The organism is Burkholderia sp. NLJ2, from assembly GCF_049487195.1.
Classification (GTDB): Bacteria; Pseudomonadota; Gammaproteobacteria; order Burkholderiales; family Burkholderiaceae; genus Burkholderia; species Burkholderia pyrrocinia.
The window spans coordinates 856795-1081347 of record NZ_CP137808.1 but is presented as its reverse complement, the minus strand read 5'-3'; the positions used below and the strand labels follow the sequence as shown (position 1 = coordinate 1081347).

General features: G+C 66.5%; 212 protein-coding genes, 7 tRNA genes, 3 pseudogenes and 1 riboswitch (2 of these 223 cut by a window edge). Of the genes and pseudogenes, 106 read left to right on the top strand and 116 right to left on the bottom strand.

Translation table 11 applies throughout. The features are described from left to right. Positions 1–975 carry the 3' portion of a porin gene (locus R9B84_RS04980; RefSeq protein ID WP_047900078.1) on the top strand. Its footprint begins 171 nt before the window's first position, so 975 of the gene's 1146 nt are visible here — the last part of the coding sequence; its start codon lies beyond the left edge, outside the window; the stop codon is at positions 973–975. Positions 976–1058: 83 nt separating this feature from the next. Here R9B84_RS04980 and greB read toward each other — a convergent pair whose 3' ends face one another. Further along, positions 1059–1619 (bottom strand): transcription elongation factor GreB, encoded by a 561-nt coding sequence (greB, locus tag R9B84_RS04975; protein ID WP_034182987.1) that lies wholly within the window; start codon positions 1617–1619, stop codon positions 1059–1061. A gap of 131 nt (positions 1620–1750) precedes the next feature. On the opposite strand from greB, the gene R9B84_RS04970 reads away from it, so the two are divergent. From R9B84_RS04970 to R9B84_RS04960, 3 genes are all read left to right on the top strand, one after another. Further along, positions 1751–1827: transfer RNA gene (locus R9B84_RS04970), tRNA-Arg, on the top strand. A gap of 65 nt (positions 1828–1892) precedes the next feature. Next, positions 1893–1969 (top strand) — tRNA-Arg (locus R9B84_RS04965). Between the two features lie 61 nt (positions 1970–2030). Further along, positions 2031–2107 (top strand) — tRNA-Arg (locus R9B84_RS04960). A 183-nt stretch (positions 2108–2290) separates the two neighbouring features. Here R9B84_RS04960 and R9B84_RS04955 read toward each other — a convergent pair. The 4 genes from R9B84_RS04955 to R9B84_RS04940 all read right to left on the bottom strand — a co-directional run bounded on the left by R9B84_RS04955 (position 2291) and on the right by R9B84_RS04940 (position 6596). Next, positions 2291–4657, bottom strand: coding sequence for a RelA/SpoT family protein (locus tag R9B84_RS04955; protein WP_423759429.1), 2367 nt, complete (start codon positions 4655–4657; stop codon positions 2291–2293). A gap of 63 nt (positions 4658–4720) precedes the next feature. Then, positions 4721–4924, bottom strand: a complete 204-nt coding sequence (gene rpoZ, locus R9B84_RS04950) for a DNA-directed RNA polymerase subunit omega (RefSeq protein ID WP_006025620.1) — start codon at positions 4922–4924, stop codon at positions 4721–4723. A 58-nt stretch (positions 4925–4982) separates the two neighbouring features. Then, positions 4983–5666, bottom strand: a complete 684-nt coding sequence (gene gmk / locus R9B84_RS04945) for a guanylate kinase (protein WP_047900075.1) — start codon at positions 5664–5666, stop codon at positions 4983–4985. 6 nt (positions 5667–5672) lie between these two features. Continuing rightward, the gene (locus tag R9B84_RS04940) at positions 5673–6596 is read right to left on the bottom strand and encodes a YicC/YloC family endoribonuclease (RefSeq protein ID WP_034182984.1); all 924 of its coding nucleotides are present in this window, start codon (positions 6594–6596) and stop codon (positions 5673–5675) included. A 171-nt stretch (positions 6597–6767) separates the two neighbouring features. On the opposite strand from R9B84_RS04940, the gene rph reads away from it, so the two are divergent. From rph to R9B84_RS04895, 9 genes are all read left to right on the top strand, one after another. Continuing rightward, positions 6768–7508: a ribonuclease PH gene (rph, locus tag R9B84_RS04935; RefSeq protein WP_423759428.1), complete on the top strand. Its 741-nt coding sequence runs from the start codon at positions 6768–6770 to the stop codon at positions 7506–7508. Then, a complete protein-coding gene (gene rdgB / locus R9B84_RS04930; protein ID WP_423759427.1) occupies positions 7501–8127 on the top strand; it encodes an RdgB/HAM1 family non-canonical purine NTP pyrophosphatase in 627 nt (208 codons plus the stop codon). The genes rph and rdgB overlap by 8 nt, the downstream gene beginning before the upstream one ends. A gap of 34 nt (positions 8128–8161) precedes the next feature. After that, positions 8162–9376, top strand: coding sequence for a radical SAM family heme chaperone HemW (gene hemW, locus R9B84_RS04925; RefSeq protein WP_423759426.1), 1215 nt, complete (start codon positions 8162–8164; stop codon positions 9374–9376). Between the two features lie 93 nt (positions 9377–9469). Continuing rightward, positions 9470–9557, top strand: a tRNA-Ser gene (locus R9B84_RS04920). Positions 9558–9696: 139 nt separating this feature from the next. Continuing rightward, positions 9697–10092, top strand: coding sequence for a hypothetical protein (locus R9B84_RS04915; RefSeq protein WP_423759425.1), 396 nt, complete (start codon positions 9697–9699; stop codon positions 10090–10092). Positions 10093–10304: 212 nt separating this feature from the next. After that, on the top strand, positions 10305–10598 hold the full coding sequence (locus tag R9B84_RS04910; RefSeq protein ID WP_262541676.1) for a hypothetical protein: 294 nt from the start codon (positions 10305–10307) through the stop codon (positions 10596–10598). 357 nt (positions 10599–10955) lie between these two features. Further along, complete coding sequence (locus R9B84_RS04905; protein ID WP_423759424.1) at positions 10956–11447, top strand: TonB family protein; 492 nt, start codon at positions 10956–10958, stop codon at positions 11445–11447. Positions 11448–11743: 296 nt separating this feature from the next. Continuing rightward, on the top strand, positions 11744–13054 hold the full coding sequence (locus tag R9B84_RS04900; RefSeq protein ID WP_423759423.1) for an MFS transporter: 1311 nt from the start codon (positions 11744–11746) through the stop codon (positions 13052–13054). Positions 13055–13156: 102 nt separating this feature from the next. After that, positions 13157–13336 (top strand): hypothetical protein, encoded by a 180-nt coding sequence (locus R9B84_RS04895; RefSeq protein ID WP_047900066.1) that lies wholly within the window; start codon positions 13157–13159, stop codon positions 13334–13336. 19 nt (positions 13337–13355) lie between these two features. On the opposite strand, the gene waaC (R9B84_RS04890) is transcribed toward R9B84_RS04895, so the two are convergent. Further along, positions 13356–14354 (bottom strand): lipopolysaccharide heptosyltransferase I, encoded by a 999-nt coding sequence (waaC, locus tag R9B84_RS04890; protein ID WP_423759422.1) that lies wholly within the window; start codon positions 14352–14354, stop codon positions 13356–13358. 171 nt (positions 14355–14525) lie between these two features. Here waaC (R9B84_RS04890) and R9B84_RS04885 point away from each other — a divergent pair, with 171 nt between their 5' ends. Beyond that, a complete protein-coding gene (locus R9B84_RS04885; RefSeq protein ID WP_423759421.1) occupies positions 14526–16067 on the top strand; it encodes a chloride channel protein in 1542 nt (513 codons plus the stop codon). A 116-nt stretch (positions 16068–16183) separates the two neighbouring features. Here the strand turns inward: R9B84_RS04885 and R9B84_RS04880 are convergent, their stop codons facing one another. The 5 genes from R9B84_RS04880 to R9B84_RS04860 all read right to left on the bottom strand — a co-directional run bounded on the left by R9B84_RS04880 (position 16184) and on the right by R9B84_RS04860 (position 19486). After that, positions 16184–16585, bottom strand: coding sequence for a YXWGXW repeat-containing protein (locus R9B84_RS04880; RefSeq protein ID WP_423759420.1), 402 nt, complete (start codon positions 16583–16585; stop codon positions 16184–16186). Positions 16586–16743: 158 nt separating this feature from the next. Continuing rightward, entirely contained in the window at positions 16744–16998 is a 255-nt protein-coding gene (minE, locus tag R9B84_RS04875; RefSeq protein WP_006486661.1) for a cell division topological specificity factor MinE, read from the bottom strand. Positions 16999–17010: 12 nt separating this feature from the next. Then, positions 17011–17826 carry a septum site-determining protein MinD gene (gene minD, locus R9B84_RS04870; RefSeq protein WP_034182973.1) on the bottom strand — a complete coding sequence of 272 codons (816 nt, stop codon included), beginning with the start codon at positions 17824–17826 and terminating at the stop codon, positions 17011–17013. Between the two features lie 59 nt (positions 17827–17885). Next, entirely contained in the window at positions 17886–18665 is a 780-nt protein-coding gene (minC, locus tag R9B84_RS04865) for a septum site-determining protein MinC (RefSeq protein WP_423759419.1), read from the bottom strand. 158 nt (positions 18666–18823) lie between these two features. After that, the gene (locus R9B84_RS04860; protein WP_423759962.1) at positions 18824–19486 is read right to left on the bottom strand and encodes a GNAT family N-acetyltransferase; all 663 of its coding nucleotides are present in this window, start codon (positions 19484–19486) and stop codon (positions 18824–18826) included. Positions 19487–20016: 530 nt separating this feature from the next. Here R9B84_RS04860 and R9B84_RS04855 point away from each other — a divergent pair. Then, complete coding sequence (locus tag R9B84_RS04855; RefSeq protein ID WP_423759418.1) at positions 20017–21177, top strand: alkane 1-monooxygenase; 1161 nt, start codon at positions 20017–20019, stop codon at positions 21175–21177. A 114-nt stretch (positions 21178–21291) separates the two neighbouring features. On the opposite strand, the gene R9B84_RS04850 is transcribed toward R9B84_RS04855, so the two are convergent. From R9B84_RS04850 to serS, 3 genes are all read right to left on the bottom strand, one after another. After that, positions 21292–22827 (bottom strand): methyl-accepting chemotaxis protein, encoded by a 1536-nt coding sequence (locus R9B84_RS04850; protein ID WP_423759417.1) that lies wholly within the window; start codon positions 22825–22827, stop codon positions 21292–21294. Between the two features lie 373 nt (positions 22828–23200). Further along, a tRNA-Ser gene (locus R9B84_RS04845) sits at positions 23201–23291 on the bottom strand. Positions 23292–23406: 115 nt separating this feature from the next. Then, positions 23407–24708 carry a serine--tRNA ligase gene (gene serS / locus R9B84_RS04840; RefSeq protein ID WP_217588141.1) on the bottom strand — a complete coding sequence of 434 codons (1302 nt, stop codon included), beginning with the start codon at positions 24706–24708 and terminating at the stop codon, positions 23407–23409. A gap of 244 nt (positions 24709–24952) precedes the next feature. Here serS and R9B84_RS04835 point away from each other — a divergent pair, with 244 nt between their 5' ends. Beyond that, positions 24953–25222: a DUF2164 domain-containing protein gene (locus R9B84_RS04835; RefSeq protein ID WP_111017623.1), complete on the top strand. Its 270-nt coding sequence runs from the start codon at positions 24953–24955 to the stop codon at positions 25220–25222. 41 nt (positions 25223–25263) lie between these two features. On the opposite strand, the gene R9B84_RS04830 is transcribed toward R9B84_RS04835, so the two are convergent. The 3 genes from R9B84_RS04830 to R9B84_RS04820 all read right to left on the bottom strand — a co-directional run bounded on the left by R9B84_RS04830 (position 25264) and on the right by R9B84_RS04820 (position 29805). Beyond that, positions 25264–26574, bottom strand: a complete 1311-nt coding sequence (locus R9B84_RS04830; RefSeq protein ID WP_423759416.1) for a replication-associated recombination protein A — start codon at positions 26572–26574, stop codon at positions 25264–25266. A gap of 185 nt (positions 26575–26759) precedes the next feature. Continuing rightward, complete coding sequence (gene lolA / locus R9B84_RS04825) at positions 26760–27449, bottom strand: outer membrane lipoprotein chaperone LolA (protein WP_047901156.1); 690 nt, start codon at positions 27447–27449, stop codon at positions 26760–26762. Between the two features lie 46 nt (positions 27450–27495). Then, a complete protein-coding gene (locus R9B84_RS04820) occupies positions 27496–29805 on the bottom strand; it encodes a DNA translocase FtsK (RefSeq protein ID WP_047900055.1) in 2310 nt (769 codons plus the stop codon). Positions 29806–30206: 401 nt separating this feature from the next. Here R9B84_RS04820 and trxB point away from each other — a divergent pair, with 401 nt between their 5' ends. The 3 genes from trxB to R9B84_RS04805 all read left to right on the top strand — a co-directional run bounded on the left by trxB (position 30207) and on the right by R9B84_RS04805 (position 32695). After that, positions 30207–31169, top strand: a complete 963-nt coding sequence (gene trxB / locus R9B84_RS04815) for a thioredoxin-disulfide reductase (RefSeq protein WP_423759415.1) — start codon at positions 30207–30209, stop codon at positions 31167–31169. A 136-nt stretch (positions 31170–31305) separates the two neighbouring features. Beyond that, positions 31306–32085, top strand: coding sequence for a Smr/MutS family protein (locus R9B84_RS04810; RefSeq protein WP_423759414.1), 780 nt, complete (start codon positions 31306–31308; stop codon positions 32083–32085). Continuing rightward, complete coding sequence (locus R9B84_RS04805) at positions 32072–32695, top strand: trimeric intracellular cation channel family protein (RefSeq protein ID WP_423759413.1); 624 nt, start codon at positions 32072–32074, stop codon at positions 32693–32695. Before R9B84_RS04810 ends, R9B84_RS04805 begins: the two co-directional genes overlap by 14 nt. Positions 32696–32787: 92 nt before the next feature. On the opposite strand, the gene R9B84_RS04800 is transcribed toward R9B84_RS04805, so the two are convergent. The 4 genes from R9B84_RS04800 to R9B84_RS04785 all read right to left on the bottom strand — a co-directional run bounded on the left by R9B84_RS04800 (position 32788) and on the right by R9B84_RS04785 (position 37188). After that, complete coding sequence (locus R9B84_RS04800; protein ID WP_047900051.1) at positions 32788–33906, bottom strand: ABC transporter ATP-binding protein; 1119 nt, start codon at positions 33904–33906, stop codon at positions 32788–32790. Between the two features lie 110 nt (positions 33907–34016). Further along, positions 34017–34874 carry a carbohydrate ABC transporter permease gene (locus tag R9B84_RS04795; RefSeq protein WP_423759412.1) on the bottom strand — a complete coding sequence of 286 codons (858 nt, stop codon included), beginning with the start codon at positions 34872–34874 and terminating at the stop codon, positions 34017–34019. Beyond that, positions 34864–35802, bottom strand: a complete 939-nt coding sequence (locus tag R9B84_RS04790; protein ID WP_423759411.1) for a carbohydrate ABC transporter permease — start codon at positions 35800–35802, stop codon at positions 34864–34866. The genes R9B84_RS04795 and R9B84_RS04790 overlap by 11 nt, the downstream gene beginning before the upstream one ends. 138 nt (positions 35803–35940) lie before the next feature. Continuing rightward, on the bottom strand, positions 35941–37188 hold the full coding sequence (locus tag R9B84_RS04785) for an ABC transporter substrate-binding protein (protein WP_423759410.1): 1248 nt from the start codon (positions 37186–37188) through the stop codon (positions 35941–35943). Between the two features lie 421 nt (positions 37189–37609). Here R9B84_RS04785 and zwf point away from each other — a divergent pair, with 421 nt between their 5' ends. The 3 genes from zwf to R9B84_RS04770 all read left to right on the top strand — a co-directional run bounded on the left by zwf (position 37610) and on the right by R9B84_RS04770 (position 41754). Then, positions 37610–39079, top strand: coding sequence for a glucose-6-phosphate dehydrogenase (gene zwf, locus R9B84_RS04780; RefSeq protein WP_423759409.1), 1470 nt, complete (start codon positions 37610–37612; stop codon positions 39077–39079). An 88-nt stretch (positions 39080–39167) separates the two neighbouring features. Next, entirely contained in the window at positions 39168–39848 is a 681-nt protein-coding gene (gene pgl / locus R9B84_RS04775) for a 6-phosphogluconolactonase (protein ID WP_423759408.1), read from the top strand. Continuing rightward, positions 39826–41754, top strand: a complete 1929-nt coding sequence (locus R9B84_RS04770) for a bifunctional transcriptional regulator/glucokinase (protein WP_423759407.1) — start codon at positions 39826–39828, stop codon at positions 41752–41754. Before pgl ends, R9B84_RS04770 begins: the two co-directional genes overlap by 23 nt. A gap of 99 nt (positions 41755–41853) precedes the next feature. Here the strand turns inward: R9B84_RS04770 and R9B84_RS04765 are convergent, their stop codons facing one another. Further along, positions 41854–43071 carry a Bcr/CflA family multidrug efflux MFS transporter gene (locus R9B84_RS04765; RefSeq protein WP_423759406.1) on the bottom strand — a complete coding sequence of 406 codons (1218 nt, stop codon included), beginning with the start codon at positions 43069–43071 and terminating at the stop codon, positions 41854–41856. A gap of 254 nt (positions 43072–43325) precedes the next feature. Here R9B84_RS04765 and R9B84_RS04760 point away from each other — a divergent pair, with 254 nt between their 5' ends. The 4 genes from R9B84_RS04760 (at position 43326) to R9B84_RS04745 (ending at position 47031) form a co-directional block, all read left to right on the top strand. Beyond that, positions 43326–43778, top strand: coding sequence for a hypothetical protein (locus R9B84_RS04760; RefSeq protein WP_174387715.1), 453 nt, complete (start codon positions 43326–43328; stop codon positions 43776–43778). 188 nt (positions 43779–43966) lie between these two features. Then, positions 43967–45250, top strand: a complete 1284-nt coding sequence (hemL, locus tag R9B84_RS04755) for a glutamate-1-semialdehyde 2,1-aminomutase (protein ID WP_423759405.1) — start codon at positions 43967–43969, stop codon at positions 45248–45250. Between the two features lie 15 nt (positions 45251–45265). Next, positions 45266–46387 (top strand): bifunctional diaminohydroxyphosphoribosylaminopyrimidine deaminase/5-amino-6-(5-phosphoribosylamino)uracil reductase RibD, encoded by a 1122-nt coding sequence (gene ribD / locus R9B84_RS04750; protein ID WP_423759404.1) that lies wholly within the window; start codon positions 45266–45268, stop codon positions 46385–46387. A gap of 14 nt (positions 46388–46401) precedes the next feature. Next, positions 46402–47031 carry a riboflavin synthase gene (locus R9B84_RS04745; protein ID WP_423759403.1) on the top strand — a complete coding sequence of 210 codons (630 nt, stop codon included), beginning with the start codon at positions 46402–46404 and terminating at the stop codon, positions 47029–47031. A 102-nt stretch (positions 47032–47133) separates the two neighbouring features. Here R9B84_RS04745 and R9B84_RS04740 read toward each other — a convergent pair whose 3' ends face one another. Both R9B84_RS04740 and R9B84_RS04735 read right to left on the bottom strand, forming a co-directional pair. Continuing rightward, positions 47134–47817 (bottom strand): GntR family transcriptional regulator, encoded by a 684-nt coding sequence (locus R9B84_RS04740; protein ID WP_423759402.1) that lies wholly within the window; start codon positions 47815–47817, stop codon positions 47134–47136. Next, the gene (locus tag R9B84_RS04735) at positions 47814–48416 is read right to left on the bottom strand and encodes an O-methyltransferase (protein ID WP_423759401.1); all 603 of its coding nucleotides are present in this window, start codon (positions 48414–48416) and stop codon (positions 47814–47816) included. Before R9B84_RS04735 ends, R9B84_RS04740 begins: the two co-directional genes overlap by 4 nt. A gap of 272 nt (positions 48417–48688) precedes the next feature. Here R9B84_RS04735 and R9B84_RS04730 point away from each other — a divergent pair, with 272 nt between their 5' ends. The 5 genes from R9B84_RS04730 to R9B84_RS04710 all read left to right on the top strand — a co-directional run bounded on the left by R9B84_RS04730 (position 48689) and on the right by R9B84_RS04710 (position 52815). Further along, a complete protein-coding gene (locus R9B84_RS04730; RefSeq protein ID WP_047900039.1) occupies positions 48689–49207 on the top strand; it encodes a DUF1993 domain-containing protein in 519 nt (172 codons plus the stop codon). Between the two features lie 193 nt (positions 49208–49400). After that, positions 49401–50543: a bifunctional 3,4-dihydroxy-2-butanone-4-phosphate synthase/GTP cyclohydrolase II gene (ribBA, locus tag R9B84_RS04725; RefSeq protein WP_047900038.1), complete on the top strand. Its 1143-nt coding sequence runs from the start codon at positions 49401–49403 to the stop codon at positions 50541–50543. Between the two features lie 53 nt (positions 50544–50596). Further along, positions 50597–51115, top strand: coding sequence for a 6,7-dimethyl-8-ribityllumazine synthase (gene ribH / locus R9B84_RS04720; protein ID WP_011351235.1), 519 nt, complete (start codon positions 50597–50599; stop codon positions 51113–51115). Then, positions 51112–51549: a transcription antitermination factor NusB gene (gene nusB, locus R9B84_RS04715; RefSeq protein ID WP_059605377.1), complete on the top strand. Its 438-nt coding sequence runs from the start codon at positions 51112–51114 to the stop codon at positions 51547–51549. The genes ribH and nusB overlap by 4 nt, the downstream gene beginning before the upstream one ends. A gap of 69 nt (positions 51550–51618) precedes the next feature. Further along, a complete protein-coding gene (locus tag R9B84_RS04710) occupies positions 51619–52815 on the top strand; it encodes a pyridoxal phosphate-dependent aminotransferase (protein WP_423759400.1) in 1197 nt (398 codons plus the stop codon). 102 nt (positions 52816–52917) lie between these two features. Here R9B84_RS04710 and R9B84_RS04705 read toward each other — a convergent pair whose 3' ends face one another. After that, positions 52918–54018 carry a transglycosylase SLT domain-containing protein gene (locus tag R9B84_RS04705; protein WP_423759399.1) on the bottom strand — a complete coding sequence of 367 codons (1101 nt, stop codon included), beginning with the start codon at positions 54016–54018 and terminating at the stop codon, positions 52918–52920. Between the two features lie 596 nt (positions 54019–54614). On the opposite strand from R9B84_RS04705, the gene R9B84_RS04700 reads away from it, so the two are divergent. Continuing rightward, positions 54615–56171, top strand: a complete 1557-nt coding sequence (locus R9B84_RS04700; protein ID WP_423759398.1) for a UbiD family decarboxylase — start codon at positions 54615–54617, stop codon at positions 56169–56171. A gap of 58 nt (positions 56172–56229) precedes the next feature. Continuing rightward, the gene (locus R9B84_RS04695; protein ID WP_423759397.1) at positions 56230–56898 is read left to right on the top strand and encodes a LysE family translocator; all 669 of its coding nucleotides are present in this window, start codon (positions 56230–56232) and stop codon (positions 56896–56898) included. 117 nt (positions 56899–57015) lie between these two features. Here R9B84_RS04695 and R9B84_RS04690 read toward each other — a convergent pair whose 3' ends face one another. Then, the gene (locus R9B84_RS04690; protein ID WP_047900032.1) at positions 57016–57330 is read right to left on the bottom strand and encodes a hypothetical protein; all 315 of its coding nucleotides are present in this window, start codon (positions 57328–57330) and stop codon (positions 57016–57018) included. 516 nt (positions 57331–57846) lie between these two features. Here R9B84_RS04690 and R9B84_RS04685 point away from each other — a divergent pair. Both R9B84_RS04685 and R9B84_RS04680 read left to right on the top strand, forming a co-directional pair. Then, positions 57847–58776 (top strand): Rossmann-like and DUF2520 domain-containing protein, encoded by a 930-nt coding sequence (locus R9B84_RS04685; RefSeq protein WP_423759396.1) that lies wholly within the window; start codon positions 57847–57849, stop codon positions 58774–58776. A 75-nt stretch (positions 58777–58851) separates the two neighbouring features. Then, entirely contained in the window at positions 58852–59415 is a 564-nt protein-coding gene (locus R9B84_RS04680) for a YggT family protein (protein WP_047900030.1), read from the top strand. A gap of 34 nt (positions 59416–59449) precedes the next feature. Here the strand turns inward: R9B84_RS04680 and R9B84_RS04675 are convergent, their stop codons facing one another. Together R9B84_RS04675 and crcB are read right to left on the bottom strand one after the other, a co-directional pair. Beyond that, positions 59450–59800, bottom strand: coding sequence for a DUF190 domain-containing protein (locus tag R9B84_RS04675; RefSeq protein ID WP_047900029.1), 351 nt, complete (start codon positions 59798–59800; stop codon positions 59450–59452). A gap of 23 nt (positions 59801–59823) precedes the next feature. Beyond that, positions 59824–60210, bottom strand: a complete 387-nt coding sequence (gene crcB, locus R9B84_RS04670; protein WP_047900028.1) for a fluoride efflux transporter CrcB — start codon at positions 60208–60210, stop codon at positions 59824–59826. Between the two features lie 53 nt (positions 60211–60263). On the opposite strand from crcB, the gene R9B84_RS04665 reads away from it, so the two are divergent. Continuing rightward, positions 60264–60554 carry a hypothetical protein gene (locus tag R9B84_RS04665; RefSeq protein WP_423759395.1) on the top strand — a complete coding sequence of 97 codons (291 nt, stop codon included), beginning with the start codon at positions 60264–60266 and terminating at the stop codon, positions 60552–60554. 60 nt (positions 60555–60614) lie between these two features. Further along, on the top strand, positions 60615–61826 hold the full coding sequence (locus R9B84_RS04660; protein WP_423759394.1) for a S53 family peptidase: 1212 nt from the start codon (positions 60615–60617) through the stop codon (positions 61824–61826). 71 nt (positions 61827–61897) lie between these two features. Here the strand turns inward: R9B84_RS04660 and R9B84_RS04655 are convergent, their stop codons facing one another. The 3 genes from R9B84_RS04655 to R9B84_RS04645 all read right to left on the bottom strand — a co-directional run bounded on the left by R9B84_RS04655 (position 61898) and on the right by R9B84_RS04645 (position 63967). Further along, on the bottom strand, positions 61898–62791 hold the full coding sequence (locus R9B84_RS04655) for an SIR2 family NAD-dependent protein deacylase (RefSeq protein ID WP_423759393.1): 894 nt from the start codon (positions 62789–62791) through the stop codon (positions 61898–61900). Between the two features lie 199 nt (positions 62792–62990). Further along, the gene (locus tag R9B84_RS04650) at positions 62991–63371 is read right to left on the bottom strand and encodes a DUF4406 domain-containing protein (RefSeq protein ID WP_423759392.1); all 381 of its coding nucleotides are present in this window, start codon (positions 63369–63371) and stop codon (positions 62991–62993) included. Further along, on the bottom strand, positions 63368–63967 hold the full coding sequence (locus tag R9B84_RS04645; RefSeq protein ID WP_047900025.1) for an NUDIX domain-containing protein: 600 nt from the start codon (positions 63965–63967) through the stop codon (positions 63368–63370). The genes R9B84_RS04650 and R9B84_RS04645 overlap by 4 nt, the downstream gene beginning before the upstream one ends. Before the next feature lie 81 nt (positions 63968–64048). Here R9B84_RS04645 and R9B84_RS04640 point away from each other — a divergent pair, with 81 nt between their 5' ends. The 4 genes from R9B84_RS04640 to R9B84_RS04625 all read left to right on the top strand — a co-directional run bounded on the left by R9B84_RS04640 (position 64049) and on the right by R9B84_RS04625 (position 67353). Further along, positions 64049–64804 (top strand): DeoR/GlpR family DNA-binding transcription regulator, encoded by a 756-nt coding sequence (locus R9B84_RS04640; RefSeq protein ID WP_423759391.1) that lies wholly within the window; start codon positions 64049–64051, stop codon positions 64802–64804. A gap of 198 nt (positions 64805–65002) precedes the next feature. Then, positions 65003–65614 carry a chromate transporter gene (locus tag R9B84_RS04635; RefSeq protein ID WP_423759390.1) on the top strand — a complete coding sequence of 204 codons (612 nt, stop codon included), beginning with the start codon at positions 65003–65005 and terminating at the stop codon, positions 65612–65614. Further along, positions 65611–66153, top strand: a complete 543-nt coding sequence (locus tag R9B84_RS04630) for a chromate transporter (protein ID WP_423759389.1) — start codon at positions 65611–65613, stop codon at positions 66151–66153. The genes R9B84_RS04635 and R9B84_RS04630 overlap by 4 nt, the downstream gene beginning before the upstream one ends. Before the next feature lie 105 nt (positions 66154–66258). Further along, the gene (locus R9B84_RS04625; RefSeq protein ID WP_423759388.1) at positions 66259–67353 is read left to right on the top strand and encodes an IS5-like element ISButh5 family transposase; all 1095 of its coding nucleotides are present in this window, start codon (positions 66259–66261) and stop codon (positions 67351–67353) included. 206 nt (positions 67354–67559) lie between these two features. Here the strand turns inward: R9B84_RS04625 and scpB are convergent, their stop codons facing one another. The 3 genes from scpB to R9B84_RS04610 form a co-directional block, all read right to left on the bottom strand. After that, on the bottom strand, positions 67560–68369 hold the full coding sequence (gene scpB / locus R9B84_RS04620) for a methylmalonyl-CoA decarboxylase (RefSeq protein WP_423759387.1): 810 nt from the start codon (positions 68367–68369) through the stop codon (positions 67560–67562). Continuing rightward, a complete protein-coding gene (locus R9B84_RS04615; protein ID WP_423759386.1) occupies positions 68366–69589 on the bottom strand; it encodes a CaiB/BaiF CoA transferase family protein in 1224 nt (407 codons plus the stop codon). Before R9B84_RS04615 ends, scpB begins: the two co-directional genes overlap by 4 nt. A 61-nt stretch (positions 69590–69650) precedes the next feature. Continuing rightward, entirely contained in the window at positions 69651–70973 is a 1323-nt protein-coding gene (locus R9B84_RS04610; protein WP_423759385.1) for an MFS transporter, read from the bottom strand. A gap of 170 nt (positions 70974–71143) precedes the next feature. Here R9B84_RS04610 and R9B84_RS04605 point away from each other — a divergent pair, with 170 nt between their 5' ends. Together R9B84_RS04605 and R9B84_RS04600 are read left to right on the top strand one after the other, a co-directional pair. Continuing rightward, positions 71144–72073, top strand: a complete 930-nt coding sequence (locus R9B84_RS04605; RefSeq protein WP_423759384.1) for a LysR substrate-binding domain-containing protein — start codon at positions 71144–71146, stop codon at positions 72071–72073. Positions 72074–72174: 101 nt separating this feature from the next. Continuing rightward, positions 72175–72801 carry a LysE/ArgO family amino acid transporter gene (locus tag R9B84_RS04600; RefSeq protein WP_423759383.1) on the top strand — a complete coding sequence of 209 codons (627 nt, stop codon included), beginning with the start codon at positions 72175–72177 and terminating at the stop codon, positions 72799–72801. Between the two features lie 381 nt (positions 72802–73182). Here the strand turns inward: R9B84_RS04600 and R9B84_RS04595 are convergent, their stop codons facing one another. Further along, positions 73183–73527, bottom strand: coding sequence for a cupin domain-containing protein (locus R9B84_RS04595; RefSeq protein ID WP_047900015.1), 345 nt, complete (start codon positions 73525–73527; stop codon positions 73183–73185). Positions 73528–73865: 338 nt separating this feature from the next. On the opposite strand from R9B84_RS04595, the gene R9B84_RS04590 reads away from it, so the two are divergent. Further along, positions 73866–73940, top strand: a tRNA-Gly gene (locus R9B84_RS04590). A gap of 133 nt (positions 73941–74073) precedes the next feature. Then, complete coding sequence (gene trmB, locus R9B84_RS04585; protein ID WP_423759382.1) at positions 74074–74841, top strand: tRNA (guanosine(46)-N7)-methyltransferase TrmB; 768 nt, start codon at positions 74074–74076, stop codon at positions 74839–74841. A gap of 107 nt (positions 74842–74948) precedes the next feature. On the opposite strand, the gene R9B84_RS04580 is transcribed toward trmB, so the two are convergent. The 3 genes from R9B84_RS04580 to R9B84_RS04570 form a co-directional block, all read right to left on the bottom strand. Next, positions 74949–75779: an undecaprenyl-diphosphate phosphatase gene (locus R9B84_RS04580; RefSeq protein ID WP_423759381.1), complete on the bottom strand. Its 831-nt coding sequence runs from the start codon at positions 75777–75779 to the stop codon at positions 74949–74951. 75 nt (positions 75780–75854) lie between these two features. Beyond that, the gene (locus R9B84_RS04575) at positions 75855–76436 is read right to left on the bottom strand and encodes a DUF1439 domain-containing protein (protein WP_423759380.1); all 582 of its coding nucleotides are present in this window, start codon (positions 76434–76436) and stop codon (positions 75855–75857) included. A gap of 147 nt (positions 76437–76583) precedes the next feature. Further along, positions 76584–76901 carry a YkgJ family cysteine cluster protein gene (locus R9B84_RS04570; RefSeq protein WP_423759961.1) on the bottom strand — a complete coding sequence of 106 codons (318 nt, stop codon included), beginning with the start codon at positions 76899–76901 and terminating at the stop codon, positions 76584–76586. Between the two features lie 172 nt (positions 76902–77073). Here R9B84_RS04570 and hemN point away from each other — a divergent pair, with 172 nt between their 5' ends. The 4 genes from hemN (at position 77074) to R9B84_RS04550 (ending at position 79901) form a co-directional block, all read left to right on the top strand. After that, the gene (gene hemN / locus R9B84_RS04565) at positions 77074–78465 is read left to right on the top strand and encodes an oxygen-independent coproporphyrinogen III oxidase (protein ID WP_423759379.1); all 1392 of its coding nucleotides are present in this window, start codon (positions 77074–77076) and stop codon (positions 78463–78465) included. 79 nt (positions 78466–78544) lie between these two features. Then, positions 78545–78802: a hypothetical protein gene (locus R9B84_RS04560; protein WP_047900009.1), complete on the top strand. Its 258-nt coding sequence runs from the start codon at positions 78545–78547 to the stop codon at positions 78800–78802. A gap of 104 nt (positions 78803–78906) precedes the next feature. After that, a complete protein-coding gene (locus tag R9B84_RS04555) occupies positions 78907–79563 on the top strand; it encodes a protein-L-isoaspartate O-methyltransferase family protein (RefSeq protein ID WP_423759378.1) in 657 nt (218 codons plus the stop codon). A gap of 14 nt (positions 79564–79577) precedes the next feature. Continuing rightward, a complete protein-coding gene (locus R9B84_RS04550; RefSeq protein WP_047900007.1) occupies positions 79578–79901 on the top strand; it encodes a rhodanese-like domain-containing protein in 324 nt (107 codons plus the stop codon). Positions 79902–80012: 111 nt separating this feature from the next. Here R9B84_RS04550 and R9B84_RS04545 read toward each other — a convergent pair. Continuing rightward, positions 80013–80138, bottom strand: a pseudogene (locus R9B84_RS04545) (beta 1,6 glucan synthase); the annotation flags it as partial. Between the two features lie 234 nt (positions 80139–80372). Here R9B84_RS04545 and urtA point away from each other — a divergent pair. From urtA to ureG, 12 genes are all read left to right on the top strand, one after another. Beyond that, the gene (gene urtA / locus R9B84_RS04540) at positions 80373–81680 is read left to right on the top strand and encodes an urea ABC transporter substrate-binding protein (RefSeq protein ID WP_423759377.1); all 1308 of its coding nucleotides are present in this window, start codon (positions 80373–80375) and stop codon (positions 81678–81680) included. A 142-nt stretch (positions 81681–81822) separates the two neighbouring features. Further along, positions 81823–83442 carry an urea ABC transporter permease subunit UrtB gene (gene urtB, locus R9B84_RS04535; protein WP_423759376.1) on the top strand — a complete coding sequence of 540 codons (1620 nt, stop codon included), beginning with the start codon at positions 81823–81825 and terminating at the stop codon, positions 83440–83442. A 1-nt stretch (position 83443) separates the two neighbouring features. After that, positions 83444–84631, top strand: a complete 1188-nt coding sequence (urtC, locus tag R9B84_RS04530) for an urea ABC transporter permease subunit UrtC (RefSeq protein ID WP_423759375.1) — start codon at positions 83444–83446, stop codon at positions 84629–84631. Continuing rightward, positions 84628–85485, top strand: coding sequence for an urea ABC transporter ATP-binding protein UrtD (gene urtD / locus R9B84_RS04525; RefSeq protein ID WP_047900003.1), 858 nt, complete (start codon positions 84628–84630; stop codon positions 85483–85485). Before urtC ends, urtD begins: the two co-directional genes overlap by 4 nt. Positions 85486–85489: 4 nt before the next feature. Beyond that, complete coding sequence (gene urtE, locus R9B84_RS04520) at positions 85490–86182, top strand: urea ABC transporter ATP-binding subunit UrtE (RefSeq protein WP_047900002.1); 693 nt, start codon at positions 85490–85492, stop codon at positions 86180–86182. Positions 86183–86324: 142 nt separating this feature from the next. Continuing rightward, a complete protein-coding gene (locus R9B84_RS04515; protein ID WP_423759374.1) occupies positions 86325–87200 on the top strand; it encodes an urease accessory protein UreD in 876 nt (291 codons plus the stop codon). Positions 87201–87436: 236 nt separating this feature from the next. Further along, positions 87437–87739 carry an urease subunit gamma gene (gene ureA / locus R9B84_RS04510; RefSeq protein WP_006406310.1) on the top strand — a complete coding sequence of 101 codons (303 nt, stop codon included), beginning with the start codon at positions 87437–87439 and terminating at the stop codon, positions 87737–87739. 8 nt (positions 87740–87747) lie between these two features. Beyond that, the gene (locus R9B84_RS04505) at positions 87748–88053 is read left to right on the top strand and encodes an urease subunit beta (RefSeq protein WP_034182910.1); all 306 of its coding nucleotides are present in this window, start codon (positions 87748–87750) and stop codon (positions 88051–88053) included. Positions 88054–88093: 40 nt separating this feature from the next. Beyond that, the gene (gene ureC / locus R9B84_RS04500) at positions 88094–89800 is read left to right on the top strand and encodes an urease subunit alpha (protein WP_047900000.1); all 1707 of its coding nucleotides are present in this window, start codon (positions 88094–88096) and stop codon (positions 89798–89800) included. 31 nt (positions 89801–89831) lie between these two features. Next, entirely contained in the window at positions 89832–90461 is a 630-nt protein-coding gene (ureE, locus tag R9B84_RS04495) for an urease accessory protein UreE (protein WP_423759373.1), read from the top strand. After that, on the top strand, positions 90448–91128 hold the full coding sequence (locus R9B84_RS04490) for an urease accessory protein UreF (protein WP_423759372.1): 681 nt from the start codon (positions 90448–90450) through the stop codon (positions 91126–91128). The genes ureE and R9B84_RS04490 overlap by 14 nt, the downstream gene beginning before the upstream one ends. 17 nt (positions 91129–91145) lie before the next feature. Continuing rightward, complete coding sequence (gene ureG, locus R9B84_RS04485) at positions 91146–91793, top strand: urease accessory protein UreG (protein WP_423759371.1); 648 nt, start codon at positions 91146–91148, stop codon at positions 91791–91793. A 68-nt stretch (positions 91794–91861) separates the two neighbouring features. Here ureG and waaA read toward each other — a convergent pair whose 3' ends face one another. The 4 genes from waaA to R9B84_RS04465 all read right to left on the bottom strand — a co-directional run bounded on the left by waaA (position 91862) and on the right by R9B84_RS04465 (position 96728). After that, complete coding sequence (gene waaA / locus R9B84_RS04480; RefSeq protein WP_423759370.1) at positions 91862–93217, bottom strand: lipid IV(A) 3-deoxy-D-manno-octulosonic acid transferase; 1356 nt, start codon at positions 93215–93217, stop codon at positions 91862–91864. A 37-nt stretch (positions 93218–93254) separates the two neighbouring features. Beyond that, positions 93255–94139, bottom strand: coding sequence for a Kdo hydroxylase family protein (locus tag R9B84_RS04475; protein WP_047899995.1), 885 nt, complete (start codon positions 94137–94139; stop codon positions 93255–93257). 24 nt (positions 94140–94163) lie between these two features. After that, positions 94164–95159 (bottom strand): lipopolysaccharide heptosyltransferase I, encoded by a 996-nt coding sequence (gene waaC / locus R9B84_RS04470; RefSeq protein WP_423759369.1) that lies wholly within the window; start codon positions 95157–95159, stop codon positions 94164–94166. 174 nt (positions 95160–95333) lie between these two features. Further along, positions 95334–96728 carry a phosphomannomutase/phosphoglucomutase gene (locus R9B84_RS04465; RefSeq protein WP_423759368.1) on the bottom strand — a complete coding sequence of 465 codons (1395 nt, stop codon included), beginning with the start codon at positions 96726–96728 and terminating at the stop codon, positions 95334–95336. Between the two features lie 245 nt (positions 96729–96973). Here R9B84_RS04465 and R9B84_RS04460 point away from each other — a divergent pair, with 245 nt between their 5' ends. Genes R9B84_RS04460 through R9B84_RS04440 form a run of 5 tightly spaced genes read left to right on the top strand, consistent with a single transcriptional unit; the run spans position 96974 to position 102411 of the window. After that, complete coding sequence (locus R9B84_RS04460) at positions 96974–98230, top strand: lipopolysaccharide biosynthesis protein (RefSeq protein ID WP_423759367.1); 1257 nt, start codon at positions 96974–96976, stop codon at positions 98228–98230. Continuing rightward, positions 98227–99051, top strand: a complete 825-nt coding sequence (locus R9B84_RS04455) for a glycosyltransferase (RefSeq protein ID WP_423759366.1) — start codon at positions 98227–98229, stop codon at positions 99049–99051. Before R9B84_RS04460 ends, R9B84_RS04455 begins: the two co-directional genes overlap by 4 nt. Positions 99052–99103: 52 nt before the next feature. Next, the gene (locus R9B84_RS04450) at positions 99104–100240 is read left to right on the top strand and encodes a glycosyltransferase family 4 protein (protein ID WP_423759365.1); all 1137 of its coding nucleotides are present in this window, start codon (positions 99104–99106) and stop codon (positions 100238–100240) included. A 14-nt stretch (positions 100241–100254) separates the two neighbouring features. Next, positions 100255–101277 (top strand): UDP-glucose 4-epimerase GalE, encoded by a 1023-nt coding sequence (gene galE / locus R9B84_RS04445; protein ID WP_423759364.1) that lies wholly within the window; start codon positions 100255–100257, stop codon positions 101275–101277. Positions 101278–101304: 27 nt separating this feature from the next. Next, positions 101305–102411: an MraY family glycosyltransferase gene (locus tag R9B84_RS04440; RefSeq protein ID WP_423759363.1), complete on the top strand. Its 1107-nt coding sequence runs from the start codon at positions 101305–101307 to the stop codon at positions 102409–102411. Positions 102412–102499: 88 nt separating this feature from the next. Here the strand turns inward: R9B84_RS04440 and R9B84_RS04435 are convergent, their stop codons facing one another. The 15 genes from R9B84_RS04435 to rfbB all read right to left on the bottom strand — a co-directional run bounded on the left by R9B84_RS04435 (position 102500) and on the right by rfbB (position 119804). Then, on the bottom strand, positions 102500–104374 hold the full coding sequence (locus R9B84_RS04435; RefSeq protein WP_423759362.1) for a polysaccharide biosynthesis protein: 1875 nt from the start codon (positions 104372–104374) through the stop codon (positions 102500–102502). Positions 104375–104386: 12 nt separating this feature from the next. Next, complete coding sequence (locus R9B84_RS04430) at positions 104387–105403, bottom strand: MraY family glycosyltransferase (RefSeq protein WP_423759361.1); 1017 nt, start codon at positions 105401–105403, stop codon at positions 104387–104389. Positions 105404–105408: 5 nt separating this feature from the next. After that, positions 105409–106374 carry a UDP-glucose 4-epimerase family protein gene (locus R9B84_RS04425; RefSeq protein WP_423759360.1) on the bottom strand — a complete coding sequence of 322 codons (966 nt, stop codon included), beginning with the start codon at positions 106372–106374 and terminating at the stop codon, positions 105409–105411. Beyond that, positions 106371–107171 (bottom strand): glycosyltransferase family 2 protein, encoded by an 801-nt coding sequence (locus tag R9B84_RS04420; protein WP_423759960.1) that lies wholly within the window; start codon positions 107169–107171, stop codon positions 106371–106373. Before R9B84_RS04420 ends, R9B84_RS04425 begins: the two co-directional genes overlap by 4 nt. An 89-nt stretch (positions 107172–107260) precedes the next feature. Continuing rightward, on the bottom strand, positions 107261–109102 hold the full coding sequence (locus R9B84_RS04415) for a glycosyltransferase family 2 protein (protein ID WP_423759959.1): 1842 nt from the start codon (positions 109100–109102) through the stop codon (positions 107261–107263). A 50-nt stretch (positions 109103–109152) separates the two neighbouring features. Next, positions 109153–110877, bottom strand: coding sequence for a methyltransferase domain-containing protein (locus R9B84_RS04410; protein ID WP_423759359.1), 1725 nt, complete (start codon positions 110875–110877; stop codon positions 109153–109155). Between the two features lie 3 nt (positions 110878–110880). Continuing rightward, positions 110881–111804, bottom strand: a complete 924-nt coding sequence (locus tag R9B84_RS04405; protein ID WP_423759358.1) for a glycosyltransferase family 2 protein — start codon at positions 111802–111804, stop codon at positions 110881–110883. Positions 111805–111824: 20 nt separating this feature from the next. Next, a complete protein-coding gene (gene wbiB, locus R9B84_RS04400) occupies positions 111825–112916 on the bottom strand; it encodes a dTDP-L-rhamnose 4-epimerase (RefSeq protein ID WP_423759357.1) in 1092 nt (363 codons plus the stop codon). Continuing rightward, positions 112916–114151: an acyltransferase family protein gene (locus R9B84_RS04395; protein WP_423759356.1), complete on the bottom strand. Its 1236-nt coding sequence runs from the start codon at positions 114149–114151 to the stop codon at positions 112916–112918. Before R9B84_RS04395 ends, wbiB begins: the two co-directional genes overlap by 1 nt. Then, positions 114148–115557: an ABC transporter ATP-binding protein gene (locus tag R9B84_RS04390; protein WP_423759355.1), complete on the bottom strand. Its 1410-nt coding sequence runs from the start codon at positions 115555–115557 to the stop codon at positions 114148–114150. Before R9B84_RS04390 ends, R9B84_RS04395 begins: the two co-directional genes overlap by 4 nt. Further along, positions 115547–116380: an ABC transporter permease gene (locus R9B84_RS04385; RefSeq protein WP_423759354.1), complete on the bottom strand. Its 834-nt coding sequence runs from the start codon at positions 116378–116380 to the stop codon at positions 115547–115549. The genes R9B84_RS04390 and R9B84_RS04385 overlap by 11 nt, the downstream gene beginning before the upstream one ends. A gap of 28 nt (positions 116381–116408) precedes the next feature. Next, positions 116409–117305, bottom strand: a complete 897-nt coding sequence (rfbD, locus tag R9B84_RS04380) for a dTDP-4-dehydrorhamnose reductase (RefSeq protein ID WP_423759353.1) — start codon at positions 117303–117305, stop codon at positions 116409–116411. Next, positions 117302–117853: a dTDP-4-dehydrorhamnose 3,5-epimerase gene (gene rfbC / locus R9B84_RS04375; RefSeq protein ID WP_423759352.1), complete on the bottom strand. Its 552-nt coding sequence runs from the start codon at positions 117851–117853 to the stop codon at positions 117302–117304. Before rfbC ends, rfbD begins: the two co-directional genes overlap by 4 nt. Then, positions 117838–118731: a glucose-1-phosphate thymidylyltransferase RfbA gene (gene rfbA / locus R9B84_RS04370; RefSeq protein ID WP_423759351.1), complete on the bottom strand. Its 894-nt coding sequence runs from the start codon at positions 118729–118731 to the stop codon at positions 117838–117840. Before rfbA ends, rfbC begins: the two co-directional genes overlap by 16 nt. A gap of 11 nt (positions 118732–118742) precedes the next feature. After that, positions 118743–119804 (bottom strand): dTDP-glucose 4,6-dehydratase, encoded by a 1062-nt coding sequence (gene rfbB / locus R9B84_RS04365; protein WP_423759350.1) that lies wholly within the window; start codon positions 119802–119804, stop codon positions 118743–118745. 339 nt (positions 119805–120143) lie between these two features. Between rfbB and R9B84_RS04360 the strand changes: the two genes are divergently transcribed. Beyond that, positions 120144–120983: a symmetrical bis(5'-nucleosyl)-tetraphosphatase gene (locus R9B84_RS04360; RefSeq protein ID WP_423759349.1), complete on the top strand. Its 840-nt coding sequence runs from the start codon at positions 120144–120146 to the stop codon at positions 120981–120983. A 32-nt stretch (positions 120984–121015) separates the two neighbouring features. Here R9B84_RS04360 and R9B84_RS04355 read toward each other — a convergent pair whose 3' ends face one another. The 8 genes from R9B84_RS04355 to R9B84_RS04320 all read right to left on the bottom strand — a co-directional run bounded on the left by R9B84_RS04355 (position 121016) and on the right by R9B84_RS04320 (position 127626). Further along, positions 121016–121873: a lysophospholipid acyltransferase family protein gene (locus R9B84_RS04355; RefSeq protein ID WP_423759348.1), complete on the bottom strand. Its 858-nt coding sequence runs from the start codon at positions 121871–121873 to the stop codon at positions 121016–121018. A 19-nt stretch (positions 121874–121892) separates the two neighbouring features. Beyond that, positions 121893–123182 (bottom strand): dihydroorotase, encoded by a 1290-nt coding sequence (locus R9B84_RS04350; protein WP_423759347.1) that lies wholly within the window; start codon positions 123180–123182, stop codon positions 121893–121895. A 52-nt stretch (positions 123183–123234) separates the two neighbouring features. Beyond that, on the bottom strand, positions 123235–124266 hold the full coding sequence (locus R9B84_RS04345; protein WP_027807413.1) for an aspartate carbamoyltransferase catalytic subunit: 1032 nt from the start codon (positions 124264–124266) through the stop codon (positions 123235–123237). A gap of 74 nt (positions 124267–124340) precedes the next feature. Next, on the bottom strand, positions 124341–124856 hold the full coding sequence (gene pyrR / locus R9B84_RS04340; RefSeq protein WP_423759346.1) for a bifunctional pyr operon transcriptional regulator/uracil phosphoribosyltransferase PyrR: 516 nt from the start codon (positions 124854–124856) through the stop codon (positions 124341–124343). Further along, positions 124843–125292: a Holliday junction resolvase RuvX gene (ruvX, locus tag R9B84_RS04335; protein ID WP_027788201.1), complete on the bottom strand. Its 450-nt coding sequence runs from the start codon at positions 125290–125292 to the stop codon at positions 124843–124845. The genes pyrR and ruvX overlap by 14 nt, the downstream gene beginning before the upstream one ends. Then, the gene (locus tag R9B84_RS04330; RefSeq protein ID WP_006491354.1) at positions 125289–125867 is read right to left on the bottom strand and encodes a YqgE/AlgH family protein; all 579 of its coding nucleotides are present in this window, start codon (positions 125865–125867) and stop codon (positions 125289–125291) included. Before R9B84_RS04330 ends, ruvX begins: the two co-directional genes overlap by 4 nt. Positions 125868–126049: 182 nt before the next feature. Further along, complete coding sequence (locus R9B84_RS04325; protein WP_423759345.1) at positions 126050–127351, bottom strand: hypothetical protein; 1302 nt, start codon at positions 127349–127351, stop codon at positions 126050–126052. Positions 127352–127455: 104 nt separating this feature from the next. Continuing rightward, positions 127456–127626 carry a rubredoxin gene (locus R9B84_RS04320; RefSeq protein ID WP_004186709.1) on the bottom strand — a complete coding sequence of 57 codons (171 nt, stop codon included), beginning with the start codon at positions 127624–127626 and terminating at the stop codon, positions 127456–127458. A 254-nt stretch (positions 127627–127880) separates the two neighbouring features. Between R9B84_RS04320 and R9B84_RS04315 the strand changes: the two genes are divergently transcribed. Next, complete coding sequence (locus R9B84_RS04315; protein ID WP_423759344.1) at positions 127881–128747, top strand: hydroxymethylpyrimidine/phosphomethylpyrimidine kinase; 867 nt, start codon at positions 127881–127883, stop codon at positions 128745–128747. A 186-nt stretch (positions 128748–128933) separates the two neighbouring features. Here the strand turns inward: R9B84_RS04315 and groL are convergent, their stop codons facing one another. From groL to R9B84_RS04295, 4 genes are all read right to left on the bottom strand, one after another. After that, the gene (groL, locus tag R9B84_RS04310; RefSeq protein ID WP_262541215.1) at positions 128934–130574 is read right to left on the bottom strand and encodes a chaperonin GroEL; all 1641 of its coding nucleotides are present in this window, start codon (positions 130572–130574) and stop codon (positions 128934–128936) included. Positions 130575–130620: 46 nt separating this feature from the next. Next, positions 130621–130914 (bottom strand): co-chaperone GroES, encoded by a 294-nt coding sequence (locus R9B84_RS04305; protein WP_026044985.1) that lies wholly within the window; start codon positions 130912–130914, stop codon positions 130621–130623. A gap of 637 nt (positions 130915–131551) precedes the next feature. Further along, on the bottom strand, positions 131552–131779 hold the full coding sequence (locus tag R9B84_RS04300; protein ID WP_423759343.1) for a hypothetical protein: 228 nt from the start codon (positions 131777–131779) through the stop codon (positions 131552–131554). A 129-nt stretch (positions 131780–131908) separates the two neighbouring features. Beyond that, positions 131909–132691, bottom strand: a complete 783-nt coding sequence (locus R9B84_RS04295) for a response regulator transcription factor (RefSeq protein ID WP_423759342.1) — start codon at positions 132689–132691, stop codon at positions 131909–131911. 904 nt (positions 132692–133595) lie between these two features. Here R9B84_RS04295 and R9B84_RS04290 point away from each other — a divergent pair. Beyond that, a complete protein-coding gene (locus R9B84_RS04290; RefSeq protein WP_423759341.1) occupies positions 133596–134279 on the top strand; it encodes a GntR family transcriptional regulator in 684 nt (227 codons plus the stop codon). 136 nt (positions 134280–134415) lie between these two features. Here the strand turns inward: R9B84_RS04290 and R9B84_RS04285 are convergent, their stop codons facing one another. From R9B84_RS04285 to R9B84_RS04275, 3 genes and pseudogenes are all read right to left on the bottom strand, one after another. Next, entirely contained in the window at positions 134416–135321 is a 906-nt protein-coding gene (locus R9B84_RS04285; protein ID WP_423759340.1) for an EAL domain-containing protein, read from the bottom strand. A 10-nt stretch (positions 135322–135331) separates the two neighbouring features. Next, a pseudogene (locus R9B84_RS04280) lies at positions 135332–141076 on the bottom strand (YadA family autotransporter adhesin); the annotation flags it as partial. Positions 141077–141505: 429 nt separating this feature from the next. Continuing rightward, positions 141506–141571: pseudogene (locus tag R9B84_RS04275) on the bottom strand (ESPR domain-containing protein); the annotation flags it as partial. Positions 141572–141998: 427 nt separating this feature from the next. Between R9B84_RS04275 and R9B84_RS04270 the strand changes: the two are divergent. Continuing rightward, complete coding sequence (locus tag R9B84_RS04270; protein WP_423759339.1) at positions 141999–142205, top strand: hypothetical protein; 207 nt, start codon at positions 141999–142001, stop codon at positions 142203–142205. A gap of 210 nt (positions 142206–142415) precedes the next feature. On the opposite strand, the gene R9B84_RS04265 is transcribed toward R9B84_RS04270, so the two are convergent. Next, positions 142416–142724: an H-NS family nucleoid-associated regulatory protein gene (locus tag R9B84_RS04265; protein WP_423759338.1), complete on the bottom strand. Its 309-nt coding sequence runs from the start codon at positions 142722–142724 to the stop codon at positions 142416–142418. A 479-nt stretch (positions 142725–143203) separates the two neighbouring features. Between R9B84_RS04265 and R9B84_RS04260 the strand changes: the two genes are divergently transcribed. Beyond that, a complete protein-coding gene (locus tag R9B84_RS04260) occupies positions 143204–143914 on the top strand; it encodes a response regulator transcription factor (RefSeq protein ID WP_423759337.1) in 711 nt (236 codons plus the stop codon). A gap of 1217 nt (positions 143915–145131) precedes the next feature. Here the strand turns inward: R9B84_RS04260 and R9B84_RS04255 are convergent. Next, positions 145132–146694, bottom strand: a complete 1563-nt coding sequence (locus tag R9B84_RS04255; protein ID WP_423759336.1) for a tetratricopeptide repeat protein — start codon at positions 146692–146694, stop codon at positions 145132–145134. A 1073-nt stretch (positions 146695–147767) separates the two neighbouring features. Here R9B84_RS04255 and R9B84_RS04250 point away from each other — a divergent pair. The 6 genes from R9B84_RS04250 (at position 147768) to R9B84_RS04225 (ending at position 155539) form a co-directional block, all read left to right on the top strand. Then, a complete protein-coding gene (locus tag R9B84_RS04250; RefSeq protein ID WP_423759335.1) occupies positions 147768–149234 on the top strand; it encodes a carbohydrate porin in 1467 nt (488 codons plus the stop codon). A 67-nt stretch (positions 149235–149301) separates the two neighbouring features. Further along, a complete protein-coding gene (locus R9B84_RS04245; RefSeq protein WP_423759334.1) occupies positions 149302–150435 on the top strand; it encodes a hypothetical protein in 1134 nt (377 codons plus the stop codon). A gap of 11 nt (positions 150436–150446) precedes the next feature. After that, positions 150447–151754 carry an iron uptake transporter deferrochelatase/peroxidase subunit gene (efeB, locus tag R9B84_RS04240; protein ID WP_423759333.1) on the top strand — a complete coding sequence of 436 codons (1308 nt, stop codon included), beginning with the start codon at positions 150447–150449 and terminating at the stop codon, positions 151752–151754. Positions 151755–151825: 71 nt separating this feature from the next. Beyond that, positions 151826–152860 carry an iron ABC transporter substrate-binding protein gene (locus tag R9B84_RS04235; protein ID WP_423759332.1) on the top strand — a complete coding sequence of 345 codons (1035 nt, stop codon included), beginning with the start codon at positions 151826–151828 and terminating at the stop codon, positions 152858–152860. Positions 152861–152862: 2 nt separating this feature from the next. Continuing rightward, positions 152863–154461, top strand: coding sequence for an ABC transporter permease (locus tag R9B84_RS04230; RefSeq protein WP_423759331.1), 1599 nt, complete (start codon positions 152863–152865; stop codon positions 154459–154461). A gap of 28 nt (positions 154462–154489) precedes the next feature. Beyond that, on the top strand, positions 154490–155539 hold the full coding sequence (locus R9B84_RS04225) for an ABC transporter ATP-binding protein (RefSeq protein WP_423759330.1): 1050 nt from the start codon (positions 154490–154492) through the stop codon (positions 155537–155539). A gap of 36 nt (positions 155540–155575) precedes the next feature. On the opposite strand, the gene R9B84_RS04220 is transcribed toward R9B84_RS04225, so the two are convergent. The 9 genes from R9B84_RS04220 to R9B84_RS04180 form a co-directional block, all read right to left on the bottom strand. Continuing rightward, a complete protein-coding gene (locus R9B84_RS04220) occupies positions 155576–156091 on the bottom strand; it encodes an SRPBCC family protein (protein WP_423759329.1) in 516 nt (171 codons plus the stop codon). 44 nt (positions 156092–156135) lie between these two features. Continuing rightward, complete coding sequence (locus R9B84_RS04215; RefSeq protein ID WP_096472603.1) at positions 156136–156768, bottom strand: LolA family protein; 633 nt, start codon at positions 156766–156768, stop codon at positions 156136–156138. Next, positions 156765–157184, bottom strand: coding sequence for a quinol oxidase (locus tag R9B84_RS04210; protein WP_423759958.1), 420 nt, complete (start codon positions 157182–157184; stop codon positions 156765–156767). Before R9B84_RS04210 ends, R9B84_RS04215 begins: the two co-directional genes overlap by 4 nt. Positions 157185–157218: 34 nt before the next feature. Further along, positions 157219–158001, bottom strand: a complete 783-nt coding sequence (locus R9B84_RS04205) for an anti-sigma factor family protein (RefSeq protein WP_423759328.1) — start codon at positions 157999–158001, stop codon at positions 157219–157221. Next, a complete protein-coding gene (locus tag R9B84_RS04200; RefSeq protein WP_423759327.1) occupies positions 157998–158513 on the bottom strand; it encodes a sigma-70 family RNA polymerase sigma factor in 516 nt (171 codons plus the stop codon). The genes R9B84_RS04205 and R9B84_RS04200 overlap by 4 nt, the downstream gene beginning before the upstream one ends. A gap of 25 nt (positions 158514–158538) precedes the next feature. Then, entirely contained in the window at positions 158539–158898 is a 360-nt protein-coding gene (locus R9B84_RS04195) for a hypothetical protein (protein WP_423759326.1), read from the bottom strand. A gap of 312 nt (positions 158899–159210) precedes the next feature. Next, complete coding sequence (locus R9B84_RS04190) at positions 159211–161808, bottom strand: beta strand repeat-containing protein (protein WP_423759325.1); 2598 nt, start codon at positions 161806–161808, stop codon at positions 159211–159213. Between the two features lie 513 nt (positions 161809–162321). Further along, positions 162322–163566, bottom strand: a complete 1245-nt coding sequence (locus tag R9B84_RS04185) for an NAD(P)/FAD-dependent oxidoreductase (RefSeq protein ID WP_423759324.1) — start codon at positions 163564–163566, stop codon at positions 162322–162324. Positions 163567–163633: 67 nt separating this feature from the next. Beyond that, positions 163634–164413, bottom strand: coding sequence for an ABC transporter substrate-binding protein (locus R9B84_RS04180; RefSeq protein ID WP_423759323.1), 780 nt, complete (start codon positions 164411–164413; stop codon positions 163634–163636). Between the two features lie 381 nt (positions 164414–164794). Here R9B84_RS04180 and R9B84_RS04175 point away from each other — a divergent pair, with 381 nt between their 5' ends. From R9B84_RS04175 to R9B84_RS04155, 5 genes are all read left to right on the top strand, one after another. Next, positions 164795–165769: an ornithine cyclodeaminase family protein gene (locus R9B84_RS04175; protein WP_423759322.1), complete on the top strand. Its 975-nt coding sequence runs from the start codon at positions 164795–164797 to the stop codon at positions 165767–165769. Then, entirely contained in the window at positions 165766–166560 is a 795-nt protein-coding gene (locus R9B84_RS04170) for a helix-turn-helix transcriptional regulator (RefSeq protein WP_423759321.1), read from the top strand. The genes R9B84_RS04175 and R9B84_RS04170 overlap by 4 nt, the downstream gene beginning before the upstream one ends. Before the next feature lie 222 nt (positions 166561–166782). Then, a complete protein-coding gene (locus tag R9B84_RS04165) occupies positions 166783–167514 on the top strand; it encodes a DsbA family oxidoreductase (protein ID WP_423759320.1) in 732 nt (243 codons plus the stop codon). Between the two features lie 136 nt (positions 167515–167650). After that, positions 167651–169090, top strand: a complete 1440-nt coding sequence (locus R9B84_RS04160; protein WP_423759319.1) for a DHA2 family efflux MFS transporter permease subunit — start codon at positions 167651–167653, stop codon at positions 169088–169090. Positions 169091–169396: 306 nt separating this feature from the next. Beyond that, entirely contained in the window at positions 169397–170185 is a 789-nt protein-coding gene (locus tag R9B84_RS04155; protein ID WP_423759318.1) for a sulfite exporter TauE/SafE family protein, read from the top strand. Positions 170186–170308: 123 nt separating this feature from the next. On the opposite strand, the gene R9B84_RS04150 is transcribed toward R9B84_RS04155, so the two are convergent. The 5 genes from R9B84_RS04150 to R9B84_RS04130 all read right to left on the bottom strand — a co-directional run bounded on the left by R9B84_RS04150 (position 170309) and on the right by R9B84_RS04130 (position 176627). Then, a complete protein-coding gene (locus R9B84_RS04150) occupies positions 170309–170746 on the bottom strand; it encodes a hypothetical protein (RefSeq protein WP_423759317.1) in 438 nt (145 codons plus the stop codon). Continuing rightward, complete coding sequence (locus tag R9B84_RS04145) at positions 170746–171303, bottom strand: nucleotidyltransferase domain-containing protein (RefSeq protein ID WP_423759316.1); 558 nt, start codon at positions 171301–171303, stop codon at positions 170746–170748. Before R9B84_RS04145 ends, R9B84_RS04150 begins: the two co-directional genes overlap by 1 nt. 284 nt (positions 171304–171587) lie before the next feature. After that, positions 171588–173426 carry a S10 family peptidase gene (locus R9B84_RS04140; RefSeq protein WP_423759315.1) on the bottom strand — a complete coding sequence of 613 codons (1839 nt, stop codon included), beginning with the start codon at positions 173424–173426 and terminating at the stop codon, positions 171588–171590. Between the two features lie 615 nt (positions 173427–174041). Further along, positions 174042–176129, bottom strand: a complete 2088-nt coding sequence (locus R9B84_RS04135; protein ID WP_423759314.1) for a D-(-)-3-hydroxybutyrate oligomer hydrolase — start codon at positions 176127–176129, stop codon at positions 174042–174044. A gap of 138 nt (positions 176130–176267) precedes the next feature. Beyond that, a complete protein-coding gene (locus R9B84_RS04130) occupies positions 176268–176627 on the bottom strand; it encodes a BON domain-containing protein (protein ID WP_423759313.1) in 360 nt (119 codons plus the stop codon). A 430-nt stretch (positions 176628–177057) separates the two neighbouring features. On the opposite strand from R9B84_RS04130, the gene R9B84_RS04125 reads away from it, so the two are divergent. The 3 genes from R9B84_RS04125 (at position 177058) to R9B84_RS04115 (ending at position 180253) form a co-directional block, all read left to right on the top strand. Further along, positions 177058–178503: a TAXI family TRAP transporter solute-binding subunit gene (locus R9B84_RS04125; protein WP_423759312.1), complete on the top strand. Its 1446-nt coding sequence runs from the start codon at positions 177058–177060 to the stop codon at positions 178501–178503. A gap of 94 nt (positions 178504–178597) precedes the next feature. Further along, complete coding sequence (locus R9B84_RS04120; RefSeq protein WP_423759311.1) at positions 178598–179236, top strand: DsbA family protein; 639 nt, start codon at positions 178598–178600, stop codon at positions 179234–179236. Positions 179237–179305: 69 nt separating this feature from the next. Further along, complete coding sequence (locus tag R9B84_RS04115) at positions 179306–180253, top strand: LysR family transcriptional regulator (RefSeq protein ID WP_262541188.1); 948 nt, start codon at positions 179306–179308, stop codon at positions 180251–180253. 19 nt (positions 180254–180272) lie between these two features. Here the strand turns inward: R9B84_RS04115 and R9B84_RS04110 are convergent, their stop codons facing one another. From R9B84_RS04110 to xdhA, 4 genes are all read right to left on the bottom strand, one after another. Further along, positions 180273–180674, bottom strand: a complete 402-nt coding sequence (locus R9B84_RS04110) for a polyketide cyclase (protein WP_423759310.1) — start codon at positions 180672–180674, stop codon at positions 180273–180275. Between the two features lie 158 nt (positions 180675–180832). Further along, positions 180833–181450 carry a xanthine dehydrogenase accessory protein XdhC gene (gene xdhC / locus R9B84_RS04105; protein WP_423759309.1) on the bottom strand — a complete coding sequence of 206 codons (618 nt, stop codon included), beginning with the start codon at positions 181448–181450 and terminating at the stop codon, positions 180833–180835. Positions 181451–181534: 84 nt separating this feature from the next. After that, the gene (xdhB, locus tag R9B84_RS04100) at positions 181535–183898 is read right to left on the bottom strand and encodes a xanthine dehydrogenase molybdopterin binding subunit (RefSeq protein ID WP_423759308.1); all 2364 of its coding nucleotides are present in this window, start codon (positions 183896–183898) and stop codon (positions 181535–181537) included. Between the two features lie 18 nt (positions 183899–183916). After that, positions 183917–185461, bottom strand: a complete 1545-nt coding sequence (gene xdhA / locus R9B84_RS04095) for a xanthine dehydrogenase small subunit (RefSeq protein WP_423759307.1) — start codon at positions 185459–185461, stop codon at positions 183917–183919. 349 nt (positions 185462–185810) lie between these two features. Here xdhA and R9B84_RS04090 point away from each other — a divergent pair, with 349 nt between their 5' ends. Beyond that, on the top strand, positions 185811–187025 hold the full coding sequence (locus R9B84_RS04090; RefSeq protein WP_423759306.1) for an MFS transporter: 1215 nt from the start codon (positions 185811–185813) through the stop codon (positions 187023–187025). An 88-nt stretch (positions 187026–187113) separates the two neighbouring features. Here R9B84_RS04090 and R9B84_RS04085 read toward each other — a convergent pair whose 3' ends face one another. The 3 genes from R9B84_RS04085 to R9B84_RS04075 all read right to left on the bottom strand — a co-directional run bounded on the left by R9B84_RS04085 (position 187114) and on the right by R9B84_RS04075 (position 189403). Next, positions 187114–187716, bottom strand: coding sequence for an RES family NAD+ phosphorylase (locus tag R9B84_RS04085; RefSeq protein ID WP_423759305.1), 603 nt, complete (start codon positions 187714–187716; stop codon positions 187114–187116). Positions 187717–187719: 3 nt separating this feature from the next. Further along, the gene (locus tag R9B84_RS04080) at positions 187720–188391 is read right to left on the bottom strand and encodes a hypothetical protein (protein ID WP_423759957.1); all 672 of its coding nucleotides are present in this window, start codon (positions 188389–188391) and stop codon (positions 187720–187722) included. A gap of 121 nt (positions 188392–188512) precedes the next feature. Further along, positions 188513–189403, bottom strand: a complete 891-nt coding sequence (locus tag R9B84_RS04075) for a DMT family transporter (RefSeq protein WP_423759304.1) — start codon at positions 189401–189403, stop codon at positions 188513–188515. 136 nt (positions 189404–189539) lie between these two features. Between R9B84_RS04075 and R9B84_RS04070 the strand changes: the two genes are divergently transcribed. Continuing rightward, entirely contained in the window at positions 189540–190475 is a 936-nt protein-coding gene (locus R9B84_RS04070; protein ID WP_423759303.1) for a helix-turn-helix domain-containing protein, read from the top strand. 57 nt (positions 190476–190532) lie between these two features. Here the strand turns inward: R9B84_RS04070 and R9B84_RS04065 are convergent, their stop codons facing one another. Together R9B84_RS04065 and R9B84_RS04060 are read right to left on the bottom strand one after the other, a co-directional pair. After that, the gene (locus tag R9B84_RS04065) at positions 190533–191744 is read right to left on the bottom strand and encodes a pyridoxal-phosphate-dependent aminotransferase family protein (protein WP_423759302.1); all 1212 of its coding nucleotides are present in this window, start codon (positions 191742–191744) and stop codon (positions 190533–190535) included. Between the two features lie 533 nt (positions 191745–192277). After that, a complete protein-coding gene (locus tag R9B84_RS04060) occupies positions 192278–192487 on the bottom strand; it encodes a hypothetical protein (protein ID WP_423759301.1) in 210 nt (69 codons plus the stop codon). Here R9B84_RS04060 and R9B84_RS04055 point away from each other — a divergent pair. The 5 genes from R9B84_RS04055 to R9B84_RS04035 all read left to right on the top strand — a co-directional run bounded on the left by R9B84_RS04055 (position 192486) and on the right by R9B84_RS04035 (position 198124). Further along, a complete protein-coding gene (locus R9B84_RS04055) occupies positions 192486–193469 on the top strand; it encodes a LysR family transcriptional regulator (protein WP_423759300.1) in 984 nt (327 codons plus the stop codon). The two genes, R9B84_RS04060 and R9B84_RS04055, sit on opposite strands and share 2 nt — an antisense overlap. A 30-nt stretch (positions 193470–193499) precedes the next feature. After that, complete coding sequence (locus R9B84_RS04050) at positions 193500–194498, top strand: 2-hydroxyacid dehydrogenase (RefSeq protein WP_423759299.1); 999 nt, start codon at positions 193500–193502, stop codon at positions 194496–194498. Positions 194499–194679: 181 nt separating this feature from the next. Continuing rightward, entirely contained in the window at positions 194680–195462 is a 783-nt protein-coding gene (gene bluB, locus R9B84_RS04045; protein ID WP_423759298.1) for a 5,6-dimethylbenzimidazole synthase, read from the top strand. Positions 195463–195701: 239 nt separating this feature from the next. Next, a complete protein-coding gene (locus tag R9B84_RS04040) occupies positions 195702–196871 on the top strand; it encodes an MFS transporter (protein ID WP_047899934.1) in 1170 nt (389 codons plus the stop codon). Positions 196872–196963: 92 nt separating this feature from the next. Beyond that, positions 196964–198124 carry an MFS transporter gene (locus R9B84_RS04035; RefSeq protein ID WP_423759297.1) on the top strand — a complete coding sequence of 387 codons (1161 nt, stop codon included), beginning with the start codon at positions 196964–196966 and terminating at the stop codon, positions 198122–198124. Between the two features lie 259 nt (positions 198125–198383). On the opposite strand, the gene fahA is transcribed toward R9B84_RS04035, so the two are convergent. The 5 genes from fahA to R9B84_RS04010 are packed head-to-tail and all read right to left on the bottom strand — an operon-like array spanning position 198384 to position 204313. Next, positions 198384–199688, bottom strand: a complete 1305-nt coding sequence (gene fahA, locus R9B84_RS04030; RefSeq protein WP_423759296.1) for a fumarylacetoacetase — start codon at positions 199686–199688, stop codon at positions 198384–198386. After that, entirely contained in the window at positions 199685–201019 is a 1335-nt protein-coding gene (hmgA, locus tag R9B84_RS04025) for a homogentisate 1,2-dioxygenase (protein WP_423759295.1), read from the bottom strand. The genes fahA and hmgA overlap by 4 nt, the downstream gene beginning before the upstream one ends. A gap of 15 nt (positions 201020–201034) precedes the next feature. Further along, positions 201035–202396 (bottom strand): MFS transporter, encoded by a 1362-nt coding sequence (locus R9B84_RS04020; RefSeq protein ID WP_423759294.1) that lies wholly within the window; start codon positions 202394–202396, stop codon positions 201035–201037. Beyond that, complete coding sequence (locus R9B84_RS04015; RefSeq protein ID WP_034182839.1) at positions 202393–202623, bottom strand: DUF2783 domain-containing protein; 231 nt, start codon at positions 202621–202623, stop codon at positions 202393–202395. The genes R9B84_RS04020 and R9B84_RS04015 overlap by 4 nt, the downstream gene beginning before the upstream one ends. A gap of 28 nt (positions 202624–202651) precedes the next feature. Beyond that, positions 202652–204313: an FAD-dependent oxidoreductase gene (locus R9B84_RS04010; RefSeq protein WP_423759293.1), complete on the bottom strand. Its 1662-nt coding sequence runs from the start codon at positions 204311–204313 to the stop codon at positions 202652–202654. Between the two features lie 352 nt (positions 204314–204665). Between R9B84_RS04010 and R9B84_RS04005 the strand changes: the two genes are divergently transcribed. Further along, positions 204666–205469 carry an EAL domain-containing protein gene (locus R9B84_RS04005; RefSeq protein ID WP_423759292.1) on the top strand — a complete coding sequence of 268 codons (804 nt, stop codon included), beginning with the start codon at positions 204666–204668 and terminating at the stop codon, positions 205467–205469. A 142-nt stretch (positions 205470–205611) separates the two neighbouring features. Here the strand turns inward: R9B84_RS04005 and R9B84_RS04000 are convergent, their stop codons facing one another. Continuing rightward, the gene (locus R9B84_RS04000; RefSeq protein ID WP_423759291.1) at positions 205612–206022 is read right to left on the bottom strand and encodes a GFA family protein; all 411 of its coding nucleotides are present in this window, start codon (positions 206020–206022) and stop codon (positions 205612–205614) included. 148 nt (positions 206023–206170) lie between these two features. Then, on the bottom strand, positions 206171–206962 hold the full coding sequence (locus R9B84_RS03995; RefSeq protein ID WP_047899926.1) for an IclR family transcriptional regulator: 792 nt from the start codon (positions 206960–206962) through the stop codon (positions 206171–206173). 163 nt (positions 206963–207125) lie between these two features. On the opposite strand from R9B84_RS03995, the gene R9B84_RS03990 reads away from it, so the two are divergent. After that, the gene (locus tag R9B84_RS03990) at positions 207126–208313 is read left to right on the top strand and encodes an acyl-CoA dehydrogenase (RefSeq protein ID WP_423759290.1); all 1188 of its coding nucleotides are present in this window, start codon (positions 207126–207128) and stop codon (positions 208311–208313) included. A 146-nt stretch (positions 208314–208459) separates the two neighbouring features. Here R9B84_RS03990 and R9B84_RS03985 read toward each other — a convergent pair whose 3' ends face one another. Continuing rightward, entirely contained in the window at positions 208460–209098 is a 639-nt protein-coding gene (locus tag R9B84_RS03985; protein WP_011351087.1) for a peroxiredoxin, read from the bottom strand. Positions 209099–209416: 318 nt separating this feature from the next. On the opposite strand from R9B84_RS03985, the gene R9B84_RS03980 reads away from it, so the two are divergent. The 3 genes from R9B84_RS03980 to R9B84_RS03970 all read left to right on the top strand — a co-directional run bounded on the left by R9B84_RS03980 (position 209417) and on the right by R9B84_RS03970 (position 210719). Further along, positions 209417–209719, top strand: coding sequence for a DUF883 family protein (locus R9B84_RS03980; RefSeq protein ID WP_026044969.1), 303 nt, complete (start codon positions 209417–209419; stop codon positions 209717–209719). A gap of 123 nt (positions 209720–209842) precedes the next feature. Further along, entirely contained in the window at positions 209843–210232 is a 390-nt protein-coding gene (locus R9B84_RS03975; protein WP_047899924.1) for a phage holin family protein, read from the top strand. A 43-nt stretch (positions 210233–210275) separates the two neighbouring features. Further along, on the top strand, positions 210276–210719 hold the full coding sequence (locus R9B84_RS03970; protein WP_423759289.1) for a DUF3318 domain-containing protein: 444 nt from the start codon (positions 210276–210278) through the stop codon (positions 210717–210719). 54 nt (positions 210720–210773) lie between these two features. Here the strand turns inward: R9B84_RS03970 and R9B84_RS03965 are convergent, their stop codons facing one another. The 7 genes from R9B84_RS03965 to glyA all read right to left on the bottom strand — a co-directional run bounded on the left by R9B84_RS03965 (position 210774) and on the right by glyA (position 215562). Then, the gene (locus tag R9B84_RS03965; protein ID WP_423759288.1) at positions 210774–211220 is read right to left on the bottom strand and encodes a type IV pilin protein; all 447 of its coding nucleotides are present in this window, start codon (positions 211218–211220) and stop codon (positions 210774–210776) included. Further along, the gene (locus tag R9B84_RS03960; RefSeq protein WP_423759956.1) at positions 211217–211678 is read right to left on the bottom strand and encodes a hypothetical protein; all 462 of its coding nucleotides are present in this window, start codon (positions 211676–211678) and stop codon (positions 211217–211219) included. Before R9B84_RS03960 ends, R9B84_RS03965 begins: the two co-directional genes overlap by 4 nt. Positions 211679–211881: 203 nt before the next feature. After that, on the bottom strand, positions 211882–212721 hold the full coding sequence (locus R9B84_RS03955) for a PilW family protein (RefSeq protein ID WP_423759287.1): 840 nt from the start codon (positions 212719–212721) through the stop codon (positions 211882–211884). After that, a complete protein-coding gene (locus R9B84_RS03950; protein ID WP_423759286.1) occupies positions 212705–213106 on the bottom strand; it encodes a hypothetical protein in 402 nt (133 codons plus the stop codon). The genes R9B84_RS03955 and R9B84_RS03950 overlap by 17 nt, the downstream gene beginning before the upstream one ends. A 5-nt stretch (positions 213107–213111) precedes the next feature. Then, on the bottom strand, positions 213112–213675 hold the full coding sequence (locus R9B84_RS03945) for a GspH/FimT family pseudopilin (protein WP_423759285.1): 564 nt from the start codon (positions 213673–213675) through the stop codon (positions 213112–213114). Between the two features lie 153 nt (positions 213676–213828). Further along, positions 213829–214308, bottom strand: coding sequence for a transcriptional regulator NrdR (gene nrdR, locus R9B84_RS03940; RefSeq protein ID WP_006476792.1), 480 nt, complete (start codon positions 214306–214308; stop codon positions 213829–213831). Positions 214309–214314: 6 nt separating this feature from the next. Beyond that, entirely contained in the window at positions 214315–215562 is a 1248-nt protein-coding gene (glyA, locus tag R9B84_RS03935; protein WP_423759284.1) for a serine hydroxymethyltransferase, read from the bottom strand. A gap of 137 nt (positions 215563–215699) precedes the next feature. Further along, positions 215700–215800, bottom strand: a riboswitch (ZMP/ZTP riboswitch). Between the two features lie 180 nt (positions 215801–215980). Here glyA and R9B84_RS03930 point away from each other — a divergent pair. The 9 genes from R9B84_RS03930 to R9B84_RS03890 all read left to right on the top strand — a co-directional run bounded on the left by R9B84_RS03930 (position 215981) and on the right by R9B84_RS03890 (position 222548). Continuing rightward, positions 215981–216727, top strand: a complete 747-nt coding sequence (locus tag R9B84_RS03930; protein ID WP_047899918.1) for an SDR family NAD(P)-dependent oxidoreductase — start codon at positions 215981–215983, stop codon at positions 216725–216727. A gap of 109 nt (positions 216728–216836) precedes the next feature. Continuing rightward, positions 216837–217322: a tol-pal system-associated acyl-CoA thioesterase gene (gene ybgC, locus R9B84_RS03925; protein WP_423759283.1), complete on the top strand. Its 486-nt coding sequence runs from the start codon at positions 216837–216839 to the stop codon at positions 217320–217322. A 130-nt stretch (positions 217323–217452) separates the two neighbouring features. Further along, positions 217453–218130 (top strand): protein TolQ, encoded by a 678-nt coding sequence (gene tolQ, locus R9B84_RS03920; RefSeq protein ID WP_047899916.1) that lies wholly within the window; start codon positions 217453–217455, stop codon positions 218128–218130. Between the two features lie 10 nt (positions 218131–218140). Further along, entirely contained in the window at positions 218141–218590 is a 450-nt protein-coding gene (gene tolR, locus R9B84_RS03915) for a protein TolR (RefSeq protein ID WP_006484943.1), read from the top strand. Beyond that, entirely contained in the window at positions 218587–219636 is a 1050-nt protein-coding gene (gene tolA / locus R9B84_RS03910) for a cell envelope integrity protein TolA (RefSeq protein ID WP_423759282.1), read from the top strand. Before tolR ends, tolA begins: the two co-directional genes overlap by 4 nt. Before the next feature lie 111 nt (positions 219637–219747). Beyond that, the gene (gene tolB, locus R9B84_RS03905; RefSeq protein ID WP_423759281.1) at positions 219748–221043 is read left to right on the top strand and encodes a Tol-Pal system beta propeller repeat protein TolB; all 1296 of its coding nucleotides are present in this window, start codon (positions 219748–219750) and stop codon (positions 221041–221043) included. Positions 221044–221060: 17 nt separating this feature from the next. Continuing rightward, positions 221061–221573, top strand: coding sequence for a peptidoglycan-associated lipoprotein Pal (gene pal, locus R9B84_RS03900; RefSeq protein WP_423759280.1), 513 nt, complete (start codon positions 221061–221063; stop codon positions 221571–221573). Between the two features lie 19 nt (positions 221574–221592). Further along, entirely contained in the window at positions 221593–222342 is a 750-nt protein-coding gene (ybgF, locus tag R9B84_RS03895; protein WP_423759279.1) for a tol-pal system protein YbgF, read from the top strand. 129 nt (positions 222343–222471) lie between these two features. After that, a tRNA-Lys gene (locus R9B84_RS03890) sits at positions 222472–222548 on the top strand. Between the two features lie 182 nt (positions 222549–222730). Here R9B84_RS03890 and R9B84_RS03885 read toward each other — a convergent pair. The 3 genes in view from R9B84_RS03885 to R9B84_RS03875 are tightly spaced (each overlapping or abutting the next) and all read right to left on the bottom strand, a layout consistent with a single transcriptional unit that may run on beyond the window. Then, positions 222731–223678, bottom strand: a complete 948-nt coding sequence (locus R9B84_RS03885) for a fatty acid desaturase family protein (RefSeq protein WP_423759278.1) — start codon at positions 223676–223678, stop codon at positions 222731–222733. After that, the gene (locus tag R9B84_RS03880) at positions 223675–224292 is read right to left on the bottom strand and encodes a phosphatase PAP2 family protein (RefSeq protein WP_423759277.1); all 618 of its coding nucleotides are present in this window, start codon (positions 224290–224292) and stop codon (positions 223675–223677) included. Before R9B84_RS03880 ends, R9B84_RS03885 begins: the two co-directional genes overlap by 4 nt. Then, a protein-coding gene (locus tag R9B84_RS03875) for a hypothetical protein (protein WP_423759955.1) crosses the window boundary here: on the bottom strand, positions 224289–224553 show its 3' end. Its footprint extends 893 nt past the window's final position; the window shows 265 of its 1158 coding nt (coding positions 894–1158); its start codon lies off the right edge, out of view; the stop codon is at positions 224289–224291. Before R9B84_RS03875 ends, R9B84_RS03880 begins: the two co-directional genes overlap by 4 nt.

The following is a 224553-nucleotide window of genomic DNA, read 5'->3' as shown; positions in this document are numbered from 1 at the left end:
TGGGGCTTGCGCGGCACCGAAGATCTCGGCGGCGGCCTGAAAGCGATCTTCACGCTGGAAAATGGATTCGGCATCAACAACGGCGCGCTGAAGCAGAACGGCCGCGAATTCGGCCGGCAAGCGTTCGTCGGCCTCTCGCACAACAGCTATGGCTCGCTGACGCTTGGTCGCCAGTACGACAGCGTCGTCGACTATCTCGGGCCGCTGTCGCTGACCGGTACGCAATACGGCGGCACGCAGTTTGCACACCCGTTCGACAACGACAACCTGAACAACTCGTTCCGGATCAACAACTCGGTCAAGTACCAGAGCGCGAACTACGGCGGCCTGAAGTTCGGTGCGTTGTACGGATTCTCGAACTCGACGGCGTTCGCGAACAACCGCGCGTATAGCGGCGGCGTGTCGTACAGCTACCTGGGCTTCAACTTCGCCGCGGCCTACTTGCAGTTGAACAGCGACGTTAACTCGCTCGCGCTGGCAGCGACCGATCCGGGCGCGGTGACGGGCGACTGGACCTTCGCGTCCCGCGTGCAACGTACCTGGGGCGCGGGCCTGAATTACGGGTTCGGCCCCGCCACGGTCGGCTTCGTGTTCACGCAGACGCGCCTGACCGGCATCCGCGCAATCAGCGCGGGCCAGTCCGGCGTATCCGGCGGCATCACGGGCCTCGGCGGAACCGCCCGCTTCAGCAACTACGAAGTCAATGGCCGCTACGCGCTGACGCCGGCACTGTCGCTCGCCGGTTCCTATACGTATACGCAGGGCCGTCTCGCCGGCGACAAGCCGACCTGGCACCAGTTCAACCTGCAAGCCGACTATGCGCTGTCGAAGCGCACCGACGTGTACCTGCAGGGTGAATTCCAGAAGGTCAACAACGACGGCCTCGACCTCGGCGCCAACATCAACGGGCTGGGCGCCGCGTCTTCGACCAACAAGCAGATCGCGGTCACGGCCGGCCTGCGCCATCGCTTCTGAGCGACCGGCGCATCCGCTTCACGCCGGATGACGAAGCGCCCCGCCGGGGCGCTTTTTCTTTGCCGGAATACGCGGGCCGCCGCTCAGGCGCCTGGTGCCGGATAACGGACGTCGAGTATGTCGATCGGCTGCGGGCCGGCTGGCGTCATCAGCGTGACGGTATCGCCGATCTTCGCCTTGATCAGCGCACGCGCGACCGGCGAAATCCAGCTGACGCAGCCGTGGTCGAGATCGACCTCGTCGATCCCGACGATCGTGACCGTGTGGTCCTCGCCGTCCGGCGTCTCGTAATCGACCGTTGCGCCGAAGAACACCTGGTCGACATTCTCCTGCCGGCTTGCGTCGACGACTTCGGCGAGATCGAGCCGTTTCGTCAGGAAGCGGATGCGGCGATCGATCTCGCGAAGCCGCCGCTTGCCGTAGATGTAATCGCCGTTCTCCGACCGGTCGCCATTCGACGCGGCCCACGACACGAGCCGCACGACCTCGGGGCGCTCGACGTCGATCAGGTTCAGCAGCTCGTCCCTCAACCGCTTGTGGCCGGCCGGCGTGATGTAGTTCTTCGCGCCCGCCGGAATTGCGGGTTGAGCCTGATCGAGATCGTCGTCGTCACCGTCCGACTCTTTGACAAACGCCTTGTTCATGATGCAGATTCAACACGTGGATGACTGATGCTCCAAGGGTACACGAAGGACGCCCCACCAAGGCCGTGCCGCGTAATTCACGAATAAGGCTTCCCTTTTTATACAACCCTGCTATAATTTCGCTTCTGCGTGCGGCTGTAGCTCAGTTGGATAGAGTACTTGGCTACGAACCAAGGGGTCGTGGGTTCGAATCCTGCCAGCCGCGCCACCTTTTCGAGGGCCTTCCCAACCGAAGGCCCTTTCAGTTCGAAGTAGTAGCATTTTGTTTTGCGTGCGGCTGTAGCTCAGTTGGATAGAGTACTTGGCTACGAACCAAGGGGTCGTGGGTTCGAATCCTGCCAGCCGCGCCACTTTTTTGGGGGCCTTCCCATCGCAGAAGGTTCCGACAGTTGAAGCAGTACCGTTTTGCGTGCGGCTGTAGCTCAGTTGGATAGAGTACTTGGCTACGAACCAAGGGGTCGTGGGTTCGAATCCTGCCAGCCGCGCCACCTTAAAAGGGCTTTCCTCCGGGAAAGCCCTTTTTCTTTTCTGCCCCCCCCCTCTCGCGTCACGATATCCGTGCATCCGACGCGCTTCGGAAGCGCGCCGGCAATGCCGCACCTTCGCTCCACAACACAAATGAAAACGGCGGCCATCAGCCGCCGTTGAACGATCGCCCGCAAGGGTTCGCGTCAATAATCCTGCCGCTCGCGCTCGATGCGCATGCCGCCGTCGTGGCGCGCATGCGCGCCGTCGTCGGTCGAGCGCTCGCGCATGATCCGCATCACGTCCGGATTGGTTCGCACGCGCCGCATCACGTTCGCGAGATGCACGCGGTCGCTGACCTGGATCACGAAACGCAGCACCGTCGATTCGTGCGTCAGATCCTCGTCCATCGCGATATGAACGATGTTCGCGTCGGCCGACGTGATGTCCGCGGCAACGCGCGCAAAGATGCCCTTCGTATTCTTCACGAGCGCCTTCACCGCGACATCGAACAGGCGGCCCGGCTGCGGCGCCCACTCGACATCGATCCAGCGGCCCGGATCGCGGCGATGGATGCGCTGCGCGACGCGGCAATCGGTCGTATGAATCGCCATCCCCAGACCGATGCCGATGTAGCCCATGATCGCGTCGCCCGGAATCGGCCGGCAGCACGCCGACAACTGCACGGACATCCCTTCGGTGCCGGTAATCACGACCGGCGGCGCATGATGCGCCGGATGCCGCTCGGACTTCGGCAGATCGTCGTCCGCGTCGCGGCCGGTCATCAGCACCTCGATGCGCTTGGCCATCACCGCGGCAACGCGGCGGCCGAGGCCGATGTCCGCGAAAATTTCCTGACGGCTCTTGTTGCCCGTCCACTGCACGAGCTTCTCCCACACTTCCGGCGCAACGTCGGCCAGCGCGAAGCCATAGCCCTTCAGGCTCTGGTCGACGAGCCGCTCGCCGAGCTGCACGGATTCGTTCAGGCGCATCGTCTTCAGGTAGTGACGAATCGCCGAGCGCGCCTTGCCGGTACGCACGAAGCCGAGCCATGCGGGGTTCGGTTTCGAATACGGCGCGGTGATCACCTCGACGATGTCGCCGCTCTTCAGCTCGGTACGCAGCGGCAGCAGCTCGTTGTTGATCTTCACGGCGACGCACTGGTTGCCGAGATCGCTGTGGATCGAATAGGCGAAATCGAGCGCCGTCGCGCCGCGCGGCAGCGCCATGATCTTCGACTTCGGCGTAAACACGTAGACCGCGTCCGGGAACAGGTCGATCTTCACGTGCTCGAGGAATTCGCTCGAATCGCCGGCTTCGCTCTGGATGTCGAGCAACGACTTCAGCCACTGGTGCGCGCGCTTCTGCACGTCGCTGAGATCCGCACTGCCGTTCTTGTACAGCCAGTGCGCGGCGACCCCCGCTTCGGCGATCTCGTGCATCTTGCGCGTGCGCACCTGGAACTCGATCGGCGCGCCGAACGGGCCGACGAGCGTCGTGTGCAGCGACTGATAGCCGTTGATCTTCGGGATCGCGATGTAGTCCTTGAACTTGCCGGGCACCGGCTTGTACAGCGCGTGCAGCGCGCCGATGCACGTGTAGCAGTCGAGCGCGCTGTCGACGACGACGCGAAAGCCGTACACGTCGAGCACCTGCGAGAACGACAACTGCTTGTCGCGCATCTTCCGGTAGACGCTGTAGATGGTCTTTTCGCGGCCGGTGATCTCGGCATCGATCTTCGCGTCGGCCATCGCGCGCTGCGCGGCCTCGAGGATCTTGCTGATCACTTCGCGGCGATTGCCGCGCGCGGCCTTCACGGCTTTCTCGAGCGTCGCGTAGCGATGCGGATTGAAGTTCGCGAAGCTCATGTCCTGCAGCTCGCGATACGTGTTGTTCAACCCGAGCCGGTGCGCGATCGGCGCATAGATGTCGAGCGTTTCCCGCGCGACGCGGCGGCGCTTTTCCATCGGCACCGCGCCGAGCGTGCGCATGTTGTGCAGGCGATCGGCGAGCTTGACGAGAATGACCCGCACGTCGCGCGCCATCGCGAGCAGCATCTTGCGGAAGTTCTCCGCCTGCGCTTCCTCGCGGCTGCGGAATTCCATCTTGTCGAGCTTCGACAGGCCGTCGACCAGTTCGGCGACCTTCGGGCCGAACCGTTCGGCCAGCTCGTTCTTGGTCACGCCCTGGTCTTCCATCACGTCGTGCAGCAGCGCGGCCATCACGGCCTGCGCGTCGAGCTTCCAGCCGGCGCAGATTTCCGCGACGGCGACGGGATGGGTGATGTAGGGTTCGCCGCTCTGGCGATATTGACCGAGGTGGGCTTCGTCGCCGAAGTGGAACGCCGCCTTGACCTCTTTGATTTCGTCCGGGGCGAGATATTCGGCAAGCGCGGTCGTCAGTTTCGCGATCGAAACGACGCCGTGCTTGCGCGGCTGCTCCGGAGTGGCGGTCGGCCCGAACAGATGCCGGAAGGACTGTTCGAGGACCGCGTCGATGTACTGGCGCGCAGGCGACTGGGCCGTGGCTTCGGTGGTCGGATCCGCGGAGGCGGACGATGGGGTGGTGCTCATATTCGCCTCCAGGTCGAGTCGTTGCGCGCGTGGGTTACATGGCTGGAACGGGCCGGATGCGCGTTACACCGGCACCTTCTTCAGCATCTCGACGCCGACCTGGCCGGCGGCGATCTCGCGCAGCGCGACGACGGTCGGCTTGTCGCGGCTTTCGATCTTCGGCGTATGGCCTTGCGCGAGCTGCCGCGCGCGATAGGTGGCGGCGAGCGCCAGTTCGAAGCGGTTCGGGATTTGCTTCAGGCAGTCTTCGACGGTAATGCGAGCCATGGTGGTAATTCCTTCTGAATATAGTCCTTATTCTACCTTATGTCCCTCTGCCCCCGCGTCATTCCGCGTGGGGCAGATGGATGCCGAGCTCGATGAACAGCTCGGTGTGTCGCGCGTACTGCGAAGCAAAGCGCAGGCGCGTCGCCGCGACGATGCATTCGAGCTCCGCGAGCGCACGCTCGAAATTCTCGTTGATCACCACGTATTCCGCTTCCGACGCGTGCGCGATCTCGCTGCCGGCGGCCAGCAGGCGCCGCGTGATCACGTTCGGTTCGTCCTGGCCGCGCTTCTTCAGACGCTCTTCGAGCGCGTCGAGCGACGGCGGCAGGATGAAGATGCCGACCGCGTTGCGGAACTGCTTCTTCACCTGCAGCGCGCCCTGCCAGTCGATCTCGAGCAGCACGTCGTGGCCGTTCTTCATCTGCTCTTCGATCCAGACGCGCGACGTGCCGTAGTAGTTGCCGTGCACTTCCGCGCTCTCGAGAAATTCGTGCGCCGCGTGACGCGCACGGAAATCCTCGACGGACGTGAAGTGGTAATGCTGGCCGTCCTGTTCGCCCGGGCGCGGCTTGCGCGTCGTGTACGAGATCGACAGGCAGATGTCGCTGTCCTTCGACAGCAGCGCATTCACGAGCGTCGACTTGCCGGCGCCCGACGGCGCGACGACCATGAACAGGTTGCCGGGATAGACGCCGCCGTGCAGCGAATGCGCGGCGTGGCCGTCGCGGGTGGATTCGATCATGTTGCTTTACTCCAGGTTTTGCACTTGCTCGCGCATCTGCTCGATCAACAGCTTGAGTGCCATCGACGCGTCGGCCAGTTCCTTCGCCGCCGCCTTCGAGCCGAGCGTGTTCGCTTCGCGATTCAGTTCCTGCATCATGAAGTCGAGACGCTTGCCGACGCGGCCGCCCTTCTCGATCACATGACGCGTTTCGTTCAGGTGCGCGGTAAGGCGCGACAGCTCTTCCGCGATGTCGATCCGGATCCCGTACATCGTCACTTCCTGACGAATGCGCTCCGCGGCTTCCTCGCGCGTCACGATCGGCGCGCTGCCTTCCGGCGCCGCGATGCCGAGCGCTTCCTGCAGACGCTCGACGATCTTCTGCTGATGCTTCGCGATCAACTCCGGCACGAGCGGCGTGATGCGCGCGACGATTGCTTCCATCTCGGCAACGTTCGACAGCAGCATCGTCGCCAGCTGCGCGCCTTCGCGCGAACGCACGACGACGAGCTCGCCGATCGCTTCCTTGCCGCACGCGAGCACAGCGTCGCGGATCGCGTCGGCCGACACGCCGCTTTCGGCGATCACGCCGGGCCAGCGCAGAATCTCGCCCGCGCGCAGGCGGCCGACGCCCGGGAACGAGTCGAGCACGGCGCGCTCGAGATCGGCAAGCTGGCCGAGCGCCGACTGGTTCAGCGCGCCCGCGCCGATGCTCTGTTCGCCGCGCTGCAGGTTGATACGCACGTCGACCTTGCCGCGCGACAGCTTGTTCATCAGCATTTCGCGCAGCGCGGGTTCGCACGCGCGCACGTCGTCCGGCATCCGGAAATTCAGGTCGAGGAAGCGCGAGTTCACGGTGCGCAGTTCGACCGACACGCTGGTGCCGCCATTGCCGGTGGCCGTTGCGAGTTCGCGCGTCGCGCTCGCGTAGCCCGTCATGCTGTAGATCATGGTTCGTCTCGCCGTCTGGTTGCCCTCGCGGGCGGGGATATGTCGAGGCGCCCGGCGCATCGGAAGGCGCGGGGCGGGAAGCGCGCATTATCCCATTTTTGCGGACCACCCCGCCGGGCAAGCCCGCCGTTCGGCGCTAAAATCGGGGTTTCCTCCTTCCGCGATTCCCACATGACGTCCTCCCTTTCCCGCCCGAGCGGCCGCCGCGCCGACGAACTGCGCAAGGTCGCCCTCACGCGCCACTACACGAAACATGCCGAAGGCTCCGTGCTGGTCGAATTCGGCGACACCAAGGTGCTCTGCACCGCGAGCGTCGCCGAACGCGTGCCCGAATTCCTGCGCGATCGCGGGCAAGGCTGGCTGACCGCCGAATACGGGATGCTGCCGCGCGCGACGCACACGCGCAGCGACCGCGAAGCCGCGCGCGGCAAGCAGACGGGCCGCACGCAGGAAATTCAGCGCCTGATCGGCCGCGCGCTGCGCGCGGTGTTCGATCTCGAGGCGCTCGGCCCGCGCACGATCCACATCGACTGCGACGTGATCCAGGCAGACGGCGGCACGCGCACGGCGAGCATCACCGGCGCATTCGTCGCCGCGCACGACGCCGTGTCGAAGCTGATCGCGGCCGGCAAGCTCACCCGCTCGCCAATCACCGACCACGTCGCCGCGATCTCGGTCGGCGTGTACGAAGGCGCGCCGGTGCTCGATCTCGACTACGCGGAAGATTCGCGCTGCGATACCGACATGAACGTCGTGATGACGGGCGCCGGCGGCTTCGTCGAAGTCCAGGGCACGGCCGAAGGCGTGCCGTTCTCGCGCGCCGAGATGGATGCGCTGCTCGACCTCGCGCAGGGCGGGATCGCCGGGCTCGTGCAGTTGCAGAAGGACGTCCTGGGCGCCGGTCATGCCTGACGATCGCACCATCGCGCCGCTGTCGCGCATCGTTCTCGCGTCGAACAACCCCGGCAAGCTGCGCGAATTCACCGCGCTGTTCGCGACGGTCGGCATCGAGATCGTCCCGCAGGGCGACCTTGCGGTGCCCGAAGCGGAAGAACCGTTCAGCACGTTCATCGAGAACGCGCTGACGAAGGCGCGGCACGCGTCGCGGCTCACCGGGCTGCCGGCGATCGCCGACGATTCGGGCCTGTGCGTGCGCGTGCTGCGCGGCGCACCGGGCGTCTATTCGGCGCGCTACGCGCAGCGCGCGGGCCGCGACAAGGGCGACGCGGCGAACAACGCGTATCTCGTCGAGCAGTTGCGCGGCGTCGACGACCGGCGCGCATACTATTGCTGCGTGCTCGCGCTCGTGCGCCACGCGGACGATCCCGAGCCGCTGTTCGCCGAAGGGCGCTGGACCGGCGAAATCGTCGACACGCCGCGCGGCGAACACGGATTCGGCTATGACCCGTATTTCTACCTGCCGTCGCTCGGCGCGACGGCAGCCGAACTCGAGCCGGCCGTGAAGAACACGCACAGCCATCGCGCGCTTGCGCTGAAAGCGCTGCTTGCGCGGCTCGCGGAGGAAGCATGACCGTGCCCGATACCCATTCGCTGCGGGAGGCCGCATGAGCCAGGCCGCGGAAACCGGCGCGCGCGTCGTCGCGACGTTCACGTCGCCCGGGCAGGTGCGGCTCACGTCGCTGCCGCCGCTCGCGCTGTACGTGCATTTCCCGTGGTGCGTGCGCAAGTGCCCGTACTGCGATTTCAACTCGCACGAGTGGAAAGGCGAACGGTTCCCGGAAACCGAATATCTCGACGCGCTGCGTGCCGATCTCGAGCAGGCGCTGCCGCTCGTGTGGGGACGGCAGGTGCATACCGTGTTCATCGGCGGCGGCACGCCGAGCCTGCTGTCGGCCGCCGGCCTCGACCGGATGCTGTCCGACGTACGCGCGCTGCTGCCGCTCGACGCCGATGCCGAGATCACGCTCGAGGCGAATCCGGGCACGTTCGAGGCCGCGAAGTTCGCGCAGTTCCGCGCGAGCGGCGTGAACCGGCTGTCGGTCGGCATCCAGAGCTTCAACGAGGCGCACCTGAAGGCGCTCGGCCGGATCCACGACACCGCGCAGGCGCGCGCGGCCGTCGAGATCGCCGCGAAGAACTTCGACAACTTCAACCTCGACCTGATGTTCGCGCTGCCGAACCAGACGCTCGACGAATGCCGCACCGACATCGAGACTGCGCTGTCGTTCGCGCCGCCGCATCTGTCGCTGTATCACCTGACGCTCGAGCCGAATACGCTGTTCGCGAAGTTCCCGCCCGTCGTCCCCGACGACGACGCGTCGGCCGACATGCAGGAATGGATCCACGCGCGCACGGCCGAGGCCGGCTACGGGCGCTACGAAGTCTCCGCATACGCGAAGCCGAATCACCAGTGCAAGCACAACCTGAACTACTGGCGCTTCGGCGACTATCTCGGGATCGGTGCGGGCGCGCACACGAAGCTGTCGTTCCCGAACCGGATCCTGCGGCAGGCACGCTACAAGCATCCGGCAACCTTCATCGAGCAGGCGATCGCCGGCACGGCCGTGCAGGAAGAGCGCGAAGTCGGTACGCGCGACCTGCCGTTCGAGTTCATGCTGAACACGCTGCGGCTCGTCGAGGGCTTCCCCGTGCACAGCTTTGCCGAACGCACGGGCCTGCCGATGAGCACGATCGAGCCGGCGCTGAAGGAAGCGGAACGGCGCGGGCTGATCGCGCGCGATTTCGCGCAGATCGCGCCGACGCCGCTCGGCCAGCGTTTCCTCAACGACCTGCAGGAATTGTTCCTGCGCGACGCTTGATGCGATGAATGCGAAGCATGGGACCGGAGTAGGCACTGAAGTGCCTACTCCGGTCGACAGGCGCGGCATTTCGGTTACAATGCCGCCTCGCGTGGAAGCGTGGCCGAGCGGTTTAAGGCACTGGTCTTGAAAACCAGCGACGGGAAACTGTCCGTGAGTTCGAATCTCACCGCTTCCGCCAGCAAGTTCGCCAAACCCCGTCCATTCGCTGAATGACGGGGTTTTTGTTTGTCCGCACGCCCCTCCCCCACGTTCCGACGCGTCGCGCCGGATGCCGTTACAATCCCGCGCTCCGATTCGTGAAACGGGAAACCCTCGTCATGAAACCCTTCATCGCCTCGTCGCTCGTCGCCATGCTGGCTGCCGTCAGCACGCACGCTGCGGCCGACACCGCCTCCGGCAGCGACGCGCAGGCGTCGTGCGCGATCGCGTACGTGACCGGCGTCGGCGGCTCGCCGCGCGGCCTGAGCGAATACCTCGCAAGCCCGTCACCCTACAACTACCTGAAGGACAACGATCTCCAGTGCAAGGTGTCGGACGACGGACGTACGTCGAACTGCACCGGCGTGACCTACCTCCGGAACGAACAGGTCAGCGTATACGACGATTCCGATCCGGCGACACTGACCGTCGTGGCACGCGTGGAGCTCGACCACGGCCAGAAGTATCCGGTAATCGTCGTCGTGCAGCGAAAGGACGCGCGCTGCAAACAATGACGCAGCCACGCGCGCGAGCCCGTCAGTCGACACGGAACGTGCGCTCGCGGCAGCGCACAACCGAATCCGCGTAACGGCCGCCGGCGCACCGTGCCGGCAGTCTCCCGGCCCGCCCCGCGATCACCTAGAATTCGTTCAACACGGCGACACGACCGCCGCCGCGTAGTCGATGCCGCACGCGCCACCCCTGCGCGCGGCACACGGAGATCGCCATGACCGAACTGTCGACATCGACGGAACACGTCGATTACGAAGGCTTCGAGATCCATGTCGTGCCGGCCACCGCGCCCGGCAACGACACGCGCTACACCTACACCGGCTACGTGTGCCATCCGGGCGCGAATCCCGCACTGCCCGGCCACGCGGTGCCGTTCCACGCGGACGGCGAGGAAAGCTTCGCGAGCATCGACGAGGCGGTCCACGAAGCCGTGCACATCGGCAAGAGCATCATCGACGGTACGCACCCCGACCTGTCGGTCCTGTCGCTCGTCACGCACGGCTTCTGAACCAGGCAGACGGCATCGCATGCGATTGCGCGGACGTCGGTCGCGGTGCCGCATTCGGCGACCGCTGCGCGCGGCCGGACGCTCGTCGCGAGCCTGCGCGTAACTCGCGTAACTCGCGTGTCGCGCCTTTCAAGCTTTCAACCTTGCAACACGCACGCCGGCACGCGCATGCGCTGCCGCAACGCGAGCCGGTCGAGCGCGCTGTCACATGTCACGTCACATCGCGACTGCGGTGCGGCGCCCGGCCGTCATCATCAGCGATCGCAACGCCCGGCATCGCGCGTTATGCGTTTCTCCCGATATCGGCTTGCGTGCATGCGCCTATCATTTTTTTATAGTCACTTCTGGCTATCTCCCATGCGCCCCCTTCTCCGTCCGCGCGTCGACCGGCTGCGTATTGCTGCGCTGGCCGTCGTCGCCATGCTTGCCGCGTGCACGATCACGCCGCCGCCGTCGCTGCATTCGATCCTGACGATTCCATCGATCACGCGCAGCGCGAGTCGCGACCAGTATCGCGTCGAGATCGCGCAACGCGTTGCCGAACGCAATCCGTCCGGCATGCTGCGCGGCACTCCGCAGGCGATGCTCCGTTCGCTCGTCGTCGTCGCATTCACCGTCGATCGCAACGGCCACCTCGTCAACGCCTCCATCTATCGCAGCAACGGCGACAGCGAAGCGGAAGCGCTCGCGCTCGCGTCGCTGCGCCGCTCGGCGCCGCTGCCGGCGCCGCCGTCGCGACTGCTCGACGGCAACGGCCAGATCGAAATGTTGGAAGGCTGGCTCTTCAACGACGACGGCCATTTCCAATTGCAAAGCACCGCGTCCGCGCAGGCGCAATCGCTCGATTGACCGCCCGCCCGCCGCGCCGCGATTGCCGGTGTGCGGCGGCGCTGGCTATAATTTTCCGCAATCGCGCGGCCATCACGCCGCGCACGCTCGCGCGCCCCACCCGGCACACGAGCCGACCACGCCGGCACCGGGCGGCGGCGACCTACCCGTCTCCATCGTCGGCCGGCGGGTGACGTCCGCGCCACGGCGCGCGTCCACGCCGCCACCCGCATCATCCGCTCGGCTGCTCCCGGCAGGCGTCCGCCTGCCCGACCGCACGCACAGCCGACCGCCCCAACGACAAAACGGAGACATCCATGTCCGCATCCCCCCCGGCCGTTGCACACGCAACCGGTTCGGCCGGCGCCGTCAGCCACCGGCGCATCGTGTTCGCGAGCTTCATCGGCACCGCGATCGAGTTCTACGATTTCTACGTGTACGCGACGGCCGCCGCGCTCGTCATCGGCCCCGTCTTCTTCCCGCACGGCTCCGCGACCGCGCAGGCGCTGTCCGCATTCGTCACGTTCGGCATCGCGTTCATTGCGCGCCCGATCGGCTCGTTCCTGTTCGGGCATTTCGGCGACCGCATCGGCCGCAAATCGACGCTCGTCGCGTCGCTGCTCGTGATGGGCGTGTCCACCACCGCCATCGGCTTCGTGCCCGGCTACGACGCGATCGGCACGCTCGCGCCGGTGCTGCTGTGCGTGCTGCGCTTCGGCCAGGGGATCGGCCTCGGCGGCGAATGGGGCGGCGCGGCGCTGCTCGCGACCGAGCACGCGCCGCAGGGCAAGCGCGGCTGGTTCGGGATGTTCCCGCAGCTCGGGCCCTCGGTCGGCTTCCTGATGTCGAACGGCCTGTTCTTCGCGCTCGCGTTGTCGCTGTCCGACGAGCAGTTCCGCAGCTGGGGCTGGCGCATCCCGTTCCTGGTCAGCGCGGTGCTCGTCGCGGTCGGCCTGTACGTGCGGCTGAAGATCACCGAAACGCCCGCGTTCCAGGCAGCGCTCGATCGCAACGAACGCGTGCGCGTGCCGGTCGCGACGCTCGTCACGCAACACTGGCAGCCGACGCTGCTCGGCGCGCTCGCGATGGTCGTCTGCTACACGCTGTTCTACATCTCGACCGTGTTCTCGCTGTCGTATGGCGTGTCGGCGCTGCATATACCGCGCCAGAGCTTCCTCGGCCTGCTGTGTTTCGCGGTCGTGTTCATGGGGCTCGCGACGCCGCTTTCCGCGTGGGCGTCGGACCGCTTCGGCCGCAAGCCGGTGCTCGTCGTCGGCGCGATCGCCGCGCTGTTGTCGGGTTTCGCGATGGAACCGCTGCTCGGCAGCGGCTCGATGCCGCTCGTCGCGCTGTTCCTGACGATCGAGCTGTTCCTGATGGGCGTGACGTTCGCGCCGATGGGCGCGCTGCTGCCGGAACTGTTCCCGACTAACGTCCGCTATACGGGCGCGGGCGTCGCGTACAACCTCGGCGGGATCCTCGGTGCGTCGATCGCGCCGTATATCGCGCAACTGCTGGCTGCGCGCGGCGGGCTGTCGTGGGTCGGCGGCTATGTATCGATCGCGGCGGCGATCAGCCTGGTCGGCGTGCTGCTGATGCGCGAAACGCGCGACGCGTCGCTCGTCTGAGACTCCGGGGCGGCCCGGGTTGTGCGACGGCCGGCGCTGCCTATACTCGATCCTGGGCGCGCCGCTGCGCCCCCGGGATCCTGCCCCGAAGGAGCCGCCGCCATGAACATCCGCCTCGGCAATGCCGATCTCGTCCTGATCCTCGCGCTCGCGCTGGGTGGCGCGCTGCTGCTCGCACTGCGCTTCCGGCCGAAAACGTGGCGCGGCCTCCTGTTCGAGGCGCTACTGGCGAATCTGGCGGCCGTCGCCGCCGTCATCACGGTCGAGGCGCTGCTCGCCTGAACCAGCCTGCCCCGCTGCGTCAGGCCGTCAGCCGCGCGCGCAACGCGCCGTAGGCGGGGCCGACCGCATCGATCGCGTCCAGCGCCTGCTCGACGGACGGCATCGTGCCCGGCTCGCCGATCGACAGCGCATTCGGTGCACCGCCAATGCCGCAATGGTGGCGCGACGTCGCGACGAAAATCATCACGGTAGGCCGCTGCAGCGCGTGCGCCATGTGCACGAACCCCGTGTCGACCCCCACCACGAGCGCGGCCCGGCCGAGCGCCGCGCCGAGCTCGCGCACGGTCATCGCGGGCAGCACGACCGCGCCCGGCGCCCGCGCGGCGATGTCCTGCGCATCGTCATGCTCGGCCGCCGATCCCCACGGCAACAGCACGCGCACGCCGCGCGCCATCATCTGCGTGGCGAGCGCGGCCCAGTGGTCGGCCGGCCATTTCTTGTCGGGATTGGACGTCGCATGGAACAGCAGCATGAACGGCGCGCCGTCGGTCACGGCGGCCGGCAGGCTCGCGTCCTGCGGCGGGACGACGCCGTACGTGGCGACGCCCTCGGGCACGTAGCCGAGCGCCTCGCCGGCGCTCACGCGCATCCCGTGCCACGCGTCGCAGTCCGGCCGCGGGCCGAAGCGATGCGAATACGCGAAGCGTGCGCCCGTTTCGCCGAGATCCTGCGTCTGGTAGCCGACGCGGCGCGCGGCGCGCGCCAGCGCCGAAATGATCGCGCTCTTGTAGACGCCGTGCAGGTCGATGACCGCATCGTAGCGGTGCGCACGCAACGCACCGATCGACGCCGAAATCGCCTTCAGGTCGCCGGCATTCCGGAGTTTCTTGAAGCGGCGCAGCGGTGCACACAGGACGGTGCTCACGCCCGGATGCCAGCGCACGACCTCGGCACACGATTCGTCGACGGCCCAGTCGACCGTCACGCCGGGAAAGGCGCGATGCAGGTCTGCGACCACGGGCAGCGTCTGGACGACGTCGCCGAGCGACGTCACTTTTACGATCAGGATGCGTTTCACGTTTGAGGGGAAGAGCCAGCCATTTGGGGATGCTAACGACGGATGTCCGCCGCGGACATTACTCCTGGATTACATTTGCAACAAAATGCTACAAGCTTGCGAAACGCTGTCGGCCACGGCGTGGCCCCGATTCCTTTTTATAATTCGATCTTTGCCTTCCGGCCCTCGCCGATGCCACGCCCCGCCCTTCCCGCGCTGTTTCCCGCCCTCACCCGCCGCTCGCTGCGAATCTGGCGCCAGTACGGCGTTTTCTGGCTCGGCGCGATTGTCGTCGGCCTCGCGGCCGTGCTCTACGCGCGGCTGATCGACTGGGGCTACGAAACCTTCCGCACGATGCGCGATCACGCCGCGTGGCTGCCGCTGCTGCTGACGCCGGCGATCGCCGCCGCGTCGGCGTGGATCACGCGCCGGTTCTTCCGCGGCGCCGAGGGCAGCGGCATCCCGCAGGTGATCGCGACGCTGCATGCGCGCCCGAGTGCGTTCGGCGCCCGGCTGCTGACGCTGCGTATCCTGTTCGGCAAGGTGCTGGTCTCGTTCCTGGGCATCCTGGGCGGCTTCACGATCGGTCGCGAGGGGCCGACCGTGCAGGTCGGCGCGGCGCTGATGTTCAACCTGCGGCAATTCTACCCTCGCTCGAACGCGCAGATCGAACGCCAACTGGTGCTGGCCGGCGCGGCGGCCGGGCTGTCGGCCGCGTTCAATACGCCGCTCGCCGGAATCGTGTTCGCGATCGAGGAGCTGACCCGCAGCTTCTCCGCGCGCGCGAGCGGCGTGCTGATCACCGCGATCATCCTCGCCGGCGTCGTCGCGCTCGGCCTGAACGGCAACTATACCTATTTCGGCACGATCGATGCAGGCCCCCATTTCCCGAAGCTGCTGGCGCTCGCGGTGCTGGTCACCGCGATCGTGACGGGCATCGCGGGCGGCCTGTTCTGCTGGCTGCTGCTCAACACGGGACGCTGGCTGCCCGCGCAACTGCTCGGCCTGTATCGCGAGCGGCCGATCGCGTTCGCCGCGCTGTGCGGCTTCGTGATCGCCGTCGTCGGCCTCGTGTCGGGCGGCACGACGTTCGGCAGCGGCTACGCCGAGGCGCGCGGCCTGCTCGACGGCCGCGAGCAGCTGTCGGTGTTCTACCCGTTCCTGAAAATGGTGTCGATGGTCGCGTCTTACCTGCCGGGCATCCCGGGCGGGATCTTCGCGCCGTCGCTGTCGATCGGCGCCGGGTTCGGCAACCTGCTGCACATCGTGTTCGGCAACATGAGCCTGCCGATGCTGATCGCGCTCGCGATGGTCGGCTACCTCGCGGCCGTCACGCAGTCGCCGATCACGTCGTTCGTGATCGTGATGGAGATGATCAACGGCCACGCGCTCGTGATTTCGCTGATGGCCACCGCGCTGGTGTCGAGCCGCGTGTCGCGCTTTTTCGCGCCGCCGCTCTACGAAACGCTCGCCCAGCGCTATCTCGCACCGCCCGTCGCGGCCACGGAACCGGCCGCGGCAACCGCGGCGGCGGCGACCGGCGTCACCGCGCCGCAGGATGCGACCGCTGCGCCCGCCGATCCGCTCGACACGCTGCGCGACGAAGACAGCGACGAGCCGGCCACCCCAGCACCGGGCGAAGGCGCGGCACACGCGCCGGTTCCGCACGACGACGGGCCGGCTGCGGCCAGCACGCACGGCCCGGCGCAGCCCGGCCTGCGCGACGCTCAGTAGATGACGACGGGTGCCGGCCGGTAGTAGACGGGCCGCGCCGGCACGACGATGCACCCGGCCAGCGTGATCGCGACGAACGCGATGGCGATTGCGGTTCTTTTCATCACGCGCCTCCATCACGCCCAGTGGCCACGGGTCCAGAACCAGTTCGGACCGCGCTGGTCCCAGTGGCCCGGTACCCATTGCATGCCGACGCGCTCGGCTTCCCAGTGCCCGCCGATCCACACGTAGCGTCCATGGTCCCAGTGCCAGTGACCGCGTTCCCACACATAGCCTACCCGCGTGGTCGGCACGACCTCGTAGCGCACGGGCGGCGGCGCATTCGGCGCGACGACGACGATTTCCTCGGTGCGAACGGCGACCGGCTCGGCGATGACCACGCGGCCCTGCGGCGCGATCACGGGTGCGCCGACGATGATCTCGTCCGCATGCGCGGCAAACGGCGCGACGACGGCTGACAGGCCCGCGGCAAGCAGCGCGAGCGAAACGATACGACGTTGAACGGTAGAGACAGCCATCACAACCTCCTGGTTGAACAAGTAACGCGAGCGTATTCGTTCAATGCGGGAGGACCGATAACGGCCGACAGACGCCGTGTTACGGCGTGCCCGAAAGTGCAACAGGGCGTAAGACGCGCACGGCGGCGGGCGCCGCCGTGCGGGGGGACAGGCAACGGTCAGGCTTGCGGGATCTCGATCTTCACTTCGAGGACTTCGAGATCGTCCTGGCGCTCGAGGCTCACGCGGATGTCATCGTTCGAAATATGGACGTACTTCGAGATGACCGCGACCAGCTCCTTCTGCAGCGCCGGCAGGTAATCGGCCGGCGGCCGGCCGCCGACCCGCTCGTGCGCGATGATGAGCTGCAGGCGCTCCTTCGCGACCGATGCGGACTTCTTCTTCTCGCCGAGGAGAAACGAAAGGATGGACATGGGCGGCCTCCGTTACTTGCTGCCGAAGAGGCGCTGCAGCAGGCCCGGCTTCTGGTAATCGGTGAAGCGCAGCGGCTTGTCTTCACCGAGGAAGCGTGCGACGACGTCCTTGTACGCTTCGGCGACGTCGGTGCCGTCGATGTGCACGGCCGGCAGGCCCTGGTTCGATGCGTGCAGTACGGCTTCCGACTCGGGCACCACGCCGATCAGCTTGATGCGCAGGATCTCGCTGATGTCCTCGAGCGACAGCATCTCGCCTTCGCTCACGCGCTTCGGGCTGTAGCGCGTGATCAGCAGGTGTTCCTTGATCGGATCCTTGCCTTCGGTCGCACGCTTCGTCTTCGACGACAGGATGCCGAGAATGCGGTCCGAGTCGCGCACCGACGACACTTCCGGGTTCGTGACGATCAGCGCTTCGTCGGCGAAGTACATCGCGTGCAGCGCACCGGCTTCAATACCGGCCGGCGAATCGCAGACGATGTATTCGAAGTCCATCGCGACCAGGTCGTTCAGCACCTTCTCGACGCCGTCGCGCGTCAGCGCATCCTTGTCGCGGGTCTGCGACGCCGGCAGGATGAACAGGTTCTCGCACTTCTTGTCCTTGATCAGCGCCTGGTTCAGGTTCGCTTCGCCCTGGATCACGTTCACGAGGTCGTACACGACGCGACGCTCGCAGCCCATGATGAGATCGAGGTTGCGCAGGCCAACGTCGAAGTCGATCACGGCCGTCTTGTGGCCGCGCAGCGCGATACCGGACGCAAAGCTCGCGCTCGTCGTCGTCTTGCCCACGCCGCCCTTGCCCGAGGTCACCACGATGATTTTTGCCATTTACCCAATACCCTGTGTTCGTCAATGAGAGCCGATCGATCCGGAGCGCACCGCGTGCATTACGTCAGGCGCAGCGGTTCGATCATCAGTTTTTCCTCTTCGAGCCGGATCTGCACCGCTTTGCCCAGTACTTCGGCGGGCAACGGGTTCTCGGTTGTTCGATAGATACCCGCGATCGAAATCAGTTCCGGTTCGAGACACGTGCAGAAAATGCGCGCGTCGTGATTGCCGTGCACGCCCGCGAGTGCGCGGCCGCGCAACGGCGCGTAGATGTGGATATTGCCTTCCGCGATGATCTCCGCGCCGTGACTGACCGGCGCGAGCACCACGAGGTCTCCTTTCGCGTAAATCTGCTGCCCCGAACGCAACGGCCGGTCGATCACGAGTGTCTGGCCGCCCGTCTGGCCCGATGCCGGCGCCGGCTCGGACGCCTGCTCGGGCGCAGCCGCGGCAGCTGCAGCGACGACGGCCTCGGCGACCGGCGACGCTTCCGCGCCCTCGGCCGGCTTCACGGCCGGCGCACGGCGATCGCGCGCCTCGAGCAACGGCAGGCCGGCTTCCCCCGCCCAGCCCTGCGTTGCCAATGCGACCACGCCCACCGGGCGCATCCGCACGTCGTTCAGCATCTGGCGGATATCGGCCAGCGCGACACGTTCGCCCTCCGCCAGGCGGCGGACGTCGATCGCGACGACATCGTCGGCAAAAAACTCGGGAGTCGCTTCGAAGCGCTTGACCAGTTCGGTACGCAACGCGTCGAGATCGGTCGTCTTCACGGTGAACAGCAACGTATCGACCGATCCGCTGCGCAGCTCGAAGAATGGCGATTTTTTAAGCGACATGGACACTCTGCAAAAATTTTTTGCGTATTTTACAGGCGTCCACGCGCGCGGCCATTATTTTTGGGCCACCGGGTTGCGACGGCCAGGGCGGGCGCGCAACCGGCAGGCGGGCAGGCAAGCGGGCGACCAGGCCTTCATCGCGCCGCGCGGGCGTCACGTCAGTGCCTCACCTGCGACACGAACAGCGATTTCATCGCGCCGGGCATCCGCGCGATCGGCGCGTGTTCGCCGGTGTTGCCGAAACCCGCGCGCTCGTAGAAACGGATCGCGTTGCGGTTCGCATCAGAGATCCATGCATAGACCTCCTGGGCGCCGCGCTCGGCAAGCCAGGCAGTGGCCGTTTCCAGCAGCAGCACGCCGCCGCGCAGATGACGCACCGCGTGCGCGACCCACAGTTCGCTGACGAACGCACGCCGATCGGGCGTGTTGTCGAAATACGCGCCGATCATGCCGGCCGGATGGCCTTCGGTGTACAGCAGGAAAGTCGTCGACTCGTCGGACACGGCGCGCTGCGCGGCGATCGCCGACGCAGCGTCCGTTTCGACGTTCAGCAATTCGGCCTCCGGCGCTTCGCCGGGCGCGTAGGGCTCACGCAGCGATGCGGCGCGGAGTTCGCGATACACGCCGCCCTGGTCGGCAACGATACGACGAACGGTCAAGGTCGAACTCATGCAGGCACAGCCCCCTTCGGACAGCAAGCTAGTAGCTTCAACCGAAAGCGGGGCATGAGTCAAATCGTAATTTTCAAATGGCGGCGCGAATCGAAAGCCGGCAGACGCCGCCAGCAGCGGCGTGCGCCAACCGGTGTGCAGGTGCAGCATCGGTGTATCGATGCGTGCCGATACGTGCCGACAAACGGCAGCCGCTGCATTGTCGCTCGACGCACTGCTCCGTTCGCCTTGCGATGCGTGGCAATCGCATTTCGGGCCGCTTCGCGTTTCTCCGGAAATGCCGTAATGCCACGTAATATACGCAACCCAAAAAGCGCCGCCGTCGGTACCCGCACCACTCCATTTATTGCAACGCAACATTTGTTGTGAAGCTGCGGAGCCGGCGCCGGCTCTCGTCAAGCCGCACCATTCGTCTGACAAACACGCGTGTCGCGCGGGCCGATCCGGCTTCGCGTGCATGTTTCAATCAGCGCGCGCCGGCGCTTCCCGGCATGCGTCGCACGCAGCCCGCCGTTTGGAGCGTCGCGCCTAGCGCCGGGGATTGGAAAGCGTGCGCACGGGTCGTATAACAGGCAGAACCGGGCGACGATCCGGTGCCGCCGCGCGCGCGTCGCGGACCAACGACGATTCGAACAACCGTGCATGCGGTCGCCCTCGGGCCGGCCGACTGGAGGGAGACAATGGCAATGACCGACGGATCGGCTTCGGGCTGGTCGGATGGCAAGCGTTACCTGTGGCTGCTCGGCGCGCTGACGATCACGCTGCCGATCCTCTCCGCCCAGCTCGCGCTGTCGACGGGCCTTCACGTGTTCTGGTGGTTCGGCCCGCTGTTCGCGTTCGGCGTGATCCCGATCCTCGACACGCTGATCGGCGACGATCGCGACAATCCGCCCGAAGCCGTCGTACCGCACCTCGAACGGGAGCGCTATTACCGTTTCATCGTCTATCTCGCGACGCTCGTCGAATACGTCGCGTTCTTCGTGTGCGTGTGGATCGTCGGCACGCACACGCTCGCGTGGTACGACTACGTCGGCTTCGCGCTGTCGCTCGGCGCCGCGACGGGCATCTCGATCAATACCGCGCACGAGCTCGGGCACAAGACGAACCGCTTCGAACGCTGGCTCGCGAAGGTCACGCTCGCGCCGGTCGCGTACGGCCACTTCTACGTCGAGCACAACCGCGGCCACCACGTGCGCGTCGCAACGGCCGAGGATCCGGCGAGCGCACGCTACGGCGAGTCGTTCTGGGTGTTCCTGCCGCGCACCGTGACCGGCAGCATCCGCTCGGCATGGCGGCTCGAAAAGGCTCGCCTCGAGCGGCTCGGGCATGCGCCGTGGACCTGGCGCAACGAGGTGCTGCACGCATGGGCGATGACCGTCGTCGTGTGGGGCATCGCGATCGCGATGGCCGGCAAGGTCGCGATCCCGTTCCTCGTGATCCAGGCCGTCTACGGCGCATCGCTGCTCGAAGTCGTGAACTACGTCGAGCACTACGGGCTCGGCCGCCGCAAGCTGCCGAGCGGCCGCTACGAGCGCTGCACGCCGCAGCATTCGTGGAACAGCAATCACGTCGTCACCAACCTGTTCCTGTACCAGTTGCAGCGGCACGCCGACCACCACGCGAATCCGACGCGCTCGTACCAGGCGCTGCGCCATTTCGACGATGCGCCGCAACTGCCGGCCGGCTACGCGACGATGATCCTGTTCGCGTACGTGCCGCCGCTCTGGTATCGCGTGATGAATCCGCGGGTCGTCGCACACTATGGCGGCGACATGGCGCAATCGAACATCAAGCCGTCGATTCGTGCCAGGGTGCTCGCGCAGTATTCGGCCGCGGCGTGATTTCGGATGACGGGCCGGCGGGAATCGATGCGCGCTCGCCACGTCGCGCGCCGCTGAAAGCCGCCGCCGCGCCGACATCCGGTTCTTTCGGAGCCCGGCGCGACGGCCACGCCGTCACGCCATTTCCGGCAGCCTGAACACGGCCACCGCGTGCCGCAGCGCGCTCGCCTGCTCGGCCAGCGCCTGCGTCGCGGCCGAGGCCTGCTCGACGAGCGCCGCGTTGCGCTGCGTCGCTTCGTCCATCTGCGTGACCGCGACGTTCACCTGCTGGATGCCGCCGCTCTGCTCCTGCGACGCCGACGAGATCTCGCCGACGATCGTCGTGACGCGCTGCACCGCGCCGACGATCTCGTGAATCGATTCGCCCGCGCGGCCGATCAGCACGGCGCCCTCGTCGACCCGCTGCGTCGATTGCTCGATGAGCCCCTTGATCTCCTTCGCGGCCGACGCGCTGCGCTGCGCGAGCGTGCGCACCTCGGCCGCGACGACCGCGAAGCCGCGCCCCTGCTCGCCCGCACGGGCCGCCTCGACGGCCGCGTTCAGCGCGAGGATGTTGGTCTGGAACGCGATGCCGTCGATTACCGCGATGATTTCGCCGACCTTTGCCGCACTGTCGGCGATGCCGTTCATCGTGTGCACGGCGTCCGTCATCACGCCGCCGCCCGCGGACGCGATATTCGATGCGTCGCGCGCAAGCTGCGCCGCGTGCTGCGCGTGCTCGGCCGACTGGCGCACGATGCCCGTCAGCTCGGTCATGCTGGCTGCCGTCTCCTCGAGCGACGCGGCCTGCGATTCGGTGCGCGACGACAGATCGTGATTGCCCGACGCGATCTGCGCGCTCGCCGTCGCGACGGCTTCGGCATGCGTCCGCACTTCGAGCACGACGCCCGACAGGCTCGTCTGCATCGTCTGCAACGCACGCAGCAGATCGGCGATCTCGTCGCGGCCGGTCGCGTCGACGTTGCGCGTCAGGTCGCCGCCGGCGACGGCCTGCGCGCACGCCACCGCACGGTCGAGCGGACGCAGGATCGCACGGCTGAACAGGAACGCGCCGACCATCGCGACGCCGAGCACGACCAGCATCAGCGCGAGGCTCGCGATGGTCGCATGCTGCGCGTCGCGGCTCGCCTGCGCCGACACAGCGGCACTCTCGTCGGCGATCGACTTCGCGGCCCGCTCCAGCAGCGCCGCCGGTTCGCGGTCGACGCCTGCGACGGCAGCATCGCCGGCCGACGGCTCGAAGCCGGCTGCCTTGAACGCGTCGAAGCCGCGCCGGTAGCCGTCGCCCATCGCCGTGTGTGCACGCATGAACTGCTCGACGAGCGAGCGGCTCTCGCCGGGCGGCAACTGACGGACGAGCTGAGCAGCGAGCGAATCGACCGCGCGCTCGCGCGTCTGGAATGCCTGCCAGTACCGGTCGAGCTTGTCGGGCTGCTTGCCGCGCAGCAGCGTGTCCTTCCATTCCTGCACCTGCAGCTTGAACTGCACGAGCGTGGCCGATACGAGCCGTTCGTCGCCGACGTTCGTCTGCACGTCTTCGGCGAACGTACCGATCGACCGGTTGAGGATGTGGATGCCGTACAGCGCGCCACCGAACATCAGCAGCAGCGCGACGGCGAACGCGAGGGGAATCTTGTAGCTCAGCTTCATGGGACCTTCAATCGACGGGGGACGATGCGGCTCGGCACGTGCGCCGGCCGCCGCACCGTGTTAACGGCGCAGGACGAGAAGGCTTAAAACTGAGGAAAGCGACGAAGACGGGTGGCGTAGCAGGCCGTAGCGGGACACGGTCGACGCCGCGTACGGATCGGCGATGCCGAAATGAACGACTGCGCTTTGTGACGGAAACGTTGTCGAGACGAAGACCACGACAAGCAGTGCGAAGCGAACAAGGTGATGAATTCGGCGAGGTCGTCATGCCGCCGCATGATCGCGAGGAAGAAAGGTACGGCAATCGATGCACGCGCCGCAGACCCAAAACGAAAAACCCCTTGATCCTTCCGGATCAAGGGGTTTCGTATTCTGGCGGAGAGGGTGGGATTCGAACCCACGGTACGGGGAAACCGTACGCCTGATTTCGAGTCAGGTACATTCGACCACTCTGCCACCTCTCCGTTTTACTGCATTTCCCGGTTGGTCACGTCCGGGAAAGAAAAGATTATAAAACGATCTTTTCTGAGCTGACAAGCCCTTTCCGAAAATTTTTTGCGAGGGCTTCGGCTGCCGATTTCACGACGCCCGTGCAGGCGCGTCGATCCGCTCCATGCCGCCCATGTACGGACGCAGCACTTCCGGCACCGTGACCGAGCCGTCCGCGTTCTGGTAGTTCTCCAGCACCGCGACGAGCGTACGGCCAACCGCGAGACCTGAACCGTTCAGCGTATGCACGAGCTCGGGCTTGCCCTGCGCGTTGCGGAAACGCGCCTGCATCCGGCGCGCCTGGAACGCCTCGGTGTTCGAGCAGCTCGAGATCTCGCGATAGGTGTTCTGCGCGGGCAGCCACACCTCGAGGTCGAACGTCTTCGCGGCCGAGAAGCCCATGTCCCCCGTGCACAGCGTGATCACGCGGTACGGCAGGCCGAGCTTCTGCAGGATCGCCTCCGCGTGGCCAACCATTTCGTCGAGCGCCGCGTACGACGTTTCCGGCGCGACGACCTGCACCATCTCGACCTTGTCGAACTGATGCTGGCGGATCATCCCGCGCGTGTCGCGGCCGTACGAACCGGCTTCCGAGCGGAAGCACGGGGAATGCGCGGTCAGCTTGATCGGCAGCGCGGACGCATCGACGATCGACTCGCGCACGGTGTTCGTCAGCGAGATCTCGGACGTGGAGATCAGGTATTGCGTGACCGTGTTCTCCGCGCCGCCCTTCTCGACCCGGAACATGTCGTCCGCGAACTTCGGCAGCTGGCCCGTGCCGTAGAGGATCTCCGGATTCACGATGTACGGCGTGTACGTCTCGGTGTAGCCGTGCTGCTGCGTGTGCGTGTCGATCATGAACTGCGCGAGCGCGCGGTGCAGGCGCGCGATCGGGCCGCGCAGCATCGTGAAGCGCGCGCCGGCGAGCTTCGCGCCCGTCTCGAAATCGAGGCCGAGCGGCGTGCCGACATCGACGTGATCCTTCACCTCGAAGTCGAACTGACGCGGCGTGCCCCAGCGGCGCGCCTCGACGTTATCGGCTTCGTCGTTGCCGACAGGCACGCTTTCGTGCGCGACGTTCGGCATGCCCAGCATCAGGTCGGACAGGCGCGCCTGGATGTCGCCGAGCTTGGCTTCTCCCGCCTTCATCTCGTCGCCGATTCCGCCGACCTCGGCCATCACGGCCGACGTGTCCTCGCCCTTCCCCTTCATCGCGCCGATCTGCTTCGACAGGCTGTTGCGACGCGCCTGGAGCTCTTCGGTGCGGGTCTGGATCGCGCGGCGTTCCGCTTCGAGTGCGGAGAACGCGGCGATGTCGAGGGTGTAGCCGCGATCGGCGAGGCGCTTCGCGACGCCGTCGAGGTCTTTGCGCAGCAACTGGATGTCGAGCATGGGAGGACTTGGAAAATCGTTGTATGAGACGGGAATTCTAACGCACCGCGCGGCCGCCACGGCACCGGCCGGACGGACTATGCCCGAAAACGGCCGGTCGTGGCAGTATCGCCATGCCGGCTCGCGTCGGCGACCGGAGCATCACATCGTGCCAAACCGTTGCCGGCGGCGAAACGCGTGCATCGGCCGCACGTAATGCGTCGCACGACGCCCCGCATCGCCTTACCGCCATTCAAGGAACCCGATGGCCATCGAACTGGACAAGGATGTACGCGACCGCGCAATCGCGTCGCTGCAACGCTATTTCACGGAAAACATGGACGAGCCGATCGGCAACATCCAGGCCGGCGCGCTGCTACATTTCTTCGTCGAGGAGATCGCGCCGGCGATCTACAACCTCGCGATCGCCGACGCGCAGGAACGCCTGCATGCGCGGGTCGCCGAGCTCGACATCGACTGCCACGAAGAGCCGTTCGAGTACTGGAAGAAACAGCAGCCGGGCCGCAAGCGCTAACGCATTCGGAACGGGGCGCCGGCCGATCCGCGCGTTGCCCGTCAGTCCTTCTTGCCGGCCTCGCGGTCGAGCTCGCGCAGCCATGCGAGCTTGTCGGCGATCTTCGATTCGAGCCCGCGCGGCACCGGCTTGTACCAGTGCGGCTCGCGCACCCCGTCCGGCAGGTACGTCTCGCCGGCCGCATACGCGTTCGGCTCGTCGTGCGCGTAACGGTACGCGTGGCCGTAGCCGAGCTCCTTCATCAGCTTGGTCGGCGCGTTGCGCAGATGCACGGGCACCTCGCGCGACTTGTCCTGCTTCACGAACGCCATCGCCTGGTTGAACGCGTTGTAGCCCGCGTTGCTCTTCGCCGCGCATGCGAGATAGATCACCGCCTGCCCGAGCGCGAGTTCGCCTTCCGGCGAGCCGAGCCGCTCGTAGGTCTCGGCCGCGTCGTTCGCCATCTGCAACGCGCGCGGATCGGCAAGGCCGATGTCTTCCCACGCCATCCGCACGATCCGCCGCGCGAGATACTTCGGATCCGCGCCGCCGTCGATCATCCGGCAGAACCAGTACAGTGCGCCGTCGGGGCTCGACCCGCGCACCGACTTGTGCAGCGCCGAGATCTGGTCGTAGAAGTTGTCGCCACCCTTGTCGAAGCGCCGCGCGTTCAGCGTCATCGCACTGCTGACGAATTCGGCGTCGACCGTCGCGACGCCGGCCGACGATGCCGCCGTCTGCGCCTGTTCGAGCAGGTTCAGGAAGCGTCGCGCGTCGCCGTCCGCATAGCCGACCAGCGTATCGATCGCCTTGTCGTCGAACGCGAGGCCGTCGAGCGCGATTTCCTGCGCGCGCTTCAGCAACTGGCGCAGCTCGTCGTCGTCCAGCGACTTCAGCACGTACACCTGCGCACGCGACAGCAAGGCCGAGTTGACCTCGAAGCTCGGGTTCTCGGTCGTCGCGCCGATGAAGGTCACGAGTCCCGACTCGACGAACGGCAGCAATGCATCCTGCTGCCCCTTGTTGAAGCGGTGGATCTCGTCGACGAACAGGATCGTGTGGCGACCGGTGCGGTTCAGCGTGTCCTTCGCCTGCTCCATCGACTCGCGGATGTCCTTCACGCCGCCGAGCACCGCGGACAGCGCAATGAACTCGCAGTCGAACGCGAGCGCGGTAAGCCGTGCGAGCGTCGTCTTGCCGACGCCGGGCGGCCCCCACAGGATCATCGAATGCGGCTTGCCCGATTCGAACGCGAGCCGCAGCGGCTTGCCTTCGCCCAGCAAATGCGTCTGGCCGATCACCTCGGCGAGCGTCTTGGGCCGCAGCGCCTCGGCGAGCGGCCGGCGCGGCTCGACTTGAAACAGGTCGGACATGAACCCTCGCTCCACATCAAACGGTAGCGGCCGAACGGGCCGCCGGACCCGACATTATGACAGCCGCGCGACGGCGCCGCCGCGCCCGGTGCGCGGTGGCCCGCGCCCGGTGCCCGCGCCCGGAAACAACACGGGCCTGCCGTCGCCGGCAGGCCCGTTGCGAAAAACGCGGCGCGCGGCGCCGGTCAGCCAGTGATCACGTCCGCGCCCTTCGGCACGACGAACTTGAACGTGTCGCCCTTCAGCGGCGGATTCGTCTGGATGTTCGTAAACGTCAGCAGCGTGACGTTGCCGAACACGTCATGCAGTTCCATCGCGGCGAGCGTGCCGTTCTTGAAGCCGATGCCGATCCGCTGGAACTGCGTGTCCTGCGCCTTCGGCAGCATCTCGAGCCACTCGATGCCGCCCTTCTCGCCGGCATCGCGCAGCGTGTAGTTCTTGTCGAGATCGTTGCTGCCGAACAGGATCGCGGCCGGGCTCGCGCCCAGCGCGCCGTTCAGCTTGCGCTCGGTGACCTGGTTCAGGTCGCGGTCGTATACGTAGAGCTTGTCGCCGTCGGCCTGCAGCACCTGCTGGTACGGCTTCTGGTACGTCCAGATGAACTTGCCCGGCCGCGCGAACACGAACGTGCCGCTCGAATTGTCGGTGGGCTTCGGCGCGGCCTGCACAGCGCTCGCGCCCTTGGCCGGCGCCTTGACGATCTGCTGCGTGAAGTCGCCCTTCGCCGAGCGCACCTGCGACACGAAGGCCTTCAGTTGTTCGGTGCCGCCCGCGAACGCATGCGTCGCCGCGAGCATCAGCGATGCACCGGCGAACGCCGCGCCGAGCCAGCGCCGCGTCGAGCGAAGGGAAGGGACGAACGAAAGTTGCTGCATGATGCGGTTTTCTCCCTGGGTGGCCGGCGCTGCGGGCGCCGCGGACTCATTCCGCGTCGCGCGCCGGCACAAGAATTTCGCGGTTGCCGCTCGACGACATCGCCGACACGAGCCCCGACTGTTCCATCTGCTCGAGCAGCCGCGCCGCGCGGTTGTAGCCGATCCGCAGATGACGCTGCACGAGCGAGATCGACGCGCGGCGGTTCTTGATGACGATCTCGACCGCCTGGTCGTACAGCGGATCAGACTCGCCGCCGCCTTCGCCGGTTCCCGCGCCGGCCGAGCCCTCGTCGCCGTCGGCGGTGCCGCCTTCGAGCAGGCCCTCGACGTAATTCGGCTCGCCCTGCTCCTTGAGCTTCTCGACGACGCGATGCACTTCGTCGTCGCCGACGAACGCGCCGTGCACGCGCACGGGCAGCCCGCTACCGGGCGGCAGGTACAGCATGTCGCCCATCCCGAGCAGCGATTCCGCGCCCATCTGGTCGAGAATCGTGCGCGAGTCGATCTTAGACGACACCTGGAACGCGATCCGCGTCGGCACGTTCGCCTTGATCAGGCCCGTGATCACGTCGACGGACGGACGCTGCGTCGCGAGGATCAGGTGGATGCCGGCCGCGCGCGCCTTCTGCGCGATCCGCGCGATCAGCTCCTCGACCTTCTTGCCGACGACCATCATCAGGTCGGCCAGCTCGTCGATCACGACGACGATGTTCGGCAGGCGGCCGAGCGGCTCGGGATCTTCCGGCGTCAGGCTGAACGGGTTCGGCAGCTTCTCCTCGCGCTTCGCCGCGTCGTCGATCTTGTTGTTGTAGCCCGCGAGGTTGCGCACGCCGAGCTTGCTCATCAGCTTGTAGCGGCGCTCCATCTCCGCGACCGTCCAGTTCAGCGCGTGGCCGGCCTGGCGCATGTCGGTGACGACCGGGCACAGCAGGTGCGGAATGCCTTCGTAGACGCTCATTTCGAGCATCTTCGGATCGATCAGGATCAGGCGCACCTGCTCGGCGGTCGCCTTGTACAGCAGCGACAGGATCATCGCGTTGATCCCGACCGACTTGCCCGAGCCGGTCGTGCCGGCGACGAGCAGGTGCGGCATCTTCGCGAGATCCGCGCACACGGGCTTGCCGCCGATGTCCTTGCCGAGGCTCAGCGTCAGCGCCGACGATGCGGCCGCATACACTTCGGAGCCGATGATCTCGGACAGGTGCACGGTCTGGCGGCGCTGGTTCGGCAGCTCGAGCGCCATGTAGTTCTTGCCGGGGATCGTCTCGACGACGCGGATCGACACGAGCGACAGCGAGCGCGCGAGATCCTTCGCGAGGTTGACGATCTGGCTGCCCTTCACGCCGGTGGCCGGCTCGATCTCGTAGCGTGTGACGACCGGGCCCGGATAGGCGGCGACGACACTCGCCTCGACGCCGAAATCCTTCAGCTTCTTCTCGATCAGGCGCGACGTGAATTCGAGCGTATCGGCCGAAATCGCTTCCTGGGTCTTCGGCGCGGGATCGAGCAACGACACCGGCGGCAGCGTCGAATCGCCCGGCAGGTCGGTGAACAGCGGCACCTGGCGCTCGCGCTCGACGCGCTCGGACTTCGCCGGCGTGACGACCGGCGGCACGATCGTCACGGGCTCGTGATCCTCGATGCGCACGCGCTCCTCTTCGACCTTGCCTTCGCGGCGCACGGCCGCGGCCTCGCCGAGCTTGCGGTCGCGCTCGGCCTCGCGGCGCAGCTTCGCGACGTTGACGGCGGACAGGATCGCGCCGCCGACGCGCTCGGCGACCGACAGCCACGAGAAGCGGAAATACAGCGACAGACCGATCGAGAGCGCGATCAGCAGCAGCAGCGTGCCGCCCGTGAAGCCGAACGCGTGCGACATCGCACCCGCGACGGCCTCGCCGACGACGCCGCCCGGCGCACGCGGCAACTGCACCTTCAGCGACCACATGCGCAGCGCCTCGATGCCGTCGCACGCCAGCACGACGAGCACGAACGAGAAGATTTCGGTGAGCCAGCCGATCGGCCGCTCGGGTTCGTCGGGAATCGCCTCGTGGCGCGTGATGCGGCGGTAGTTGACGGCGATGCGGCGCCCGAGCGGCACGATCAGCCAGTAGGCCGACAGGCCGAACAGCAGCAGGATGATGTCGGCCGTCCACGCGCCGACGCGGCCGGCCCAGTTCGAGATGTGGTCCACCTGCGCGGCGTGCGTCCAGCTCGGATCGCGCCGGCTGTAGCTCAGCAGGGCCATCACCAGAAAGGCGCAGAGCGCGACCTGGAGAATCCAGCGGATCTCCGTGAGGAGCTTCGACATCCGGTGCGGCAACGCCTGTGCCTGGGCGGAATAAGGAGCTTTTGCCATGAATCCGTATAAAGAGGACGGGCCGTGCGCCCGCCTGTCGTTCGATCCCGCTTATTGTAAACGCTGCACCGGGCCGCCAAGTGTAAATGACGGTTACATAACAGGGACGGGGTGCCGAACCGCGCACCGCCAGCGACCGCAAGCCGGCCGGACGGCCGAGCCCTTGCCCGGGCCTGCGACAACGCGCCGCCGCATGCCGGCCGGCCGCCCGGCTCGCCGCGCCGGCGCGGGAGGTGCGCCGCGAAACGCTATCGGCACGATTGAAACTCTCGTTCGGCAGCGCAGCAACGGGGCCTTTATAATGCGCGTCTGATACCCATCTATGACGGCATCCCGGTCAACCCGGATCGTTCGGCGAGCCCTTACCCCGCCCGCCGCAGCCGCCTTTTACGGATTCGCACATGTCCACGCCCAAACACGCCAAAGTCCTGATTCTCGGTTCCGGCCCCGCCGGCTACACGGCTGCCGTCTACGCGGCCCGCGCCAACCTGTCCCCGGTGCTGATCACCGGCATCGCGCAGGGCGGCCAGCTGATGACCACGACCGATGTCGAAAACTGGCCGGCAGACGGGAAAGGCGTGCAGGGTCCGGAGCTGATGGCGCGCTTCCTCGAGCACGCCGAGCGCTTCAACACCGAAATCGTCTTCGACCACATCCACACCGCGAAACTGCACGAGCAGCCGATCCGCCTGATCGGCGACTCGGGCGAATACACGTGCGACTCGCTGATCATCGCGACCGGCGCGTCCGCGCAGTATCTCGGCCTGCCGTCCGAGGAAGCGTTCATGGGCAAGGGCGTGTCGGCCTGCGCGACCTGCGACGGCTTCTTCTATCGCGGCCAGGAAGTCGCGGTGATCGGCGGCGGCAACACGGCCGTCGAGGAAGCGCTCTACCTGACGGGCATCGCGAAGAAGGTCACGGTGATCCACCGCCGCGACAAGTTCCGCGCGGAGCCGATCCTGATCGACCGCCTGCTGGAGAAGGAAAAGGAAGGCGCCGTCGTGATCAAGTGGGATCACGTGCTCGACGAAGTGACGGGCGCCGATTCGGGCGTCACGGGCCTGCGCATCAAGAACGTGAAGACCGGCGAGAAGGAAGACCTCGACGTGCAGGGCGTGTTCGTCGCGATCGGCCACAAGCCGAACACCGACCTGTTCCAGGGCCAGCTCGAGATGAAGGACGGCTACATCCTGACGAAGAGCGGCCTGCACGGCAACGCGACGTCGACAAGCGTCGCGGGCGTGTTCGCCGCGGGCGACGTGCAGGACAACGTGTACCGCCAGGCGATCACGAGCGCGGGCACGGGCTGCATGGCCGCGCTCGACGCGCAGCGCTACCTCGAAAGCCTGCACGACAAGAAGTAAGCCGCAAGCCTTGCCGCGCCGGGCGCTACAATGGCGTCCGCTGCCGCGAAGCGGGCTCGACCGGAAAGCCGCTGCCGCCGCGCAGCGGCTTTTTTTTTGCCCGCGCGCCCGAACGCGCCTGCCCTGCTACCGAATCATGGCGAAGAACCAGCCCCATCCGAGCGATCCCGCGAAGCGGCAGATCGCCGCCCGTCCCGCGAACCCCGCGCCGGCCGCCCCGCCGCCCGCGCCCGATCCGGCCGCATTGCGCGGCCAGGGCCTCGCCGGCCTCGGCGCACTGCGCGCGAACCTGAAGGGCGAAGCCGAGCGCCGCGAACGCACGCGCATCGAAACCGCGAAGGCCGAGCGCAAGGCGGAAGCCGACGCGAACCTGTTCCGCAACGAAATCGGCTCGATCCAGCCGCTGAACGCACCGCCGCGCGCGGCGTCCGGCCGCACGCCGCCCGACCCGGTGCCGAAGCAGACGCAGCGCGACGAGGAAGACGTGCTGAACGCGACGTTGTCCGACGAATTCGATCCCGAGACGCTGCTAGACACCGACGACTCGCTGTATTACCACCGCCCCGGCATCAGCCGCGACGTCGTGCGCAAGCTGAGGAGCGGCGCGTGGATCGTGCAGGCGCAGCTCGACCTGCACGGGATGCGCCGCGACGAGGCACGCGACGCGCTTGCCGACTTCATCCGCGACGCCGGCAAGAAGGGGCTGCGCTGCCTGCGCGTGATCCACGGCAAGGGGCTCGGCTCGATCGGCAAGGAACCCGTGCTGAAAGGCAAGGTGCGCGCGTGGCTCGTGCAGAAGGAAGAAGTGATCGCGTTCTGCGAGGCGCGCGGCAACGACGGCGGCGCAGGCGCGGTGCTCGTGCTGCTGCAGCCGCTCGCGGCGCCCGCCGACCGGGGGCCGCGTGCCGCATCCTAGGCTGACGCTCGCGATCGCCGTACTGGAGGCGATCGCCACGCTGGCGTTTGCGATTTCGGGTTTCATCGAGGCGCGCAAGAACCGCCTCGACTCGGTCGGCACGTTCGTCGTCGCACTCGCCACCGCGTTCGGCGGCGGCACGCTGCGCGACATCCTGCTCGAGCGCCGGCCGTTCTACTGGGTCGTGCACGACGACTACGTGATCGCGATCTTCGTGCTCGCGCTGTTCGCGCCGTTCGTGCTGCGGATGCTGTCGCGGCTGTCCGCCGAGCGGCTGCTGCTGGTCGCCGACGCGATCGGGCTCGGCATCTTCAGCATCTCGGGCACGGCGATCGCGCTCGATGCCGAAATGCCGCGCTTCATCGCGGTGATGATGGGCGTGATCACGGGCGTGGTGGGCGGGATCGTCCGCGACGTGCTGTGCAACGACATCCCGCTGATCCTGCGCGATTCGCGGCCGTACGCGACCTGCGCGTTCGTCGGCTGCTGGTTCTACCTGCTGCTCGTGTGGCTGCAGTTCGACTCGGTGTACTGCGTGCTGCTCGCAACCGGCTTCATCCTCGCCGCGCGGCTCGCGACGTTCAAGTTCGACGTGCGGCTGCCGCACTGACTGCCGCCGCGGCGCCGACTTCAGCGCCAAAACAAAAGGGGCCGTTTATCGAAACGGCCCCTTCTCGTTCATTCAGCGCGAGCGCCCCAACGTCACGCGATCCGCTCTTCCGATGCCGGATCGAACAGCACGGCCTTCGACACGTCGAACAGCAGCGACTGCGTCTGCCCCGGCTGCGGGTTCGCGGCCGGATGCACGCGGCTCACGATGCGCTTGCCGTTCACCTGCGCGAACACGTGCGTATCCGGCCCGGTCGGCTCGGTCACGTCGACGCGCACGTCGATCGGCTGCAGGCTCGACGCCTCGCCGTTGTGCGCGTTGCGTGCGTCGGTGATGCGCTCCGGACGCAGGCCGAGGATCACCTCGCGGCCGACGTGGCCATTCATCCGCTTCGCGTCGAACGGCAGCTTCAGCGCGCTGCGCGCGAGGCCCGTGTCGATCTCGAGCGCGATCCCGCTGCCCTGCTCGACCAGCTTGCCGTTGATGAAGTTCATCGGCGGCGCGCCGATGAAGCCCGCGACGAACAGGTTCGACGGCGAATCGTAAATTTCCTGCGGCGCGCCGAACTGCTGGACCACGCCGTCCTTCATCACCGCGATCCGGTCGCCGAGCGTCATCGCCTCGATCTGGTCGTGCGTCACGTAGACGATCGTCGTGCCGAGGCGCTGATGCAGCAGCTTGATTTCCGCGCGCATCTCGATGCGCAGCTTCGCGTCGAGGTTCGACAACGGTTCGTCGAACAGGAACAGCGACGGATCGCGCGCGAGCGCACGGCCCATCGCGACGCGCTGGCGCTGGCCGCCCGACAACTGGCCCGGCTTGCGGTCGAGCAGGTGCTGGATCTGCAGCATCTGCGACACGCGGTCGACGATCTGCTGCTGCTCGCTTTTCGGCACCTTGCGGATGTTCAGGCCGAACGAGATGTTCTCGCGCACCGTCATCGACGGATACAACGCGTACGACTGGAACACCATCGCGATGTCGCGATCCTTCGGCGACAGGTCGTTGACGACCTTGCCGTCGATGCAGATCTCGCCGCTCGTCACGGTCTCGAGCCCGGCGATCATGTTGAGCAGCGTCGATTTCCCGCAGCCCGAACCGCCGACCAGGATCAGGAACTGTCCGTCCTCGATCTCGATGTCGACACCCTTCAGGACCGGCACCCCGTTCGGGTAGGTCTTGTACACGTCACGGATGGAAAGGCTTGCCATGCTGTGAATCCTCTGTCTCGTCTCGCGCGGCGCTGCGGCGCCGCGTCGGGTTCGTTTCGATGCGCCGCGCGACGTGCGCGGCCGGTTCGTCGTATCGGATAAAGCCGCGCTTATCCCTTCACCGCGCCCGCCGTCAGCCCGCGCACGAAGTAGCGGCCGGCGACGATGTAGACGAGCAGCGTCGGCAGCGCGGCGATGATCGCGCCGGCCATGTCGACGTTGTACTCCTTCACGCCCGTCGACGTGTTGACGAGGTTGTTCAGCGCCACCGTGATCGGCATCGAATCGACGCCGGAGAACACGATCCCGAACAGGAAGTCGTTCCAGATCTGCGTGAATTGCCAGATCAGGCACACCATGAAGATCGGCAGCGACACGGGCAGCAGGATCTTCGTGAAGATCGTGAAGAAGCCCGCGCCGTCGATGCGCGCGGCCTTCACGAGCTCGGACGGCACGCTCACGTAGAAGTTGCGGAAGAACATCGTCGTGAACGCGATCCCGTACACGACGTGCACGAACACGAGGCCGGGAATCGTATTGGCGAGGCCGAGCATCCCCTGCAGGCGCGCCATCGGCAGCAGGATCACCTGGAACGGGATGAAGCAGCCGACCAGCATCATCGTGAACAGCGCGTCCGCGCCGCGAAAGCGCCAGTGCGTGAGCACGTAGCCGTTGAACGCGCCGATCAGCGACGAGATCAGCACGGCCGGAATCACCATCTGCAGCGAGTTCAGGAAGAACGGTTTCATCCCGTCGCAGCGCACGCCGGTACAGGCACCGCTCCACGCCTTCACCCACGGATCGACAGTCCAGTTGGTGGGCGGCGTCAGCAGGTTGCCGGTGCGCAACTGGTCGAGGTCCTTGAACGACGTCGACAGCATCACGTAGATCGGGAACAGGAAATACAGCGCGAACAGGATCAGCGCCGCATAGATCACTGCCCGGCTGATCGTCATCTTAGGCTGCATTGCGGGTGCTCCTCGATTCCATATACATCAGCGGCACCAGCACCGCGACCACGGTCGCGAGCATCATCACCGACGACGCCGCGCCGAGCCCGAGCTGGCCGCGGTTGAACGAAAACGTATACATGAACATCGCCGGCAGCGACGACGACGTACCCGGGCCGCCCGCCGTCAGCGCGACGACGAGGTCGAAGGTCTTGATCGTGATGTGGCACAGGATCAGCAGCACCGAGAAGAACACCGGGCGCATGCTCGGGATCACGATCTTGCGGTAGATGGTCGGCAGCGTCGCGCCGTCGACCTGCGCGGCCTTGAAGATTTCGGCATCGACGCCGCGCAGCCCTGCCAGGAACAGCGCCATCACGAAACCGGTCGACTGCCATACGGCCGCGATCACCACACAGAAGATCGCCTTGTCCGGATCGCCGAGCCAGTCGAACGAGAAACTCGTCCAGCCCCAGTCGTGCATCACCTTCTCGAGGCCGAGGCCCGGGTTCAGGATCCACTGCCACGCGGTGCCGGTGACGATGAACGACAGCGCCATCGGGTACAGGAAGATCGCGCGCAGCGCGCCTTCGTTGCGGATCCGCTGGTCGAGCAGGATCGCGAGGAACAGCCCGAGCGCGACGCAGACCGCGATGAACGGAATCCCGAACCAGCCGAGGTTCGCGGCGGAGGTCCACCACACGTCGTTCTGGAACAGGTCCGAGTAACGGCCGAAGCCGTCGAATTCGTAGTTTGGCAACAGCCGCGAGTTGGTCAGCGACAGATAGCCGGTAATCAGGATGAAGCCGTAGATGAACACCACGGCGATCGCGACGCTCGGCGCGAGCACGAGCTTCGGAATCCAGCGATCGGCGAAGGCCGACATCGGCGACGTACGCCGTGCGGCGGCATCGCCGGATCCGTTTCCGCTAAGAGGGGCAGCCACTTGATTCGACTCCTGGAACGAGGGCGGCGCAGGCCGGGCCGGCACCGGGTACGGCACGGGCCCGCGGGCGAGCCCGTTTGCTGCACTTGCAAAAACGCCCGGCCGATGAAGCGTGTCCGGCCGGGCGCCTGGCGCGCGTTACTTGACCTTCGCGGCCTTCGCGAGCGCGGCGACCGCGCTCTTCGAATCCTGCTGCGAGTTCATGAACTTCGTCACGACGTCCGTGATCGCGCCGGCGGTCGCATCGCTCTGCGCCATCCCGTGTGCGAGCGACGGCACGAAGCCGCCCGACTTGATCGCGGTCTGCTCGTCGGCATACGACTTCTTCGCGCAGTCGTCGAACTTGTCCATCTTCACGCCGAGGCGCACGGGCACCGAGCCCTTCAGCAGGCTGAACTGCTCCTGGAAGTCCGGCGTCATGATCGTCTTCGCGAGCGCGACCTGGCCCGCCGACGCGGCCTTCTCGCCCTTCTGCTGGAAGAATACGAACGAATCGACGTTGAACGTGTACGAATTCGCCGTACCCGGCACCGCCGCGCAGACGTAGTCCTTGCCCGCCTTCTTGCCCGCGTTCTCGAACTCGCCCTTCGCCCAGTCGCCCATGAACTGCATGCCGGCCTTGCCGTTGATGACCATCGCGGTCGCGAGGTTCCAGTCGCGGCCGTTACGGCCCGTATCGAAGTAGCCCTGGATCTTGCGCACCGTGTCGAACACGGACAGCATCTGCGGCGACGTCAGCGTCGCCTGGTCGAGGTCGACCAGCGCCTTCTTGTAGAACGCCGGGCCCTGCGACAGCACGACGTCTTCCCACAGCGTCAGGTCCTGCCACGGCTGGCCGCCCATCGCGACCGGCTGGATGCCCGCGGCCTTCAGCTTGTCGGCCACCGCGAAGAATTCAGGCCAGGTGGTCGGCACCTTCGCGCCGATCTTGTCGAGCGCGGCCTTGTTGATGTACAGCCAGTTCACACGGTGCACCGAGAACGGCGCGGCGACGGTGTGGCCCTTGTACTTGATGATCTTGTCGATTTCCGGCGGCAGGTTCTGCTTCCAGTCGCCGGCGGCGGAATCGACGTTGACGAGCACGCCCTGGTCAGCCCAGTCCTGGATCAGCGGGCCCTTGATCTGCGCGGCCGACGGTGCGTCGCCGCTGATCACCTTGGTCTTCAGCGCGGTCATCGCCGCGGCGCCGGCGCCGCCCGCGACCGCGAAGTCCTTCCACACGTAACCCTGCTTCTGCAGGTCGTCCTTCAGCACGCCGACGGCCTTCGACTCGCCGCCCGAGGTCCACCAGTGCAGCACCGTTACATTCTCGGCTGCCTGCGCCGCCACGGCGCCAGCCATCAGACCTGCCGCGCAGAGCGCACCCATGATCGAGCGAACTTTCATTACTTATCTCCTCCAGACTGAATCAACTCGTGAGGTTCCCTGACCGGGAACCGGCTTCTTGATAACGACGGGGAAATCGAGCCGCGGGACGCATGCAGCGTACGGGGCCGATGACCGGCCGGGCTCTTACAGAAAGCGTGAATCGAGATTCAACGGCGTGTCTCCTCTTTGTGTTTCTGGCCCGCCGCGATGATGCGACGCGAGCCCGGGGGCGACGGTGCGCGCCATCAATGTCCGATAACATTCGGCACAAGGCGCTCCCGAGGGCGAAGCTCGCGCAGTTCATCGACCGCACTTCTTTTTTTCTTCACCCAGGTGCTACCCCTTGCGGCGGATTGTAGTTAAACTACAATTCAGTGTCAAAAATATTTTTATCGCACTACGGATTGCTTCCCAGCACCCCCAAACCCGGCGGAGACACATGCATACCGATTCCAGCTTTACCTTCGTACTTTTCGGCGGCACCGGCGATCTGTCGATGCGCAAGATCCTGCCCGCGCTGTTCGAAGCGCACCGTGCGAACATGCTGGCGGAGAGCGGCCGGATCGTCGCCGTGGCGCGGCACGAATCGGATCGGGCGGGTTATCTGGAGTGGGTCGACGCGCATGTGAAGCCGCACGCGGTCAAGGCCGCCGGCAAGGCGTTCGACGAAACCGCCTGGAAGTCCTTCCTCGAACGCATCGAATACGTGAAGCTCGACCTCGGCCGCGCGGAAGACTACGCCGTGCTGCGCGACGCGATCGCATCGCTGCCCGGCATCCGCGTGTTCTATCTGGCGACGGGCCCGTCGCTGTTCGTGCCGATCTGCAACGCGCTCGCGTCGGTCGGCCTGAGCGAAGGCTCGCGCATCGTGCTCGAGAAGCCGCTCGGCTACGACCTGCGCTCGTCGAATGCGATCAACGACGCGGTCGGCGAGATCTTCGCGGAAGGCCAGATCTACCGGATCGACCACTACCTCGGCAAGGAGCCGGTGCAGAACCTGCTCGCGCTGCGCTTCGGCAATGCGCTGTTCGAGCCGCTGTGGCGCCGCGAATGGGTCGAGAGCATCCAGATCACGATCGCCGAGGAGCTCGGTGTCGAAGCGCGCGGCGATTTCTACGACAATACGGGCGCGCTGCGCGACATGGTGCAGAACCACCTGCTGCAACTGCTGTCGATCGTCGCGATGGAGCCGCCGCACTCGATGGATTCCGACTCGGTGCGCGACGAGAAGCTGCGCGTGCTGCGGGCGCTGAAACCGGTCGATCCGCGCGACATCGGCAAGGTTGCCGTGCGCGGCCAGTATCATGCGGGCGTGATCAAGGGCGCGCAGGTGCCGGCCTACGCGACCGAGCCGGGCGTGAAGCCCGACAGCCAGACCGAAACCTTCGTCGCGCTGAAGGTCGAGATCGAGAACTGGCGCTGGGCCGGCGTGCCGTTCTTCCTGCGCACCGGCAAGCGTCTCGCCGACCGCGTCGCGGAGATCGTCGTCAACTTCCGCCCGGTGCCGCATTCGGCGCTCGGACCGACCGCGCTGCGCGCCGGTTCGAACCGCCTCGTGATCCGGCTGCAGCCGAACGAGACGATCCGCCTGTACTGCCTTGCGAAGCAGCCCGGCGAAGGGATGAACCTCGCGAGCGTGCACCTCGACCTCGCGTTCGACCAGTTCTTCAAGGAAGGGCAGATGGAGGCGTACCAGCGCCTGCTGCTCGACGTGATCAACGGCCGGCTCGCGCTGTTCGTGCGTCGCGACGAACAGGAGGCCGCATGGCGCTGGGTCGAGCCGATCCTGAACGAATGGGCGCGCTCGCTGAAGCCGCCGAAGCCGTACGCGGCGGGCACGTGGGGGCCGGCTGCGGCGAGCGCGATGCTCGCGCAGCACGACACCTGCTGGCTCGAAGAAGAAAACTGATGCAGAACGTTGCCGTGCGCGCCACCGCGTCCGGCAACGTGCCCCACGATTCATACGATTTGAACAGACAAAGCAGTCCGGAGGAGATGTGATCGAGATCCACGCTTTCGACACCCAGGAAGCGCAAAGCGAAGCGCTCGCGCGCGCCGTCGGCGATGCGCTGCGCGCGGCGCTCGCCGGCCCCGCGCGCCCGACGCTCGCGGTGTCCGGCGGCACGAGCCCGCGCCCGTTCCTGCAAACGCTGTCGCATGCGGCGCTCGACTGGGCCGGCGTCGACGTGACGCTGGTCGACGACCGCTGGGTGCCGGAGGACGACGCGGCCAGCAACGCGCACCTCGTGCGCGACACGCTGCTGCAGCACGCGGCGGCCCCTGCCCGCTTCCTGCCGCTCGTCGACACGCGCGCCACGCTCGACGTGCACGTCGCCGCGCTCAACGCGAACCCCGACTACCGCGTACCGAACGTCGCGGTGCTCGGCATGGGCGAGGACGGCCACACCGCGTCGATCTTCGCCGACGCACCCGAATGGGACCACGCGATCGCGACGCCCGAGCGTTTCGTCGCCGTGCATCCGGGCGCCGCGCCGCACGCGCGCGTGAGCTTTTCGCTCGATGCGCTCAAGCGCGTCGACCGGCTGTTCCTGCTGATCGCGGGCCCCGCCAAGCGCGACGTGCTCGACGCCGCGGCCGCGTCGCTGCAGAAGAACGCGATTTCCCAACTGGCCAACGACAAGGGGACCCAGCTCGATGTCTACTGGTGCGCAAAGTAAGGCGGTCGTCGCGGGACAGCATGCCGACGGCCCGCGCCTGCTCGCGGACGTCGGTGGCACCAACGCGCGCTTCGCGCTGGAAACCGGCCCGGGCGAGATCACGCAGATCCGCGTATATCCCGGCGCCGACTATCCGACGATCACCGACGCGATCCGCAAGTACCTGAAGGACGTGAAGATCAGCCGCGTGAACCACGCGGCGATCGCGATCGCCAATCCGGTCGACGGCGACCAGGTCACGATGACCAACCACGACTGGAGCTTCTCGATCGAGGCGACGCGCCGTGCGCTCGGCTTCGACACGCTGCTCGTCGTCAACGACTTCACCGCGCTCGCGATGGCGCTGCCGGGCCTGACCGACGCGCAGCGCGTGCAGGTCGGCGGCGGCACGCGCCGCCAGAACAGCGTGATCGGGCTGCTCGGGCCCGGCACCGGGCTCGGCGTGTCGGGGCTGATTCCGGCCGACGACCGCTGGATCGCGCTCGGCAGCGAGGGCGGCCACGCGTCGTTCGCGCCGCAGGACGAGCGCGAGGACCTGGTGCTGCAGTACGCGCGCAAGAAGTTTCCGCACGTGTCGTTCGAGCGCGTGTGTGCAGGCCCCGGCATGGAGATCATCTATCGCGCGCTCGCCGCGCGCGACAAGAAGCGCGTCGCCGCGACCGTCGACACGGTCGAGATCGTCGAACGCGCGCATGCGGGCGATGCGCTCGCGCTCGAGACGGTCGAATGCTTCTGCGGGATTCTCGGCGCGTTCGCCGGCAGCGTCGCGCTGACGCTCGGCGCGCTCGGCGGCGTGTACATCGGCGGCGGCGTCGCGCTGAAGCTCGGCGAACTGTTCACGCGCTCGTCGTTCCGCGCGCGCTTCGAGGCGAAGGGCCGCTTCACGCACTATCTCGAGAACATCCCGACCTACCTGATCACCGCCGAATACCCGGCGTTCCTCGGCGTGTCGGCGATCCTCGCGGAGCAACTGTCGAACCGCTCGGGCGGTGCGTCGTCGGCCGTGTTCGAGCGGATCCGCCAGATGCGCGATGCGCTGACGCCGGCCGAGCGCCGCGTCGCCGATCTCGCGCTGAACCATCCGCGCTCGATCATCAACGATCCGATCGTCGACATCGCGCGCAAGGCCGACGTGAGCCAGCCGACCGTGATCCGCTTCTGCCGCTCGCTCGGCTGCCAGGGGCTGTCGGACTTCAAGCTGAAGCTCGCCACCGGCCTCACCGGCACGATCCCGATGAGCCACAGCCAGGTGCATCTCGGCGACACGGCCACCGACTTCGGCGCGAAGGTGCTCGACAACACGGTGTCGGCGATCCTGCAGTTGCGCGAGCACCTGAACTTCGAGCATGTCGAGAACGCGATCGAGATCCTGAACAGCGCGCGACGCATCGAGTTCTACGGGCTCGGCAACTCGAACATCGTCGCGCAGGACGCGCACTACAAGTTCTTCCGCTTCGGGATTCCGACAATCGCGTACGGCGACCTGTACATGCAGGCCGCGTCGGCCGCGCTGCTCGGCAAGGGCGACGTGATCGTCGCGGTGTCGAAGTCGGGGCGCGCGCCCGAGCTGCTGCGCGTGCTCGACGTCGCGATGCAGGCCGGCGCGAAGGTGATCGCGATCACGTCGAGCAACACGCCGCTCGCGAAGCGCGCGACCGTCGCGCTCGAGACCGACCACATCGAGATGCGCGAGTCGCAGTTGTCGATGATCTCGCGGATCCTGCATCTGCTGATGATCGACATCCTCGCGGTGGGCGTCGCGATCCGCCGCGCGTCGACGAACGGCGAACTGCCCGAGGCCGTCGCGCAGGCGAAGGCGCGCGCGAACGACGACGAAACGGCCGACGTGCTCGACTGGCTGAGCCATGGCGCGTCGCCGGCGGCGAAGGACGTCGCGCGGGATTGATGCACAGCGCGGCGCAAGCCGCTTCCTGCACCCCAACGAAAAACGCCACCGGCGCATCGCGCGCGGTGGCGTTTTTCATGGTGCCGCCCGGCTGGAGGATCAGGCGCCCGCTGGCACGGGCCGCCCGTGCCAGCGCAACACGAGGTAGCGGCCGGCGAAACACAGCACGCCCGTGACGCCGATCGTCACGCCCATCGCGAACGGCGTGCCGTCCGCGAGTGTGCCGATCGCGACGCTCGCGAGCGCGCCGAGCGCGAGCTGCATCGCGCCGAACACGGCGGCCGACGCGCCCGCGTTGTGCGGATAGCGATGCATGAGGTCGGTCGTGCAGTTCGCGGACAGGATCCCGACCACGCCGACGACGAAGAACAGGCACACGACGATCGACCACAGCCCGCCCCACCCGGTCAGCGCGACGAGCGCGACCGCGAGCGATGCGATGCAGCTCACGAGCGACGCGGCCGCGATGATGCGCAGCGAGCCGACGCGGCCGACGAGCCGCGTGTTCGCGAAGTTGCCGATCATGATCCCGACGACGTTCAGCCCGAACAGCAGCCCGTAGTGCTGCGGCGACACGTGGAAATACTCGATGTACACGAACGGCGTCGCGGTGATGTACGAGAACATCGACGCGAATGCCATCCCGCCGCACAGCATGTGCCCCCACGCGACGGGGTCGGACAGGATGCGCCCGTACGACGCGAACGACGCAAGGACGGCCGTGCTCTTGCGCCGCTCCTTCGGCCAGGTTTCGGGCACGCGCAGGTACGCGGTCGCCGCGCACACCGCGCCGAACACGGCCAGCACGACGAACACGCCGCGCCAGCCCGAGAAACGCAGGATCTGGCCGCCGATCAGCGGCGCGAGCAGCGGCCCGACCGCGGTGACGATCGCGACCATCGACAGCACCTTCGCCGCGTCGCTCGGCTCGTGCGCGTCGCGCGCGATCGCACGGGCCAGCACCGACGCGGCGCCGGCGCCGAGCGCCTGCAGGAAGCGCACGACGATCAGCATGTCGATCGAGCCCGCGACGAAGCAGCCGACGCTCGCGAGCGTGAACAACGCAATGCCGCCGAGCAGCACGGGGCGGCGGCCCCACGTGTCGGACAGCGGCCCGTACAGCAGCATGCCGACCGAGAAGCCGGCCATGAAGCTCGTCAGCGTGCGCTGCGCGGCGCCGGCGCTGACGGAGAAGCCGTCGGCGATCGACGGCAGGCTCGGCAGGTACATGTCGGTAGCGATCGGCCCGCAAGCGGCGAGCGCGCCGAGCAACAGGATCAGCCGGGCATCGGGCCGGCGCCGGACGACGTGAGACATGGGTATCCGGAATGGAGCCCGCGCGCATCGGGGCGCGCGTGGCGGTGAAGACGGGAGGCCGCGCCGCGGACGGCGCGTTCAGGCCCATGATTGTACGCGCAACTTTTTTGGATGCTGCGGGCCGTGTGCGGTAGCGGGCCGGGAAACACCGGCGCGGCGCCCGTCGCGCGGGATCGCAGGATCGCGCGCGGATTCGATTAAGCTTGCTGCTGCCGGCTTCTCTTGTCTGACCAATTCGACGTACGACCGAACCGATGACCGCTTTCCTGCTGATCTGGAGCCCCAAGAAATGGCCATGGCCCGAGCTGCCCGACGTCGCCGCGCGCGTGAAGGCCGGCGAAGCCGTGCATGACGTGTGGGGCTGCGGCTTCGCGCGCGGCATCCTGCCGGGCGACCGCGTGTTCCTGCACCGCGTCGCGAAGGAGCCCAAGGGTGTGTTCGGCTCCGGCTACGTGACGCGCGCACCGTACGAGGTAGCGGATCCGTCGACGAAGCGCGGTTACCGGCTGTGCATCGACTTCGTGTACGACTGGCTGGTCGATGCCCATCAGGACGTCGTGATCGCGCGCGACGCACTGCGCGTCCACCCGTACTCGGTACAGACCTGGGATGCGCAGAGCTCCGGCACGTCGATCAAGCCGATGGTCGAAGGCCCGCTCGAGAAACGCTGGGCCGAGCTGACCGGCAAGCGCAAGCCGCCGCGATAGCCGGATGGATGGCCGGGTCGAATCGGGCCCTCGTTTCCGGTCCCCCGTCCCTCTCCCTACGCGCCGAAAGGCCGCGGACCGGCCGACGGGCCCGCCGAGCGCGTCTCCGGTACAATCAGACGATCGTTCCGCCCAGGCGCCGCGGCCCGTGCACAGGCCCCCGCGCCCTTCTCTCGCAGGTTTCGCCCATGTCCAACAATCAGATCCTCTTCGAACGCGCCCAGAAGACCATTCCCGGCGGCGTCAACTCGCCGGTGCGCGCATTCCGTTCGGTCGGCGGCACGCCGCGTTTCGTCGCGCGCGCGCAAGGCCCGTATTTCTGGGACGCCGACGGCAAGCAGTACATCGACTACATCGGCTCGTGGGGCCCGATGATCGTCGGCCACGTCCATCCTGAAGTGCTGTCGGCCGTGCAGAACGTGCTGGCCGACGGCTTCTCGTTCGGCGCACCGACCGAGGCCGAGATCGAGATCGCCGAGGAAATCTGCAAGCTCGTGCCGTCGATCGAGCAGGTGCGAATGGTGTCGAGCGGCACCGAGGCCACGATGAGCGCGCTGCGTCTCGCGCGCGGCTTCACCGGCCGCAGCCGCATCGTCAAGTTCGAGGGCTGCTACCACGGCCACGCGGACAGCCTGCTCGTGAAGGCCGGCTCGGGCCTGCTGACGTTCGGCAACCCGACGTCGGCCGGCGTGCCCGCCGACATCGCGAAGCACACGACCGTCCTCGAATACAACAACGTCGCCGCGCTCGAGGAAGCATTCGGCGCGTTCGGCGACGAGATCGCCGCGGTGATCGTCGAGCCCGTCGCGGGCAACATGAACCTCGTGCGCGGCACGCCCGAGTTCCTGAACGCGCTGCGCGCGCTGTGCACGAAGCACGGCGCCGTGCTGATCTTCGACGAGGTGATGTGCGGTTTCCGCGTCGCGCTCGGCGGCGCGCAGGCGGTCTACGGGATCGCGGCCGACCTCACCTGCCTCGGCAAGGTGATCGGCGGCGGGATGCCGGCCGCCGCGTTCGGCGGCCGCCGCGACATCATGGCCCACCTCGCGCCGCTCGGCGGCGTGTACCAGGCCGGCACGCTGTCGGGCAACCCGATCGCGGTCGCCGCGGGCCTGAAGACACTGCAACTGATCCAGGCGCCGGGCTTCTACGACGCGCTCACCGCGCAGACGAAGCGCCTCGCCGACGGCCTCGCGGCCGAAGCGCGCGCAGCCGGCGTGCCGTTCGCGGCCGACTCGATCGGCGCGATGTTCGGCCTCTACTTCGCGGAGCGCGTGCCGACCAGCTTCGCGGAAGTCACGAAGAGCGACACCGAACGCTTCAACCGCTTCTTCCACCTGATGCTCGACGAGGGCGTGTACTTCGCGCCGTCCGCGTACGAGGCCGGCTTCGTGTCGAGCACGCACGACGACGCGGTAATCGACGCGACGCTCGCGGCCGCGCGCCGCGCGTTTGCGGCACTCGCCGCCTGACCCGGGGCCGCGCGCATGTTCTCGGATACCGATTTCGCCCACATGGAGCGCGCGCTCGCGCTCGCGGCGCGCGGCATGTATACGACCGCGCCGAATCCGCGCGTCGGCTGCGTGATCGTCAAGGACGGCGACGTGATCGGCGAAGGCTTCACGCAGCCGGCCGGCCAGGACCACGCGGAAGTGCAGGCGCTGAAGGACGCGCGCTCGCGCGGCCATGACGTCGCGGGCTCGACCGTCTACGTGACGCTCGAGCCGTGCAGCCATTTCGGTCGCACGCCGCCGTGCGCGAACGCACTGACCGAAGCGCGCGTCGCGAAGGTCGTCGCGGCGATGGAAGACCCGAATCCGCAGGTGTCGGGGCGCGGCCTCGGGATGCTGCGCGACGCGGGCATCGACGTGCGCTGCGGGCTGCTCGCGCATGAAGCCGGCGAGCTGAACATCGGCTTCGTGTCGCGGATGACGCGCGGCCGCCCGTGGGTGCGGATGAAGACCGCCGCGTCGCTCGACGGCCGCACTGCGCTGCCGTCCGGCGAAAGCCAGTGGATCACCGGCGACGCCGCGCGCCTCGACGGGCACGCGTGGCGTGCGCGCGCCTGCGCGATCCTCACCGGCATCGGCACCGTGCGCGAGGACAATCCGCTGCTGACCGTGCGTGGCATCGACACGCCGCGCCAGCCGCAGCGTGTACTGGTCGACAGCCGCCTCGACCTGCCGCTCGACGCGCGGCTGCTCGAAGGCGCGCCGCTGCTGATCTTCTGCGGCCGGCTCGACGCGAGCGGCGAAATGCGCGCGAACGTGTTGAAGGCGCGCGGCGCGGAAATCGTGCCGCTCGCGAATGCGCACGGCAAGGTCGACCTGCCCGCGATGCTGGCGGCGCTCGGCGCGCGCGGCGTCAACGAGTTGCACGTCGAGGCCGGCCACAAGCTGAACGGCTCGCTGCTGCGCGAGCAATGCGTCGACGAATTGCTCGTCTATCTCGCGCCGAGCCTGCTGGGCGCCGACGCGGCCGGCATGTTCGACCTCGCCGCGCCGGCGAGTCTCGACGCACGCACGCGACTGTCGTTCCACGGTATCGAGCGGATCGGCGACGATCTGCGGATCCTGGCGCGGGTCGCACCGCCCGACGCCACGCACTGAACGGGACCGTCACGATGTTTACCGGAATTGTCGCGGCCGTCGGCCGCATCGAATCGATCGATCCGCTCGGCACGTCGGCCGATGCGGGTGTGCGCCTGACCGTGCTGGCCGGCGGGCTCGACCTCGCCGATGTCGCGCTCGGCGACAGCATCGCGATCCAGGGCGCGTGCATGACGGTGATCGAAATGACCGATGCCTCGTTCGACGTCGACGTGTCGCGCGAAAGCCTGAACCGCACGGTCGGCCTCGCCCAACCCGGCGACGTGAACCTCGAGAAGGCGCTGCGCGCGCACGACCGCCTCGGCGGGCACATCGTGTCGGGCCACGTCGACGGCCTCGGTACCGTGTCGCGCTTCGCGCCGGTCGGCGAGTCGCACGAGTTGCGGATCGTCGCACCGCGCGAGCTCGGTCGTTATCTCGCGTACAAGGGGTCGATCACGGTCAACGGCGTGAGCCTGACCGTCAACACGGTCGGCGATCGCGCGGACGGCTGCGAATTCTCGATCAACCTGATTCCGCATACGGTCGAAGTCACGACGTTGCGCCACGTGAAGGCCGGCGACAAGGTCAACCTCGAAGTCGACATGATCGCGCGATATGTGGAGCGGATGCTGTCGACGTCGCAGGGCGTACAGCAGGACTGATCGCACTCGCGATCCCCGAAGCGGCGGCCAACGGCCCGAGCCCGGACCACGGCCGCTTTCCTTTATCCTCGTTGCCGTCGCCCGCCGGCGTTTCGCAGGCGATCAGGCATCCGCGCCCTCTCCGCCTGCCCGCGCCAGAATCGTGTCGAGCAACTGCCGGACATGCTCGCGCGCCGCACGCTCGGCGGCATCCGCGTCGCGCTTCGCGATCATGTCGAACACCTGCCGGTGTTCGGCGACATTCCCGCCCAATCGCTCCCAGTCGTCCATCGGACTCGCGCCGCCCGCACACATCGTCTGCACCTGCGCATACAGCGCCCTGAGCGACGTCTCGATCGTCGCGTTGCGCGCCGTCGCGAGCAGTCCGTGGTGAAAGTCGAGGTTGGCGATGCGATATGCGTCGCCGTCGCGCGTGGCGACCGCGCGCGCCTGCCGCGTCAACGCTTCGTCCAGCGCTGCGTGGTCGTCGGGGGTCATGCGCTGCGCCGCCAGGCGCGCGGCCATGCCCTCGAGCGCCTCCCGCGCCTCGAAGATGGCCACGATCCGCGCACGGTCGAAGGCGATCACGAAGACGCCCTGGCGCGGCACGACCTGCAGCAGCCCCTCGGCTTCGAGGCGCGACACCGCCGCCCACACCGGCGAACGGCTGATGCCGAGATCGCGCGACAGCGCTTCGATGCTGATCTTCTCGCCCGCCGCGAAGCGCGCTTCGTCGACCAGCATCTCCCTGATCGCCCCGTATGCGTCGCGCCCCAGTGTCGTGCGCTCGAGCGTCGCGCGCGTCATGCCGGCCTCCGGCGACGTGCGATGTGGAGCCCCTTGCCGACCGGCACGATCGTCGTGTCGAACTGCCGCAGCGCATCGACCGCGGCGAGATAGCCGGCGATCTCGTCCGGATGGGACAGCGCGTTGTCCGCGACGAGCAGTGCGTCGGGCGTCAGCTTCGGCAACAGGTGCGCCAGTTGCTGCGGCGCGCTCACGCGGTCGGCATCGAAGAACACGCAGTCGAACGGGCCGGTCACGGCCGCGCAGACCTGCGTCGCATCGCCTTCGATCACCTGTGCCCAGTCCTGCAGCGCCGCCGCGCGCAGGTTGGCCCTCGCCTGCTCGGCCTTGTCGGGCGAAAACTCGACGGTGACGAGCGGCTGCCCGTCCGTTTCGCGCAGCGCATGGGCGAGCCAGATCGCGCTGTAGCCGTTGGACGTGCCGATCTCCAGCACGCGCCGGCGCCGCGCGCCGGTGACGAGGAGGTACAGCAGTTCGGCCGTGGCCGGCTCGAGGTTCAGCATCTTGCGGCTGCGGTCGGCCATCCGCGCATCGTTTTCCTGGCCGAAGGACGCCAGCCGGGCAAGTACGGCCGACGCGGCGCCGTCGAGTTCGATCATGTGAGTCTCCGTCACTTCATATTTCGTGTTTCGTGTTTCATGATACGACCTTTTACGGATCGACGCGCGATGCCGATGTGCTCCGGTATTCCCGCGCAATCAGGGCGGCTGCATGGCGCTCGCCGGCCGGTCGCTCTAACGAGAGCTGGCCGAACGGCCAACGACGCGCACGGGTCATCCCGTCGCGCTAAGATGCGTCGACAGCGGTTTCAACGCCGCAACGCACGACGCGCCGCGAACCGGCCGCCCCCCTTCCCACAGGAGTCGTTCCCATGTCCATCTCGATGTACCAGGCTTCGCTGCCCGTCCTGATTCGCGGCCTGACCAACCTGCAGCACATCCTCGGCAAGGCGCAGGCGCACGCGGCCGAGAAGCAGATCGACCCGGCGGTGTTCGTCGGCGCGCGCCTCTACCCGGACATGCTGCCGCTCGTCCGCCAGGTCTACATCGCGACCGACACGGCCAAGGGCTGCGCGGCGCGGCTCGCCGGCGCCGAGATCCCGAGCTACCCGGACGTCGAGCAGACCTTCGACGAACTGCACGCGCGCATCCAGAAGACGATCGACTACCTGAAAAGCTTCGACGCCGCGCAGATCGACGGCAGCGAGGCGCGCCAGATCGTGCTGAAGATGCGCGTCGGCCCGATCGAGTTCACCGGCCAGTCGTACCTGCTGAACTTCGTGCTGCCCAATTTCTTCTTCCACGTGACGACCGCGTACGACATCCTGCGCCACAGCGGCGTCGAACTCGGCAAGCTCGACTACCTCGGCGGGCGCGACGAGCACGCGTGACGCGCGGCCGGGCAAAGCCCGGCCCGCAATCGCTCGCAACCGCGTGCAGGCAGTGCGCGGCGGCCCGGCCGGGCCTGCCGCGCAGGCCGGCCGCACCGCCTTCCGGCGCGCTTGCCGACCGGGCGCAACCCGCGCCAGCCGAAACGCCGTCCGGCTGGCGTAAAATACGCACTTTCCTCTTTCTCGCCCCCTTATGACGCTCGCCTCCACGCTCGACATCATCGCCGAGCTGAAAGCCGGCCGGATGGTGATCCTGGTCGACGAAGAAGACCGCGAAAACGAGGGCGACCTCGTGATCGCCGCCGAATTCGTCACGCCGGAAGCGATCAACTTCATGGCCAGGTACGGCCGCGGCCTGGTTTGTCTGACGTTGACGCAGGAACGCTGCAAGCAGCTGCACCTGCCGCTGATGACCTACCGCAACGGCACGCAGTACGGCACCGCGTTCACGGTCAGCATCGAAGCGGCCGAAGGCGTGACGACCGGCATCTCGGCCGCCGACCGTGCGCATACGATCGCCACGGCGGTCGCACACGACGTGCGTCCCGAGCACATCGTGCAGCCGGGCCACGTGTTCCCGATCATGGCGCAACCGGGCGGCGTGCTCGTGCGCGCGGGCCACACCGAGGCCGGCTGCGACTTCACCGCGCTCGCAGGCCTCACGCCGGCCGCGGTGATCTGCGAGATCATCAAGGACGACGGCACGATGGCGCGCCTGCCCGACCTGATCGAGTTCGCGAAGGAACACGGCCTGAAGATCGGCACGATCGCCGACCTGATCCAGTACCGCAGCCGCACCGAATCGATCATCGAGCGGATCGCCGAGCGCACGATGCAGACCGCGCACGGCACGTTCCGCGCGGTGCTGTACCGCGACCAGCCGAGCGGTTCGCCGCACATCGCGCTGGTACGCGGTGCGCCGTCGCCGGACGTCGATACGCCGGTGCGCGTGCACGAGCCGCTGTCGGTGCTCGACCTGCTCGAAACCGGCGTGTCGACGCACTCGTGGACGCTCGACGCCGCGATGCGCGACATCGCGGAACGCGACCTCGGCGTGATCGTGCTGCTCAACTGCGGCGACACGAAGGAACACCTGATCGACGTCTTCAAGGCGTTCGACGAGGAAGAAAAGGCCGCTGCGCTCAAGCGCCGGCCGGTCGATTTCAAGACGTTCGGCATCGGCGCGCAGATCCTGCGCGATGTCGGCGTCGGCAAGATGCAGGTGCTGTCGAATCCGCGCAAGCTGGGCAGCATGTCCGGCTACGGCCTCGAAGTCACGGGCTTCATTCCGATGCCCGGCGGCGAAGCCAAGTCCTGCCCGGCGTCCCACGCGTAACCCGCCACGGCGCTTTCGCCCTATAACCGTTCATCCACACCACGGACAAGATCATGGAAATCGGACAATACCAACCGAATCTCGAAGGCGACGGCCTGCGTATCGGCATCGTGCAATCGCGCTTCAACGAGCCCGTGTGCAACGGCCTCGCCGACGCGTGCGTCGAAGAACTGGAGCGCCTCGGCGTCACCGGTGAAGACGTGCTGCTCGTGTCAGTGCCCGGCGCGCTGGAAATCCCGCTCGCGCTGCAGAAGCTCGCGGAAAGCGGCCAGTTCGACGCACTGATCGCGCTCGGCGCGGTGATCCGCGGCGAGACCTACCACTTCGAACTCGTGTCGAACGAGAGCGGCGCGGGCATCACCCGCATCGGCCTCGACTTCAACCTGCCGATCGCGAACGCGGTCCTGACGACCGAAAACGACGAGCAGGCCGTCGCGCGCATGACCGAAAAGGGTCGTGACGCCGCGCGCGTCGCCGTCGAGATGGCCAACCTGACGATGGCGCTCGACCAGCTCGGCGATGACGACGAGGACGAAGAAGAAGACGAAGACGACGAAGAGGAGCGCGCATGAAGAAGAGCGCCCGCCGACAATCGCGCGAGCTGGCGACGCAGGGCCTGTATCAGTGGCTGCTGTCGAACGCGGCCTCCGGCGAGATCGACGCGCAGCTGCGCGGCGCGCTCGGTTACGACAAGGCTGACAAGGAACTGCTCGAAGCAATCCTGCACGGCGTGATCCGCGAGCACGCGACGCTCGTCGAAGCGCTGACGCCGTCGCTCGACCGCCCGATCGACCAGTTGTCGCCGGTCGAACGCGCGGTGCTGCTGATCGCGACGTTCGAGCTCACGCACCACGTCGAAACGCCGTATCGCGTGATCATCAACGAAGCTGTCGAACTCGCGAAGACGTTCGGCGGCTCCGACGGCTACAAGTACGTGAACGGCGTACTCGACAAGCTCGCCGCGAAGCTGCGCCCCGCCGAAACGCAGGCGCGCCGCAACGGCTGATACCGTTTGTTTGTCCACGGGCGCGCAAGCGCCCGTTTTTCATTCTCCCTCCTCCGCCCCGCCCGACCGATGAATACCACCGCCGATTCGCTCGTCACGCTCGCCGCACGCGTCGACGCGATCCAGCCCTTCTACGTGATGGAACTGATGAAGGAGGCACAGCGGCTCGAGTCCTCCGGGCGCGATGTTATCCACATGGGCATCGGCGAACCGGATTTCACCGCGCCGGAGCCTGTCGTCAACGCGGCCGCGGCCGCGCTGCGCCGCGGCGTCACGCAGTACACGAGCGCGCTCGGCATTGCGCCGCTGCGCGAGGCGATCGCCGCGCACTACGCGCGCGCGTATGGCCTCACGATCAGCCCCGAGCGGATCGTCGTGACGGCCGGCGCGTCGGCCGCGCTGCTGCTCGCGTGCCTCGCGCTCGTCGGCCGCGACGACGAGGTGCTGATGCCCGACCCGTCGTATCCGTGCAACCGGCACTTCGTCGCGGCGGCCGAAGGCCGCGCGGTGCTCGTGCCGAGCGGCCCGGACGCGCGCTTCCAGCTCACCGAGGACGACGTCCGCACGCGCTGGAGCGACCGCACGCGCGGCGTGCTGCTCGCGTCGCCGTCGAACCCGACCGGCACGTCGCTCGAGCCCGACGAACTGAAACGAATCGTCGAAGCCGTGCGCGCACGCGGCGGCTTCACGATCGTCGACGAGATCTACCAGGGGCTCAGCTATGACGCTGCACCCGTGTCGGCGCTGTCGTTCGGCGACGATGTCATCACGGTGAACAGCTTCTCGAAGTACTTCAGCATGACCGGCTGGCGGCTCGGCTGGCTCGTCGTGCCGCCCGCGCTGGTCGGTACGTTCGAGAAGCTTTCGCAGAACCTGTTCATCTGCCCGTCCGCACTCGCGCAGCACGCGGCGCTCGCGTGCTTCGAGCCGGCCACGCTCGACATCTACGAAGCGCGCCGGCTCGAATTCAAGCGCCGCCGCGATTTCATCGCACCGGCGCTCGAACGGCTCGGCTTCACGGTTCCGGTGATGCCCGACGGCGCGTTCTACGTCTATGCGCATTGCGGCGGCGTCGCGCACCCGGCGGCCGGCGACAGCGCCGCGCTCACGCAGGCGATGCTGCACGACGCGGGCGTCGTGCTGGTGCCCGGCATGGATTTCGGCGTCCATGCGCCGCGAGACTACATCCGTCTTTCCTATGCAACGGCCTACTCGCGGCTCGAAGAGGCAGTCGATCGGCTCGCGACGCTGTTCGGGCAGCACTGACGTCGCGGCCCGCACACCAGCCGTTCCGCGCACCGCACAAAAGAAAAGGCACCCGAATCGGGTGCCTTTTCCATTTCCTGCCGGCCGAAACCGTGCGCTACGTTACGCGCCGAGCTCCGAATGGCCGCCATGCGATTGCTTCGCGGTATCGACGCTTGCATCGTCCTGCGGCGACGTTTCCTTCGGCGTGGCCGTCTTCGCCGACGTCGCGGTTTCAAGCGTCGCATGCACGCGCTTCGCGCCGCCTGCCGCTGCCGCGGCCGTGACGATCGGCTTCGCCTGCGGCGCATTGACCGGCACGCTGCGGCCGTGCGACACGTCGCGCAGGCGGCCGCGCTCGGCCATCACCTTCGTGCCGTATGCGGTGTCGTCGGGGTTCGTCGAGCCGTTGTACATGCGCAGGCCGTTCGCCAGCGAACCGCCGCGGGCGATGCAGTCCTTCAACACGAGCGCGCCGACCTGGAGGTTCGCGAGCGGCTGCAGTGCGGTATCGGTGCCGCCGAAATACTCGAACTTGTCGGAATGGACCTTCGACATGACCTGCATCAGGCCCTTCGCACCGACACCGCTTTCGGCGTACGGGTTGAAGCCCGACTCGATCGCCATCACGGACAGCAGCAGCAGCGGATCGAGGCCGACGTCACGGCCGGTCTGGAACGCGGCCTTCACGAGCTGGCCGACCGGCTCCTGGGCGACACGGTAGCGGCGCGACAGATAGGTCGCGACGAGCGCCTGTTCGCGGTTCGACGCGAGCGCACGGTCGTCGCGCGCATCGGCCGCCACCCGCTGGGTCGGAATCAGCTTGGCCAGCGCGACGGGCGACGGGCCGTTGCGGGCCGGATCGGACGCATCGCCCTGCGCGGCGGCTTCCGGTGCGACGTCGAGGCCGACCGCAAGCGCGTCCGTTTCGGGGCTGTCTTCCTGCTGCTGCGGCTGCGCGCCGGCAGGCGCGAAGTTCGGCAGCGGATGACCGGACAGCAGGCGGGCCGGCCCGGCCTGCACGGCCGCGGATACGACCGGCATCAGCTTCGCGGCAAGCGTGCCGCGTACGGTTGGCAGCAGCCACAGTGCAAGTGCAACTGCGACAGCGAGACAGCCGACAACGCTGAATAGATGGTGACTGACACGCGTCCCGCGACGCAGCATGTTGCGCACGATTTGCGCATGCTGCTCAGTGGGACGCCACGATAACCAAGCGTTCATTCAGATCATCTCCCATGAACATGACTCGTGCGGCTCGCTCAGCTCGATGGCGAGACAGAATACGCGCCGCGGAATCACGATGCCGCACGCCTTGGTTGGGACGTGCAAGCATCGGGGAAACGGTATAAGTACCGTTCGAGGCCACGGTGTAAGAGGGCCGGCGCCTTCGCACAGTGGGCGAGACGGGCATACGCGGTGGCACCCACGCAAAAAACCAGCGTCTGGTAGCGCTGGCTGGGACTACGACTAAGGCCGTCGAATACGCCGTGCAGGATTCGGCGGACGGTGACGCGCTGCGTCAAAGATCGGTGATTGGCGGCTCGAAGCCTTTTACCCTGCAGCCAATGTGAGCGGATTCTAGCAGGGTTTTATAGATCGTCAACACTATAAAACCTCGAAATTATAACAAAAAGTAATTTGAAATCGACCTTCAGATCGGAGGCCCCGTGCCGTAGGGGGTTTGCGCGCGGTCGACTTTTTTCTCGGCCGGGCGTCCGCGCGGCGGGCCGGGTAAAATCGTCGGTCGATTCGGGGCCGCAGCCGGCCGCTGCGCCCGCCCACCGTCGCCCGCCATGCGGGCGGCCCGGACCTTCTTCATGAAATACAAAGACTTACGCGATTTCATCCAGCGCCTCGAAGCGCTCGGCGAACTGCGGCGCGTCACGCAACCCGTGTCGCCCGTGCTCGAAATGACCGAGCTGTGCGACCGCGTGCTGCGCGCCGGCGGCCCTGCGCTGCTGTTCAACGCGCCGCCCGGCCATGCGTTTCCCGTGCTCGGCAACCTGTTCGGCACGCCGCGCCGCGTCGCGCTCGGGATGGGCGTCGATGCGGGCGACGACGCCGCGCTCGGTTCGCTGCGCGATCTCGGCCGCCTGCTGTCCGCGCTGAAGGAACCCGACCCGCCGAAGAGCCTGAAGGACGCCGGCAAGCTGCTGTCGCTCGCGAAGGCCGTGTGGGACATGGCGCCGAAGTCGGTGTCGTCGCCGCCATGCCAGGAGATCGTCTGGGAAGGCGCCGACGTCGACCTGAACAAGCTGCCGATCCAGACCTGCTGGCCCGGCGATGCGGGGCCGCTCGTCACGTGGGGCCTGACGGTCACGCGCGGGCCGAACAAGTCGCGCCAGAACCTCGGCATCTACCGCCAGCAACTGATCGGCCGCAACAAGCTGATCATGCGCTGGCTCGCGCATCGCGGCGGCGCGCTCGACTTCCGCGAATTCGCGCTGCAGAACCCAGGCAAGCCGTATCCGGTCGCGGTTGTGCTCGGCGCCGATCCGGCCACGACGCTCGGCGCGGTGACGCCCGTGCCCGATTCGCTGTCCGAATACCAGTTCGCCGGCCTGCTGCGCGGCAGCCGCACGGAGCTCGCAAAGTGCCTGACGCCCGGCGTCGACACGCTGCAGGTGCCCGCGCGCGCGGAGATCGTGCTCGAAGGCTTCATCCATCCGCAGGACGGCACCCCTGCCCCCGCTCCGGCCGGCGCGCCGCCGCGTCCGGCCGGCAACGCGTCCGCCGCGTACGAGCACGCGCTCGAAGGGCCGTACGGCGACCATACCGGCTATTACAACGAGCAGGAGTGGTTCCCGGTATTCACCGTCGAGCGCATCACGATGCGGCGCGACGCGATCTACCACTCGACCTACACGGGCAAACCGCCCGACGAGCCCGCGGTGCTCGGCGTCGCGCTCAACGAGGTGTTCGTGCCGCTGCTGCAGAAGCAGTTCGCGGAGATCACCGACTTCTACCTGCCGCCCGAAGGCTGCAGTTACCGGATGGCCATCGTCCAGATGAAGAAGAGCTACGCGGGCCACGCGAAGCGCGTGATGTTCGGCGTGTGGAGCTTCCTGCGGCAGTTCATGTATACGAAGTTCATCGTGGTCGTCGACGAGGACGTGAATATCCGCGACTGGAAGGAAGTGATCTGGGCGATCACGACGCGCGTCGACCCCGTGCGCGACACGGTGATGGTCGACAGCACGCCGATCGACTATCTCGACTTCGCGTCGCCGGTTGCCGGTCTCGGCTCGAAGATGGGGCTCGACGCGACCAACAAGTGGCCCGGCGAGACGAACCGCGAATGGGGCCGCCCGATCGAGATGGATGCGGCCGTGAAGGCGCGCGTCGACCGGCTCTGGCAGGAGATCGGACTCTGAGGCCGTACGGCCGGCGCCCGCCGGCCCGTGCATCGCACCCACCACAAGAACGACGCAGATGAACTTCCCCCCCGCCTCGATGCTGTCCGACGGTTTCTTTCTGTCGCTGTCGCTGTGTCTCGACATCGGCCTCGTGAACGTCGCGATGCTGTCGCTGACGCTGTCGCACGGCTTCCGGCCGGGCTTCTGGCTCGGCGTCGGCTCGTGCGTCGGCGACCTCCTCTACGCGGCGCTCGCGCTCGCCGGGATGGCCGTGCTGCTGCAGTTCGAGGCCGTGCGGTGGATCGTGTGGATCGGCGGCGGTGCCGTGCTGCTGTTCCTCACGTGGAAGATGACGCGCGAAGCGCTGGCGCCGGCCAGGGCGGCAGACGACGACGCGGACGATGCCCCGCCACCGCGGGCGAGCGCGCGGCGCAGTTTCCTGCGCGGGATGCTGCTCGCGATGTCGTCGCCGAGCGCGATCCTGTGGTTCGCGGCGGTCGGCGGCGCGCTGATCGCGAAAGCCGGCGCGACCACGCCGGCCACCGCGTCGGTGTTCCTGTCGGGCTTCTTCCTCGGCGGCCTCGCGTGGACGCTCTTCATGTGCACGCTCGCGAGCCACGGCCGCAAGCGCGCGGGCGCCGGGCTGATGCGGGCGTGCCACATCGCGTCGGCGCTGCTGTTCGCGTATTTCTCGTACAGCGTGATCGTCGGCGGCTACCGCGACCTGATCGCGAACGCGGTGTAGGCGAAGCCGACCTGCACGGGCCGCGCGTCGAGCGGCCGTCCCAATGGAAAACGGCGCAGCGCCCCTCGCGGGACGTTGCGCCGTTTTGCCACGCGCGGTCAGGCCGCGCGGGACGAATCAGCGACGCCAGTAGCCGTGATGGCCCCAGCCGCCGTAACCATGCCGCCAGTACGGACGACCGTAGTAACCGCCGTAGCCGCCATAGCCACCGACGACCACCGCGGGCGGCGGCGCATAGTAGGCCGGTGCCGGTGCGTAATACACGGGCGGAGGCGGCGGCGCGTAGTACACGGGCGGCGGCGGTGCATAAACGGGATACGCGGGCGCGACCGGGATACCGATGCCGACCCCGATCGACACGTGAGCCTGCGCGGCGCTTGCGGCACCCAGGCCCAGCGCGGCGGCGGCGATGAACGGAATGAGCTTTTTCACTTCGATTCTCCTGCTGGAGCGATATTTTATGCGCTCCTGTCGGCAACGGCGGGCATGCACGTCGCATGGAAGCAATGTAGCGAAAACCCGCCCCTCGCGTGTTTCGCATTTGTTGCAAATTGCAATCGCACGCGGCCTGAGCCGCCGTGGGGCGTGGCTTCCGGAGCCTGTGGCGACCCTTGGCAGGTCGCGCGATTCCGTCCGACGAGTCGGGTCGCCAAGCGACGGCCGGTCAGTCTTACCGGATATGGCATGCGCGGCGGGCACGCGTACGTAATGAACGATTACAAATTTGAAACAGGACACCGACAATTCAAGATGACCGCCCGCGCAATGCGTTTCGGGGTCGGATTCGATGATCGCGATTCGACCGCAATGCCGGACGCAAACGCACGTGTGGATCGCACCGCATATCGGTAATGACTACCTGCGTGCGCGCGGAAATCGACCTTGCGCGACCGTGCTTCTATTCCTGCGATACTGGCGGTTGCTTCGTTTTCGCTTACGTCCGCTGCCATGTCCCTCCCAGACACACCCCGTCTCGGCTTCATCGGCGCCGGCCGCCTCGCGCGCTGCGTCGCACAGCGCTTCGCGCAGGCCGGCTTTCCCGTCGTCGCGATCGCGAGCCGCACGCCCGAATCGGCCGCGGCCCTCGCCGCGCGCATCGACGGCTGCCAGGCGGTCGACACGCCGCAGCAGGTCGCCGACGCCGCCGACCTGATCTTCCTGACGGTCCCAGACGATCATCTCGCGTCGACCGCCGCGGCACTCCGCTTCGATGCATCGCGCGCCGCCAGACAGGCCATCGTCCACTGCAGCGGCGCGTCGGCGGTCGCGCTGCTCGATCCGGCGAAACGGCAAGGCGCGGCCACCGGCGGCTTCCATCCGCTCTACCTGTTCGGCGGCACCGACGCCGACCTCACGCGCATCGACGGCTGCTCGGTCACGATCGAAGCCGACGGCGCGCTGCACGCGACACTGATGCGGCTTGCCGCCGCACTCGGCTGCCATCCGCTGTCGATTCCGGCCGGCGGCCGGATGCTCTATCACGCGGCCGCGCACTATGCGGCGAGCTTCGCGCTGTGCGGGCTGTCGGAAGCGGTCGAGCTGTGGCGCGGCCTCGGGTTCGACGAGGAAGCCGCGCTGCGCGCGCTGCTGCCGATGCTCGCCGGCACGATCGAGACCGCACGCGACAAGGGGCTCGCGAACGCGCTCGCCGGCCCCGTGTCGCGCGGCGATACGGGCATCGTCGAACGCCAGCTCGCGCTGCTCGAAGCGCGCGGCGGCGATCACGCGACGCTGTACGCGCTGATGACGCGCCGCGCGGTCGCGCTCGCGGCGAAGCGTGCCGTGCCGCCGGCGTCGCTGCCGGCGCTCGCCGAAGCCGTCGAAACGTCGCTCGCGCGCACGGCCGCGCACCCCTCCCCGTCGCGAGACGAGGCGTGATAAGGTGTCGGCCGATGCGCCGCCATCCGGCGTTGGCGGCCGCACGCTACTGACCGTATAAAAAGGATGCCAACGATGTTCGGCGAGATCGCCCGTTTTCTGCTCAATACCGTCTTCACGCTGTTCGGCGCCGCGCTGATCCTGCGCGTCTGGATGCAGGCCGTCCGCGTGCCGCCGTACAACCCCGTCACGCAGGCCGTGCTGCAGGCGACCAACTGGCTCGTGCTGCCGCTGCGCCGCGTGATCGCGGGCGTGCGCGGCATCGACTGGGCCAGCGTCGTCGCCGCGCTGCTTACCGCGCTCGTCTACGTCGTGCTGATGGTCGTGATGGCCGGCTTCGATCCGGCCGCGGCGATCCCGACGCTCGTCGTGGTCGCGCTGCTCACCGTCGTGAAGTGGGCGCTCAACCTCGTGATCTGGATGACGATCCTGATGGCGCTGCTGTCGTGGCTCAACCCGCGCTCGCCGGCGATGCCGATCCTCTTCCAGCTCACCGCGCCGTTCCTGAACCCGCTGCGCCGCATCATCCCGAACCTCGGCGGCATCGACCTGTCGCCGATCCTGCTGTTCGTGATCGTCCAGGTGCTGCTGATGATCGTCACGCGCGCCGCCGTGTCGCTGACGATGTTCGGCATCTGACGCCCCTGGGGCCTGTTCCCACCAATAATGGGCCCTACGCCGCCGGCCCCTGCGCCGGCGGTGCGCCGAGCGTGTCGATCACGCCGAAGCGCGCCGGAATCATCGCGTAGCACACGCGCACTTTCTCGTGCGACAGCCGTTCGAGCAAACGCTGCGCTTCGTCCTCGGTGACGATGAATTCGACCTCGATCGCGAGCGAACCCTGCAGTTCGAAAAAGCGGTCCTCATGCAGCACGCGATGCTGGCCGAAGCCGGCCATCGCGCGAAACGCGGAACCGCCCGCGACGCCCATCCGGTTCGCCTCCTCCAGCAGCCATTCCCACAGCGGCTTCCAGTGCAGCCGGTGCTGCTCGTGCAGGTAGAAGCGCAAGAAGATCCTGTCCATCGCTCCCTCCGATGGCGGCCCGTTCAGGCCGCCGCGAGCCACGCGCGCGCGGTCCACATGCCGAGCGCCGTCAGCGCGAACGATCCAGTCAAGTGTAGGGCAGCCACCGCAAACGCCCATCCGAATTCGCCCTCGAGCGCGTGGGTCATCACTTCGACCGAATAGGTCGAAAACGTCGTGAGGCCGCCGAGGAAGCCCGTGATCACGAACAGCCGCCACTCGGGCGGCAGCCCGACGCGGGCCGTGAACACGACGGCGGCAATGCCGATCACGTAGCCGCCGATCAGGTTCGAGGCGAGCGTGCCGAGCGGCACGGCGGGAAAGAATTCGTTGAGCGCGAGGCTCAGGAACCAGCGCAGCAACGCGCCGAGCCCGGCGCCGACGAAGATCGCGACGATCGAATAGAACAAGGGCACTCCTCGCTGACGACGCCGCGTGGCGGATGCGGCCTACGTCGAACTGTATGCGGAATCGCGCCGCGGCGGCAATGCCTGCGAAGCAGGCCATCCTGTCGCGCGGGCATGATGCATTTGATTATTCCCGCGAATCCTTCGCACTCGATATTTTCCGGCGCATTACGCAGGACATTACGAATCAATTCAAAATCCATCGATTATTTATCAGTCTTCTCAACGATCGACAAAGCAGCTTCATCCACCGCTCGGAAACCCTGAAAACCCCATATTTCACGGGGCTAACGCGTAGTTTCCCTTATCAGACATTCCCGCATTCGGTCGATATTCCATTCAATTGACTTCGCCGATTTTGTAAACTGGTTTCGCCAACCCACTCCATCGACATGGAGATTCGAAAAATGAACAATATCCGCCTGTTATCCATGTTGATTCCAGCGCTGTGCGCGTCGCTGCTCGCATCGAGTGTCGCGCTCGCCGACGGCAACGGACCGCCGTCCTACGTCGAAGGCAACCGCGCGCCGAAAGGCTTCGCGCGCCCGCCGTTCCACACGAAGCCGCGCGCGAGCACGGCGACGGTCTCCGGCCTCACGCCCGCGCTCACCCGGCACGCGTACGGGTTCGACGCGATCGCCAACCAGGGCGACGGGATGGTGGTCGCGATCGTCGATGCGTACGACGCCCCGAAGATCGAGGCCGATCTCGGCGTGTTCAGCAACGCGTTCTCGCTGCCGGCCTGCACGTCGTCGAACGGCTGTTTCACCAAGGTGTACGCACGCGGTACACGGCCCAAGACCGATTCGGGCTGGGCGCTCGAGATGTCGCTCGACGTCGAATGGGTGCATGCGATCGCGCCGAAGGCGAAGATCATGCTCGTCGAGGCCGCGTCGGCCAGCTTCAGCGACCTGCTGGCCGCGGTCGACGTCGCGGTCAAGCGCGGCGCATCAGTCGTGTCGATGAGTTTCGGCGGCAGCGAGTTCAGCAGCGAAACCGGCTTCGACAGCCACTTCAACGTCGCGGGCGTCACGTTCGTCGCGTCGTCCGGCGACAGCGGCGCCGGGACCGAATACCCGGCCGCGTCGCCTTACGTGGTCGCAGTGGGCGGTACGACGTTGTCCACCGATACGTACGGCAACTACGTCGGCGAGGCGGCGTGGAGCGGCAGCGGCGGCGGCGTGAGCACCGTCGAGGCCGAGCCGGCCGGCCAGGCTGGGTGGCCGGTTCCGGTCGCCGGCAAGCGCGGCGTGCCCGATGTCAGCTACGACGCGAATCCGTCCAGCGGCTTCGCTGTGTACGACTCGGTCACCTATCAGGGGCAGGCGGGCTGGTTCCAGGTCGGCGGCACGAGCGCGGGCGCGCCGCAATGGTCGGCGCTCGTCGCGATTGCGAATTCGCTGCGCGCGGCGGCCGGCAAGAGCCGCTTGAGCGGCACCTACGACTCGCTCTATACGGTCGGGAAAACCGCGTACGGCAGCGACTATCACGACGTGACGACCGGGTCCAACGGCAGTTGCGGCAGCGTCTGCAACGCAGCGGGCGGCTACGACTACGTGACGGGTCTCGGTTCGCCGCAAGCACCTGCGCTCGTGCAGGCGCTCGTCGCCCGGCCGTAACCGCGCGGCGGTCGGCGGTCGGCGGTCGGCGGGCAGCGGTCAGCGGTCGGCGGTCGGCCCGTGGCGCGGCGTCAGCCGCCGCGCCATGCGCGGTCGAGCGCAGTCAGCGTCGCCAGCGCACCGCCCTTCAATCCGATCACGTCCGCACGGCGCGCATGCGCCTCGCGCGCGTTGATGCGGATGACGTCGGCGCCCAGCCGTTCGCTCAGCAGGCGCACGGTCGGAATCGCGGTGCCCGCGCCGATCTCGACCACGGCGACGCGCCCGGCCTGCGCGATCCAGTCTTCCAGCGCACGTTCCTGCGCGTCGTAGCGCGCCCCGAGCCAGCCGGTGTCGCCGAACATCAGGATGTTCGGCCGCGCGAGGCCGCCGCAGTGCGGGCAGCGCGGCGCTTCGCCGACCAGCCGGCAGGTGGTTTCGTCGACGTCCGGCACGAACGGCGCCGCATCCCACGTGTCGTCCGAGCACGGCCGCAGGCACTGCATCGCGTGAATCGAGCCGTGGATCTCGACGATTCGCGCCGGATCGAAACCGGCTTTCTGGAACTGGCCGTCGACGTTGCTCGTCAGCACGAAGCCGCCGTTCGGCATCGCGTCGATCCAGCGGCGCAGGATCGCGAAACCCGCATGCGGCACCGTCGCGCGGTAAAGCGCGAGACGGTGTCCGTAGAACCCCCACGCGAGTGGCGCACGCGCCCGGAACGCGTGCGGCGATGCGATCTCGTGGAATTCGAAACGCTCGTGGCGCAGCGCCGGATACGCACGCCAGAAACCGTCCGTACCGCGAAAATCGGGCAACCCGGAATCGACGCCGATGCCTGCGCCAGCCGTCACGAGCAACGCGTCGGCGCGCGCGAGCGCGTCAACGGCGGCAGCGACGAGATCGGCGGGAAGCTGCGCGGCGGCAGCGGTGGAATCGGCGGAGTCGGCAGAGTCGGCGGAGTCGGCGGAATCGGGGAACGGCATGATGGGGCGGCGGTGACGTCGAACGGTGCGCGGATGGCGCCGCGATCATACGCCGGTTCGGGTATAACGTGCCGCATTCGCGCATGCAACTGTATGACGCTATCGCAATGTCACGATTACGCGCGGCGCCGGGCTTTTCCCGTTGCAGCCGACGCAAGGAGGCACCGGCGATGCCGCGCCCCGACACCTCCCCGCCTGCTCAGCTATCCGAATCGTCTTGCGCGACCGGAATCTCGTCAACCGCGAAATAGACCGGCTTGCCGAGCTGCCGCGCGAGGCTGACATCCGCGTCCGCGCCGCGCGACGCGCCGTCGATCCGCCATATGGCATCGCAGCGGCGCAGCAGCCGGTGCGCGGCCGGATACAGGAACGCCTCGCTGATTTCGTCGCCGACCTGCCGCGACCCGGCCGCGACCGCGAGCGGCAGCGACACCCACTCGCCGATCATCGGCACATGCCCGCGGCGATACACGGCGAGCGCCGCCGCTTCCAGCCGGTGCAGGTTCGCGGCGATGCGCGCGGGGTCGCCGTCCGTGCCGCTGCGATAAGGGCCGGCGATCAGCACGAGCAGCGGCGTCATGCCGCGCGCGCGCCGGCGGTTTCCCGCAGCGCGACGTACTGCAGCAGCATGATCGTCTTCGCGTCGACGATCTCGCCGCGCTCGACCGCATCCAGCGCCGCCTGCAGCGGCATCTCGACGACCTCGAGATCCTCGCCCTCTTCCGCGACGCCGCCGCCGTCGCCGGTGCGCAGCGACGCATCGTATTCGCCGACGAAGAAATGCAGCTTCTCCGTCACGGAACCCGGGCTCATGAACGCTTCGAACACCTTGCGCACGCCGCGCACGCGATAGCCGGTCTCCTCCTCGGCCTCCGCGCGGATGCGTGCTTCGGGCGTCGCGTCGTCAAGCAGGCCGGCAGCCGCTTCGAGCAGCATGCCATCGTGCCCGCTGACGAATGCCGGCATCCGGAACTGCCGCGTCAGCAGCACGTCGCCCGTGCCGGCATTGCGCAACAGGATGGTCGCGCCGTTGCCGCGGTCGTAGGTCTCGCGGCTCAGGCGCTGCCACGTTCCGTCGCGGCGCAGGAAATCGAACGTCACCTTCTTCAGCACATACCAGTCATCGGACAGCACCGTCGTATCGACGATGCGCACGCGGTCCCGCGTTGCAGCCATCGCAGCCTCCCATTCGACAAAAGACGGCGCCCATGGTAACGTGCATATTCGTGCAATTTCAAGAATTTTCGTGCAAACACGATGCTGACGACGCAACGCAAGAAAGCGATCCTCGACGCGCTCGCACGCGACGGCCAGGTGCTGGCGGTCGAGTTGAGCGCGCAATTCGGCGTGTCCGAAGACACGATCCGCCGCGACCTGCGCGAGCTGGCGGCCGAAGGCCTGCTGCAGCGCGTTCATGGCGGCGCGCTGCCGGCGTCGCCGGCCGTCGCGCCGTTCGCGCAGCGCGAGGCGCTCGAAACAACGGAAAAGCGGCGCATCGCGCGGCGGGCCGCGGAGATGATCGCGCCCGGGCAAGTGGCGATCGTCGACGGCGGCACGACGTCGGCACTGCTCGTCAGCCAGTTGCCGGCCGACCTGCGCGCGACGATCGTCACGCACAGCCCGAGCGTCGCGGTCGCGCTGGCCGCGCATCCGTCGATCGACGTGATCCTGATCGGCGGGCGGCTCTACAAGCATTCGATCGTGGCGGTCGGCGCCGCGGCGATGGAAGGCATCGCGCGCATCCATGCGGATCTTTACTTCATGGGCGTCACGGGCGTGCATCCGGTCGCGGGGCTGAGCACCGGCGACTTCGAGGAAGCGGCGATCAAGCGCGCGCTGGCCGAGCGCGCGGCCGAGACGGTGGTGCTCGCGTCGCAGTCGAAACTGCGCGCGGCGTCGCAGTTCGTGATCGGCGACATCACGCTGGCGCAGACCATCGTGGTCGAGAAGGAAACCGAAGCCGCGCTGACGAAGCCGATCGAGGCGGCGGGCGTGACGGTCGTGCGCGCATAGCGGCGCCGGATCGCGTCCGTGCGGTGCGGACGTGCGGTGCGCATCCGTGCGGTGTACATCCGTGCGGTACGCATCGGATCGCATCGATCGAATCGACCACGGGCTTTCATCCCGCCAACGCCACACCAATGTCAGCGTGCTGACAGGCACTGCTTGCTAACATGGGCGCCCGCCCAATCGCCACGCACCGCCCGCCCGATGCCCTCGCCCTCCGCCACCACCCCGCCGGCATCGCCTGCAGGCGATGCGCCGCCGCCCGGCGTCCTCGCGCTGTTCGTCGCGTTCGCGCAGATCGGCCTGACCAGCTTCGGCGGCGGGCTCAGCGGGCGGATGATGCGCGACTTCGTGCACGAGCGGCGCTGGCTCGACGAAGAGGCGTTCCTCAACGGCCTCGCGCTGTCGCAGGCGTTGCCGGGCGTCAACGTGAAGAACCTCGCGATCTGGATCGGCTACCGGCTCGCCGGATGGCGCGGCGCGGTAGCCGGCTTCACCGGCATCATCGCGCCGCCGGCCGTGCTGATCGTGCTGTTCGGCGTCGCGTTCTCGACCCTCACGCGCTTCCCGCTCACGCATGTCGCACTCGCCGGCGCGGCGGCCGCGGCGATCGGGCTGTCGATCTCGATGGCGATCACGGCCGTGCGCCGGCTGCCACGCCGCGCGCTGCCGTTCACGGTGATGACGCTCACCTTCGTGTCGGTCGCGGTGCTGCACTGGCCGCTCGTATGGACCGTGCTGATCGGCGGCACGCTGAGCGTCGCGCTCGAATACCGCCGCGCGGCCACCGCGCCCGCCGGGAACGACAAGCCATGACCGCATCGCAACGCTGCGCCGCGCTGTTCGGCGTGTTCGCGCCGCTGTCGATCGCGACGATCGGCGGCGGCCAGGCGATCATCGCCGACATCCAGCGGCAGGTCGTCGACGTGCATCACTGGATGAGCGCCACGCAATTCGTGAACGACTTCGCGATCGCGCGAATGGCGCCCGGCCCCGGCTCGCTGCTTGCCACGCTGATCGGCTGGCAGGTGGCCGGCTTCTGGGGCGCGGTGATCGCGACACTCGCGCTGTTCGGCCCGACCGCGTTCCTGATCTACGGCGTTGCGCACCTGTGGCGGCGACACCAGGGCGCGCGCTGGCAGATCGCGCTCGAAGCCGGGCTGCGCCCGGTCGCGGCCGGCATGATCGTCGCATCGGTGTGGGTGCTGCTGCAGGCGCTCGACGGCGGCTGGCCCGCACGCGCGATCGCGGTCGCGTCGACGCTGTGCGTGATGGTTTCGCGCATTCACGCGCTGCTGCTGATCGTGGTGGGCGCGCTGCTGCTCGTCGGCGTGCACGCGATTGGCGGCGTGTAGTGTTTAACAGGCTGTTGAAATTGAATACGGTGTAAACGGGCCCTGAGGGCGGTGCGTTAGAGATATCGTGTTCATGAACTTGGGCAGACGAGAGCGATGCGCGGAATGGACGAGATGCAAGAACCGCTGTTCACGACGGTGAAGCTGGAAGACTTCGTGCCGGCCGATCACCCGTTGCGGCCGCTTCGGCTGCTGGTCAATCAAGCGCTGAAGCGACTCAATGGGCTGTTCAGCACGATCTACGCGGACAGCGGCCGAGCATCGATTGCGCCCGAGAAACTGCTGCGTGCGCTGCTGTTGCAAGTGTTTTACTCGGTGCGCAGCGAGCGCATGCTGATGGAACAGATGCGCTACAACCTGCTGTTCCGCTGGTTCGTCGGCCTCGCGATCGAAGATGCCGTCTGGGATCACTCGGTGTTCTCGAAGAACCGCGATCGTCTGCTCGAGCATGAAGTGGTCGAAGCGTTCTTTACCGAAGTCATGAGCCTGGCCGACAAGCAAGGGCTGCTGTCCAGAGAACACTTTTCGGTCGATGGCACGCTGATTCAGGCGTGGGCCAGCCACAAGAGCTTCCGGCCCAAGGATGGCTCGGACGATCCGCCGGCCGGCGGTGGCCGCAATGTCGACACCGACTGGAAGGGCAAGCGGCGCAGCAACGACACGCATGAATCGAGTACCGATTCGGACGCGCGGCTGTTTAGGAAGAGCAAAGGCACGCCGTCCATCCTGTGTTACCAGGGGCACATCCTGATGGAGAACCGATCGGGCTTGGTGGTCGGCGCAGTGGTCAGCCACGCTGACGGTTTCGGCGAACGAGCGAGTGCGTTGCGCCTGCTCGATTGCGTACCGGGTCGTCACGCCAAGACGCTCGGGGCCGATAAGGGTTACGACATGCGTGACTTTGTCCGGGATTGCCGAGCGCGCAAAGTGACGCCACACGTTGCGCGCAACGACGCGCATCAAGGTGGCAGCGCGATTGACGGCCGCACCTCGCGGCACGTCGGTTATGGCATCAGCCAAGTGATTCGCAAACGCATCGAGGAGCACTTCGGTTGGGGCAAGACCGTCGGCAGGATTCGACAGACCGCGTATCGCGGCATCAAACGAGTCGACCAGCACTTCAAGCTGACGATGCTGGCGAGTAACCTGACTCGAATGGCCCGAATACTGGCAGCGGTGCCGCAGGGAGCGATGCGATGAGCCGCCCGAGCGCGGCCATTGCGTGGCAACGCACCAGCTGGCCCGCTCGCCAGCGGGGCATCCGGCACGATACGTCTGCAACTCAGCGGCCAATCGCATACGAAACCTTTCTAAATAGCACCCCGGTCGTCAAAACGAGGCGCTTTTCAACAGCCTGTTAAAGCCTACCGCCGTCGCGCCGCAACGCCGCGCGGGCACCTGAACGCCTAGACGCCGCGAAACACCGGCGCGCGCCGCTCCGCAAACGCACGCAGCCCTTCGTCGAAATCCGCGCCTTCGCACGCGTGCCGGCGCAGCTCGGCAATCCGTTCGAACACATCGACCGGCAACGGCCGCGCGTCCTGCAGCACGCGCAACTGCTCCTTCACGGCGTGCACCGCGAGCGGCGCCTTCGCGGCAATCGTGCGCGCGACGTCGAGCGCCGCTTCGTCGACGCCGCCCGCTTCCGCCAGCCGGTTCACGAGCCCGTGATGCGCGGCGCGCTCCGCATCGAGCGGCTGCGCGCAGAAGAACATTTCCTTCAGCACGTGGATCGGCAGGTTGTCGTAGAAGCGCAGCAGGCCGCTCGTCGAATACGGCAGGCCGATGTTCGCCGGCGTCATCGCGAAGCGCGCATCGCGCGCCGCGACGACGAGGTCGCAGCTCATCACGAGATCGACCGCCCCGCCCCACGCCGACCCCGCCACCGCCGCGATCACCGCGCCCGGATAGGTCCGCACGCGCCGCAGCGCACGTTCGAGCGGCTTGTCGTACGCGAGCGGATCGCGGTCGTCGGCCAGTTCGCGCAGGTCGTGCCCCGCGCTCCACACGTCGCCGCTGCCGTCGTTCGACAGGATCACGACGGGCGGCGGACGAAGCGCGGCAAGCGCATCGAGGCGCGCGACGAGCGCATCGAGCAGCGGCGCATCGAGCGCGTGCCGCCGCGCCGGATTCGCGAACCGCACACGCGCGATCCGCTCGCCGATCATGTCGACCGTGACGCTTGACGGCACGTCGTGTTTCGTCGTGTCGGTCATTGCAGCGCCTCCGCCACAGCTTCCGCCTGGAAGATCGCACGCTCGGCCAGCAGTGCGTCGATCGCGTCGTCGCCGTAACCCGCTTCACGCAGCACGTCGACCGTATGCTCGCCGAGCAGCGGCGGCGCATGGCGCGTGCGCGGCGCTGGCACATCGTCGCCCATCCCGCCGAGCGGCGTGACGACCTGGCGCAGCGTCCCCAGCGTCGGATGCGCGACCGGTTCGACCAGCCCGCAGTGCGCGAGCTGCGGATCGTCGAATACTTCGTCGAGCGTATTGATCGGCCCGGCCGGCAACCCGGCCTCGACGAAACGCTGCGTCCATTCGCGCTTGCCGCGCGTGCGCAGCCGGCTTTCGAGCAGCGCCTTCAGCGCGTCGCGGTGCGCGACGCGCGCATCGTTGGTCGCGAAGCGCGGATCGTTCGGCAGCTCGGGCAGATCCAGCAACCGGCACAACCGCAGCCACATGTCGGTCGTGATCGGCGCGAGGTTGAGCGGCCCGTCGGCCGTTTCGAACACGCCGTACGGTGCGATCACCGCATGCGCATTGCCGGTGCGGCGCGGCACGTCGCCGAGGCTCAGGTAGCGTTGCCCATGCACGCTCAGCAGCGCGACGAGGCTTTCGAGCAGCGACGTGCCGACATGCTGGCCGCGCCCCGTGCGCTCGCGCTCGAACAGCGCGGCCATCACGCCGGTCGCGACCCACATCCCCGAGCTGAGATCTCCGATCGCGGTGCCCGTGCGAGTCGGCTCGCCATCCGGGAAGCCGGTGAGGCTCATCAGCCCCGCGTAGCCCTGCGCGATCTGGTCGAAGCCCGGCCAGTCGCGCAACGGCCCGCGCGGGCCGAACGCGGTGACGCTGCCCATCACGAGTCGCGGATCGCGCGCGCTCAGCGCGTCGTAACCGAGCCCCATCGCGTCCATCGTGCCGGCCTTGAAATTCTCGATCACGACGTCGGCCTGCGCGATCAGCCGCCGCACGACGTCGAGGCCAGCCGGCTGCCGGAAATCCACGCAGATGCCGCGCTTGTTGCGGTTGCAGGACAGGTAGTACGTGCTCACGCCGCGATCGAACGGCCCCCATGCGCGGCTCATGTCGCCGTTCGGTCCCGACTCGACCTTGATCACGTCGGCGCCGAGATCGGCGAGCACCATCGAGCAGAACGGCCCCGACAGCGCGCGACTCAGATCGACAACCCTGATTCCTTGTAATGCCTGCATTCCGGACTCCTGATATTGATGACTGGGTGTGGCGTATTTCCGAACGATCGCGGCGCGCCGCTCATTCGGGCAGCGTCTGGTGGCGCGTTTCGACCGCGAACGGCAGGATCAGGATGCCGACCACGAACACGGCCGCGGTCCATGCGACCGGCACGCCGAGCGACCCGTAGCCGTGAATCGCCGCGCCGAGCAGGAAGTTCACGCCCGCGCCGATGAAGCGGCCGACCGACGCGTTGAACGCGAACGCGGTCGCCCGCACGCGCGTCGGATACTGCTCGGGCAGCCACAGCGAGAAGATCGCGAAATTACCGCCGAAGAAACCGAGGAACGCGAGCGACACCATGAATGCCGTGAGCCCGTTCGGCTGGTAGAACGCCCAGCCGAACGCGAACACGATCGCGCCGGCCATGCCCGCGAAATACACGCCGAGCGCCGCGCGCCGGCCGAGCCGTTCCGACAGCCACGGCGCGGCCAGGCAGCCGGCGATCGTCGCACACGACAGGATCGCCGCACCGACCGACGCAAGCCGCAGCGCGCCGACGTGATCGATGCCCGCGCGCGCCGCCAGCGTACTGACCGCGCTCGCCTCGTAGACCGAGCCCGCCCACAGCCCGACGATCGCGACGCCGACGAGGCTCGCGCTCGTCAGCGTGCGGCGCAGGAATGCCGGTGCGAAGATCTCGCGCAGCGGATGCGCGCGCCGCGCGTCGGCCACGTCGCCATGGCGCGCGTCGTGCCGGCGCCACTGCCCCGGCTCCTTCACGCGCATCACGGTGAACACCGCGAGCAGCGCGGGAGCGAGCCCGCACAGGAACATCGCGCGCCAGCCGTAGGTCGCGCCGATCGTGTAGTTCAGGCAGGCCGCGATGAAGAAGCCGAAGTAGTAACCCGTCTGCAGGTAGCCGGCGCCCATCTTGCGGCGGTCCTCCGGCCAGCTCTCGGCGACGTAGGTGCCCGCGAGCGCCCATTCGCCGCCGACGCCGATCCCGGCGATCAGCCGGCATGCGGCCAGCGCCCACACGTCGTGCACGAACGCGGCCGCGCCGGTGAACACCGAATAGATCAGGATGCTCGCGGCGAGCGTGCGCACGCGGCCGAAGCGGTCGGCGAGCGGCCCCCAGACGAACGACAGCCCCCAGCCGATCAGGAACAGCGCGAACAGGATCGAGCCGTACAAGCCGAGATTCGCAGGCGTCGCCGCGATACCGGATGCCGGCAGCAGTTCGGTCAGTGCGGGAATCAGCACGAGCGCGTAGATCACCGAATCCACGCCGTCGAGCACCCAGCCCGCGTACACGGCCCAGAAGCCCTTGACCTGCTCGCGCGTGAGCGGCGTGCGCCGCGGCTTCGCGCCGGCCGCCGGCGCGTCGATCGCCTTGAACATCTTCGTCTCCTTGCCGGCGCGGCCGGCACTGTTGCCGCGTCCGGTCCGGGATGGCCGGCAGGCTGGCTCTTTTGTGAGACGAGTATAGAAAACCCTTCGATCGCCGAAAAATATGATATTCATCTCGATCGATCGGATTGGCTTATGGCTTGAATCGGGAGACGGCGGCGATGGACTTGAGACAGTTGCGCTATTTCGTGAAGGTCGTCGAATGCGGCAACGTCACGCATGCGAGCGAGGCGCTGCATGTCGCGCAACCCGCGGTGAGCCAGCAGATGCGCAATCTCGAACAGGATCTCGGGATGCAGTTGCTCGAACGGAGCGTGCGCGGCGTCGCGCCGACCGCCGCCGGCCGCACGCTGTACCGGCATGCGCTCGAACTGCTGCGCCAGGCCGACGGCACGCGCGAGCTGCTGCGCCGCGACGCCGATACGCCGCAGGGCCGCGTGACGGTCGGGATGCCGTCGAGCACCGCGCGCGTGCTGGCGATTCCGCTCGCACGCGCGGTGCGCGACCGTTATCCGGGCATCATGCTGGAGCTGATCGAGGCGCCGAGCGCCGATCTCGACACGCTGCTCGAACGCGCACGGCTCGATCTCGCGATCGTCGTCGACGCGGTCGACACACGCGGCATCGCGATCCACCGGCTGCTGACGGAAACGCTGTACCTGATCACGTGGCCCGGGTTTCCGGTGCCGGACGCTCCCGTGCCGCTCGACGCGATCGCGCGGATGCCGCTCGTGCTGCCGAGCGCGCCGAACACGATCCGCAACCGCGTCGACTGGGCGATGCGCGAGGCCGGGCTGTCGTACGAGATCAGCTTCGAGGCGAGTTCGACCGGGCTGCTGTTCGCGGCCGTGATGGCGCAGCTCGGCGTGACGATCCTGCCGTGGACGGCCGCGCACGTCGAGATCGAGGAACGCAAGCTCAAGCTGTCGACGGTCGCGCACCGGCTGTTCGCGCGTGACCTGTCGCTGTGCTGGCACGATACGGCGCTCGTCAGCAATGCGGTGCAGAAGGTGAAGGCCGAGATCGTGCGGCTGTTCGACATGCTCGGGCAGCGGCCGGAGTGGGCGTCGGAGAATGCCGACCGCGCGTGACCGGCGCGGCGCGGGGGCATTGACAACGTCCCCCGGCGCCCCTTAACGTTGCTCCCATCGTAACCATCACCGGTTCAGCTTAAGAGGTTGTCGGCCCGCTCGTGCTCGACACCTCTGCCTTCATCGAAGGCCTGCTGCTTGGCGCCGGCCTGTTCACGTCGGTCGGCCCCAAGGACGCCTTCGTCATCAAGCGCTCGATCACGAGCCCCCATCTGCTCTCCATCGCCGTTGTCTGCGCAGGCAGCGACGCACTGCTGATCGCACTCGGCGCGCATGGGTTGTCGGCGATGCTGTCGCGGCATCCCGGCGTGGTGTCGGCCGCGCTGTGGGCCGGCATCGCGTATCTCGCCGGTTATGGCCTGCTCGCGCTGCGCTCGGCGATCCGGCGGCAACAGCCGGAGCACGTCGACGGTTCACGTGCAGGCAGCGAACCCACGTGGTCGCGCACGCTGCTCGCGACCGCCGCCGTCTCGCTGCTCAATCCGTATGCGTGGATCGATACCGTGCTGCTGCTCGGCACCGTGATCGTGAACCACACGCCCGCCGCACGCGCGCCGTTCGCGATCGGCGCGATGACGGCTTCGCTCGTGTGGTTCCTGATGCTCGCGTATGGCGCGCGCGCGTGCCGTGCATGGTTCGCTCGCGTGCTCGCATGGCGTGTGCTCGATTTTTTCGTCGCGGTGATGATGCTCGGCTTCGCGGTACGGTTCGCGATCGACGCACTTTAGGTGTCAGCGGCCCGATACCGTGCGAAACGCGTTGTGTGCGTCGGCGTGAAGCTCGAAGCCGATGCGGGAAATCGCCACCGAAATCCTCACGGACAGCAACAGCCGGATCGTAAATCTGTTCGATGGTCAGCCGGGGAGAGTCGTTGGGGTGTTGGGTGTCGTCCACGCGACGACTATCCCGGCAATCCGGTGGACGAAACAACGGTGTAGACCCGGATACGCGCCGCAACCGCATCCGCCCGGCGTACGCGTTCTGTGGGTGTCGTCTTGTTTTCGATGTGCATGGGCCCTTGCACCATGCAAGGGCCGCGATGATAGAGGCCGCGAACCGGGAAGGTATCCGGACGACGACGGTATGCGTGGTCGAATCTACAGGCCCGCTCAGGCGAAGACGAAGTACTTGCGCACCGTCTCCACCACTTCCCAGGTCCCTTTCATGCCGGGTTCAATCACGAACACATCGCCAGCTTTCAGGTGCACCGACTCCTCGCCTTCCGGCGTGATGATGCAGTAGCCGTCGAGGAAGTGGCAGAACTCCCATTTCTCGTAGTTCACCTCGAACTTGCCCGGGGTGCAGATCCAGGTGCCCATGATCTTGCTGCCGTCCTTGGAGACGTAAGCGTTGAGGTTCACGGTGTGCGGATCGCCGCCGATGCGCTTCCACTTGGTCGCGTCAAGGACGGGAGTCGGGCAGGTTTCGCGCAAAACGGTGATGAAATCGGACATGTCAGCTCCAAACGATCGGGTAAGTGGTCCGTCACGTTAGTTCGGAAGCGTCACCGGGGCTTGTATGCTTCCGACACCGACTCGTCAATTTTCGACACCGACTCGCCTGCAAGCGTGCCGCCAGCGCGTTGCCCGCCGGTTCGGGCGGAATGGCCCCGGCTATTTGCGGATTCGACCAATCGCGCAAATTGCGTTGACGGACCGTTTTTGGCCGATCTTTGACGACCATTCTCGGCGACGCCACCGCCCCACGATCCAAGCCATGCCCGTTTCGCTGCCACCGCCCGAAACCGCCCGCTTGCCATCCCCACGTCAAACCCTGTAGAATTGCGCGTTCTGCGGGCGTCGTATAATGGCCATTACCTCAGCTTCCCAAGCTGATGACGTGGGTTCGATTCCCATCGCCCGCTCCACTTTCCGGCTGCATCGCAGCCTGCGCAAAAGCCGCCTCGTCGAAGGCGGCTTTTTTGTACCATGTGCCGGTTCACCCGGCGCACTGCTGCGCGCAACGGGCCCTCGCCCGCAACCGAGCCTTTCTCTGTACCGATGATGCACGACGATCCGAACGAAGCCGGCCTGCCGCCGCACGACGACGCCATTCCCGACGAAGCCGCCGACGGCGCCGACGAAGTCAATCCGCTGCACCACCGCCGCATCCGCAGCTTCGTCACGCGCGCCGGCCGCGTGTCGACCGGCCAGCGCCGCGCGCTCGACGAACTCGGCCCGCGCTTCGTCGTCCCGTATGCGCCGGAGATGCTCGACTGGAACGCGGTGTTCGGCCGCAGCGCGCCGCGCATCCTCGAGATCGGCTTCGGGATGGGTGCATCGACCGCGGAAATCGCCGCGCACCGCCCCGGCGACGACTTCCTCGGCGTCGAAGTGCACGAGCCTGGCGTCGGCGCGCTGCTGAAGCTGATCGGCGAGCAGGACCTGCCGAATATCCGCATCATCCAGCACGACGCGGTCGAAGTGCTCGAGCACATGCTCGCGCCGGAAAGCCTCGACGGCGTGCACATCTTCTTCCCCGATCCGTGGCACAAGGCGCGTCACCACAAGCGCCGGCTGATCCAGCCGCCGCTCGTCGCGCATCTCGCGTCGCGCCTGAAGCCCGGTGCGTACATTCACTGCGCGACCGACTGGCAGAACTACGCCGAACAGATGCTGGAAGTGCTCGGCGCGGAACCGACGCTCGAAAACACGGCTGCCGACTATGCGCCGCGCCCCGACTATCGCCCGGTGACGAAGTTCGAACGGCGCGGGCTGCGGCTCGGCCACGGCGTGTGGGATCTCGTATTCCGCAAGCGCGCAGGCTAAGTCATTCCACTGACGCGGAGCGCTGCCCCAGACGACAATACGGCCCGACCGGCATCTGCCGATCGGGCCGTTTCCTTACCGGAGGCGCGCCGGCCTCCGTGCCTGCATCACGCCCAGTTCAGCCAGCCGCTGTACCCGACCAGCAGCACGAACAGCCCGAACGCGATTCGGTACCACGCGAATACCGTGAAATCGTGCGTCGCGACGTAGCGCAGCAGCCAGCGCACGCACACGAACGCGCTGACGAACGCCGCGACGAGCCCGAGTGCGAACAGGCCGAGCGAATCAACGGTGAACGCCCGCCAGTCCTTGACGGTTTCGTAGAGCGTCGCGCCGAAGATGATCGGAATCGCGAGGAAGAACGAGAATTCGGTGGCGACGCGCCGGTCGAGGCCGAACAGCATCCCGCCGATGATCGTCGAGCCCGACCGCGACATGCCGGGTACCAGCGCGAAGCACTGCGCGATGCCGACCTTCAGCGCATCGAGCGGCGTCAGTGCGTCGACCGACATCACGCGCGGCGGCTCGCTGCGCTCGCGCTGCCGCGCCTCGGCCCACAGGATGATCGCGCCGCCCACGACGAGCGCGAACGCGACGGGCACCGGCGAGAACAGCACGGCCTTGATCTTCTTCTCGAACAGGAGGCCGAGCGCGATCGCGGGAATCGTCGCGATCACGACGTTCAGCGTGAAGCGCCGCGCGTCGGGCCGGCTCGGCAGCCCGGACACGATCGACGCGATCCGTTGCCGGTACTCCCAGCAGACCGCGAGGATCGCGCCGAACTGGATCACGACGTCGAAGGTTTTCGCGTGCGAATCGTTGAAATTCAGGAAGCTGCCCGCGACGATCAGGTGGCCGGTGCTCGACACCGGCAGGAATTCCGTCAGCCCCTCGACGACGCCGAGGATCAATGCCTTGCAGATCAGGATCCAGTCCATCCGTGGCCCAACTCCGAAATGGTCGAAAGGAAGGGCCAGGTTGCCGCGCGGCCCGCTCGGCCGCGCGGTTCGTCGTCATTTTTCGACGATCGCCACGCGTATGCCGTTTGTAAGAATCGTAATTGTACCGGGTTCGTAGTTCACCCCGGCAAATTGCAGTTGTTCGGGCTTGAACGTGTAGATCGGATAGTTGGTCAGCAACTGCGTCGCGAGCAGGCCGGCGGCCGCACCGACCTGTTGCCCGTACATCTGCGCGTCGCCGTCGAGCACGAGGCTGTCGACGGCCGGCGCCTTCAGCACGACCGAGCGGCTCGGCGCGTCGTACGCGAGCTGGCCCGATACGGTGAACTTGCCGCTGACGGGCGCGCGCAGGAACGGGCTCGTGAAATGCGCGTCGAGCTGCACGGCGACGCGGTTCAGGTCGGGCAGCAGGTTGACGGCCGGGTTTGCGAGCGACACGTCGACGACCTGCGCGACCGTCTTCTGGTACGGGAACTTGCGCGCGACGGCTTTCTGCACGTCGCCGCGCGAGAACGTGTAGTGATCGGGGATGAACGGGAACGTCGATGCGCAGGCGGCGAGCGATACACACACGCCGACGGCGCCAATGGTTGCAGCGAGAAAACGGCGCCGGCCGGGCGCGCAAGATGCGGTCATGCTCAACTCTCTCCTTCCTGTATCGGGCGCAGCGGCGATCGGGTGATCGGCGCCGGCCCATGCCGGGCAGCCGACCGGCGTTAGTGCGTCGGCGCGCGCCGCGGGTTCCCGGTGCCGTATCCGGCCCCGAACGTGGCGGGCAACCTGCTACCGCCCCATGCCGCCACGCGGCGCCGGCTGCGTCGCGGCCTCGAGGCGCGTGAGCCACGCGAGCGCGTCGTCGCGCGATGCGCCGCACATGTCGGCGGACGGCTGCAGCCCCGAACAGCACGCGGGCCGCTCGGGCCGGCCGAAGATCCGGCAGCGCAGGTCGTCGCCGAGCTGCACGCAGCGCACGCCGGCCGGCTTGCCGTCGGGCATGCCCGGAATCGGGCTGGAAATCGACGGCGCGATGCAGCACGCGCCGCAGCCCTCGCGGCACGCGTGCGGCGGCGGGACATCGGCGGGCGCCGGGCGGACAGGCATTTCGACGGACACTCGGCTCTCTCGAACGAACAACAAAAAACGGTGCGGCAACCGGACGCGGCGTCCGGCAGCCCACCCCGCATTGTGCCATCGCCGGCTGCGACGTTATTACACAATGCAGCCGAATCGCGCGTTTATATACTCGAAAGCATCTAAAAAGCGCGAGACCGTCATGAGTTCTGGTTCTGCCGACACAATGTTCCGTCCCGATTTGCTCGCGAAATACGGCGCGAACGGGCCGCGCTATACGTCGTACCCGACCGCGCTGCAGTTTCGCGACGATTTCGACACGGCCGACTACGTACGCGCGGCCAGCGACCCCGGCGCGTCGTCGAGCGAGCTGTCGCTGTACTTCCACATCCCGTTCTGCAACACCGCGTGCTTCTACTGCGGCTGCAACAAGATCGCGACCAACAACCGGCGCCGCGCGCGTCCGTATCTCGACCAGTTGAAGCGCGAGATGGCGCTGCAGGCCGCACTGTTCGATCCGTCACGCCCCGTCACGCAACTGCACTGGGGCGGCGGCACGCCGACCTTTCTTTCCGACGACGAAACGGCCGAGCTGATGGCGGCCACCCGCGAGCACTTCGCGCTCGCGCCGGATGCCGACGCCGAGTTCTCGATCGAGATCGACCCGCGCACGGTCACACCGGCGACGCTCGTCCACCTGCGCACGATCGGCTTCAACCGGCTGAGCCTCGGCGTGCAGGATTTCGATCCGGTCGTGCAGCAGGCGATCAACCGCATCCAGCCGCTCGCGATGACGGCCGACCTGCTCGGCGCCGCGCGCGCGACGGGCTTCCATTCGGTCAGCGTCGACCTGATCTACGGCTTGCCGCACCAGACGGTCGCCGTGTTCGCGCGCACGCTCGAGACGATCATCGAACTCGCGCCCGACCGGCTGTCGGTGTTCGGCTACGCGCACATGCCGCACCTGTTCAAGATGCAGCGGCAGATCGACGATGCGACGCTGCCGCCGCCCGAAACGCGCGTCGCGCTGCTCGGCCTCGCGATCGACATGCTGACGTCGGCCGGCTACGTGTACATCGGGATGGACCACTTCGCGCGGCCGTCCGACGAACTCGTGCGCGCGCAGCGCAACGGCACGCTGCAGCGCAATTTCCAGGGCTACAGCACGCGCGCGGATACCGACCTCGTCGGCTTCGGCGTGTCGTCGATCGGCAAGGTCGGCGACGTCTATGCGCAAAACGCGAAGGATCTGCCCGCGTACGGCGCCGCGCTCGATGCGGGCCGGCTGCCGATCGCGCGCGGCGTGCGGCTCACGCCCGACGACCGGCTGCGCCGCGACGTGATCACGCAATTGATGTGCAACCTCGAACTGCCGTTCTCGCATGTCGAGGCCGCGCACGGCATCCGCTTCGCCGATCATTTCGCGCGCGAGCTCGACGCGCTGCGCCCGTTCGAGCGCGACGGGCTGCTGACGATCGCGCGCGACCGCCTGACGATCCATCCGGCCGGCCGGATGGTCGTGCGCAACATCGCGATGGCGTTCGACGCGTATCTCGGCCAGACGCCTCGACAGCGCTACTCGCGCACGGTCTAGCATCGGCGGCAAACCGGCGGCCGCACGCGGCCGGCCGGTTTGATACAGTGTGAGGCTTCCCTCCGCCAGAACCCGCACGATGCGCACCACCAAAGCGACCTACGCGGTCGAACGCCTGAAGACCCGCTCCGGCAACCCGCAATTCGCGGCCGTCGCGATGGCGGGCGGCCTGTTCTATCTCGTCGACCGCTCGGGCGGCACCGCCGAGAAACGCTGCGAGCCGCTGCCGCTCGACGAGTTCGTCAAGTTCGTCGACGAATTCGGCCCCAAAAAGCCGCGCAAGGCGAGCAAGCTCGACCTCGCATTCGAGGCGCAGATCAAGAAGAGCAAAGAGTAAAGGTCTGTTGCAGGCCGCTTGAAGGCTTGATTGCCGCCCTGTTTGGTACAATCGCGGAGTTTATCTACCCCCGCTGATGGCCGACCAGGCTGCGTGACCACACCATGAATATCGAAAACGCGCGTTTCAACATGATCGAACAGCAGATCCGGCCGTGGGACGTGCTGGATCTGGACGTCCTGGGCCTGCTGTCGATCGTCAAGCGTGAAAACTACGTTCCGGCCGAATACCGCGATCTCGCGTTCGCCGACCTCGAACTGCCGCTGCCTGGCGGCCGCAGCAAGATGCTGTTCCCGCGCGTCGAAGCGCGCGTGCTGCAGGAGCTGACGGTCAAGAAGCATGAAAACGTGCTCCTGATCGGCGCGGGCTCGGGCTATCTGGCCGCGCTGTTCGCGCATCGTGCACAGCACGTGACGGCCGTCGAGATCGATCCGGCAATCGCGAAGTTCGCGGAAGACAACCTTCGCAACGACGGCGTGACCAACGCGGAAGTCGTGCTCGGCGACGGTTCGCGCGGCTGGGCCGGCAAGGCGCCGTACGACGTGATCTGCGTCGCGGGCGGCCTGCCCGTCGTGCCGCAGGAGATGCTCGAACAGCTGAAGGTCGGCGGCCGCCTGTCGGCGTTCGTCGGCGGTCGTCCGGTGATGAAGGCCCAGATCATCACGCGCATCGACGACAAGCAGTACCGCGTCGCCGACGTGTTCGAAACCTACATCGACCACCTCGTCAACGCGATCGAGCCGTCGCGCTTCAAGTTCTGAGCAACGGAGCCTCCATGCAGATCCTGACGCCCGCGATGCTCGCGGAATGGCTCGGCGATACGGCCCGCCCCGCGCCGATCGTGCTGGACGTGCGCGAGCCGTGGGAAATCGCGACCGCGCAGATCGCCGGCAGCGTATCGATCCCGATGCAGCAGATCCCCGCGCGCAGCGAAGAGCTCGACGACGAAGCGGAAATCGTCTGCGTGTGCCATCACGGGATGCGCAGCGCGCAGGTCGCGATGTTCCTCGAATCGCGCGGCTTCACGAAGCTGTACAACCTGCAGGGCGGGATCGACGCGTGGTCGCGCGACGTCGATCCGTCCGTGCCGCGTTACTGACCTTTCCGGCGGCGCATCGCGCGCCGCCATGCCGGACCCGCAAGGTTTCGCCGGCCATACGATCCGCCGAACGGGCGCGCACTGCGCGCCCGTTTCGCTTTCCCCGCCCTGTTCCGTTTCCTTCAACGCATCGGCAACGATCTCGAACAACTCGGCAGTCTGCGCGTCGTCGATGACGAGCGGCGGCGAGAACGCGAGCATGTCGCCCGCATGGCGGATCGTCGCGCCCTTCCGGTAGCGCAAGCAGGCACCGGAACGGGGAACCACGACCGTGCACCATTTACGCCCGCGAACCCGCACCGCAACGGACCGCGCGTGCTGCACGACGCATCATCCGCACCACCGCAACGCCCCGCACTGCCCCGCGCAGGCACGCCGGGCGTGCATCCGCGCGACTGGCACATGCCTTGCGTTACCCGATGGCAGGCGCCGCCACGGCGCACGCACATCCAACACGTCAAGGGGAAACAGATGAAACGTCGCAGTCTGTTGAAGTTCGGTTCGATGGCCGGCGCGCTCGCGATGGCGGGCAAGAGCCCGTTCGCGCAAGCGGCCGATGCGGGCACCGGCCCGATCAAGGTCGGCATCCTGCACTCGCTGTCGGGCACGATGGCGATCTCGGAGACGTCGCTGAAGGACACCGCGCTGATGACGATCGCCGACATCAACAAGAGCGGCGGCGTGATGGGCCGCAAGCTCGAGCCCGTGGTGGTCGACCCCGCGTCGAACTGGCCGCTGTTCGCGGAGAAGGCGCGCCAGCTGCTCACGCAGGACAAGGTCGCGTGCGTGTTCGGCTGCTGGACGTCGGTGTCGCGCAAGTCCGTGCTGCCGGTATTCGAGGAACTGAACGGGCTGCTCTACTACCCGGTGCAGTACGAAGGCGAGGAAATGTCGCGCAACGTGTTCTACACCGGCGCCGCACCGAACCAGCAGGCGATTCCGGCCGTCGAGTACCTGATGAGCGCGGAAGGCGGCGGCGCGAAGCGCTTCTTCCTGCTCGGCACCGACTACGTGTATCCGCGCACGACCAACAAGATCCTGCGCGCGTTCCTGAAATCGAAGGGCGTGAAGGATGCCGACATTCAGGAGGTCTACACGCCGTTCGGCCACAGCGATTACCAGACCATCGTCGCGAACATCAAGACCTTCTCGCAAGGCGGCAAGACGACCGTGATCTCGACGATCAACGGCGACTCGAACGTGCCGTTCTACAAGGAGCTCGGCAACCAGGGGATCAAGGCGACCGACGTGCCGGTCGTCGCGTTCTCGGTCGGCGAGGAAGAACTGCGCGGGATCGACACGAAGCCGCTCGTCGGCCACCTCGCCGCGTGGAACTACTTCATGTCGGTGAAGAACCCGACCAACACGAAGTTCAAGGACCAGTTCGCCGCATGGGTGAAGGCGAACAACCTGCCGGGCGGCACGAAGCGCGTGACCAACGACCCGATGGAAGCGACCTACGTGGGCATCCACATGTGGAAGCAGGCTGTCGAGAAGGCGAAGAGCACCGACGTCGACAAGGTGCGCGTCGCGATGATCGGCCAGACCGTCGCCGCGCCGTCGGGCTTCACGCTCGCGATGGACGGCAACCATCACCTGCACAAGCCGGTGATGATCGGCGAGATCCGCGGCGACGGGCAGTTCAACGTCGTGTGGAAGACGAAGACCGCGGTGCGCGCGCAGCCGTGGAGCCCGTTCATCGCGGGCAACCAGGGCAAGCCGGACATCGTCTCGTCGATCCCCGCGTTCCTGCGCCGGCAGCGCGCGGCGCTGGCCTGACGCGGTGCGGCGCGTCGCGCCTCGGCGTGACGTGCCGCTCGCATTCAGGTGCCGATGCGCCGGCCGCGCTTGCCGTGACGAACCGCACGCGCCGGCGCCTCGCCGCATGATTCCGCTTTCCCACGCCCGACAGGATTTCCCGATGCCTATTCGCTTTCGCCGAGCCGCCGTCGCGATCGTCGCGTGCGCCGCCCTCGCGGGCGCGCTGCCGCGCGCCGCGTTCGCGCTGACGGCCGCCGATACCGCCGCGCTTGCCGGCGACGACTTCGATGCGAAGACGGCCGCGATCGACCGGCTCGCCGCCGATGCCGATCCGCGCGCCGTCGCGGTGCTCAACGCGCTGTCGACCGGCGACGCGCTCGCGACCGGCGACGGCCGCCTGCTGATCCAGACCGGCGACACCGCGCACGACGCGCTCACGCAGGCCGCGACGACGGCCGGCGACGCGCAACCCGTGATGCTGAACAACCTGCTGCGCACGAAGATCGCCGGTGCACTGTCGGGCCTCGCGCTCGCATCGCCCGATGTCGCCGCGCGACGCGACGCGATCGATGCGCTGCTGAAGTCGCCCGACCCGGCGCTCAAGCCGATGATCGACCGTGCCCGCGCGAAGGAAACCGATCCTGCACTGAAGCGTCGCCTCGACGCACTGTGGGCGATCGCCGCACTGCACGATGCCGATCCGGCGAAGCGCCTCGAAGCCGTGCAGGTGGTGGCCGCGCGCCGCGACCTCGACATGATCGAACAACTGCGCCCGCTCGTCGCGAAGAACGCGGACGGCAGCTACGCGGAGCCCGATGCGCGCGTGCGCGACGCCGCGCAGCAAGGGCTCGACGCATTGCACTCGCTGCAGCGCCGCGGCGAGATCGTCGGCACGCTGTTCGCCGGCCTGTCGCTCGGCAGCGTGCTGCTGCTCGCCGCGCTCGGCCTCGCGATCACGTACGGGCTGATCGGCGTGATCAACATGGCGCACGGCGAATTCCTGATGATCGGTGCGTACGCAACCTATGTCGTGCAGACGCTGATCCAGCGCTACGCGCCCGGCGCATTCGACTGGTATCCGCTCGTCGCCGTGCCCGTATCGTTCGCGACGGCCGCGCTGGTCGGCATCGTGCTCGAACGGCTCGTGCTGCGGCACCTGTACGGCCGCCCGCTCGAGACACTGCTCGCGACGTTCGGCGTGAGCCTGATCCTGATCCAGGCAACCCGCATGCTGTTCGGCGCGCAGAACGTGCAGGTCGTGAACCCGTCGTGGATGAGCGGCGGCGTGACGGTGATGCAGAACCTGATCCTGCCGTACAACCGGCTCGCGATCCTCGCGTTCGCGCTTGCGGTGGTATTCGTCGCGTGGGCCGTGCTGACGAAGACGCGGCTCGGCCTGTTCGTGCGCGCGGTCACGCAGAACCGCAGGATGGCCGCGTGCGTCGGCGTGAAGACGGCGCGCGTCGATACGTATGCGTTCGCGTTCGGCGCGGGCATCGCCGGCCTCGGCGGCTGCGCGCTGTCGCAGATCGGCAACGTGGGCCCCGACCTCGGCCAGAACTACATCATCGATTCGTTCATGGCGGTCGTGCTCGGCGGCGTCGGGCAGATCGCCGGCACCGTGCTCGGCGGCTTCGGGCTCGGCCTCGCGAGCAAGGCGATCGAGCCGTTCTGGGGCGCCGTGCTCGCGAAGATCGCGGTGCTCGTGATGATCGTGCTGTTCATCCAGAAACGTCCTCAGGGCATGTTCGCCCCGAAGGGCCGCAGCGCGGAGGCTTGACGTGACTTTCATTACCGATTCGATGTCGAACCCGGTCGCCGACGCACCGAAGCCCGCTGCCGCCGCACGCGCAGCAGACGGTTTCGCGCTCGGCCTGCCGCCCCGCCCTGCGCTGCTGTCGCGCCGCGCGTGGCTCGCGCTCGTCGCGCTGTGCATCGCGATCGGCATCGGCGTGCCGCTCGCCGCGCTCGTCGCGCCCGAAGCAAGCGCATTCCATCTGTCCGCCTACGCGATGACGCTCACCGGCAAGCTGATGTGCTACGCGATCGCCGCGCTCGCGCTCGATCTCGTATGGGGCTACTGCGGGATCCTGAGCCTCGGCCACGGGCTGTTCTTCGCGCTCGGCGGCTACGCGATCGGCATGTACCTGATGCGCGAGATCGGCCGCGACGGCAAGTACGGCAGCGACCTGCCCGACTTCATGGTGTTCCTCGACTGGCACCAGTTGCCGTGGTACTGGGGCGGCACGCAGCATCTCGCGTGGGCGCTCGCGCTCGTCGTGCTCGTGCCGGCCGTGCTCGCGTGGGTGTTCGGCTTCTTCACGTTCCGTTCGCGCGTGAAAGGCGTGTACCTGTCGATCATCACGCAGGCGCTGACGTTCGCCGCGATGCTGCTGTTCTATCGCAACGAAACCGGCTTCGGCGGCAACAACGGCTTCACCGACTTCAAGCGCATCGCGGGTTTCGCGATCACGTCGCCCGGCACGCGCACGGTGCTGTTGCTGCTGACGTTCGCGACGCTGGTGCTCGCGTTCATCGCCGCGCGCGCGATCGTCACGAGCAAGCTCGGGCGCGTCGTCACCGCGGTGCGCGACGGCGAGACGCGGCTGATGTTCCTCGGCTACAGCCCGCTCGCGTACAAGCTGTTCGTGTGGACCGTGTCGGCCGTGCTGTGCGGCATCGCGGGCGCGCTGTACGTGCCGCAGGTCGGCATCATCAATCCCGGCGAGATGTCGCCCGGCAACTCGATCGAGATGGCGATCTGGGTCGCGGTGGGCGGGCGCGGCACGCTGATCGGGCCGATCGTCGGCGCGTTCGCGGTGAACGGCGCGAAGAGCCTGTTTACCGCGTACTTCGCCGAATACTGGCTGTTCTTCCTCGGCCTGATCTTCGTGCTCGTGCCGCTGCTGCTGCCACGCGGGATCATGGGCCTCGTCGAAACCGTGCTCGCGAAGGGGAAACGTGCATGAACGGAACGGCCCTCTACCAATTCACGCCGCCGCCCGAAGACGAACTGCTGGCCGTCAGCGGCACCGCTTCGATGGGGCGCGTCGTGCCACCCGGCATCGACACGTCGCACGGCACGATCCTCTACCTCGAGGATATCGAAGTGAGCTTCGACGGATTCCGCGCGCTGAAGAAACTGTCGCTCGCGATCGACGCCGGCGAGCTGCGCTGCGTGATCGGCCCGAACGGCGCGGGCAAGACGACGATGATGGACGTGATCACCGGCAAGACGCGCCCCGACGCAGGCAAGGTGTTTCTCGGCCAGACGCTCGACCTCGCGCGGATGAGCGAGCCCGAGATCGCGCGCACGGGCATCGGCCGCAAGTTCCAGAAACCCACTGTGTTCGAACAGCATCCGGTATGGGAAAACCTCGAACTCGCGATGCAGACCGACAAGGGCTGGCTCGCGTCGCTGCGCGCGCGGCTCGACCGCACGGCGCAGGCGAAGATCGAGGAAACGCTCGCGCTGATCGGCCTCGAAAGCCATGCGTATCGCGCGGCAGGCGAACTGTCGCACGGGCAGAAGCAGCGGCTCGAGATCGGCATGCTGCTGATGCAGCGCCCCGCGCTGCTGCTGCTCGATGAGCCGGCGGCCGGGATGACCGACCACGAGACGATGGAACTCGCCGAGCTGCTGAACACGCTGCGCGGCACCTGCTCGATGATGGTCGTCGAGCACGATATGGAATTCGTCGCGGCGCTCGCAGGCGACACCGGCCGCGTGACGGTGATGGCCGAAGGCGCGGTGCTCGCGCAAGGCACGCTCGACCAGGTCAAGCGCGACGACGCGGTGATCGAGTCTTACCTCGGACGTTGAAACGATGCTGAAAATCGAAGCGCTGAACCAGTACTACGGCGGCAGCCATATCCTGCGCAACGTGAACCTCGCCGCCGACGACGGCAAGCTCACCGTGCTGCTCGGCCGCAACGGCGTCGGCAAGAGCACGTTGCTGCGCTGCCTGATGGGCGTGGTCGCCGCGAAAAGCGGCACCGTGTCGTGGCGCGGCACGGCGCTCGGCGCACTGCCGCCGTATGCGCGTGTCGCGGCCGGGCTCGCGTACGTGCCGCAGGGTCGCGACATCTTTCCACGGCTGACCGTCGAAGAAAACCTGCTCGTCGGCGCGGCAAGCCGCAAGGCGCCGTCGAAAGTGCCGGACCGCATCTACGACCTGTTCCCGGTGCTGAAGGACATGCGCGCGCGGCGCGGCGGCGACCTGTCGGGCGGCCAGCAGCAGCAGCTCGCGATCGGCCGCGCGCTGATGAGCGAACCGCAGTTGCTGATCCTCGACGAGCCGACCGAGGGCATCCAGCCGTCGATCATCCAGGACATCGGCCGCACGCTGCGCCAGCTCGTCGACGAATCGAACATGACGGTGCTGCTCGTCGAACAGTATTACGATTTCGCGCGCTCGATCGCGGACCGCTACTGGGTGATGAGCCGCGGCGAGATCGTCGCGGGCGGCGACGCGCGTGACATGGAAACGAACGGCGTGCGCGAACTGATCGCGGTGTGACGCGCGGCACGGCAGCGGGCACGGGCGGCCGGTTCGCGGAGCGGCCGCACGCGGCGCTTTCAACGAACGCGGCATCTGCATTATTGTTCCGGTAGCATCCACGTTCTTCGCGCCCGTTACCGTCGTTTCCCGCTCGCCGCCGATGTCCGCCCCCGATTCCCACGCCCCGCTGTCCCGCCCCGCCGTCGCCAAGTCGTGGCGCGGCCGCCTCGAACTCGGCTTCGAGCGGCACGGCGCGCGCACCACGCTCGCGCACCGGCTGCACGACGGCCCGCTGCGCGTGCAGCGGCCGCTGTACCCGGAAGGCGACGCGATCTGCCATGCGGTGATCGTCCACCCGCCGGGCGGAGTCGCGGGCGGCGACCGGCTCGACATCGACATCGCGCTCGGCGACGGCACGCACGCGGTGCTGACGACGCCCGGCGCGACCAAGTGGTACAAGTCGAACGGCCTCGATGCGACGCAGCGCATCGGTATTGCTGTCGGCGAGAACGCGAAGCTCGACTGGCTGCCGCAGAACAACCTGTTCTTCGACGCGGCGCACGCGTCGCTCGCCTTTTCGGTGACGCTCGGCGCAGGCGCCAGCGCGATCGGCTGGGACGCGACACAGCTCGGCCGGCAGGCGGCCGGCGAGACCTGGTCGGCGGGCCGCATCGCGTCGACCTCCGCGCTCGTCGGTGCCGACGGCCGGCCGCTGTGGACCGAGCGCGCACTGCTCGACGCGCACGATCCGCTGCGCGGCGCGCTGCAGGGCCTCGCAGGCTTTCCCGCATACGGCACGCTGTGGGCCGCCGGCGCCGCGTGCGACGCCGCGCTCGCCGAATCGCTCGCCGCGCGGATGCCGTTCGACGACACGCTGCGCGCGGGTGCGACCTGCGTGACGCCCGGCGTCGTGCTCGTGCGGGCGCTGTCGACGTCGATGGAAGCGCTGCAGCGCCACTTCACCGATTGCTGGCTGCAGCTGCGGCCGATCGTGCACGGCGTCGACGCACGGCCGCTGCGCCTCTGGCAAACCTGAGCGCACTCGCGCCACGCACCGTTTCGGCGCAGCAGCGCATCCGGCGCCGCACGTTACCCATGCATCGCGCACCACGAACGCGCATCGCGCCACGTTCCATGCACATGGCACGCGCCTTGCTGCTTACATAAGCGATACACGGCGCGCGCAAAACGGCGCGGTGCTACGATGACCTGCACGTCCGCCCGGTTCGGCGCGCACCGATAAAAATTACGTTTTCCTGAACGTTTGCCTTCATGAAACTGACTCCCCGAGAAAAGGACAAGCTGCTGATCTTCACGGCGGCGCTGCTGGCCGAACGCCGTCGCGCGCGCGGCCTGAAGCTCAACTATCCGGAGGCGGTCGCCTTCATCACCGCCGCGCTGATGGAAGCCGCGCGCGACGGCAAGACGGTCGCCGAGGTGATGCACTACGGCACGACGCTGCTCACGCGCGACGACGTGATGGACGGCGTGCCGGAAATGATTCCCGACATCCAGGTCGAGGCGACCTTCCCCGACGGCACGAAGCTCGTGACCGTCCACCATCCGATTCCGTGAGGCCACGCATGATCCCCGGCGAAATCCTCACCGACGACGGCGAGCACGAACTGAACGCGGGCCGCGAAACGCTGACGCTCGTCGTCGCGAACACCGGCGACCGCCCGGTGCAGGTCGGCTCGCACTACCACTTCTTCGAAGTCAACGACGCACTGTCGTTCGACCGCGCGGCCGCGCGCGGCTTCCGGCTCAACATCGCCGCCGGCACGGCCGTGCGCTTCGAGCCGGGCCAGACGCGCACCGTCGAGCTGGTCGCGCTCGCGGGCGATCGCGCCGTCTACGGTTTTCAGGGCAAGGTGATGGGGCCGCTTTGAGCGCACGCCCCATTCTTCAGGTCTTCAGGAACAGCACGAGATGACACTACGCTTGAGCCGCCGCGCGTACGCGGAAATGTTCGGGCCGACGACGGGCGACCGCGTCCGGCTCGCCGATACCGAACTGCTGATCGAGATCGAACGCGACTTCACGACCTACGGCGAGGAAGTGAAATTCGGCGGCGGGAAAGTGATTCGCGACGGGATGGGCCAGTCGCAGCGCGTGGCCGCCGACGTGCCCGACACGGTCATCACGAACGCGGTGATCCTCGATCACTGGGGCATCGTGAAGGCCGACATCGCGATCAAGCACGGCCGCATCGCCGCGATCGGCAAGGCCGGCAATCCGGACATCCAGCCGGGCGTGACGATCGCGATCGGCGCCGCGACCGAAGTGATCGCCGGCGAAGGGTTGATCGTGACCGCGGGCGGCATCGACACGCACATCCACTTCATCAGCCCGCAGCAGATCGACGAGGCGCTCGCATCGGGCGTCACGACGATGCTCGGCGGCGGCACGGGGCCGGCCACCGGCACCAACGCGACGACCTGCACGCCGGGCCCGTGGCACATGGAGCGGATGCTGCAGGCCGCCGACGGCTGGCCGATCAACCTCGGCTTCCTCGGCAAGGGTAACGCGAGCCTGCCCGAGCCGCTCGTCGAGCAGATCGCGGCCGGCGCGATCGGGCTGAAGCTGCACGAGGACTGGGGCACGACACCCGCCGCGATCGACAACTGCCTGTCGGTCGCCGACGACACCGACACGCAGGTCGCGATCCACACCGACACGCTGAACGAAGCCGGCTTCGTCGAATCGACGGTTGCCGCGTTCAAGGGCCGCACGATCCACACGTACCACACCGAAGGCGCGGGCGGCGGCCATGCGCCCGACATCCTGAAGGTGTGCGGCGAGGCGAACGTGCTGCCGTCGTCGACCAACCCGACGCGCCCGTACACGATCAACACGCTCGACGAGCATCTCGACATGCTGATGGTGTGCCATCATCTCGATCCGTCGATCGCCGAGGATCTCGCGTTCGCCGAATCGCGGATCCGCCGCGAGACGATCGCAGCCGAGGACATCCTGCACGATCTCGGCGCGCTGTCGATGCTGTCGTCCGATTCGCAGGCGATGGGCCGCGTCGGCGAAGTGATCATCCGCACGTGGCAGACCGCGCACAAGATGAAGGTACAGCGCGGCGCGCTGCCCGGGGACGGCGCGCGCAACGACAACTTCCGCGCGAAGCGCTACGTCGCGAAATACACGATCAACCCGGCGATCACGCACGGGATTGCGCACGAAGTCGGTTCGATCGAGCCCGGCAAGTGGGCCGACCTCGTGCTGTGGGAGCCGGCGTTCTTCGGGATCAAGCCGTCGATGATCCTGAAGGGCGGGATGATCGCGGTCGCGCAGATGGGCGACCCGAACGCGTCGATCCCGACGCCGCAGCCCGTCCACTATCGCGAGATGTTCGCGACGCGCGGCGGCGCGCTCGCGCGCACGTCGCTGACCTTCGTGTCGCAGATGGCGGCCGATGCGGGCATCGCGGAACGCTACGGCCTCGCGAAGCAGATCGTGCCCGTACGGAACTGCCGCAACGTGACGAAGGCCGACATGATCCACAACGCGTGGCGCCCGTCGATCAGCGTCGACCCCGAAACCTACGACGTGATCGCCGACGGCCAGTTGCTCACCTGCGAACCGGCGACGGTGCTGCCAATGGCGCAGCGCTATTTCCTGTTCTGATTTCCGGTTCCCGGTTCCCGGTTCCTGTCTCATGCGCACCCTCGACAAACGCATTGCCCCGAACGTGAAACTCGCCGCGTCGCTCGTCGCGCGCGCACCGACGCTCACGCTCGCCTATGACGCCCGCTGCAAGAGCCGCCTCGCGGCGACGCTCGACACCGGCGAGGACGTCGCGGTCCTGCTGCCGCGCGGCACCGTACTGCGCGACGGCGACGTGCTCGTCGCCGACGACGGTGCGCTCGTGCGCGTCGCCGCGGCGCCCGAGACCGTGCTGCTCGTGCGCGCGGCCGATCCGCTCACGCTGATGCGCGCCGCATACCACCTCGGCAACCGTCACACGCCGGTCGAGATTGGAGACGGCTACCTGAAGCTCGAAGCCGATCCGGTGCTCGCGGACATGCTGCGCCGGCTCGGCACGCAGGTCGAGGAGACGAGCGCGCCGTTCCAGCCAGAAGCCGGCGCGTACGGCGGCGGCCACAAGCACGGGCACGACGCAACGTTCGCCGAGGACTACGCGCTCGCGCAGCAGGTGTTCGGCGAACACCACGGGCATTCGCATTCTCATTCGCACGATCACGATCACGATCACGATCACGATCACGATCACGATCATCAGCATGGTCCCGGATGCACGCACGGCCACGGCCATGACCACCACTGAACTCGTCGCGCTGCTGCACCTCGCATCGCCGGCACTGCCGATCGGCGCGTACAGCTATTCGCAGGGCCTCGAAGCCGCGCTCGACGCGAACCTGATCCACGACGCCGATTCCGCGCGCGACTGGATCGCGAGCGGCCTGACCGACGTGCTCGCGCACGGCGAGTTGCCGTTCCTCGCGCACCAGCTCGCACGCTGGCATGCGCATGACGCGCACGCGCTCGCCACGGAGAACGCGTGGTTCGTCGCGAGCCGCGAATCGGCGGAACTGCGCCGCGAGACCGAACAGATGGGCTGGTCGCTCGCGCAGCTCTGCGCGTCGCTCGAATGGGGCGATGCCGCGCGCCGCGCGACGCTCGCGTCGATGTCGCCGGTCGCGCTGCCGACCGCATTCGCGTACGCGGCTGCCGCGCACGACGCCAGCGCCGACGCGACGCTCGCCGCGTACGCGTTCGGCTGGGTCGAGAACCAGACGTCCGCCGCGCTGAAGGCCGTGCCGCTCGGCCAGCTCGCCGGGCAACGCATCATCGTCGCGCTGCGCTGCGCGATCGACGCGGCCGTACGCCGCGCGCTCGCGACGCCGCCCGATGCCGTCAACACGTTCGCGCCGCAGCTGGGCATCCTGTCCGCGCGGCACGAAACCCAGTACTCGCGGTTGTTCCGCTCCTGAACACGACGCTACCCGCCATGAACGCACCTGCTTCCTCCTCCGCCCGCCGCACGAAGAAACTGCCGCCGCTGCGCGTCGGCATCGGCGGCCCCGTAGGCTCCGGCAAGACCACGCTGCTCGAAATGCTGTGCAAGGCGATGCGCGACAAGTACGACCTCGTCGCGATCACCAACGACATCTATACGAAGGAAGACCAGCGGCTGCTGACGGTGGCGGGCGCGCTGCCCGAGGAACGCATCATGGGCGTCGAGACGGGCGGCTGCCCGCATACGGCGATCCGCGAGGATGCGTCGATCAACCTCGAGGCCGTCGACCGGATGCTGTCGCGCTTTCCCGACGCCGACATCGTGTTCATCGAATCGGGCGGCGACAATCTCGCGGCAACGTTCAGCCCCGAACTGTCGGACCTGACGATCTACGTGATCGACGTCGCGGGCGGCGAGAAGATTCCGCGCAAGGGCGGCCCCGGCATCACGAAGTCCGACCTGCTCGTGATCAACAAGACCGATCTCGCGCCGCTGGTCGGCGCGAACCTCGACGTGATGGCGTCCGACACGAAGAAGATGCGCGGCGAGCGGCCTTACGTGATGACGAACCTGAAGGCGCTCGAAGGCGTCGCCGACGTGATCGCGTTCATCGAGAAGAAGGGCTTGCTGACGGTCTGAGCGTGCGCGACGCGGCGGCGGCACACGACGCCGCCACGCGTGCCCGGGCGGCATTGCGCCGCCTTCGTCTATTTGTCGGAAGTGTCCTGCCCGTCCTGCATCGCGCGCTCGCCGCGTTCGGCGGGCGGCAGCAGCGCCGCGAGCACGTCGACCGTGCGCGCGGTCGCGCCGCGGTGACGCGACGCGAACGCCGCGCCGGCCGCGCCCATCGCGATGCGCCGCGCCTTGTCGGCGAACAGCGCGTCGAGCACGTGCGCGAGATCGAGCGGATCCTCGACCTGCAGCGCAGCACCGGCCGCGACCGCGTCGGCGGTCGCCTGCGTGAAGTTGAACACGTGCGGCCCCATCAGCACCGGCACACCGACCGCGCACGCTTCGATCAGGTTCTGCCCGCCGAGCGGCAGCAGGCTGCCGCCGATGAACGCGATATCGGCGGCCGCGTAATACGCGCCGAGTTCGCCCATCGAATCGCCGAGCAGCACCGTCACGTCGCCTGGCAGCGGTTCGGCAGCCGGCTGGCCGGCCGCGAGCGCGGCCGCGTCGGCAGCCCACGCCGAGCGTCGCACGCACGTGAGCCCGCTGCGCTCGACCAGCGCCTCGACCTCGGCGAAACGCTGCGGATGACGCGGCACCAGCACCAGCAGCGCTCCGGGCGTGCGCATCGCCGCGAACGCCTGCAGCACCAGCGCCTCCTCGTTCTCGCGCGTACTGGCGGCGACCCACACGGGCCGCGCGCCGATCGCATCGCGCCACGCATGGCCGCGCGCCGCGAGTTCCGGCGGCGTCGCCATGTCGAACTTCAGGTTGCCGAGCACGGCCACGTTGCGTGCGCCGAGCGACGTCAGCCGCTCCGCATCGGCCGGGCTCTGCGCCAGCACGCGCGAGAAGCCGCCGAACACGTCGCGCGTCGCCGCGCCGAACTTCGCCGCGCGCCGGAACGAACGCGCGGACATCCGCGCATTGGTCAGCACGAGCGGCACGTCCGCGCGGCGGCACTCGTCGATCAGCGTCGGCCACACTTCGGTTTCCATCACGAGGCCGAGCGTCGGCCGCCATGCGCGCAGGAAGCGCCGCACCGCGCCCGGCATGTCGTACGGCAGGAAGCAGCGCAGCACGCGATCGCCGAAGATCTGTTCGCCGGTCGCGCGGCCGCTCGGCGTCATGTGCGTGAGCAGGATGCGCGCATCGGGGCGCGTGCGCATCAGCGCATCGATCAGCGGCTGCGCGGCGCGCGTCTCGCCGACCGATACCGCATGCACCCAGATCAACGGCGCACGGTCGTCGCGCGAGCGGCCCGCCACGCGGCCGAAGCGTTCGCCGATGTGCTCGCGATAGCCGCGCTCCTTGCGCGAGCGCACGTAGAGCCGGATGACCGCAGCGGGTGCGACGAGCCACCACAGCGCGCGATAGATCGCCCTCAGCATGCGGCGGCCCTCGTATTGCGTCGAAGCAGGTGTGCGCTCAAACCAGCGCCCTGCCCTTCAGGCGTTCGAGAATGCCGAGCGGCGCGCATTCGCGGCGGACCATCGCGTCGACCGGCAGGAAGAACGTCTGCTCGAGCATGAACTGGCCGGACATCACAGCATGCGAAGTCTGATCCGAGAAACATATCCACACGCTGCCCGGCGGGAACGGCATCGTCTGCTGCGGGCTCGTCTTCTGGTAGTCGAGATCGGCCTTCATGCTGTCGTGCAGGTTCAGCATCAGGTGGTCGTACGCGCTGCGCGGCGATTTCGTCACGTGCAGCAGGTTCAGCAGCCATGCGGCGCCCGGCAATTGCGGCTTGATGTGCGGCAGGAAGCGCTTCGCGACGTCTTCGAACGGCTCGCCGACACGCCACACGCGCGGCACGCCGGCCGGGTTCACGTTCGTGAACACGCGCAGGATGCGCTCGCCGTAGTTCGGCCGCGACGGGAACGCATCGACGTGCAGCCGGCTGTCGTCCTTGCGCCACGACGTCTGGCGCGTCTCGACCCGCATCAGCCGCAGGCTCGTCGGCGCGACGCGCAGCTTGCCGCGGTATTCGGGAAAGAGGCCGTCGACGAGCGTACCGGCCTGCTGCTGGAAGCGCGCGACGAGCGCGCGCACGGCCGACTGCGTGACGCTGTCGCCGAGCACACCGGCGAGCGCGCCGCCGTTCGGCGCGAGGCTGATGTTCTTGCGTTTCGGATCGGCGAGCGCCGGATCGAGCAGCGCTTCCTCGCCGCCTTCGATCGCGAAGCGCAGGTGCGGGAAATACAGCACCTTGCCTTCCTCGACCGCGGCCAGCAACTGCTCGCGCGGCGCCGACAGGTTGTGTCCGCTCCAGTCGGCGGACGGGACTTCGATGATCTGGGATTCGCTCATGATCGGTTCGCGTGTATGACAGCGTTACAGGAGACCGAAGCCCGCGAGCGCCGACTTCACCTGCGCGATCGACGGGGGTTGCCCCGCCGTGCCGAGATTGACGACGTTCGGCGACCAGTAGCCGCCGGTCCGCCAGGCCGTCGCAAAATTGTACAGTTCGACCGTCGGACGCTTCAGCGCGGCCGCGATGTGAACCAGACCTGTATCAACCCCGACGGTCGCGGCCGCGCCGTCGATCAGCCCGACCACGGCCGGCAGCGACAGCTTCGGCGGCACGATCGCCGCCGCGCCGAACTCTTTCGCGAGCCGCTCGCTCGTCGCGCGCTCCGCGTCGTTGCCCCACGGCAGCACGAGCGACGCGCCGCGCCGCACGAGCGCCTGGCCGAGCTCGATCCAGGCGGCGTCCGGCCATTGCTTGTCGGCGCGCGACGTCGCATGGACGAACACCACATACGGCACCGGCAGGTTCAGGCCGAGCGCGGCCACCGCGAGCGCCGCCGCGCGCGTGTCGAGGCCGAAGTCGACCGGATCGGCCGGCGTCGGCGCCGGATCGCCCAGCGCGGCCGCGACGAGTTGCCGCGACCGCTCGACAACATGCGTGCGCGGCGCGATCGGCACGCGCTTGCGGTAGAAGAAGCGCACGGGCCACTCGTAGCCGGCGCCGTCGGTGCGGTTGCCGAGCCCGACGAGCGGGCCGCGCGCCCAGCTCGCGACCCAGGCCGTCTTGATGAGGCCCTGGCAGTCGATCACGAGGTCGTACTGCTCGGCCGCGAGGCGCTGGCGGAATGCGCGGATCTCGCGCCACGTGGCGCCCGAGAACGGCTTCTTGCGCCAGCGGCGCAGCGAGAACGGCAGCACGTTGCGCACGCCGTCGACGAGCCGCACGAGGTCGACGAAGCTTTCCTCGACGAGCCAGTCGATCTGCGCATCGGGGTGGCGGCGCCGGATATCGGCGATCACCGGCATGTTGTGCACGACGTCGCCCAGCGACGACACGCGCACGATCAGGATCTTTTGCACGCTGAAAAAACGCCGGCTGACAGCCGGCGACAGACAGAAAAGAGCGATTTTATCGCGCCCGGGGGAGCAGACAGACAAAAAGCGGCCGCACGCCTTGGCGTGCGCCGCTTTTCGGGGATGGCGCGGCCGGTGAATTGGCTGTCGCGCCTTCAGCGGCCCGCAGGCCGCCGACGCTCAGAACGGCAGCTTGACGTCCGGCTTCGCGGCCGTCAGCACGCGGCGGAAGTCTTCCTGGATGCGCTTGAGCCCTTCCTGCGTCTCCGACTCGAAACGCATCACGACGACCGGCGTCGTGTTCGACGAACGCGCGAGGCCGAAGCCGTCCGGGTATTCGACACGCAGGCCGTCGATCGTCACGACTTCCTCGGCGCCGTCGAACTTCGCCTCTTTCTGCAGCTTGTCGATCAGGCGGAAGTTCTCGCCCTCGTCGAGCCAGAGCTGCAGTTCGGGCGTGCTCATCGCATCCGGCAGCCCGTTGAGCAGCGCGCTCGGGTCGGCCGCCTTCGTGAGGATCTCGAGCAGGCGCGCACCCGTGTAGAGGCCGTCGTCGAAGCCGTACCAGCGATCCTTGAAGAACACGTGGCCGCTCATTTCACCGGCGAGCGGCGCACCCGTCTCGCGCAGCTTCGCCTTCACGAGCGAGTGGCCCGTCTTCCACATCAGCGGCTCGCCGCCCTTCGACTTCACCCACTGCGCGAGGTTACGCGTGCACTTCACGTCGTAGATGATCTGCGCACCCGGGTTGCGCGACAGCACTTCTTCCGCGAACAGCATCAGTTGGCGGTCCGGATAGATGATCTGGCCGTCCTTCGTGACGACGCCGAGGCGGTCGCCGTCGCCGTCGAACGCGAAGCCGAGTTCGGCATCGGTGTCCTTCAGCGCCTGGATCACGTCCTGCAGGTTTTCCGGGTGCGCGGGATCGGGGTGATGGTTCGGGAACGTGCCGTCGATGTCGGTGAAGCGCTCGACGAGTTCGCAGCCGAGCGCCTTGAACAGGCGCGTCGCGAGCGGGCCCGCGACGCCGTTGCCGGCGTCGACGACGAGCTTGATCGGCCGCGCGAGCTTCACGTCGCCGACGATGCGCGCGATGTACTGGTCGGCGACGTCGACCTGCTCGTAGGTGCCGCTGCCCGTCTCGAAGCGCTCGTCGACGATGCGGCGGTACAGCGCCTGGATCTGCTCGCCGTAGATCGCGGCGCCGCGCAGCACCATCTTGAAGCCGTTGTAGTCGGGCGGGTTGTGGCTGCCCGTGACGACGATGCACGAATCGACGCGGCGCTCGCCGCCCTTCAGCGCAAGCGGCACGCTCGCCGCGAAATAGCCGACCGGCGTGGGCACCATGCCGACGTCGACGACGTCGACGCCCGCCGCACGCAGGCCGTCGGCGAGTGCGCCGACGAGCTCGGGGCCGGACAGGCGGCCGTCGCGCGCGACGACGACCGCGTCGCCGCCCTGGGCGCGCACTTCGCTGCCGAATGCCCGGCCGATTCCGCGCGCCGTGTCGACGTCGAGCGTCTTGCCGACTACGCCACGAATGTCATATGCCTTGAAGATGGATTGGGAGATCATCGATTCTCTTCTCTCAGTTGCGTGCATGGAAAATTGCCTGGCCGCGTCTCGCCGGTGCCGCGCATGATACATGGAGGCCCTGCGAAACAAGGAACGGAACGGCTGGAGCGGCCCCGATCCCACTTATAATCGCGGGTTTTGATGACGCGCATGTCGCCCATTTTAATGCCTAGCCGACCCGCCGCCGCCAACCTGCAGCCTCCGGGCGCCCTGCCGGCCGCCCTGCGCGCGTGCGGCCGCCGCGCATGCTGAAGCGCTTCGGCAACCCGGATGTCGCGAAGGCCGTCGCGAACCTCGTCTGGCTGGGGCTCGAACGGCTGACGCAGATCGGCGTCGCGATCGCGATCAGCGGTCTTCTGGCCCGTTATTTCGGGCCGGATGTGTTCGGCAAATGGCAGTATGCGAATACGCTCCTCCTGGTACTGGCGCCACTCACCTGGGTGTGCGGCGCGGAAATCCTCGTTCCGACCATCGTCCAGCGCCCGCCCGCCCAGCTCGGCGCGGTGCTCGGCAGCGCGTTCGCGCTGCGCATCGTCGTATCGGCCGCCGCGCTCGTCGCGACCTGGATCGCGATCGCCGCGGGCGCCTTCGATCCGCTGGTCGGCGCGATGCTCGCGGGGCTGGCGGTCACGATGGTGTTCCGCGAGCCGTTCGTCGGCGTGATCAACGCGTGGCTGCAAAGCCTGACCTACAGCAAGCCGCAGCTCGTCGCCAGCATGATCACCGCGCTGGCGAAAGCGCTGCTCGTCTGGCTGCTGGTCCGCGCGGCCGCCGGCCCCGCGCGCTTCGCGTGGCTGTGGGCGCTCGAGGCCGCCGCGATCGGCTTCGCGCTGCTGCTGTACTACCGGCATCGTAACGGCGGCGCGCTCGGCTGGACGTTCGACAAACCGCTGTTCAGGCACTTTGCGACGGCCGGCACCGTGTTCTGGCTCGGCCTCATCTGCATGTACCTGTTCCTGAAGCTCGACCGCCTGATGCTCGAGCGTCACGTGTCGTTCGCCGATCTCGGCCGCTACTCGGCCGCGCAGCAGCTCAACGAGAACTGGATCACGCTCGCGCTGATGCTTGCGCAGACGATCGCGCCCGCATTCGTCTACCGCGTGCAGGACGTCGCGCGGCTGCGCCGCAACATCGTCCGGCTGATCGCGATGACGGCCGGCCTGATGACAGTCGGCGCGCTCGTGCTCGACGCGGCCGCCCCGCTGATCATCGGCAAGGTGTTCGGCCGCGGCTACGAGGCATCGGTCGACATCTTCCGCTGGGCCGTCTGGCTGTCCGTGCCGGCCGGCATCGAGGCGATAGGCAATCTTATCGTTCTCAAATATCAAGCAAAATTCGTGTTGCTGTCGAAATGGCTGCTCGCGCTGGCGATCGCCGCGCTCGTCAACCTGTTCGCGATCCCGCGGCTCGGCCTGTACGGCGCGCTCGTCGGGCTGGCGGCCGGCTACCTGGCCGCCTCCGCCGTCAACCTTTGTTACATCCGTTTCAAGCTGCGAACATGACGTCCCCCGCTTGCCCGCCCCCGCTCGACGACGTGGCCGTGCTGATGCCGGCCTACAACGGGCATGAAGACGTCGTCCGGACCCTGGCCTCGTTTCGCGAGGACGCGCCCGTGCACGTGCTGATCGTCGACGACGGCAGCACGCCGCCGATCGTCGCGCCCGACCTGCCCGGCCTCGCGATCGAGGTGCTGCGCATGCCGCAGAACGGCGGTATCGAGCGCGCGCTCGCGGCCGGCATCGACGCGCTCGCGGCGCGCGGCTTTCGTTATGCGGCGCGCATCGACGCGGGCGATCTCGCCGCGCCGCAGCGCCTCGCGAAACAGCGCGCGTATCTCGGTGCCCATCCGCGCGTGGCCTGCGTCGGCATGTGGACGCAGGTCGTGTCGCGCGCCGGCGAGCCGCGCTTCATGCTGACGCCGCCCGCCGATCCGCGCACGCTGCGCCGCACGCGCTTCCTGCGCTCGCCGCTCGTGCATCCGTCGGTGATGCTGCGCGTCGACGCCGTGCTGGAAGTCGGCAACTATCGCGCGAAATACCGCGCGGCCGAGGATCTCGATCTTTTTTTACGGTTAATGCAACGCTACGATTGCGCGAACCTGCCGGAACTCGGCCTCTATTACGAACTCAACGAGGGCGGGATCAGCGCGACCAAACGCCGGCGCCAGCTGGTATCGACGCTGTCGCTGCTGCTGCGCCACTTCAACGCGCTGAACCCGTACGACTGGGCCGGCCTCGCCAAGAACCTGCTGCATTTCGTGACGCCGTACCGCACGCTGCAGCGGATCAAGCAGACGCTGTTCGCCGCGCGGCCGTCCGCTTGACGCGGATCCGGCCCCCTTCGGCATTTTCGACGCTTTATTTTTTTCTTTTTTCATGTCCGCCACCTCCCCGCTGCGCATCGCGCTCGTCTGCAACACGGCCTGGGCGATCTACACGTACCGCCAGGGTCTGATCCGTGCGCTCGTCGCGCGCGGCGCCGAGGTCATCGTGATCGCGCCGCACGACCGCACCGTGCCGCTGCTCGAGCAGATGGGCTGCCGCTACGTGGCGCTCGCGGTCGCGTCGAAAGGCACGAGCCCGCGCGAGGATCTCGGCACGCTCGCCGCGCTGGTGCGTCACTACCGTGCGCTGCAGCCCGATCTCGTGTTCCACTACACGATCAAGCCGAACATCTACGGTTCGGTCGCCGCGTGGCTCGCGCGCGTGCCGTCGATCGCGGTCACGACGGGGCTCGGTTACGTCTTCATCCAGAAAAGCCGCGCGGCGAGCGTCGCGAAACGGCTATACCGGTTCGCGTTCCGCTTCCCGCGTGAAGTCTGGTTCCTGAACCGCGACGATCTCGCGACCTTCACCGACGAGCAGTTGCTCGCGCATCCCGACCGCGCACGGCTGCTGCACGGCGAAGGCGTCGATCTCGAACAGTTCGCGCCCGCGCCGCTGCCCGGCGACGACGCGCCCGTCTTCATCCTGATCGGCCGGCTGCTGTGGGACAAGGGCGTGCGCGAATACGTGGAGGCCGCGCGTGTCGTGCGGGCCCGCTTCCCGAACGCGCGCTTCCAGTTGCTCGGGCCGCTCGGCGTCGACAATCCAAGCGCGATCGGCCGCGCGGATGTCGACGCGTGGGTCGGCGAAGGCATCGTCGAGTATCTTGGCGAAGCGCACGACGTGCGCCCGCACATCGCGGCCGCCGATTGCGTCGTGCTGCCGTCGTACCGCGAAGGCGTGCCGCGCACGCTGATGGAAGCCTCGGCGATGGGCCGCCCGATCGTCGCGACCGACGTGCCGGGCTGCCGCGACGTCGTCGCCGACGGCGAAACGGGCTTCCTGTGCCGCGTGCGCGACAGCGCGAGCCTCGCGGAGCAACTGCTCCGCATGATCGAACTCGGAACGGCCGGACGCGACGCGATGGGCGTGCGCGGCCGGCAGAAGGTCACGGCGGAATTCGACGAGCAGCAGGTCGTCGAACGTTACCGGCAGACCATTCATTCGTTGACAGGCATCACCCTCTGAAGGAGCGCATCAGCATGACCGCTAAAGGCACCATCCTCGTTACCGGCGGTGCGGGCTACATCGGCTCGCACACGGCCGTCGAGCTGCTCGACAACGGCTACGATGTCGTGATCGTCGACAACCTCGTCAACAGCAAGGCCGAATCCGTGCGGCGCATCGAGCAGATCACGGGCAGGACGCCCGCGTTCCACCAGGTCGACGTGTGCGACGAAGCCGCGCTCGCGAAGGTGTTCGACGCGCACCCGATCACCGGCACGATCCATTTCGCGGCGCTCAAGGCCGTCGGCGAATCGGTCGCGAAACCGCTCGAGTACTACCAGAACAACATCGGCGGCCTGCTCGCCGTGCTCAAGGTCATGCGCGAGCGCAACGTCAAGCAGTTCGTGTTCAGCTCGTCCGCGACCGTGTACGGCGTGCCCGAGCGCTCGCCGATCGACGAATCGTTCCCGCTGTCCGCGACGAACCCGTACGGCCAGTCGAAGCTGATCGCCGAGCAGGTCCTGCGCGACCTCGAGGTGTCGGACCCGGCGTGGCGCATCGCGACGCTGCGCTACTTCAACCCGGTCGGCGCGCATGCGAGCGGGCTGATCGGCGAAGACCCGGCCGGCATCCCGAACAACCTGATGCCGTATGTCGCGCAGGTCGCGGTCGGCAAGCTGGAAAAGCTGCGCGTGTTCGGTTCCGACTACCCGACGCCGGACGGCACGGGCGTGCGCGACTACATCCACGTCGTCGATCTCGCGAAGGGGCACATCGCCGCGCTCGACGCGCTGGCGAAGCGCGACGCGAGCTTCGTCGTGAACCTCGGCACGGGCCAGGGCTACAGCGTGCTGGAAGTCGTGCGCGCGTTCGAGAAGGCGTCGGGCCGCCCGGTGCCGTACGAGCTCGTCGCGCGCCGCCCGGGCGACATCGCCGAGTGTTACGCGAACCCGCAGGCCGCGGCCGACATCATCGGCTGGCGCGCGACGCTCGGCATCGACGAAATGTGTGCCGACCACTGGCGATGGCAGGAAGGGAACCCCCGCGGTTTTGTATAATCCGCTGTCCATTTTTCGAGCGATCCCATGCTCAGCTTCGCGTCCGGCTTTATCGTCTCCCTGCTCGTCACGCTGTTCATCGTGCGCTACGCGCACCTTCACGAGAAATTCTCGATCGACAGCGACCTGGCCGGCGTGCAGAAATTCCACGTGCGGCCCGTGCCGCGGGTCGGGGGCATCGGGATCCTCGCGGGCGTCGTCGCATCGGCACTGATCCTGCTCGGGCGTTATCCGACGATCGCCGGCAGCATTCTGGGCATCGCCGCCTGCGGGTTGCCGGCATTCCTGTCCGGCCTCGTCGAGGACCTGACCAAGCGCGTGTCGCCGCGCGCGCGGCTGCTCTGCACGATGGGCGCGGCCGCGCTCGCGTTCGGGGTGATGGGCATCGCGGTCAAGCGCATCAGCGTGCCGCCGCTCGATTTCCTGCTCGGCTACGTCGCCATTTCGGCGTTCGTCACGGTGCTCGCGGTCGCGGCGCTCGCGAATGCGATCAACATCATCGACGGCTTCAACGGGCTTGCGTCGATGGTCAGCTTCATGATGTTCGCGTCGCTCGCGTACGTGGCGTTCCAGGTCCGCGACCCGGTCGTGATGTCCGCGTCGATCATCATGATGGGCGCCGTGCTCGGCTTTTTCCTGTGGAATTTCCCGGCCGGGCTGATCTTCCTCGGCGACGGCGGCGCGTATTTCATCGGCTTCATGCTCGCGGAGCTCGCGATCCTGCTCGTGATGCGCAACCGCGAGGTATCCGCGTGGTACCCGGTGCTGCTGTTCATGTACCCGATCTTCGAGACCTGCTTCTCGATCTACCGGAAGAAATTCATCCGCGGGATGTCGCCCGGCATTCCGGACGGCGTGCACCTGCACATGCTCGTGTACAAGCGGCTGATGCGCTGGGCCGTCGGCACGAAGCATGCGCACGACCTGACCCGCCGCAATTCGCTGACGTCGCCGTACCTGTGGCTGCTGTGCCTCGTCGCGGTGATTCCCGCGACGCTGTTCTGGCGGCACACGGTGCACCTGTTCGTGTTCGTCGTGCTGTTCGCGCTGACCTACGTGTGGCTGTACATCAGCATCGTGCGGTTCAGGGCGCCGAGGTGGATGGTGGTGCGCAAGCACCGGCACGGGCGCTGAGCCGTTCGCGGCCAGGCATGAAGAAAAGCGCCCCGCGGGGCGCTTTTCTTTGGGCCGGATCGCCCGCCGTGTGGAGGCCGCACGGCCGTCAGCGGTTCGACGCGACCCGCACGCTCTTCAGCGCCGGAACGGCGGCTGTCTGATACTCGGGCACCCAGCGTCGCAAATCGCGCCGCACTTCGTCATCAGACAGCACGCGATGCTGCATCAGCCACGGCAGCAGCTCGTCGAGTAAATTGTCCGGCACTTCCCGCGCGCGCGCGATCCGCAGTTTCGGGTGCGGCGTGCGCGTCGTCGCCTCGTCGTCCGCGAGCAGTTCCTCGTAGAGCTTCTCGCCCGGCCGCAGCCCGGTGAACTCGATCCGGATCTGTTCTTCCGAGAAACCGTACAGGCGGATCAGGTCGCACGCGAGATCGACGATCTTCACCGGTTCGCCCATGTCGAGAATGAAGATCTCGCCGCCATGCCCCATGCTCGACGCCTGCAGCACGAGCTGCGATGCTTCCGGGATCGTCATGAAGAAACGCGTGATCTCCGGATGCGTGACCGTCACCGGGCCGCCCTTCGCGATCTGCTGCTGGAACTTCGGGATCACGCTGCCCGCGCTGCCGAGCACGTTGCCGAAGCGCACGGTCTCGAACTGCGTGCGCCCACTCGTCTGCTGCAGCGCCTGGCAGGCCATTTCGGCGAGGCGCTTGCTCGCGCCCATCACGTTGGTCGGATTGACGGCCTTGTCGGTCGAGATCAGCACGAAGTGACGCACGTCGTGGCGGATCGCCGCGCGGGCCACGCGATACGTGCCGAGCACGTTGTTGCGCAGCGCCTGCCAGGCGTTGTGCTCCTCCATCAGCGGCACGTGCTTGTAGGCGGCCGCATGGAACACGATGTGCGGCGCGTGGCGCGACATCACCTGGTCGAGCAGCAGCGAATCCTTCGCATCGCCGATGATCGGCAGAACCGGCAAGTCGGGGAAGCGCTCGCGCAGTTCCTCGGTGAGCCGGTACATCGCGTATTCGGACAGGTCGAACGCGACAAGCTGCGCCGGCGCGAAACGCAGGATCTGCCGGCACAGCTCGGAGCCGATCGAACCACCCGCGCCCGTCACCATCACGACGCGACCGCGCAGCAGCGCCTCGACGTGCGGCGTGTCGATCGTCACGGCGTCGCGGCCAAGCAGATCCTCGAGATCGATGTTCCGCACCTGCGACAGGAAGCCCTGCCCCGGCATCAGCGCGGTCAGCGAAGGCAGCACCATCGCCTTCACGCCGGCCCGCACGCACAGCGTCGCGACGCGCCGCTGCACCTCGACCGACGCGGACGGAATCGCGATGATCGCGTACTCGACCTTCATCGCGTCGGTCCAGTGCTTCAGATCGTTGAACGACCCCAGCACCTTGTAGCCGTAGATCTCGCGACCCTGCTTCGTGACGTCGTCGTCGAGCAGGCCGACGAGGCGCCATTCGCCGGAGCGCGACAGTTCGCGCGCGAGGCTCGCGCCGGCCGTACCGGCGCCGAGCACCAGCACCGGCTTGCCCTTCCCGACGAGCCCGCCGTACAGGTAGTACTCCTTCGTCGCGCGATACAGCGCGCGTGCGCCGCCCATCACCAGGAACAGCATCAGCGGCGACACGAGCAGCACCGAGCGCGGAATGATCGGCGTCGGCTGGAACATCACGGCGCCGATCATCACGATCACGCCGCCACCGGCCACCGCCTTCGAGATGCGCATCAGGTCGGGCAGGCTCGCAAACACCCACAATCCGCGATACAGGCCGAACCCGTGGAACATCAGCGCGTACACGGGCAGCGCCCATGTCAGCGCCATCAGCGCGCCGCTCAGGAATTCATGCGGAACACTGCCATTGAAACGAACGAGATAAGCGAACAACCATGCGGCGACAACCGCCGTCAGGTCGAACAGGAAAGCACTCAGTGACAGCCACGATGCTTTGGATCGCAACATCGGCGGGAAACCTCAAGAGTTGTTTTCGGCGGCCGACTGAAACCGGCGCCAACGCATGTCGATCAACCATCCGAACCATGCCAGGACGCCATACCACGCGATGAACGACAGCCATTGCTGCAGTTCGGGTCGGCCCCTTGCCCACACGGCGACAATTATGCCCGCGAGCATGATGAGGTACCAATAAAGAGCGGTCCGACCGTGACCTACGCCCGATCGGACCATCCTTTGATAATAGTGCTCGCGATGCGCTTGCCAGAACTTTTCGCCGCGTAACAGGCGTCTCGAAAGTGTTACAGATGCATCGGCAATAAAGGGCGCAAACACCATCGCGGGAAACCAGATCGGCCAGACGCCGGTACGCCAGCCCCAGTAGCCCAGCGCGCCGGCCAGGAATCCGAGCGGAATCGAGCCGGCATCACCGAGGAACAGCCTGGCCGGGTGGAAATTGAGCAGAAGAAAGCCCAGCGCCGCGCCGGCGATCGCCGCGCCCGCCACGACGAGATCGGGCGACGCGTGCGCGCCACCCAGCGCCGCGACCGCGTACCCGCCGAAACCGAACAGCGCCATGCCACCCGCGAGGCCGTCGGCACCATCCATGAAGTTGTACAGGTTCGTCAGCCAGACCATCGCGAAGCCCACGCCGGCGAGCAGCCACCAGGGTGCGTCGGCCGGAAAGACGACGATCAGCGCGACGACTGCCGCGAGGTGCGCCGAGAACCGCACGCGGGCCGGCAGCCCGCGCCGGTCGTCGATCTGCGACATCGCGGCCAGCCCCGCGGCAGCGATGGCGATCAGCCACAGTCGCGGCGCCAGCGCCAGCAGCGCAACGATGCATACCGGCACGATGCCCCATCCGCCGACGCGCGGCGTCGGCAGCGTATGGAGCGAACGGTCGTTCGGAATGTCGGTGGCGAGGCGCCATGCGAGGCCGGTCGCAAGCAGCATGCGCAGGATGGCCGTCGATGCGATGGCGGCGACCAGCGCCACCACGACCGCAGCAGGCCATGTGGAGATCGGGAAATGCATGTCGACTATTGTTGTGTATCGCGCGAACGATACCATGCGGCGGTCGCGTCGAGGCCCTGGCGGGTCGTATAGGGCGGATGCCAGTCGAGCACGCGCCTGATCCGGCCCGTATCGAGCTGCAGGCTGCCCGTCAGGCGGTCGATGGCCGCGCTGCGGCCGGTCAGCTTCCCGAGCACGCGCAGCAGCACCGGAGGCACCGAGATCAGCCGCGCCGGCTTGCCGAGCGCGTCGCCGACCAGACGCAGCAGGCCCGCGACCGACTGCGCGTCGTCGTCGGCGACATGGAAGCATTCGCCGGCCGCGCGCGGGTCGATTGCGCAACGCAGCAGCGCATCGGCGAGGTTGTCGACGTAGACGATGCTGCGGCGCGCGGAAACGGCGCCGAGCGGCAACGGCATCCCGCGCGCGACCGCGTCCATCATCCGCAGGAAGTTGGCGCGGACGGCCGGACCATAAACGAGCGGCGGACGAACGACAACGACGTCGAGCCCTGCCGACGTCCCGAACTGGGCGAGTTGCCGCTCCGCGCGCAGCTTCGAACGGCCGTATGCATCCTGCGGATCGGGTTCGAACGCTTCCGACAGCGGCACGCCGCCGTCGCCCTCGCCGACCGCCTTGATGCTGCTCGCGAACACGATGCGGCGTACGCCGTGATTGCGCGCCGCCTCGGCGAGACGCAGCGTGCCGCCGACGTTGGTGGCGTCGAACGCGGCGTCGGGATCGGGCGACTCGTCGCGCATCACGTGCACGCGGGCGGCGAGATGGATCACGCAATCGGCGGCCAGGTCGACCGGCCACGCTTCATCCAGGCCATCGAAATCGGCGGTGCCGTGCACCCATTCGCGCACGCCGTCGATGCAGCCGCCCGGACGCCGTACCAGTGCGGTAACGGTATGCCCGTCCTGCAGCGCGCGACGGCAGACCGCACGGCCGACGAAGCCGTTCGCACCGGTGACGACGACGTGACTCACCAAAGCCTCCAGCCGAAGCGCTTGTAGAACTTGAAGGCCGATGCGGCGAACATGCGGATGTGCGCGAACCCCTTGCGGGATGCGCCGCCGCCGTGATGGGCCACGCGCACCGACGGGACGTAGGCGACACGGGCAACGTCGTGCGTGCGCAGGCTGAGGTCGTAGTCTTCGAAGTACAGGAAGTAGCGCGGGTCGAAGCCGCCGAGTTTCTTCAGGACTTCCGTGCGGAACAGCATGAAGCAGCCGCTGACGATGGGGGGGGCCCAGACGACGTCGCGGTCGTTGACCACGTCGCGCATTTCGTAGCGGGCGAGGCGACGACTAAAAGGCTTCCGGAGGGGTTTGGGCAGGAATCCCCGGGCGAACAGATCGAGCAGTGCCGGATAACGTCTGCAGAGGTATTGCATATCCCCGCGCTCATCCTCGATTTGCGGCGTAATGAGGCCGACGTCGGAATGTGCGTTGAGGAAATCGAATGCCGCCACCAGCGAATTCGCATCCAGGTCGACATCCGGATTCAGGATCAAATGATAGGAACTGGCTGCCTGCTCGATAGCAAGATTGTGGCCGCGACCGTATCCGACGTTGCCATGGTCTCCGATGCGGATACAGCTGATTTTGTGTGAACGCAATGCATCGAGCGCCGGTAGCGATTTCGGCCCATCGCCGTTGTCGACAAGATACAGCGTCGCCCCAGCGCCCGGACGCACGGCACCCAGCCGCTCGAGCGCGTCGAGCAAACTCGAGAGCGTGTCCGTCAATTGCCCCAGATTCGGCCTGTAGACAACGATCGACACCGTCAGAAAGTTTGGTTGTGATTGGTGCACCCGGTGATAAACCTGCAAAACGAGAATTGTTTTTGATTCAATGGGCCGGGCTACCCGCGTCAGGATCGCGGCGACACCCGACGATACAGCGCCTTCATGCGACGCCTCCATCCGGCCTGGGTCGACAGTAGCGGTCGCATGAACGGCACGCGCGCAAGCAGTTTCCGAACCGCCTGACGCGAGACATGAACGATAGCCTGTCGTTGTGCCTGGTGCTCCGCCATCTCTACGATTTCGACCGGGCTGAGCGTCACGCGCATCGCGCGTTGCCGCTCCAGCGCAACGACATAAGCTTCATGCAGCTTCGCCTGCCGGGCAAGCGCGACCTCGCTCGACATCGGCACCCTGTAACGTGACGTGACTCGCAACACCGACGAGAAATCCGTCACACAGGAATAGCGGACCCACAGCACCCAGTCTTCCAGCTGATCGAGATCTTCGTCGAATCCGCCGAACTCGTCATACAGACTGCGATGAAACAGAACAGCCTGGATAGGAGCGAGATTTTCCTGCCAAAGCAGCAGGCGCGAATATTCACGATACTTCAGCGCTATCGGCCCTTCGCGATACGTTACCGAGTCGGTGGTGAGTTGCACAAATTCTGTCGGCACCTCATGCGATGCACTGTAGACGGCCCGGTTCGAACCCTCTTTGGCAACCTGCATCAACGTCTCGACGTGGTCTGCATAAAACTGGTCGTCGTCGTCGAGGAATCCGATCCATTCTCCACGCGCGACCGACAAACCGAGATTTCCAGCCGCGCTCCTGCCCACCGGCACACCGGTCGCCTCGTAACGAACGTTGAGGCGGCCGGAAAACTCCCTGTCGACCAGGTCACGGCTATCTGCCGGTCCGTCCTCCACGACGACGACTTCGATGCGCGGATAGGTCTGATGCGACAGCGACGTCAACGCTTCGCGCAGCAGCGCCGGACGACGATGGGTCCGTACGACAATCGAGACGAGCGGCACTGCATCCGCGTCGAGTTCCTCGCCAGCAAACGGAAAGAAGGCTCCGTCGCGCCGATCGCCATAGCCCCAGAAACGAAAGTCCGGCCGAAAACCCTGCTCTCGATAGCGTGTTCCCGTGCGCCTGAAATAGGCTGCCGTTCCAATGTATCGGACCAGCGTCGATAAATGCCGGCGCCTCGCCGAGGGGAACCGCGGTGGTCGCGCGAGTTCCACGAGCCAACATCCGAAACCTCGAATCAAATCACCCCAGGATCCGAAGCGGGTGCGCAGTTGTAACGAAGCCAGCACGCCTCCGGTGATCTGGAGCGGCTTGACTTCCATCGGCTTCGAGTAAGTATCGTGTACGACGATCGCACGCGGCACATAACGCAACACCCATCCCGCGGCTCGCAGTCGCCACGACAGATCGACGTCTTCGCCGTACATGAAGATTCGGGGCTCGAAACCGGCCACTTGTGCGAACGCAGCCCGCCTGAACACGACTGCCGCGGCCGTCACCCAGTCGGTCCGAAGTGTGACGGGATCGTAGAGCTTGGGATGCTCGTACGGAACTTGCCGCAATTCCCACGCACCAGTGCTGTCCGGCGAATCGGCAATTGCCGCCTGCAACTCCGCTATCGCGTTTGAATGCAGGCGTACGTCCGGATTCAACACGAAGAAAAAGGGTGCAGCCGTCAATTCGAACGTCGCATTGTGCGCAACACCGAAGCCTGCATTCTGTTGCGAGTGCAAGACCGATATTGCGAACGGGTAGCGAGTGCAGTCGCGCGCAAACCGATCCCACCTCCCTGCGTCGGCGGGATCGTTATTGCGAAGCCACAGGCGGATTTCGGTATCGGTGCGCGACGTTTGAGCGGCGAGACTGTCCAGCAGGTCAGCAACGATTGCCTCCGCCTCACGATACACCACGACGGATATGTCAAATCGCATTTCTGATCCTGCCTTCGTGATCGACGACATGCACCGTCAACATCACGGCATCACCCCAATCGCCGAACGATTCTTCGAGCGACAATCTTCGAATTGTCATACGTCTTCCGAACGATTCGGTACAGGCGCGGATGCTTGACGAAAAATCGACGTAGCGCATCCAGCTTGGCCGCACCCTGCAGAACGGCGATATCGCTCTCGAGCTTCTTGATCCAGATGCGCTGATCGACAATGAGCTTGATGGTGCCGGGCGGGAAAACATGATACTGGTCGTTGTGCTTCGCAACGATTTTCTCGTAGTCGCGCCGCCACTCATCTTGCGAATGAACCGAAAACGACGACTCGCCAGAGCGCCATTTCCGGTAAATACCAGTAATTTCCGGGCTGCTCTCGACGCCACAGACGAATGCAGTCCGCATTTCGAAATCCCAGTCCTCTGCCGTATCGAGCGACTCATCGAATCGAATGCCCATCTCCTGAAAGGCAGCGCGAGGAAACGCAAGGGAAACAGGCGGAGAATAGTTCTGCGACAGATGTTCGAAGAAATCGAAGTGTGACGGATACGGAGTCGTGATCGCGGAAATGGGTCGATAGCCGAGCGCACCATCCGGCCTGATGCTGGTCGACACGATGTCCTGCTCCGCGGCCGTCGCGCGCAATACGCACCCCGCCGCCTTCTCGCTCAGTTTCTTGAACGTCTCGATCCAGTGAGCAAACACTATTTCGTCATCATCCAGAATCGCGACATAGTGCCCTGTGGCCGCGGCGAAGCCGTCGTTCAACGGAGCGGTACGTCCACCCCGATCGCAACGAATCACGCGAACACGATTTCTGATGTATTCAGGCAGATCTTCCACGATCCGCTTGACAGCGTAATAGTCCTTCTCTTCCGGCTTGTGTGCAATGACAAGGACCTCGAAGTCCTGGCAAGTCTGTGCAGTCAGACAGAGCAAGACATCTCGTAGATTGCCCAGGCGCTTGCCTTGCGTGCGGGTAACGATCGACAAGAATGGACGACCTTCGTTGGGATCTGCAAACAGGGGCATGTCCTGGCGAGCGCCCGGCAAATAGGCGCGCACCAACTCGTTGACGACCCCGAATGCATCCGAGGCGCTACGGATCTGCCGCAGATAGCGCGATGCAAAAGTCTTTCCGCTCAACAGCGGATGTGCATACGGGAATGCCTGGTCGCTCGACTCGAGATCATAGTCGCGTGCACCCACTTGATACCATCCTGCGCGCTTCGTCATTGCCCCAAGCAAGCTGTCGGTATGGTGAATGACGTGCGTGTGATCAAGCAGGCCGACTTCGGTGTAGTCCCAGTGCCCGGTCAGCAGCTTGGCTCCGAGATCGCGATGCCCGCCGTTCGGCACGCTGATCACGAGCAATATCGAACGCTGCGCGGCAAACTCTCGCAAGCGGTCCAGCAAGGCCGGTCCGTTGGTTATATGCTCCAGCGTATCGATAATCGATATCGACGATACTTCGCGCCCGTTGAGCACCGCGTCGAGTTCGGCGAATACGTCGTCGAGACGATGAAGGTCGATCCGCCTCGTCTCGAAGCCTCGCGATTGCAGGTTCTGGAGTGCATCCGGGTCCGCATCGAAACCGACGTACGTGAGTCCGAGATCGCGAACCGGTTCCGCAATCGCACCATATCCGCATCCGATATCCAGGTGCAGGCCGCTACGTGCGCCGAATTCCTGGATCAGTGCGACGACGTTGCTATACACCGAATATTCGTGATATTGGAACTGATAGGTTGCTGAGTTCATAGTTTAGAAACGGTGTTTCGCGTAGAAGCCGTCGATGAATTGGGCGACGCGATGCTCTGGATCGATCTGATCCGGCAATTTGCCGGCATCCTTGAGTTCACGATATTTTCTGGCGGCCTTTTTCTCGACCTCACTGCCATTTGCAAGCAACTGACGTTCGATACGATCCGCCAATGCGCCATTCGAGAACTTGTACGCAAGGATCATTGCGGCTTCAGCGGAGTAATATTCCTCTGCCCCACCCACGATCCACTTGCCGGCCGTCGACAGGCGCTTGTCGTGGAACAGTGCAGCCGACGGCTGAAACACCACTTTGTAACCCGCAAGACGAACCCGCCACGAGAAATCCACGTCGTCACAATACAGAAAGAACGCTTCGGAATCGAAACCGTTAACTTCCTTGGCGACGGCTGCCGAAACGAGTGCGCAGGCAGTCGTTGCCCAGCTTGTCTCGCCGGTAACCTGATCGTAGTCCTTCGGATGCTCGATCGGCACTTGTCGGGCTTCGACGACACCCACGCCCGGCTTGCGCATCGGCCGAACCAGTTCGCCGAAAATATTAGGCGCCACGACGGTGTCGGGATTCAGAATCAGCACGAGATCCGTATGCAAATCGGCGAGCAGCCGGTTCTGTCCGGCTGCCGACCCGAGATTGGCGTTGAAGAACGTGTACTGTATCCGCGCGATACCTTGCGGACGAAGCTTGACGGCACGCTCCTCGATCTCTTCAGGCGTGAAGACGGGCTCCGGCGAACAATCGCCAATCGCGACCTCCACCGATGACAATGCACCGGACGCAATCGCCAGATCCGCGGCGCGCGCAATGCTGTCAAGCGCAGTGTCAATATGCTCTTGACTGTTGTTGTACAGAACCGATTGAATCCGCAATGACGCGGGACCGGTGATTGTCGTGTCGTGCAGTGGCACTGTTAACCTCTGTTGTATGACTAGTTCTTCCGATTGAGCTCTTGCGCAATCCAGGTCTGCAACTCGCCGATCCCGCGCTCCAGCGACCACTGAGGCTTCCATGCAAGATTCGCCAGCGACTCGCTCAGATCGCAGGCCGCGTGCCTCACGTCGCCGTCGCGAAACGCACCGTTCACCTGAGGCTCAGGCGCACCGTAGTGGTTAGCGATGATGCGGGCCATCTCCAGGATGCTCGTCGCCTCACCGGAACCGATATCAAACACGGACAACGGCGTCGGTTCGCGCATCAACGTCGCGACAATAGCGTCCGCGACATCGTCGATGCTCACGAAATCGCGCGTCACATTGCCGTCTTCGTACAACGGAATGACCTTTTTTTCACGCGCCAGCCGCGAAAAGAGCGCAACGATCCCGGTATAGGAATTCGTCAACGATTGACCGGGGCCATATACGTTTTGTAGACGCAGAATCGACAGCGGCGTCTTCGTCGCAAGCGTCCATGCACGCAGAACATGTTCTTGCGCCAGCTTCGTCCCACCGTAGACGCTCGTCGGTCGCGGCTCGGTCCGGTCCGCACGGGAGGCCAACATTGTCATCCCCGGGAAATCCCACTGCGCCGCCTCGAGCTGCGCACGGCCACGCTGACCGGGATAGACGACCGTCCCGTCTTCCTTCTGCCAGGCGCCCTCGCCATAGATCGCGCGGCTGCTGGTCAGCAAGATGTGCTCGACGGCGACGCCATGCTTGACGAGCGCATCCGTCAGACGCGTCGTACCGACGACGTTGACGATCGAATGCCGGCTTGCTTCCGTCAACGACTGGCCCGTGCCGGTCTCGGCTGCAAGGTGAATGACGATGTCCGGCTGGAAATCGACCAGCAACGCATCCCACGCTTCCGCCTCCGTGACGTCGGCGACGACGAGCTCTGCCTTTGCATCGAGTGCGTCGGGGCGTACCGCACGCTCGTGAATCTGCGGATGCAGGTTGTCCATCACGACGTAGCGGGCTGCACGCGGCGCAAGACGTTTCGATATCGCGCAGCCGATAAAGCCCGCCCCTCCCGTTACGAGAATCTTTTTCCCGTCAACCAAGCTTGCGTTCACGTCGCTCATCACACTCCCTCTTTCTTCAAAGTCAACTTACCCCAACAGTATTTCCAGCCCCGTCCAGGTCCCCAATCCTTCAGTTCAAGGGCGCGCTTCTCGATCAGATGCCAACTGAACCATGCACAGATGCACGTAAAGAAAACGGAGGCAGCCAGATAGAAGACAAACCCATACTTGTAAGCACCTGCATAAGCCAGCAACTGCTGCACAAGGAACCCAAAAACGTAGATCCCGTACGAGTAATCGTTCTTGGAGCCGATCCTGCGTGCCCACTGCGGCAAACGGCACGCGAGCCAGAGGATTGCGTACACCATTGCAGGATAGCCAAGCAGCAGATACCCGCCCTTGAACAACGAGATCAGATAGACGGCAACCGAAAATGCGCCCAGCTTGTCGGTGATCGGCAAGGATTTCGAATACGCAGCGGCACTCGATCCGAGCAGAAAAATGGTTCCGTACTGTACGAGATGACGATCGCCTGCCCATGGAACAAGCTGTGCGGAAAATGCCGGATTCACGGTCTGAACGGCGAGCATGAGCCACGCGACAAACGTCGCGGCAAGCAACACCCTACGATGTTCCGTCAGCAGGCCGAACATCGCGAAAATGCCAACCATCACATAGCATTTCGCTTCGTAGATCAGCGTCCAGATCGATCCGTTGAACACGCTTTCGGAAATCGAGTGGCCGTAAGGCGTGGTATCACGTAGCAGATTGTTGATCCCGTATTGGCCGATCGTAAGGCGCCAGTTATTTACGAGATAACCGAGCGGCCCGCCGACGTCCGAATTCCAGTACCCGACCAGCGTTCCTGCCTGCAGATAATGGAGCACCGGGCCAACACCGAGTGCGGTCACCACCAGCACCGCCCAATAAGCTGGAAAGATTCGCACGCATCTACGCCATGCGAACTGCAGCATGTCCGCCCTCATGCCGCTCTTGGCGATCAGGAAGCCGCTGATCGCAAAAAAGCCGGACACGCAAATCCCGCCCATCGAATCCTGACCGAGCGTCAGACGCCACATCGGGTCGGAGCCGAAACCACCAAGCGGAAACGCATGATCCCAGAGAACCATCGTCGCAAACACGAGACGCAGCAGCCCGAACCCGTTGTCATGGCTCGACAGCCGCTCCGCGGATATCGACACTTGCGGTGTCACGACGCGAGCCGACCTCGACTCACGCTGCACTTCGACATCTTCGAGTCGGTCCGGAGCAGTGAAAGGGACTTCGGATTTCATTGCATCGCCTCAATCTTGTTTGATTCATCCCGCTCGAGCGCAATTTCGTGCATGGGTATCCCAATCAATCCCGTGCTCACGCTCGTCGAATGCGACTTGAGCAACACGGCATCGTGCAGCCATTGATGGATCACATGGTCACTCTGCGATCCATCGGCAACGGCGACGGTCACCGAGTAATCTCCGACAGGCAATACGGGCATCCGAAAAATGAACTTGACCGTGAAGCTTTCGCCAACAGCGACGGAAAACGGATCCTGCAGCGTCGTGAGATACGTGTTGTCACCGAACAGGTTCTGCCCAAGCCGGTCGCGAATGATGAATCCGACGATTGCGCGCTCCAATGCCTGCAGAGCCTTGACGCTGATGTGAACGCGGACGATCTCGCCGCCCACGACCCAGTTCAGCGGGGCGCCCGTCCCATCCTCGATACGAACATGCTCGATCAACGCGCCGCCGAGGCCGAAGTTTTTCGCGTCGTGATCGAACTGAAACAGCTCGACATCGTTTCGCAACTTCGACCCGTTGATGAGTTGAGCACGCTGATCACGCACATCGCCCTCGGATATCGTGCGAACAACCGTGCTGCGTTCGGCCGAACGCCTCTGCTGCCCCGATACCCGATGCTGTTCTTCGTAAAAGGCCTCGAGATACGAATCGCACACGTCCTTCGCAGGCCCGATTTCCCTCACCTGCCCCTTGTCGAGCCAGACGACACGCGTACACAGGTTAACCACCGCGTTCGTATCATGACTGACAAACAAGATCGTTCCGCGCTCCATGAAAGCACGAAGAAAACGCATGCACTTCTGCGTAAAGAACGCATCCCCAACCGCCAGCGCCTCATCGATCACCAGCACGTCCGCATCGACGTGCGCGATGACAGCAAAGGCGAGCCGCACGTACATGCCGCTCGAATAGGTCTTGACAGGCTGGTCTACGAAATCGCCGATGTCGGCAAATGCAAGGATGTCGTCGAGCCGCTCCTCTATCTGGGCTTTCGATAGCCCAAGCAACGCCGCATTCATGAACACGTTTTCGCGCCCGGTAAACTCCGGGTTGAATCCCGCGCCGAGTTCGAGCAGTGCGGCAATCCGTCCGTTGATCGCGACGCGTCCGTCGGACGGCGTCAGCGTACCGCAAATGATCTGAAGCAGCGTCGATTTCCCCGAGCCGTTGCGACCAATGATTCCAATCGTCTCGCCCCTCTGCACCTGAAACGAGACATTTTGCAGTGCATGAAATACTGCTGGACCTTCAGTCCCGAGGACCTGCGTTGGCAGCAGCTTCGCGAGGCCGCCTATGCGATGACGCAAAGCCGTCTTGAGGCGATCGGCTGGCTTGGTGAAAACGCGGAAGTGCTTGCTGACGCTCTCGACGCTGATTGCGGGAGTTTCACAGGACATCGGCAAACCCCTTGCGCATCAGCTGAAAATACTTGAACCCTGCGCATGCGATCACCGCGCCACCCAGCAGCGCAAGACCGAGCGAATAGAAATCCGGCGTCCGGCCATCGAGAAGTACCCCACGAGACTGCTCGATAAACAATGTCAGAGGATTGAGTTCCAGCCAGAAGCGATACTTCTCCGGCAACGCGGACGCTGGGTAGAACACCGGCGACAGAAACATCAGCACCATGGTGAACAGACCCGTAATCTGCCCGACGTCCCTGACGAACACACCGGTTGCCGCGAGAAACCAAGCGAAGCCGAGCGCCATGAGCATCAACGGCAGCAGGACGATCGGCAAGTACAACGCGGTCGCGAAAATGAAATGCTTGAACAACGCAAAGCCGAGAAGCAGGACGACAAGGCTGACGAGCGTGTGGAAGAACGCAGACAGCAACGCGACCAGCGGCAGTATTTCCAGCGGAAACACAATCTTCTTCACATAGCTGGGGTTATTCAGGATCAAGGTCGGTGCCCGGTTGACACATTCGGCAAACAAGCCATGAATCGTCATACCGACGAACAGCATCATCGCGAACTGCGCGCGCCCCTGATCGACACCCCCGCCTCCCCAGCGCGATTTGAACACGAAGGAGAAGACGAACGAGTACACCGCGAGCATCAGCAGCGGATTGAAGAAGGACCACGCCAATCCGAGCACCGACCCCCGATAGCGCCCGACGACTTCCCGCTTCGTCATCTGCCAGATGAGCGAAGCGTTTCGCGCGATCGAGCCTACGAGACTTCGCGGAGTAGTAAAAAAAACGCTGATTATCGACATCGTGTGAAGCAGCTTTGCCTCTCTTGTTTCATTGGGAGAGCAGATCTCTGACGCACAGCTCGACCGCGTATCTCCAGTCGGGCAGTTCGATGCCAAAACGTGCGTTCAGTGCATCGTTCGACAGTACAGAGTTGGCGGGGCGTTTTGCCGGCACCGGGTAGGCGCTCGACGGGATCGGCGTGACCGTTTCCACTGCAAGCGGCGAAGCACCCGGCACTGAACGCCATGACGCGAAAACAGCCTCGGCAAAGCCGTGCCATGAGGTCCGGCCCGCAGACGTCATGTGATAGAGGCCCGATTCGAACGATCCGGCCTTGCGTTCGCGAATGGCGGCGGCCACTGCATGCGCAGTACCGTCGGCGATCGAGCGTGCCCAGGTCGGCGCACCAAACTGATCGGCCACCACGCTCAACGCCTCGCGCTCCTTCGCAAGACGAAGCATTGTGCGCAGAAAATTCTTGCCACGCGCCGCAAAGACCCAAGTGGTGCGGAAGGTAAGCCAGTCACCACCCGCTTGCTCGACCGCCAGTTCCCCGCCCAGCTTGCTTGCGCCGTAGACATTGATCGGACAGGTAGCGTCCGATTCCGTATACGGTGACGTGTTGGTTCCATCAAACACGTAGTCGGTCGAATAGTGCACGAACAGTCCACCGATACGCTTCGTTGCGCGGGCCAATTCGCCAACCGCCTCCGCATTGACCGCATTCGCTGTCTCAATATCGGTTTCCGCCGCGTCGACCGCGGTATAGGCTGCGGCGTTGATGACCACATCCGGCGCCAACTCGTCGATCACGCGCGAGAGCGTATCCGGGCGTGTGAGGTCCGCACCTTCGCGCCCCAGTGGAATGACTTGCCCCAGGACCGACAGACTCCGGGACAACTCCCAGCCGACCTGCCCATTCGCGCCCGTTACGACGATCTTCATGCGTACACCTCGGCTTCGCTCAGTCGCTTGCCCACGGCATCCTTGGCGGCCAGCTGCGGCTCAAAATCGATCGGCCACTCGATGCCGATTTCGGGGTCATTCCACACGATGCTGCGCTCGAACTCAGGGAACCAGTAGTCAGTCGTTTTGTACAGGAACTGCGCGGCGTCCGACAGCACGACGAACCCATGTGCGAAGCCAGGCGGAACCCATAATTGTCGGTGATTTTCGTCCGAAAGGACAACGCCCACCCACTTGCCGAAATTGGGTGATTGCTTGCGAATGTCGACAGCCACGTCGAACACCGTACCTTCGACTACTCGAACCAGCTTGCCCTGCGCATGCTGGATCTGATAGTGCAACCCGCGCAACACGCCTTTTGACGAGCGCGAGTGATTGTCCTGCACGAACTCGACGCCTGACTCGACTTGCGTTGCAAACTCTTGCGCATTGAAGCTTTCGTAAAAGAAACCGCGCGTGTCCCCGAACACCTTCGGCTCAATGATCTTGACTTCGGGTAGTGCCGTTGTTGTTACCTGGATGGCCATGCCACTTGATCCGTAAGAATGTTTTTAAGGTATTGACCGTAGCCGTTCTTGGCGAGCGGCAGCGCGAGTCTCATCAGTTGCTCGGCATCGATCCACTGCCTGCGATAAGCGATCTCTTCCGGGCACGCAACCACCAACCCCTGGCGCTTCTGCAGCGTAGCAATGAATGTCGCCGCCTCGATCAGCGAATCGTGCGTGCCGGTATCGAGCCACGCGTAACCGCGCCCCATGATCTCGACATTGAGCGCACCATCGGCGAGATAGCGAGAATTAACGTCCGTGATTTCCAGTTCGCCGCGTGGCGACGGCTTGATGTCGGCCGCGATATCGCATACGCGGTTGTCGTAGAAGTACAGACCGGTCACCGCGTAGTTCGAACGCGGCTTCGCGGGCTTCTCTTCGATCGACAGCGCGCGGAACGACTTGTCGAACTCGACGACGCCGTAGCGCTCCGGGTCGTGCACGTGATACGCGAATACCGTCGCGCCGGTTTCCTGCGCGTGCGCACGCTCGAGCTGCTTTGCCAGATCGTGGCCGTAGAAGATGTTATCGCCGAGGATCAGAGCCGAAGGGGCATTGCCGACGAACTCCTTGCCGATGATGAATGCCTGCGCGAGTCCGTCGGGGGACGGCTGCACCGCATACTGGATGTTCATCCCCCACTGACTGCCGTCACCGAGCATCGCTTCGAAGCGCGGCGTGTCCTGCGGCGTCGAGATGATCAGTACGTCGCGAATGCCCGCGACCATCAGCGTCGACAGCGGATAGTAGATCATCGGCTTGTCGTACACCGGCAGCAGTTGCTTCGATACGACGTGCGTGATCGGATACAACCGCGTGCCGGATCCGCCTGCGAGGATTATACCTTTACGTGCCATCGCATCGCTCCTCAGGTGCGTTTCGCGTAGTTGGTCTCGACCCACTTGCGGTACTCGCCCGACGTAATTTCGTCGACCCAGACCTGGTTGTCGAGATACCAGTCGACCGTCTTCGCCAGACCGGTCTCGAACGTTTCCGCCGGCTTCCAGCCGAGTTCCCGCTCGAGCTTGCGTGCATCGATCGCATAGCGGCGGTCGTGGCCGGGACGATCCGTCACGTAGGCGATCTGGTCGCGGTACGAACCCGCAGCCTTCGGGCGGGCCTTGTCGAGCAGATCGCACAGCGTATGCACGACTTCGAGGTTCTTCTTCTCGTTCCAGCCGCCGACGTTGTACGTCTCGCCGGGCACGCCGCGCGCGAGCACTTCGCGAATTGCGCTGCAGTGATCGCCGACGTACAGCCAGTCGCGCACGTTCTGGCCATCGCCATAAACCGGCAGCGGCTTGCCCGCAAGCGCATTCGCGATCATCAGCGGGATCAGCTTCTCGGGGAACTGGTACGGGCCGTAGTTGTTCGAGCAGTTCGTCGTCAGCGTCGGCAGGCCATACGTATGATGGTACGCGCGCACCAAATGATCGGAGCCCGCCTTCGTCGCGGAATACGGGCTGTTCGGCGCGTACGGCGTCGTCTCGGAGAATTGCGGATCGGTTGCGGACAACGAACCGAACACCTCGTCGGTCGACACGTGCAGGAAGCGGAACGCCGCCTTGTCAGCGTCGTTCAGGCCATTCCAGTACTGGCGGGTGGCCTCGAGCAGCGTGAACGTGCCGACGACGTTGGTCTGCACGAAGTCCGCCGGGCCATGAATCGAACGATCGACGTGGCTTTCGGCCGCGAAATGCAGCACCGCGCGCGGCTTGTGTTCGGCAAACAGCACATCGAGAGCGTCACGGTCACAGATATCGACGCGCGCGAACACATGCTTCGGGTTCCCGTCCAGCGACTGCAGCGTTCGGAGGTTCCCTGCATAGGTCAACTTGTCGACGTTGAGCACGGCTTCGTCGGATTCGCGCAGCCAGTCGAGTACAAAATTGGCACCGATAAAACCCGCGCCGCCCGTAACCAGGATCATGAGGCTCCCTCTAGTAATGCGCAGCAGGCACCGCCAGGTGTCGGCCGCATCGAATTCACGGCAAGTCACTTTGACCACCATGTCAGACCGGGAATTTTAACCGGTCAGCATGGCCGCCAAAGTCACGAAATGCTAATTTTGGTCGCGAAAGCGACAATTATAGGGAGCCGCTCCTCGCAAAAGCCATGCCGCTAACAACTTGATACAGCGCTCCGAACCCTTACCGGGATAAAATTTCATGCCAAACCAATGGTCAGACACGGAACAGAATTTTCGCCACATCGCGGCGAGACGGATTATTTTCCCTGCACAGACGAAGCCAGTGACATCCGCCCTCTCATGACCCATACCCCCATCGCCATCGGCGACATCCAAGGCTGTCATTCCGCTTTCCGGTCGCTGCTCGAAAAACTTTCGCCGCCGGCGGACACCCAGCTGTGGATCGCCGGCGACGTCGTCAACCGCGGCCCGGACTCCCTCGCCGCGCTGCGCGCGCTCGTCGACCTCGGCCCCCGCGCAACCGTCGTGCTCGGCAATCACGACCTCCACCTGCTGGCGGTCTCCGCCGGCCTGCGCACCGAACGCCCGGGCGACACCATCGGCGAGATCCTCGACGCGCCGGACGCCGAAGCACTGCTCGACTGGATCCGCCACCGCCCGTTCGTGCATGCGGAGAACGGGATGCTGCTCGTCCACGCAGGCGTGCTGCCGCAATGGGATGCCACGCTCGTGCTCGAACTCGCCGACGAACTCCAGCGCGCGCTGCGCGCACCCGACTGGCGCGACACGCTGCAGAAGCTGTACGGCAACGAGCCGAACCAATGGAGCCCCGACCTGAAGAAACGCGACCGGATGCGCGTCGCGTTCAACGCGTTCACGCGCCTGCGCTTCTGCATGCCCGACGGCACCATGGAATTCAAGGCGAACGGCGGCCCGGACAGCGCACCGCCCGGCTACCTGCCGTGGTTCGACGTGCCGGGGCGCCGCACGGAAGACGTGACGGTCGTGTTCGGCCACTGGGCCGCGCTCGGCCTGATGCTGCGCGACAACGTCGTCGCGCTCGATTCGGGATGCGTGTGGGGAAACCAGTTGTCGGCCGTGCGGCTGACGGCCGATCCGGCGCAGCGCACGGTCACGCAGGTGCAGTGCGAAGCGTGCGGCGCGCCGGGCGGCGAGTGATTACACGCTGAGTCGTCCGACCGGGAAGCGCCTCAACCCTCGCGCCCCGGCACGGGCTCGTCGGCCGCTCCATCGCCTGACGTACCGGCGCCGAGCTCGGTCGCCGGATACGCATGCTTCGCCAGTTCCGCGAGCGATTCGGCCGACGGCTTGCCGACCTTTTCCTGCATCGTCGCGAGCGCGGCCGCGATCGCGTCGCGCGCCGCGGCGGACGTCGTCCGCCGGTCGCCGCCCGGCGCGATCGGTTCGCACACGTACAGATGCGCGACGAGCGGGCCGCCGCGCAGCACCATGTCGAGCGACGTGCCGAGCGACAGCTCGCCCGTGTAGGCCGGCGCGACCGACTGCCGCCGCTGCGCGTCCTCGTACATCAGGCAGATCGGCTGCACCGCGCAGCCGGCCGATACCGCGGCCTGGAACAGGTTCGCATGAAACGGCAGCAGGTCCTGCCCGTCGGACGTCGTCCCTTCCGGAAACACGCACATCACGCCGCCGTTGCGCAGGCGCTCGGCCATCTCGTGCATGATCCGCATCGCCTCGGTGCGCTTCTCGCGCTGCAGGAACACGGTGTCGAGCTTCTCGGCGAGCCAGCCGACGACCGGCCACTGCCGCACCTCGGCCTTCGACACGAACGGCGTCGGCCGCCAGGCGTTGACCGCATAGATGTCGAGCCACGACACGTGGTTGCCGACGACGAGCGCGCTCGCATCGAGCCGCGCGCCGTCGTTGTGGACGACGACGCGCATCCCGCAGATCCGCAGCATCTTGAGCGACCAGCGGCGCGTCATCTCGGCGCGGCGCGCGGGCGTGACGTGCGAAAAACGCAGCGCGACGATCGCCATGCCGCGCAACAGGTGAAAGACGAGACGCAGCTTGCGAAAGGCGGTCATGGCAAAGGTCCGGCGTGGTTCAGTGGCGCTCGAACGCGATGTGTCCGGCGACGAGCGTGGTACGCACGCAGGCGGGCAGTTCGTAGCCGAGGAACGGCGAATTGTGGCCCTGGCTCTTCAGCGCACGCGGCTCGACGCGCCAGTGCGCGCGCGGGTCGAACACGCACAGGTCGGCCGCGCCGCCTTCGGCCAGGCGGCCCGCCGGCAGCTGCAGCACGTCGGCCGGCGCGGACGTGATGCGGCGCAGCGCCTGCGCGAGCGGCGTGCGCGTCTCGTCTGCCCACTTCAGCGTCAGCGACAGCAGCAGCTCGAGCCCCGTCGCACCGGGCGTCGCTTCGCCGAACGGCAGCAGCTTCTCGTCGTCGTCGACCGGCGTGTGGTCGGAGCAGATCGCGTCGATCGTGCCGTCGGCGAGCGCCACGCGGATCGCTTCGCGGTCGCGCTCGCTGCGCAGCGGCGGGTCGAGCCGGAACTGCGAATCGAAATAGCCGATGTCGACGTCGATCAGGTGCAGGTGGTTCACGCCGACGTCGCAGGTCACGGGCAGCCCCTCGGCCTTCGCCGCGCGCACGAGCGCGAGGCCGGCCGCCGACGACAGCCGTGCGAGGTGCACGCGCGCGCCCGTCACGCGCATCAGTTCGAAGATCGTGTGCAGCGCGATCGTCTCGGCCGCGACCGGCACGCCGGACAGCCCGAGCCGCGACGCGAGCGCACCGCTCGCGGCGACGCCGCCGCGGCCGATGAACGCGTCCAGCGGGCGCAGCCACGTGGTGTAGCCGTAGGTGCTTGCGTATTGCAGCGCGCGCAGCAGCACCTGCGTGTCGCGCACCGGCACGTTGGCTTGCGTGAAGCCGACGCAGCCGGACTCGGTCAGCGCGACCATCTCGGTGATCACTTCACCCTTGAGGCCGACGGTCAGCGCGCCGAGCGGATGCACGTTCGCCTGATGCAGGTTGCGCGCGCGGTACTTGAGCATCTCGACGAGGCCCGGCTCGTCGAGCACGGGATCGGTGTCCGGCGGGCACACGAGGGTCGTGACGCCGCCCGCGACGGCCGCGGCCATCTCGGAGGCGAGCGTCGCCTTGTGCTCGTAGCCGGGCTCGCGCAGCCGTGCGCACAGGTCGACGAGGCCGGGCGCGACGATCAGGCCGGACGCGTCGATGGTCTTCGCGGCGTGGAAATCGGCCGGCGCCGCCGTGCCGGCCTCGGCGATCGCGGCGATCTTGCCCGCCGCGACGAATACGTCGGCCTGCCGCTCGGTGCCGGCGACCGGGTCGATCAGCGTGCCGCCTTTGATATGAATCTTCATGCGCTGTCTGTGAAAACGTTGATTGCGTGAATAAGGATGCGCGAAAGCGGGCTCAGTCGTTGTTGCCGGCGACGATGCCCATCACCGCCATCCGCACGGCGATGCCGAACGTGACCTGGTTGAGGATCACCGACTGCGGACCGTCGGCGACCTGCGAATCGATTTCGACGCCACGGTTCATCGGGCCCGGGTGCATCACGATCGCGTCGGGCGCGGCGAGCGCGAGGCGCTCGGGCGTCAGGCCCCAGGTCTTGAAGTATTCCTGCGCGGACGGCAGCAGCGCGCCGCTCATCCGCTCGTTCTGCAGGCGCAGCATGATGATCACGTCGACGCCCTTCAGCCCTTCGTCGAGGTTGTGGAACACCTTCACGCCCATCTGCTCGAGGCCGCCCGGCAGCAGCGTGCGCGGGCCGATCGCGCGCACTTCCGGCACGCCGAGCGTGGTCAGCGCGTGAATGTCGGAACGCGCGACGCGCGAATGGAGGATGTCGCCGACGATCGCCACGCGCAGCTTCGTGAAGTCGCGCTTGTAGTGACGGATCGTGTACATGTCGAGCAGGCCCTGCGTCGGGTGCGCATGGCGGCCGTCGCCGGCGTTGATCACGTGCACGTGCGGCGCGCAGTGCTCGGCGATCAGGTACGGCGCGCCGCTCGACGCATGGCGCACGACGAACAGGTCGGCATGCATCGCCGACAGGTTGTTGATCGTGTCGAGCAGCGATTCGCCCTTGCTCGTCGACGATGCATTGATGTTCAGGTTCAGCACGTCGGCCGACAGGCGCGTCGCGGCGATCTCGAAGGTCGTGCGCGTGCGCGTCGAGTTCTCGAAGAACAGGTTGAAGACGGACTTGCCGCGCAGCAGCGGCACCTTCTTCACTTCACGGTCCGTCACGCTGACGAACTGCTCGGCCGTATCGAGGATGTGGTTGACGATCGAGCGCGGCAGGCCCTCGATCGACAGCAGGTGCTTCAGCTCGCCGTTTTTCGTGAGCTGCGGGTTGCCCTTCAGGAAACCGTAGCGGAACCGGTCGGGGCTCGCGGCCGCGGCGGGATTGCCGGTGCGGCCAGTGGTGTCGGTGGTCATGGTGTGCGTGATTCCAACTATGCAAACGGGCCGCGGTGCAAACCAGCGGCCCGGGATACGGTTTCGCGTGTCGTTCAGGCGCCGTGCGGCTCGATGCGCAGCGTGAACTGCGCGGCATCGTCGCGCGCGAGCACGAGCGTCGCGCCGGCCGGCACGTCGAGCGCGCCGCCCGCAAAGCGCGCGGCGACCGGCAGTTCGCGGCCGCCGCGATCGGCGAGCACCGCGAGCTCGACCGCGGCCGGGCGGCCATAGTCGAACAGCTCGTTGAGTGCCGCGCGCACGGTGCGCCCGGTGTACAGCACGTCGTCGACGAGCACGATGCGCGCGCCGTCGACATCGAACGGCAGCGACGTCGGGCTGGCCTGGCTGTGCAGCCCCTTTTTCGCGTAGTCGTCGCGATGCAGCGCGACGTTCACGACGCCGAACGCCGGCGCGCCGAGATCGCGCGCGAGGCGCTCGGCGAGCCATGCGCCGCCGCTGTAGATGCCGGCGAGCCGCGGGCCGCCCGGTTCGGCGAAAGCCGTGCCGTACGCGGCGCGGATCTGGTCGAGCAGGACGCGGTAAAGCGCGTCGGCGTCAATGGTGCTCATGGTCGGACAATTGATCGAGATACTGTTGAAGGATGACGCGCGCGGCCTCGGCATCGAGCATCTCGGCGCGTGCGCGGCCGCGCACGTTGCGCTCGCGCAGCCCGGCCTCGGCCTCGACCGACGAATAGCGCTCGTCGACCCACGTGACGGGCAGCCCGAAGCGGCCGTTCAGCTGGTTGCCGAAGCGCTTCGCCTGCTGCGTCATGTCGTGCGGCGTGCCGTCCGGATGCATCGGCAGGCCGACGACGAGCGCGTCCGGCCGCCATTCGGCCAGCAGGTCGCCGACCGCCTTGAAGCGGTGTTCGCGGTTCAGGTTCTGGATCACGACGAGCGCGCGGGCCGAGCGCGTCAGCGCATTGCCGATCGCGACCCCGATTCGCTTTTCGCCGTAGTCGAACGCCAGGAGCGTCGCATCGCGCGCGCTCGCGCCACTCATGCGTGCCCTGCTTCGCCGGACAGCATCGACGAGCTGACGCCGAGCAGGCCCAGTGCGGCTTCGAAGCGCTCCTCGGCCGGCGTGTCGAACACGATGCGCGGATCGGCGGCGACCGTCAGCCAGCCGTTGCGGGAAATTTCTTCCTCGAGCTGCCCTGCGCCCCAGCCCGCATGGCCGAGCGTCAGCAGGAAGCGCTTCGGGCCGGTGCCCGTCGCGACCGCCTCGAGCACGTCCTTCGACGTCGTCATCTCCAGCCCGCCGTCGACGGACATCGACGAGTTGTAGCTCGCGCCCTCGACCGGCTCGTGCAGCACGAAACCGCGCTCGGTCTGGACCGGGCCGCCGAAGTACACGGGGATGTGCAGCAGCGGCTCGATGTCGAGCTTCAGGTCGATGCGGTTGAACAGCGATTCGAGGTCGATGTCGGTGGGACGGTTGATGACGAGGCCGAGCGCACCGCGCTCGCTGTGATCGCAAAGGTAGACCACCGTTCCCGAGAACGTCGGATCGGCCATGTTCGGCATGGCGATCAGGAACTGGTTGGTGAGGTTGATGCGATCGGAAGGCTTTGACATGGTTTGAATTTTAGCAAAGACGCCGCGGCCTGACCGGGCCGCGATCAACAAGCAACACCGCGCCGCGCTGGCAACGGCGCGCGCGGATCACACGGCACTCTAACACGCGCACGGGCACTGTCGGCAGCGTGTTGCGGGCCCGTGCGACAAGGGTCGCCACCGCGTGTCCGTCCCCTTGTTCGTCAGGTCCGGCCGAGCGCCGCACCGAGCGCTTCGGACGCCGCGGTCAGGTCCGGCGGCGCCACGCCGGCCGCGATCTTCAGCAGCGCCGCGCGCAACATGTCGGACGCGTGACCGTGCGCGTCGAGGCCGCCGTCGGCGAGCGGCACGCCGTGCGCGGCACGGCGCCACGCGAGGCCGAGCGTGTCGGCCAGCAGCGCCGCGTGGCCGAGCCCGAGCGCGCACGCGGCCGTACCGACCCGATAGGCGGCGCCGGACGCGTGCCACGCGGCACCCGCGTCGGCCGCGGCCGGATCGGCCGCAAGGTCGGCCATCGACGCATCGGCGGTCTGCAGGAAATCCTCATACGCATGCGCATTGACGGTCACGACGCCGAGCGCACGGGTCGGCGCGACCGCGACCGCGTCGTGCTCGGCCCGCGCGGCATCGGCCTCCCACAGCGCTTCGGACGCGGGTGTGCCGGCGACGTGCCAGTCGACCGTCAGCCCGTAGTCGTGCAGTACGTCGACAAGCGCGACGTCCTCGGCTGCGGCGCCGAACAACGCGAAATCGCGCCACAGCAGCGCGACCGTCTCGCGCACGAGCTCGGGCGGCGCGCTGCGCCGGCCCTGCGCCTGCTCGCCGAGCAGCAGGTTCGTCCGCGCGAGAAAGCCCTTCAGTTCGGGTGCGCCGGTCGCGCGCAGCGCGCGCAGGCACGCGGCCGCGAGCCGCCAGAAATCGTACGGGCCGTCATCGGCCAGCGCGGCCTGCATCGCATCGAGTTCGTCGAGCGCCGCGCCGGGCGCGCTTTGCTGCGCACGCAGCACGCCGAGCAGCGCCTGCTCGTAGCGGGCGCGTACCCGGGTCGCGAACGCCTCGGGCAGCACGCGCAGCGTGGCCGGCGGCACCGCGCGGCCGACGAGCGCGAGCGCGTCGAGCGGCGTACTCGCGCGCAGGTCGGCGGCACTTTGCGCGCGCAATGCACGGAAATGATCGAAGAGAACGGGCGAACAGGCGAGTTCGCGCAGGTTGTGGCGGCCGACGGCCGCGCGGAAATCGCGCAGCGCGGCACGCCAGCCGGCCGAAGTCGGCTCGGCTACGACGAGCGGCACGGCGGCCGACAGTTGCCCGGCGAAACGCGCGGCCGGCAGCCAGCCAGCTTCCGCCAGCACAGCCGCCGCCGCGGACAGCGGCGCGGCCGCGTCGTCGCGCCGCTCGAATGCGTCGGCGGCCGCCGCAAGCCATGCGTCGGCCGCGCGCACGGCCCCGCCGCGCGGGTTGGGCAGTGCGTCAGGGAGGGGAACATTCGCCGGATTGGACGTCATGGACACGCGCGCCTGTCATCGTCAAGCCGCTCGCGCGAACCTCGGCGCGCGAGCGCCGGGCCGATGCGAGGCCGGAGCGGGGTGTCCGTGGGCCGAAGGTCCGGTCAGATCTGGACCATCTCGAAGTCTTCCTTGCGGGCGCCGCATTCGGGGCACGTCCAGTTGATCGGGACGTCTTCCCAGCGCGTGCCCGGGGCAATGCCCTCTTCCGGCAGCCCGGCTTCTTCGTCGTAAATCCAGCCACAAATCAGGCACATCCAACTCTTGTATTCCATCTTAAGCCGCGTCGGGAAAGTCGGTAAATTCGGGAGCCATGATGGTACCGTGTCGGGGCCGGACTGCCTAGCAATCGCGCTCGAGTACGGCGACTACGTTGCGCTGCGCTAAAAAATCCGTCGTGCGGGCAGGATTCCGCCGCATAATGGCTGAAAAGTGCGGCCTGCCGGGCAACACAGGGCCGAAAATGCCCATTTCGCCTCGCCGTCCGCATCTCCGTCGCTTTCCCGTTTTTCTCTTGCCCCATTTTTACATGTCCAGCAACGCCCCTCCGATCGTCCTCACCTTCGGCCTGTCCGATCCCACCGGCGGCTCCGGCATCCAAGCCGATCTGATGACTCTGGCGAGCATGGGCTGTCACGGCGTGTCCGTCCTGACGGGCTACACCGTGCGCGACTCGGCCGCCTGCGACGAAGTGACCGGCCTCGATCCCGACGTCGTCGCCGCCCAGGCGCGCATGCTGCTCGAGGACATGCCGGTCGCCGCGTTCAAGATTGGCGCGGCGACACGCGCGGAAGTGGTCAGCGCGATCGCCGAGGTCGTCGCCGACTACGACGGCGTGCCGCTCGTGCTCGCGCCGGACTTCACGCTCGACGACGAGCACGTACTCGCGGCCGACGACCTGCGCGAATCGATCGCCGATCTGCTGGCGCCGCAAACCACGCTGCTGGTCGCCGACTACGCGACGCTGATCGCGCTCGCGCAGCCGGACGGCGACGCCGAGGCGCCGAATCTCGACGCGGCCGTGTCGCACCTGCTGTCGCAGGGTTGCGAGTACATCCTGTCGTCCGAAACGGGCTCGCATCGGCTCGTCAACACGCTGTACGGCGAGGAAGGCCAGCTCCGCGAGGACATGTGGGATCGCTCGCCGCACCGCCTGATGGGCATCACCGACACGCTCGGCGCGGCCATCGCGGCGCTGCTCGCGAACGGCCAGGAACCGCCCGAGGCGGTCCGCGAGGCGCAGGAGTACCTGTACCAGGCCGTGCGCGACGCGTTCCGGCCCGGCATGGGCGCGTACCTGCCCGACCGGTTCTTCTGGGCGCGCAGCAACGAGGATGCGGACACGCCGCCGGCCACGAAGGTCGAACCGGTCCCCAGGACGTCGCACCGGCATTGAGCCGGGCGGCGGCGGGCATGTTCCGGCCGTCGCGCAGGGCTCAGCCCCATCGGGCGTGACACCCGGCCTGCCCGCGCACGCATCCAATCCCGCGTGCAAATAAAAAAGACCCGCATCGCTGCGGGTCTTTTCTTTTGGCTGGAACGCGCATCGCTGCGCGCTCCGGACACCATCGACCGAAGTCGATTACATGTCCATGCCCATGCCGCCCATGCCGCCCGGCATGCCGCCAGCCATCGGTGCATCTTCCTTCGGCAGTTCTGCAACGGCTGCGTCCGTCGTCAGCAGCAGGCCTGCAACCGAAGCTGCGTTCTGCAGTGCGGTGCGCGTGACCTTGGTCGGGTCGACGACGCCGGCTTCGACCATGTCGACGTACTCGCCCGTCGCTGCGTTGTAGCCGTAGTTGCCCGTGCCTGCAGCAACTGCCGCCACCACGACGCTGGCTTCTTCGCCGCCGTTCGTGACGATCTGGCGCAGCGGCTCTTCCATGGCGCGCAGCACGATCTTGATGCCGGCGTTCTGGTCGGCGTTCAGGCCGGTCAGGCCTGCGATCGCGGTGCGTGCGCGGATCAGCGCGACGCCGCCACCTGCCACGATGCCTTCTTCCACAGCCGCGCGCGTTGCGTGCAGTGCGTCTTCGACACGCGCCTTCTTTTCCTTCATTTCGACTTCGGTCGCAGCACCGACCTTGATCACTGCCACGCCGCCGGCCAGCTTGGCCACGCGCTCTTGCAGCTTTTCACGGTCGTAGTCCGACGTCGCTTCTTCGATTTGCGCGCGCACTTGCTTCACGCGTGCTTCGATGTTCACGGCTTCGCCTGCGCCGTCGATGATCGTCGTGTTTTCCTTGCCCACTTCGATGCGCTTCGCCTGGCCCAGTTCTGCCAGCGTTGCCTTCTCGAGCGTCAGGCCGGTTTCTTCCGCAACCACTTGACCACCGGTCAGGATCGCGATGTCTTCCAGCATCGCCTTGCGACGATCGCCGAAGCCCGGTGCCTTGACCGCAACGGTCTTCAGGATGCCGCGGATGTTGTTGACGACCAGCGTTGCGAGCGCTTCGCCTTCGACGTCTTCAGCGATGATCAGCAGCGGACGGCCAGCCTTCGCGACTTGCTCGAGTACCGGCAGCAGATCACGGATGTTCGACACCTTCTTGTCGTGCAGCAGCACGAACGGGTTGTCGAGGACGGCGACTTGCTTGTCCGGGTTGTTGATGAAGTACGGCGACAGGTAGCCGCGGTCGAATTGCATGCCTTCGACGACGTCGAGTTCGTCGGCCAGCGACTTGCCGTCTTCGACGGTGATCACGCCTTCCTTGCCGACCTTGTCCATCGCTTCAGCGATGCGATCGCCGATCGACGAATCGCTGTTCGCCGAGATCGAGCCGACCTGTGCGATTTCCTTGTTCGTCGTGCACGGCTTGCTGATCTTCTTCAGCTCTTCGACAGCCGCTGCGACTGCCTTGTCGATGCCGCGCTTCAGGTCCATCGGGTTCATGCCCGATGCGACGTACTTCATGCCTTCGCGAACGATCGATTGCGCGAGGACGGTTGCCGTCGTCGTGCCGTCGCCTGCGTTGTCGCTGGTTTTGGAAGCGACTTCCTTGACCATTTGCGCGCCCATGTTCTGGAGCTTGTCCTTCAGCTCGATTTCCTTCGCGACCGACACACCGTCCTTGGTGACCGTCGGGCCGCCGAAGCTGCGCTCGAGCACCACGTTGCGGCCCTTCGGACCCAGCGTGACCTTGACTGCGTTGGCGAGAATGTTCACGCCTTCGACCATCTTCGAACGGGCGGAATCGCCGAATACGACGTCTTTAGCTGCCATCTTCTAACTCCTTGAATTCTTGGGAATATGTACCGTCGGTGGACGCTTAGTTAGCGTTGACCACGGCCATGATGTCTTCTTCGCGCATGACCAGCAGTTCCTGGCCGTCGACCTTCACGGTCTGGCCTGCGTACTTGCCGAACAGGACGCGATCGCCGACCTTCACGTCGAGCGCGATCGGGGCACCCTTGTCGTCACGCTTGCCCGGGCCGACCGCGAGGATCTCGCCTTGATCCGGCTTTTCAGCAGCGGCTTCGGGGATGACGATGCCCGAGGCGGTCTTGGTTTCCTGATCCAGACGCTTGACGATCACGCGATCGTGCAAAGGACGAAGGTTCATATTCACTCCTCTCTTGACTGAGATTGAAGAACGCTTAGGGAATCTGCCCGGCAAATCGCCCGGCAGAGAATTGTTAGCACTCTCGTGCAGCGAGTGCTAATTATATGGACGGGTTTTGACAAATTCAAGAAGGGGAGCCGGAGGAATTTTCGGGGCAGCGAGGTTCGCTCGACCCGGTACTTTGTTCGCTTGAGATTGGGCTTGAGGCGACGTGGAAAAGGCAGGATTCGCAATGAATATATCCTGCAAGAACAATGGCTTAGGAAAAAGCCTGAGCGCCGACGGCAGCATCCCGGAGGATGCCGTGAGTTGCTTGCTCGGTCCATCGCGATGGCGATGCAGCAGCGGCCGTGGCACCTCGGGGATTCCCGTATATCACGAGCGAGTCCGGCCAAAATAAATGGGGTGCAAACATATGGTCGTGCTCCAGGCGCAGGCAGTTCGTAACAGCGGCCCTCCCCTCGGGATCCGAGCAGTTTGTCGCCCTGCCGCCTCGTAGCCGACACTTGACCGGCAGTCGTGAACGCCTGATCGACCGCTCATCGGTCGGAAGGAGAAGCGTCCTCTGCTGCGCGGCGTCGGCGGGTTGCGCGCGCGGACGCAACCCGCCCCCAAGCCGCATGTTCACAGAGAATGGTCAAAATGCCTTGCCTTGCGCGAGCCCCGCATCCGACCGGGTCGTGACATCCGGCGCTTCAAACCGATCGCTCTCCGATCCGATCTTCCTGCGCCGGCGCACGTCGACCACCTTCACCCCGCCGGGCTTGTTGCGTCCTCGATCAAACTTCTGCTCCGAAACATCGTGGCGCTCGCACGTATTCTTCACCAGCCCGCCCCGAATCCAGACGCCGTGCAAGATCCGCACGTTCCGTTCGTCGACAGATCATCCGTCGAACTCGTCTTGTCGCAGGGTCAGGTCACGAAGATCTCGCTCGCCCAATCACCACGAGGAACACCTCGGATCGCTCTCACTTCCCCCCATTAACCGGACGAATCAAGCGGCATTTTTAAGGCTGCCGGAAGCAGCACCCTCGGTCATCGCACCCCGCGCGACCTGACCAGGGACCATGAAATTCTCCGCCATCGAGAAATCGTCGACCATATCGAGCCGATAGCCGTGCGTATACGCAGCGCTCAATTGAAAGCCGTTTTCCGGACGAAGCGCCAATTTCTGACGAAGTCGATAGATGTGGGTGTCAAGGCTTCGCGACGTTCCATCCAGCGCCCTCCCCCATGCCAGCGTCGACAAGGCATCTCGGGAGACCACGCTTCCAAGATTATTGAACAGGCAACTTGCCAAGGAAAATTCCTTTGCAGTCAAATCAACGTTTTTGCCGTGCAGGGCTATGGTTCGCATAAGCGGATTCACAACATACGCCCCAACCTCAATTCTATTATCGAGTTTCTTATTGCGACCATTTCGCCGCAACAAAGCATTGATTCGAGCCACCAACTCAATCTCGCGAAAAGGCTTACCAATGTACTCGTCGGCCCCCGCATCCAATGCGGCGGCAATATCTGCCTCAAGCGTTCTCGCAGCCAAAAATAAAACGATGGGTTCGTTTCCAAGATTGGCCCGAATCCAGTGCAGCAAATTCAGACCATTGGCATCCGGAATTCGCCAGTCAAGCACAATGAGTTCCGCCATTTTCTTTCTCAGAAACTGGACGGCTCGCGCACTATCACATGCCAGCGAAATTTCTCGATTTGACCCTCTCAGCGCCTTTTCAAATGCTGACGCCTGACCTGGATCTCCTTCCACTAACAAGATACTCATAACACCCCCAGCCTTCATCGACTCGATTAATTTTCAACCCACCCAAAATCGATCGCCCGAACATACAAACAAAAATATTATATTTTTTTAATAACTACCGATCGATTGAAATCATCGTCACTCAAACTTCACATCAATTCAGCCCATAGCCGATCAACATTGCCCTAGCAGGTCGCCGCACGCATTTGCGTACGTTCCTACATCGATAAAAACAAGTCTGCCGCCCTTTGTTTCAGACAACACGCGCTCGGTGATGAGCGCGCAAGCATTCCCGCACCCATTGAAGTTTTTCATGACGGGATAGCGGATCTTTTCGTCCCCTTTTCGTCCCCTTTTCGCGCTCGATGCCTACTTCTCTTGCCAAGTACTCATTTACCCCCTGCGGCTGTCATCACGCAGGTGAACTTCAATTCGCGAATGTCGTATGCGATTCCAATGAAGCCGCACTCACCGAGGTTGAAGAAATCAAACCGGCTAGCGTTGATGCTGCCCGGACATCAAATTGCGAAAAGCCGCTGCTATCTCTGTCGATAGTGCCCCGACTGACTCGAACCAACGAGCGACACCAAGGATGCAGGTCCACAGACAGCCACCGGCAGATCGTCACGAAACTGCCAGGCACTCTGGCATCCATATCGGCGGCACTCGTGGCGACCTCGCTAGCCTTAACGAGTTGGGCAGATCTATCGGCGCCTGGCACGGCGCCTCCGTACCTTCAATCCCATCCCCCTGACAAGTATGTCACTCAGATGTTACTAACATATCAGTAGGATATCGACAGGCTCACTAAAGGTCAAAACGGGTAAACCCGCGCACCAACATTGACCCCTTTAGCAGCGAGTTGAAAACAGGGGGTGACCAGGCTAATATGTTAGTAATATTTTTTTGCTGGTTCACCGGACACATGAACGGACTGACGGGTAACACCCTTGCCGAACAGGCTCACCAGGAACTCGAAGAACTGATCGTGACGCTCGAGCTTGCGCCCGGCAGTGTCTGGTCGGAGGCATCCCTCGCTGAGAAGCTCAATACTGGGAGAACGCCAGTTCGCGAGGCCGCACAACGATTGGCTGCTTCGCATCTCCTTCAAATCGTGCCGCGTCACGGCATCATGATCACTGTCCCGAACATTCATGATCAGTTGCTCGTGCTCGAAACACGCCGTGAACTCGAACGCCTCATCGCACGGCGCGCTGCAAGACGCGCATCCTCCGAGGAGCGCGAGGAACTCCGTAAAATCGCGGACAAACTCGACGCGGCAGGCGAATCACAAGACATCGTTGCCTACTTGAGATGCGTATACGCCGCCAATCAACTTATCGCGCAGTGTTCACGAAATCGGTTCGCTTCCGAGGCTATTGCTCCGTTATATGCGTTGTCCCGACGCTTTTACTTTATGTACCACAAGCGGTTAAATGATTTGCCGGCAGCAAGCCTGCAGCACACGAGAGTCGCGCGTGCAGTAGCTGACGGCAACGAACAGGAAGCCGGGCTCGCGTCGGATATGATGCTGGACTATATTGAAGCATTTACTCGAGACTGCTTTACCCTCGACTTCGAACCGAATCATTCACGAATTGCGGTCTGATATGTTCCTGACAAACTGAGCACGCCCTCAGTCAGAGATATACCGCGCAGGCTCAATCGCGCACATTGCGATGCCAGCGAAACACCGTCGACGTCGAACAGCAGCACCGAGCAAGACATCGACAACCACGCTTCATTCAACACAGAATTCCACGCCGTTCAATCAACCCGTCTATCTGCTCCTCTCGGATGGGCTCGGATATGTAATATCCCTGGCAATCAATTTGTGCCATCTCCCTCAACCAATCGAACTGAGCCTCGGTTTCGACACCTTCGATCACAACACGCTTCTTCAAGCGGCTCCCGAGTTCAACGAGTGTCTCCACCATGGCTTTTGATTCGATATTTTCATGAATATCGCGCATGAAGGACCGGTCCAGCTTGAGCGTATCTACTGCCAGGCGATGCAGTTTAGTCAGTGACCAACACCCTGAACCAAAGTCATCGATTGCTACACTTACCCCCATGTTCCGGATCGAAGCTATGGCAGTTGCGAGCGTCTCGATCGGACCTGGATCGATCGATTCCGTGAGTTCAATTTGAAAATTCCCGGCGCGAACCGCATAAGACTCGAGAATCGAGGACAGTCTTTTTTCCACTCCCGGCCGCGTAATTTCACGAGCAGGCAAATTGACAGACAGCGACAAGCCACCATATCCGAGAGCAGCCCAACTGGCGAGCACCCGCGCAGACTCGGTCATTACGTAATCAGTAAACTGACTCGTCAGATATGAATTCTCGACAAGATCAATGAATACCGCGGGCATCAACACACCATGCTCCGGATGATGCCAGCGTATTAACGACTCAAACCCGGACAGCAATCCGGCCTGAAGGCGGAGCTTTGGCTGATAAACGAAAAAGAACTCTTTCCGAGCCAGCCCAAGCTTCGCGTCGTCGACAAGATCATCATAATTGCGATGCACTGCCGTACTATCCAAAGCGATCTCCAATGCACGTACATCAGATTTTCCAGTGCCTGCTGACACAGCCTTGCTGCGCCCGGGCTTACTATTGCCCGGGCTCTCCGTCAGGCAGTGCATGAACACGCGACTACTTCCACTGATACAGCATGCCGGCGCCGATCACCTTCTGGCCGCCGCTGAAACCGCCGTTGATCGACGCCTTCAGGTTGTCGGTGATGCGCGCCTGCATGTTGACCGCCATCGCTTTCTGGCCGAGGAAGGTCGACGTGCCCACCCCCATCCCGAAATTGGCGTCGCGGTCGAGCTGCGGGATCGACGCCATCGCGCCGACGGCCGCGATACCCTGCTTCGCCATCTGGTCGGTCTGCTGCAGTTGCGAACCCAGCGAGTTGATCTGTGCCTGCTGGCCTGACAGCGCCGTCGACAGCGTCGACTGCACCGCATTGAGCTGGTTCACGTTGACGGCGTCCGTGCCCTGCGTACCCGGCGCCACGTTGACGATCTGGCGCTGTTGCGTGTCGCTGCCGACCGACACCACGTTCTGGCGGCCGCCGTCCGTCGAATTCGCGCCGATCGCCACCGAGTTCGAGCCGCCCGTGACGGTCGGCTTGTCGGAGCCGGTACCGTTCATGTCGGCGGCGACGCCGGCGGCGTTCGTCGTATTCGTCGTCATCAACGTGGAAAGCTGACTCAGTTGGTTGTTGATGTTCGTCACGCCAGTCGACAGCGAGGCCACGTTGTTGTTCGTCGTGCTCAGGCCGGTAGACAGGGAACCGATGCTGGCCGCCGTCGAAGTCGACAGCGCGTTGATCGCGGTCGACGTCGAGGTGGACAACGAGGACACGTTGCTGTTGGTCGAGCTCAGGCCCGTCGACAGCGAGTTGATACCCGTCGACAGCGATGCGACGTTCGTCGCGGTCGACGTCGACAGGTTGTTGACCGCCTGGTTCGTCGCGTTCAACTGGCTGCCGTTGATCGCGTCCGTGCTGGTGGCCGAGACCTGGCCCGCGGCGACGTTCGTGATCTGGCGTTCCGCGCCCGGCGAACCGACGCTCAGGACGCCCACCGGATTGGTGCCGAAGACCGGGTACGTGACGCCGCCGACCGTGACGCTCGACACCGCGACCGCGTTGCCGGTGACCGAGTTCGCGCCGAGCGCGATCGAGTTGGCGACGTTCGCGGTGGCGTTCGAACCGAACGCGAGCGCGTTGGTGGCGCTGGCTGTCGCGCCCGAGCCGTAAGCCTGCGCGCCGACGGCGCTGGCCGTGGCCTGGTTGCCGAGTGCGATCGTGTTGTCCGCGGTGGCCTGGCTCGAGCTGCCGAATGCGAGCGCGCTGTTGCCGGTTGCCGTGCTGGCGTTGCCGAGCGCCACTGCGCCAGTGCCGGTCGCCGTGTCGTTCGCCCCCATCGCGACTGCGCCGGTGCCCGTCGCGATGCTCGGGTCGCCGATCGCGACCGCGCCATCGCCGCTCGCGGTGTTGCCGGAGCCGATCGACACGGCCTTGCCGCCTGTCGCCGAAGCGCTTTGACCGATCGCGACCGAGCCATCCGATTGCGCGTTCGAGCCGTTGCCGACCGCGACACTGCTTGCGCCCGCCGCGCTGGCGCTGACGCCGGCGGCCAGCGAGTAGAGGCCGGTCGCGGCGCTGTTGGCGTAGTTCGCCGATTGCGTACCACCGTCGTTGACGCTGTAGTAATGCGTTTTCGCGGCTTCGATCGCGGTCGAGGTCGACGTGGACAGCGACGTCATCGAACTGTTGGTCGAACTGAGGCCCGTGGACAGCGATCCGATGCCGGTCGACGTCGAGGTCGACAGTGACAGGATCGTGCTGTTGGTCGAGCTGAGGCCGGTCGACAACGATCCGATGCTCGTCGAAGTCGACGTGGACAGCGAGGTGATCGAGCTGTTCGCGGACGAGAGCCCCGTCGAAGTCGACGTGGACAGCGAAGAAATCGAGCTATTGGCCGACGACAGGCCCGTCGACGTCGATGTGGACAGCGAAGAGATCGAGCTATTCGCCGACGACAGACCCGTTGAGGTCGACGTTGACAGCGAAGAGATCGAGCTGTTGGTCGACGACAAACCGGTCGACGTCGAAGTCGACAGCGATGACACCGAGCTATTAGTCGAACTCAGGCCGGTCGACAGCGAGCTGATGCCCGTCGAGGTCGACGTGGACAACGAAGAAATCGAGCTGTTGGCCGACGACAGTCCAGTCGACGTCGAAGTCGACAGCGACGACACCGAGCTATCGGTTGAGCTCAGGCCGGTCGACAGTGAGCTGATGCCCGTCGAAGTCGACGTTGACAGCGAAGAGATCGAACTGTTGGCCGACGACAACCCGGTCGACGTCGAGGTCGACAGCGACGATACCGAGCTATTCGTCGAACTCAGGCCGGTCGACAGCGAGCTGATGCCCGTCGAGGTCGACGTGGACAACGAAGAAATCGAGCTGTTGGCCGACGACAAGCCGGTCGACGTCGAGGTCGACAGCGACGACACCGAGCTATCGGTTGAGCTCAGGCCGGTCGACAGTGAGCTGATGCCCGTCGAAGTCGACGTTGACAGCGAAGAGATCGAACTGTTGGCCGACGACAAGCCAGTCGACGTCGATGTCGACAGCGACGTGATCGAACTGTTCGCGGACGACAGGCCCGTCGAGGTCGACGTGGACAGCGAAGAGATCGAGCTGTTGGCCGACGACAACCCGGTCGACGTCGATGTCGACAGCGACGTGATCGAACTGTTCGCGGACGACAGGCCCGTCGAGGTCGACGTAGACAGCGAAGAGATCGAGCTGTTGGCCGACGACAAGCCAGTCGACGTCGATGTCGACAGCGACGTGATCGAACTGTTCGCGGACGACAGGCCCGTCGAGGTCGACGTGGACAGCGAAGAGATCGAGCTGTTGGCCGACGACAACCCGGTCGACGTCGATGTCGACAGCGACGTGATCGAACTGTTCGCGGACGACAGGCCCGTCGAGGTCGAGGTCGACAGCGACGACACCGAGCTATTCGTCGAACTCAGACCGGTCGACAGTGAGCTGATGCCTGTTGAAGTCGACGTTGACAGCGAAGAGATCGAACTGTTGGCCGACGACAACCCGGTCGACGTCGAAGTCGACAGCGACGACACCGAGCTATCGGTCGAGCTCAGGCCGGTCGACAGTGAGCTGATGCCTGTTGAAGTCGACGTCGACAGCGAGGTGATCGAGCTATTCGCCGACGACAGACCCGTCGAGGTCGACGTGGACAACGAAGAAATCGAGCTGTTGGCCGACGACAGTCCCGTCGACGTCGAAGTCGACAGCGACGATACCGAGCTATCGGTTGAGCTCAGGCCGGTCGACAGTGAGCTGATGCCCGTCGAAGTCGACGTTGACAGCGAAGAGATCGAACTGTTGGCCGACGACAAGCCAGTCGACGTCGAGGTCGACAGCGACGTGATCGAACTGTTCGCGGACGACAGGCCCGTCGAGGTCGACGTAGACAACGAAGAAATCGAGCTATTGGCCGACGACAGACCGGTCGACGTCGAAGTCGACAGCGACGACACCGAGCTATTCGTCGAACTCAGGCCGGTCGACAGCGAGCTGATGCCCGTCGAAGTCGACGTGGACAACGAGGAGATCGAGCTGTTCGCCGACGACAAGCCGGTCGAGGTCGAGGTCGACAGCGACGACACCGAGCTATTCGTCGAACTCAGGCCGGTCGACAGTGAGCTGATGCCTGTTGAAGTCGACGTGGACAGCGAAGAGACCGAACTGTTGGCCGACGACAACCCGGTCGACGTCGAGGTCGACAGCGACGATACTGAGCTATCGGTTGAGCTCAGGCCGGTCGACAGCGAGCTGATGCCCGTCGAAGTCGACGTGGACAGCGAAGAAATCGAGCTGTTCGCCGACGACAGACCGGTCGACGTCGAAGTCGACAGCGACGACACCGTGCTGTTAGCCGAGCTCAGGCCAGTCGACAGCGAGCTGATGCCCGTCGAAGTCGACGTGGACAGCGAGGAGATCGAGCTGTTGGCCGACGACAGTCCAGTCGACGTCGAAGTCGACAGCGACAACACCGAGCTATCGGTCGAACTCAGGCCGGTCGACAGCGAGCCGATCCCCGTCGAAGTCGACGTGGACAACGAGGAGATCGAGCTGTTAGCCGACGACAAACCGGTCGATGTCGATGTCGACAGCGACGTGATTGAACTGTTCGCGGACGAGAGACCCGTCGAGGTCGACGTAGACAACGAAGAAATCGAGCTGTTGGCCAACGACAGTCCAGTCGACGTCGAAGTCGACAGCGACGATACCGAGCTATCGGTTGAGCTCAGTCCGGTCGACAGCGAGCTGATGCCCGTCGAAGTCGACGTGGACAGCGAAGAGATCGAACTGTTGGCCGACGACAACCCGGTCGACGTCGATGTCGACAGCGACGTGATCGAACTGTTCGCGGACGACAGGCCCGTCGAGGTCGACGTAGACAACGAAGAAATCGAGCTGTTGGCCGACGACAGACCGGTCGACGTCGAAGTCGACAGCGACGACACCGTGCTGTCGGTCGAGCTCAGGCCAGTCGACAACGAGCTGATTCCCGTCGAGGTCGAGGTGGACAGCGAGGAGATCGAGCTGTTAGCCGACGACAAGCCGGTCGAGGTCGAGGTCGACAGCGACGTGATCGAGCTGTTCGCGGACGACAGACCCGTCGAGGTCGACGTGGACAGCGAAGAGATCGAGCTGTTGGCCGACGACAGGCCCGTTGACGTGGAAGTTGACAGCGACGTGATCGAGCTGCTCGCCGACGACAGACCCGTCGAAGTCGACGTCGACAGCGAGGTGATCGAGCTATTCGCCGACGACAGACCCGTCGAGGTCGACGTGGACAGCGAAGAAATCGAGCTGTTGGCCGACGACAGGCCCGTCGACGTGGAAGTTGACAGCGACGTGATCGAGCTGTTCGCCGACGACAGACCGGTCGACGTCGAAGTCGACAGCGACGATACCGAACTATCGGTTGAGCTCAGGCCGGTCGACAGCGAGCTGATGCCCGTCGAAGTCGACGTGGACAACGAGGAGATCGAGCTGTTAGCCGACGACAGACCGGTCGAGGTCGAGGTCGACAGCGACGTGATCGAGCTATTCGCGGACGACAGGCCCGTCGAAGTCGACGTGGACAGCGAGGAGATCGAGCTGCTCGCCGACGACAGGCCCGTCGAGGTCGACGTGGACAGCGAAGAAATCGAGCTGTTCGCCGACGACAGACCGGTCGACGTCGAAGTCGACAGCGACGACACCGTGCTGTTAGCCGAGCTCAGGCCAGTCGACAGCGAGCTGATGCCCGTCGAAGTCGACGTGGACAGCGAGGAGATCGAGCTGTTGGCCGACGACAAACCGGTCGAGGTCGAGGTCGACAGCGACGTGATCGAACTGTTCGCGGACGAGAGACCCGTCGAGGTCGACGTAGACAACGAAGAAATCGAGCTGTTCGCCGACGACAGACCGGTCGACGTCGAAGTCGACAGCGACGACACCGTGCTGTTAGCCGAGCTCAGGCCAGTCGACAGCGAGCTGATGCCCGTCGAAGTCGACGTGGACAGCGAGGAGATCGAGCTGTTGGCCGACGACAAGCCGGTCGATGTCGAGGTCGACAGCGACGTGATCGAGCTGCTCGCCGACGACAGACCCGTCGAAGTCGACGTCGACAGCGAGGTGATCGAACTGACAGCCGATGAAAGGCCGGTCGACGTCGACGTGGACAACGACGTCAATTGAGAAAAATTCACCGCATCCGTCGGATTCGTACCCGCCGCCAAACTCGTGATCTTGTTGTTGTTCAGCGACGTCGTGTTTTTCAGCGTAATTGTCCCGCTCGAACCAGCACTCAGCGTTATCCCGCTTGGGCCGTACAGCGTAATCGTGCCCGCGGGGTTATTTCCGGTCCCCCCGACCCACATGTAGGCACTGGAACCAGTTACGCCACCGTTCGCGCTTGGGGCCTCCGCGATGATTACCCCGGTCCCGGTTCCGCAGTTTCCCTCGCCCCCAGACCAATTAGCTGAAGTCCAAGCAGTCTGAGATCCGCTAAATCCATACGTAGTCGCAGCATTGCCATTACAATTTCCAATGTCCCCCGCCCACGCCTCATTGGGCAACACTCCTGTCGTCAGGATTCCAGCCACAGCCAGGAATCCCAAGACACCCTGCCTGAACCGCATCGTCTGCACGCAAGATGCGCTCCGGCCAGGCGCATTCACACTTCCCTGCAAGCAAACGCTCTTGGAAGCCTTACCGCGCGCGTGCGTCAACTCGGACGCCGCTATCCACGCACCCAGCGCTTCACTCCAAATGCTTCGATATATTTTGTTCATAATAATTAGGTCCCCACGAGGATTTTCTTCAAAACTGACGCCCTAGCCGGCCAGCTCAGCGCCAATGGTTTCCTTGGTCCAGGTGATGATGCGTCGCCATCGGTACTTCAGTCGTCGCTACACAATCCCGATCTTTTTGAGCTCGGTCTGCAGGCAGACAAATACATCAGTACAACTTAGTAATCATTCATCTACAGATTCCGCGTCACTTCATCGATGCCGTGCTCGACACTCACCTTGTCGAGCACAATCTCGGTCGGACGGCCATCGTTCGCCGCGATTAGATCCTCAATGAAACGTACGACGTTGAGCCATTGGTGCGCCTGACGTAAGTGGCATGGATCAGTGTGTATGCACCGTAATCCAAAGTGCCAAGAACACCACGTCTGCATTGCGCGTTATTCGATTTCGTAACACAAGCCTCGTAGTGACCGACTACGCCGACCCACGGCGATCCGCAAAAGCTCACCTCATCGAGATAGAGCAGGCAAATGGCGTCTTCATGCACGGCCTGCTGCAAATCTTCTCGAGTGGTCTGTTCCGCAGCGAATGTCTCCGGGTCGCACTTTTACTTGACCAGCAGCCCAATCACGCCCTGTTCGCGCCACGCGTGGCCCAATTGCAGACCGACTAGCCGCTCAAGCCCGAGATTCGCGCCAACGGCCGCCGGACAAAGCTTGCCGTCTGCTAAAGCGTCAGCAGCGCTGCGCCTCGCGCACGCATGCCCTGATACAGGCAACTGATCGATACTTGTTGCAAGGTCTGCACTTCGATTTCACTAGCGACGCAAACGCCTGGAGGCGTGGAACATCCGACCTTCACTTCACTTCAAAGATCGAGCGCCTCAATCTTCACGATCAAAACTGGATATCTCGAACTGCTTGCGATCCTTGTCGCGAATCCACTCGGGCGCACGCCCTACCCCCGACCATGTCGCTCCGCTGACAGGATCAAAGTAGCGCGGCCGCCGCTTGGTCGCATGACGCAGGACATCGACAGCAAAAATATCCTCCGGAACAAAACCGAACTCTCGAATGCAATACTTGATCTCGAGCAAAATCGCCTCCATGGCAATTCGTCGCTCCTCAGCAATCCGAGACTCCAGTTTCGATTTTGTATCCAGATACTGTCGATATGACTCCAGCTTGCTCATTTAGATAATTACAAACCGCCATTCGTCATCAAAAAAAGATGTCGATCGAGTCAACAACCCGAAAACATCACTCGACTCGCTCCATCTTTCGTTACTTGTCGCGGCGGAATCGCAAGACTAGCGGCAGCGAATGATTATCCGTTGCCCAGCCCTACGAACAATCCCAGCCACAAACATATCCGGAGCGGACCCTACACCTGCTTCAACAATCCGTATGACGCATCGTATATCGGTGATGAGCAGCAATTGACAACACTTGTCACACACCAATTGCTCCCCAATTAATCCAATTAGTTCATAAAAGTTGACAAAAGGACTGTCGAGAAATGCCACTCTATTACGCAAATCAGACCTGCTACACGGCCACGAGGCATTAAATCAGATCATTGCAATCTCCTTTCGAATCACTCATAAAGTTATTCAGCTCCAATGCAAGCAGGCATGCGCGGATTCGAGCAACACGATGAAAAATGGTGCCAATGAAAATTCTTGCCGTTGACGACGAGCCAGCACAGGCGGCGCTTCTCCGCGACACACTGATCGTCGAGGGATTCGATGTACGGAGCGCCACCGCGGGCGCAGAGGCCATCCGTTTCCTCGAAACCGACACCGTCGATCTGGCCGTGCTTGACTGGAACTTGCCGGATATCTCCGGACTGGAAGTCCTCGCCTGGATTCGCACACGAATCGGCAGAGATCTCCCCGTGCTGTTCCTGACGAATCGCGTGCGCGAGGACCAGCTCGTCGTCGCGCTCGAGGCAGGCGCCGACGACTACATGGTCAAGCCCATCCGTCGCCATGAATTGATCGCACGCGTACGTGCTCTGCTGCGACGGGCCTATCCGGTGAATTCAAAGCCGGCATCGATCAATATTGGTCGTTACCGTCTGGATCTCGTGACCGAGACCGCGTTCTTGAGCGACGAGCCAATCAAACTGACATCTCGAGAGTTCACCGTTGCCGTTGTGCTATTTCAGAATTGTGGCCGCGCAATGCCACGAGACGCGCTGATCAAGTCGATCTGGGGGCGCCATAGCGACCATATTTCCCGGTCGCTCGACACCCATATCTATCGTGTGCGATCGAAGTTGCGAATCGGCCCCGAAAACGGTGTTCGACTTCGCGCTGTCTACAATCACGGTTATCGGCTGGAGTTGCTCGATCCCAACCACACGCACGATGCAGAATAGGGGCTGTCGTCACCCGCGCCAAAGACAACCCTACGTGACCGAGGAGCTGTCACGCTTCGTTCCTGCCGGGTGAACACTGAGGGCTTGCAGTCAGGAATTGGCGTCACCCTGACCGCCGCGCAAACCATGTGCTGGTTACACGATACGGCATCAGTGATCGACGTGCCGTTGACCATGGTTTCCCTCTCTGCTGGTACCGCCAGTTTCCAGGCGAGCGCCGTGACGCTCAGAATTCGATACAGGGAACGTTGCATTTTTCAACCTCACAACGGAACGTCGTTTCCGGCATCGGTACGATCGTGACCGGCACGGGAGACTGCACGAGCCGCCGTTACCGAGCCTGCTCGCGCGGCGGCCTGATAATCGGCTTCGTCGAGCCTTGAATCAGTCGAGACGCAAGTGGCATGGGCTCACCATGTTTGGGGCGATCGGCTAGCCAGGCCACGCAGACGGCCAGCGCAATCGCGCTCCCCCACAATGTCAACAGAACACGCATCCTCACCTCACCTTCACCGGCTTGGCCGCGGCCTGCGAGATTTTCGCCCTCGGTTTCGGTACCGTTTCGAGGACAACCACCAGCGTCACGACAAGCCCGCAGATCAGAAGACCGCACATCCCGAGCATTGCTTTATTCATTTCTGCGCCCCCCCCTGCATCGTTTGACCGAATGCACCGATCGAGCCGCACGGGCGACCGTGCACGGACGCTCGAATCACACCCGGAAGGCTCGACGCGATTCGATCGCCCGATGACCGGCCACTGAATGCGTCCTGGTGACGGTCGCGTCGCCCTTGATACCGTCGATCGCGATGAAGTTGCCGTTGGCATGACGAGGTGCATCGGTCGTTGGCTATCTCGAGTCCCGATGGAAAACCGGGCCTTTCGGCGATCCCTGAACGCATCTGCGGCGATATCACTTGTTGCCCACAACGCCGTTGCGCAACGCGCAACAGAGGTTCGTCGTTGATCTTCGGGGAAAAGGTCAGCTTCAATTTCTCACCATTCAATTCATCAGGAATACAAAATAATAAGTGGAGAATCCGATTTCACCCGAGATACCGAAGCATCATCATATTGGAGCGGACTCTCGACAATTCACGCGTTTGCGTCGCCCGACCACAACCGGCCGGCAGTCGCCCGACACGGTCGCCCGAAATGCCCGAAAGCCGCCGGCCGGAATGGCCCAGGAGACGGTTCCGCTTGCTCCATTTGGTCGACTAGTCGCGCCAATACGCCCTCTCCGCCGACAAAGCCGTAGCGTTGAACTCCAACTCGGACAAGACGCGCTCGATTACCTCGGTCCAGTTTCCGCGTGAGGTCTGGGAAAAGATTCGCATGCCTGGATACCACGGACTATCATCGCGATTGCGCAACCAGCGCCAGCAGCCCGCATACCGGTTCAGTAACCACACGCGCTTCCCCATGGCTGCGGCCAGATGAGCGACCGCGGTGTCAACGGAAATGACGAGATCCAGCGCGTCGATGAGGGCTGCGGTATCGGCAAAATCCCTCACTTCGTGCATCCAGTCGACTACATGTGGATACTTCTCGTGGGATAGCGCTTTCGAAATGTCATCTGCCTTCTGCAGACTGATCCAGTGCGCCCCACGCCACGCGAGCAATGGCGCCATCGTCTCCAGGTTGATACTGCGCCGGTGATCTTCGGCCAAGCCCGAATGCCCTCCCGCCCAGACCACCCCGATGCGTGGCAAGGTACTTGGCGCCAACGTTGCCACTTTCGATGACCATTTTCGCGACCGTCGGCGATCGGCGTACAAATAAGGCAGTTCGGCGGGAATGTTGTCTACTCGCGTTCCGAACGCCATGGGCAGCGACAGGAGCGGGCAATACCAGTCCCATCGAAGTGCGTTGAATGGCTTGTCTTCGAGCAGCGTCAGATTGGGCCACCGGGAGCAGAGCGAATCGGTCAGCAACCGACGCAACGGTTCCGGACATATGAATCCAACTGCCGTGAAATGTCCGAGCGCCATTTCGAGATATCGGCAAAATTGCAGCGTATCGCCAAAGCCCTGCTCGGCCAAAACGAGCAGGCGGTTTTCGCCTGGCGGTAGCCCTTGCCCCAGCCACCGACGGATCGGCATGGCAGGAGGCTTGATCCCTGGAGGCGAATCGCCCACTCGAACGGTTGCCCATCGGTGTTCGAAATATGGCCAGGCTTCCCCGTAGTCGCCGGTGCAAAGCAATGCATATCCGAGATTGGCGTGAGCTACGAGATTGTTTCGATTCAACGAGATTGCTTGACGATACGCATTGATCGCCAGGTCGATTTTTCCTAACTGGTAGAAACACACGCCCAAATTGCTATGACCATCCGAACGCGCTGGATAACGTTCAATCGTGCGTCGGCAAATATCGCGGGCGTCTTCCGGCTTGTCATCCAGATCCAAGGCCATAAACAGGTTATACAGCAGCTTCGAAGTGTCCAGATCCGGCTGATGATCTTCGGCAAACGCCAGACCGCTTCGCGCGCTTGCTACCGCCTGAGGAAATGCCTTCAATCGGACTTGCGCCACGCTCAGGCTGTTGTAGAAGACTGCGTTGGGAGACGCGTCAATAGCCCTCTTGAACCAGTCCTCGGCCTCCTCAGCCTTGTTCAATGAAAAAGCGATCAGCCCTCTCAGATGCAGGACATCACCGCTTGAGGGGTACGCGTTCAGAACGTCCTCGACGAGCTGAAGAGCGAGTTCAAGCTGGCCAGTGTTATAAGCGCCGATGGCCCTTTCATAGCACAGCTGGATATCGTCGATACTCGAATCCATAGGAACCCCGATCAGCAACCCACGGTAGTGAACGTTCCGCAGCGCAGTCCGGAATCGGGATATGGATGATGGATATCCACTATCGCCTCAATACCGATTTTCCAGCGGTGCATGGGCGCGCGTCAGAAACCGCCTATTTCCAGGGGACTCCTTCCAACGTCGACGTGTCAGGTTGAAGATGCAAACAGACCTCTATTCATTACCGAATAAACAATATCCAGAGATCGGTCGTGGCCGAACACCGTCCAAGGGAATCCCGCCCCCTGCCCCCCACGATGAGAAAAAGAGCCAAGCGTGAGCTTGGCGCCAAATCCGAGGGGAAGTGCTCCGGTGACAGAGCATTGACGATGGTACGCGTCCGCACACGGCGACATTTGAACGATTGTCACATTCAGAAAGAGGGATCATTTGCGGCCTTCGGCAATCATTGTCACCGGCCTGCGAGAACCGCCCGTTCAAATTTAAACGAACCTCCGGCTCAACGATGGAAGCGCGCCTCGCCTGGCAGCCTCGTCTCAGCAACGGGATCCGTCCGAATTTGAACGAGCCTCGACAACCGTCGTCGGAGCCCTGCACGAAAACGACAAAAAACCTTTCAACGCAAACCCTGAGAAACGCCCGCCAGTCTGGCCGGCAGGCGCGCGTCGCTCGCGAACGTCGCCCGCCCCGTCCGGATACACGGAAAGCACGGAGTTCTTTCGGCCGGCGACATCGCATAATGAATCGGGTAGCAATGCCGATTGCGTCCGATGGAACGCGCCACCTGGCGCACGTCGGACGGTTCCTGCGTCGCCCACCGCGGAACCCCCGGTTGCACGACAGCATTCATTTTCATTACGACCATCCTTACGGTTTACCTCTGCGCTAAACACACGATGCACCCTGTCCGTAAGAACTCGGATTACATTCAGTAATCTAGATGCGAATCATTCTCGTTTACATTGACTTTCCCATTCGACACTCCTACGATGCGCCGCGTTGCGTTCATCTTCGTGCCCTGGCCAATCGGCGCCGAGCGTTCGGATAGCGCCTTAAAAGCAGGACTCCAGATTAAAGAAAACCAGGGGTTTGATATGAAGTTCGTGTCGTTCCACGGAGACCGCATCCGCGCCCGGATGCGCCCCGCCGCCTGTGCGGCCGTCCTCGCGTGCGCATCGTTCGCGAGCGGCGCCACGTTCGCCGCCACGCCGGTCGACGCGCAGCCCGAAGCGCCCGAGGCCGACCTCGCGATCCAGGCGAAGCCGACCAACATGTGGACCGGCATCTGGACGCGCCAGAGCCTGCTCGGCGACATGGGCGGCATCCGCCCGTGGCTCGGCAAGTACGGCGCGACGCTGCAGATCACCGAAACCAGCGAATACCTCGCGAACCTGCGAGGCGGCCTGAACCGCGGCGGCGCGTACGACGGGCTGACGACGGCGACGCTGACGGTCGATACGCAAAAGGCGATCGGCCTGCCCGGCGGCACGTTCAACGTCAGCGCGCTGCAGATCCACGGCACCAACCTGAGCACGCGGAATCTCGGCACGCTCAACACCGCGAGCGGCATCGAGGCGCAGGGCACGACGCGGCTCTGGGAGCTGTGGTACCAGCAATCGTTCCTCGACAAGCGCGTCGACGTGAAGATCGGTCAGCAGAGCCTGGACCAGGAATTCATGGTCAGCACGTATGCGAACACGTTCGTCAACACGATGTTCGGCTGGCCCGCGCTGCCGTCGTACGATTTGCCGAACGGCGGCCCCGCGTATCCGCTCGCGGGCCTCGGCGTGCGCGTGCGTGCGCAGATCACGCCGAAGCTCACCGCGCTCGCGGGCGTGTTCGACGGGGATCCGCTCGGCAACAACCCGAACAACCTGAGCGGCACGAACTTCAACCTGCACAACGGCACGCTCTACATCGGCGAGCTGCAGTACGCGCTGAACCAGCCGTCCGACGGCGAAATGGATACCGGCCGCTCGAACGGGCTGCCGGGCACCTACAAGATCGGCGTCTGGTATCACAACGGCCGCTTCGCGGACCAGAACACCGGCACCGACGGGCTGTCGCTCTCGGATCCCGCGTCGAACGGCAGCGCGCGGCAGCACCACGGCGACTACAGCTTCTATGCGGTGGCCGACCAGATGATCTGGCGTCCGGACCCGACCGGCCCGAGGAGCCTCGGCGTGTTCGCGCGCGTGATGGGCGCGCCGGGCGACCGCAACCTCGTCAGCCTCGCTGCCAATGCCGGCATCGTGCTGAAGGCGCCGTTCGAAGGCCGCGACAACGACAGCGTCGGCCTCGCCGTCACCTACATCCAGGTCGGCAGCCACGTGACCGACCTCGACCGGGCCGCGCGGTCGTTCGCGACCGGCCCGTACGGCGTGCGCACCCGCGAGACGACCGTCGAGGCGACCTACCAGTACCAGGTCAACCCGTGGTGGGTGATCGCGGCCGACGCGCAATACACGTTCAACGCCGGCGCGGGCCAGAACCCGAGCGACGCGACCCAGCCGCTGCGCAACACGTTCGTGCTCGGTGCGCGCACGACGATCACGTTCTGAGCGCCGCGCCCACGCTACCCGTTTTTCGCGCACCGCTGCGGCGGCGCGTCCCCCAGGAGAGACCCAGATGATTCAATCCGCCCCGCTTCGCCGCCTCGCGACGGGCGCACTGGCCGCCGCCGCGCTGACGGCCGCCGCCGGCGCGTTCGCCGAGCCGCAAGGCTTCCTCGAGACGCTGCATCGCCATACGCTGCTCGTCAACACGGTGCCCGACAACGGCGACCAGAACCCGTACGCGATCGCGGTCGCGCCGGTGTCGGCCGGCACGATCCAGGCCGGCGACGTGCTCGTCGACAACTTCAACAACGCGGCGAACCTGCAGGGCACCGGCAGCACGATCGTCAACTACCGCCCGTCGACGAAGCAGATGAGCCTGTTCGCATCGATTCCGCGCGACCTGAAGGCGTGCCCCGGCGGCGTCGGCCTGTCGACCGCGATGACGATGCTGAAGTCGGGCTGGGTGATCGTCGGCAGCACGCCGAGCAACGACGGCACGACGTCGACGAAGGGCGCCGGCTGCCTGATCGTGCTCGATCCGCAAGGCAAGATCGCATCGACGTGGTCGAGCCCGAACATCAACGACCCGTGGGGCAACATGGCCGTGGTCGACCGCGGCGACAGCGCGACGCTGTTCGTCAGCATGGCCGGCTTCGGCGTCGGCGGCGCGGACGGCAACCCGCCCGTCTACAAGCAGGCGACCGTGCTGCGCGTCGACGTCGACGTGCCGGCCGGCAAGCCGCCCGTCATCAAGCATGAAACGGTCGTCGCAAGCGGCCTCGGCGCGCAGGCCGACAAGGGCGTGTTCCTCGTCGGCCCGACCGGCCTCGCGCTGTCGGGCAACCAGAAGAAGCTGTACGTGTCGGACGCGATCGGCAACCGGATCGTCGAGATCGACGATCCGCTCACGCGCGACACGAGCGCGGGCGTAGGCCGCCAGGTCACGGCCGACGGCTTCCTGCGCCGCCCGCTCGCGCTCGCGACCGCGCCGAACGGCCACCTGCTCGCGACCAACGCGCTGAACGGCCAGGTCGTCGAGATCGATCCGGCCGCGGGCAAGCAGCTCTATGCACGCTGGATCGACACCGACAAGGCGCAATCGCCGCCGGGCAACGGCGACCTGTTCGGGATCGCGATGACGCCCGAGGGTGACGGTTTCTATTACGTCCAGGACGACGTCAACACGCTGATGCTCGCGAAGTAACGGAGCCGACCATGGCAGACGATCTGAACCCGCCGTCGCGCCCCGCGCGCCGCGGCTTCCTGAAGGCCGGCGGCGCGGCGGTGGCCGTGGGCCTCGCGGCGGGCACGATGCCGGCCGCGCGCGCGGCCGATGCCGCCAGCCCGGCCGCCGCGGACGCGCACGCGCACGACGACGACCTCGAGCCGTTCTACGGCAAGCACCAAAGCGGCATCGTGACGCCGCAGCAGCGCAACGCGTATTTCGCGGCGCTCGACCTCGCGACCGACAAACGCGCGGACGTGATCGCGCTGCTGAAGACATGGACCGACGCGGCAGCGCGCCTGACGCGCGGCGATACCGCGCAGCCGCTGCCGGCGACCGGCGGCGACGACGCGGTGCCGGCCGACTCGGGCGACGCGCTTGGCATCGGTGCGTCGCGGCTGACGATCACGTTCGGCTTCGGGCCCGGCCTGTTCGCGGTCGCGGGCAAGGACCGCTACGGCCTCGCAAAGCGGCGCCCGGCCGCGCTAGTCGACCTGCCGCGCTTCAACGGCGACCAGCTGATTCCGGAGAAGACGGGCGGCGACCTGTTCATCCAGGCGTGCGCGAACGACGCGCAGGTCGCGTTCCATGCGGTGCGCCAGCTCGTGCGTCTCGGCGGCAAGGCCGTGCAGATGCGCTGGGGCCAGGCCGGCTTCACGTCCGGCAAGCCGGGCGAGACGCCGCGCAACCTGATGGGCTTCAAGGACGGCACGATGAACCCGTCGCGTGACGACCCGGCCGCGATGAACGAATTCGTGTGGGCCGGCAGCGAAGGCCCGGCGTGGATGAACGGCGGCACCTATACGGTCGTGCGTCGCATCCGCATCACGCTCGAACACTGGGACAACACCGAGCTCGGTTTCCAGGAGCAGGTGTTCGGCCGCAAGAAGTACAGCGGCGCGCCGCTCGGCGGCAAGCAGGAGTTCGAAGCGCTCGACCTCGACGCGGTCGACAAGGACGGCAATTCGGTGATCCCCGACAACGCGCACGCGCGTCTCGCATCGCCGCAGGTCAACAACGGCGCGCAGATCCTGCGCCGCGCGTATTCGTACAACGACAGCGCGAACTTCTACATCGAGCGCTGGCCGCCGTGGCGTCAGCAGACCGAGTACGACGCGGGGCTGATGTTCGTCGCGCACCAGCGCGACCCGCGCAAGGGCTTCATCCCGATCAACGAGAAGCTCGCGAAGCTGGACATCATGAACCAGTTCACCACGCACGTCGGCAGCGCGATCTTCGCGTGCCCGCCGGGCGCGCAACCCGGTTCGTACATCGGCGCCGCGCTGTTCGAAGCGTAATGACGTAACGACGCATCGACACGCAACGCACCCATTTTCCGGCCCGTCCGGACGCAACCCACGACGACGACATGAACACCTCACCCGTTAGCCGCCCGCTGCGGCACCTGATCTCCGCGGCCGCCGCCGCGCTCATGCTGACCGGCGCGCTGCACGTCACGCGCGCGCATGCCGCGACGCTCACGCTGTACAACGCGCAGCACGAGCAGGTCGTCAACCAGCTCGTGAAGGACTTCGAAGCGCAGAGCGGCATCACCGTGAAGGTGCGCTCGGGCGAAGGCCCGGCGCTCGCCGCGCAGCTCGTCGCGGAAGGCGACCGCACGCCGGCCGACGTGTACTTCACCGAGAACTCGCCCGAGCTCGTGCTGCTCGACCGCAAGGGCCTGCTCGCGAAGACCGACGGCGCCGCGCTGCAGGCGGTGCCCGCGCGCTTCAACCCGACCGACGGCAACTGGGTCGGCGTGCTCGCGCGCGAGAACGTGCTCGTCTACAACACCGCGAAGCTCCAGCCGCAGCAACTGCCCGCATCGCTGCTCGATCTCGCGAAGCCCGAATGGAAAGGCAAGGTCGGCGTCGCGCCGAGCGATGCGGACTTCCTGCCGCTCGTGAGCGCGGTGCTCGCGCTGCACGGCGAGGCCGCGACGCTGCAATGGCTGAAGGGCCTGAAGACCAACGCGCAGATCTTCGACGACGACGAAGGCGTGACGGCGGCCGTCAACCGCGGCGGCGTGCTGACCGGCATCGTCAACAACTACTACTGGGACCGCCTGCACGCCGAGCTCGGCGACAAGGCGACCAGGAGCGCGATCCATCACTTCGGCAACCACGACGTCGGCGCGGCCGTCAACGTGTCGGGCGCCGCGGTGCTGAAGGCGTCGAAGCGCCAGGCCGACGCGCAGAAGTTCGTCGAGTATCTCGTCAGCGAGCGCGCGCAGAAGCTGATGGCGGGCGGCCACATCAGCTTCGAGTATCCGCTGCACCCGGGCGTCGCACCCGACCCGATCCTGAAGCCGTTCAACGAACTGAGCCCGCCGGCGCTGACCTTCGAACAGCTCGGCGACGACAGCCAGGCCGGCAAGCTGCTGCGCCAGGCCGGCCTGCTCTGAGCATGAGCGACGCCGTGTCCCGCACGGCACGCACCGTACGCGACGGCGAGCGCACCGCGACGCGGCGGCGCCCGTCGCGCGCGCTCGTCGCCGCGGCCGCATGCGGGCCGCTCGCGATCCTGCTGCCGCTCGGCTTCACGCTGTATCGCGCGGCGACCTTCGGCGTCGACGACGCGATCGAGCTGCTGTGGCGCCCGCTCGTCGGCGAACTGCTCGTCAACACGCTGTCGATCACGCTCGCCGCGACGCTCGCGTGCACGCTGCTCGGCACGGCGGTCGCGTGGTTCATCGAGCGCACCGACCTGCCGGCGCGGCCGCTGTGGACCGCGCTCGCCGCCGCGCCACTTGCGGTGCCGCCGTTCATCACGAGCTATGCGTGGGTGTCGCTGAGCCTCGACCTGCAGGACTTCCTCGGCGCGCTGATCGTGCTGACATCCGCGTACTTCCCGCTCGTCTACCTGCCGGTGGCCGCCGCGCTGCGCGAGCTCGACCCCGCGCTCGAAGAAAGCGCGCGCACGCTCGGCTGCTCGCCGTGGCATACCTTCTTTCGCGTCGTGCTGCCGCAGTTGCGCCCCGCGCTGTGCGGCGGGATGCTGCTCGTCGCGCTCGGCGTGCTGTCCGAATTCGGCGCGTTCCAGTTGCTGCGCTTTCGCACGTTCACGACCGAAATCTATGCGGAATACCGCACCGCGTTCGACGGCGGCGGCGCATCGCTGCTCGGCTGCGTGCTGATCGCGCTGTGCCTTTTGTGCCTCGCGATCGAGGCGCGTGCGCGCGGCCATGCGCGCTACGGCCATACGCATCGCGCGGCACGCCGCGTCGCGATGCGCTATCCGCTCGGACGCTGGCGCGCCATCGCCGCAGCGGCATTCGCCGCGCTCGCGGCCGCGACGCTCGGCGTGCCGCTCGCGATGATCGGCTACTGGCTCACGCAACAGGGCGCGGCCGCCGTCACGCCGGCCGACGTATCGCCCGAACTGCTGTGGCAGGCCGCGCTCGCGTCGACCGGCTACGGCCTCGCGGCCGCGGTCGTCACGACGCTGCTCGCGCTGCCGCTCGCCTTCCTGCTGGTTCGTTATCCGGGCCGCGTCGCGACGTTGCTCGAACGCACGGCGATGACCGTGCAGGGCGTGCCGGGCATCGTCGTCGCGCTCGCGATCGTGTCGATCACGGTACGGCTGCTGCAGCCGCTCTACCAGAGCGCGCCGGCGCTCGTCGGCGCGTACGCGATCCTGTTCCTGCCGCTCGCGGTGGTCAGCGTGCGCGCGGCGCTGTCGCACGTGCAGGTCCGGCTCGAGGAAACCGCACGATCGCTCGGCCTCGGCTGGCACGCGACGCTCACGCGCGTGGTGCTGCCGCTCGCGGCGCCCGGCCTCGGCGCGGCCGCGACGATGGTGTTCATCTCGGTCGTGACGGAACTCAACGCGACGCTGCTGCTGTCGCCGATCGGTACGCGTACGCTCGCGACACAGGTGTGGAGCGATACCGCAACGCTCGCGTTCGCGGCTGCGGCGCCTTATGCGGCGCTGCTCGTCGCGCTGTCGCTGGGCGCTTCGGGACTGCTGTTCCTGCTGCTCGGCCGCGCGTCGGTACGCCACTGAGCGCCCCCCTTTTCCCCCGGAACCGCTCATGAGCGAACTACGCATCCACGGCCTGTCCAAATCGTTCGGATCGCATACCGTCCTGCACGACATCGACCTCACCGTGCGGCGCGGCTCGCGCCTCGCGCTGCTCGGCCCGTCCGGCAGCGGCAAGACGACGCTGCTGCGCGTGCTGTGCGGCTTCGAGCGCGCCGAGCGCGGCACCGTCGAGATCGACGGGCGCCGCGTGGCCGCGCCCGACGTGCACCTGCCGCCCGAACAGCGCCGGATCGGTTATGTGCCGCAGGAAGGCGCGCTGTTTCCGCACCTGTCGGTGGCCGACAACATCGCGTTCGGGCTGCCGCGCGCGGCACGGCGGCGCCATCATCGCGTCGACGAACTGCTCGAGATGGTCGGGTTGCCCGCGTCGTACGCGAACCGCGCGCCGCAGCAATTGTCCGGCGGACAGCAGCAGCGCGTTGCGCTCGCACGTGCGCTGGCGCCCGAGCCGTCGCTCGTGATCCTCGACGAACCGTTCTCCGCGCTCGACACGTCGCTGCGCCACGAAACGCGCAGCGCGGTCGCGGATGCGCTCGCCGCGGTGGGCGCGACGTCGGTGCTCGTCACGCACGACCAACCCGAGGCGATGACGCTCGGCGACGAAGTGGCGGTGATGTGGCAAGGCCGGCTCGTGCAGACGGCCGCGCCGCAGACGCTGTACCGGCAGCCCGTCACGCGCGACGTCGCGTCGTTCGTCGGGCAGGCCGTGCTGCTCGCGGGCCGCGTGCGCGACGGGCGCATCGCGTGTGTGCTCGGCGAACTGCCGCTCGTCGCGCCGCTGCCCGACGGGCCGGCCGACGCGATGCTGCGCCCCGAGCAGATCGGCATCGTGCCTGTCGTTCATGCCGACGCGGCGCGCGGCCATACGGCGCGCGTCGAAGCCGCGCAGTTCGCGGGCCAGGACGCCGACGTGCTCACGCGCCTCGATGCCGATGCCGACGTGTTCGTGCGCGTACGCGTGCCGGGACACCGGTGTCCGGCCGTCGGCGAACGCGTCGCGCTCGTCGTCGACGGTGCGGTGATGGCGTACGCGCGCTGAGCGGTGCGGCCCGGCGTCACGCGCCGTCACATGTCGTCACGCATCGGCGCAGCCCGCACCCGACAGCGGCCGGAAGGTCCGGCCCTCCGTCTCGACCGCCGCGCCCAGCAGCCGCGCGAGACCCTTCGCGCCTTCGCGCATCACGACGTCGTGATTCCATCGGAACAGCGGGCGCGCGAACGGCTCCAGCCAGTTCATCCAGCGCACGTGCGTGCGGATGTGCCAGTCGTAACGCACGACGGTGCATGCGCCGTCGCCGGTAAACGACCAGCATCCGTCGCCTTCGATCGCGCCGCTCGCGCGGCCTTCAAGCGCATGCGGCGGCTCGACGCGCTGCACGCGCATGTCGAAGGTCAGCCGGTACGGCAGCGCGCCCTTCCACGTATATCGGTGCAGTGCGCCGACGCCGTGCGCGTCGCCGTGCTCGATCTCGACGGTGCGTACCGCGCCCTTCCACCAGTCGGGCCAGCGGTCGACCTGGTAGATCGCGTCCCAGACCGCCGCGAGCGGGGCGTCCACACGCCAGGTCGTCGAGAACCGGTATTCCGCCATGCAGCCTCCGGCATGCGCGTCAGGGACATGAATCAGCGCACCGATCAGGGCGCGAAGAAGCGCTCGGGAAACGCGACGTCGATCTCGATATCGTCGAGCGTCACGGTTTCGAGCGGCACGTCGCCGTCGTCCGCGAAGCTGACGACCTTCCGCGGAAAGCCGTCCTCGGCGTCCAGCCACAGCCGGTAGCGATGCACGCCGTCGACCGCATGCGCGGGCGCGCCCGTGACCGACACGCGCAGCGCGGTCCGGCCGCCGACGGCCTCCTCGCCTTCGGTCACCGTCGCCCCGCCCTGCTGCAGCGCATGAACGTTGCGCAACAGTTCGCCGACGTCCGACCGGTCGACCCGGTGGCCGCTGCGGTCGCGCACCAGCGGATTGGACGGCGACAGCGTCAGCGCGGGCGGCGCATGCGCGCCGAACGGGCGCAGTCGCACCTTGCCGTCGTCGGGATCGTATGCAATGACCGCGCCGTGATGAGGCGACACGAAATCCATCCGGACGAAGCCGGGTTTCAGGTACGCGTAGCGGATTTCGGTGTGTTCGCCGCCCCGCGCCGACGAGCGGATCGTCGCGCGGTACGAGCGGACGTGGTCGAAATGCGCCTGCGCGACGGTCACGGGATCGGCTGTCATGCTCGCTCCTATCAGGCTCGCGGCCAGCAACGCGGCGATCACGGCGCCGCCTCGACGTCGAGCACGCCTTCCATCCCGCGCTCGCGATGGCTCCTGAAAAACAGCAGCCGATGCGTGCAATAGTAGGCGAACCGGCCCGGCTGCGCCGGCGTGAAGCGAAAGGTCTTCGGCGTCGTGCCGAGATCGGTGTGGACGGCGATGCCGGCCTGCGGCGCGTCGATCTCGAAACTGTGCGGCACCACGCCGGGCTCGGCCGACACGGTCAGCTCGACCGGCACGTGCGCGCGCACGATCACGTGATTCGGGCGGAAGAAATAGCTACCGCCGACGATCGTCACCCGCTGCACGCCGTCGGCGTCGACCGGCACGCGCACCGGCGCGGCGCCATCCGCCCGCACGAGCGGGGCACCCACGGCGAGCGCCGCCAGCAGTGGCATCAGCACGAACATCTTCGTCATCTTCATCGCACGCTCCCTGCCGCCACCGCGCGCGTCATCCTTTCCACGCATCGGTCGAGCCGCCGAGCGCGCCGCACGCTTCGATCGCGAGCTCGCGCAGGCGCCGTTCGTCGCCGCGGCCGGACATCGCATACCCCATGCCGCGATCCGACCAGAAATACGTGTAGCGACCGTCGGCCGACATCGCCTGCGGCGCGAGGTGCCGCGCGTCGTACGCGGTCATGTACAGCGTCACGCGCTCGCCGTCCGCGCGCTGGTACATGAACTGCGCAGCCGGCCCCGCTTCGCCGGGCAGCAACCGGCCGCCCAGCAGCACATAGCCGTATTCGTCGAGCGACGGCGCACGCACGGGCCGCCCGACGCGTGCCGACAGCCATGCGGCAAGGTGCGAGGGATCGCCCGCGCCGACCTCGACCGGATGCTCGCGATCGGCTGTGTACACCGCATACGCGACATCCGCGCGCGCAGCGAACGCCGGTTCGCCGCCGAACACGGCCCAGCCCGCGTGCAGCGCGACGCCGATCAGCAGCCCGGCCGCCAGCCCCGCGAACGCATACGCGAAAGCGCGCCGGCGCGGCGCACGGCGCTGCACGAACAGCGCGGGTGCAGCACCCGGCATCGGAAACAGCGCCTGCAGCGCGTCGCGCTGTGCGCGGTAATGCGCGAATCGTTCGGCTTCCTCCGGATCGGACTGCAGGCGCTCGAGCATCTCGTGCTGCTCGTGCCCGGACAGTTCGCCGTCCAGCAACGCGGACAGCAGTTGCGCCGACGCATCGTCGTCCCGATCCTTCGAAGGCTTGCGCGGTTCGTCCATCATGTCTTCCTGATTACCCGTAACGCGGTCGTGCCGTGCGCCGACGGCTCGTCCGACAGCAGTGCGCGCATCTGCCCGCGCGCCCGCGCGAGCCGCGACATCACCGTTCCCACCGGCACGCCCAGCACCTGCGCGGCGTCGCGATAGCTCAACTCCTCGAGCGCGACCAGCAGCAGCACCTCGCGCTGTTCGACGGGCAGCCGGTACAGCGCGCGCTGCACGTCGCGCAGCACCAGCCCGCCGATCTCGCCGGGCGGCGCGGCCATCGTCTGCCACGGCGCCGTCGCGTCGTCGACCGCGATCTCGTGCCGCGCACGCAACTGGTCAATGAAGCGGTGCCGCAGCAGCGTCAGCAGCCACGCACGCAGGTTGCCGCCGTCGCGCGGCGGCCGGTTCAGCGCACGTTCGAGCGTGTCCTGCACGAGATCGTCCGCCCAGGCCCGGTCGCCCGTCAGCGCACGCGCATAGCGCGTGAGATGCGGCAGCCACACCAGCAGGTCCGATTCGTAGCTCATCGATGCCTCGCGCGGCGCCGCGCGGTCACGGACGTGCAACGTGCCACATGCCGCCGATCCCGTCGCCGCCCGAATCGCCGGCCTTGTGGTCCATCTTCCAGCGATACAGCGGGCGCCCGTGGTACGCCCATTGCTTCTTGCCGTCGCCGCGCGTGACGAGGCTCCACGCACCCGACGCCTTGTCGTACGCGTCGGCGATCGCGGGCGGCCAGTTGGACGCGCACGCGCTGTCGCACGCGCTCTTGCCGGGCGCGTCGCGATCGAACACGTACAGCGTCATGTGATCTTCGTCGACCAGTTTCCCGTCGCCGACCTGTGGCGGTTCCGCGGCCGCCGGCCGCACGATCGCCGCCATCAGCGCAGCGGCGAAGAGCATCCGTTTCATTCCCGTTCTCCTTTTGACATGGCATCGCGACACGGCGGCGCCGGACGGGATGATCGGCTTCGTCGCGACCATTATCCCGCCGGGCGGTCGTGCCGGGACTCGGTATGTAAACGGACGGCGGCGGCCGGTTATTCCATGCCGCCCGGCGACGATCGGCGGCGGCACGTTATCGGCCATTCATGTGACGAAAGAAAGCGGGAAACCAAACGACAACGCGGCATGACATCGCTGTCATGCCGCGTTGCGCAACCCGTGTTGCACGGCCGTTGCGCACGGCGGCCGATACGGCGCCGCCGTGCGTTTCCGGCTCGTTTACTTCGGCAGGGCGCCGGTCAGCGACTGGAGCAGTGTCGTTACCGGTGCGAGCGGGTTGTTCGGCGAGCTGTTGCCCGAATGCGGCGTCACCGACAGGCTCGGTGCGGAACCGAGTGCCGTGCCCACCGACGTGCCGACCGCATTGACGACCGTCGCCGTCGAGTTGGCACCCGTCGTCAGCAGCGAGCCGACCGCGCCCGCCGTGCCGCCGGCCGCGTTCGCGCCCGAGCCGAGCAGGCTGCCGCCTGCCGCTGCCGTCGAACCGGCCGCGCCCGACAGCGCGCCGGCCGCCTGGCCGAGCGCCGCCGGACCGTTCGCGAGTGCGCCCGTCACCGAGCCCAGCGCACCGGTCAGTGCGCCGGCCGGGTTGCTGCCGCCCGTCAGGCCGTTCACCAGGTTCGTGATCGGTGCAATCGGGCTGTTGCCCGCCGCGCCCGTCAGCGTGCCGACGACCTGGTTCACAACGCCTTGCACCGGCGCCAGCGGGTTCGCGCCGCCGAGGTTGCCGAGGGCACCCGTCACCGAGTTCAGCGCGCCCGTCAGTGCACCGGCCGGATTGCCGCTGCCGAGCGTACCGACGACCTGGTTGACGACGCCCTGCACCGGCGCGAGCGGGTTCGTGCCGCCCAGCGAGCCGAGCGCGCCCGCGACGGAACCGACCGCGTTGCCGAGTGCGCCCGTGGCCGTGCCGACCGCGTTGCTCAGCGCCGCAGCCGGATTGCTGCCGCCGAGCGTACCGACGACCTGGTTGACGACGCCTTGCACCGACGCCAGCGGGTTCGAGCCGCCGAGGTTGCCGAGCGCGCCCGTCACCGAACCGAGTGCGCCGGTCAGCGCACCGGCGGGATTGCCGCCCGTCGGCAGCGCGTTCTGCAGGCCGTTGACGAGGTTCGTGATCGGCGCGATCGGGCTGCCACCGCCTGCGCCGGACAGCGTACCGACGACCTGGTTGACGACGCCCTGCACCGGTGCCAGCGGGTTCGCGCCGCCAAGTGCGCCCGTCACCGAGTTCAGCGCGTTCGTCAGTGCACTGGCCGGATTGTCGTTGCCGAGCGTACCGGCGAGTTGCGTGACGACGCCTTTCACCGGCGCGAGCGGGCTCCCTGCGCCGCCGACGTTGCCGAGCGTGCCCGTGATCGTGTTGACCGCGTTGCTCAGCGCGCCGGCCGGGTTACCGCTGCCGAGCGTGCCCGTGACCTGGTCGACGACGTTCTGGATCGGTGTCAGCGGGTTCGCGCCGCCGCCGATGTTGCCCAGTGCGCCCGTTACCGTGCCGAGGGCGCCCGTCAGTGCGCCTGCCGGGTTGTTGCCGCCGAGTGCGCCCGTCACCTGGTTGACGACACCCTGGACCGGCGCCAGCGGGTTCGCGCCGCCGCCGATGCCGCCCAGTGCGCCCGTGACCGTGCCAAGGGCTCCGGTCAGTGCACCGGCCGGATTGCCGCCCCCAAGCGCGCCCGTTACTTGATTCACAACGCCTTGGACCGGCGCCAGCGGGTTCGCACCGCCACCGATGCCGCCCAGTGCGCCCGTGACCGTGCCAAGGGCTCCGGTCAGTGCACCGGCCGGATTGCCGCCACCAAGCGCGCCCGTTACTTGATTCACAACGCCTTGGACCGGCGCCAGCGGGTTCGCACCGCCACCGATGCCGCCCAGTGCGCCCGTGACCGTGCCAAGGGCTCCGGTCAGTGCACCGGCCGGATTGCCGCCACCAAGCGCGCCCGTTACTTGATTCACAACGCCTTGGACCGGCGCCAGCGGATTCGTGCCGCCGCCGATACCGCCCAGCGCACCCGTGACCGTGCCAAGGGCACCGGTCAGTGCACCGGCCGGATTGCCGCCGCCGAGCGCACCCGTCACCTGATTCACCACACCCTGAACCGGCGCCAGCGGATTCGCGCCGCCGCCGATGTTGCCCAGCGCACCGGTCACCGTGCCGAGTGCACCGGTCAACGCGCCGGCCGGGTTGCCGCCACCGAGCGCACCCGTCACCTGATTCACGACACCCTGAACCGGCGCCAGCGGATTTGCGCCGCCACCGATGCCGCCCAGTGCGCCCGTTACCGTGCCAAGGGCACCGGTCAGCGCGCCAGCCGGGTTGCCGCTACCAAGCGCACCCGTCACTTGATTCACGACGCCTTGGACCGGCGCCAGCGGATTCGACCCGCCGCCGATACCGCCCAGTGCACCCGTGACCGTGCCAAGGGCACCGGTCAACGCGCCTGCCGGGTTGCCGCCACTCAGCGCTCCCGTCACCTGATTCACCACCCCCTGCACCGGCGCCAGCGGCTGCACCGTGCCGCCGCCACCGCCGAGTGCGCCCGTCACCGCCCCCACGGCGCCCGACAGCACCTGGCCGGGATCGCCGAGCGACGTCTGGATCGCGCCCGCCCCGCCCGCCGCCACTGTGACCGAGCCCAGCGGCGACGTGCCCGTCGCGACCAGCCCGACCGACACGCTGTTCGTCGGCGGATTGACGATTATTTGCGGGATCGGCAGCGAATCGAGGGCTCCCGCCATCGCGGAACCCGAAGCCAGTACCCCGAACACCGTCGCGACCGACAACGCCACACCCGTCAATTTAAGATTTTGTCCCATCCTTATTCACCCCATCTCGGTTGGCACTACGTTGATAAAGCATGGGGACGGATTGCACGAAGCGTGCCAATTCAAAAAAGCAGATTGATTCATCTGCCAATTGCCTGGCAATAACGCTTTTTTATGGATTTCAGGCGAAATACACGGGTTGCGGAGCCCGAATTGTCTGACGAAAAAGGCCGGCGGAACGCGGATGTAACGTAACGTTTGCGAGCCCCGTAGTAACGTGTTCCGGTACATTCCGCGTAACACCGGAACGTCCGTTCGAGATGGTGCCCTGCATCGTCAGGGCCGGCTGCCCACTGCGCATTTCAGCAATATGAAAATGCATTGATAAATCGCGAATTTACTGATTTTATTTATTGCGCGATTTCTTTCTTGGCGATTACGCAGATCATTTCCGATTACCCGGTTTTCGATAATTCGGATAGCCGATTGAAAAATTGTTGCGGCCGCATCGCAGCCGGAGCACGCGATGCAGCGCGCAGGGCGGCGGCCTGGGCCGCCGCCGGCTCAGCCGAAGCGCGCGGGCCGGTACGGATGGGGATCGATATAGGTCGGCGCGCCCGTCATCATTTCGGCGAGCAGGCGCCCGGTCGCGGGGCCGAGCGTGAGCCCGTGGTGACAATGGCCGAACGCGAACCACAGATGGCGATGGCGCGGCGCGGGCCCGATCACCGGACGCATGTCCGGCGTGCACGGCCGCATCCCGAGCCACGGTTCGGCATCGAGCCGCTCGCCGATGCCGAACGCGTCGCGCGCCAGCGGCTCGGCACGCGCGAGCTGCACACCGGTCGGCGGCGCGCCGCGCAGCGCGATCTCGACGCCGGTCGTGAGCCGCAGGCGGCCGCCTTCCATCGGCGCGACGACGAAACCTTCCTCGGTATCGCACACCGGCACGTTCAGCGGCGTGCGCGTCGGCCGGTAGTGCATGTGGTAGCCGCGCTTCACGCGCAACGGAATCCGGTAGCCGAGCGGCGCGAACACGTGATCGGACCACGGCCCGAGCGCGACCACGGCCGAGCGTGCAGAGATCGGCCCATGCTCGGTACTGACGCGCCAGCCGCCATCCACCTGGGCAAGCGTCTTCGCATCGCCGAGCACGAACGTGCCGCCGTCGCGTTCGAACAGCCGCGCGTAGGCTTTGGTCAGCCCGCCTGGGCTCGACACAGTCTTCGGGTCTTGCCAGTGGAATGCACCACAGAAGGCGTCGCCGACACCAGGCTCGCATTCGCGCAGCGCTCGCGCGTCGAGCACGGTCATCCGCAGCCCGTGCGCGTCGGCCACGCGCTGCTGCGCGCGCGTTTCCGCGTCGAACAGCGCGGGCGAACGGAATGCCTCGATCCACCCGCCGTCGTGCACGAGCGGCTGCGCGTCGGTGCGCACGAGCAGCGCATCGTGCTCGACGACGCTTGCCGCGACGAGCGGCAGCATGTCGCGCGCGGCGGCCGCGAGCCGCTGCGGCGACGATTCGCGCCAGAAGCGCGCGAGCCAGCCCGCATACGCGGGCAGCGCGCGGTAGTCCCAATAGAGATCGACCGAGCGGTTGCGCGCATAGCGCAGCAGCGTGCCGAGCCGGCGCGGAAACGCATACGGCACGACCGACGAGCGCTCGATCAGCCCGGCATTGCCGTGGCTCGTTTCCTCGCCGGGCGCGCGCCGGTCGACGAGCGCGACGCGCAGCCCGCGATCCTGCAGATGCAGCGCCGACGACACGCCGACGATGCCGGCCCCCAGAACGATGACGTCGAAATCCATGCTTCCCCGCCCAGCGTCGAGATTCGATGCGGCACGCGCCGGCCCCGCGGCCGGCGCGCGGCCGTGCTTACTTCGCGACGATGTCGCGCTTGAAGTACTTCTGCGACAGCGCGCCCAGCGTGCCGTCCTTCTTCAGCGCGTCGAGCGCGCCGACGATCTTCGCCTGCAGCGCCTTGTCGCCCTTGCGCAACCCGAAGCCCGTGCCCTCGCCGAGCGTGGCCGGATCCTTCAGCGGCTCGCCGACGATCTGGTAGTCGCGGCCGGCCGGCTTGTCGAGGAAACCGTCCTGTGCGGTCTGCGCTTCCTGCACGGCCGCGTCGAGACGCCCGGCGACGAGATCGGCGTAGATCTGGTCCTGGTCCTGATACGACACGACGGCCACGCCCGCATTGGCCCAGTGCGCCTTCAGGAAATCCTCCTGCGACGAGCCCTGCAGCACGCCGACGTGCTTGCCGTGCAGGCTCGCGACGTCGGGCCGCAGCGGCGAGCCGCGTTTGGCGACCATCACGATCGGCACCACGTAGATCGCCGGCGTGAAGTCGATGCTCTGCTTGCGCTTCGCGGTGATGTTCATCGCCGAGTTGATCGCATCGAACTTGCGCGCCTGCAGCGCCGGGATCAGGCCGTCGAACGAATTCTCGACCCACACGCATTTCATGTTCAGCTTCGCGCACACCGCGTTGCCGATGTCGACGTCGAAACCCTGCAACTGGCCGGCCGGCGTCTTGCTCTCGAACGGCGGGTAGGCGGCTTCGATCCCGAAGCGCAACGTGGACTGTTCCGCGTGGGCCGTGACGGCCGCGCATGCGAGCGCCGCGACGGCGCAGAGGGAAAGCTTCCAGTTCATGAGACGGTCCTTCCGTTCTGGATTGAGGCGATGACGATCGGTCGCGCGACGCCCTCGTCCGGGCGCCGGATCGGTATTCGACACAGGCGGCCGCCGCACGGCAACACGTCGTGTCCTGCACGCGAAATATAGACTCAAAGTCTACAATAGACTATAGGGGATACGAGAATCGTGCGCTGTCTCGGCGCGTCGAAATTTCGTCGACTGTCAAAACACCGTTGATTTCCCGAGGTTTTTCATGAAGACAGCAACGACGCAAAGTCTCGAAAAGAAAAATTCTCCAGATTGTGTTTGTCTATATTAGACTTTTCGTCCATCACGAACACCACCGGACACCGTCTTTCGAGACATTCCTGTCCGGCCCCGACCGGAGATGTCCCCATGACGCAAACCGTCCCGACCCTGCCGCTGACCGTCGACGAAGCCGCGGTGCGCGCGGCCCTGCCGTCGCTCGACGTGCTCGGCACGCTGCGCCGCATGTTCGCGTCGCTCGCGTCGGCGCGCGCGGTGCAGCCGCCGCAGACCCTCACGCTGTTTCCCGACCAGGCCGGCGACTTCATCACGTATCTCGGCGCGCTCGCCGACGAGCAGGTGTTCGGCGCGAAGCTGTCGCCGTACGTCGTGACGGGCGGCAAGCCCGACGGGAGACCCATCGTCACCGCATGGACCGCGCTGATGTCGATGCGCACGGGCCAGCCGCTGATGTGGTGCGACGCGGGGCGGCTGACCGTCGAACGCACGGCCGGCACGACCGCGCTCGCGGTCGACTGCCTCGCGCCGCGCGACGCGCGCCGTCTGGCGATCGTCGGCGCCGGCGCGGTCGGCCTCGCGCACCTGCGGCACACGGCGGCATTGCGCGACTGGGAGACGATCCGCGTGTACTCGCCCGCGCTCGCCGGCGACGCGGCGCTGCAGGCGACGCTCGCCGAACTCGACCCGCGCGCATGCGCGGCCGAGAGCGTCGAAGCCTGCGTGCGCGACGCGGACGTCGTGATGCTGTGCACGTCGTCGGGCACACCCGTGCTCGGCGACGGGATGCTCACGCGCCCCGCGCTCGTCACGTCGATCAGCACGAACGTCGCGCGTGCGCACGAGATCCCGCCCGCCTGGCTGCCCGACATGGACGTGTACTGCGACTACCGGCACACGACGCCCGCGAGCGCCGGCGAGATGCAGATCGCGGCGGCCGACCACGGCTGGGAAGCCGCGCGGATCGTCGGCGACCTGCCCGCGCTCGTCGCCGGCACCTGCGCGGCGCCGTCGCGCACGCGTCATGCGTTCTTCCGCTCGATCGGCCTCGGGCTCGAGGACATCGCGATCGCGCACGCGCTGTACACACACCTGACGCGCGCATGAGCGGCACGCGAGCGCGGGGCCGATACAATGGCGCAACCGCCGCGGCGGCCGCGCGCGGGCGCACGGGCATGCCGGCCACCGGCGCGCCGGCACGCCGGCCCGATGCGCCGCCCGGCCCCCGCCCACCCGAGATGGCGACACCGATGCGCAAGAAGCAATCCCCCGTCAAAGACCTGCTGCTCACCCGCTATGCGCCGATCGCCGACGGTATCGCCGCGCTGTTCTTCCCGTACGCGGAAGTCGTGATCCACGACCTGCACGACCAGACCGTGCTGTATCTCGCGAACAACCTGTCCAAGCGCGAGGTCGGCGACGATTCCGCGCTCGAGGAAATCGATCATTCGGCGCGCGAGCGCGTGATCGGCCCGTACGAGAAGCTGAACTGGGACGGCCGGCGGATGCGCTGCGTCAGCAACGTGCTGTTCGACGACGAAGCCCGCCCGGCCGGGATGATGTGCATCAACTTCAACATCGCGGTGTTCGACGAGGTACGCGCGACGCTCGACTTGTTCATCAAGGGCGCGGGCGTCGTCGCGCAGCCGGACGAGCTGTTCCGCGACGACTGGCAGGAGCGCATCAACACGTTCCTGCACGGCTGGCTGCGCGAGCGGCAGGTCGGACTCAACGGGCTCACCCGCGAGCACCGGCGCGAGCTCGTCGAGGCGCTTTACGCGGAAGGCGCGTTCCGCGGCAAGAGCGCGGCGAACTATGTCGCGAACGTGCTCGGGATGGGACGCGCGACGGTCTACAAGCACCTCAAGCACCTGAAGGAAACGCAGGGCGACGCATAAGCGGTGAGCGGTGAGCGGCAAGCGGCGTGCCCCCGCGGGCCGGTTCGCCGGCCCCTTCCGCCGCGTCCGGCATCCGCAATCGCTATCGGTCCGTGCCGTCCGTGTCTATGCTTCGTGATACGTCGGGCGCGGGCCCGTTCCGCACGGGCCCGGTCAAGACCAAGCGTCGAAGCATAAAGTGATATAGTCCCGGTTACACTTTTTTGCTGCCCCGGACCGCCCATGACGACCGCTCCCGCCCCGACTGCCCGCCCGACCCTGACCGTCGAAATCTGGTCCGACCTGATCTGCCCGTGGTGCTGGATCGGCAAGCGCCGCTTCGACGAGGCGCTCGCCGCGTTCGCGCACGCCGACCGCGTCGACGTCGCGCTGCGCGCGTACCGGCTGATGCCCGGCCAGCCCGTCGAGCCGGTCGAGGCGATGCTCGCGGGCAAATACCGGATGTCGCCCGCGCAGGTCGACCAGATGCTGCGCCAGGTGACCGACGCGGCCGCGAGCGTCGGGCTGCGCTACGACCTGCCCGGCACGCTCGTCGGCGACACGCTCGACGGCCACCGGCTCGTGAAGCTCGCGGAGTCGACCGGCCGCGCGCATGCACTGACCGAGCGGCTGTACCGCGCGTATTTCTGCGAGCACGGCTCGCTGTTCGATCATGCGCAGCTGACCGAATTCGCGGTCGAAGCGGGGCTCGAGCGCTCGGCCGTCGACGACGTGCTGCGCAGCAACGCGTACCGCGCCGAAGTCGAGGCCGACATCGCACGCGCCGCGCAAATCGGCGGGCGCGGCGTGCCGCTGTTCGTGTTCGGCGGCCGCTACGCGGTGTCGGGCGCGCAGCCAGCCGACGCGTTCGCGCAAGCGCTCGACCAGGCGTGGCGCGACGGCATCGTCGAGCTCGACGGCAGCGTCGGGGCCGCATGCGGCCCCGACGGTTGCGAACTGCCGGCGCGCCCGTAACACGCACGACGTCCATCCCGCGCGTCCCGTCCGGACGCGCCACTACGCGTCGCTCCTGCCACAAACCGGCAGGAAGCCCGCGCCGATGACGTCTACAATGCATCCTTTCAAATCACTATCGGAAGGCTGCGCGCCCATGACCCACGGGATCCACGGCGAGAAGCGCTGGTACGCGCTGATCGTGCTCTGCCTCGGCGTGCTGATGATCGTGCTCGACAGCACGATCGTGAACGTGGCGCTGCCGTCGATCAGCACCGACCTCCATTTCACCGAAACGGCCCTCGTGTGGGTCGTCAACGCGTACCTGCTGACGTTCGGCGGCTGCCTGCTGCTCGGCGGCCGGCTCGGCGACCTGTACGGCCAGCGCCGCATGTTCCTCGCGGGCCTCGTCGTGTTCACGCTCGCGTCGCTCGCATGCGGCCTCGCGCAATCGCAGACGATGCTGATCGCCGCGCGCGCGGTGCAGGGGCTCGGCGGCGCCGTCGTGTCGGCCGTCTCGCTGTCGCTGATCATGAACCTGTTCACCGAGCCCGGCGAACGCGCGCGGGCGATGGGCGTCTACGGCTTCGTCTGCGCGGGCGGCGGCAGCATCGGCGTGCTGCTCGGCGGGCTGCTGACGAGTTCGCTGTCGTGGCACTGGATCTTCCTCGTCAACCTGCCGATCGGCATCGCCGTCTATGCGATGTGCGTCGCGCTGCTGCCGCGCATGCGCGCGCCGGCCGGCGCCGCGCGGCTCGACGTCGCGGGCGCGATCACGGTGACCGCGTCGCTGATGCTGGCCGTCTACGGGATCGTCGGCGGCAACGAGGCCGGCTGGCTGTCGACGCAGACCGTCGCGCTGATCGGCGCGGCCGTCGCGCTGCTCGCGCTGTTCATCGCGATCGAGGCGCGCGCCGCGCATCCGCTGATGCCGCTCACGCTGTTCGCCGCGCGCAACGTCGCGCTCGCGAACGTGATCGGCGTGCTGTGGGCGGCCGCGATGTTCGCGTGGTTCTTCCTGTCCGCGCTGTACATGCAGCGCGTGCTCGGCTACGCGCCGCTGCAGGTCGGCCTCGCGTTCCTGCCGGCGAACCTGATCATGGCCGCGTTCTCGCTCGGGTTGTCGGCGCGCATCGTGATGCGCTTCGGGATCCGCGGCCCGATCGCGGCCGGCCTGCTGATTGCGGCCTGCGGCCTCGCGCTGTTCTCGCGCGCGCCGGCCGACGGCGGTTTCGTCTGGCACGTGCTGCCCGGCATGACGCTGCTCGGCATCGGCGCGGGCGTCGCGTTCAACCCGATGCTGCTCGCCGCGATGAGCGACGTCGATCCGGCCGATTCCGGGCTCGCGTCGGGGATCGTCAACACCGCGTTCATGATGGGCGGCGCGCTCGGCCTCGCCGTGCTCGCGAGCCTCGCGGCCGCCCGTACCGATGCGCTCTCGGCCGCGCAGGCCGCGCCGCTCGACGCGCTGAACGGCGGCTACCACGCGGCCTTCGCGTTCGGCGCGGCGTTCGCCGCCGCGGCCGCGCTGATCGGGCTTGCGCTGCGCATCCGGCCGCAGAACGGCGTCGAAGGCGTCGGCCCCGCGATGCACTGACCGCCGGCAGGTGGAGCCGGTCGACGGCGTCGAACCAGGGCGCGCATTGTCGCGCCCTTTTTTGCGCGTGCCGGGCGCGGCGCACATTCCGGGTTCGTCATACCGTTCAGGCCGATCGCCTTCATCGGCCCTGCCGTCGTTCAAACGCGCGTTTCACATCCGTCCGACCGACCGCCGTGCGGGCCTTCCCGGCCGATTTTTAACGGAGTCGACCATCCACCCGCCACATTTGCGACAATGGCGGACTTTGACGCGCGCGCCGCAGCCACGCGCCGCCACCGAACGCCGCATAACCGCCTGCTTCCGATGTCGCTTCCCCATATCGATCTGCTGTACTCCCTGTCCGGCCTGTTCGTCGGCATCCTCGTCGGCCTGACGGGCGTTGGCGGCGGTTCGCTGATGACGCCGATCCTCGTGCTGCTGTTCGGCGTCCACCCCGCGACGGCGGTCGGCACCGACCTGCTGTACGCGGCCGCGACCAAGGCCACCGGCACGCTCGTCCACGGCCTGAAGGGATCGATCGACTGGCGCATCACGGGCCGGCTCGCGGCAGGCAGCGTCCCGGCCGCGGCACTCACGCTGTGGTGGCTGCACACGCACGGGATGAACACACCCGGCACCGCGCGGATGATCCAGCTCGTGCTCGGCATCGCGCTGCTGCTCACGTCGCTCGCGCTGATCTTCCGGCCGCAGCTCACCGCGTTCGCCGCGCGCAACCCGCTCGTGCCGAGCCCTGCGCGCACGCTGTGGTCGACCGTGCTCACGGGCGCCGTGCTCGGCGTGCTCGTGTCGATGACGTCGGTCGGCGCCGGTGCGATCGGCGTCACCGTGCTCCTGCTGCTGTATCCGGCGCTCGCGACGACCCGCATCGTCGGCTCCGACATCGCGCACGCGGTGCCGCTCACGCTCGTCGCGGGCATGGGCCACTGGCTGCTCGGCTCGGTCGACTGGTCGATGCTGCTGTCGCTGCTGCTCGGCTCGCTGCCCGGTATCGTGCTCGGCAGCCTGCTGTCGGCGCGCGCGCCCGAGCGGCTGCTGCGCAACCTGCTCGCCGCGACGCTCGTTGCCGTCGGCGTGCGGCTCGTGCTCGCGTAAGTGGCCCGGCACGACGGCCCGCGCGCGCGTCGTGCATCGACACACTCCCGTCGCCAACGAAAAACACCGTCCCTGTTGGCGAACAGCCTTCACCTCATGTCTTGATGAACGCCCGGGTGAGTCTCACGGCGTACCTGTCAGCGCATGCGCAACAGGCAGGTATTTGGCCAGGATGCCCAGCATGGTAGCGGCCTCTGCCTTCGACACCGGGGGAAACGGGGAAACGTACGACGTGCCGTTGCGGCGCTCGTGTGCCTTCGTGATGAACGCAAATTCCTGCGGACTCACACCGAGCGAGGTGGACACGCGCTGGATGGCCAGGTTACGGCCGGCATCCTTGGTTCGCACCTCATAGAACTCCAGGATCGCCTGCACCACCTGAAAATAGCCTTCGTAGGCCAATGTAAACACCTGCAGATGCCGGGCGGGATCCAGCTCATCGGCAGTGGCCTTGTAGTCCGCGGCATTTCGCAGGAAGCCCGCGATTGCCCCGGGCGTCGGCGCAACCGGATCGAAGGCTTTCGTCCTGATGAGGTTTTCGTATTCGGTCGGGCGCGGCATCACAGTATCCTCAGCGTGGGGCCCTGGGCGATCTGGGCCATGACGGGGTCGGCGTCGACCAGCGCAGCCCATTCCGCAGGCTCGTACAAAGAGAAGTTGACGGGGCGCAGCAAGCTTTGCTCGACTACGTGCAGGGCTTCAGATAGCTCGAGGAGCTGGACGTTCCCGATGACGATCAGGTCGATGTCGCTACGGCCGCTGTCGGAACCCTTGGCCACCGAGCCGAACACGAACGCCGTGGTGATCTGCGCGGCAAAAGGCAACAACGCCTCCTTCAACGGCTCCACAACTGCAAATGACTTGCGCGCGATGCTGACCAGTTCCGGATAGAGGACGAATTCCGTATTCGCGCGGATGCTCCGTTGTCGGCCTCGTCGGGCGTCTTCCTTAAGTACGCCGACCTCGACCATCCGGTCCACCTGCTTTTGAGCACTTCCGCGCCCGCTGTTTGCCAGACGCAGCAGTTCCTGCAGCGTAAAACTACGGTCAGGCTGCAGCAGCGTGGCACCAAGCACGCGTTGCATGCCGGGTGTGAAGAGAAAGTCAGCGAGACTCACGGAAATCCTCAATTTAGGGATAAACATCCCCACTATAAGGATTTTTCGGCAAATCCTCAATAGAGGGCTATTCATCCCCCTTTTGAGGATTTTCAACGCCGTCACCGATGGCCTCAGGGGGACGAGTCGGCCCCCGGACAAGACGATGCCCCGGAAGTCCATGACTCACGGGGCACCTTGGAGAATTGCAGCACCGCCATCAACACACGCCACGTAAAAAGCCGGGGCGCGTGACCGGGCAGCGTTTTTACGTCACGTCAGGCGGCGCGAGCCGCCTGCGTCACTTACTGCCCCTGCTGCTTCAGTTGCTGCTGCTTGAGCTGCTGCGTGCGCGCCTGCAGCTTCAGCACGCGCTGCAGCGCGGTGCGGTTCGCGAGGATGCCGTCGTAGAAGCTGCCGAGATCGCCCTTCAGCGCGGTCCGCGACGCGTCGTTCAGGTAGATCATGTGGCCCGACGGGTAGTTCTTGATCGTCAGGTTCTGCGCCTTGATCGCCGGATCGAGCGGCATCTGCGCGAGCGTCAGCTCCGTCTGGTGGAACGGCGTGACCGCATCGAAATAGCCGTTCGCCGACAGCACCTTCAGGTCCGGGTTCACGCTCATCGTCGACGCGAGGTCGCCGGCCGTGTACAGCGTATTGCCGCCGCCCCTGTTCGCGCCGGTCGGGTCCGTATGGCTGAAGTCCCAGTTGTTGAAGACCTGGTCGTTCAGGTCCACGAACGACGACGTCGACGTGTACTTGAGGTCGGTGTTGATGTAGCTGTTCCACAGCACCGTGTACGCGCCGCCGACGTTCGTGATCGACGGATCGTTGCTGCCCGAGTTCGGCAGGATGTACGGCGCGATGCCCTTGCCCGTGAAGTTCGCGCGACCGTCGTACTGGCCGATCTGCGTGCCCGGCACGAGCGTCAGGAAGAACGTGTACGGCGGGTTGTCGTTGGACGACGGCACGTTGCCGAGCGCGGCCGGGTTGCCGAAGGTCTGGATCAGCGACGTCGGATCCGTGCCGATGTACGAACCCATCTGCTGCGCGGTCTGCAGGTTCAGGTTCAGCCGCACGTTCACGAAGCCGCCGTCCTGCGGGTTCGGCTTCTGCGCGAGCGGCGCGAGCGTGTTGTCCGCATAGGCGCGGGCCTGGACCATGTACGCGTCGAGATCGGCCGGCGTCGGGTTGACCGTCGTCTTCTTCCAGTAGAACGCATCGGCCGCGAGCGTCGGGAAGATGCCCGGCGCGGACAGCGCGTTCGCGTAGTCGAGGATCGACGACTGCAGCGTGATCCCGTTCAGGTCGATGCCGTCCTCATGCAGCACCCACGACACGACTGCGCTGCGCGCGGTGCCGTACGACTCGCCGAACAGGAACTTCGGCGAATTCCAGCGCGAGTACTTGGTCAGGTAGCGCTGGATGAAGCGGTCGATCGAGCGTGCGTCCTGGTCGGTGCCCCAGAAGTCCTTGTTCTTCGCCGGGGCGATCGCCGCCGAATAACCGGTGCCGACCGGGTTGATGAACACGAGGTCGGTGCGGTCGAGCAGGCTGTCGGGGTTGTCGAGCAGCTTGTACGGTGCGGGCGGCGTGAAGTTCGGGAACGACGACTGCAGCCGCTTCGGCCCGAACGAGCCGAGCATCAGGTAGACCGACGACGAGCCGGGGCCGCCGTTGTAGAAGAACGTGACCGGGCGCGGCTTCGACGGGTCCGGATTGTCCTGCGTGTACGCGACGTAGAACATCTTCGCGTTCGGCGCCGACGTGATCGGATCGATCGTCGTCAGGTGGCCCGTGGTGGCCGTGTACTTGACGGTCTTGCCGCCGATCGTGACCTGGCGGTGCACGACCGCGGCGCCTTCCGTCGAATCCGTGACGGCGTCGTTCGGCCCGGTGCCGTACACGTCGTTGTCGACGTACGGCTGGTCGGCCGCGGCGGCGGCCGTTGCGTTGGTGCTGGCCGACGTGCTGCCGTTGGACGTCGTCGCCGCCGCGGCGGCGGCCGATGCGGCCGGGCTCGGCCCGTCGTCGCCGCCGCACCCCGTGACGAGCAGCGCCGCGGCCGCGGCTGCGGCGAGCGGCATGCTCAGTGTCGTTCCGAATAGCGCGAAACCGTCTTTCAAGGACTTCCGTGTCGTCATTATTGCCTCTCGAACAGAACGATAAATACCGCCGGCCGCAAAGGATCGTTTGCGCCGGCGCTCCGCACCGGGAATGCATTCGTTATGCGACGCACTCCGAGTTTTTTACCGGATCGGCAAATACCGATCGGCACGATTTACCCCACCCATGTTTTTTTGCAACTGCACAATGGAATCAATTCCATTGCAAACGACAATTCAATAATCCGCAGCAATACGAATTCATTGCGCATATCCTCATGCGCACAAAATCGACGGCAAAAGCATGCCCCGCAAAGCCCGCCCGATAAGGCGACTCCGCTACGAACAGGCGAGCAATCCCCGCCGGCGAGATGCCGATTAATCGCAAAACGGCGACCAATCGCAGCTCGAGCCGATTTAATAAAATCGAAAGGATCGATTAATTAAATGGAAAGGAATATCTCGTATCCGGAATTTATTAAATTAAGTGAAAATACCGGCGCATAATAAGTTCCGGATTTACCGCCGTAAAGTAATAATTTGTTACGACGCTCGCCATTCGGATAAAAGGCGGCACGGGACCGATTCCAGCGACGAAAAAAAGAAAAAGCCGGACGGCTGTCCGGCTTCGCGATGGCGGTACGGCGGGCGCCGTCAGAGCGGCACGTCGATCGCGCCGGCGCCAGCGGAAATCGCGTTCGCGCCGGGCGCGGCGGAGATCGGCGGCAGGTTCGCACTCGTCAGCGCGGGCGCGGCGCCCGGCGTGCCTCCGCGCGGCACCGTGCGGATCACCTGCGACGGCGGCAGCGGCGCGCCGTTCTTCAGGTGCTGCCACATCAGGTTCAGCGCCTGCAGGTTGTAGTAGTGGACCGGCACGAAGCGCGTGTCGAAGCCCGCGACGGGCAGGAACGCGTCGAAGTGCTGGCCGTTCGTCACCTCGTAGAACACAAGCTGGCTGCGCCCGCCTTCGCTGATGCCGTTTTGCGCAACGTACGCGCGCGATGCGTGGTTCACCGGCACGAGCGCGTCGCTGCGGCCCTGCACGATGATCGCCGGCTTGCCCTGCAGGTTCGCGTTCACGCGCACCGCGTCGACGTTCGCGGGCATCCCGAGCATCCCGTTCGTCCAGAGCTGGCGCAGGCACAGCGCGCCCGCGAAGCTCGCATCGGGCGTCGCGAGCCGGTGGTCGACACCCGCGCCCGTGTTGAACACGAGGTTGATGCCGGCCGTCGGCGGCACGCCGTTGCCGACGCCGAACACGGCCGGCATCGGCGACGCGGCGGGCGGCGCGACCGCGCCCGTCGCCGCGTTCGTCGTCGCGAAGCTGAAATTGCACAGGTTGTCGGTGACGCGCGAGCGCGTGTACGCGTTCGCATAGGTGACCGCGATCGCCGGAATCGCCTGCGAATCCCACATCGGCGCCTGCAGCAGGTCGGAATCGGCCAGATAGCCGGCCGCGTGGAGCTGCGCGAGCGCGTCGGCGGCCTGGCTCTGCGTGTCGGCGCCCGACACGAGCCCGGCTGCGGCAAGCGTTGCGCAGCGCTGCGTGCGGATCGACTGCGTGGTCGCGGCCGGCAGCGCGCTCAGGTAGGGCGCGTCGGCAAGCGACGCCGATGCGGCCGCGCACGGCTGCAGCAGGTTCGCGAGCGTCGCGTAGTCGGCCAGCGGCCGGCCGAACGACGGCACGGGCTGGCCGCCCGTGCGCACGATCGCGTTCGGCGCCATCCGCACGTTGATCTGCGGTTCGCCGACCACGACCGCGGTAATCCAGCCGCGGTTGTCCTGCTCGGCCGCCGCGAGCGACGCGCCGCCGCCGTTGCTGACGGACGCGGCGATCGTCGTGATGTCGCCCGCGCGATAGCGCACGCCGTGATGCGAGCCGTCGAGCGGCGGTCCGAACTGCTCGTTGAGCGCCCAGTACGCGAACTCGACCGACTGCAGCGTCACGCGCCCCCAGTCCTGCTCGGGATTCTGCTGCGAATGCGCGTGCTTGAACGCATAGCGGTTCGGGAAGCGGCTGTTGAACGCGGCGAGATCGCCGCTCGTCACGTTCGCGGTAAACAGGCTCGCGGTGCCTGCGAGCACCGCGTTGGCGAGCGTGCCGTCGATCAGCGTGACGGTGTCGGAACCGAGCTCGTGCGCGCCGTTGCCGCCGCCCTTGTCGTTGTACGCGACCGCGCAGCCGCGCTTGAGCGCCCACTCGCCGGCCGCGGAGATCGCGCCGTACACGCCGCGCGAGCCCGACGACGTCGCGGTGACGATGCACGGCTGCGCGGGATCGAAGCTGGCGGGCACCTGCACGAGCAGCGTCACGTTCTTGCTGCCGCTGCCGTCGTCGGAGTACGCGAGATATTCGGTGCCGGGGATCTTGCCTTCGCCGAGCGTGTCGTTGCCGGCGAGGTCGACGTTCGGCCCCCAGAAGCGGCCGTAGCCGCCGTTCGCGCTCATGTCGACGAGCGCGCGGTAGTTCGACCAGATCGCGAGACGGCGCAGCTCGGCGCTCGTCGGCCGGGACGGATTCGCAAAACCGGGCGCTGCCGCCGCGAGGCCCGTCTTGCCGAGGCCTGCCGTCAGCAGGTCGTCGCTCGCGCCATCGTAGGCCGTCGTGCGCACGCTGCCGGACACGAAGCCGGGCAGCCGGTTGCGCTCGCCCGACTCGTCGCCGTTGCAGGCGCCGAGCACCGCGATGCCAGCCAGCGCCGCGCCGAGAAGAATTCGTCTGCCCCACCCGTGCGTCGTCATTGCCGCCCTCTCGATCTCGTTATCGGTCCGCCGCCGCGTCGCGCGGCTGGCGGCCTCTGAAGCGAAAACGGGCCCCGGCGGCGCCGGGGCCCGCCTGAAAGCGGGCGCGGACGGCGCTGTCGCGCCGCCCGCCCGGCATTACTGCTGCTGGACCTTCAGCTTGTTCGACACCGACGTCACGCCCTTCACGCCCTTGGCTGCCTCTTCGGCCTTGTCGATCTGTGCCTGATCCGGCATCGTGCCCTGCAGCGAGATCGCACCGCCCTTCGAGCGCACGACGAGGTTCGACACGTCGACGCCCTGTTCCTTCGAAATCGCCTTGCGCACCGCGTAGCCGAGTTGGCGGTTCGCCTTCTTCGCGCTTTTCGCGGCGGCCTTCGGCGCGCTCGCGGCCGGCGCCTCGGCTGCCGCCGGCTCGCTCGACTGCGCATACACGCTGCCCGACAGACAGGCCACCACGGCGGCGACACCCAACGCTCTCAACACGATCGACTTCATGCTATCTCCTTATAACTCCGGAACGGCCGTGCACAGTACGGCCGGATACCCCCAAAGACAGCCGTCCCGCGCGCGAACGGGCGGGACAGCCGGTGATTTCCACGGCGATGCGAGAGAGGCGAGACGGGCCGGCAGCCGGCGCGCGCGATAGCGGGCCGGCCGGGCCGGGCAGCCGCCGGCCGTACGCGCCCGGTCTCATGGTGTGCCGGGTCGCGCGCGAATCGGGCGCGGCTGCGTCGCACAATGTAATCCAGCGCCCGCGGAAGCGCAAAGCTTTTGACGCGGCGCCGCCCGCCGCTGTCGCCACGGAGCCGCGCCGCGGCGCCCGACTCGCGCACGCACGGTGAAACCGGGTACCATCGCCGCGAGAATCCGCATCGTCGGCGACGACCGTCATCGATGCGTCACGCCAGCGTCATCCGACGATCCCATGAAACCTGCCAGCCCTCGCCCGCCTCGCCGCATCCTCGCCCGCTTCGTCGCGGTGTCGTGGCGCGACCTCGCGCTGTCGATCGGCCCGACCGTGCTGCTCGCGGGCGCGGCCGTCTGGCTCGCGGTCAGGCTGATCCAGCCGGCGCCGCCGTCCACGCTCGTGATCTCGGCCGGGCCGCCCGGCAGCACGTACTGGAACGCCGCGCAGAAATACAAGGCCATCCTCGCGAAGAACGGCGTCACGCTCGACGTCGAATCGTCCGAAGGATCCGCGCAGAACCTCGCGCGGCTGACGAACCCGAGCGCGCAGGTCGACGTCGGTTTCGTGCAGAGCGGCATCGGCCCGAAGGAGCGCGACGAGCAACTCGCGTCGCTCGGCAGCATCGGCTACGTGCCGCTCGCGATCATGTACCGCGGCCCGGTCGTCGCGCGCCTGTCCGACTTCAAGGGCAAGCGGCTCGCGCTCGGCGCCGAGGGCAGCGGCGCGCGCGAGCTGAGCCTCGCGCTGCTGAAGATGAACGGCATCGTGCCGGGCGGCACGACCGAGCTGCTGCCGATCGCCGGCGAGGACGCCGCGACCGCGCTGCTCGACGGCAAGATCGATGCGGCGTTCCTGTCCGGCGACTCGACGCAGATCCCGGTGATGGCGAAGCTGTTCCGCGCGCCGGGCGTGCACGTGTATTCGTTCACGCAGGCCGAGGCGTACGCGCGGCGCTTCCCGTACCTGACCGCGATCACGCTGCCGATGGGCGTCTACGATCTCGGCCAGAACCTGCCGCCCGCCGACATCCATACGGTCGCGCCGACGATCGAGCTGGTCGCGCGCGACTCGCTGCACCCCGCGCTGTCCGACCTGCTGATCGAGGCCGCGCGCGAGGTACACGGCCACGCGACGATCCTGCAGCACGCGGGCGAATTCCCGTCGCCCGTCACGCGCGGTTTCCCGCTGTCCGACGACGCCGCGCGCTATTACAAGTCGGGCAAGTCTTTCCTGTACCGGAGATTGCCGTTCTGGGTCGCGAGCCTCGTCGACCGGCTGCTCGTCGTGATCGTGCCGCTGATCGTCGTGCTGATCCCCGGGCTGCGGCTCGTGCCGTCGCTGTACGGCTGGCGCGTGCGCTCGCGCATCTACCGCTGGTACGGCGCGCTGATCGCGCTCGAGCGCAGCGCGCTCGGCGAGCACACGGCCGAGGAGCGCGTCAAGTTGCTCGACGAGCTCGACGACATCGAGGAAGCCGTGAACCGGATGAAGATGCCGCTCGCGTACGCCGGGCAGTTCTACGTGCTGCGCGAGCACATCGGCTTCGTGCGCGAACGGCTCACCGCGCACGACCAGGACACGCCGGCGGCCGCTCCGGGCACCGGCGGCCAGCCGCAGGCACGCGCCGACGCCGCACCGCCGCCGGCCGGCGATCCCCCCCGGGCGACTCCCGGTTCCGCGTGAGCGGACGATCCGCGATCATTGCTGCATGCGCGCGCCGCCGCGTAACATGAAGGCCGCCGTCAGGCGCCGCACGCCCCACCCTCTGGAGATCGTCATGACAACCGGCCTCGACACCGCCCAGCCTGCCTGGTTCTTCGACTTCGTGTCGCCGTTCTCCTATCTGCTGCTCGAACAGCACGACAAGTGGCCCGATGTGCCATTCGAGCCGATCGCCGTATCGCTGCTCGACCTGCAACGCCACTGGGGCCAACGCCCGAGCGCCGACGTGCCGGCCAAGCGCGTGTTCACGTACCGTCACGCGCTGTTTCGCGCGGAACAGCTCGGCATCCGCTTCAAGATGCCGCCCGCGCACCCGTTCGATTCCGACAAGGTGTTGCGCCTCGCGATCGCGCTGCGCGCCGATATCGCGACGGTGCTGGAGATATTCCGCTTCATCTGGCGCGACGGCAACGATCCGTCGACGCCGGACGGTTTCGCGGCGCTGTGCGAACGCGTCGGCGTCGGCCACGGCGACGAGCTGATCGAATTCGAGGAAACGAGTGCGCAACTGGCCCGCAACAACGCCGAAGCGATCGCGCTCGGCGCGTTCGGCGTGCCGACGTTCTGGATGAACCAGCAACTGTTCTGGGGTGAGGACGCGCTGCCGATGGTGCTGTACTGCGCACGCACGCCGACCTGGCTCGAATCGCACGAGGTCAAGCGGATCAGCACGCTGCCGAAGGGTCGTGCGTGATGGCCGGTATCACGCCCGGCAACGCGCGGCTGCGGTAAGGTTACGCCTCTCCCGAATCACCCCGCACCGATGGAAGACGACGACCGTACCGCCTCGCTCGACATCTGGCTCGTGCGCGTATTGCGCACGCTGCTGCTCGAGCGCAGCGTCACGCAGGCCGCGCTGCGGCTGAACCAGACCCAGCCCGCGATCAGCACCGCGCTGCGCAAGCTGCGCGAGACGCTGAACGACCCGATCCTCGTGCGCGGCAAATCCGGGATGGTGCCGACCGAATACGGCGCGTCGCTGCTCGAAGCCGCGCAGCGCGCGCTGCGCGAGGTCGACTTCATCGCGACGCCGCACGGCGATTTCGACCCGTCGTCCGCGCGCCGCACGTTCCGCGTCGCGGCGCCCGACTACCTGAACGATTTCTTCATGCCGACGCTGATCGAGCGCTTTCGCGACGCGGCGCCGCATGCGCATCTGGAAATCGATTCGCTGAATCCCGCGCTCGACCACGCGGGCGCGCTCGAATCGGGCGCGCTCGATCTCGTGATCGGCAACTGGCCGAAGCCCGACCCGCAGTTCGCGCGCCAGGACCTGTTCTCCGACACGATCGTGTGCCTGATGCGCGAAGCGCACCCGCTCGCGCGCGTGCCGCTGACGCGCGAAGCGTATGCGTCGGCCGCGCATGTCGCGCCCACGCCGTACACCGGCGACAAGCGCAACGCGATCGAGATCGGCCTCGCGCGTGCGCGCCTCACGCGGCGCATCGTGACGACGCTGCCGTACTTCGGGATCGTGCCGCAGGTGCTGCTGCAGTCGGACCTGATCTTCACGACGACGCGCCGCTTCGCGACACACTATGCGCAGCTGCTGCCGCTCGTCGTCGTCACGCCGCCCGTGCCGTTCCCGCGCATCAAGAGCTACCTGCTCACGCATCCGCAGCCCGACCGCCCGACCGACATCGCGTGGTTGTGCGCGCTGATGCAGAGCGTGTCCGACGAGCTGACGGTCGCCCGCACTCGCAAGCGCTGATACGTGCCGGCGCGGCCGCTCAGGCCGTGCAGAAGGTTTCCTGCAGATGGGTCCAGCGCACGACGCCCGCCGCGTCGCGTTCGAACACGGCAGTCGCGCGGCGCGCGGGCAACTCGCCCGATGCCGCGTGCTGCGCTTCGAGATAGGTGATCACCGCATGCGATGCATCGGCAGCGAGCACGCGGGTTTCCGACAACGTGATGCGCAGCCCCGGCTTCGCGCCGGCGAGCTTCGCGAACAGCGCGCGCGTGCCGTCGCGGTCGACTACGCGGCCGTCGGTCAGGATCATCGTGAAACCGGTGGAGAACGGCACAAGCAGCGCGTCGAGCGCCGCAGGCGCGGTGTCGACGCCGGACAGCCAGCGCTCGATGGCGACGAGGCTCGCATCGAGCGCGTCGAGATAGATCGGGTGATCGGACATGGAACCTGCACGGAAAAAAGCGCGGCCCGATGCCGCGCGTTGCCGTGAAGTGTATGCAAAAACGCGCGGCCGTGCGCTCGGGCCTGTTCCCGCTAATTACGGGCTTGCGCTGGCCCCACGAATGATTTTCCCCAAACAGCGGAACGTGCGTTGCCGCGTTACCGCGCGCAGGACACGTCGTCGCGCGCGCGCCCTGCCGCGGCCGCCTTCGCGTCGGCCACCGGCATGCCCGAGCGCGCCTGCAGCAGCTCCGCGCACACGGCCACCGCGATCGCGCCCGGCGTCTTGTCGACAATACCCGCGACGCCGATCGGGCACACCATCTCCACGAGCCGCGCGGGATCGACGCCGCGCGCGGCGAGCCGGCGCTCGAACTTCACGCGCTTGGTGCGCGAGCCGATCATCCCGAAGTACGCATAGTCGCGCCGCCGCATGATCTGCGCGGCGAGCGAGAAGTCGAGCGCGTGGTTGTGCGTCATCACGAGGAAGTACGCGCCGGGCGGCGCCGCGTCGACGACGGCCTCCGGCGTGTCGGTCGGCTCCGGCTGCACGTTCGGCGGACATTCGTCCGGGAACAGCTCGTCGCGCGTATCGACCCACTGCACGACGCACGGCAGCGCGCCGAGCAGCGTGACGAGCGCGTGACCGACGTGCCCGGCACCGAACAGCACGATGTGCATCGGCGGCGGCGCGCCGGTCGCGCGGTTGCGCTGGCCGGTGCCCTGCGCGAACGTCGGGGTCGACGCGGCGCGAAGCGAACGTGCGGGCCCGTTCATGTCAGCCTCCGCCGGGCCGCCCCAAGGAGGCTGACCGCCCCCTCGGGGCGCAGAGAACAAAGTGAGCGTGGGGGCTGTTTCATATCAGCCTGCCTGAACCGCGCGCGCCGCACGCACCGCACTCACCGCGCGCAGGATCGACTCGCCGGTGGCCGGCGCATCGAGCGGCGGGTTGACCTTGTAGTCACCGACCGCCGCAACCGCGTCGCGCACCGCGAAGAACACCGAGAACGGCAGCAGCAGCGGCGGCTCGCCGACGGCTTTCGACCGGTGAATGCTGTCCTCGACGTTGCGGTTCTCGAACAGCCGCACGTTGAATTCGGGCGGCGTGTCGTTGACGGTCGGGATCTTGTACGTGGACGGCGCATGCGTCATCAGCTTGCCGCCCTTGTTCCACCACAATTCCTCGGTCGTCAGCCAGCCCATCCCCTGGATGAACGCGCCTTCGACCTGGCCGATGTCGAGCGCCGGGTTCAGCGACGCGCCCACGTCGTGCAGCGCATCGACGCGCAGCGTGCGCATCTCGCCAGTCAACGTGTCGATCACGACTTCCGACACGGCCGCGCCGTACGAGTAGTAGTAGAACGGACGGCCCCGCAGCTTCGACTGATCCCAGTACAGCTTCGGCGTCGCGTAAAAGCCGTCGGACCAGAGCTGCACACGTGCAAGGTAGGCCTTCGCGATCACTTCGCCGAACGGCACGCCCTGGCCGCCGACCCACACGACGTCGTTGCCGAACTTCACGTCGGCCGCATCGACGTTGCCGTCGCCGTACTGCTTGGCCGCGAACACCGCGAGCCGCTCGCGCAACTGGCGCGCCGCGTCCTGCGCGGCCTTGCCGTTCAGGTCCGAGCCCGTCGACGCGGCCGTCGCGGACGTGTTCGCGACCTTGCTCGTGTCGGTCGCCGTCACGCGGATCCGGCCGAAGCGGATGCCGAGCTCGTGCGCGACGACCTGCGCGACCTTCGTGTTGAGCCCCTGCCCCATCTCCGTGCCGCCGTGGTTCACGAGCACCGAGCCGTCGGTGTAGATGTGCACCAGCGCGCCGGCCTGGTTGAAGTGCGTGACGTTGAACGCGATCCCGAACTTCACCGGCGTGAGCGCGATGCCCTTCTTCAGCACCGTGTTGCGTGCATTGAATTCGCGCACGCCCGCGCGCCGCGCGCGATAGTCGCTCGTCGTCTCGAGTTCGCCGAGCAGCTCCTGCAGCACGTTGTCCTCGACCGTCTGCCCGTACGGCGTCACGTTGCGTTCGGTCTTGCCGTACAGGTTCGCGTAGCGGACGTCGAGCGGATCGCGGTCGAGCGAACGCGCGACGTCGTCGAGGATGTACTCGATCGCGAACGCGCCCTGCGGGCCGCCGAAACCGCGGAACGCGGTGTTCGACTGCGTGTTGGTCTTGCCGCAATAACCGGCGATGTCGACGTCGCCCAGCCAGTACGCGTTGTCGAAGTGGCACACCGCGCGCGTCATCACCGGGCCCGACAGGTCGGCCGAGAAGCCGCAGCGCGACGTCATGTCGAGCGCCACGCCGTCGAGGCGGCCGTCGTCGTCGTAGCCGACGTCGAAGCGGTAATGGAAGTCGTGCCGCTTGCCGGTGATCATCATGTCGTCGTCGCGGTCCGGACGCAGCTTCACCGGGCACAGCAGCTTCCACGCGGCGAGCGCCGCGCAGCACGCGAACAGGCCCGACTGCGATTCCTTGCCGCCGAACCCGCCGCCCATCCGGCGGCATTCGACCAGCACGTTGTGCGACGCGACGCCGAGCACGTGCGCGACGAGGTGCTGCATCTCGCTCGGGTGCTGCGTCGAGCAGTACACGTGCATCCCGTCGTCGTCCTTCGGCACCGCGTAGGCGATCTGCCCTTCCAGGTAGAACTGCTCCTGGCCGCCGAGCAGCATTTCGCCCGACTCGCGGTGCGGCGCGGCGGCGAGCCGCGCGGCCGCGTCGCCGCGCGCGAGCTTCAGCGGCGGGATCACGTAGGTTTCGGCCTGTCGCGCTTCCTGCGCGGTCAGGATCGCGGGCAGCTCTTCGTAGTCGACCTTTGCGCGGCGCGCGGCGAGCCGCGCGGTTTCATGCGACGTCGCGACGACGATGAACATCGGTTGGCCGACGAACTGCACGATGCCCTTGGCGAGCACCGGGTCGTCGTGGATGATCGGGCCGCAATCGTTGACGCCCGGGATATCGTCGGCCGTGAACACGGCGACCACGCCCGGCGTTGCGCGCACCGCGTCGAAGTTCATCGACACGATCTTCGCGTGCGGCTTCGCCGACAATCCGAGCGCCGCGTGCAGCGTGCCCGCGACGACCGGAATGTCGTCGGTATAGGTGGCACGCCCGCTGACGTGCAGATGCGCGGATTCGTGCGCGCGCGATACGTGGACCTGCGCGGCGTCGGCTTGCGGGTCGAGGGTACTCAGGAACGGTTCTGCTTGCTGGTTCATCGTCGATGTTCTCCGTCTTCAGACGCGCGCCGCGTCGGTGCCGGCTTCGGCGGCCACTTCACGCACATTCAGGGCTTGCGGCGGCAGCGGGTCGTGCGGGCGCGTCTCCAGCCAGAATCGGTACATCAGGTTCTTCGCGGTATCGAGGCGATACGTGCTCGTCGCGCGCATGTCGGACAGCGGCTGGTAGTCGCGCTCGAGCGCCTGCATCGCCGCCTGCGCGGTAGCTTCGTGCCACAGCGCGCCGTCGAGCACGGCTTCGGTGTGCGTCGCGCGCTTCGGCGTCGCGGCCATCCCGCCGAACGCGATGCGCGGCTCGCGGATCGTGTCGCCGTCCGCGATGAACGCGAACGCCGCACACACGGCCGAGATGTCGGAGTCGAACCGCTTCGCCAGCTTGTACGTGCGGAACTGCAGCTTCTCGCGCGCGCCGGTGCGGGTCGGCACCTTCACGCCGACGACGAATTCGTGCGGCGCCATGTCCTTCTGCTGGTAACCCGTGTAGAGCGCCTCGAGCGGCAGCTCGCGCACCGTGTCGCCGCCGCGCAGCACGACGCGCGCGCCGAGCGCGATCAGGCCGGGCATCGAATCGCCGATCGGCGAGCCGTTCGCGACGTTGCCGCCGAGCGTGCCCGCGTTGCGGATCGGCAGCGACGCGAAGCGCTTCCACATCTCGGTCAGCTCCGGATACGTGCCTGCAAGTGCCGCATACGCGTTCTCGACCGTCACGCCCGCGCCGATCTCGATCCAGTCGCCGCGCTCCACGACGCGCTGCAGTTCGGCGATCTGGCCGACGTAGATCAGGTCGTCGAGCCGGCGCATCTGCTTCGTGACCCACAGGCCGATGTCGGTGCTGCCCGCGAGGATGCGCGCATCGGGCCGCTCGGCCTTCAGTGCGGCCAGCGCGTCGAGCGTGCGCGGCGCCGCGAAGCGCGCGCCGTTGATCGTCGTGTAGTCGAACGTGTCGTCGCGCCTGAGCGATGCGAGCGTGCGGGCGAGCGCGGCCGTGTCGACCGGTGCCGACGGCGACGGCGCATCGAACATCTGCACGGCCGCGTCGACGATCGGGCGATAGCCGGTGCAGCGGCACAGGTTGCCCGTCAGCGCATCGGCGATCTCGGTGCGCGTCGGCACGTCCTTCGCCTTCGCGCACGCGCTGCCGCAGCCTTCGTGGCCGTGCTTCTCGTACAGCGCCCACATCGACATCACGAAACCGGGTGTGCAGAACCCGCATTGCGAACCGTGGCAGTCGACCATCGCCTGCTGCACCGGATGCAGCGCGCCGTCCGGCTGGCGCAGGTCCTCGACCGTCAGCAGCGCCTTGCCGTCGAGCGTCGGCAGGAACTGGATGCACGCGTTGACGGCCTTGAACTCGACCGCGCCGGCGTCGGTCAGCTCGCCGACGACGACCGTGCACGCGCCGCAGTCGCCTTCCGCACAGCCTTCCTTGGTGCCGGTGCAATGCGCGTCCTCGCGCAGGTACTGCAGCACGGTGCGGGTGACGTCCGCGCCGCTGACTTCGCGGATCGCGTGACGATGGTAGAAGCGGATCGGCTCACTCATGTCTCGATGATTCTTCAAATGGGGGGCTAGGCGGCCTGCGCGACGCGCTCGACCGACGTCTTTCTGACAGTTTGAACGCTATCACCATCAAATTTCGCAACCCATAGCCCATCACGCATGGGGCCCATATAACTGCCGCGATATGAGCGCCGGGGCCGCCCGGCGCCCTTTCCACACGGTGCCCCGCGTGCCTTCCCGGCATGCCGGCACCGATCCGTTGCGCACGAAAACGGGTCGCGATTAACTAAATGGTACCTGCGTGAAAACCGGTTCCATGGGAAAATCCCGATTCCATTTTGCGCCGTCTTCCGTTTCGTCACGCTCCGTTTCGCTCATTCGTTCCGACCCCATGCCTACCGACTCCGCCACACCACCGCGCAGCGGGTTCGCGGTCACGCTGCAAATCGTGTCCGTCGTCTGCTTCACGTTCATCTGCTACCTGACCATCGGCCTGCCGCTCGCGGTGCTGCCGGGCTTCGTCCATGACGACCTCGGCTTTTCCGCGATCGTCGCGGGCGGCGCGATCAGCGTCCAGTACTTCGCGACGCTCGCGTCGCGGCCGCTCGCCGGGCGCTTCGCCGATACGCTCGGCCCGAAGCAGACGGTGCTGCGCGGGCTGGTCGGCTGCGGCGTGTCGGGCGTGCTGCTGCTCGTCGCGCTGCTGCTCGCGCACTGGCCGGTCGCGAGCCTCGTGCTGCTGGTCGCGAGCCGGCTCGTGCTCGGCGTCGGCGAAAGCCTGTGCGGCACCGGCGCGATCCTGTGGGGCATCGGCCGGGTCGGCGTCACGCACAACGCGAAGGTGATCTCGTGGAACGGCATCGCGACCTACGGCGCGCTCGCGCTCGGCGCGCCGGTCGGCGTCGCGATCGCACATACGCTGAATCCGGCGCTGATCGGCGTGATCGTGATCGCGCTCGCCGCGATCGGCTTCTACCTCGCGCGCCTGATCGATTCCGTGCCGCTCGTGCACGGCGAACGGATGTCGTATGCGAGCGTGTTCACGCGCGTGCTGCCGCACGGCCTCGGCCTCGCGCTCGGCTCGGCCGGCTTCGGCTCGATCGCGACCTTCGTCACGCTGTACTACGCGGCGCGCCACTGGCCGAACGCCGCGCTGTCGCTGACCGTGTTCGGCACGCTGTTCATCGGCGCACGCCTGTTGTTCGCGAACACGATCAAGACCTACGGCGGCTTCCGCGTCGCGATCGTGTCGTTCGCGTTCGAATGCTCGGGCCTCGTGCTGCTGTGGCTCGCGCCGGTGCCGCACGTCGCGCTCGTCGGCGCCGCGCTGACGGGCTTCGGCTTCGCGCTGATCTTCCCGGCGCTCGGCGTCGAGGCCGTCGCGCTCGTGCCGCCGGCGAGCCGCGGCGCGGCGCTGTCCGCGTACTCGGTGTTCCTCGACCTGTCGCTCGGCATCACGGGCCCGCTCGCCGGCTATGTCGCGGGCGCGTTCGGTTATCCGCAGGTGTTCCTGTTCGCGGCAGCGGCCGCCGCCGCCGGCGTCGCGCTGTCGATGGTGCTGTACCAGCGACAGGCGCGTGTTGCCGGCAGCGGCGCGGCGGCATGACCGCCCGGGCCGCGAGGCATTGCGCGTGCCGCCCCTTCCGATGGAATGCCGCCCGAAGCCGCCCGCCGGGCGGCCGGCGATACGCGGCTTAACGCGGCAATATGTTGAAGTCCCGCAGCACGCGGGCAGCCTCGGTGTGGCGCCGGAACGGAACGGCGCGCTCGAGCCTGAGTTTGGGTTCGGCACGATCGAAGAGCACGAGCGCTTCCGACGTGTTGAGATGACGTGACATATACAGAAAGCCGTCGACCCGACGACCATGCCCGTGTACGGCGAGCGACCATTGCTGCGGGATATCGTACGGTACGACGGTCGACAGCGCCCCATCGCCGCCGAGGTTTTTCAGCGGCAGGCCGTGCAGGACGGCCACCGTCAGCGGCGAACCGGTGAACGAAAGCACGAAGCGCTCAAGCTCGGTCGTCACGAGCGGGAAGCCACCGACAGCGAGATCCGCGACTTCGTCGTGCAGCACAGTCTCGGCGAACGCGCAGTGCAGGTCGAAACCGAAATAGCTGGTGCCATACCGGCGCCGTTTGCGCGGGTCGTCGAAACGGTTGCCGCCCGACTTGCCGAAGTATGGCTCACCCGTCTCGTATCGGGAAACGCGCACCAGCACCGTCGGCGGAATCTCCCGCGTAACCAGCGTCGCATTCGCGAAGTGTTCGCTCGGTGGCCTCAATGTCAACCGCACCTCCTAGCGCTCCGCGAACGCCGCTGCGGCACGCTCCACCTCTTCGAGCCTTCCTTGCGACAGCGCTTTCAGCGGCGTGACGTTGCCAAGGGACGCCTTGGGCGTCGTGAAGAATTGCCATTTGCTCCACCCCGGCAAACTACCCAGGCGTTGCGTCACCTTTCCTAGCGTCTTGCGATCGATATCGCCCATCAGATAAAAGGCCGGATAGTATTGCACCGCCCCCACGTCGACCGTGAAGATGCGCCCGGACACGACCGCCTTGCTAAGCGCCTGCCGCGTCATGCCGAGCCCTGCCCAGATCTCCGCGGCCGGCAGCAGCGCGCCCTCCGCGACGAGCGCCCGCCGTTCAGCCAGCGCGCGCCGCTCGAAATCAGCCGCCGCAGCATCCGCGCGTGCCGCCGGCTTCGCATGCTGCTTCGTGCGACCCGAAGGTTGCCTGTCGCGGGTCGCAGCGGCAGCGATGCCGAACGTGATCGTGCCCGCCAGATCAACGACCTGCGCGATACCGACCTTGAACAGATGTCCCAGTTGTTCGTCCGACAACCTGAGCAGCGCCCGGGCCCGCTCGGGGCCGAGCATGGTCGCAGCGCCGACGGCGCTGCGCAGCGCCTCTTCGGTCTCGACATCGAGAACCGCAACCGCGCTTTCGAGCACATGAGCCCGCCTGATCATCATCGCCTCCTTGCACGACCGGAAGGTCAAGGGTAGACCCGATTAGAAACCAAGTCAACCATGACAACCACCCCTGACAGCCGGGCCGACGGCGCCGCACGACCGGCCGTCCGTTCATCCGTCAGGCCGTCCGGAGAAACAGCCGGCGCGTCAGGTCGAACGCAACGAGATTGCCGGCCACCACGAGCAGCAGCCCGATCACCGCGAGCGGCGACCACTGGTAGCCCTCGAACACCGTCGACACGGCCAGCGCGACGATTGGGAACAGCACCGTGCAGTACGCGGCGCGCTCCGGCCCGATGCGGCCGACGAGCGTCAGGTACGCGGTGAAGCCGATCACCGAGCCCGGCACGGCGAGGTAGACGAGCGCGCCGAGATAACGCGGGCTCATGTCGAGCGCGAACGGCATCCCGGCCACCGCGCTGCCGACGGTCAGGATCGCCGCGCCGATCAGCATCGCCCAGCCGTTGGTCGCGAGCGGGTGCAGCCCCATCGACTGCATCCGGCTCGACAGCAGGTTGCCGGCCGAGAAGCACATCGTGCCGGCGAACGCGATCGCGAGCCCGATCCAGGTCGCGTGGTCGTCGAGATGGCCGGCCATCTGCTGCCAGAACAGGCACGCGATGCCGACCAGGCCGAGCAGCGCGCCGGCAATCGCCGACGGCCGCAGCGGGCGGCCCATGAACAGCCGGCCGTTGATCGAGTTCAGCAGCGGCGCGGTCGAGAAGATCACCGCGACGAGCCCGCTCGGCACGACCTGCTCCGCGTAGTAGAAGCACAGGAAATTCAGGCAGAACAGTGCGAAGCCCTGCGCGACGAGGTAGCGCCACGCTTCGCGCGGCGGGCGGACCGGCCGGCGCATCACGCGCAGCAGCGCGAACAGCACGGCGGCTGCGAGCCAGAAGCGCCATGCGATCGACACGGGCGGCGGCACGGAGCCGAGCTGCCATTTGATCGCGATCCAGGTGGTGCCCCAGATCAGCACGGTGACAAAATAAAGCGACAGGTTCATGGCGGTGGCGGTCCGGAAATCGGATGAAACAGGATCCCGACTATGCCGCCGCGCGGCGCGTGCCGATTGTCCGGAATTGCGGTCTTTTCCGGGCGGTCGCGCCCGGTGCTGCGGGCCCGCTTATACTCGGCGCATCATGAGCTTCTCCCTCTCCGCCCCGCCCGTCGACCGCGCCGCCACCCTGGCCGGCGGCGATTTGCCGTTTGGCCTGCAGTCGGTGTGCCGCACGCTCGCCGACGCGAACGCGACGCTCGAGCGCTTCGCGTGGCTCGGCGACCATCTCGCGATCGCCGAATGGACACGGATCACCGACGAAAGCGAGACGATCTACGAGCAGCCCGGCCACCACACGCTGTCGTGCTACCTCGACGGCGGCTACCGGACCGAGCGCGAACGCGTGCCGCGCTACGGCGCGCCGAGCCTGCTGTGCGCGCTGCCGGGCGACCACGAATCGCGCTGGTGGGTGCGCGGCGAGATGCACTTCATCCACCTGTATTTCCTGCCCGAGCACTTCACGCAGCGCGCGATCCGCGAACTCGACCGCGAGCCGCGCGAGCTGAAGCTCGCCGACCGAACCTATTTCGAGGATGCGCGCGTCGCCGCGCTGCTGCGCTCGCTCGCGCTGGACGGCTGGGACGATGCCGACGAGCGGCTGCGCGTGAACGAGACCGCGCACGAGGTGCTGAGCCTGCTGCTGCGCGGGCAGAGCACGACGCGCACCGACGCATCGTTCCGCGGCGGGCTTGCGCCGGCCGTGCGCCGCCGCGTGCGCGACTACATCGACACGTACCTGACGCAGCCGCTGACGCTTGGTGAACTGGCCGACGTCGCCGCGCTGTCCGAATATCACTTCTCGCGGATGTTCCGGTTGTCGTTCGGCCGCGCGCCGCATGCGTGGGTCGCCGAGCAGCGGCTCGCGCGGGCGCGCGAACTGCTGCGCACGACGCCGCTGCCGCTCGCGCAGGTCGCGGCCGACTGCGGCTACGCGAACGCCGCCCACTTCAGCCATCGTTTTCGCGACGCGCACGGCACGACGCCGAATACGTACCGCCGCGCGATGCAAGGCCGCTGAGCGCGATCGACCGATCGCGGCCAGCCGGCCACCGAGGCCGGTTGGCCGCCTGCGGCGTTACACGCCGCGTTGCGACAGTTCCTGTTCGAGCGCCGCGACACCGGCCGGCAGGTCGACCGGCACCTTCAGGTCGACCATCGTGCGGCCGAACGCATGCAGCGTGCGGAACAGGTTGTGTTCGCGGCACTGCTCGCCCATCTGCCCGATCCGCACGATCGGCAACCCGAACGAGCCGGAGATCTCGACCTGGTACTGCTTCGAGATATGGCCGCAGACCATCCCGGGCGTGAGCCCTTCCGGCGTCTCGATCCCGACCACCGAATTGAGCCGGCAGTCCTTCGGCGCATAGAGCTTGAGGCCCATCGACTCGACGCCCGCCTGCAGCGCGAGCGAGCAGCGCAGGTGCCGCGCGAAGCGGCTTTCGAGCGTTTCCGCGCAAACCAGCCGCAGCGCCTCGTGCAGCGCGAGCACGCCCGACACGGGCGCCGTGTAGTGATAGCCGGCGTTGTGCCAGAAGTTCTCCGCGAGCGCCATGTCGAGGCACCAGTGCGTGTTCGGTTCGGGGCGATGCTTCATGCGCTCCCACGCGGCGTCGGAAAACGCGATCAGCGACACGCCCGGGATCGACGACAGCCCCTTCTGGCCACCGGTGATCACCGCGTCGATGCCCCACGCATCCATGTCGAGCGGCATCGTCGACAGCGTGCACACCGCATCGACGACGACCAGCGCGCCGGCCGCCTTCGCGAGCGCCGCGATGTCGCGCAGGTCGCGGTTCCACACGGTGTTCGACGTCTCGCCCTGCACGATCGTGACGATCTCGGGCCGCTCGCGCGCGATCGCATCCGCGACCTCGTCGAGGCTCGCGACCGCGCGGTCGGCCACTTCGAGCGTCGCGACGTCGGCGCCGACGCGCGTGGCCATCTCGGCCATCCGCGCGCTGAAGAAGCCGTTGCGGATCGACAGCACGCGCGTGCCGCGCCAGGCGAGGTTCGAGATCGCCATTTCCATCGCGGCCGAGCCGGGGCCCGCGACGCCGAGCACCCACTTCGTGCGGGTCTGGAACACGTAGCGCGCCATCTCCTTCACCTGCTCGATGATCTTCGCCATCGTCGCGCCGAGGTGGTTGATCACGATCGTGTTCGCCTTCGCGACGGCGGCCGGGATCGGGACCGGGCCGGCCCCCATCATCAGCAGCGGTTCTTCGGGCAGGATCGCGTCGAGCGGCACGACGACGGGACAGGGGATCGGCGAGTAATCGATGGACATGGCTGGTAAGAGTCGAGGAAAGGAAATGCACGGGCGCCCGCCGCGCTGCATGGCGAACTGATCGATCATTCCGCGTTCCGCGGCCTCGCGCAAGAGGCACGCGCGGCCGGACAGCGCGACGGTGGCCCGGTCGCCGGACCGGGCCAGCCGGCCGCGCATGCGTCGCACACCGGCATTCCGGATTGGAATGGCATTGCCGGCCGGTTGCGAAACGGTTCCATGTTCGTGATTTTCTCCGCCAATATCGACGTGTTTCATCGATGCCGACGGTTCAACACGACTTGCGTATCGAACGAAATAGACCGGCTGCCCGCTAAAAATCGCCGCACGGAATGCGATACGCAAAACCTGCGCACGGCAAAAAACATCCATTATTGCTGCATATATTGAGGGAGCGATCGATCTTATTACCGGAACGAACCTGCTCGAACCACGAACAACCAATTGATTAACATACGAATTATTCGTCGATCCGACACATAATCCAATACTCCGCCGCCTTTGAACGGCAGGCACGCGAGACAGCTCGACATTTAACCGGTACTCGCGATTTCGATTTTCCGCAACCCGCCCGTTTTCTCAGGTTGACGGATATCGCATCTGTATTTAACAATCATCTGCGGAATCGAAAACCGATTTTTCGATGCGCGGGAGAACTGGGTGCCGCACGATGCCTTTTCGAGGTTGCGCGGCGAAAAATCACAACCATAATCAATCAACCGGGCCAGAAATACGCGAGCCATGAACCAGATTCAGACCATGCGTGTATTCGTCTGTGTCGCCGAGCAGCAGAGCTTCCGGCGCGCAGCGCACCATCTCGGCGTGTCCAATGCGCTCGTCACGCGTTCGATCGCGATGCTCGAGGGCCACCTGAACACACGGCTGATCCACCGCACCACGCGCAACCTGTCACTCACCGAGGCGGGCGTGCGCTACCTCGACGGTTGCCGCGCGCTGCTCGAGGAATTCGACCACCTCGAGTCGTCCGTCGCGCATGCCGTGCGCGAACCGGCCGGCACGCTGCGCGTCGTCGCGTCGGGCCTGCTGTCGCCGCTCGCGCTGACGCCGCTCATCAGCAGCTTCCGGCACCGCTACCCGGAACTGCGCGTGCAGCTGACCGTCGCCGAAGGGCCGCTCGACGTGCTCGATTCCGGCTACGACGTCGGCATCGTCACGGGCAACCGGCTCGACGGCAACCCGTCGCTGATCGGCCATGCGCTCGCGCCGAACCCGTTCGTCGCCTGCGCGGCACCGGCCTATCTCGACCGGCGCGGCGAGCCGCGCGCGCCCGACGACCTGCCGGGCCACGACTGGGTCACGCTCGCCTCGCACCAGCACGCGCCCGCGTGGCAGCTCGTCGGCCACGACGGCGTCGCGCATTCCGTCACGGTGCGCCCGGCCTGCACGGTCAACCAGCTCGCGCTCGTCCAGGCCGCCGCCGTGGCCGGCGCCGGCATCGCGATCCTGCCCGAGCCGTGCGTCGCCGACGCGCTCAACAACGGCACGCTCGTGCGGCTGCTGCCCGGCTACCGGATCGACGATCCGGACGCGCAACTGTCGCTCGTCTATCCGAATCGCCAGTACGTGCCGGCCCGCACGCGCAGCTTCGTCGAGCACACGCTCGACCACTTCAGCGCGCAGTCGGCCCGCGAGCGGGCGGATTACGGCTTCCGGCGTCCGCCGCGCGGGCCCGAGCGCTCCGACATCGTCACGGGCCTGCAGTAAACTGCGCGCGTCAGCCATCGGAGGTGCAGCGTGCGCGTGATCCTGTTCAGCAGCCGGCAGTACGACGACGATTCGTTTGCCGCCGCCAACCGGCAGTTCGGCTATCGGCTGCACTTCCAGCCGTCGCACCTCGACGCAGAGACCGCGATCCTCGCGCATGGTTATGACGTCGTCTGCCCGTTCGTCAACGACACGGTCGACGCGGCCGTGCTCGAGCGGCTGGCGGACGGCGGCACGCGCCTGATCGCGCTGCGCTCGGCGGGCTTCAACCATGTCGACCTCGCGGCCGCCGAGCGGCTCGGCATCACGGTCGTGCGCGTGCCCGCATATTCGCCGCATGCGGTCGCCGAGCACGCGGTCGCGCTGATCCTCGCGCTCAACCGCCGGCTGCCGCGCGCCGTCGCGCGCACCCGCGAAGGCGACTTCTCGCTGAACGGCCTGCTCGGCTTCGACCTGCACGGCAAGACCGTCGGCGTGATCGGCACCGGCATCATCGGCAGCGTGTTCGCGAAGATCATGATGGGCTTCGGGATGCATGTGCTCGCCCACTCGGTGCCGCCGTACAACGACGAGCTGATCGCGTTCGGCGCGCGCTATGTCGAGCTCGACGCGTTGCTGCACCACGCCGACATCGTCAGCCTGCACTGTCCGCTGCTGCCGTCGACGCACCACCTGATCAACGAACAGACGCTCGCGCGAATGAAGCACGGCGCGATGCTGATCAACACCGGCCGCGGCGGCCTCGTCGATGCACAGGCATTGATCGACGCGCTCAAGAGCGGCCAGCTCGGCCATCTCGGGCTCGACGTGTACGAGGAGGAAAGCGGGCTCTTCTTCGAGGATCATTCCGACCAGCCGCTGCAGGACGACGTGCTCGCGCGCCTGCTGACGTTCCCGAACGTGATCGTCACGTCGCACCAGGCGTTCTTCACGCGCGAGGCCTTGGCAGAGATCGCGCACACGACGCTGCTGAACATCGAGGCCTGGCATGCGGGCACGCCACAGAACGTCGTGACGGCGATTCGCTGACAAATCGACGAAATTGGCTCATTTGATGGTTGCCGGCGCCACCGCAATCGTTTGCTTGCGCCCACTGCTGCGCAACCAGCCTTTTTCATGAACAATTTCGCGCTTTGTTTCGAATGATGTAACGCGGCCCGCGCGCGGTCTGCTATCGTTGCGCCGACGTCATCCCCTGCTTTTGCCGCTCATGCGTTTCGACGACTCCGACATCGCCGCCGTCTACCGCGCCATTTTCGAACGGCGCGACATGCGCCATTTCACGCCGGCGCCCGTCGATCCGGCCGTGCTCGCGCGCTTGCTGCGCGCGGCGCACCACGCGCCGAGCGTCGGCTTCATGCAGCCGTGGCGCTTCATCCGCATCACCGATCCCGCGCTGCGCACCGCGATCCACGCGCTGGTCGAGGCCGAGCGCCGCGCGACCGCCGACGCGCTCGGCGAGCGCCAGGACGAATTCATGCGGCTGAAGGTCGAAGGCGTGCGCGAATGCGGCGAGCTGCTGGTCGTCGCACTTGCCGACGGCCGCGAGCGCCACGTGTTCGGCCGCCGCACGCTGCCGGAGATGGATCTCGCGTCCGCCGCGTGCGCGATCCAGAACATGTGGCTCGCGGCGCGCGCGGAAGGGCTCGGGATGGGCTGGGTGTCGCTGTTCGACGTCGATGCGCTGCGCACGCTGCTGCGGATGCCCGATGGCGCGAAGCCGATCGCCGTGCTGTGCGTCGGACACGTCGACGCGTTCTATACAAAGCCGATGCTCGAGCAGGAGCGCTGGGCCGCGCGGATGCCGATCGAAGCGTGCCTGTTCGAAAACGGCTGGGACGATCCGGCCGCGATCGACGCAGCCGGATCGCCCGCGCCGCCTGCGGACACGAACGCCGCACCGGACGCAAACGCGCCACACGCATCGGACGCCATCGCCGAACCGGCGCGCTCCGCCGTGCTCACCGACGAGTCACCCCAACGGCTTGCCTGACGCGCGGTACGGCAGCCACCATCGTTCCGACCCCGGTAAATCCGCGTCCACGCACACGCACCGATTCCCACACTGTGAGCTTCCCGCCCACTGCCCCGTCGCACGCCGGCAACATCCGTTTTGGCCCCGAGCATAAGGGTTTTCACTGAAGTAGAATCGCGCTGTCGTTCGCCTTCCCGTCCGCCCGTTCCGCGCATCCTGCGCCAGCCCGAGCGGCGGCTTTTCCCGAGCCTACCGCGATGCCCTTGCCTCTTTTCGCCCTTGCCGTCGCCGCATTTGGAATCGGTACCACCGAATTCGTGATCATGGGGCTGCTGCCCAACGTCGCGCGCGACCTCGGCGTGTCGATTCCGGCCGCCGGGATGCTCGTGTCGGGCTACGCGCTCGGCGTGACGATCGGCGCACCGATTCTCGCGATCGTCACCGCGAAGATGCCGCGCAAGCGCGCACTGATGGGCCTGATCGGGCTGTTCATCGCGGGCAACCTGTTCTGCGCGATCGCACCGGGCTATGCGGTGCTGATGGCCGCGCGCGTCGTCACCGCGTTCTGCCATGGCGCGTTCTTCGGGATCGGCTCGGTGGTCGCGAGCAACCTCGTCGCACCGAACCGCCGCGCGCAGGCGATCGCGCTGATGTTCACGGGCCTCACGCTCGCGAACGTGCTCGGCGTGCCGCTCGGCACCGCGCTCGGCCAGGCGTTCGGCTGGCGCGCGACGTTCTGGGCCGTCACCGGCATCGGCATCGCCGCGGCCGCCGCGCTCGCGGTCTGCCTGCCGAAGAACCTCGCGATGCCCGACACCAGCATCACGCGCGAATTCAGCGTGCTGAAGCACCCGCAGGTGCTGATGGTGCTCGGCATCAGCGTGCTCGCGTCCGCGAGCCTGTTCAGCGTGTTCACGTACATCACGCCGATCCTCGAGGACGTGACGGGCTTCTCGCCGCGTCAGGTCACGTACGTGCTGCTGCTGTTCGGCCTCGGGCTGACGGTCGGCGGCACGCTCGGCGGCAAGCTCGCCGACTGGCGCCGGATGCCGTCGCTGATCGCGACGCTCGCGCTGATCGGCATCGTCCTCGCGCTGTTCGCGGGCACGATGCACTTGCCGTTCGCCGCGCTCGCGACGATCTTCGTGTGGGGCATCCTCGCGTTCGCGATCGTGCCGCCGCTGCAGATCCTGATCGTCGATCGCGCGAGCGACGCGCCGAACCTCGCGTCGACGCTGAACCAGGGCGCGTTCAACCTCGGCAACGCGACGGGCGCGTGGCTCGGCGGGATGGCGATCGGCTCCGGCGTGTCGCTCGTGAGCCTGCCGTGGGTCGGCGTCGCGATGGCCGTCGCGGCGCTGGCGCTCACGCTGTGGTCCGCGTCGCTCGAACGCCGCCCGCTGGCCGCGCCGACCGAATACGTGTAACGCAACCGCGCGCATTCGTTGCGCGCGCAACGCCATTCGAACCTGATGGCCTTCATGGACCTTTCAAGGTCCGCGGTGTAGCATCCCGGCCGATGAAAGCCATTCTCAATCGTGATTTCCTCGCGCTCATCCTGAGCGTCGCGGTCGTCGGCCTCGGGACCGGCGCCACGCTGCCGCTCACCGCGCTCGCACTGACCGAAGCCGGACACGGCACCAACGTCGTCGGCATGCTGACCGCTGCGCAGGCGCTCGGCGGCCTCGCGATCGTCCCGTTCGTCACCGCGCTCGCGCGGCACATCGGCTCGCGCCGTGCGATCGTCGTGTCGGTCGTGCTGCTCGCGGCAGCCACCGCGCTGATGCAGTTCACGTCGAACCTGATCCTGTGGGGTGTGCTGCGCGTGCTGTGCGGCGCCGCGCTGATGCTGCTGTTCACGATCGGCGAGGCGTGGGTCAACCAGCTCGCCGACGATTCGACGCGCGGCCGCGTCGTCGCGATCTACGCAACCAATTTCACGCTGTTCCAGATGGCCGGCCCCGTGCTCGTCAGCCAGATCGCCGGTGCGACGGGCATCCGCTTCGCGCTGTGCGGCGCGCTGTTCCTGCTCGCGCTGCCGGCGCTCGCGACGATCCGGCGCGCGCCGCTCGCCGGCGACGATGCGCATCACGCGGAACACGATCACTGGCTTGCGGTGCTGCCGCGCATGCCCGCGCTGATCATCGGCACCGGGTTCTTCGCGCTGTTCGATACGCTCGCGCTGTCGCTGCTGCCGCTCTACGCGATGGATCACGGCGTCGCGAGCGCGACCGCCGTGCTGCTCGCGTCGATCATGCTGTTCGGCGATACCGCGATGCAGTTCCCGATCGGCTGGCTCGCGGACAAGCTCGGCCGCGAACGCGTGCACCTCGGCGCAGGCTGGATCGTGCTGGCCGGCCTGCCGCTGCTGCCGTTCGTGATCGCGAATCCGTGGCTGTGCTGGCCGCTGCTGTTCGTGCTCGGCGCGGCGGCCGGCAGCATCTACACGCTGTCGCTCGTCGCATGCGGCGAACGCTTCCGCGGCGCCGCGCTCGTCACCGCGAGCTCGCTCGTATCGGCGTCGTGGAGCGCCGCGAGCTTCGGCGGCCCGCTCGTCGCGGGCGCATTGATGGAGCAACTGGGCAGCAACGCGCTGGTGGGCGTGCTGGTCGTCTGCGTCGCGGCGTTCGTCGCGGCCGCGCTGTGGGAACGTCGCACCGCGTTGCAACGCACGGTCTGACATCGGCGCTGTCGCTGTCGCTGTCGCTGTCGCTGTCGCTGTCGCTGTCGCTGTCGCTGTCGCTGTCGCTGTCGCAGACGCAGACGCAGACGCAGACGCAGACGCAGACGCAGACGCAGACGCAGACATTAACACTCGTACACCGCGTCACACATCGACACGCGCGCGCCGCCCCCCCGCCGGCAAAACGAAAACGGCCCGCACAATGCGGGCCGCCTTGTCCTTCCGAACTACGTGTTACGAGTCGCGCCGCGATCCGTCACGCGCTCCTCGCGGGTAGGATCTTGCCGGCACACGCGCCGAAGCCGACGCGATAGCCGTCGCCCTGGCACCATCCGGCGAGCGTCAGCTCGTCACCATCCTCGATGAACGCACGGCTGCCGCCGCCGTCCAGCGCAACCGGCTCCTTGCCGTTCCACGTCAGTTCGAGCAGGCTGCCGAACGAATCCTTCGTCGGCCCGCTGATCGTGCCCGAACCCATCAGGTCGCCGACCCGCGTGTTGCAGCCCGCGACCGTGTGATGCGCGAGCTGCTGCGCCATCGTCCAGTACATGTGCTTGAAGTTGGTGCGGCAGATCGACGTCGCAACGGCTGCGCCTTCCGCGCGCAGCGTCACTTCGAGCGCGATGTCGAACGCATGCTTGCCCGCATGCTGCAGATACGCGAGCGGCTGCGGCGACTGCGCCGGCTGCACGGTGCGGAACGGTTCGAGCGCGTCGAGCGTGACGATCCACGGCGAGATCGTCGTCGCGAACGTCTTCGCGTTGAACGGGCCGAGCGGCACGTATTCCCACTGCTGGATGTCGCGCGCGCTCCAGTCGTTCAGCAGCACCATCCCGAAGATGTGCGCCTCCGCGTCCTCGCACGCGATCGGCTCGCCGAGCGCGTTGCCCTTGCCGACGATGAAGCCCGTCTCCAGTTCGATGTCGAGCTTGCGGCACGCGCCGAACACCGGACGCTCCTGGTCGGGCAGCTTCAGTTGCCCGTTCGGCCGCCGCACCGGCGTGCCGCTCACGACCACCGACGACGCGCGGCCGTTGTAACCGATCGGCATCTCCGACCAGTTCGGCAGCAGCGCATTCTTCGGATCGCGGAACATCGAGCCGACGTTGGTCGCGTGCTCCTTCGACGAATAGAAATCGGTGTAGCCGGGAATCTCGACCGGCAGATGCAGCGTCGCGTCGCGCTGCGCGACTAGCACCTGCGCGCGCAGCGCCGCATCGTCATGCAGCCGTGCGTTGTCGCGCGAGAACAGGTCCGACAGTTGCACGCGCACGCTGCGCCATGCATCGCGGCCGAGCGCGATGAATGCGTTGAGCGTCGGCGCGGCGAACGCATCGGCGCCGGCCGGCAGCGTCACGAGCCCCGCGCGCGCAAGCGCCGCGAGATCGACGATCTGGTCGCCGAGCGCGACGCCCGCACGGCGCGCCGCCTGCTTCGCGTCGCTGAAGATCCCGAACGGCAGGTTCTGGATCGGGAAATCGCAGGCGGGATCGTTCGCCGTGTCGACCCAGCTCTTGCGGGCCGGGTCGAGCGTCGCGCGCCAGTCTTGGGTATCGCTCATCGTTGCTCCGGATTGAAGTGTTTCTTGATGCCTTGCCAGCATTCGAAGTAGTCCGCCTGCAGTTGCGCGGTGTCGAGCGCGTAGCGCGTCGGCCGGATCAGCGTGCGGGTCTCGAACATGAACGCCATCGTCGCGTCGACCTTGTGCGGCTTCGTCGTGTCGCTTGCGGACGCCTTCTCGAACGTGTCCGCGTCGGGCCCGTGGCCCGACATGCAGTTGTGCAGGCTCGCGCCGCCCGGCACGAAACCTTCGGCCTTCGCGTCGTACGCGCCGTGCACGAGCCCCATGAACTCGCTCGCGACGTTGCGGTGGAACCATGGTGGGCGGAACGTATCCTCGGCCGCGAGCCAGCGCGGCGGGAAGATCACGAAGTCGATCGTGTCGACGCCCGGCGTATCGCTCTGCGACTGCAGCACGAGGAAGATCGACGGATCGGGATGGTCGAAGCTGATCGAGCCGATCGTGTTGAACAGGCGCAGGTCGTATTTGTACGGCGCGTAGTTGCCGTGCCACGCGACGACATCGAGCGGCGAATGGCCGATGTCCGCGCGCCACAGGCGGCCGTTCAGCTTCGCGATCAGCTCGAACGCGCCTTCGCGATCCTCGTACGCGGCCTGCGGCGTCAGGAAGTCGCGCGGGTTCGCGAGACCGTTCGAGCCGATCGGGCCGAGATCCGGCAGGCGCAGCTGCGCGCCGAAGTTTTCGCAGATGTAGCCGCGCGCGTCGCCGTCCGGCAGCACGACGGAAAAACGCACGCCGCGCGGAATCACCGCAATCTCGAACGGCTCGACGTCGAGCCGGCCGAATTCGGTCGCGATGTAGAGCCGCCCCTGCTGCGGCACGATCAGCAGTTCGCCGTCCGCGCTGTAGAAGAAGCGGTCCTGCATCGAGCGGTTCGCCGCGTACAGGTGGATCGCGCAGCCGTTCATCGCGGCCGCCGAGCCGTTGCCGGCCATCGTCACCAGCCCATCGACGAAATCGGTCGGCTCGACCGGCATCGGCAGCGGGTCCCAGCGCAACTGGTTCGGCGGCGTCGGCGGCACGTCGGCCGAGTCGCCGAATTCCGACACGAGCCGCTGCGGGCCCGCGTACGGCTCGAACGGCCGGTGCACGGCCGCCGGGCGGATGCGGTACAGCCACGAGCGGCGGTTGTGGCCGCGCGGCGCGGTAAACGCGGTGCCCGACAGCTGCTCCGCATACAGCCCGTACGGCGCGCGCTGCGGCGAGTTGCGGCCGTGCGGCAGCGCGCCCGGCAGTGCCTCGGTCGCGAATTCGTTCGCGAAACCGCTCAGGTAGCCGGCGGTCGCCGGTTTCGACAGGTCAAGCGTCATCGTTTCCTTTCTCCATCAATTCATGGCGGCGTTCGGCGCCGGTGCGCCGCTTCGCCGCGTTACGCCGGCCAGCCCGAGCACGAACAGCGCCGAGCACAGCACGGGCACCGCGGCCGCGTGGAACAGCGCCCCGTTCGACCAGTTGAGCGCAATCAGTTGTCCGCCGACGAGCGGCCCGAGCACCGAGCCAATCCGGCCGATGCCGAGGCTCCAGCCGATGCCCGTCGAGCGCAGCGACGTCGGGTAATACTGGCCCGCGAGCGCGTTCACGGCCGGCTGCCCGCCGACCACGCAGAACCCGCCCGCGAACACGACGACCAGCAGCCACGGCAGCGCATGCGCGACCGAGCCGATCAGCCCCACCGACACGGCCGCGCACGCGAAGCACGCGAACAGCACGCGCACGAAGCCATGGCGTTCGATGAACCAGCCGAGCGACAGCGTGCCGATCACGCCGCCCGTCTGCAGCACCGTGCCGACGATCACCGCCGTGCCCGGCGAATAACCCGCATCACGCATCACGGTCGGCAGCCAGTTCGACAGGAAGTACAGATCGATCAGGTTCATGAAGCTGATCGCCCACAGCAGCAGCGTGACCGGCAGGCGGCCGTGGCGGAACAGCTCGGCGACCGGCGCGCCGCTCGCGGCCCGCTCGCGCACGACGAGCCGCGTGTTCGCGTCGATGCCGGCCTGCGGCGCAAAACGCGCGAGCCAGTCGCGCGCCTGCGCGACGCGCCCTTTCAGCACCAGGAACTGCAGCGACTCGGGCAGCCGCGCGACCATCGCGATCGTGAGCACGAGCGGCACCGCGCCGCCGACGAAGAACACCGAGCGCCAGCCGAGCGCCGGAATCAGCGCGGCGCTGATGAAGCCGCCGAGTGCTGCGCCAAGCGTAAAGCCGCACGACACGATCATCATCCGCTTCACGCGATGCGCGGCCGGACTGAACTCACCGACCAGCGCCATCGCATTCGGCATGATGCAGCCGAGGCCGAGGCCCGTGACGAAGCGCAGCGCCATCAGCACGGGAATCGAGGTTGCGAACGGCGTCGCGAGCATCGTCACCGCGAAGAACAGCGTCGAGCCGATCAGCACCGGGCGCCGCCCGATCCGGTCGGCCAGCACCGACAGCCCGAGCGCGCCGAGCAGCATCCCGAACAGGCTCGCGCTGAACACCGGGCCGAGCGCCTGCTTCGGCACACCCCATTCGGCGATCACGCTCGGTGCAACGTAGCCCATCGCCTGCGCATCGAAGCCGTCGATCACGAGGCACAGCCCGCACAACACGAGCAGCATCCAGTGAAAGCCCGGGCGATGGGTCTCTTCGATCACGCGCTCGACTTCGAGTACACGCGCGTCGGCCGGCACCGCGCTCATTGCGCCACCTCGGCGGCCGGATGCACGGGCGGCGTCACGCCCTGGCGCGCCAGCGCCATCGCTTCGCGCAGCACGTCGGCGTCGCCGATCTGGTTCGCGAGCAGCAGGATCAGCTTCGCGTTGACGAGCTGGCTGTCGGCGTCGGACAGGTCGCGATGCATGTCGATCAGCGCTTCGTAGAACGCGTCCGGATCGGCCAGGCGCGGGCGGGTGTCGAGGGTGGGCATGACGGGGTCTCCGGTGTCGTTATCGTATTCAGCGGGCGCAGGTCGCGCGCGCCAGTGCGTCGGTTATCGCCTGACGGTCGAGCGTGCGCGTGCGTGCGCAGACGTGCTGGTCGGGACGCAGCAGGTAGAACGTGCCGGGCTTCGCGTCGTAGCGTTGCGCGGCGAAACCGTCGACGTCCTCCACGACGTCGATGCCGGCCACCGGCTGCGCGTGCCCGGCCGGCACGACGAGCACCGGCCGCACCGGCAGCGCGAGGCCGTCGACGGCCTGCGCGAGCGCGGCCGCGTCGCCCGGCAACCCGAACAGCACGCCGGTGAAGCCGCCGCGCAGGTGCTGCAGCAGCCAGCCCGCCGCACCCTGCACATGCACCGGCGCATCGGCCGCCGCCGCGCCCGGCCGCATCGCGCACGCGAATGCGTCGCCGCCGCGGTCCGGCGTGTTCAGCGGCGAATCGGCCAGCACGGCCGGCACCGACAGGCGACCGCTGTTCACGAGCTTGCGCGCGAATTCGCAATCGCGCGCGAGCTTCAGCGTCGCGTCGCGGAATACGCGCGACACCGGGCTTTTCGGCGTGATGAAATCGGTCGAGCGCGTCGAGTTGCGGATGTTCTCGTCGGCCGCGAACTCGCGCTCGCTCGCGTACGTATCGAGCAGGCGGTCGGCCGAGCGGCCGTCGAGCACGAGCTTCAGCTTCCATGCGAGGTTGTCCGCGTCCTGCACGCCGCTGTTCGCGCCGCGCGCGCCGAACGGCGACACGCCGTGCGCGGAGTCGCCCGCGAACAGCACGCGGCCGTGGCGGAACGTGTCCATCCGCTGGCAGCGGAACGTATAGACGCTCACCCATTCGAGCTCGAACTCGACGTCCGGCCCGAGCAGCGCGCGCACGCGCGGGATCACGCGCTCCGGCTGCTTCTCGGCGACCGGGTCGGCGTCCCAGCCGAGCTGGAAGTCGATGCGCCACACGTTGTCGGGCTGGCGGTGCAGCAGCACCGACTGGTTCGGGTGGAACGGCGGATCGAACCAGAACCAGCGCTCGGTCGGAAACTCCGCCTTCATCTTCACGTCGGCGATCAGGAAGCGGTCCTTGAACGTGCGGCCGTGGCTTTCGAGGCCCATCATCGCGCGCATCGGGCTGCGCGAGCCGTCGGCCGCGATTACGTATTGCGCGCGCAGCGTCGCGGCCCCTTCCGGCGTCTCGATCGTCAGCACCGCATGCTCGGCCGACTGCTCGATGCCGGTCACCTTGTGCTTCCAGCGGATGTCGAGGTTCGGCAGCTCGAACGCGCGGTCGGCCAGATAGCCTTCGACGTAGTACTGCTGCAGGTTGATGAACGCGGGGCGCGCATGCCCTTCCTCGGGCAGCAGGTCGAATGCGTACAGTTGCTCGTCCTGCAGGAACACCTTGCCGACGTGCCAGCTCACGCCCTTGTCGACGAAGCGCTCGCCGCAGCCGAGCCGGTCGAAGATCTCGAGCGTGCGCTTCGCGAAGCAGATCGCGCGCGAGCCGGTCGACAGCGTGTCGTCGTCGTCGAGCAGCACCACGGGCACGCCCTGCTGCGCGAGGTCGATCGCGGCCGACAGGCCCACCGGGCCCGCGCCGACGACGATCACCGGGTGAACGGCCGCGTCATGCCCGCGTGCGCGGTATTCGAACTTCAGCGTCTGGTAATCGATGCTCATGGTCGCCATCCGCTCCTCAACCCTGCCGTGCGCGCACCGGCGCGCCCGTCGTCCCGCCCGCCGCCTGCCGGCGCTCCCGCCCGCCTTTCCTGTCAACCGCCACGTCTCGCTCCTTGCTTCCTGTTGATTCGCGAACGGCGCCGTCGAGCGGCGCCCGAATGCCGCATTTCTTGATCGGCGACAAATCCTGGATTTACGAATAGTAAAACCAATTACGAATAGTGAAATCAACGTAAACCCTAGGCGCCGGCTCGAAAACGGGATAACCATATGAACGAAACGCCAAGCCGAGCGTGGCGCGCGCTGCTAATATCCAGATACGAGGCGGCCCGTTCGGCCGCCGTTTTTCCTTCTTACGCCGATGATTCCGCCCACCATTCCCGAGCTGGTCACCCGTGCCGGGCAACTGCCGTATCTGCGGGATCACCTCGTGCTCGCCGAAGGCGGCACCGCGAGCGCTAATCTGCCGGAGCGCACGCTCGGCAGCGCCTACGAACCGATCTACGACGTGACGATGCCCGGCGCACCGCAATCGACGTCGTTCGCCGATACGATCGAGCGCTACGGCGACGAACTCGGTTTCCAGGCGGTCACGCTCGTCACGGGTGCCGCGCACGATCCGGTCGACTCGGCCGTCGACGATCCGACGCTCGTCGCGATCGATCGCCTGTCGCGCGCGCTGCACGCGATCAACTTCTTCGGCGCGCAGCGCCACGGGCTGCTGTTCCTGCGCGTGCACGAACGGCTGCTCAAGAGCGTGAAGTACGACCACGGCAAGCATTTCTCGTCGGTGCTGCAGCGCTTCGGGCTGCCGACCGAGCGGATCGTGATCGAGCTGCCGGCGGTCGCGGTCGCGCACAAGACCTTCCTCGGTTACCTGACGCGCAGCTACCAGCATCACGGCTTCAAGGTCGCGGACAAGCTGCCCGATCCGGGCCGCATCCTCGCGGTCGAATCGGACATGGCACGGCCGGACTACATCAAGATGGATGCGGGTGTCGCGTTGCGCGACGGGATGGTCAAGGCGCTCGTCGCGTATGCGCAGCGCGTGCGGATTCCGCTGATCTTCGACGGCGTCGTCGACGAGACGCAGTGCGAGTTGCTGCGCCAGCACGACGTGCGGTTCATGCAGGGGCCCGTGTTTGCGAAGGTCGTGACGGTCTGAAAGGATGAAGTAGCCGGCGTGCGCGGGGAGCGGCGCACCGGATGCCCGTCGCGGGCGTGGTGCTGCATGCGGGACGGGGGGATCGGATCGCCTGGCGCGGCCCGCTGCGCGACGCCTGCCCGTCAGTGCCGGTGGTTATCGCTTACGCGCTTCCGCCATCGTCGTACTTGGGCAGATCGTCGTCGATCTCGATGCCCGGGAAACGATCCCCATACCAGACGTGCCACGCCGGACGCAGCCGCGACGGCTCGTCGAGCGTCGCGTAATTGATTTCGACCGTTTTCGGCGCGTCGATCAGCCGGTATTCGAGCTGCGCGCCGCAACGGCCGCAGAAGCGCCGCTCGCCCCACGCACTCGACGCGTAGACGGTCGGTTCGCCCTGCAGGTATTCGAACGCGTCGATCGGAACCGATGCCGATGCGACGACCGCCGCGCCGGTCGTGCGCTGGCAGAGCCGGCAGTGGCAAAAGCCGGCGTCGGTCGGAACGTGGGCGATACGGTAGCGGATCGCGCCGCACGCGCATCCGCCTTCCATTGATTCCGGGTGAGACATCGCAAACCTCGTCTTCGGAAAGCTGGCGAACGATGATGAGCGCGGTTCGCTCCGGTTGCAACAGACGGCGGCGGTACTGACTCTCGCATTCCCGCGGACCCCGACGTCACACGGCCGCAGCGGTAGCCATTGCTGCACACCGCGTCGCTCAGGCCGTCTGCCCGAGCCGCTGCGCGAGCGCCTTCAGCTTCGGCCCGACTTGCGTACGGAACACCTCCTCGTCCATCGACGATGCGGGGCCGCTGCAGCTCAGGATCAGCCAGCGCCCCTCGCGCGGCTCGCGAAACGGCACGGCCGCCGCGTTCACGTCCATGTGCCACGCGCGGAACGAATAGCAGCAACCGCCCGCCGAGAACTCCGCCACCGCATGCTGCGCGGCGGCGACCAGCGCATCGGCGTCGGCCGCGCCGCCGGCCGCGCGGTGCAGTTCCGCATAAAGCGCGCGGCGCACGTCCTCCGGCTGCACGGCCAGGTACGCGCGCCCCATCGAGCTCGTCAGCATCGACAGCCGCGAACCGGGCGCGAGCCCGAGCGTCAGCGCGGTCTCGCTGCGGATCGTCTCCAGATAGATCATGTCGAGCCCGTCGCGGCAGCCGAGCGACACGGCCGCGCCGATCTCGCGAGCGAGCGCCTGCATGTGCGGCCGCGCGAGGTCGATCGTCCCCGAGCCCGACAGCAGCGCGTAGCCGAGCGACAGCACGCCGGCGTCGAGCGCATACTTTCCGAGCGTCTCGTCGTAGCGCAGATAACCGAGCACGGTCAGCGTATAGGCGAGCCGGTTCACGGTCGCCTTCGGCAGCCCCGTGCGCTCTGCGAAGTCGCGATTGCCGAGCATCGTCTCGCCGGGCCGGAAGGCGCGCAGCAGGTCGAGCCCGCGCGCGAGCGCGACCACGAACTTGCGCTCGTCGATCGTGGTTTCGTCGATGGTTGAAAGTGTCATCTGGTGCTACACTGGGTTCGATTTGCAAAACATTGTTCCGCACAGCGGAACCAAAGTCAAGCGAACCGTTGGGATGAGGCCCGGCCAAACCGGAGGCCGACCGCAAAGCATGGGACCCGCGTAAGCGCTGAAGCGCCAACGCGGGCCGACAGGAGATGAGACGATGAGTGCTGCAACTTTTCATTGGGACGATCCGCTGCTGCTCGACCAGCAACTGACCGAAGAAGAACGGATGGTGCGCGACGCCGCGCAGGCTTACGCGCAGGACAAGCTCGCGCCGCGCGTCACCGAGGCGTTCCGCCACGAGCGCACCGACGCAGCCATCTTCCGCGAGATGGGCGAAGTCGGCCTGCTCGGCCCGACGATTCCGGAGGAATACGGCGGCCCCGGCCTCAATTACGTGAGCTACGGCCTGATCGCGCGCGAAGTCGAGCGCGTCGATTCGGGCTACCGGTCGATGATGTCCGTGCAGTCGTCGCTCGTGATGGTGCCGATTCACGAATTCGGCTCGGACGCGCAGAAGCAGAAATACCTGCCGAAGCTCGCGACCGGCGAATGGATCGGCTGCTTCGGGCTGACCGAGCCGAACCACGGCTCCGATCCGGGCAGCATGGTCACGCGCGCGAAGAAGGTGCCCGGCGGCTACTCGCTGTCCGGCGCGAAGATGTGGATCACGAATTCGCCGATTGCCGACGTGTTCGTCGTGTGGGCGAAGCTCGAAGAAAACGGCAAGGACGCGATCCGCGGCTTCATCCTCGAGAAGGGCTGGAAGGGCCTGTCGGCGCCCGCGATCCACGGCAAGGTCGGGCTGCGCGCATCGATCACCGGCGAGATCGTCCTCGACGAGGTGTTCGTGCCCGAAGAGAACATGATGCCGAACGTGAGCGGCCTGCGCGGCCCGTTCACGTGCCTGAACTCGGCGCGCTACGGGATCGCGTGGGGCGCGCTCGGCGCCGCCGAATCGTGCTGGCACACCGCGCGCCAGTACGTGCTCGATCGGCAGCAGTTCGGCCGGCCGCTCGCCGCGAACCAGTTGATCCAGAAGAAGCTCGCCGACATGCAGACCGAAATCACGCTCGGCCTGCAAGGCGTGCTGCGCCTCGGCCGGATGAAGGATGAAGGCACGGCGGCCGTCGAGATCACGTCGATCATGAAGCGCAATTCGTGCGGCAAGTCGCTCGACATCGCACGACTCGCGCGCGACATGCTCGGCGGCAACGGCATCTCCGACGAATTCGGCGTCGCGCGCCACCTCGTGAACCTCGAAGTGGTCAACACGTACGAAGGCACGCACGACATCCACGCGCTGATCCTCGGCCGCGCACAGACTGGCATCCAGGCATTCTTCTGAGCGTCCGGATGCGGCGCGTCCGGCCGCGCTGCCGCGTACGTGCATAAAGATACGGCCCGCCCGGCATGACTGCCGGGCGGGCCGTTTTTCATCGGATCCGCGATCCGGGCCGCCGGCCCGGTACCGCGTTCACGCGCCGCCGATGCTTATTTGTTCGGCTGCGGCGTCAGGCGCAGATACGGACGCACTGCGTTGAAGCCCTTCGGGAAACGCTTCTTCAGCTCTTCCGGATCCTGCAACGACGGCACGATCACGACGTCGTCGCCGTCCTTCCAGTTACCGGGCGTCGCGACCTTGTAGTTGTCGGTCAGCTGCAGCGAGTCGATCACGCGCAGCACTTCGTCGAAGTTGCGCCCCGTGCTGGCCGGATAGGTGATGGTGAGCCGCACCTTCTTGTTCGGGTCGATCACGAACAGCGAGCGCACCGTCAGCGTTTCGTTCGCGTTCGGGTGGATCATGTCGTACAGCTGCGAAACCTTGCGGTCCGCATCGGCGATGATCGGGAAGCCGACGACCGTCGATTGCGTTTCGTTGATGTCGTTGATCCAGCCCTTGTGCGATTCGACGCCGTCGACCGACAGCGCGATCACCTTCACGTTGCGTTTCTCGAATTCGCCCTTCAGCTTCGAGGTCAGCCCGAGCTCGGTCGTGCACACCGGCGTGTAGTCGGCCGGGTGAGAGAACAGGACGCCCCAGCCGTCGCCGAGCCACTCGTGAAACTTGATGGGGCCCAGGCTCGATTCCTGCTCGAAATCCGGTGCGATGTCGCCAAGACGCAGACTCATGATGTTCCCTCCTCGAACGCTGCTGGTTGAAACCGCGCGCTGAACAGCGCGGGAAAGTCCATCAGCTTACGGGAAGCAATGGGCCGTGCGAACCATTATTCCGTTTGATATTCATACTTTTTTGTCATTTTTGCGTGGTGTCGGGGCAGGACGGACGACCCTGAGGGAAACTTTTCACCTCGTTTGCCGCTCTGTTCATGATTACAAGTCGTTTACCATGCAGTCTTGCACTGTCGCCGTGCGTCTTCCCGGCTCGCCAGCAGGCAGGCGTTTCGCTACGATGTGAACCTGCAGCATGACAGCACGAAGGGAGTTGCAATGTCGGAAATCAACAAGGAGAAACTGATGTCGGATATCAAAACCGTTCTCGCAGACGCCGAAGACCTGCTCAAGCAAGCCGCCAGCAGCACGGGCGACCGTGCGGCCGAGCTGCGCGAGAAAGCCATGTCGCGCCTGAAGCAGGCCAAGGACAAGGCAGCCGACGTCCAGGTCGTGGTCGTCGAGAAAGGCAAGAAGGCTGCTCGCGCGACCGACGATTACGTGCACGAGCATCCGTGGACGTCGATCGGCGTGGCAGCCGGCGTCGGCGTGCTGATCGGCCTGCTGATCAACCGCAAGTAACGCGCGCTGCACCGTTCCGTCCCGTGGGCCGCGTCGCGCGGCCCATGGGCGTCGAAGCCGGCCGGCGGTTGCCGCCGGCCGGCTTTGTCCTAGCTGTTCACTGCACGCGCAAGCACCTCACCCATGACGACAGACACCACCTCGCAGCCGTCCGGCCAAGGACCGCTGCGCCGCCTCGTCGGCTCCGCGATCGGGCTTCTGCAAACGCGCCTCGAACTGGTGGGCATCGAGCTTGCCGAGGAGAAGGAGCGCCTGATGGGCGTGCTGTTCCTCGGGCTCGCCGCAATGATGCTCGCGACGATGGCGCTCATCAGCCTGACCGTGCTCGTCACGATCGCGTTCTGGGATACCTATCGCTGGCAATCGCTGGCAGCGATCACCGCACTGTATGCCGCAGGCGGCATCGTATGCGCGCTGAAGGCGCGCTCGGGCTTCCGCGATGCGCCGACCGTGTTCGAAGCGACGCTCGCCGAACTCGAGAAAGACCGCGAACTGTTCCGCGGCAAGCCGTGAACGCAGCCGTGTTCACCCGTCCCACCTACTTCGCCGACGCGCCATGAGCCAGAACGTCACGGGCAATGCACACCGCCCCCATTCGTCGCGATCGAACTGGAGCGCGTCGCAGCATCGCGCGCTTCGCAAGGAATTGCTGATCCTGCGATCCGAAGTCGAGCGGCTCGAACTCGCGGAAGCCGCCGGCGACATGCGCCAGGCCGTCACACGCTTCAGCTGGCTCAAGGTGTTCGTCCCCGGCCTTTCCAGCAACAAGTTCAGCCAGTCCGCAAAAAACCTGAATGCGAGCCTCGGCCACCTCGTCAACCAGTATCCGATGCTGAGTTCGCTCGCGTCGCTCGTGCTGGCGAAACCCGTTCGCTCGCTGCTGCGCGCGAGCGCGGGCCCCGCGCTGAAGTGGGGTACGCTCGGCTTCGCCGCATGGGAGGTCTACCGGATCTGGAAGCAGTCGCGCGACGAGCGCGGACTCGACGCGCACGACGACTGACAATCGACATCCCGCGCGCACGGCCATGCGCCGTTGCGCGCCTTTCGTGCGCGGTCAACGCACGCCCCAGCAAGCAGCACCCTGTTCGTCGGCGCCATCCCGCCGCGCATTGCCCTTCGTCCCGTCCGAACGCAGCGTGAAGACGCCGCAAGCATCGTCGTGCATCGGGCCCGTGTCGAGCGGGCTTGCTTCCAGTTCGTAGCTCACCGGCGAGTCGCCGCCGTCCGGCCGCCTGAGCGTCAATCGATAGACCGCCTGCCCGTCCGGCGGCGCCTGCGCGAGCGCATCCGGCAACGCCGGCGGCGGCGCACCGTCCAGCGTTTCGAGATATTGGGCCGCCCGGTACAGCGCGGACACCGCCGACGCGCGATGGACGCGCACGACAGGCTCGCGATACGACGGGATGCCCCATCCGGCCAGCACCGCGACGACCGCGAGCACGATCATCAGCTCGAGCAGCGTGAATCCCGCCGATCGATACGCGGACGCGCGCCCGTTCATCGAAGCACCGCTGCCACACGACGCCAGTGCAGCGCGACGATGCGTCCATCGCGGATCGCGATCTGGTGTTGCAGCCAGACGGCACTCGACGCATGCGCACCGACACCACGTGCGGTGACGAGGTAAGCGCGGCCGCCGGCCGGCCCTGCCCCGCGCCACGCCTCGATCAGGCATCGCGGCGGCTGCGCGACCATCGGCCATCCGGCGAACGGCGCGAAGGCTTCGGCTGCTGCCATCGCCGGCATGCGCCGCCACGCGTCGGGCTCCGCGCGCGATTCGCCTTCGTTCACGTAGGGCGCGGAGCCACGGAGCAATCGCGCGGTGCACGCAGCGAGCGCGGCATCGGCCGCGTGGAATGCGATCAGCCGATCCGACAACGCACGCGTACGGCGCGATTCCGTCAGCGCCGATTCGAACCACGTGCCTGTCATGGCTGCAACGGCGGCACCGACCGCGATCACCGCGGGCAATGCAAGGCCCGCGTCGCGACGCCAGTCGCGACCGGCTGACCGGAAACGTATGCGCGGCTCGGGCAGGCTCGTCGCCACGGCTCCCGTGCGTGCAGCCTGCCGCGATTCGTCGCCGTTCGCCGCAAAGCGCCCATGCGTGTTGCCTGCCGCAACGCATCGCGATATCTCCCGCGCGTACCGCGCTGCGTCGCTCATCGCAACACCTCGCGCGCGTGCGTTCCGTCGCGCAACGTATCGCCGAATGCGACCGCTGCATTCCTCAACGCGACGACGCGATGCAACGTCAAACGTGCACGGCCGTCCTGTGCAACCGCAGCGCGACCATCGCAGTCGACTTGACGGGCCGGCTCGCGCATCGGTTCGCCGCGCGCCCGCACGCAGACATGCACGGCCACCACATCGCGCCAGTCGTCGACACGCATTGCATCGGCATCGACGAACTGCATGCCGCCGCGACGAAGATAACGCGCGCGCAACTGATCGATTCCCGACACGACCGGCTGTGGCGTGCCCGGACGGCCGTTTCCTTCGCAATACAGTTCGGGCTCGCCCGTCGACGGGCTGACGTGCGCATCGAAGCGGTTCTCCACCTGCACTCGTTCGCCCGACACGCCGACACCCTGCCCGAGACAATCCGACACCTGGCCGCTCACCGTCGGCCACGTCGACACGGTATCGCCGACATACCGGATCAACAACGCGTCCGACGAAGCGCGTACGGGCTCGCAGCGCACCTGTGCGCCGTCGCCCCGCACGCGCGCCATCGAACAGCCGAACACCGGCGGCAACGATGACGCGCCTTCGCCATCGAGCGGCCGGAATCCTGCCATCTGGAGTTGCTGGCCGATCAGCATCAGCGCGGTGCCGGCCGCATCGCGCATCCGGAACCCGTCCTCCGCGCGCCGCTGCGCAACGCGCTGCGCGTGGTACAGCGCACCGGCCGCCGCGAGCACGAGGAGACCGACGGTCATCGCGATCAGCACTTCGAGCAGCGTATGCGCACGCATGCGGCGATCAACGTTCATCGGCATCAGCCTCCCGAAACGGAATCCGGACGCACGACGGCAGCTGCGCCGACGCACCTGCGGCTTCGCATTGCGGCGACGCCGCTGCACTGCCGCCACGCCAGCCGACAATCGCGTACCGTGCGCCGCCCGGCCCGTCGTCGAGCGACATCGCGCCGCCGGGCAACGCTGCAGCCGCCAGCGCCGCGAGACCGTCGTCGGCTCCTGCGCCGGCGCGCGAGCGCTCGGCACGCGCATCGGCCAGCCACAGCGCGCGTTCACGCCAGATCGTCGCCCGCTGCGTGCGTGCCATCGCGAGCTGGCTGCCGGCCACCGCCAGCATCACGGCGGCGAGCAGCGCGATGGCCAGCATCGCCTCGATCAGCGACGTGCCGTGCATTGCGTTGCGCATGGCCATCACGCCGCGTCGCAACGGCCGGCGACAACGCGCGCGCGGCCGCCCGCCGCAATCCGCACGCAACGCGACGCACGTGCGTCGTCGGCTCCGGACGGGCCGCGTCGCGGACGCAATTCGAAACGCCGGATTCCGCCGATCGCCTGACCGACCGGTGGCGCAAAAGCCAGATCGTGCGCAGCGCCCGCGACGGCAACTTCGGCATCGCGCGGATAGCGTCGCAGCACGCGCGACTGCCCGTCGAATTGCCCGCTGACGAGCCAGTCGCATGACCATTCGGCCGGATCGCACCGCTCACCGGCACGCAGACAGGTGCCGTCGTTCCCGGCCCGACAGAGCGTGACGCGCACGCCGAGACGCGTCGCCTCGGTACGTGCGAACGACAGCGCCCCAAGCAACGCAAGCGAGCGCGCATCCACGCGTTCACGCATGCGCCATTGGTCGAACGCGGGCGCCGCATAGAGTGCGAGCCCGGCCGCCAGCGAAATGGCGACCATCAACTCGACGAGCGTGAACCCGCTCGAGCCTCGCACTACTTTTTTCAAGGATGGATAGCGCAGTCCCATCGCAATCGTCCTCCGCCAAGGTGATGCGACGACTGTAGCGACACGCGCGGAAGCACGCCATTTGCCGAACGGCCGACTGGCGACATGCGATCGCGACCCACACAATCGGCGCGAACTGGACCAACGGAGAAGACGATGAACGGACGCAGCGCGTCAGCGCTTACGCGGAGTCTTGGCGGGAGAGGCGCGACGGAACTCTTCGATCACGTCGGCAAATTCGGAAACGTCCTCGAACCGGCGATACACCGATGCAAAGCGGACATAGGCAATCGTATCGAGGCCGCGCAACTCGTTCATCACGAGTTCGCCGAGCTTCTCGCTACGCACTTCACGCTCGCCTGTCGCGAGCAGTTGGTATTCGATGCGGGCGACCGCCGCGTCGATCGCGTCGGCAGCAACCGGCCGCTTGCGCAGCGCGAGTTGCATGCTGGCGACGATCTTGCGACGGTCGAATTCCGTGCGGCTGCCGTCCTTCTTCACGACGAACGGCAGGGACAGCTCGACCCGCTCGTACGTCGTGAAGCGCTTGTCGCAAGCCGAGCAGCGACGGCGCCGCCGAATCGCGGCGCCATCTTCGGACACGCGCGAGTCAACGACCTGCGTGTCGTCATGCCGGCAGAACGGGCAGCGCATCGTCGATCAGCGATAGACCGGGAAACGCTTGGTCAGCTCGGCGACCTGTACGCGCACGCGCTCGATCGTCGCTGCATCTTCCGGGTTCTCCAGCACGTCGGCGATCAGGTTGCCCACCTGCTCCGCTTCCGCCGGCCCGAAGCCGCGCGTCGTCATCGCCGGCGAACCCAGGCGCACGCCGCTCGTCACGAACGGCTTTTCCGGGTCGTTCGGGATCGCGTTCTTGTTCACCGTGATGTGCGCCGCGCCGAGCGCCGCTTCCGCTGCCTTGCCCGTGATGTTCTTCGCGCGCAGGTCGACCAGCATCACGTGGCTTTCGGTGCGGCCCGACACGATCCGCAGCCCGCGCTTCACCAGCGTTTCAGCCAGCACGCGTGCGTTCTCGACCACCTTTTCCTGGTATGCCTTGAACTCCGGCGACAGCGCTTCCTTGAACGCCACCGCCTTCGCCGCGATCACGTGCATCAGCGGGCCGCCCTGGATGCCCGGGAAGATCGCCGAGTTGATCGGCTTCTCGTACTCGGACTTCATCAGGATCACGCCGCCGCGCGGGCCGCGCAGGCTCTTGTGCGTCGTCGTCGTCACGAAATCCGCGTGCGGCACCGGGTTCGGGTACACGCCGGCCGCGATCAGGCCTGCGTAGTGCGCCATGTCGACCATCAGGTACGCGCCCACCGACTTCGCGATCTTCGCCAGACGTTCGAAATCGATCTTCAGCGAGAACGCCGATGCGCCCGCAACGATCAGCTTCGGCTTGTGTTCCTGCGCGAGCTGTTCGGCCGCGTCGTAGTCGATGTCTTCGTTCTCGTTCAGGCCGTAGCTCACGACGTTGAACCACTTGCCCGACATGTTCACCGGCGAGCCGTGCGTCAGGTGACCGCCGTGCGCGAGGCTCATGCCCATGATCGTGTCGCCCGGCTTGAGCATCGCGAAGAACACGCCCTGGTTCGCCTGCGAACCCGAGTTCGGCTGCACGTTCGCGGCTTCCGCGCCGAACAGCTGCTTCACGCGGTCGATCGCCAGTTGCTCGACGACGTCGACGTACTCGCAGCCGCCGTAGTAGCGCTTGCCCGGATAACCTTCCGCGTACTTGTTCGTGAGCTGCGAGCCCTGCGCGGCCATCACGGCCGGGCTCGTGTAGTTTTCCGACGCGATCAGCTCGATGTGATCTTCCTGGCGGCGGTTTTCCTGCTCGATCGCTGCAAAGACTTCGGGATCGACGTTCGCGATGGTGCTTTGGGCTCTGTCAAACATACGGTTTCCGTTAAGTGTGTACAGGTTGACCGGAGCGGCCGTGTACGGTGCGTTGCTGGCGGGACCAGCTCGACGTGGCGGAAGAATCCGTATGACGCGAGGCAGGACAGCCACCGGCGATGCACGCGACGGCGCACAACGGCTGCCCAGGCGAACGGCAAAAACGGCGCCCCGCGCTTCACGGTGGGATGCTCCACCTTGACCCCGAAGGGTTCTATCGCCAGTCACGCAGGGGTGATGAGCGCGTTAGTGTATTGGATGCGTCATGAATAGGCAACCGCACAGCAGTACGCCGAAAGCAATTGGGGCCAGACTCTACGCGCCCGTGCCGAAACGCTTTGCCGCCTTGCCGCGGTGCGGCAATCTCAGTAGGCTTGCGGGATACCACCCGCTATTTTGTCACCGACCAGGAGCAGCAATGATCGTGTTCGTCACAGGCGCGTCCGCCGGCTTCGGCGCCGCCATCGCCCGTGCCTTCGTCAACGGAGGCCACCGCGTCGTCGCGACCGCGCGCCGCAAGGATCGTCTCGATGCGCTCGCCGCCGAACTCGGCGATGCCCTTCTGCCGCTCGAGCTCGACGTGCGCGACCGCGCGGCCGTCGAAGCCGTGCCGGCCGCCCTTCCCGCCGAATTCGCGGCGCTCGACGTGCTCGTCAACAACGCCGGCCTCGCGCTCGGCGTCGAGCCGGCCCACAAGGCCAGCCTCGACGAATGGCAGACCATGATCGACACGAACTGCTCGGGCCTCGTGACCGTCACGCACGCGCTGCTGCCCGGCATGATCGAGCGCGGCCGCGGCCATATCTTCAATCTCGGTTCGGTTGCCGGCACCTATCCGTATCCGGGCGGGAACGTATACGGCGCAACCAAGGCTTTTGTCCGACAATTCAGCCTGAACCTGCGCGCCGACCTGATCGGCACGCCGTTGCGCGTGACCGACATCGAGCCGGGCCTGTGCGGCGGCACGGAATTCTCGAACGTCCGCTTCCGCGGCGACGACGCGAAGGCGGCCAACGTCTACCAGAACGTCCAGCCGCTCACGTCCGAGGACATCGCCGACACGATCTACTGGATCGCGACGCGCCCGGCACACGTGAACATCAACACGATCGAGATGATGCCGGTCGCCCAGGCACCGGCCGGCCTCACGATCCATCGCGGCTGACACATCGCGCGCAGCCGCGGCCCGGCCGTCGGGCCGGCCCGCGGTGTGCTACGTCATACTACATTCCGTTACGAAACGGTTATGAATCAGGCTTCTGCGTTCCGGTAGAATGCGCGCCATGACTCAGCCTACCCGCTCCCCGGAAGCGCGTTCCGGCTTTACCTGGCCGGTGCGTGTGTACTACGAGGATACCGATGCAGGCGGCATCGTCTTCTATGCCAACTACCTGAAGTTCTTCGAGCGCGCCCGCACCGAGTGGCTTCGCGCATGCGGCATCGACCAGCGCCAGCTCGCCGACGATACCGGCGCGATCTTCATCGTCCGCAGCACGTCGCTCGACTACCGCGCGCCGGCGCGACTCGACGACACGCTGGCGATCACGAGCCGGCCGGGACGCATCGGCCGTGCATCGGTGGAATTCACGCAGGAAGCCTGGTGTGGCGACACGCTGCTCGTGGCCGGACATATCCGCCTCGGCTGCGTCGACCGTAACGGTATCCGGCCCGCGGCCATCCCGCAGGTCGTGCTCGACGCGCTGCACCGCGGGCCCGTCATCGACGCCGGGCAGACTGTACTGTCAACGAAGCTCGCATGAGCGCCGTTTAGACAAAGCCTATGAACTTGCCTTCCTGATTCGATACTAAGCAAGGTTCGGCGCCAGGCATGGCCGGCGCGCCGCGCCACACGCATACCGGGCGCCCCGAAGGGACGTTACTCAAACCTCTATGAACACTTCTCAAGACCTGTCGATCATTTCCCTCGTCCTCAACGCGAGCGTGCTGGCCCAGGCCGTGATGGGGCTGCTGCTGCTGCTGTCGGTGATGTCGTGGACCTTCATCTTCCGCAAGTGGTTTGCGATCCGCCGCGCACGCGCGCAGACCGAACGCTTCGAGAGGGATTTCTGGTCGGGCGGCGACCTGCAGGCGCTGTACCAGAGCGCGGCCAACAACCGCCACACGATCGGCGCGCTCGAGCGGATCTTCGAATCGGGGATGCGCGAATTCCTGAAGGCGAAGGAAAAGCGCCTCAGCGACCCGGGCCTCGTGCTCGACGGTGCGCGCCGCGCGATGCGCGCGTCGTTCCAGCGTGAAATGGACGTGCTCGAAGCGAACCTCGCGTTCCTCGCATCGGTCGGTTCGGTCAGCCCGTACATCGGCCTGTTCGGCACGGTCTGGGGGATCATGAACTCGTTCCGCGGCCTCGCGAACGTGCAGCAGGCCACGCTCGCGAACGTCGCGCCGGGCATCGCCGAGGCGCTCGTCGCCACCGCGATCGGCCTGTTCGCCGCGATTCCGGCGGTGGTCGCGTACAACCGCTACGCGCACGACATCGACCGCCTCGCGATCCGCTTCGAGACCTTCATCGAAGAGTTCTCGAACATCCTGCAGCGTCAGGCCCAGTAAGGAGCACGCCATGGCAGGAAGTCCCATCCGATCCAGCATGCGCGGCGGCCGCTCGCGCCGCGCAATGGCCGACATCAACGTCGTGCCGTACATCGACGTGATGCTGGTGCTGCTCGTGATCTTCATGGTCACCGCACCGCTCGTCGCCCCGTCGATCATCAACCTGCCGACCGTCGGCAATGCCGCGCCGCAGGAGCAGACACCCCCCGTCGTCGTCAACATCAAGGCCGACCGCACGATGAGCGTCAAGTACAAGGGCGACTCGGGCGCGACCCAGGAAGACACGATGACGAAGGCCGAGCTCGACAGCTTCATCTCGGCGCGGCAGGCCGATCATCCCGACCAGCCGGTCGTGATCGCGGCCGACAAGACCGTGCAGTACGATGCGGTCATGACCGTGATGTCGGATCTGAAGGCGCGCGGCGTCAAGCGCGTCGGTCTCCTCGTCAAATCGCAATGAACCGGCAGCAATCCACACGCAGCACCGGCTATCCGCCTCAGCCTCCCCGCGAGCGCGGCACCTGGCGCGCATTCGCGCTCGCCGCGCTGATGCACGTGCTGCTCGCGCTGTTTCTCTATCACGGCGTGCAGTGGCAGAACAGCACGCCGGCCGGCGCCGAAGCCGAGCTGTGGACCGAAGTGCCCGACGTCGCCGCGCCGCGGCCGGTCGTGACGCCGCCTGCGAAGGTCGCGCCGCCCCCTCCCCCGGTGCGCGACGAGCAAGCCGACATCGCGCTGCAGCAGAAGAAGCGCCAGCAGGAAGCGGCCGCGCGTGAAGCGCTGCTCGAGCAGCAGCGGCGCGCGCAGCAACTGAAGGCCCAGCAGGAAGATGACGCCCGGCGCGCGCAGCTCGCCGCGCAACAGGCTGCCGCACTCGCCGCGCAGAAGGCCGCGGAACGCGACAGGCAGAAGCAGGCAGACAAGCTCAAGCAACAGCAGCTCGCCGAGCAGCAGAAGCTCGAACAGCAGAAACTCCAGCAGCAGAAGCAGGCGCAGCTCGAAGCGCAGCAGGCGGCGAAGGCGAAGTCCGAGGCAGCCGCGAAGGCAAAGGCGGAAGCCCAGGCCAAGGCGAAGGCCGAAGCCACGGCGCGCGCGAAGGCCGAGGCGGCGGCGAACGCGAAGCTCGACCGCGAACGCAGCGCGCGTCTCGCGCAGATGCAGGGCCTGTCCGGCGCCGGCGAAGGCGGCGGCGAAGGCCTCGCGAAAAGCGGCACGGGCACGGGCTCCGGCGGCAATGCCGCAACGCCCGGCTATGCCGACAAGGTGCGCCGCCGCGTCAAGCCGAACATCGTTTGGGGCGGCGAGCGAGCAGGCCTGACCACCGTCGTCAAGATTCGGTGCACGCCATCCGGTGACGTATTGAGCGCATCGGTCTCCCGCTCCAGCGGGAATTCGGGGTGGGATCAAGCCGTGGTCAGTGCGATCCACGCATCGGTCCCGTTGCCGCCCGATTCTAACGGTCGTACGCCGTCTGACATTACGATTACCTTCAAGGCGGCGGAGTGAAAGGAAATACGCTTACACTCCGGGCGTCACTGTCAGACGGGAACGAATCGGGTATTTTTACTGTCTCTCTGCGGTTGCGCAGCGATCCAAGTCATACGGGAAGCAAGAAGCATGAGTTTGATGACAAAGCTAGGTTTCAGGGCACTCGTGGCCTCGTGTCTGATTGCGGCGGGCAGCGCCGCTAACGCCCAGGTCAACGTGCTGATCACCGGTGTCGGGTCGACCCAGTTCCCCATTGCCACCGCGAATTTCGCGAATGAGGCGGGCCTGCCACAGCAGGTCACGTCGATCGTCCGCGCCGACCTCGCCCGCAGCGGCAAATTCACCAACATCGACGCGGGCAGCACGCCCGTGCCCGAGACCGCCTCGGTCGATCTCGGCGCATGGAAGGCCAAGGGCGCGAATGCGTTCGTCGCCGGCAGCGTGAACCGCGAAGCGAACGGCCAGTACAAGGTCAACTTCATCCTGTACGACACCGTGAAGCAGCAAAGCCTCGGCGGCCTGTCGCTGACGGCCACCGACACCACGCTGCGCACGGCCGGCCACAAGATCGCCGACTACATCTTCCAGAAGCTGCTCGGCGTGCGCGGCGTATTCGCCACGCGCCTGTCTTACGTGATCAAGACCGGTAACCGCTACCAGCTGCAGATTTCGGATTCGGACGGCCAGAACCCGCGCATCGCGCTGTCGAGTACCGAGCCGATCATCTCGCCGGCCTGGTCGCCGAACGGCACGAAGGTCGCGTACGTATCGTTCGAGCGCAAGAAGCCGATCGTCTACATCCACGACCTGCCGACCGGCCGCCGCTACATCGTCTCCGACCAGAAGGGCAACAACAGTGCGCCGGCCTGGTCGCCGGACAGCAACACGCTTGCCGTCGCACTGTCGCTCACGGGCAATACGCAAATCTATACGGTCAACTCGACCGGCGGCGGCCTGCGCCGTCTCACGCAGGGCAGCTCGATCGACACCGAACCGTTCTACTCGCCGGACGGCCACTGGATCTACTTCACGAGCGATCGCGGCGGTGCGCCGCAAATCTACCGGATGCCCGCACAGGGCGAAAGCGCCGGTGCCGCGCAGCGCGTGACCTTCACCGGCAGCTACAACACGAGCCCGCGTGTGAGCCCGGACGGCAAGCTGCTCGCCTACATCTCCCGTACCGGTGGGGGCTTCAAGCTGTACGTTCAGGATCTGCAATCCGGCGCGGCGAACGCCATCACGAATACGAATCGCGACGAATCGCCGAGCTTCGCGGCAAACGGCCAGTACCTTCTGTACGCTACCCAGTCGGGTGGTCGCAACGTTCTGGCTGCAGTGCCCTCCGACGGCAGCGCGCCGCCGCAAATCCTGTCCGTCCAGGGCGGCTCCGTTCGTGAGCCGTCGTGGGGGCCCTTCATGCAATGACCACAAGGAGAGTAACCATGATGTCGAATAAGGCTCGTCTGGCCCTGGCCGTGATGATGATCAGCGCGCTCGCAGCGTGCAAGTCGGGCGTGAAGCTCGACGACAAGGCAAACAACGCGGGTGCGGTCAGCACGCAACCGAGCGCCGACAACGTCGCGCAAGTGAACGTCGATCCGCTGAACGACCCGAACAGCCCGCTCGCGAAGCGCAGCATCTACTTCGACTTCGACAGCTATTCGGTGAAGGACGAATATCAGCCGCTGATGCAGCAACACACCCAGTACCTGAAGAGCCACCCGCAGCGCCACGTGCTGATCCAGGGCAACACCGACGAACGCGGCACGAGCGAGTACAACCTCGCGCTGGGCCAGAAGCGTGCGGAAGCCGTCCGTCGCGCGATGGCACTGCTCGGCGTGAACGATTCGCAGATGGAAGCCGTGAGCCTCGGCAAGGAAAAGCCGCAGGCAGCGGGTCACGACGAAGCATCGTGGGCGCAGAACCGTCGCGCCGACCTCGTCTACCAACAGTAAGTAACGGAAGAATCGCCGTATGACGCACCGTGTAACCTGGCTGCGTGCAGCCGCAGCTCTCTGCGTCGTCGGCGCGGCGTCGTCGGCCGCGCCGGCGCACGCAGGCGTGTTCGACGACAACGAAGCGCGCCGCGCCGTGCTCGACCTGCGCAGCAAGACCGACAACCTGGCGAGCCAGTTGTCCGCCGCCCAGCGTACGATCCTCGATCAATCCGGCCGTCTCGACCAGCTTAACCAGCAGGTCGCGACGCTGCGCGGCGAGAACGAGGACCTGACGAACCGGCTGACGACGCTCGAGCGGCAGCAGAAGGAGTACTACCAGGATCTCGACACTCGGCTCAAGAAGTTCGAGCCGCAGCAGGCGACGATCGACGGTGTCGAAGGCACCGTGCAGCCGGGTGAAACGGATGCGCTCAGCGCGGCGCAGCAGCAGTTCCGCAACGGCAACTTCAAGGCGGCGGCGGCTTCGTTCCGCAGCTTCATCGCGAAGTATCCGCAGAGCCCCTACCAGCCGACCGCGCAGTACTGGCTCGGCAATGCGCAATACGCGCTGCGCGACTACCGCGGTTCGACGGCGACGTGGCAAGGGATCGTGAGCAAGTTCCCGCAGCACCCGCGCGCGGCCGATGCACTCGTGGCGATCGGTACGAACCAGCTCGAACAAGGCCAGAAGGCGGCTGCGAAGAAGACGTTCGAACAGGTTGTTTCGCAGTACGCCGGGTCGAACGCGGCGCAGACGGCGCAGGGCAAGCTCGAAACGATCAAATAATTATCGTGGCGGATTGTTGACTCACCGAAAATCCGTCGCTATAATCTTTTGCTCTTTGGGTCGCTAGCCAAGCCGCATCAGCTACAACCTGAAGCCGTTTTTTCGTTCTCGAGCAATTTTTGAGAACGTGGGGTGGTAACTCAGTTGGTTAGAGTATCTGACTTTTAATCAGAGAGTCGAGGGTTCGAGTCCCTCCCACCCTACCATCTATCTTTTTGATAGTTGCAATTGAAGCCTCCCGCGTGGAGGCTTTTTTGCGTCTGCCTCTTGCCGTATCGGGCTCGAATTTCCCACTTCGTATCCGATTGCGTGCGCAAGCATCCGGCATCCTTGCCCCCTCCTCCACGGTCGCCCCGGCGCATACAACCGCACGATCCCTGCTCGCAAGTCAGCGCACGCTCACGTCGCGCAACACCGCACCGTATCCCGCATACAGGTTGCCGTCGGGCAGCAACTGCCGCTGCGCGAGTTGTCGATGCACGACCGGCAGGTTATGGAACGGCATCCGCGTGTACAGATGATGCTCGATATGAAAATGAATCGCGTGCGGGCCGAACAGAAACGTCTGCCACGAACGCCGGCCGATCGTGCGCGCATTGCGGCTCTGGTCGTCGCAAGCCGGCAGCCCCGCGTGCTCGAAAATCGCGCGCACCTGCCCGGCGAGCGGCAACAGCGTGACGGACGGCACGACCCACAGCCCGATGTACAGCAGCGGATGTCCGGCCAGCGCGAGCGCGCCGAACAGCAAGCCGTTGCCGGCCAGCATCGACGCGACTTCCCACGCCGCATATGCACGCGATTTCCCGACCTTCGGCAACGCATGCGCAAATTCGCCGCGCGCGAGCTTCACGACGCTCGTCACGTAGCCGATCCCGCACGCGTACGCGAGCAGGCGGCCGATCAGCCGCCCGCGCGTCACCGGATAGTCGTGCACGCCGAACAGCAGCGCAACGGGATCGTCCGGCTGCATCGGCGCGCGATGGTGCTTCAGATGGCCCGCACGATACGTACGCAGCGACAGCCACAGCGGGCCGGCCGCGAACAACTGGCCCAGTACGTCGTTGACGCGCCGGCTCCGCGCCAGCAACCCGTGCGCACCTTCGTGCATCATGACCGCGAGCGCAAGCTGGCTGCGCGCGATCACGATCGCGGCAAACGCGTAGACGAGCGGATGCGGGAACGCGATCGCCACCGCGAACGCAGCGACAATCATCATCCAGTCGCCGGCCAGCGCGGCACCGACACGCGACGCGTTCACGCGAAACAGCGCGGGATCGGGCACGAACTGCGCAAGCGCGGTGTTCTGGCCGGCATGATGAACATGGGCATCCGTCACGCGAGCCTCCTGCGCAGCGAACGCCGCTCGACCCACAGCGCGCTGACCATCGCGAGCGCGACGCCACCCAATACGTCGGCGACCGTATGCTGCTTGAGCGTCAGCGTCGACGCACAGATCAGCAGGCCGATCGCCGTCGCCGCGAGCCGACGCCGGTCCGTCAGCATCCGGCACGCGACGCACGTCACCGCGACATGCAGGCTCGGAAAACCGTTGGCCGCGAGATCGAGCTGCCACATGCGCGCGAGACGGTGGCGCACGAACGTATTGCCGATCTCCGCGACATCCGGCCGCGGGACGGCTTCCGGAAACAGCAGGAAGCAGACGACACCGAACACGAACGCGATCAGCACGGCCTCCTTGAACGCGGCGAACGCGGGCGGCCGCGCATATGCGGCCAGAGTAATCACGAACGGAAAGAAACCGACATAGACGAACCACGACCATGCGATGAACGGAATCCGCGCATCGATCGGCGTGGCAAACACGTAGCGCGGCGTGACGCTGCGCTCCAGCAGAAAGAAGATCGCAAGGCCCGCGGCCATGCCGAACGTCGCGACCAGCATCTGCCGGATCTCGGGCCGGCGATCGTCACGAAGCGACAATGTGTTCATCGCGGAACCGGCGCCTCGCATCGGGGATCCGCTTCGGCCGTCCGCGCATGCGGACGCAGCGCGAGGATGCGCGACGTCCACGCATCGACGCGCGCACGCGCATGCTCACGTCCGGCCATCGTTCCTGCCGGCGTGCCCGGATTGCGCATCAGGTCGGCTGCGGCCTGCGCGACCTCCTGCCGGAACGCGGCCGCGTCGCCGCGCCACGCGACAATGCGATGCACGAGTTGCAGACGTGCCGCACGCGCGGCATTGCTCGCC

Excerpts from the sequence above, each read along its gene's own strand:
- greB (WP_034182987.1), bottom strand. The coding sequence starts at position 1,619 with ATGAACAAGGCGTTTGTCAAAGAGTCGGACGGTGACGACGACGATCTC.
- R9B84_RS04955 (WP_423759429.1), bottom strand. The coding sequence starts at position 4,657 with ATGAGCACCACCCCATCGTCCGCCTCCGCGGATCCGACCACCGAAGCC.
- rpoZ (WP_006025620.1), bottom strand. The coding sequence starts at position 4,924 with ATGGCTCGCATTACCGTCGAAGACTGCCTGAAGCAAATCCCGAACCGC.
- gmk (WP_047900075.1), bottom strand. The coding sequence starts at position 5,666 with ATGATCGAATCCACCCGCGACGGCCACGCCGCGCATTCGCTGCACGGC.
- R9B84_RS04940 (WP_034182984.1), bottom strand. The coding sequence starts at position 6,596 with ATGATCTACAGCATGACGGGCTACGCGAGCGCGACGCGCGAACTCGCA.
- rph (WP_423759428.1), top strand. The coding sequence starts at position 6,768 with ATGACGTCCTCCCTTTCCCGCCCGAGCGGCCGCCGCGCCGACGAACTG.
- rdgB (WP_423759427.1), top strand. The coding sequence starts at position 7,501 with ATGCCTGACGATCGCACCATCGCGCCGCTGTCGCGCATCGTTCTCGCG.
- hemW (WP_423759426.1), top strand. The coding sequence starts at position 8,162 with ATGAGCCAGGCCGCGGAAACCGGCGCGCGCGTCGTCGCGACGTTCACG.
- R9B84_RS04915 (WP_423759425.1), top strand. The coding sequence starts at position 9,697 with ATGAAACCCTTCATCGCCTCGTCGCTCGTCGCCATGCTGGCTGCCGTC.
- R9B84_RS04910 (WP_262541676.1), top strand. The coding sequence starts at position 10,305 with ATGACCGAACTGTCGACATCGACGGAACACGTCGATTACGAAGGCTTC.
- R9B84_RS04905 (WP_423759424.1), top strand. The coding sequence starts at position 10,956 with ATGCGCCCCCTTCTCCGTCCGCGCGTCGACCGGCTGCGTATTGCTGCG.
- R9B84_RS04900 (WP_423759423.1), top strand. The coding sequence starts at position 11,744 with ATGTCCGCATCCCCCCCGGCCGTTGCACACGCAACCGGTTCGGCCGGC.
- R9B84_RS04895 (WP_047900066.1), top strand. The coding sequence starts at position 13,157 with ATGAACATCCGCCTCGGCAATGCCGATCTCGTCCTGATCCTCGCGCTC.
- R9B84_RS04885 (WP_423759421.1), top strand. The coding sequence starts at position 14,526 with ATGCCACGCCCCGCCCTTCCCGCGCTGTTTCCCGCCCTCACCCGCCGC.
- R9B84_RS04880 (WP_423759420.1), bottom strand. The coding sequence starts at position 16,585 with ATGGCTGTCTCTACCGTTCAACGTCGTATCGTTTCGCTCGCGCTGCTT.
- minE (WP_006486661.1), bottom strand. The coding sequence starts at position 16,998 with ATGTCCATCCTTTCGTTTCTCCTCGGCGAGAAGAAGAAGTCCGCATCG.
- minD (WP_034182973.1), bottom strand. The coding sequence starts at position 17,826 with ATGGCAAAAATCATCGTGGTGACCTCGGGCAAGGGCGGCGTGGGCAAG.
- minC (WP_423759419.1), bottom strand. The coding sequence starts at position 18,665 with ATGTCGCTTAAAAAATCGCCATTCTTCGAGCTGCGCAGCGGATCGGTC.
- R9B84_RS04860 (WP_423759962.1), bottom strand. The coding sequence starts at position 19,486 with ATGCTGCACCTGCACACCGGTTGGCGCACGCCGCTGCTGGCGGCGTCT.
- R9B84_RS04855 (WP_423759418.1), top strand. The coding sequence starts at position 20,017 with ATGGCAATGACCGACGGATCGGCTTCGGGCTGGTCGGATGGCAAGCGT.
- R9B84_RS04850 (WP_423759417.1), bottom strand. The coding sequence starts at position 22,827 with ATGAAGCTGAGCTACAAGATTCCCCTCGCGTTCGCCGTCGCGCTGCTG.
- serS (WP_217588141.1), bottom strand. The coding sequence starts at position 24,708 with ATGCTCGACATCCAGTTGCTGCGCAAAGACCTCGACGGCGTCGCGAAG.
- R9B84_RS04835 (WP_111017623.1), top strand. The coding sequence starts at position 24,953 with ATGGCCATCGAACTGGACAAGGATGTACGCGACCGCGCAATCGCGTCG.
- R9B84_RS04830 (WP_423759416.1), bottom strand. The coding sequence starts at position 26,574 with ATGTCCGACCTGTTTCAAGTCGAGCCGCGCCGGCCGCTCGCCGAGGCG.
- lolA (WP_047901156.1), bottom strand. The coding sequence starts at position 27,449 with ATGCAGCAACTTTCGTTCGTCCCTTCCCTTCGCTCGACGCGGCGCTGG.
- R9B84_RS04820 (WP_047900055.1), bottom strand. The coding sequence starts at position 29,805 with ATGGCAAAAGCTCCTTATTCCGCCCAGGCACAGGCGTTGCCGCACCGG.
- trxB (WP_423759415.1), top strand. The coding sequence starts at position 30,207 with ATGTCCACGCCCAAACACGCCAAAGTCCTGATTCTCGGTTCCGGCCCC.
- R9B84_RS04810 (WP_423759414.1), top strand. The coding sequence starts at position 31,306 with ATGGCGAAGAACCAGCCCCATCCGAGCGATCCCGCGAAGCGGCAGATC.
- R9B84_RS04800 (WP_047900051.1), bottom strand. The coding sequence starts at position 33,906 with ATGGCAAGCCTTTCCATCCGTGACGTGTACAAGACCTACCCGAACGGG.
- R9B84_RS04795 (WP_423759412.1), bottom strand. The coding sequence starts at position 34,874 with ATGCAGCCTAAGATGACGATCAGCCGGGCAGTGATCTATGCGGCGCTG.
- R9B84_RS04785 (WP_423759410.1), bottom strand. The coding sequence starts at position 37,188 with ATGAAAGTTCGCTCGATCATGGGTGCGCTCTGCGCGGCAGGTCTGATG.
- zwf (WP_423759409.1), top strand. The coding sequence starts at position 37,610 with ATGCATACCGATTCCAGCTTTACCTTCGTACTTTTCGGCGGCACCGGC.
- R9B84_RS04770 (WP_423759407.1), top strand. The coding sequence starts at position 39,826 with ATGTCTACTGGTGCGCAAAGTAAGGCGGTCGTCGCGGGACAGCATGCC.
- R9B84_RS04765 (WP_423759406.1), bottom strand. The coding sequence starts at position 43,071 with ATGTCTCACGTCGTCCGGCGCCGGCCCGATGCCCGGCTGATCCTGTTG.
- R9B84_RS04760 (WP_174387715.1), top strand. The coding sequence starts at position 43,326 with ATGACCGCTTTCCTGCTGATCTGGAGCCCCAAGAAATGGCCATGGCCC.
- hemL (WP_423759405.1), top strand. The coding sequence starts at position 43,967 with ATGTCCAACAATCAGATCCTCTTCGAACGCGCCCAGAAGACCATTCCC.
- ribD (WP_423759404.1), top strand. The coding sequence starts at position 45,266 with ATGTTCTCGGATACCGATTTCGCCCACATGGAGCGCGCGCTCGCGCTC.
- R9B84_RS04745 (WP_423759403.1), top strand. The coding sequence starts at position 46,402 with ATGTTTACCGGAATTGTCGCGGCCGTCGGCCGCATCGAATCGATCGAT.
- R9B84_RS04740 (WP_423759402.1), bottom strand. The coding sequence starts at position 47,817 with ATGACGCGCGCGACGCTCGAGCGCACGACACTGGGGCGCGACGCATAC.
- R9B84_RS04735 (WP_423759401.1), bottom strand. The coding sequence starts at position 48,416 with ATGATCGAACTCGACGGCGCCGCGTCGGCCGTACTTGCCCGGCTGGCG.
- R9B84_RS04730 (WP_047900039.1), top strand. The coding sequence starts at position 48,689 with ATGTCCATCTCGATGTACCAGGCTTCGCTGCCCGTCCTGATTCGCGGC.
- ribBA (WP_047900038.1), top strand. The coding sequence starts at position 49,401 with ATGACGCTCGCCTCCACGCTCGACATCATCGCCGAGCTGAAAGCCGGC.
- ribH (WP_011351235.1), top strand. The coding sequence starts at position 50,597 with ATGGAAATCGGACAATACCAACCGAATCTCGAAGGCGACGGCCTGCGT.
- nusB (WP_059605377.1), top strand. The coding sequence starts at position 51,112 with ATGAAGAAGAGCGCCCGCCGACAATCGCGCGAGCTGGCGACGCAGGGC.
- R9B84_RS04710 (WP_423759400.1), top strand. The coding sequence starts at position 51,619 with ATGAATACCACCGCCGATTCGCTCGTCACGCTCGCCGCACGCGTCGAC.
- R9B84_RS04705 (WP_423759399.1), bottom strand. The coding sequence starts at position 54,018 with ATGAACGCTTGGTTATCGTGGCGTCCCACTGAGCAGCATGCGCAAATC.
- R9B84_RS04700 (WP_423759398.1), top strand. The coding sequence starts at position 54,615 with ATGAAATACAAAGACTTACGCGATTTCATCCAGCGCCTCGAAGCGCTC.
- R9B84_RS04695 (WP_423759397.1), top strand. The coding sequence starts at position 56,230 with ATGAACTTCCCCCCCGCCTCGATGCTGTCCGACGGTTTCTTTCTGTCG.
- R9B84_RS04685 (WP_423759396.1), top strand. The coding sequence starts at position 57,847 with ATGTCCCTCCCAGACACACCCCGTCTCGGCTTCATCGGCGCCGGCCGC.
- R9B84_RS04680 (WP_047900030.1), top strand. The coding sequence starts at position 58,852 with ATGTTCGGCGAGATCGCCCGTTTTCTGCTCAATACCGTCTTCACGCTG.
- R9B84_RS04675 (WP_047900029.1), bottom strand. The coding sequence starts at position 59,800 with ATGGACAGGATCTTCTTGCGCTTCTACCTGCACGAGCAGCACCGGCTG.
- R9B84_RS04665 (WP_423759395.1), top strand. The coding sequence starts at position 60,264 with ATGCGGAATCGCGCCGCGGCGGCAATGCCTGCGAAGCAGGCCATCCTG.
- R9B84_RS04660 (WP_423759394.1), top strand. The coding sequence starts at position 60,615 with ATGAACAATATCCGCCTGTTATCCATGTTGATTCCAGCGCTGTGCGCG.
- R9B84_RS04655 (WP_423759393.1), bottom strand. The coding sequence starts at position 62,791 with ATGCCGTTCCCCGATTCCGCCGACTCCGCCGACTCTGCCGACTCCGCC.
- R9B84_RS04650 (WP_423759392.1), bottom strand. The coding sequence starts at position 63,371 with ATGACGCCGCTGCTCGTGCTGATCGCCGGCCCTTATCGCAGCGGCACG.
- R9B84_RS04645 (WP_047900025.1), bottom strand. The coding sequence starts at position 63,967 with ATGGCTGCAACGCGGGACCGCGTGCGCATCGTCGATACGACGGTGCTG.
- R9B84_RS04640 (WP_423759391.1), top strand. The coding sequence starts at position 64,049 with ATGCTGACGACGCAACGCAAGAAAGCGATCCTCGACGCGCTCGCACGC.
- R9B84_RS04635 (WP_423759390.1), top strand. The coding sequence starts at position 65,003 with ATGCCCTCGCCCTCCGCCACCACCCCGCCGGCATCGCCTGCAGGCGAT.
- R9B84_RS04630 (WP_423759389.1), top strand. The coding sequence starts at position 65,611 with ATGACCGCATCGCAACGCTGCGCCGCGCTGTTCGGCGTGTTCGCGCCG.
- R9B84_RS04625 (WP_423759388.1), top strand. The coding sequence starts at position 66,259 with ATGGACGAGATGCAAGAACCGCTGTTCACGACGGTGAAGCTGGAAGAC.
- scpB (WP_423759387.1), bottom strand. The coding sequence starts at position 68,369 with ATGACCGACACGACGAAACACGACGTGCCGTCAAGCGTCACGGTCGAC.
- R9B84_RS04615 (WP_423759386.1), bottom strand. The coding sequence starts at position 69,589 with ATGCAGGCATTACAAGGAATCAGGGTTGTCGATCTGAGTCGCGCGCTG.
- R9B84_RS04610 (WP_423759385.1), bottom strand. The coding sequence starts at position 70,973 with ATGTTCAAGGCGATCGACGCGCCGGCGGCCGGCGCGAAGCCGCGGCGC.
- R9B84_RS04605 (WP_423759384.1), top strand. The coding sequence starts at position 71,144 with ATGGACTTGAGACAGTTGCGCTATTTCGTGAAGGTCGTCGAATGCGGC.
- R9B84_RS04595 (WP_047900015.1), bottom strand. The coding sequence starts at position 73,527 with ATGTCCGATTTCATCACCGTTTTGCGCGAAACCTGCCCGACTCCCGTC.
- trmB (WP_423759382.1), top strand. The coding sequence starts at position 74,074 with ATGATGCACGACGATCCGAACGAAGCCGGCCTGCCGCCGCACGACGAC.
- R9B84_RS04580 (WP_423759381.1), bottom strand. The coding sequence starts at position 75,779 with ATGGACTGGATCCTGATCTGCAAGGCATTGATCCTCGGCGTCGTCGAG.
- R9B84_RS04575 (WP_423759380.1), bottom strand. The coding sequence starts at position 76,436 with ATGACCGCATCTTGCGCGCCCGGCCGGCGCCGTTTTCTCGCTGCAACC.
- R9B84_RS04570 (WP_423759961.1), bottom strand. The coding sequence starts at position 76,901 with ATGCCTGTCCGCCCGGCGCCCGCCGATGTCCCGCCGCCGCACGCGTGC.
- hemN (WP_423759379.1), top strand. The coding sequence starts at position 77,074 with ATGAGTTCTGGTTCTGCCGACACAATGTTCCGTCCCGATTTGCTCGCG.
- R9B84_RS04560 (WP_047900009.1), top strand. The coding sequence starts at position 78,545 with ATGCGCACCACCAAAGCGACCTACGCGGTCGAACGCCTGAAGACCCGC.
- R9B84_RS04555 (WP_423759378.1), top strand. The coding sequence starts at position 78,907 with ATGAATATCGAAAACGCGCGTTTCAACATGATCGAACAGCAGATCCGG.
- R9B84_RS04550 (WP_047900007.1), top strand. The coding sequence starts at position 79,578 with ATGCAGATCCTGACGCCCGCGATGCTCGCGGAATGGCTCGGCGATACG.
- urtA (WP_423759377.1), top strand. The coding sequence starts at position 80,373 with ATGAAACGTCGCAGTCTGTTGAAGTTCGGTTCGATGGCCGGCGCGCTC.
- urtB (WP_423759376.1), top strand. The coding sequence starts at position 81,823 with ATGCCTATTCGCTTTCGCCGAGCCGCCGTCGCGATCGTCGCGTGCGCC.
- urtD (WP_047900003.1), top strand. The coding sequence starts at position 84,628 with ATGAACGGAACGGCCCTCTACCAATTCACGCCGCCGCCCGAAGACGAA.
- urtE (WP_047900002.1), top strand. The coding sequence starts at position 85,490 with ATGCTGAAAATCGAAGCGCTGAACCAGTACTACGGCGGCAGCCATATC.
- R9B84_RS04515 (WP_423759374.1), top strand. The coding sequence starts at position 86,325 with ATGTCCGCCCCCGATTCCCACGCCCCGCTGTCCCGCCCCGCCGTCGCC.
- ureA (WP_006406310.1), top strand. The coding sequence starts at position 87,437 with ATGAAACTGACTCCCCGAGAAAAGGACAAGCTGCTGATCTTCACGGCG.
- R9B84_RS04505 (WP_034182910.1), top strand. The coding sequence starts at position 87,748 with ATGATCCCCGGCGAAATCCTCACCGACGACGGCGAGCACGAACTGAAC.
- ureC (WP_047900000.1), top strand. The coding sequence starts at position 88,094 with ATGACACTACGCTTGAGCCGCCGCGCGTACGCGGAAATGTTCGGGCCG.
- ureE (WP_423759373.1), top strand. The coding sequence starts at position 89,832 with ATGCGCACCCTCGACAAACGCATTGCCCCGAACGTGAAACTCGCCGCG.
- R9B84_RS04490 (WP_423759372.1), top strand. The coding sequence starts at position 90,448 with ATGACCACCACTGAACTCGTCGCGCTGCTGCACCTCGCATCGCCGGCA.
- ureG (WP_423759371.1), top strand. The coding sequence starts at position 91,146 with ATGAACGCACCTGCTTCCTCCTCCGCCCGCCGCACGAAGAAACTGCCG.
- waaA (WP_423759370.1), bottom strand. The coding sequence starts at position 93,217 with ATGCTGAGGGCGATCTATCGCGCGCTGTGGTGGCTCGTCGCACCCGCT.
- R9B84_RS04475 (WP_047899995.1), bottom strand. The coding sequence starts at position 94,139 with ATGAGCGAATCCCAGATCATCGAAGTCCCGTCCGCCGACTGGAGCGGA.
- R9B84_RS04465 (WP_423759368.1), bottom strand. The coding sequence starts at position 96,728 with ATGATCTCCCAATCCATCTTCAAGGCATATGACATTCGTGGCGTAGTC.
- R9B84_RS04460 (WP_423759367.1), top strand. The coding sequence starts at position 96,974 with ATGCTGAAGCGCTTCGGCAACCCGGATGTCGCGAAGGCCGTCGCGAAC.
- R9B84_RS04455 (WP_423759366.1), top strand. The coding sequence starts at position 98,227 with ATGACGTCCCCCGCTTGCCCGCCCCCGCTCGACGACGTGGCCGTGCTG.
- R9B84_RS04450 (WP_423759365.1), top strand. The coding sequence starts at position 99,104 with ATGTCCGCCACCTCCCCGCTGCGCATCGCGCTCGTCTGCAACACGGCC.
- galE (WP_423759364.1), top strand. The coding sequence starts at position 100,255 with ATGACCGCTAAAGGCACCATCCTCGTTACCGGCGGTGCGGGCTACATC.
- R9B84_RS04440 (WP_423759363.1), top strand. The coding sequence starts at position 101,305 with ATGCTCAGCTTCGCGTCCGGCTTTATCGTCTCCCTGCTCGTCACGCTG.
- R9B84_RS04435 (WP_423759362.1), bottom strand. The coding sequence starts at position 104,374 with ATGTTGCGATCCAAAGCATCGTGGCTGTCACTGAGTGCTTTCCTGTTC.
- R9B84_RS04430 (WP_423759361.1), bottom strand. The coding sequence starts at position 105,403 with ATGCATTTCCCGATCTCCACATGGCCTGCTGCGGTCGTGGTGGCGCTG.
- R9B84_RS04415 (WP_423759959.1), bottom strand. The coding sequence starts at position 109,102 with ATGCGATTTGACATATCCGTCGTGGTGTATCGTGAGGCGGAGGCAATC.
- R9B84_RS04410 (WP_423759359.1), bottom strand. The coding sequence starts at position 110,877 with ATGAACTCAGCAACCTATCAGTTCCAATATCACGAATATTCGGTGTAT.
- wbiB (WP_423759357.1), bottom strand. The coding sequence starts at position 112,916 with ATGAGCGACGTGAACGCAAGCTTGGTTGACGGGAAAAAGATTCTCGTA.
- R9B84_RS04395 (WP_423759356.1), bottom strand. The coding sequence starts at position 114,151 with ATGAAATCCGAAGTCCCTTTCACTGCTCCGGACCGACTCGAAGATGTC.
- R9B84_RS04390 (WP_423759355.1), bottom strand. The coding sequence starts at position 115,557 with ATGTCCTGTGAAACTCCCGCAATCAGCGTCGAGAGCGTCAGCAAGCAC.
- R9B84_RS04385 (WP_423759354.1), bottom strand. The coding sequence starts at position 116,380 with ATGTCGATAATCAGCGTTTTTTTTACTACTCCGCGAAGTCTCGTAGGC.
- rfbD (WP_423759353.1), bottom strand. The coding sequence starts at position 117,305 with ATGAAGATCGTCGTAACGGGCGCGAATGGGCAGGTCGGCTGGGAGTTG.
- rfbC (WP_423759352.1), bottom strand. The coding sequence starts at position 117,853 with ATGGCCATCCAGGTAACAACAACGGCACTACCCGAAGTCAAGATCATT.
- rfbA (WP_423759351.1), bottom strand. The coding sequence starts at position 118,731 with ATGGCACGTAAAGGTATAATCCTCGCAGGCGGATCCGGCACGCGGTTG.
- rfbB (WP_423759350.1), bottom strand. The coding sequence starts at position 119,804 with ATGATCCTGGTTACGGGCGGCGCGGGTTTTATCGGTGCCAATTTTGTA.
- R9B84_RS04360 (WP_423759349.1), top strand. The coding sequence starts at position 120,144 with ATGACCCATACCCCCATCGCCATCGGCGACATCCAAGGCTGTCATTCC.
- R9B84_RS04355 (WP_423759348.1), bottom strand. The coding sequence starts at position 121,873 with ATGACCGCCTTTCGCAAGCTGCGTCTCGTCTTTCACCTGTTGCGCGGC.
- R9B84_RS04350 (WP_423759347.1), bottom strand. The coding sequence starts at position 123,182 with ATGAAGATTCATATCAAAGGCGGCACGCTGATCGACCCGGTCGCCGGC.
- R9B84_RS04345 (WP_027807413.1), bottom strand. The coding sequence starts at position 124,266 with ATGACCACCGACACCACTGGCCGCACCGGCAATCCCGCCGCGGCCGCG.
- pyrR (WP_423759346.1), bottom strand. The coding sequence starts at position 124,856 with ATGAGCACCATTGACGCCGACGCGCTTTACCGCGTCCTGCTCGACCAG.
- ruvX (WP_027788201.1), bottom strand. The coding sequence starts at position 125,292 with ATGAGTGGCGCGAGCGCGCGCGATGCGACGCTCCTGGCGTTCGACTAC.
- R9B84_RS04330 (WP_006491354.1), bottom strand. The coding sequence starts at position 125,867 with ATGTCAAAGCCTTCCGATCGCATCAACCTCACCAACCAGTTCCTGATC.
- R9B84_RS04325 (WP_423759345.1), bottom strand. The coding sequence starts at position 127,351 with ATGACGTCCAATCCGGCGAATGTTCCCCTCCCTGACGCACTGCCCAAC.
- R9B84_RS04320 (WP_004186709.1), bottom strand. The coding sequence starts at position 127,626 with ATGGAATACAAGAGTTGGATGTGCCTGATTTGTGGCTGGATTTACGAC.
- R9B84_RS04315 (WP_423759344.1), top strand. The coding sequence starts at position 127,881 with ATGTCCAGCAACGCCCCTCCGATCGTCCTCACCTTCGGCCTGTCCGAT.
- groL (WP_262541215.1), bottom strand. The coding sequence starts at position 130,574 with ATGGCAGCTAAAGACGTCGTATTCGGCGATTCCGCCCGTTCGAAGATG.
- R9B84_RS04305 (WP_026044985.1), bottom strand. The coding sequence starts at position 130,914 with ATGAACCTTCGTCCTTTGCACGATCGCGTGATCGTCAAGCGTCTGGAT.
- R9B84_RS04295 (WP_423759342.1), bottom strand. The coding sequence starts at position 132,691 with ATGAGTATCTTGTTAGTGGAAGGAGATCCAGGTCAGGCGTCAGCATTT.
- R9B84_RS04290 (WP_423759341.1), top strand. The coding sequence starts at position 133,596 with ATGAACGGACTGACGGGTAACACCCTTGCCGAACAGGCTCACCAGGAA.
- R9B84_RS04285 (WP_423759340.1), bottom strand. The coding sequence starts at position 135,321 with ATGCACTGCCTGACGGAGAGCCCGGGCAATAGTAAGCCCGGGCGCAGC.
- R9B84_RS04265 (WP_423759338.1), bottom strand. The coding sequence starts at position 142,724 with ATGAGCAAGCTGGAGTCATATCGACAGTATCTGGATACAAAATCGAAA.
- R9B84_RS04260 (WP_423759337.1), top strand. The coding sequence starts at position 143,204 with ATGAAAATTCTTGCCGTTGACGACGAGCCAGCACAGGCGGCGCTTCTC.
- R9B84_RS04255 (WP_423759336.1), bottom strand. The coding sequence starts at position 146,694 with ATGGATTCGAGTATCGACGATATCCAGCTGTGCTATGAAAGGGCCATC.
- R9B84_RS04250 (WP_423759335.1), top strand. The coding sequence starts at position 147,768 with ATGAAGTTCGTGTCGTTCCACGGAGACCGCATCCGCGCCCGGATGCGC.
- R9B84_RS04245 (WP_423759334.1), top strand. The coding sequence starts at position 149,302 with ATGATTCAATCCGCCCCGCTTCGCCGCCTCGCGACGGGCGCACTGGCC.
- efeB (WP_423759333.1), top strand. The coding sequence starts at position 150,447 with ATGGCAGACGATCTGAACCCGCCGTCGCGCCCCGCGCGCCGCGGCTTC.
- R9B84_RS04235 (WP_423759332.1), top strand. The coding sequence starts at position 151,826 with ATGAACACCTCACCCGTTAGCCGCCCGCTGCGGCACCTGATCTCCGCG.
- R9B84_RS04230 (WP_423759331.1), top strand. The coding sequence starts at position 152,863 with ATGAGCGACGCCGTGTCCCGCACGGCACGCACCGTACGCGACGGCGAG.
- R9B84_RS04225 (WP_423759330.1), top strand. The coding sequence starts at position 154,490 with ATGAGCGAACTACGCATCCACGGCCTGTCCAAATCGTTCGGATCGCAT.
- R9B84_RS04220 (WP_423759329.1), bottom strand. The coding sequence starts at position 156,091 with ATGGCGGAATACCGGTTCTCGACGACCTGGCGTGTGGACGCCCCGCTC.
- R9B84_RS04210 (WP_423759958.1), bottom strand. The coding sequence starts at position 157,184 with ATGACGAAGATGTTCGTGCTGATGCCACTGCTGGCGGCGCTCGCCGTG.
- R9B84_RS04205 (WP_423759328.1), bottom strand. The coding sequence starts at position 158,001 with ATGATGGACGAACCGCGCAAGCCTTCGAAGGATCGGGACGACGATGCG.
- R9B84_RS04200 (WP_423759327.1), bottom strand. The coding sequence starts at position 158,513 with ATGAGCTACGAATCGGACCTGCTGGTGTGGCTGCCGCATCTCACGCGC.
- R9B84_RS04195 (WP_423759326.1), bottom strand. The coding sequence starts at position 158,898 with ATGAAACGGATGCTCTTCGCCGCTGCGCTGATGGCGGCGATCGTGCGG.
- R9B84_RS04190 (WP_423759325.1), bottom strand. The coding sequence starts at position 161,808 with ATGGGACAAAATCTTAAATTGACGGGTGTGGCGTTGTCGGTCGCGACG.
- R9B84_RS04185 (WP_423759324.1), bottom strand. The coding sequence starts at position 163,566 with ATGGATTTCGACGTCATCGTTCTGGGGGCCGGCATCGTCGGCGTGTCG.
- R9B84_RS04180 (WP_423759323.1), bottom strand. The coding sequence starts at position 164,413 with ATGAACTGGAAGCTTTCCCTCTGCGCCGTCGCGGCGCTCGCATGCGCG.
- R9B84_RS04175 (WP_423759322.1), top strand. The coding sequence starts at position 164,795 with ATGACGCAAACCGTCCCGACCCTGCCGCTGACCGTCGACGAAGCCGCG.
- R9B84_RS04170 (WP_423759321.1), top strand. The coding sequence starts at position 165,766 with ATGAGCGGCACGCGAGCGCGGGGCCGATACAATGGCGCAACCGCCGCG.
- R9B84_RS04165 (WP_423759320.1), top strand. The coding sequence starts at position 166,783 with ATGACGACCGCTCCCGCCCCGACTGCCCGCCCGACCCTGACCGTCGAA.
- R9B84_RS04160 (WP_423759319.1), top strand. The coding sequence starts at position 167,651 with ATGACCCACGGGATCCACGGCGAGAAGCGCTGGTACGCGCTGATCGTG.
- R9B84_RS04155 (WP_423759318.1), top strand. The coding sequence starts at position 169,397 with ATGTCGCTTCCCCATATCGATCTGCTGTACTCCCTGTCCGGCCTGTTC.
- R9B84_RS04150 (WP_423759317.1), bottom strand. The coding sequence starts at position 170,746 with ATGCCGCGCCCGACCGAATACGAAAACCTCATCAGGACGAAAGCCTTC.
- R9B84_RS04140 (WP_423759315.1), bottom strand. The coding sequence starts at position 173,426 with ATGACGACACGGAAGTCCTTGAAAGACGGTTTCGCGCTATTCGGAACG.
- R9B84_RS04135 (WP_423759314.1), bottom strand. The coding sequence starts at position 176,129 with ATGACGACGCACGGGTGGGGCAGACGAATTCTTCTCGGCGCGGCGCTG.
- R9B84_RS04130 (WP_423759313.1), bottom strand. The coding sequence starts at position 176,627 with ATGAAGTCGATCGTGTTGAGAGCGTTGGGTGTCGCCGCCGTGGTGGCC.
- R9B84_RS04125 (WP_423759312.1), top strand. The coding sequence starts at position 177,058 with ATGAAACCTGCCAGCCCTCGCCCGCCTCGCCGCATCCTCGCCCGCTTC.
- R9B84_RS04120 (WP_423759311.1), top strand. The coding sequence starts at position 178,598 with ATGACAACCGGCCTCGACACCGCCCAGCCTGCCTGGTTCTTCGACTTC.
- R9B84_RS04115 (WP_262541188.1), top strand. The coding sequence starts at position 179,306 with ATGGAAGACGACGACCGTACCGCCTCGCTCGACATCTGGCTCGTGCGC.
- R9B84_RS04110 (WP_423759310.1), bottom strand. The coding sequence starts at position 180,674 with ATGTCCGATCACCCGATCTATCTCGACGCGCTCGATGCGAGCCTCGTC.
- xdhC (WP_423759309.1), bottom strand. The coding sequence starts at position 181,450 with ATGAACGGGCCCGCACGTTCGCTTCGCGCCGCGTCGACCCCGACGTTC.
- xdhB (WP_423759308.1), bottom strand. The coding sequence starts at position 183,898 with ATGAACCAGCAAGCAGAACCGTTCCTGAGTACCCTCGACCCGCAAGCC.
- xdhA (WP_423759307.1), bottom strand. The coding sequence starts at position 185,461 with ATGAGTGAGCCGATCCGCTTCTACCATCGTCACGCGATCCGCGAAGTC.
- R9B84_RS04090 (WP_423759306.1), top strand. The coding sequence starts at position 185,811 with ATGCCTACCGACTCCGCCACACCACCGCGCAGCGGGTTCGCGGTCACG.
- R9B84_RS04080 (WP_423759957.1), bottom strand. The coding sequence starts at position 188,391 with ATGATCAGGCGGGCTCATGTGCTCGAAAGCGCGGTTGCGGTTCTCGAT.
- R9B84_RS04075 (WP_423759304.1), bottom strand. The coding sequence starts at position 189,403 with ATGAACCTGTCGCTTTATTTTGTCACCGTGCTGATCTGGGGCACCACC.
- R9B84_RS04070 (WP_423759303.1), top strand. The coding sequence starts at position 189,540 with ATGAGCTTCTCCCTCTCCGCCCCGCCCGTCGACCGCGCCGCCACCCTG.
- R9B84_RS04065 (WP_423759302.1), bottom strand. The coding sequence starts at position 191,744 with ATGTCCATCGATTACTCGCCGATCCCCTGTCCCGTCGTCGTGCCGCTC.
- R9B84_RS04055 (WP_423759300.1), top strand. The coding sequence starts at position 192,486 with ATGAACCAGATTCAGACCATGCGTGTATTCGTCTGTGTCGCCGAGCAG.
- R9B84_RS04060 (WP_423759301.1), bottom strand. The coding sequence starts at position 192,487 with ATGGCTCGCGTATTTCTGGCCCGGTTGATTGATTATGGTTGTGATTTT.
- bluB (WP_423759298.1), top strand. The coding sequence starts at position 194,680 with ATGCGTTTCGACGACTCCGACATCGCCGCCGTCTACCGCGCCATTTTC.
- R9B84_RS04040 (WP_047899934.1), top strand. The coding sequence starts at position 195,702 with ATGCCCTTGCCTCTTTTCGCCCTTGCCGTCGCCGCATTTGGAATCGGT.
- R9B84_RS04035 (WP_423759297.1), top strand. The coding sequence starts at position 196,964 with ATGAAAGCCATTCTCAATCGTGATTTCCTCGCGCTCATCCTGAGCGTC.
- fahA (WP_423759296.1), bottom strand. The coding sequence starts at position 199,688 with ATGAGCGATACCCAAGACTGGCGCGCGACGCTCGACCCGGCCCGCAAG.
- hmgA (WP_423759295.1), bottom strand. The coding sequence starts at position 201,019 with ATGACGCTTGACCTGTCGAAACCGGCGACCGCCGGCTACCTGAGCGGT.
- R9B84_RS04020 (WP_423759294.1), bottom strand. The coding sequence starts at position 202,396 with ATGAGCGCGGTGCCGGCCGACGCGCGTGTACTCGAAGTCGAGCGCGTG.
- R9B84_RS04015 (WP_034182839.1), bottom strand. The coding sequence starts at position 202,623 with ATGCCCACCCTCGACACCCGCCCGCGCCTGGCCGATCCGGACGCGTTC.
- R9B84_RS04010 (WP_423759293.1), bottom strand. The coding sequence starts at position 204,313 with ATGGCGACCATGAGCATCGATTACCAGACGCTGAAGTTCGAATACCGC.
- R9B84_RS04005 (WP_423759292.1), top strand. The coding sequence starts at position 204,666 with ATGATTCCGCCCACCATTCCCGAGCTGGTCACCCGTGCCGGGCAACTG.
- R9B84_RS04000 (WP_423759291.1), bottom strand. The coding sequence starts at position 206,022 with ATGTCTCACCCGGAATCAATGGAAGGCGGATGCGCGTGCGGCGCGATC.
- R9B84_RS03995 (WP_047899926.1), bottom strand. The coding sequence starts at position 206,962 with ATGACACTTTCAACCATCGACGAAACCACGATCGACGAGCGCAAGTTC.
- R9B84_RS03990 (WP_423759290.1), top strand. The coding sequence starts at position 207,126 with ATGAGTGCTGCAACTTTTCATTGGGACGATCCGCTGCTGCTCGACCAG.
- R9B84_RS03985 (WP_011351087.1), bottom strand. The coding sequence starts at position 209,098 with ATGAGTCTGCGTCTTGGCGACATCGCACCGGATTTCGAGCAGGAATCG.
- R9B84_RS03980 (WP_026044969.1), top strand. The coding sequence starts at position 209,417 with ATGTCGGAAATCAACAAGGAGAAACTGATGTCGGATATCAAAACCGTT.
- R9B84_RS03975 (WP_047899924.1), top strand. The coding sequence starts at position 209,843 with ATGACGACAGACACCACCTCGCAGCCGTCCGGCCAAGGACCGCTGCGC.
- R9B84_RS03970 (WP_423759289.1), top strand. The coding sequence starts at position 210,276 with ATGAGCCAGAACGTCACGGGCAATGCACACCGCCCCCATTCGTCGCGA.
- R9B84_RS03965 (WP_423759288.1), bottom strand. The coding sequence starts at position 211,220 with ATGAACGGGCGCGCGTCCGCGTATCGATCGGCGGGATTCACGCTGCTC.
- R9B84_RS03955 (WP_423759287.1), bottom strand. The coding sequence starts at position 212,721 with ATGCCGATGAACGTTGATCGCCGCATGCGTGCGCATACGCTGCTCGAA.
- R9B84_RS03950 (WP_423759286.1), bottom strand. The coding sequence starts at position 213,106 with ATGCGCAACGCAATGCACGGCACGTCGCTGATCGAGGCGATGCTGGCC.
- R9B84_RS03945 (WP_423759285.1), bottom strand. The coding sequence starts at position 213,675 with ATGGGACTGCGCTATCCATCCTTGAAAAAAGTAGTGCGAGGCTCGAGC.
- nrdR (WP_006476792.1), bottom strand. The coding sequence starts at position 214,308 with ATGCGCTGCCCGTTCTGCCGGCATGACGACACGCAGGTCGTTGACTCG.
- glyA (WP_423759284.1), bottom strand. The coding sequence starts at position 215,562 with ATGTTTGACAGAGCCCAAAGCACCATCGCGAACGTCGATCCCGAAGTC.
- R9B84_RS03930 (WP_047899918.1), top strand. The coding sequence starts at position 215,981 with ATGATCGTGTTCGTCACAGGCGCGTCCGCCGGCTTCGGCGCCGCCATC.
- ybgC (WP_423759283.1), top strand. The coding sequence starts at position 216,837 with ATGCGCGCCATGACTCAGCCTACCCGCTCCCCGGAAGCGCGTTCCGGC.
- tolQ (WP_047899916.1), top strand. The coding sequence starts at position 217,453 with ATGAACACTTCTCAAGACCTGTCGATCATTTCCCTCGTCCTCAACGCG.
- tolR (WP_006484943.1), top strand. The coding sequence starts at position 218,141 with ATGGCAGGAAGTCCCATCCGATCCAGCATGCGCGGCGGCCGCTCGCGC.
- tolA (WP_423759282.1), top strand. The coding sequence starts at position 218,587 with ATGAACCGGCAGCAATCCACACGCAGCACCGGCTATCCGCCTCAGCCT.
- tolB (WP_423759281.1), top strand. The coding sequence starts at position 219,748 with ATGAGTTTGATGACAAAGCTAGGTTTCAGGGCACTCGTGGCCTCGTGT.
- pal (WP_423759280.1), top strand. The coding sequence starts at position 221,061 with ATGATGTCGAATAAGGCTCGTCTGGCCCTGGCCGTGATGATGATCAGC.
- ybgF (WP_423759279.1), top strand. The coding sequence starts at position 221,593 with ATGACGCACCGTGTAACCTGGCTGCGTGCAGCCGCAGCTCTCTGCGTC.
- R9B84_RS03880 (WP_423759277.1), bottom strand. The coding sequence starts at position 224,292 with ATGAACACATTGTCGCTTCGTGACGATCGCCGGCCCGAGATCCGGCAG.